Raw genomic sequence first — 230,686 nt, forward strand, 5'->3', positions numbered from 1 at the left:
CAATACCGTCAAATCCCAATACACCAAGGCCCTGCGGGCCATTCGGGAATTTATCTCCAACTATTATGCTGTGCTGGCTCTTGCTGTAGCTGCGACAGGGGAGATATAGCTGATTAGTTCCTGATTAGTTTTAGAAGAGCCTTCGCTTGGTGTACAATGTCGATTGTTGACAATCCTAATAACCTTCCAACTTCCTAACCTTCCAATCATTCCATCTATTTCATAGCTTTTTAAACTTTTTTTAACACTAGGGTAATACTTGTGACAGACTTGGGTGTATTCTTTCCAAACACTCAAAGTCAATGAAACGACCTACTGAAGAGCAGTTATCAAATTATTTTAATAATCACCTGAATCCAAGGGATGCCAAAAAGGTCCTGGAATGGCTAGCTACGCCTGAAGGGCAAGCCTATTTGAACCGGCGATTGGAAGCAGATTTTAAGGCATTGGACCACGGACAGAAGATATTGCTTAGGCCCAAGGTGTCCGCAGAGGATATTCTGAGAAGTGCCGAAGCCCAGCAAAGGCGACCGGCTATGGTCAAGCACCGTCCGGGATTTGGCATACTACGCCTAGCAGCTTCCGTCGCGCTGATCTTGGCGGTGTTGGGAGGATTGATCTACGTTCTTAAGGGATGGACTTCTTATGAAGAGTATCAGACTGCCTTTGCAGAGTCAGCTGATATTCGTCTGCCAGATGGGTCGATGGTACACATGAGCGGAAATAGTAAGCTGAAGTTTGCCAAAGTTTGGGAGATCGGCGAGCCCCGCGAAATTTGGTTTGAGGGAGAGGGTTATTTTGATGTTGTAAAGAATAAGGCTGCCAATAAATTCACAGTGAAGACTGCACAGAACTTCGATGTGCAGGTTTTGGGCACGACCTTTACCATTACTGCCCGTGAATCAGCATCAAGAGTGGTGCTGGAAACAGGGGCAATAGCACTTCATGTGGAAAGCAGGAGCGGGGCAGATCAGATCATGATGGAGCCGGGGGAACTGGTAGAGATGGATCAGGACCATGACTTACTGATCAAGAAAGAAGTAAGGCCGGAAATTTATACCAGCAGGAAAGATGACGAACTGGTCTTCGATAAAACACCACTTAAGGAAATTACCAGAATTCTTAAGGATGATTATGGTTTCACCGTCGTAGTCAATGATTCAGAGATACTCAATGAGAAATTCACAGGCGTAGTGCCTTCCAAGGATGTGGAAACCTTGCTGGAGGGACTGCGAAGTCTGTTGGATGTAAAAATCATCCGAGATGATAATATCATAAAATTGATTCACTAACCATTTAACCCATAAACTTATGAAAATAAAGTTTTTACCTATTATGGGGTGCATTTTGATAGGGAATTTAGGATGGGCCAATTCGCTCCAGCAAGAGGCGCTCTCCTATAATTACCAAATCGAAAATACTCGCTTGACGACCATGAAAACGGTCAGTCTGACCAGCCTCCTTAAGGTGGTCGAGAAAAAATATGACGTGTCTTTTCTCTATAAAGATGAGATCAGCCAAGAGGCCATTCTTGGTGACGAGACACTTCTCGAGGGCTTGTCTTTTGGAGAGGCGCTAAAAATGATCAATAGCAAAAATCCTGAATTGGAATTTAGTCGTATAAAAGCGGATTTTTATACTGTTAAGCTTAGCGAACCTAAAACGGGATTGCCACTGGCAGCGGGAAGAAGCCCTGAGAATTCAACGCTCAAAACATCCAAAAGTATCGCTAGAAATATTTCCGGAACTGTCAGTACAAGTGATGGAGAGACATTGCCGGGTGTCAGCATTATGATCAAAGGCACCACCAAAGGTACCGTAACCGATCTGGATGGTGGTTTTGCTCTCAGTGTGCCGGATGGACAGGTGACACTCGTGGTCTCTTTCGTTGGATATAAGAAGAAGGAAGTCATCGTTCCTGTTGGAGAGTCTACCGTGGACGTGGTGATGGATAATGATGTCCAGTCCCTGGATGAAGTGGTAGTCGTCGCCTATGGCGAGCAGACAAAAGCATCCTTTACCGGTGCAGCGGTGGATGTGAAAATGGACAAAGTGCAGGGTGCTCCCCGTGCATCTTTTCAGGAGAGTTTGCAAGGGAATATTGCGGGGGTACAGTCTGCGGCGGCTTCTGGTCAGCCCGGCTATGCACCAAACATTCGCATCAGGGGTGTAGGCTCCATCAATGCCAGCTCAGATCCTTTATACGTAGTGGACGGAATTCCTGTGGTGGCAGGAAATATTTCCCAGATAGCCACAAGTTCTAATACCATAGCAGGATTGAACCCCAATGATATTGCATCAATGACCGTGTTGAAGGACGCCTCTGCCACTTCGATCTATGGGTCCAGAGGAGCAAATGGCGTGATCCTTATTACTACCAAGCAAGGGAAATCGGGAAAGACGAAATTTGACGTCAGCATGCAACGCGGTACCAGCCAAGTGCTGCTGGATGATCGAAACAAACCACTGTCCACCCCGGAACTGGCAGAATTGCTGGTCGAATCCAGGGTAAATTATGGAGATACACAGCAAGAGGCCGAGGACTATATTTATAGCCGGATCGATCAAAATATCAACACCAATTGGTTTGATGTCATTTCCCGGGACGGAACCTACCAACAATATTACATCAGTGCTTCAGGAGGAAATGAGAAGACCAATTTTTATTCTTCCATAGGCTATTATGATCAGGAAGCGCCCATCATTGGCATTGACTATGAAAAGCTCAACGCAAAAGTGAATGTGCGCCATGCGGCCACCGAAAAGCTGACCCTGGATTTTGGATTGGCGGCCAATACACAGCTGATGCATACCAATAGTGAAGCAGGAAGTGCCAATAATCCGGTGAGAAGTATGTTCAGGGAAGTGCCCTGGGAGCCAGTTTATAATGAAGATGGTAGTTATAATACCGACATACTCTTGACCTACAACCCCGTAGGGCTGGTCAATGAAAATATCAGAGAAACCAGGCTGTACAATGCCCTGGGGAATGTGGGACTGAAGTATGATATCATGGATAACTTTTCCTTCGAAACCAAAGCCAACCTGGACTTTAACCTAGCTGACGAATTTCAGTATGATAATCCTTACTTTGGTGCGGGAAGGAATGACGGTGGCCGTGGTCGTGCCTATACCAATATCGTGGTCAATTGGAATGTTACCAACCTCCTGAAATATCGCTGGGTGATGGATGATAATAACAGTATTGCCTTTACACTGGGCCAGGAAGCGCAGAAAATATCCGCCAATTCGGTGTATGCTTACGCCAGTAATTACGGTGCTCCTGGCTTGACCACATTAGCGAATGCCTCTGTTTTTAAAGATGCTTCTTCGGAAAAAACAGCCTCTTCCATCACCTCATTTTTCCTAAGTGCGAATTATTCGTTTTCTGACAAGTATTACTTTAATGTAACAGGAAGAAGGGATGGATCTTCGCGGTTCGGTTCATCTGTCCGCTATGCCAACTTCGGTTCCGTGGGCTTAGGCTGGAATATTCATAAAGAGGAGTTCTTCGATGTGGGCTTCGTGGATGAGTTGAAGCTTCGGGGAAGTTATGGTATCAATGGTAACCAAGGGATAGGGGATTTTGAATCCCGGGGATTGTATAACACCGGGAATGATTATAATGGCCTGCCAGGATATGCCTACTCCCAACAGTCCAACCCGTACCTGACCTGGGAGAAAAACAAGCCTTTGAACATCGGTTTGGATTTCAGGATTTTGGAAAGGTTAAGTGGTACGGTTGAATATTACAATAGAATGACTTCAGACTTGCTGCTGAATGTGCCCATTTCCGGAACAAACGGTATCACCAGTTACATGGCAAATATCGGAGAAATGCAAAATAGAGGCCTGGAATTTAGCCTGAGTGCTGTGAATATCCAACGTCCCGATGGACTCCAATGGACCACTGATTTCAACTTGACCACAAACAAAAATGAAGTGGTAAAACTAAAGGATGGAGAGGACATTGTCGATGGGCAATACATCCGTCGTGAAGGGGCAGATTTCTATACGTTCTACATGCCCGGTTATGCTGGCGTAGATCCCAATAATGGCGATGCGCTCTGGTACACCGATGGCTCCGAAAGCGAAACTACCAATGATTATGGAAATGCCGATCCATACGAGCATGGAAATGCTTCACCGAAGTTCTTTGCCGGCTTGAACAATACCTTTAATTACAAAGGATTCGGACTGTCTTTTCTCTTTTACCTGAATTATGGCAACAAGGTCTATGATTACTGGGGCAGGTATGTAGCCAGTGATGGAAGTGCCCAGCTCAATGATCGTGGAAACATGAGCAGAAAGATCTATGAGCGCAGGTGGCAGGAACCGGGAGATATGACAGATGTACCTAAGGTAGTATGGGGAAATACCCAGTCGGGAAGCTCAAGCCAGCATTCCACTCGCTTTCTGTATGATGGCACCTATCTCCGTCTCAGGGATGTGACCCTTTCTTATAACCTCCCCAATTCTTTGCTGAGCAAATTAAAAATCAGCAATGCTAGGATCTACCTGAGAGGCAATAATGTATGGACTTGGGTAAAGGACAAGAATCTGGAGTCTGATCCAGAGGTAGGTATTGCCGGGATGACAGACCTTAGAATCCCTACATCCAGGCAGTATTTATTGGGTATTGACTTTTCATTCTAAACCACTCAAACCATGAAAAAATTACACTTATATATCATAGCCGGGACAATGATGACGGGAAGTTTGTCTTCCTGTAGCGAGTCCTTTCTTGAGATTGATCCAGAGCAAAGCGTGTCTACCAATAATGCAGTGACCGATGTGAATACCCTTCAGACAGCGATGAACGGAGTATATAGCAAGCTTCAGGATGATGGATATTATGGTCGCTCGGTGTACATTATTCCAGAACTGATGGCCGATAACCTCTACCTAAGCCTTAGGAACACTGGGAGGTATTTGGATTATCATAACTTTATCGTTCGTGAGCAGGATTCCTATGCAGAAGATCTCTGGAATACTTCCTATGAAGTAGTGATCAATGCCACCCGTGCCATCCAGGGCGGTGAGGCCTTGGAGGTTACCGGTGATCAGCAGAGCACCGCTAACCAATTGATCGGAGAGGCTTATGCTTTGCGGGCCTTGGGGCATTTTGACTTGACACGGTTCTTTGCCCAGCCGTATAATTTTACTGCTGATGCCAGCCATCTTGGTGTGCCGGTAATCGCCAGCATCGGGGATGATCCTATTTCTCCGGCCAGGAATAGTGTAAAAGAGGATTTTGACTTGATCATTGCGGATTTGGACAAATCCATCAGCCTAATGAGCAGAGGTAGCGCAAATGGAACATTTTCTGTCAATGCTGCCAAGACTTTGCTTTCTAGAGTGTATCTTTATACAGCGCAATATGACCTGGCCGCCCAAAATGCCACCGAGGTGATCGAAAGTGGTGATTACGAGTTGTTGTCAGCAGATAATTACAGCTCCATATGGGCACCGGACTATAACTCGGAAATCATCTTCGAAATTGTCAACACCTTAGCAGATAATGCAGGAACCAACGGATTGGGACATTTCTTTGCTGAGGAAGGGTATGCTGATGCGTTGGTCACAGAAGAGCTGTTTGGGCTGTATGAAGATTCGGATGCACGAAAAACAGCCATTGTCAGAAAACCTAAAAATGGGGCTGAAGATGATGCCTTGTTTGTGATGAAATTCCCCCAAGGGGCCTTACAGGATGACAATGTGAAGATCCTTCGGTTGGCAGAATTATACTTGATCAGGGCAGAGGCTTATGCCAAAACCAATCAGCCAGCACTCGCGCTTCAAGACCTGAATACCATCCGGCAGACCAGGGACCCCGAAGCTGCACCAGTAGCGGCCAGTGGCGAGGAACTGCTCATTAGTATTCTGGAAGAACGCAGAAAGGAACTGGCTTTTGAAGGTCATCGCTTGTTTGACCTTAACCGTAATAAGATGGACGTTAATATCGATCAAGGGGAAGAGGTGATCGCAGCTTCCTATCCGAATGATCGGTTTATCCTGCCCATTCCATTGTCAGAGCTGAATGCAAACCCGAATATAGTGCCCCAAAATGACGGTTATTAATTAACCTGATGAGGCTTCAGGCGAGGGAGTACTCATATTCCCTCGTTTGTTTTATATGGACCCGGGTTCAATGCCGTTTGGATAAGAGCAGACAGTGACCAAGCTGTCATGCCGACGAGTAGCCTGTCACGATTTGTCGTCTGGATAGCCTGCCCCACATCACTATCGGGGACATACGTTAACTAAACGGCATTACATGCGGGTGGAACACGGAAAAATAGATCAATTGATGAATAAAAAATACATGATCCTGGTCATAGTGGGATTACTCTCAGTCACACTGGCATGCCAAAGGAGTAAGGTGGTTTTTCAAGAGGGCAATCCCAAGGCTGAACAGTTGGACAGTCTATTCCACTATTTATATGCTGAAGGCCTGTATAATGGTGCCGTGGCGGTAGTGGATGAAGGGGAGTTGATCTTCAAGAAGGCGTATGGGCTGGCCAATTTGGAGGACAGCAGTGCTTTCGGAACCGGTACCGCCATGGAAGTGGCCTCCGTGTCCAAACAGTTTACCGCGTCCGCAATCATGCACCTTGCCCAAGAGCACAAACTATCCATAACGGATGATATCCGGGCTTACCTGCCAGCGGGGTTTCCCTATGAGGGCATTTCCATCAAGCATCTCTTGAGCCATACAGCTGGAGTGCCTGATTATACCACCTATTTCATTGATCATTGGCCCAAAAATCAGTTGGCAAACAACAAGGACATCGTTGCTTATTTCATAAAACATCAGCCTCCTGTGAAATTTGCTCCGGGAACAGACTATGATTATAGTAACACTGGCTACGTACTGCTGGCAGAAATCGTCGAAAACGCATCAGGCATGCCCTTGGATGATTACCTTGAAGAGCAGCTTTTTAAGCCTTTTGCATTTCAGAATGCTGGGTTTTACCAGCGGTCCGAAATCTATGATTTGAAAAACTACGCCCCTTCTTTCAGGTGGTCTACGGATTCTTGCCGATATATCCGGCCTGAGCATTTGCCGGGCAAAGCCTATTACTTTTTCCTTAGTGATCGATTGGGGCCAGGGAGGCTTTCAGTTAATGTAGAGGATCTTTTACGATGGGACCGGTTGCTCTATACGAATGATTTTCTTTCGCAGGGAAGTAAGGAATCCATGTTTACGCCAGTGGAATATGAAGGGGTGGACACCGATTATGGTTTTGGTTGGCATAATTATGAAGATGACAAAGTAGGAGCGGTGAGCTACCATACCGGGAGCTGGGCAGGTAATCTGAGCTATATTAAACGGTTTAGGGAGGTGAAAAGTACTATAATCCTCCTGAACAATACCAATAGCCCTTATATGAAAGAAATCAGAAACGCCGTAGATGCAATCGTCACTGCGCGTGAAATGACGCCTATTTATCCGTCATTAAAAGACCGGTTTTCCAAACTTTCCTGTCAGCAAGGATTTGAGGGAGGAAGTTGGCTCGAAGGGCTTAATTTGGATGAGTATAGCTTTACGGCGGAAGAAATAGAGGAAATTAAAGACACCATTAACCATTAACCACGCATAGCATGTTATACCGGAAAATAGGAATCTGCATATGGGCCATTCCTTTTTTGATCAGTTGTGGCCAAGGAAAAGTGGAGAAAAATGAATCGGTGGAGGTTCTCGATAACCTGCCGATCGAAAAAGCCATTTTGGAGCAGCGAGAGAGTTTTTATTATGTGGACTTTGGGCAATATCCAGAAATGGACAAAGGACTGCCCATTGGAGTTTTCGATTCGGGTACGGGAGGACTTACGGTATTGGATGCGATCGTACAGTATGATGGGCATCAGAATAATAATAAGGCCACCGGGGCTGATGGGGAGCCGGATTTTGATAAGGAAACGTTTATCTATTTGGCCGATCAGGCCAATATGCCCTATGGCAATTATTCAAGTGAGGGAAAAACCGATTTATTGGTGGAGCATATTATCAAGGACACCCAGTTTTTGCTTTCCGATAAGTACTATAAAGAGGCCAAGGCCAAAAACTATAGCCAAGACAAATCCCCGGTCAAAACCCTTGTGATCGCCTGCAATACTGCTACAGCCTATGGAAAGGAACTGATCGATCAGTTTATCGAAAAGGCGGGCATAAATGTGCATGTGATTGGTGTGATCGATGCAGGTGCCAGGGGAGTCCTGCAGGTTTTTGACCAATCAGGGAATGGATCTATTGGTGTGATGGCGACAGTGGGTACGGTAGCTTCGAAGGGCTATGAAAATACCATTGTAAGAATCAAAGAGGAGCAAGGATATACTGGGAAAATCCGTATTTACAATCAAGGTGGGCATGGTATAGCAGAAGCGGTGGATGAAGAGCCGGATTTCATTAACCGTGATGCCAGCAAGCCAAGAGATAGCTATCGGGGCCCTTCACTGGACAATCCGGAGTTTAAAATTGACAGGTCCTTACTGGATATCTATAATTTTGATTTTGACCATTCTAAGATGCTTTGTGATGCCAGAGACACGGATGATTGTACTGTGCTGCAGTTGAACGATACTGAAAACTATGTGCGATACCACCTGGTTTCTTTAATGGAAAAGATCAGAAAGGATCCAGAAGCCTTGCCACTGAAGGCCATTGTATTGGGCTGCACCCATTATCCTTACTTGACCTCAGACATCGAGATGGTTTTGGGAGAACTTTATGATTATGAAAAGAACGGGGAGTTTATCTACCGGGATTTTATGAGTGAGGATATCGCCATTATTGATCCAGCGGTAAAAGTAGCGGAGGAACTGTATGCTTATCTGCAAGAAAATGACCTTTTCAATCCTACAGGCGATATGTACAAAAGCCGGTTTTTCATCAGTGTTCCCAATACTGATAATCCTAAAGTGACCACAGACGAAAACGGTCGCTTCCCATATGAGTATAAGTATGGAAGGAGTGCCGGGGAAATCCAGGAATATGTGAAAGTGGTGCCTTTTGCCCCGTCCAACATTCCGAAGGAGACCATTGATCGGCTTTCAGGTGCGATCCCAGCGACTTTTCAGTTGATACCAGGGTTAAATTCGAAAGAGAAAGTACTGAGTCACCATGGAGAATAGGAAGGGAAGTAGACGCTGGGTCCTGCCGCTGTTTTTTTGGCTGATGGCTTCATGCAAACCAATGGTGGAGGTGGACGTGTTGATTACCGGTGGGATGGTATTTGACGGGAGCGATTCTCCGGCAGAACGCATGGAAGTGGGGATTACAGATGACCGAATCAGTTATGTTGGAGCTCCCGGGGAGCATGAAATTTCCAGTCATCAGACAATTGATATTGCAGGATTATACCTGGCACCGGGATTTATCGATCCGCATACCCATGTGGAGCGAGAGCTGTCAAATCCTGAGCAAAAAGCTAACCTACGCTATCTCAGACAGGGAGTGACTACGGTCTTTGCAGGCAATGATGGCAGTAGCTCAATGCCCATCAAGCGAAAACTGGACGAGTGGGAAAGAGATGGTATCGGTACTAATGCAGCCCTGCTCGTCGGCCATGGATCGGTAAGAAGGGTGGTCATGGGAATGGAGGCCAAAGAAGCCAACCCAAAAGAGCTTAAGGAAATGGAAGAAGTGGTCAATAAGTCCATGGAAGAGGGCGCATTTGGAATTTCTACAGGTCTTTTTTATGCTCCGGGAAGTTTTGCAAATATGGAGGAGGTAATTGCTCTGTCCAAAGTCGTGGCCAAGCATAATGGGATTTATGATACCCATATGCGAGATGAAGGATCTTACAATATCGGCCTGATGAATGCTGTCAGGGAAACCATTGACATTGGAGAAAAGTCAGGAGTAGGTGTGCACATTTCCCATATCAAATGTCTTGGTACGGATGTGTGGGATAAGAGCCATGAGGTAATCAGGCTGATAGAGAACGCAAGGCAGCAAGGCCTTCAGGTGACGGCAAACCAATATCCCTACTTGGCCTCGAGGACTTCACTAAAGGCCGCTTTGGTGCCCAGATGGGCAGAGGATGGAGGGTATGAAAAAATGGTGGAGCGGTTTGATAACCCAGCTTTGCAGGACACTTTGGTGGCTGGTATTACCGAGAATCTCCGCAAAAGGGGCGGCCCCGAATCGCTGATATTTTCCGATGCCGTGGAGGAAACCATGAATGGAAAGAGCTTAGGTGAAATGTCCAAGAAGCTGAAAATGACCTTGCCACAGGCCACTATGGAAATCCTCAGAAAAGATGGAGGCATCAAAGTGATTTCCTTTAATATGAAAGAGAGCGATTTGGAGCGATTCATGCAGCAGCCCTGGGTGATGACAGGTTCTGATGGTGGTGCGGGACACCCGAGGCAATTTGGTACCTTTTCCCGTAAAATGCACAAGTATGTGGAGGAAGATAAGGTCATCGACCTGTCCTTTATGGTCCATAGCTCCTCAGGGCTTACGGCTGAGACTTTTGGTGTGAAGGAAAGAGGATATGTAAAAGAAGGATACTTCGCTGATTTGATTGCCTTTGACCCGGAGAAGGTGAAGGATAAGGCCACATTTGAGCATCCTTACAAGGAAGCACAAGGAATGGACTTCGTTTGGGTTAATGGGGTGTTGGTGATCGATGATGGAAAATACACGGGGAAATTGGCAGGTAAGGCGTTGAGAAAGTGATAGAAGTATGAAGTACTTAGTTAAGTATCAAGGTAGGTCTTTAGTGCTAAGGGGAATTTGTAATCCCTTCTTAGCACTCGAAAGTAGCCACTATCGAGTAGGAGATCTGAAAAGTTAGGTTTTCCAAATAGGTAACTGAAATTGATTTTTGATGTGAAATAGAAAATATTTAGATTATTTTGTTGAAATATTTGTAAAATAGAACGAGTGTTGTTACCTTTACATCATAAGGAAAGGACAAAAGGTCTTTTAGATACTGTAGGGTGATGAAATTGGCAGACATGCCCCCCTGTCTCGGGGGTGGGGATCTGGGATAAAGCAAATATCGAGCTCGTGTTTTGCCTAACTGCCCCGTGGAGGTTCGAGTCCTTCTCCTACAGCAGGTTATTTTGGGTTTATTGTTAATTGACTAAAGCTATGAGATTGTTTTCATAGCTTTTTTTTTGCCACAGAGGCTCTAAGACCCAAGGCTGTTTGTTTTGGATCAAGCGGAAAAGTTGGGGGGATTAGGGTTGGTTTCGATAGCACGCAGATGATGCAGATTAATAAGATTTATGCTGATTTTTTTATACTGGAGCACGCATTACTATTGCTAAATTAAAGAGAAATATGCTTACCAAAACCACCTGGAAATCTCTCATCTTCCAGAAATATTGCTTGGTCCTCAAAATGTGCTAAAAAGGAGGCAAGCGAAAAAGTTGAGGGCATGAATCCCTTTATTTTAATAGGATTTCTTTTTTGTTTTTTTGCCACAAAGATTCTAAGACCCAAAGCTGTTTGTTTTCCATGAAATTTGGAATCCGCCTACAAAACACTTCGTGTCTTGGCGACTTCGTGGCGACATACCAAATGAATGAAAACCTTAACCTGCTCCTCAGAAATAGGGCTTGATCCTATATTTTCTCTTATATAAGGTGGAAAAGTACGAATAGTTGGCGGATATTTTTGTGGAGGAAATCAATAAATCGACTACTTTTGGCTATTGTCAATTACTGAAAATAATTATGAAGCATTACCCATTTGACCAGTGGTTCACACAGGTTCTTTTCCTTGTGGCTATTACTTTTCTTTTTTCTTGTAATTCCCAAAAAGAAGAAAAAACATCCACTAAGGAACCACCAAATGAAGAAAGTACTTATAGCAATCCACTGGAGGTCGCCTTCGGGGATCCCTATATTCTAAATGATGGCAATGGTAAATATTATATGTATGGAACAGGTGGTGGTGCTGAAGATGGTTTTGCGGCTTATTCTTCGGATGATCTGGTAGACTGGAAATTTGAAGGCCAAGTCTATCGCGGAAACACTGCTGATTCCTGGGCTTCCAAATTTTTTTGGGCACCGGAAGTTTATAAGATGGATGGAAAATACTACATGTTCTTCAGCGCCCAATGGAAAGTGAATCCCACTAATGAAGAGGAGAATTTTATGATCGGTGTGGCGGTAGCAGATAGTCCGACAGGTCCTTTTAAGGAAATGCATGACCGCCCGATCTTTGATCCTGGCTATCCTATCATAGATGCCAATGTGTATGAGGAAGATGGTAAATATTACCTTTATTATTCTAGGGCTTGTTACAAGCATCCTGTGGAAAGCGAAGTGGCCGATTGGGCGAGAGAAAAGGGCTGGTATGATGAAATAGAGGAGAGCTGGGTATATGGGGTGGAGCTGAAGCCTGATTTTTCAGGGGTAATTGGCGATCCGGTTTTATGTTTGAGGCCACCATTAAAAATGGATGATGCACAAGCTGAGTGGGAGAGTCGGTCTGTGACCAAGCATGAGATCAACCGACGGTGGACAGAAGGTTCGGTGATTTTCAAGCATGAAGACACGTATTACATCATGTATTCCAGTAATTACTATGCGGGCCAAAATTATGCAGTGGGCTATGCTACAGGTAAAAGTCCCTTGGGACCATTTACCAAGGCAAGTAATAATCCAGTGCTGGAACTCAATACCCACAAGGGGGGAGAGGTTACCGGAACTGGACATAACAACATCGTCTTTTTGGAAAATGGAGAGATGTTCTGTGTTTACCATGGACGTACCAAGGAATCCGGTCAGGATAGGGTAGTGTTCCTGGACAAGATGGAAATCAAGGAGGATGGAACCTTGGTCGTACATGGCCCCACGAACAGTCCCCAGCCAATGCCTCTTAAAAAATAGGATAAGTATTTAGACGTGAGCATTGAGATGTGAGACACTTCCTCCCCGCCGCGGCGGGGAGGTTCGGAGGGGGCTTTTGGAGCTGGGCTTAAAACTGGACAAATAGGGGAGAGCCACGACCACGACGAGCTGCTGCACCCTTTCCATTACACAATGTATCCCAAGCAGGCTTGCCTGGGATACATTGGCTCGTGCCGAAAGCGTTCTGATTGGGCAATGCCCTAGTAACCTTTTTTATCGAATTGCATAAACCGAACTGAGGTTACGAAGTCTGTTTGGCAAATTATATTGATGCCCTAGAGCGTTTCAGCGCTTTTGCTAAAATCCTTGGGCAGCTCTCCAAATTGCTTTTGGAAGCATTTGGAGAAGTATGAAGGTGAATTGAAGCCCACTTTTTCACTGATCTCTGTCACGGTATATTGTCCATTCTGGAGCATTTCGGCGGCTTTTTTCAGTCTTACCAGTCGGATGTAGCCGTTTGGGGTCATTTTCGAAACCCCTTTGATTTTGCGTAGTAGGCTGGATTGGCTCATGCAGAGGATGTCGGCCAGTTCATTGACACCAAAACGTTCATTGCTAAGGTTTTTGAGTATGGCTTCGTTGGCTTGGGACAGGAATTCTTCATCTGCACGGGTATGGGCGATGGTCTCCACATTGACCATGGGTTGGTTGGCAAAGGCTTGTCGTACCTGGTCCCGATAATGGAGGAGGTTTTTGATCTGTAAATTCAAATGATCAATGCTGAAGGGCTTTTCGAGGTACACATCTGCACCCATTTCCATGCCTTCGATTTTTGATTGTAAAGTGTTTTTTGCCGTCAGCATGATGACGGGGATGTGGCTGTAGTTGATATCGGACTTGACGGTGTCACAGAAGGTAAATCCATCCATGACGGGCATCATCACATCGGTAATGACCAGGTCGATCGGTTTTTCTTTTAACTGCTGGATACCTTCTTGTCCGTTTTCTGCGCGGTAAATATGGTATTCCTCTTTCAACTGGTCATAGATGAACTTCTGCAACTCCTTATTGTCTTCCACGATAAGAATAGCTCCTTTTGATGAGGAGGATTTGGGTTGTTTTTGTGCTTTTTTCTCTTCGTACAGATCATGGTCTCCAGTAGGAGTTTCTGTTATTTTTATGGTGTTTTTTTGTTTTACTGGCAGTTCCAGTACAAAGTTATTTCTGTTTTTTGGGTTGCCAGGGTCTACCAGAAGAGTGCCATCATGCATCTCGGCTAGGGACCTTGCAAGGGGAAGCCCAAGACCAGTGCCGGAGGAGTTGTGTTTATGGGGCTCACCATCAACCTGGAAAAACGGCTCAAAGATTTTTTCTCGGTTCTCCGGACTTATGAGGTTTCCATCATTGCTTACAATCACTTTGAAATGGGCATCAACAGGAGAAATGACCGTTTCCAGTTGTGCCGTGCTTTCCGCATTTTTGATGGCATTGGAGAGGAGGTTACTGATTATTTTGGTGAAAGCTTCCCGGTCAATGTCCGCAAAGAAAGGTTCTTCTCTCTTTATAAAGTGGAAGTTGATGTACTGCTGCTCTGCGCTGCCTTTAAAGCGTATATAAATATCTTCCAACAATTTCCCTATTTCACTTCTGGTGAAATTCAGGGTAAACCCTTTTTTCTCCGTTTTCCTGAAATCCAATAGTTCATTGCTCAGTTCGATCAGCCTGTTGGTGTTTTTGTTCATGATCCAAAGGCTTTCTTTGACAGCGGGGCTGATAGAGTTTTCCTTTTTGAGAATACTTTCCAAAGGGCCTTTGATCAGGGTCAGCGGAGTTCTGATTTCATGAGTGATATTGGTAAAGAATTCAATTTTGGATTGATAGACCTCTCGTTGTTTTTCATCTTCCAGGCGCTTGAATGCGGCGGCTTGTCGACGATGGATACGATCTTTGTAGAATTTTAGAATAAGGTATAACATTATACCAATGAGTACCACGTACAGCATATATGCCCAGTTGGTTTTCCAGAAAGGTGGAAGTATGGTGATCTGAAGTGTAGCTTCGCGATTGCTCCATTCCCCAAAAATATCAGCTGTTTTGACTTTAAGGGTATAGTCACCAGGTGGCAAATAGGAATAGTTGATGCGTTGGTTTTGGGGTAGGTATGTCCAGTTTTTGTCGAAGCCCTCCATTTTATAGGCATAGGGTAGCGCGTCCGATGCCGTATAGCTTAGCGCTGCAAAATCGAAGCTCAAAGAAGACTGGTTATGCTGAAGTGTGATTGCTGAAGTTTTGGTGATAGAGGAATTAAGAATAGGGTCTTCCCCCCCGATGGGCACAGGGGTATTGAAGATTTGAATACCAGTAATGACTACTGGTGGATCGTATTCATACGGTTCGAATTCCCTTGGGTCAAAGGAAATAAAGCCATTGAGACATCCAAAATATAAAGTGCCATCCTTTGCCTGATAACCACTTTTATAGTTGAATGGGTATGGCATCAGACCGTTATCCTTGGTAAATAAACGATATTCGGTGGTTTGGGGGTTAAATTCCAACAGCCCACGGCTACAAGTGATCCATAGATGACCCGAGATATCTTCCAATATTTTGTATATACTGTTGGAAGGAAAGCCATTATCGGTGTTAAAGACAGTAAAGTCGTCACTTTTTTCATTGTAAATACAAAATCCGCCTCCTTCCGTAGCGATCCATATCCTGTTTTGGCTATCCTCAAAAATATTGATTACAGAATAATGGGGCAAGGAATTGGGATTATTGGGATCCGGTCGGAATGTCTTTATATTTCCAGTCCCGGGGTTATAGCGGATCAGCCCATTGGAATAGGTGCCTATCCATAAATTACCTTCATGATCTTCGATCATGTCATAAATAAAGCGGTTCCCGATTTCATCGACGAAATTCACGGTATGGTCTTTTTCATTGAGCTTTAAAAGTCCCACGACGGTTCCTAACCATACTTGTTTGTTGCTGTCCACAAGAAGGCTGTGTATTTCATTATCATCAGGTGTATTCAGGTCACTTTTGATCCTGAAGTTCTCTACCTTGTTGGTATTGAGGTCTATGCGGTTTAGGCCGACAGCAAACGTTACAGTACCCACCCAAAGCTCATCAGCTTTTCTCGCCAGTCCATGGACGTTATGGTAAGAAAGACTATTGGTTGTATTGTCAGGGAGATAGTGGGTATAGGTATCTGTTTTGGGATTGTAGTGGTTCAGCCCCGCATCTTCTGTGCCTATCCAAATAGCACCGTTTTCATCTTCTTCAAATTCCCTGACACGTTGTCCGCTGATGGTGTTGGAGTTGGGGATGGGATAGTGCTTTTTAAACTTGGTGGGATGATTGGGAAGGAAATTCACTCCTCCAAAATAAGTACCTATCCACATTCCTCCTTCAATATCCCGATCGATACAGTACACGGCATTGTCCGAAATGGAATAGGGGTCGTTTAGGTTTTCCTTAAAATGTTTGAATTTATTTTTTTCGAGGTCATAGATGAAAAGCCCTGATTCAGTGGCGATCCACAGTTCATTATTGGAAATTTTACAGAGATCCCTTATGAAAAGGTTCTTTCCATTCGGAGCTTTGGTAAGAAGAGGAGTGACTTTGCCACTGTTTTTTTCCATGACCCAAATTCCAAGATCCTTGGTGCCCAGTAGTATATTGCTGCCGTGATCTTCCATTTGTAGCACAGCGGCTTTTATCACTTCAGGATGGCTTAGGTATTGCTGGAATTTACCCGATTCAGGAAGAAATTTGTGGACACCAAACCTTGAATTGGCTACCCACACGTCACCTTTTTCATCCACCAAAACATTGGTAGTGTTATTGTCGTGAAGGCTAATATTGGTTTTGCTGATTTCTTGGTACTGGTACAGAGAATCCCTTTCCAGATTATATCGAAAAAGTCCTCTGCTGTTGACGGCAAAATAGATATTGCCGTCAAGGTCTTCGGTTATTTCACCCACTGTCCCGTCAATCTGGTTGCCCTGATTGGAAATTTTGTCAAAATGCTGAAATCGCTCAGTAGATGAATCATAGGTGTACATTCCGTGAGCAGTCCCCACCCAAATGTTCCCCTGGCTGTCTTCAAACAGCCCATAAATGAAATTATCACCTAGCCCTGATCCACTACTTGCTTCAGCGCTAAATACCTTAAAATTATGTCCGTCGTAACGATTGAGCCCATTTTTGGTGCCAAACCACATAAATCCCTGTTGGTCTTGAAGGATGGAAAATACCGTACTTCCCGATAGGCCATCCTCCATGGTGATATGCTCAAAATAATAATCTTGGTTTTGGGCATAGCCTTGCAGGATGAGTCCTGCACAGAATACTAGAAATAGTGGAGTGATTTTGATAAATGATCGCATGATTGACCTTTCTGGGTTTATTCGGTGGATAAATGTACTAAAAAGCCATTGACCAGAAGTTAAGCGTATTGAAAAATTACATTTTGGAAACATAATTTGACGGAATTTTTCTGGTTGTTGACTGATTTTTTTCATTAATGGCCTTTGTCCTGCTTTAGAAAACTGAGGTTTGTAGAATCACGAATCCAGTATAACCATCATACCGATCTACCAAAGCCGACAGGCGAAGGAGGGATTTCTTTTACAGAGGCCTTAACGAATGAGCCCTTTCCGCGGCGAGATGACAAAGCTATTGCCGGAATACTGTTACCAGTGGAATATGCAGTATCTTGACCTCAGTTCGATTTATTCAATCCAATAAAAAATGGTTATGACGCCAAGGTGAAGAGGCACCACGAGGCGATCTTGTTTCTATAATATGAGATTGCTTCCTCCCTTTGGTCGTCGCGTATGACGTTTATTAAAGGTTCGTTGCCCCATAGGGATGCGTTTGGTTTTTTTAATCGAGTTCAGGTTCTTAACTAAAATCGATTTTTCCGGTAGTGGCAATATTTTTTGTGACCTGGGCATTTGCCAAAAGGCGCAGCGGGTTAACCTCATGCTAAAGCGATTTTTCAAGCGCTAAAAGCACTTTAAACCATCAAAAAAGCTAAAAGCAGGAAATGTTGTATTTAATGAAGGATTTGTGATAAGGCCTTGGCCATTGCTTCTGTAGATTAGCATAGTGATAAGAATTGCTAAAACCATTAAGTACATGGTTTTTGTTGAAACAGTCAATAACAGTGCTAAAGGTATTGACGATTTGTAACCTTTAAGACCCCAAAATAATGAAACATTCATCCTCCCAACGTGTCATGTCAATTGTAAAGCAGGGGACATTCAGAAAAGTGTCTCGGCTACTACCTATGCTCAAAAGGGTTGGTATTGGTAAATATAACCAGTGGCTTGTAGACCCTACGGTTTACCAACCTCCGCAGCTACTTTATGTATTGAGCCATTGAAAAGACACCAGAGAGCCGCTTATTCTATCCTGGGCAATGCGCCTAAAGAAGCTCCTCTGATTATTCATAATAGAATTTAATGCTGAGATGTTGCTTTCACCAAGACTAGTGGACGTAACTCATAAATGTGTGCTGGTGTGCAGCAGCGTGTGGAAAATCGTGCTGCATTACTATGGTAACAGGCAAGATATTCTTGTCTGTTTAGAAAATGGAGTATTAACCTTAACCCAAAATCTATTAATTACATGAGAGAAAAATTACTAAGAAATGGCAGTTTGATTGTTATCCTGCTATGCGGTTTGGTGTTTTCTGCAGCTGCGCAATCGCGGCAGGTAGTGGAAGGCACTGTAAAAGAAAAGGATTCCGGGCAGCCCATACCCGGTGTGAGTATTCTGGAAAAGGGCACGACCAACGGTACCGTCACGGGTATGGACGGAGAGTTTAGACTGGAAGTGACCGGAGACAATCCGGTGTTGCGTGTTAGCTTTATTGGTTATAAGACACTGGAAACAGAAGTGGGAAACAAGAGTGACTTTGACCTTCATCTAGAAAGCGAACTTGGCGACCTGGAAGAAGTCGTGGTGGTAGGTTATGGCCAGCAGAAGAAGGAATCGATTACCGGTTCGGTGGCCAATATTACCAGTCGCGATATTGAGCAAGTGCCTACCGCGACGGTAGGTGGTGCATTGGCAGGAAAGCTGCCGGGCCTTTCTTTTCGTCAGCCTGATGGACGTCCGGGAGCAGGAGCCCAGTTGCGTATTCGTAATTTGGGATCGCCCCTTTACGTAATTGATGGAATTCAGAAAGACGAAGGGCAGTTTAACAACTTGGCACCCGGCGATATCGAGAGTATTTCGATCCTAAAAGATGCATCTGCGGCAGTTTACGGTTCTCGGGCCGCTAATGGCGTGGTGGTCGTGACCACCAAAAGAGGTAGCCGTGGAGAAGAACCCCAGATCAGCATCAATGGCTATTACGGTATCCAAAACTGGTCCAGGTTCCCTGAGGGCGTTAATGCCTATGAATGGATGCTCGGCCGTGCTGATGCAGACATGAACCAGTTCGGGAGTACCAATATCACCCGCGATGAGCTGGACAAATGGCAAGCTGGAACAGAGTACGGCTATCGTTCCTTTGATTGGAGGGATTTTATCATCAAAGGAAATGCACCGCAAAGCAACATCAGTGCGAGTGTTTCCGGAGGATCAGAAAAGACCAATTATTACTTGGCAATTACACGATTTGATCAGAAGTCGGTGTTCAGTGATGAGTTTGAATTCAACAGGACCAACCTTCAGTCCAATATCACTACAGATGTGACCGATCGGATTACGGTAGGGCTTCAGTTGAATGGTCGTCTGGAAAACAGGGAAAACCCTGGCGTACCGGGTGGCGATGATTACTGGCAGCCACGTTTTGCGCTTTTTAGAAACCGTCCCACTGAACGGCCATATGCCAATGATAATCCAAATTACCCAGCCAATATCAACAATATTGAGACCAACTGGGCATTGCTCAATTATGATCGTACAGGGTTTTACACAAACTACTGGAAAAATCTCCAGACCAACTTCACGGCAGAATATGACATTCCGGTAGAAGGACTGAAAGCAAAGGGATTGTATTCTTATTATTATGCTGATAACTATGTGAATACCTTCGAATATACCTATGATGTATTTGATTATATCCCAGAGGACGATGAATATATCAGAACGGGCGGAAACGATAACCCCTACAGGGACAGGAATCAGCGTAAAATTGAAGAAACGGTAACGCAACTTCAATTAAATTATGATCGGGTATTTGCAGAAGATCATAAGTTGGCCATTCTGGCACTGTACGAGCGTATTCAGCGTAGGGATTATAGTAACTTCCTTCACTCTGTACCGACAAACAATTACCTCTCTTTGGTACAGTTTGCAGATATGGACACTTATAATGATAATGATTATGAGGAAGCCAGGATCGGCTATGTAGGTCGTATCAATTATGAATATAAAGGTAAATACCTTTTGGAAGTTTCCGGAAGATATGATGCGTCATGGAAATTTGCTCCAAATAAACGCTGGGGATTCTTCCCGTCGGTTTCTGCCGGGTGGAGATTGAGCGATGAGGCTTTTATGGATAATATATCGGCCAAGACCAATTTGGACGAATTGAAGTTAAGGGTTTCCTATGGCGAGCTAGGTGATGATAATATCAATGCTGGTATTGATCCAAATGATCCACGTTTTATTGGTCCTTTTGATTATATGACAGGATATAATTACGGTGTATCTACTGTGATCCTGGATGGTGAGAATGTACAAGGCTCAAGAAATACCGGTCAGCCGATCGATAACCTTTCCTGGTACACCAGTAAGATGTTTGATGTGGGCTTGGATTTCTCTTTCGGTTCCGGAAAAATCACCGGTACAGTTGACTATTTCCATAGGAAAAGAGAAGGTTTGAGGGACATCAAAGATGATGTATTCTTACCACTTGAATTAGGTTATGGATTGACGGATGAAAACCTCAGCAGCGACGCTACCCTTGGTGGTGACATTGGCATCAACTATAACGGAAAGGTGCAGGATTTGACCTTTAGGATCGGCGGTACCTTTGGCTACGCTCGTGGCAAATTCCTGAATTCTTATAACCCTGCATTCAGCAGTAGCTGGAATCATTACCGAAACTCGGGAGAGAACAGATGGTATGGTGTTTTCTGGGGGTATGAGACCGTTGGTCAGTTCCAGTCCCAAGAAGAGATCGACAATTATCCCGTAAACATTGATGGCCAAGGAAACGGTACCCTGTTGCCGGGTGACCTGATCTATAAGGATGTCAATGAAGATGGTAAAATCGATGGCTTTGATGAAAGGCCAATTGGCTACAGCCTGGACGGAACTCCTAGCATCAGCTATGGTCTGAACATGTACTTCAATTATAAAAACTTTGATTTGACGGTGGACTTCTCAGGAGGTTCCTTGGCATCTTATAACCAAAACTGGGAAATGAGATGGCCTTACCAAAACGGAGGTAACCTATTGGCCTATATGTATGATGACAGATGGCATCGTGAAGACCCATACAACCTTGACAGTGAATGGATCCCAGGTGACAACCCTCCATTACGCTATAATGCAGGTGGCCACAGTAACTATAACAGGAATTCTACTTGGTGGTTGACCAATGTGAAGTACCTCAGGATGAGAACGGCTTCCATTGGGTATACACTTCCTCCAAAGGTATTGAGCAAATTGAAAATTGAGCGCGCCAGGGTTTATTTCACGACCTATAATCTGTTCTCTATCGACAATGTCCACCAGTTTGGAATCGATCCGGAAGTAAGGGATGAAAACGGTTTGCAGTATCCGCAAAACGTGAACATGAACCTAGGGTTTAATTTGACCTTCTAAAATGAGACTGACCATGAAAAAAATCATATTAAGTATATGCGCATGCGTAGCCTTGTTTACTGCATGTAACGATGAAGAATTCCTGACCCGAGAGCCACAGGATATCCTGTTGGATGACCAGGTGTGGGAAAGTGAGGATTTGGTATTGTCTGTTTTGGCAGACCTTTATAATAGAATTCCAGACTATCAGCAGCTGGACAGCTGGTGGAACTTTACCAGTTTTGATGAGGCGTTTGCGTCCAATGCGGGTGACTACTGGAGGCATCAAAACCAGGATTACGGCTACGGTGACTGGGGGATGTGGGATTACGGTTTTATCCGTGACCTTAACCTCTTCATTGAGAGTGCAGAGGCGGCGGATCAGCTTGATCCGGACGTAAAGGCCAGGTTTATCGCAGAAGCTAAGTTCATTCGCGCCATGTCCTATTTTGAGCATGTAAAGAGAATGGGCGGTGTACCGCTTATATTGGAGTCATTGGAGTATGATTACAGTGGTGATCCTACTTATCTTCAATACCCCAGGGCCAAGGAGCATGAGATCTATGATTTTGTGATCGAAGAAATGGAAGCCATCAAAGGCGACCTGCCGAATGGAGGCACTAAGTCCAGAGCGACTATTGGAGCAGCGTTGGCATTGGAAACCAGAGCAGCCTTATATGCAGCATCCATTGCCAATTATGGGCAGATGACTCCTAACGTATCCCTTCCTGGTGAAGAGGTGGGCATTCCTGCCAGCATGGCGGATGGTTACTATACCACTGCTTTGAACGCAGCAGAAGAGCTGATGGGATTGGGAACATATGAACTGTACAATAATGACCCGGATCCTTCGGAGAATTTTACCAATGTTTTCTTGAACAAGACCGCTAATAATGAGGTGATTTTTGCCAAGGACTATTTGGTGCAGGCCAGGACACATGGCTTTACTATTGAGACTATCCCGAGATCACTAAGGGAAGAAAATACATTAGGTGGAAAGCTGAACCCTTCTTTAAATTTGGTACAGTCTTATGAGCTTTTGGACAATACTTTCGCGCCATTACCTACTACTGATGAAAACGGCGATCCGATCTACTACGATAATCCCGAGGACATATTTGCGGGCAGGGATCCTCGATTGGCCGGTACGGTTATCCTACCAGGTACCACCTTCCGAGGAAGTGAAGTGGATATCTGGGCTGGATGGAAAACTGCTGATGGAGGTCTGATCACTTCTGACCAGCTAGGTGGAAGGGGCGAACTGCCAAATGGTGAAAATGCACAGCTAGTAGGCTTTGATGGACCGATCCCTAACTTGGAATGGTCTGCCCAAAATGGTTTTTACATTCGTAAGTATGTAGACACTCAAGTGGGCTCCGGCCAGCGTGGTACCGGAAGTGGTGTATGGTGGATTCGTTTTCGTTATGCAGAAGTGTTGCTGAATGCGGCGGAAGCTGCATTTGAGCTTGGTGATAATGCCAAAGCTGCCGAATATATGAACCAAGTAAGAAGAAGGGCCGGAATGCCTATCGATCTTGCGCCTTCCGAAATCACCTTTGACCGGATTATTCATGAACGTAAAGTGGAGCTTTGTTTTGAAAACCACATTCTTTGGGACTACAAGCGATGGAGACTAGCGCACCGCGTTTGGAACGGTGAAGCGGTACCGCTTACCAATGACCCCGGGGATGCAGAAGCCATCAGTACCCGTGTATTTGGCCTGAATCCTTATAAAATTTATGCACCGGGGACCCCTAATCACGAAAAGTGGGTGTTTGAGGAGTTTTTACCGACACCGGTATTTAATCCGCACAGGTTCCGACTAGGAAATTATTATTCCCAAATCGGTGACAATGTACTGAACGGCAATCCAAAAATTGTCCGAAACCCTAACCATTAAGGATAAAAGAAGAACACATGAAAAAGAATATAAAATATCTTGCGGGACTTTGCCTGATGGCTTTGGGCATGAGTTCTTGTGAATATGACAACTACGATGAGCCTAAATTGCTTTTTGACGGTAATATCGTGTATAACGGAGAGCCTATCGGTGTAAGCTATAATGACGTTTACTTTCAGCTATGGGAAGAGGGATGGCAAACCTTTGGAAATATTGGTGTGGCCATTGACCAGGATGGTTCATTCAGTTCGCTTTTGTTTGCAGGTGATTACAAGTTGATCATTCCGGCAGATCAGGGGCCGTTTATGAATTTGACGAACCAAGAATCCGGTTCTGACACCATTCCATTGAACATCAATGGAAGCATGAACATGGACATTGAGGTGCTGCCTTATTATATGATCCGTAACGTGGACATTTCTGGCAACAGTAGTGAGGTGACCGCTAATTTTGGTCTGGAACAAATCATCACTGATGCCAATGCCCGCGGTGTAAACGAGGTGGTCCTTTACCTGAGCAAAACAGCCTTTGTGGATGGACGGACCAGTATCAGCTCTGCCAGACTTGGCGGAGGAGACATTACCGATATGTCCAGCATCCAATTGACCACCGGCGTTCCTGACATGACACCTACGCAAGGCTATGTCTTTGCCAGAGTGGGATTGAGAATAGAAGGGGTGGAGGATATGCTGTTCTCCTCAATCGAAAGAATAGACTTCTAGTGATTTAATCCGGATGATGTATTAGGAATCGTAGGCCTGTCCTCCCGGAATTCTTCGGGGAATGTCGGGAAGAGCTGAAAGAGCAATAAAATCAGTTGGTTTGGAGGTGTGAGCGTCCGCCCCGGCGGACGCTCACACCGAAAACTAAAGCATATTCGGATTCAATTAAAAGCCAGCATTACGTCATAGCGAGGGGGACGAAGCAATCTCATTGAAAAATGAAAAGGTAGCTTTCTGTTTTCACCCGTCGCGATGACGTACTGAGCTGGCTTTACTTTAACCAATTGACCCTAAATAAAACCAAATTATGAGACCACTATTATTTATCTTTTTTTATGTCGCCGCCCTGCTATCCATGGGGGCATGTTCGAGCAGTGCTCAGGAACCTGTTCCCGATCCTGTGGAAGATGATGACGAAGTCATTGAAGGCCAATATACCAATCCTGTTTGGGAGCCGGTGTTGGCCGATCCTACGGTAGTGAAATCAGGAGACACTTTTTATGCCTATGGTACCGAAGACAATTGGGGTGATGAAGGTGGTTATCACCTGGTCCCCGTGATCAAATCAAAAGACTTAATCCATTGGGAATTGGTGGGGGATGCCCTGCAATCCAAACCCACATGGAAGCCAGAAGGGGGCATCTGGGCACCAGATGTTACCAAAGTAGGCAGCCAATATTTTATGTACTATTCTTTTTCCACTTGGGGAGATGCCAATCCAGGCATTGGCCTGGCCATAGCGGACAGCCCTGAGGGACCTTTTGAGGATTATGGGAAAATTTTTGATTCCCAGAGCATTGGTGTAAACAATTCCATTGATCCGTTCTATTACGAGGAAGATGGTCAAAAATACCTTTTTTGGGGAAGTTTTAGAGGGCTTTATATGATCAAGCTCACTGAAGATGGAAAGGCTACAGTGGGCGAAAAAGTCCAAGTAGCCGGCGATCACCTTGAAGCCAGCTATATCTTTAAGAAAAGCGGTTTTTATTACCTTTTTGGTTCATACGGCTCCTGCTGTGAAGGCGCCAATAGTAGTTACCAAGTCTGGGTGGGAAGATCTGACAAGCTGGAAGGCCCCTACGTGGACAAATCAGGAAACAAGCTTTTGGACGGGCATTACGGAGAACTGGTGGTCAAGGGAAACCTTGGAGATACGGGATTTGCAGGGCCAGGCCACAATGCAGAAATTGTCACCGATGAGGAGGGAACGGACTGGCTGGTTTACCATGGTATGCTAAAGAGCCAGCCTAGAACCAATAATGGCACCAATAGAAGAACATTGCTGATCGATCCGATCCTCTGGAACGGGGGTTGGCCACTGCTCTTTAGACAAGTACCAAGTATCAAAGCCAATGATGGCCCAGTGTTTTAAATAATTATCAATGATCCCATTAAATCCTATGCAACCTTTAAGATGTTTGATTTTCGGTTTTTTATGTTTTGTACCCTTTTTCCTAAATGCACAGGTAGAACCTGTCCTTTCTGATTTTGACAAGAAAGGAGAAGCCACAGTAGAAAATACCTCCAGCGGTTTTATCGTCTCATGGCCTGCCGGAAGTAACCAACAGGGTAAACTCGCTATTAACACCAAAAGTGGTCACCCTCTTTTCGAATCATTCCAATTGGAACGACCGGGTAAACACGTAGAATTGGCCAATGATATTGACCCAATGTTTTTACTCACGGAAGGAGAGCGTGATCTGAGCAAAGAAAGTGGTTGGAATATCTTTTTTGACCGGACCGCTTATAAGCCCCATGAAACCTACAAGGTGCAGTTGAAAAAATCCCAAGTCGAGGTATTGAGCGATGGGCAGCGATCTGTTATTAAAGTGGGCGATCTGACTGCAGGAAATTTTTCGGGTTGGTTAGAGGTGACGCTTTACCACGGTAGCCCTTTGGTCAATATTGCCGCTGTCATGCACACAGAAGAGGATGCCAAGGCCATTATTTATGATGCTGGTTTGGTGGCCAACAATAAAACGTGGAAGGAGCTCTTTTGGTCCGATACGGAGGGATATTTGCAGTCTAAGGCTACCGGTCAGCTGGATGGGGAGAGTGAAAATCTAGCCGTAAAATACAGGACAATCAGTGGTGAAAGTGAGCAAGGAAGTATGGCTGTATTTCCTGCACCGCACCAGTTTTTTTATCCGTTGGACAATGCGTATAATCTCAAATATGTTTGGTCTGGTGAAAATTACAGGGGTGTGGTAGATGGATTCGGAATCGGCATCAGGCACGACCTAATGGGGGACAATAGGCACGTGCCTTGGTTTAATGCCCCGCCTCATACCGATCAACGGCTTAACTTCTTTGTTTACCTCAGCGATACCAAGGATGGTCAGGTCATGGAACAGGTAAAGGCCTTTACCCGAAATGATCAGTACAAACCATTACCGGGCTATAGAACTATGGCCAGTCACTTTCATACCGAGCATATGGATGATGTTCTTACCCATAAGCCGGTGCCTGATATTCCCGGTCATGTGAAAGCATTACGCGATATGGGCGTGAATATTATGCATTTGGGAGAATATCATTTGGCCGGAAATCCACGCGATTCGGGTCCAAGGAGGTTACCGGAACTGGATTTGATGTTTTCCGAATGTGAACGTCTGAGCACAGCCGATTTTCTGATGCTCCCAGGGGAGGAACCCAATTGCCATTTTGGTGGACACTGGATGAACATTTTTCCTAATCCCGTTTATTGGATCATGTCGAGGCAAGAAGGCGAGCCTTTTGTGGAGGATCATCCGGAATATGGGAAAGTTTACCGTGTAGGAAACAAGGAAGAGATGCTGCGATTGCTGGAAGAAGAAAAGGGACTGGCTTGGACTGCCCATGCCCGTACCAAAGGCTCCACCGGTTATCCAGACGCATACAAAAACGAAGATTTTTTCCACTCAGACCGCTTCAATGGCGCGGCTTGGAAATCCTTACCAGCTGACCTTTCCAATCCCAACCTAGGCAGAAGGGTCCTGAAATTAATGGACGATATGGCCAATTGGGGCGAAAGAAAATACGTCATTGGTGAAGCAGATCTTTTTAAATTGGAACCGGATTATGAGATATATGGCAATATGAATGTCAATTACCTTCAACTGGACAAATTGCCCAAATTTGAAGACGGTTGGCAGTCTGTGCTGGATGCGATGGAGTCGGGCAGGTTCTTTGTCACCACGGGAGAGGTGCTTTTGCCCTCCTTCAGTGTCAATGGCAAAGGAAGTGGGGAAGTCCTGACGTTGGATGGCAATGGCAAGGCGACGGTAAAGGTGAGTGCCGCGTGGACATTTCCGCTCCAATACGCAGAGATCATTTCAGGAGATGGGGAGCAAGTGTATCGAGAGACAATTGACCTCAAAGAAACCCGTGCGTTTGGTGAAGACGATTTCGCCTTTGAAGTGGACTTGAAAGGCCGCACTTGGGTAAGGCTGGAGATATGGGATGCTGCTGTCAATGGCGCTTTCACCCAACCGGTTTGGATAGAGTAAGGAGGAGAAGTAGTTCGTATCGAGATCCGAGAAAAAAGTAGTGAGATATGAGTATTGAGACGTTTGAAATGTAACGTACCCGAAAGTATCGGGGCAGGCTATTGCGAACGCAGAGCAACGGAGTGAAGCAATCTCTTTTTCTTGAGATGAGACTGTTTGGCTTTAGGCAGGCCTGCCTTTGGCTCCAGACAGGCCTGCCTTTGGCTCCAGACAGGCCTGTCTAAAGCCAAGGCAGGCCCGCAGTGACGGTTTTTGAGGAAAAAAGTAAGAGAGAAGGTGTCAGGTAAATTCGGGACGTGATACCTAACAGCTTCCTTTGGGGAGAAGGGAATCGTCCCATAAATAAAGAATCAAACTTAATTAAACCTATTATTAGATGAATTTTAGTATTAAAAAATGGGCGCAGCTACTGGTAGTGGGAGGAATGGCCTCGCTAGTGAGTTGTCAAAATGCTGCACAACAGCAATCCGAAGGAGCAGCAGTAGAGGAGATGAGTGCCATTCGTCCACCGGCCTATCCGTTGATCACAGTGGATCCTTATCTAAGTGTGTGGAGCATGGGAGACGAACTTTATGGTGACGCGACGCGCCATTGGACAGGAGTGGCCAATGACCTTCAGGGGATCATTCGGGTAGATGGTAAGCCCTATTATTTTTTGGGGGAGGAAATGACCGAAACGGAGACCGTCCTTCCGCTGGCAGGACTGGAGGAACCGTGGAACTATTCACTGGAAAAGCCGGCAAAAAGGTGGAAGGAACTAGGCTATGAGGAAGGCAACCAATGGAAAACTACCAAAGGTGCATTTACCAATGGTGACGACAGCCCAGCTCCTAACCAATGGAATACAGAAGACATTTGGGTCAGAAGGACGTTTGAGCTTGATAAGGCTGATTTTTATGACCTATTGCTCAACATCCATCATGATGACAATGTGAAAGTATACTTGAATGGGGTCCTGGCATACGAAAAAGAAGGCTGGGTCAGTACACCAGCGACGGTAGTTATCAATGAAGAAGCCAAAAAAGCACTGAAAGAAGGGGAGAATCTATTGGCCATTCATTGCCAAAATACTACAGGTGGAGCATTTTTGGATGCCGGATTGGTAGAAGTGCTTCAGCCAAAAGTAAGCATCGCCCAAGCTGAACAGACTTTTTCAAAAGTAAATGCCACAGAAACCTTGTACTCCTTTGATGCTGGTGGGGTGACGCTAGACGTGACTTTTACGGCACCAATGCTTCCAGATAACCTGGAAGTAATGACCCGACCTGCCAATTATGTGACATTCGAAGTACAAGCTAAAGATGGTAAGGAACATGAGGTACAGGTATATTTTAGTGCTGCAGGTAATTTGGCGGTAAACACCATGAACCAACAGGTGACATGGGAGCGACCCCAGATAGCAGGCTTGCAAGCCTTGAAGATCGGGACGAGCACCCAACCTGTTTTGGAAAAGAAGGGTGATAATGTAAGAATTGACTGGGGATACATGTACTTGACGGCTGCCGATCAGGAAAATATAACTTCCCAAATTGATGTGAACACCAACAGTGTGGCTGAATTTGCTGAAAATGGCAGGCTCAGTGGTACGGATGCTGACCAAAAGCCCGTTTCGCTGGATGATCAAATGATCACTTCAGCTTTTTCTTTCGATTTTGCAAAAGTTGGGGAATCCAGCCAGCACGATTTTTTAACCTTGGCTTATGATGATCTGTATTCGGTGCAGTTTTTCAATAAAAACCTTAAAGCTTGGTGGAAAAAATACGGCATGACCACAGCGCAAATGCTTCAAGCTGCACAAACCGATTATGCAAAACTAAAAGCAGCCAGCGAACAATTTGACAAGCAGGTGTACCAGGACGCTTATGATGCAGCCGGAAAAGAATATGCGGAAATTTGTGCACTGGTGTACCGCCAGGCCGTAGCTGCCCATAAAACAGTGGAAGGCCCTAATGGCGAACTGTTCTTCTTCTCGAAAGAAAATTTCAGTAATGGTTCTATCGGGACTGTGGACGTGACCTATCCATCGGCTCCCTTGTTTTTGATCTATAATCCAGATCTATTGAAAGGGATGATCGAGCCAATTTTCTATTATAGTGAAAGTGGAAAGTGGGCCAAGCCTTTTCCTGCCCATGATGTGGGGACTTATCCGCTTGCAAATGGCCAGACCTACGGCGAGGATATGCCAGTAGAGGAGGCTGGAAATATGCTCTTGCTGACTGCTGCCATCGCCAAAGTAGAAGGCAATGCCGATTATGCCAATAAGCACTGGGATATCATGACCACTTGGGTGGAATACTTGGCCAAGGAAGGATTTGATCCGGCCAATCAGCTGTGTACGGATGATTTTGCCGGTCATTTGGCACATAATGCCAATCTTTCTGTGAAAGCGATTTTGGCCATTGCAGGTTATGGGCAGTTGGCCGAAACACTGGGCAAGACTGCAGCAGCTGAAAAATACACTGCCTTGGCAAAAGACTTCGCCCAAAAGTGGATGGACAAAGCTGAAGATGGTGATCATTATAGTTTGACTTTTGATAAGAAAGGTACCTGGAGTCAGAAATATAACATGGTTTGGAATAAATTATTGGGACTGGATATTTTTCCTGAGGAAGTGGTCCAAAAAGAGATTGCCTATTATCTCACCAAGCAGGAAGCTTATGGGCTGCCTTTGGACAGTCGTAAAACCTACACCAAATCAGACTGGGTGATCTGGACGGCAGCCATGGCAGAAGATGAAGCAGATGAAAAAGCCCTGATCGAGCCAATGTTTACCTATATCGACCAGACGCCAAACAGAATTCCTGTCAGTGACTGGCATGAAACCACAAATGCGGAATCAGTCGGATTTAGGGCAAGATCGGTCGTCGGAGGATATTTTATGCCGGTGTTGAAGGATCGATTATTGGAAAATTAAAAGATTGACGGATGTGAGATGATTTCACGTTTCACATTTCATGTCTCAAGTCTGATATCTCAATACTCAAGTCTAACATTTCAATACTCATGACTCAATACTTTATACCCAAAATAATTACCAGTGCAGTGCTACTTGCTCTCCTCTTTTCATGTGAAAAGGGAGAGCAGGCCACTGTGATTTCAGTTGTGGAGCGGATTGATACCACGGCTACCAACGCCCATTACATCAGCAATAGAGCACCACTAAAGCCTAGTGCATTGGTCAAGCTTCCTGTAGGGTCGGTGAAGCCTGAAGGATTCCTCAAGGAATACCTGATACGCCAAAAAAATGGCTTGACAGGTCATTTGGGAGAAATCAGTGCTTGGCTGCAGAAAGAGGACAATGCTTGGCTCAGTAAGGACGGTGAGGGCGATTGGGGCTGGGAGGAAGTGCCTTATTGGCTCAAAGGTTATGCGAATATTGGTTATTTATTGGAAGACCAACAGATGATCGATGAAGCCAAAATCTGGCTGGAAGGGACCATGAACAGCCAACGTGCTGATGGTAATTTTGGTCCGAAGCATTTTGACGGAGACAACCAGGATTTCTGGGCCAATATGATCATGCTCTACTGTCTGCAGTCCTACTACGAATACTCCAATGATGAAAAAGTGCTGGACTTGATGACCAAGTACTTCAAGTTTCAACTCACCGTTCCGGATGAACATTTCCTTAATGGTTATTGGCAAAAACTTCGTGGGGGGGATAATCTCCGTAGCGTTTTTTGGCTGTATAACCGCACCGGTGAACCTTTCTTACTTGAATTAGCGGAAAAGATCCACCGTAATACTTCCGATTGGGTAGGGAGGGATCATGACCTGAAGGATATCCATAATTACTATGAAGTACGTGATGGGGGAGAAGTCCCTGACTGGTACCGTGACCAGATCGACTGGCATAATGTAAATCATGCGCAGGCCTTTAGAGAGCCAGCGCAGTATTATTTGCTCAGCCACGATGATAAGCACTTGGAAGCTACCTATGACAATTTTGACATTATCCGAGAGCACTTTGGACAGGTGCCTGGCGGAATGTTTGGCAGTGATGAAAATGCCAGACCGGGTTATGCAGACCCACGGCAGGGAGTCGAAACCTGCGGCATGGTGGAGCAGATGAACTCTGATGAGCATTTGCTGCGCATCACCGGTGATCCTTTCTGGGCTGATCACGCCGAGGAGGTAGCGTATAATACATATCCAGCAGCGGTGATGCCGGACTTTAAATCACTGCATTACATTACTTCGTCAAATATGACACTGCTCGATGCTGAAAACCACGCTCCGGGTATTGCCAATAGTGGTCCGTTCTTGATGATGAATCCATTCAGCTCGCGCTGCTGCCAGCATAATCATTCCCAAGGGTGGCCGTATTTTATAGAGAACCTTTGGATGGCTACACCTGACAATGGTTTGGTGGCTGCGATCTATGGCCCTAGTAAAGTAACGGCGAAGGTTGGAAAGGGACAGGAAGTGACCATTGAGGAAACAACCCATTATCCTTTCCGTGGACAATTGGAGTTTACTGTAGAGACCGCTCAGCCTACTGAATTTCCGCTGTATTTGCGCATTCCGGCATGGACTACTGGTGCTACAGTAAGTGTTAATGGGGAGACCTTAAAGGAAAATGTAAAAGGGGCTGGATATGTTAAATTAGCTCGTCTATGGAAGTCCGGTGATAAGGTAAATTTGACCTTGCCCATGGAAATCCATGTAAATACTTGGGTGAAAAATAGCAACAGCTTTAGCGTAAGCCGTGGGCCATTGACCTATTCACTTAAGATTGGCGAGGAATATATTCGAAAGGAAAGCGATGAGACGGCGATATGGGATTCCAAGTGGCAAGAAGGAGTGGATACCAAAAAGTGGCCATCCTGGGAAATCCGTCCTACAAGCGAATGGAATTATACATTGGCATTGGATAAAGAAAATCCTGCGGCTTCGCTGGAAGTGGAAGAGCGACCTTGGCCCGAGAATGATTTTCCATTTACCCCGGAGAATGTCCCGATTTTGATCAAGGCAAGAGGAAAAAAGATTCCTGAATGGCAACTGGATCAATATGGATTAGTGGGTGAATTGAAAGATTTACCGGCTACTTCAAACCAACCTTTGGAAGATGTGACCTTACTTCCCATGGGGGCGGCAAGGCTAAGGATCACCGCATTTCCTAATGTGAAGTAAGGATAACCTTATGACATATCTCAAGACTCATATCTCATTATTAAATATTCAAAACTAAACATAAAAAGCATGAAAAAGTCACTATTGCTAGGTGCTGGTCTGCTCTTGGCCCAATCAATCGCTTGGGCACAAGATAGCAGCTGGGCACCTGCTGAAGGTAAGATTATGACAGAATGGGCAGAAGAAATCGACCCGGAAAATGTCCATCAAGAATATCCAAGACCACAATTGGTCCGGGAAGATAACTGGCAAAACCTGAACGGGCTGTGGCAGTATGCAATTCAATCCAAAGGAGGTCAAACGCCATCATCCTTTGATGGGGAAATATTGGTTCCGTTCGCCGTTGAGTCAGCACTTTCGGGTGTTGGAGAGCGTGTAGGAGCAGAGAAGGAACTATGGTATAAGACCACTTTTGATGCGAAAAAGTCCAGCAAGGAACGTGTGTTGCTGCATTTTGGTGCCGTAGACTGGGAAGCAGAAGTATTTGTGAACGGGACGTCAGTAGGCGTTCACAAGGGAGGCTATGCACCATTTTCTTTTGACATCACCGATGCACTTAAAGGCAAAAAAGGCAACGAACTGATCGTAAGGGTCTGGGATCCTTCCAATGATGGCCCACAGCCTAGGGGCAAACAAATAAAGAATCCCCATGGCATTTGGTACACCCCTGTGACGGGTATTTGGCAGACCGTTTGGACTGAGAATGTACCTTCCAGTTACATAGCCAGCACCAAGAATACTCCGGATGTGGATGCAGGAACGCTGACGGTGGAAACAGAGGTGAGAAATGCCCAGTCAGGCCAAAAAGTACGTGTGAAAGCCCTAGCTGATGGACAAGTGGTCGCCGAAGAAGAAGTGGAAATAGGTCAGCCGGCTGTGCTGAGTATTGCAGATGCAAAACTATGGGAGCCGGGAAACCCCTTCTTGTACGACTTGGAAGTGAGCTTGGTAAAAGGTAACCGTGAAGTAGATGCTGCTGACAGTTATGCGGCCATGAGGAAGGTCAGCATGGAATTGGATGAAAATGGCGTACAGCGCATGCTGGTCAACGATGAATTTATTTTCCAGTATGGCCCATTGGATCAAGGCTGGTGGCCTGATGGTCTCTATACGGCTCCCAGTGAAGAAGCGCTGGTGTTTGATATCATCAAGACCCAAGAGATGGGCTTCAATATGATCCGTAAACACGTAAAAGTAGAACCGGCCAGATGGTATTATCACTGTGATAAGATGGGGATGTTGGTATGGCAGGACATGCCTAGCGGTGACATGGGTAACCAGTGGAACCCAAGACCGGGGATCGTCGGAGTAGGTACTGAGCGTGACAGAAGTCCAGAGTCTGAAGCGATATTCAGAACCGAATGGAAAGAGATCATGGATGATTTCCACAATTTTCCTTCTATCATTGTATGGGTGCCATTTAACGAAGCATGGGGCCAGTTTAAGACTGAGGAGATCGTGAAATGGACCATGAAGTACGATGAAAGCCGCCTGGTAAATGGTGCCAGTGGTGGCAATTTCTTTCCTGTTGGGCAGATCATGGACTTGCACAATTACCCAGAGCCAGCCATGCCGAATCCTAAGTTCTTCGGTAAGGACATGGTCATTACCTTGGGAGAGTTTGGTGGACTAGGATTACCTGTGGAGGGTCACACCTGGCAAGAAAAAGACAACTGGGGCTATCAAAGTTTCAAGTCTGTGGAGGACCTCGAAAACCGCTACGCTGAAATGATGGAAGCGCTGGTAAAACTGATCCCCCAAGGACTTTCGGCCGCCGTTTATACCCAAACCACCGATGTGGAGGTAGAAACAAATGGCCTGATGACATATGATAGAAAGGTGATCAAATTGACCCCTGAGTTTCTGAAAAAAGTCCACGAGCAGCTTTATAATGCGGAGTAAAGGAGTCTTTAGGTAAGGGGAATATTCTTTCTTCAAGTTTTAAAATTATATCCAAAAGGCCCAAGGTGATTTTCACCTTGGGCCTTTTCGTGAATACAGCTTAAGTCCGAAAAATTTTTGTAATGTGAGAACGAAGTATTTTTTGGTTCTATATGATTTACTATGGGCAAAACTGAGCGCTGGCGGGTTATGGAGATCGAAGAATGGCGTGGACGGATGAATTGGGTGCCATGCTCATCATGAAGTCGATAATCATATTTGTTTTCCTTGCCCATGGTCAGTACTTACAGCACTGTTAGGATGCTTTATCCAATTCCCGTTACCAAGCTAATGCTCCTAATGAGCATTCCTGCTGACACTTCTGTTGGCTAAAATAGTGAGGAGGGAGTCCTGGCCAATGTCCCTGGGCATTTAAGTTTGGTAAGATCAGGATGCCTCCAGGGGGCTTTGTGCCGTAGGAACAATACCATTTCCCTGCCCTATCCGCACAAGCGGGACAGTTCCGCGGATAATTTACCCACAGTATTCCATATAGAACCAGAAATATTATCAGGTTTCCAGCAGTTATTTGGGATGAATAATAATCCAGCTAAAAAGTAAGGGGATAAACTAATGGAAATACACGAATGGTAGAGGAAATTGCTTTTAAATCACTCCCCTGAAAGGTGGGCTTAATCCAGCCCAATAAAACGCATTGGGCTAATTAGGTGATAGCATTAGAGGAATGTTTTTTGGCTTATGCCCCAAGGCTTTGCCTCGGGTTAATGTCAGGAAGGCTTTCAGCCTTCGGTTCTCTCTATAGGGGAAATGATAAAATTAGGCTTGGTGTGGTCATAAGCCGAATTTAAGTTTTAGAATAGCTATTCAGGATTCACTTTGACAGCTAAGATGTTAAATTCCTGCTCTTACCTCTTTTCATCAATTTTTCTTTTCCTGTTCATACGGTAAAGATGTTTTACAAAGTCACGATCAGCCTCTTGCAATAGATAGACTTGTTTTGGCTGGAGTACTTTGCTGAATTTTTTAATAGAGGATTTTTCTAGGTCCAGTAACGATTGTTGAAGTTCAAGTTTGGTATTGATCAATTGGGTGGCCTTATCATCGGTAAGGGTTTCTTTATCTTCATTGGAAATATCCCTTAACTGATGCAGAAGGGCTCTTCTTTCATCTTCAAATGTGTTGTAAAGCGGCCAAAATTGTTCCGCCTGATCGGGGGAAATGTCCAATTTTTGAGTAATATAAGCGATTTTTGCAGCTTCCAGTTTTTCACGGTCATAGCGGGGTTCCTCACCTCTTCGCTGAGCCAAAAGGCTGGAAGAAATCAAGGCCATCCAAATTAATAAGCTGATCTTTTTCATGATTTTTGTATTTTCCAGTTTTCTCTGATTTCCGGGGTTAATAATACCATAGTTCCTCCTCTAGCTCGTTTTCGCTAAATTGGTAAGACTGCCATTGTTCCTCTACTAACTCATTTAAGATAGCATTTGGGTCATCTGCTAGTGATAATACATCTTCGGCACTCCACTCTCCCTGATCAATTAATAGTTCGATTTCATCTTCCACGGCCAATGTGGAGGAATTGTTTATTTGTGTAATATTTTCCGTTTCAAGTTTAATAATAAATAAACTGGTGGATAGGATCACCATTGCTGCAGCTGCCCAGCTAATCCAGATAACTCGCTGTTTGTTTTGTGCTCTTTTAGTCATTATCTGGGCAGGAAGGCCATCAAAGTAGCCTTCTGGCTCTCGGAAAATATCACCTTTTGGAATGTTCTTTTTCATAACCTGTACGTTAGACAATGGCTCCTTCAAAAGGTTTAGTCGCCATTGATTTCCTTTTCGATCTTTTTCACGGCATGATGATAGCTTGCCTTAAGCGCTCCTATAGATGTTTGTGTGATTTCGCCGATTTGGTCGTAACTCAAATCCTCGAAATACTTCATATTGAATACTAGCCGCTGTTTTTCCGGTAATTTTAGCAGAATCTTTTGGAGCAATCGCTGGATGTCATTCCCATCGATGTAGGGAGAGGTGTCCAGATAACTGGCCATTCTTTTTTCATGGTTTTCTAAGGTAAAGAAATCATGCTTCTTCTTTTTTTTGAGAAAATTAAGGCTTTCATTTACAGCAATTCGGTACAACCAGGTAAAGAGGCTTGCATCTCCCTTAAACTTATCAATATGCTTGAAGGCTTTAACAAATGTGTTTTGGGTGATATCATCGGCATCTTCATGAATGATCACCATTTTGCGAATGACACCATAGACTTGTTTTTGGTAATTGGTAACGAGCAGTCGGTAACCCTTCTCCCTGGTTACGGGATTTTTGATCAATGCCAGTAATGATGCGTCGTCCAATGGATTCATTTCCTACTTAGACCGATAAGGTACCTATAAGTTTAATGTCATCACAGGATAAAATCAAGTATCAATAGTATGTGTCTGGTTTTTAGTAGGTTAAAAACGTTCTTTGTTCTTTTAGATTGTTGCTGATAATAATAAATCAGATAAGATAGTAGAGGTGAAAAGCTGGATTTCACAAAAGCAAAAGAGCCAAAAGACATATATGCCATTGGCTCTTTTATAATGTTTTAGAAAAAGGTGATGATTAAATCTCCAATATATAGTCCAAAATCCCAGCATTTTTACCTTTAGGCCTGGTAACCACCAATGGGTATTTTTCATTTAGCTGGATAAGTCGCTCGGCCATGCTACCGATGAATAGGGCAGTGGCGGCTGTTCTTCCTTTTGCGCCTATTATGATACCGTCTACATCAAGTTCTTCTGCTTTTAAGATAATGTCTTCTACAGGATCGTCATTACTGTCCACCGTATATACAGGGGTTATTTTTAGCCCTTTAGTATCGATTTTACGAATGAATTTCTTGTAGTTTACTTCTGCATTTTTCTTCATGACATCCGCAAATTCATCATAGCTCTTACCCGTTAGGTGATAGCCGGAAGGGACGGAGAATACGTTTTGGCAGATGATGTCCACATTGCCGCCGTTTCGTTCTGCAATCATGATGGCCTCTTCCAGTGCATCTTTGGAGTAGTCAGAGAAGTCAATGGGTACCAGGAGTTTATTTACTTTTGGATTAACGATGGTTTCTGGAATAATGGTCAGTGAGCAAGATGCCCTGCGTGCCAGTCGCTGGGAAACTACCCCACTGCCGGGCAAGGTTGTTTTCCTGCCCACCAATATCATATCAGCGGATTTTTCGTGGGCAAGCTTCAGTATTTTTTTTGATAGTTGTCCTTCTTTAACCACGTAGGTGAGTTCGGTATCCAGGTTTTTGGCAAAGTGTTGCTCCACTACTGCTTTCATCTGCCCTTTTCTTTCATCCACCATGTTCTCCACCAAGTTGGGGAATTCCTGTAGAATGTCCTTTGGCATCTGTAGGTTACGGATGACATTGGTGAAATAGATCTTCTTGGTATGGTTAATTTTAGCGATGAACGATGCGAATTTAACCAGCGTGACATCCATTTCAGATAGGTCCAGACAAACGATAAGTTTCTTAATTTGGTACATTTCCTAAGCAGCTAAATTTGATGCGATACGATATAATTAATATAAGGTAAAAGCAGTTAAAAATTATTTTTAATTAAATGATCGGCTTTTTCAGCGTATTGCCAACTTATCTCCGAATATAAGGTTAATGTTCAAAATTTACCAAGGATTAGCTGTGCAAGTATTAATCTTATCCGTTTTCTTGGCAATTATGAAACAATGGCCATGTTAATCGTATTTTATATTACATTGTCATACATACCTTTTGAATATTGGCCTATAATAGCCGGTTAAAACATGGAATATAAACTACTTGGTTTTTGATTGGAAAAAAATGGTCGTTTGGTTTTTTTTAACTAGTTATTCCCCTGCAAATATATGGCTTTGACTTCAATTGTTGTTGGAAAATACTGTTTTTGTGTGCCAAATTAAAAACATTTAAAATTATTTAAATGTTTTCAGTGTCGAATTCAAAATAAATGATCATGAATTATTAAGTGTTTTTTCTCTTAGTTGGGGCATAAATGGTAAAGGGGGAATATTCTGCTGATAGCAAGACAAGAGTGGAATTTGGAAGCCAGTTTTCTGTTTAATTTTTATCATTCCCTAATGTAATTTGTATATTTGCAGAGGCTCGGGCCGCAGACATGTTCAAACTTCACAATTAACAAAAATGCCGAGTGAAGCCTTTTTTCAAAACCAGGCCTCATCCCGATAATTATCGGGACCTCGTTTCTTCGGAAGCAGGATAACAGTGGAAGGTTGCGAAATTCGGGCAGCTCAAATCTTGTCTATAAAGAGGTTTTGTAACACTCCAAGGCCCGGGCTTTCTTTTTTGGCTTTCTGTATACGTTGGATTTTTCTGGGGCCAAATAATAATTCTGGGTGATGAGAGATTACAGGTGGTTATGGTAAGCATATTTTTCTTTAACCTGAAATATGCATTAGCCTATTTATTACGACCTGAAACTGCTTTAAAATCAGACGCTTTGCTTTAGTTTTCAACATCACCGTAGCGGTGTTATGCTTCTGTCTCCAAACTAACTGATTTTTGGATCAATCAATATTTCTGGGGGCGGGAGAAGATTTATATTCATTTGGTATGTCGCCACGAAGTCGCCAAGACACGAAGTGTTTTGTAGGCGGATTCCAAATTTCATGGAAAACAAACAGCTTTGGGTCTTAGAATCTTTGTGGCAAAAAAAACAAAAAAGAAATCCTGTTAAAATAAAGGGATTCATGCCCTCAACTTTTTCGTTTGCCTCCTTTTTAGCACATTTTGAGGACCAAGCAATATTTCTGGAAGATGAGAGATTTCCAGGTGGTTTTGGTAAGCATATTTCTCTTTAATTTAGCAATAGGAATGTGTAGATTATAAAATCAGTATAAATCCGTCATTGCGAATGCAGAGCAACGGAGTGAAGCAATCTCGTTTTCTTAATACGGGATTGCCACGTTCCCGATAGCTCGGGACAGGCTATACTTCCTCGCAAGGATGGTATTTTAAATCGCGTTTATTATAAAAAATCAGCGCAAATCTTATTAATCTGCATCATCTGCGTGCTATCGAAACCAACCCTAATCCCCCCCACTTTTTTGCTGGACCCGTTTTCCCACAAAAAAAAGAGAGAAATGAAATCATTTTCCCTCTTTTCGATTGTTGTGGTTAATTGTGTCTATGAAATGTTGTCAGCTTCTTTTAGTAAAGAATTCTGAACCGGATCGTGCCTTCGATTTCCTTAAGGGCATCGATGACGTCATTTGAATAGCGCTTGTCAATATCGGTGATCACATAGCCAATCTTTTCGTTGGTTTTCAGGTATTGGCCGACGATATTGATTTTGTAGCTTGCGAGGACCTGATTGATCTTGGCCATTACGCCGGGAGCATTTTGGTGAATATGGATCAATCGGTGGGCATCCTTAAGGAAAGGAAGCTGGATATTGGGGAAGTTTACACTGTTAAACGTATTTCCGGTATTGATGTATTCGATGATCTTACCTGGTACAAACTGCGCAATGTTTTCCTGTGCCTCCAAAGTACTGCCACCTATATGAGGTGTCAAGATGGTGTTTGGACAGCCGATAAGCTCGGATTCAAACGGTTCGTCATTGTTTTTTGGTTCTGAAGGGAATACGTCCACTGCAGCTCCCGCAAGGTGACCGCTTTCCAGCGCATCTCTGAGGGCAGGAACTTCCACCACATGGCCTCTGCTGAGGTTGACCAAAATGGCACCTTTTTTCATCTTGAAGATTTTCTCTTTGTTCAAGATGTTTTTGTTTTCTGTTCTGCCATCCACATGTAGCGAGATGATATCGCAGGTTTCCAACAGCTCATCCAATGAATCTATTTTAGTGGCATTGCCGAGAGCCAGTCGTTCGACAATGTCATAATAGAATACATTCATGCCCATGTTTTCTGCCAATACGGAAAGTTGCGCACCAATATTACCGTATCCAATGATGCCCAACTTTTTACCTCTTACTTCAAAGCTTCCGGAGGCAGATTTGTTCCATACACCTTGGTGCATTTTTAAAGTCTTGTCGTGTAGGTTACGCATCAGGAAGATGATTTCCGATATGGCGAGTTCCACGACAGAGCGTGTATTGCTAAAAGGCGCATTGAAAACAGCGATGCCCTTTTCCTGACAGGTTTCCAAGTCGATTTGGTTGGTGCCGATACAGAAGGCACCGACAGCCATCAGTCTGTTGGCGTTTTCAAGGACTTTTTTAGTGATCTGTGTTTTTGACCGAATGCCTATGATGGACACATTTTTGATCTTTTCACACAATTCCTCTTCGGACATAGCAGAGCTTATCACTTCTACATTGTAGCCTTCCTGCTTCATGATTTCCACTCCGATAGGATGGACATTTTCCAATAGAAGCACATTGATCCTGCTTTTTGGATAGCTGAATTTTTTGTTCATTTTATTAACATACAAAATTTCATCCAGACTGGGAGCAATATGATCCGCTTTTGATGAAACCTTAGGTCTATTGATATTTTCGGTAAATGCGTAAAACTTGTTGGCCAAGCCAGAAGCTTTGATTTCGTAGTCTGTGTAGCCATCACCAATGACATAGACATCGCCCTCCAGCTTGAGGCTTTTGATAGTAGCAGGTTTGCCGTTATTATTGGAAAGAAGGTTTTCCTTGTTCAGGTCGACAATATTACCTTCTCCATCGTAAATAAAATCATTGGCAAATACATTTTCCTCCTTTAGGCCGTAAGCAGCTACTACAGGGGTGATGAAGTCCTTAAAGCCATTGGAAAGGATGTAAATGTTCTCTGCATTTTCTTCGAAAAACTCCCTGTTTCGCTGAAAAGACTTGGACACCTTTTGCCGGAGTGCATCGATAAGTTCTGCTATTTGCGATTTGTTTGCTTGCAGGATTTCGATTCTTCTTTCAAGGCTTTCGCGAAGATTTAATTTCCCTTCCATACCCAAGTCGGTAATGTCCTTGATGGCTTTCAATTTTTCATCTCTTTTGGGATCATTTCTCAAGCTGATCTCTCCCAAAATATCCAATGCCTCCACTTGTGTAAAGGTGCTGTCAAAATCGATGATAAACTTTTTATCAGTGGTCATTTTGTGGTGAACTTTTAATGATTTGGGCGTAAATTTAGCATTTTCTTAATTTATACGAATGTTTGTTGTCAAAAATACTTTCAAAATTTTTAAATGTTTTTTAGTCGAATACTGTGTAGATTTGTGAAATCACGGAAATAAACGAAATAGCTATGAAAATTAACGTTCAACTACTTTTGGCGTTTTTTTTATCTTTCTCTTTTTTGGCTTGCGAAGGTGAAAAACATGACCGGAAAAAAGATAACATTTCGGCAAACAAAGATGAAATAGCAGGGTCATATGGAGAGCAGATCGCCAATGGTGGAATGATTTCACTTGCAGGTATGTTGGAGACCTTGAAATCACAGGGGAAGTTTGAGGGGAAGATCAGTGGGGAGATCAATGAGGTGTGTGCCAAAAAGGGATGCTGGCTTACAATGGACCTACCAAATGGAGAGTCGATGCGGGTGACCTTTAAAGATTATGGATTCTTTGTTCCCAAAAACGCCCAAGGGTACCCTGTGGTGCTTGAGGGGGAGGCCGTAAGCGTGGTTACTGATGTGAAGACTTTGAGACATTATGCCCAGGATGGTGGCGCTACACCTGAAGAGATCGAGAAAATAAAAGAGCCAAAAGAGGAGTACACCTTTGTAGCTACAGGAGTATTGATTCAAGATAAATTATAAGATAAATGGCAATAGCATTGGATAATTTGCGAGTAGGCAGGGTTTATTATTTGACCAATTATGGTGAAAATCGTCACCTTGAGGTTATGGAAAGGATAGGCCGGGATAATTTTCAAGTCAAGGATTTGGATACATTGGAAATCTACGAATTGGATGAGTTGTTAAGATGGGGGATAGGCAAGGACTATGACCTTGATGAGGTTCGATGATTTCAACCCGATTTTAATGCCGTTTAGATAAGAGCAGACAATGATAAAGCTGTTGTTCCGACGAATAGCCTGTCCCGTACATCGGGAAGGCATCTCTCCCAATAATGATTGAAAAGATCCTTTCCCGATCTGTCGGGATCAGGACAGTCTGCCCCGCATGACTATCGGGCACATATGTTAGCTAAACTGCATTGATCCCGGGTTTAACGAGGGGCGAATCAAAAAGAGATACCCCTCAAGGGATTATAACCAATACTTTGAAAGTTACTGAATTTCAGTAATTTAATTTTATTAGAATGGTGAATGACCGGACTAAGACCATTACTTGAGCACTACATCAAAAGGCAGTCTTGCATGGATGCCTTTCATTTGCTGGATGTTCTCGATTTTCTCAAGCAGTCGATAGGATTCCCCAAACCGATAGTGCATGTACCTGGCTTCGATGTCCGTTCCCAATTCTGTCATGATCTGTTCGAAGATGGTTTTTTGTTTGGGATAATATAGTACGCGGTAGTCTTCACCGATATTGGCTTTGGATGCGGCGATTTGGATCGCATCATCCAGGCCACCAAGGACATCTACCAGTCCATTTTCTTTCGCTTGCAGCCCGCTCCAAACTCTTCCGGATGCCACCTCCTTCACGGCATCCTTGCTCATTTTTCTTCCATTTGCCACGCGCGTTAAGAATGTATCATAGCCACTTTCTATTTGCTTTTGGATGATGTTCTTTTCTACTTCACTCAGCTGGCGTGTAGGATTCATGAAATCCGAAAATTCACCGGTCTTTGCCACGTCAGTGGTGATGCCCAGTTTGTTGTTGAGCAGGCCTTCTGCATTAAACCACATACCGAAGATTCCAATTGATCCAGTGATGGTATTCGGTTGAGCGACGATCGTATCTGCTGGTGCAGCGATATAATAACCACCGGAAGCTGCCAAAGAGGACATGGATGCGATCACCGGTTTTACTTTTCGGGCTTCATCCATTTCTCTCCAAATCACTTCGGATGCCAGGACAGAACCTCCAGGAGAATTTACCCTAAGGACAATCGCCTTGATATCATCATCCATCCGGGCTTTTTTGATTTCCCTGGCAAACACCTCGGAACTGATAGTGCCTTTTACTTCACCACTGACAATTTCTCCTTCCGCTACGATTACAGCAATTCGGTTACTGGCGGTGAGATTTTTGGTCTTGGCGGTTTTGTTGATGCCGGTGATGTTGATGGTGGTGATTTCAGCATCAGCCTCCAATCCGAGTTTTTCCCTCAGCAGGTCCTTTACTTGGTCGTCGTACCAAACTCCATCTACAAGCCCCAAATCAGCTGCATCCTGTGGTTCACGAACCAACATTTGATCGTTGGCTTCTTTAAGTGTATCATATTCCAGGTCTCTGCTTTCGGCTACCTGACGGATCATATAATTGTTCAGGTCACCAAGGAATGATTCGGTTTGCAGCCTGTTGGCATCACTCATTTGGTCGAGTATAAAGGGCTCCACTGCACTTTTATATTCTCCGACCCTGAAAATCACAGGTTCTATTTCAAGTTTTTCCAGCAAGCCTTTAAAAAACAATACTTCGGATGAAAGGCCGTTGAATTCAAGGCCGCCCATAGGGTTTAGGTAAATTTCACTTGCTGCGGAAGATAGGAAATAGCCGCCTTCGCTGTATAGTTCCGAATACGAAACGATGAATTTTCCTGATTCTTTAAAATCTATTAACTCATTTCGAAGTTCTGTCAAGGCCGCTGGATTGGCCATTACTGTTCCAGCTTGAAGGTAAATGCCTTTGATATTATCATTACCTTTAGCCGTGCGGATTGCTTTTTTTACGTTTGCCAGTCCGATTTTATAGGCCGCAGGAATAGGGCCAAAAGAGGAAAGGTCAATATTGTCCTCAGAAGTCCTTTCTACCAGCACAATATTTTCCAAGTTGATATGGAGTACCGTATTATCACTAATGGTGACTTTTTCCTCCGCAGTGGAAAACGTGATCAAGCCAGCAAATAAAATGAAACTGATGACAGAAAAAATCATCAATCCCAAAATTACCGCCAGAACATTGCTTAAAAATTTCATACATTACTATTATTTGATTAGCTCGAAAATACGTCTTTTTTCTTATTTCTGTTAGTTTTGAAAGGTGAAATTAAATCAAGGTATGCGGCAAGTTGTTCTGTTAATAGGAGGGAATTTAGGAGATAGGGAAAGGCTGATCCAAGCCGCGGTGAAAAAGCTTGAAAGTAAGTTCAGGTTGGTCAGCACTTCATCTCTTTATGAGACAGTAGCTTGGGGAGGAAAATCCTCCGGTAGTTACCTAAATCAAGCCGTGGTATTTATGACAACGCTGAAAGCAGAAGCGGTGCTGGACATCACCCAAGGAGTGGAAAACGAATTGGGCAGGAAGCGGTTGGAAAAATGGGGAGACAGAACCATGGACATCGATATTATCTACTTTGGGAATGAGGTGATGGACACCGACAGGTTAAAGGTGCCTCATCCTTTGATGGTAGAAAGGAGATTTGTGTTGACACCCTTAGTTGAGATCATGCCAGATCTAATCCATCCTGTTTTAAACAAGACCAATAAGGAACTGCTTGAGGCGTGTACTGATCCCTGCGAAGTGGTCAAAGTGTAGGTTTGGACAAAAGAAGATAGCAGGATCGAGAGAATATGAAAAAGGTAAAATTTTGTTGGAAGTAAGGTCGATATTTTTCAAATTTGGGACATTATGAAGTCATAGTTAGCATTATCCGGAATTTTAGGCCCTCGTTGGTCATGATTGCAGTGCCACTTACGTCATGGCAGTGCACTGCTATTTTTCATTAATATCATTCCTTAATTATGACTTTAATTAAAATCATCCATCATTTTAAAAAAGCCCTTAGCGGCACTGAAGAAGATTATACCGTAGGAAGTATTAGGAAGGCGATCTTTTATTTGTCCATTCCCATGATCCTGGAAATGCTGATGGAGTCGCTTTTTGCCGTTGTTGACATATTCTTTGTGGGTAAATTGGGAGTTCAGGCGGTGGCTACGGTTGGCTTGACAGAATCTGTACTTACCATTGTGTATTCAGTGGCCATTGGGCTGAGCATGGCGGCTACGGCCGTAGTGGCCAGAAGGATTGGGGAGAAGAAAAAGAAGGCTGCTTCAGAGGCTGCTTTTCAGGCAATCACCATTTGTGCTGTATTGGCCTTGGCCATTGGTCTATTGGGCTTGTTATTTGCAAAAGACCTTCTTACGATCATGGGAGGAGAACCCGAGCTAGTGGCCAGTGGGTATCGGTATACCCAGGTGATCTTTGCAGGAAATATCAGCGTGATGTTGCTTTTCCTGATCAATGGCGTGTTTCGCGGTGCTGGAAATGCAGTGATAGCCATGAGGACTTTATGGCTTGCCAATGGCATCAATATCGTCTTGGATCCCATGCTGATCTTTGGCATTGGTTTCTTCCCGGAAATGGGGTTGGAAGGTGCGGCTTGGGCCACTACCATTGGTCGGTCTGTAGGTGTACTTTTCCAATTGTCTGTGTTATTGAGGGGTAAAGCGATCATTAGGTTTGACTGGGAAGTGTTGCGTTTCAAATGGCATATGGTCAAAAATATCCTGAAAATCGCCATTGGGGGAATGGGGCAATTTTTGATCGAATCTGCAAGTTGGATTGTGCTGATGAGAATTGTTTCCAATTCGGGAAGTGTTGCGCTGGCCGGATTTACCATAGCCATCCGATTAATTATTTTCGCATTACTTCCAGCCATGGGTTTTTCCAATGCTTCAGCTACCTTGGTAGGACAAAATTTGGGAGCCAAACGGCCGGAAAGGGCGGAGCAATCTGCTTGGAAAGCTGCTCATTATACAGCTGTTTTTCTGGGAAGCATTGGCCTGTTGTTTTTCCTTTTTGGGGAATACATAATCAGCTGGTTCAATGACAATCCAGCCGTGGTACAGGTGGGGAGCGACGGACTCGGTATCATCTGCTTGGGATACGTTTTCTTTGCTTACGGCATGGTCATGAGTCAATCTCTCAACGGGGCCGGCGATACCAAAACCCCAACACTGATCAACATCGTAGTGCTATGGTTGTTTCAATTACCCTTGGCATATGTGCTTTCCCAGTGGTTTGAGATGGGCGCTACAGGGGTGTTTATAGCCATTGCGGTTGGGCATTCTGTTCATGCGCTGGTGAGTGGCTTTATCTTTAACATGGGCAAATGGAAGCTGATGGAGATATAGAGCCTCTTATTACTAATTATAGTTTGCCATATTTGATAGAGGGCTGAAACCTGACAGGTGTATTAACAGGAAAAGGCTAGCGACTACAGATTAAGGTACAGAACCTTGGTGGTTTTAACCAAGGCTTGATAAACTGGCACTAGTTACTGTGAAAGAGAGGAACCAGTCTTGATTACTTCTTTTGCAGCGCGGTACCTTCAAAGGTAATCCCTTCCCAGCCGCTTTTGATGAAATTGCGGATGTTTTGGTGATCTTTCCCATTAGGATTACCCAAAACATCCTTTCTGTAAATATCCCCAAATAAGTTTAGCGTTCGCTCAACACTGAGATTCAGGAGCCTGCCAAGGCTAAAGATTTTGCATGAGCCGTTGTTTTGGCCGGCGTCATTGACGGTTTTTCCATTGGTGAAGCGGGTGGGGGTAAAATGGTAGTTTGCTTCGATATGGTCCATGGTTTCCTGAAAGGAAATAGCTTCAGCGTTTTGGCTTATTTTGTCTGTGAAATTCATCTTTGATCATAACGTTTGCCCAAAGTTAATTTCTAAATGATCAATTTCAAATTACTGTCGTCCGACTAAATTTCACATACGCTGAAAAAGTTGGTTTAAACGAAAAGAGAAGAGATTTTTTCAATTTCCTAAAACTACCCCGTCCTCTGAAGGGATGATCAGAAAGTCCCCTTTAGGGGATTTAGGGGTAGATTTTGATGAATTTCCTTCGAAAGCAAAACCTTTACTCGGACGCCAATGATTTCAAATTTGAATTAGAGCGAGATATTGAAGTTTTTGTCCAATGTCAAGATTACTACTGACAGTATGCACATTATGAGTGAGTTGTAGAAGTAAAGGTATTCCTGATGTGCCATATGTGCGGTAAAGGCTCCGACTGCAAATGGGAAAAGTAATAGTATTGCCCCGTTTCTCAACGGCTGCCAAAACAGTCCGGCTACCAACATCATGACACCCAATAATTCTCCAATTCCAATTAGGGTTGTCCAGGTTTTATTAAAGCCGAGCGATAGCATATTTTCCATCATCGATTTTTTTTGGAATACCTTAAATAACGAGGCGTAGCCAAATACATACAGGTAATAGGTATAACAAAGCCAGTAGATAATTTTCTTGATCAGTTCCATTTTTTGTTTTTTGTTTCTACTACAAAGGTTTACTTTTCTTTGCAGTAATGAAAGTACTTACTAAATTGTAGGGTACTAACAAAAAAGTAAGTCTGTGAAGAAAGAAAATTCTACCAACCACCTTAATGAAGTCTACTGGAAGGAGCATTGCGGGATTTCCCATACCCTTTCGTTGATAGGAGGAAGGTGGAAAATCAATATACTGGTTTACCTTCTGCACGAAAAGAAACTACGATATAGTGAACTTCGGAAGCGGTTAGAGGGCATTTCTGAACGTATGCTCATTGCAAAGCTTAAGGAACTTCAACATGATGGACTGGTCCACAGGATTGTTTATCAGCAAGTGCCACCAAAAGTGGAGTATGAACTTACCGACCGCGGTAGATCGCTTAAGGGGATATTGGAAGAAATGGAGGATTGGGGCGAGTCCCATCTGCCACAAGAAAAAAGGTCTGGATGAACCATTGGTTAACCCAGACCTTTTCCATTTTAAATGACGTTGTACTTTATCTTTTCAGAAATTCCAATAACAGCTTGTCCACTTCATCTCTATGGGTAAGTGTCAATCCATGTGGTCCGCCGGAAATGACATGGTATTCATTTGCAGTGATCCCTTTTGCGGCTTGGTCACTGGAAGTTTTGATGGGAACGATGTTGTCTTCATCCCCATGGATGATAAGGGTTGGTGCGGATACATTTTTCAATTCAGACCTGAAATCCGTTCCTGCCCAGGCTTCGGCACACTTGATGGTAGCGATCGGCGAAGCATGCGACGCGATGGAAAAATCATAATCCAAATTGGCCTGTGACATCCGGTCGGTGTTGTTTTCATAATTATAAAAATTTTTATGAAAATCCTTCAGAAAGCCAGCACGGTTGCTTTTCAAGGCTTTCATAATACCGTCCAGCATTTCTGCAGGTACACCATCGGGGTTGTCCGTTTTCTGGGCTACTAACGGAATAATGGAGCCAATGAGCACCGCTTTGCTGATCCGGTCACCTTCGTAATCCGTAAAGTAACGGACTACCTCACCACCGCCCATGCTAAAGCCGACGATGGTTACGTCCTTTAGGTCAAGCTGCAAAATGATTTCCCTGAGATCACTGGCAAGCGCAGAATAATCGTACCCGTCCAGTGGCTGGGAGGAGAGGCCAAATCCCCTTCTGTCATAAGCGATTACCCGATATCCGGCATCCAATAGCGATTGCATTTGGCCTTCCCAAGCTTGGTGGCTGAGTGGCCAGCCGTGAATCAATATTACGGGTTTACCTTGTCCATAGTCTTTGTAATATAAGTCTACAGGGTCATTTCCTGTTTCATTAATCAAAAATGGCATCGTTTTATGTTTTTTGGTTAGAAATGGTTTTCTATAATACTAACGATTTGGCAGGACTGTTTGTTGGATAAAATGGAGTGTAAACTCAACTGCTTACCTAGTTCCCTAACGGGATTTTTTGCTGTAGGCAGTTATACTTTCCGACATGGCAGTGGTGAGTTTTTCGAGCTCGTTTTGAGTGATTACAAAAGGAGGCATAGTGTAGATCAATTTGCCAAAAGGTCTCAGCCAAAGGCTCCTTTTGGTAAGTTCATCTTGGATGGCTTTCATGTCCACATTTTTTTTCATTTCCACCACACCAATTGCACCTAAAACTCTCACATCCTCTACGGTACCCAAGTCTTGAAGGAGGGATAAAGAAGCTTTTAGGTGTCCTTCTATGGCTCGGATTTCTTTTTGCCAGTCTTTGGCGAGCAACAGCTCCAAGCTTGCCAGCGCAGTAGCACAGGCCAAAGGATTTCCCATAAAGGTAGGACCGTGCATAAACACTCCTGGAGAACCAGAAGAGATCGTAGTGGCTACATCCGAAGTACAGAGCGTCGCCGCAAAGGACATGTAACCACCTGTCAATGCCTTGCCAATGCACATGATGTCGGGTGTGATTCCTGCATGCTCACAAGCAAACAGCTTTCCTGTCCGCCCAAAACCAGTGGCGATTTCATCTGCTATCAGAAGAACATTATATTTTTCACAAAGGAATTTGAGGGATTTGAGATAATCGGGATGGTAAAAGCGCATTCCACCCGCACCCTGGACGATCGGTTCAAGGATAAAAGCGGCGATCTCATGCGCTTGGGCTGCGAGTACTTCTTCCACTTTTTCCAGCTCTTTGGGGATCAGCTTCCCATGAAACTTGGATTGTGGAGCAGGCAAGAATATCTGCGGAGAGAGGCGATTGTTAAAAATGCTGTGCATGCCTGTCACCGGATCACAGACTGACATATCATGCCAAGTGTCGCCGTGGTAGCCATTTCGGACCGTGGCGAAACGGTTTTTTCCCCCCTGGTCTTTGGAGTGCCAGTATTGGAGTGCCATCTTCATGGCTACTTCTACGGCTACGGAGCCTGAATCACAGTAAAACACATGTTCTAAGTCCTTTGGTACTACTTGCAGTAATTTCTTGGTCAGTTCAGCAGCAGGCCTGTGTGTAATCCCTCCAAACATCACATGGGACATGTTTTCCAGTTGCCGCTGAATTGCCTCATTCAGTGAGGGGACATTATATCCATGGATAGTAGACCACCAGCTGGACATGCCATCGATCAGTTGGGAGCCATCTTCCAGTTCCAAGTAAATCCCATTAGCTTTTTTTACTACCAGATTGTCCACTGCTCTCGAAGCAGCTGTATAAGGATGCCAGATGTGCTTATGATCTATGGAAAGGATTTCTTCTTGATTCATATGCGGGGAAACTAAGAATTAGAATGTGTGTTTAGTCCACAACTTACATGTAAAATCACAAAATGATTTTGAGAAATTTACTGAAAATAGCGGGGACTGTTCATACGTATGTGAATGAGTAATAGCAGTAAAGGGGATTGCTAATCCCCCTTAATTTGATATCCAGATTTGTGATCTGGATGAGTTTTTATCTCAAGTCTACTGTCTCAAATCAGACACCTTTCACTTAAAGTCCGGAAACTTCGGCTTCTTTGTGGATTTTTTTGACTAAACCTTGCAGTACTTTTCCTGGCCCGCATTCCACGAAATCCATTGCTCCGTCGGCCACCATGTTTTGTACAGATTGGGTCCATTTCACGGGAGCGGTGAGTTGGGCGATCAGGTTTTTTTTGATCACGGTGATGTCCGTTTCGCCTTTGGTGCTCACATTCTGATAAATTGGGCAAACAGGCTGTTTGAATTCTGTGGAAGCGATGGCCTTTTCCAGTTTTTCCCGTGCTGGCTCCATCAATGGAGAATGGAAAGCTCCCCCGACAGGAAGCGGCAATGCTCGCTTTGCACCAGCTTCTTTGGCTTTTTCACAGGCGATTTCGATGCCTTTGTTGGAACCGGAGATGACCAGTTGTCCTGGACAGTTATAGTTGGCCGCAACGACCACTTCTTCTTCGATACTGGCACAGATTTCTTCTACTTTTTGATCTTCAAGACCGAGGATCGCAGCCATGGTGGAAGGGTTGATCTCACAGGCTTCCTGCATGGCCAAGGCCCGTTGGTAAACCAGTCTAAGGCCGTCTTCAAAAGATAAAGCTCCCGTGGCTACTAAGGCAGAAAGTTCTCCCAAAGAATGTCCAGCTGCCATGTCCGGTTTGAAATCCGGTGTGGTTTTGGCCAAGATGGCTGAGTGTAGAAATACCGCCGGTTGGGTTACTTTGGTTTCTTTGAGTTCTTCAGCGGTACCGTTAAACATGATTTCACTGATCTTAAAGCCTAAAATCTCATCGGCTTGATCGAACAGTTTTTTGGCTTCAGCATTGGATTCGTACAATTCTTTGCCCATTCCTGGAAATTGTGCTCCCTGACCGGGAAAAATATAAGCTTTCATATCATTAAACGTTATTTATGATGCAGTCTGAAAATCATTGGCTTATGCGCATTGATAATTGGCTCTGCAAAAATGCAATAAATTCGTGAGGCCAAATATACCAAAAAAATAAGGCATCGGCGGTAGGCTACTTTAATTTCGTTTTCGCCTCATGTTTTAGAGGTTTCAAATGACTTTTTATAGTGGGCCAAATAATGGAGTCATCTATACGATCATAAGAATGGACCAAACAATTCCTAAGACTTATAGCCTTATTTTGAAGATAAACTCAGGGTTGAAGGGTTGACTTTGATGGTGTTTTTAAAACGCTCCCCTGAACGAGGTACTTAGTTCATCCCAATGAAACACATTGGGCTAATTGGCGGGGATGATGGTATTCCCGGTCCGTAAGGGCAACTAAAAATAATTACCGTTATACGTATTCCTATGAAGATGATTTGACTAAATGGACGCGCTGAGCCAGGCTTTCAGCCTGTAGAGGAATGCGTTTGGGGCTATACCCCTAGGCCTTTCCTCGGATTAAGGTCAGGAAAGGCTTCCAGCCTTCGGCTCTCAATTTAGGAAAGGGATAAAATCACACTTGCTGTGGCTATCAGCCGAATTTCCGGTTTGAAATAGCAATTCAGGATTTACTTCGATAGCTAAGATGTATTAAACCGAACGTAGCTTTATCATTTACTTACTATTATTCAGGTGGCCCCCAGGAATTTCAGGGATACTGATTATTTGCTTTCAAAATCCTCTTCACTCAAAAACTTCATTTTGTCTTCTTCGGTAGGGAAGCGGCAGGTTTCCCTTTTGCCAAACCACTTATAGCGATTGCGCGCGATCCAGTCATAAAGGGGATCCCGTAAGAAGGGAGGGATAATGATAAAAATGTAGAAAAGGGGCCATAGCCCCTTTAGTCTTTTTGCAATTTCCAGTGCTGCCCTGCTTTTATAGTAAACTTTATCCCTGCGCAGAAGTACAATGGAATCCAGATAGGATTCGTTGAGATTTTTGTCCTTGAGCAACTTTTTACTTAGATCATCCTGCAGCGATGCCAATTTGAAATTGTTCCTGGGATCATGCTGAATGATGAAGTCCACCGCCCTGTTGCACAGGTTGCAGACTCCATCGAATAGGACAATATCGTATTGGTCGGTTATTTCACTCATTTTATGATTTGAATATGGCCTTTCAGTTCTTCCTGGCCAGCACTTTCGTCATTGGTGTCATAAAGGACGGTGGCCGAATAGAAGTAAGTGCCTGCGGGAAGTTCATTTCCATTTTGGTCTCTACCATCCCAACGAATATAAATATCGTTTTCGTTTGAAGAGGCACTGTTATATTCGAACACCAAGCCTCCCCATCTGTTGTAGATTTTAATTTCTACGGCTTCCACAAACCGTGGACAGCGCGGGAAGGGATTGTCAAAAGCCATGAAGGTGTCATTCGTGCCATCTCCGTTTGGCGTAAATGCATTTGGCAATTCGTAATTGGGACAGTTGTCTACACATACGATGTTGCTAGGTTCACTTTCATTACCAGACCTGTCCACGGCAGTGATATAGTAGCAGCCTTTATAATCTATCAGCTCGGTTATGGTAGCATCACGGCTAAGTGAGCTTTCTGTGCTGACCAACTCAAAAGTGCCTTCATCACCAGTAGGAGAGAAGTAAATATTGAAACTTCCCAGTTCATCATCACAATCTCCAGAGAAATCCGGCTCCCAACTTAAATCATGATAGAAAGCATTAAAGTTACAATCTTCATTGGTCAAGAGCTCTTCACATACCGGTCCGTCAAATGTCAGTACAGGAGGGCAGGGCAGCCGATTGTCGTCAGGACGTGCACAGATGATCTGCGAATTGTTTTCCAACGGATACGTAAGCATATCTACATTATAAGCACCTTTGGTCACCACATAGTAGCAGTATTCCGTTTCCTTGCTGAGTGGTACGCCATTATGGCTGCCATCATCCAGAAAGGTGAAGCCATCTGCTGTGACGTCCACTTCCGCGATCAGTTCAAAAGTATCTGCATCATTGGCATCTGGATCAGTCCTGTTTCTGTACACTTCATGGGTATATTGGCCGAGGTTATTGTTCCAGGGAACATTAAATTCCCAATTGAGTTCAATGGCTTCATTGATGATGGTGGGCTGCAGCCATACCGAAGATGCCACACTGGAAGTATCGATCGCTTGTCCACCATCAAATAGCACCACCTGATAATTGTACACCAAACTTTCTGTGTTCAGTCCGGTGTCGGTATAAAGTGTGTCGCTGGTGGTGATGACTGTTTCCATATTGCCACTGTCGCTAAAACCTTCTGAACGGATCAATTGGTATTCATATGGGCCAGGGAATTGCTGGGTATCGATATCGTAGGGAGGTGTCCATTTGACGAAAACCTCACCGTTTTCTGCATCGGTTTCTTCCACGCTGACATTGGTGATGATGGGTACATCCACGTCAATGGTCAGACAGAATTCTTCAGACACAATGCTTTCTCCACCTCTCGGCTGAGGATAGGTGGCCACTAGTCTGTAGCAATACGTATTGCCAGGTGCCAGTCCTTCACTGTCATTGTCATCAAAGAATTCCTGGGATTGCATATCTGTGGTGCCGATAAGCTCATACCCATCTCTAATGCCTGTTTCACAGGAATCAGGTGTGTAGGGGTTGCTGTTGACGCTGCGCCATATTTGCATGGTTTCGGCGCTGTTCGTGCAGGAGTATGGATCCCATGTGATATTTGCCGAGCGGCCGGCGCCCTGTTCTACGGATTGGATGACGGGAGGCGGGCCGACGACCCGTATGTTCCAGGTTCGGATGTCTACCAGTGCCGGCCCGGATTCTGGATCATCGGTAATCCTGATCCTTACCTGGTATTCTCTGGATCTTACATGATTACATACCGTCTGCCAATCAAAGTTTATAATGCCCGGAGAGGATTGGAATGTTTCTTCAGGACTGTAGGAGGCAGGGGAAGAGGAAATCTCGATGGGATCACCAAATACTTCAATCTTAATATCATCGCCATCTGGGTCACTGCCCTGGATGATTTCTTTAATGTTTTTACCAGCTACCACACAGAGGTCTTCTGGTATTTGGAGTTGAGGACGTTGATTATCAGAGTTTTCGATGATAATCTGCATGTCCCGGACCACGTAACCTATTTTCTGATACTCACCATCTATCTTTCGCCACTCTTCGATATGAAAGGCAATGTTATATTGTCCGGCAATTCCCGGGGCATCCCAAATGAGGTCACCCGTGAGGGGATCCATCGAAATGTATGGATTGGGCGAGCCATCTTCACGGTTAAAGGAGAATTCATTGGAGGCAGGGCTGCGATAGTTGTTTACTGGTCGCTGGAAATCCTGCAGAGGCACTATGTCATCAAAGCGATAGGCGATACTGTCCCCATCAGGGTCATAGGCTCCTGGATTGTGGATATAGCGGGTATTGATCTGGCCATTGTCCACGGGGGGAATGGTCAGCACAGGAGAGTTGTTGACCCCGATAAATGGATCAATGGTAATCATCGTTTCGATATAAAACGGTGTGTCTACCGAATTGTCCATGTTCAGCGTCAGGTCATTTCGGTTAAATTCCTGAAACCGTATGGTGTATTCGCCGGGCCCTTGGTAGGTATGGGTGATGACAAATATGTTTTTCTCAATTTGGTTCCCCAATGATTCCACGGTGCTGAACTCACTTTCAGTGTTGAGGTTTTCTACTACTCTTCCATCCCCAAAATGGATCTCTCCAGGGCCGAAAATCACGGATGACCGGGTGTCTGTGTAGCCGACTACCGTAATGCGGTAGGTGAGCGATTGGGTGGATATTCTTTCAGCAATGATCTCTCCTGCCCTGATGTGGGTGGCCATGGCCTGTTGGAACCCCATGAGGAATAGGATGCTGGAGAGTAGGAGAAAAGCTTTACATTTCATATATCTCATAAGTTTTTACACCGATTACACTGTCTTTTTACGTTTTTTACAGTGTATTACTTAAAAATATTCGCGTAATTTTACTTAAAATTTAAGTACGTAGTTAACTTAAATTTTTGTTCAATTTGTATTTATATACGGATTAAAGTTAATGAAGTGTCCCTATTTATCTAAATACAACCCAAAAATTAAGTCATCAGCGAGTAAAAAGTTTAAAAAAGTGCCGAAAATACTCGTTTTGAAGTTATTTAGAACCTTTTAAAATAAGCTTATTACGTATGATGTGGATTGTTTGCTAAACTTTCGGCATTTAACTTTGTTAACCAGATTAACAAAATAAAACCATCTACATTAAATAAATAAAGAAGTTTATGAGTTGGGTAACCAAAACCTTTACTAGCACTTTGGGACGAAAGTTGCTAATGGCCCTGACAGGCTTGTTCCTGATAGTATTCCTCATTGGGCACGTCTCGGGAAACATGTTATTATTCAAGGACGATGGCGGTCAGGCGTTTAATGAATACGCCAAATTTATGACAACAAACCCCGCGGTGAAAATACTTTCTTACCTGACTTACATTTCCATTCTTGCACACGTGGTTTATGCCATTATTCTTTCCGCTAAAAACAAGAAGGCAAGACCAGTAGGCTATTCTGAAAGCAAAGCAAATACGAACAGTTCTTGGAACTCCAGAAACATGGGCGTGTTAGGTACGATCATTTTGATCTTTATCGTAGTACACCTGCAAAATTTCTGGGCACAAATGCACTGGGGTGGCATCCCGATGGTGAATTATGAATCAGGTGAATTTAAAGACCTTTATGCTGTAGTTTACGGTGCTTTCGCCAATATTGGTCTTGTGGCCCTGTATGTGGTGGCGATGGCCTTCTTAGGTTTTCACCTGAACCATGGTTTTGCCAGTGCCTTTCAGACCCTAGGGCTTAATCACAAAAAATATACACCTGCGATCAAGTTTATAGGAGCTGCGTTTTCTATTATTGTTCCGGCCTTATTTGCTTCAATGCCGATTTACATCTATTTCTCAACTTTGAATTAATAACTAGCCAATATGATACTTGATTCTAAAATACCAGCAGGTTCATTAGCTGAAAAGTGGACGAAACATAAATTCAATATGAAATTGGTCAACCCGGCCAATAAGAGGAAGTACGATGTGATCGTGGTGGGAACAGGGTTGGCAGGTGCTTCTGCAGCTGCTTCATTGGCAGAGTTAGGATATAATGTGAAGGCTTTTTGTTTCCAGGACAGCCCACGTAGAGCCCACTCTATCGCTGCCCAAGGAGGGATCAACGCTGCCAAAAACTATCAGAATGACGGTGACTCTGTATACCGGTTGTTTTATGACACCATCAAAGGAGGGGACTACCGCTCCAGGGAAGCGAATGTACACCGTCTAGCAGAAGTATCCGTCAATATTATTGACCAATGTGTGGCGCAGGGTGTGCCTTTTGCCCGTGAATACGGTGGTTTGTTAGCCAATCGCTCCTTTGGCGGAGCACAGGTGTCCAGGACATTTTACGCACGGGGACAGACTGGACAGCAGTTGCTTTTGGGCGCTTACTCAGCGCTTAGTCGTCAAGTAGCCAATGGCAAGGTGAAGCTTTATCCACGAACAGAAATGATGGATGTGGTGACCATAGATGGCAAGGCCAGAGGTATCGTTACTCGAAACCTGATCACTGGGGCAATAGAATCACACAGTGGTCATGCTGTTTTGCTGTGTACCGGAGGATATGGAAACGTGTTCTTCCTCTCCACCAATGCTATGGGATCCAACGTGACCGCGGCATGGAGAGCACACAAGAAGGGGGCTTACTTTGCAAACCCTTGCTATACGCAGATTCACCCAACCTGTATCCCTGTATCGGGTGATCACCAGTCGAAGTTGACGCTGATGTCAGAGTCACTCCGAAACGATGGTAGGGTATGGGTACCTAAGACGAAAGAATTGGCAGAAAAACTTCGTAAGAAGGAAATCATGCCAAAAGACATAAAAGACGAAGACAGGGATTACTATTTGGAGAGAAGATATCCTTCTTTCGGTAATCTTGTTCCCCGTGACGTGGCATCCCGGAATGCCAAATACGTCTGTGACGAAGGTAGAGGAGTGAATGAAACCGGTGAAGCGGTTTTCTTGGACTTCCGTGACGCCATCATCCGTGATGGTGAAGACCTCATCAGTGCCAAGTATGGTAACCTGTTTGATATGTACCAACAGATTACAGGTGAAAATCCATACCAAACACCTATGAAAATATATCCTGCAGTTCACTATACTATGGGCGGACTTTGGGTAGATTACCATTTGATGACCTCAGTACCCGGGTTGTATGCCCTGGGAGAAGCCAATTTCTCCGATCACGGTGCCAACAGGCTCGGTGCATCAGCCTTGATGCAAGGATTGGCAGATGGTTATTTCGTGATTCCTTATACTGTAGGTGACTACCTCGCTGGTACGGCCTATGAGAAAGTGCCGACAGACCATGAGGAGTTTAAAAACGCCGAAAAAGCAGTTAAGGATAAAATTCAAAAACTGCTTGGTATAAAAGGAACCAAGACCGTTGATGATTTTCACAAACGCCTGGGCAAGATCATGTGGGAATACTGCGGAATGGCCAGAACAACAGAAGGTTTGGAAAAAGCTATCAGCATGATCCAAGACTTGAGAAAAGAATTCTGGAATGATGTAAAAGTTTTGGGAGCCAATGAAGAACTGAACCTTTCCCTGGAGAAAGCCCATAGAGTGGCAGATTTCCTGGAATTGGGTGAGCTAATGGTAAGGGATGCACTGCACAGGGATGAATCCTGCGGTGGTCACTTCAGAGAAGAATATCAGACAGAAGAAGGCGAAGCCCTTCGCGATGACGAAAACTTTGCTTACGTGGCTGCTTGGAAGCACATGGGAGAAGGAGTAGCGGAAGAGCTCAATAAAGAAGAGCTTAAGTTTGAAAACGTGAAGTTGACCCAGCGTAGCTACAAGTAACCATTTCAAAATCTAAAAATTCATCACTCTTATGAACTTAACACTTAAAGTTTGGCGACAACAAAACAGTTCTGACAAGGGCGGTTTTAAAAATTATACACTGACAGGGATTTCTGAAGACATGTCTTTTTTGGAAATGCTGGACGTATTGAACGAAGAGCTTTCAGAAAAGGGCGAGGATCCCGTGCACTTTGACCATGACTGTAGGGAAGGTATTTGCGGAATGTGCTCCCTGTACATAAACGGCAAGCCTCATGGCCCTCAACAGACCACCACTTGTCAGCTGCATATGAGGTCTTTTAAAGATGGTGATACCATCGTAATCGAGCCTTGGAGAGCGGCGGCTTTCCCTGTAGTAAAAGACTTGGTAGTGGACAGAGGTTCCTTTGACCGCATCATCCAGGCAGGCGGATATGTATCTGTCAACACGGGCGGTGTCCCGGATGCCAACGAAATCCCTATTCCGAAGAAGATTGCCGATGAAGCCTTTGACGCGGCCACTTGTATCGGATGTGGCGCATGTGTCGCTGCATGTAAAAATGCTTCTGCGATGCTCTTTACCTCTGCTAAAATATCCCAATTGGCCATGTTGCCACAGGGAAAAGTGGAACGCAAAGAAAGGGCCGAGAAAATGGTCGCTCAGATGGATGCCGAAGGGTTTGGCGCTTGTACCAATACAGGAGCCTGCTCAGCGGAATGTCCAAAAGGAATTAGTTTGACGAATATCGCTCGGATGAACAGGGAATATTTCTCTGCGTCAGCTAGCAGTGAAAACGTATAGATGATCAAGTTATCACGTGGGAAAGCCGGTATATCCGGCTTTTTTTATGCATTGATTTTTGATTATTCAAAGAGTCCCTGTTGTTATAATAGTACATTTTTTTAAATACGAACTTATAAATAGGAATAAATAAATAAAACATTATATTAGACCATCTGATTATTTATGATGAACCAAAAGCAATATCTAATCGCTGAATGGAAATAATAGACATCCTGATTTTTGTCATTTACATGATTGTCATGCTTGGGGTAGGCGTCTACTTCATGCGTAAAAATGAGGGAAATGATGATTATTATGTGGGTGGTCGGAATATGGGAGCTTGGCATATTGGGCTGTCGGTGGTGGCTACGGATGTAGGAGGAGGCTTTTCTATAGGATTGGGAGGATTGGGATTTGCGATGGGACTGTCCGGTAGTTGGATGCTTTTTACGGGGCTTTTGGGAGCTTGGTTAGCGGCAGTATTTCTCATTCCTAAGGTAAAGTCGAATCCTGCGTTTGCTAAGTTCTACACTTTTCCACAGATTTTCCAATATTTATTCAATAGAAAGGTAGGGATAGTGGCTGGCATCATTTGTTTTGTGGGCTATTTAGGCTTTACTTCTTCCCAGTTATTGGCAGGTGCCAAATTGGCTTCTGGCACTTTCGAAGGCCTTGACCTTCAGATGGCTTTGCTGGTGATGGGGGTAATAGCAGTGGTGTATACGGTAATGGGAGGGTTGAAGGCCGTGATTTATACAGATACCATCCAGTGGATCATTTTGTTATTGGGATTTATCTTTATCGGTTTACCGATCGCCTATTTTCATGTGGGAGGATGGTCTGAAATCAGCAAAACCTTACCTAGTGAATATTTCAGTTTGACCAACCTCACATGGCAGGATTTTGCCAATTGGGGCATTACGATTTTACCGATTTGGTTTGTGGGAATGACCCTCTACCAACGGATATTTGCCAGTCGGGATGTCAGGACAGCAAAAAAAGCCTGGTATATCGCTGGGGTATTTGAATGGCCAATCATGGCATTCATGGGTGTTTCTTTGGGCGTTTTGGCCAAAGTGGCCTTTGAACAGGGCTTAATTGCTGAAGCTACTGAAGCACTGGACCCAGAAATGGGGTTGCCCATACTTCTTAGCCATGTACTTCCTGCCGGGATCATGGGATTGATGATGTCGGCATATTTCTCAGCTGTACTTTCCACGGCTGATTCATGCTTGATGGCGGCCTCGGGAAACCTTACCACTGACCTGTTCGGAAAATGGCTTAGCCGGCAACCTGAAGAAAAATCGGTTCGCTTTAGCCAATTGTTTACCTTGCTGATTGGTATGGTAGCGCTATTGATTGCAATGCAGATGACCAACGTTTTGGAACTTATGCTGTATTCTTATGCTTTTATGGTTTCAGGACTATTGGTTCCGATCCTGGCGGGTTTGTTTTGGAACAGGCGAAATCCAAGAGCGGCAATGGCTTCCATGGTCCTGGGAGGAGGGGTGACTGCTGGGCTGGCTTTTAGTGGGTTATCACTTCCTTTAGACCTTGACGCTAATTTGTTTGGGCTTTTGGCATCTTTAGCAGTGTTTTTGCTAGTGGATAATTTACCAAAAATGAAGCAAGGAAAAATTAGTGAAAATTAACCATTTGGTGGAGAATCGGTTAAACGTTGGAAGGAGTTTTAACGGTCTGATTGCCCACTAAACTAATGAAAAAGTATTATGAAAATTGAATCACTTTCTACGATAGATAACGCCACTTATTTACAAAAAAAAGAAATTGCTGATTTTCTTTTTGAGCACTTGGACGAATATGGCGATCCTCATGGTTACATCATGAATTGCTTGGATTATGCGCTGGATCAAGCGGTGGATAAAGGAGGTTTTGTGGTTATGGGACGTGAAAAAGGCGAAATTGTAGGGGCCTTAGTGGTAAATAAGACCGGGATGGCTGGCTATATTCCAGAAAATATACTAGTTTATATTGCTGTTAATGCCAACCAGCGAGGAAAAGGACTGGGGAAAAAACTGATGGAAACTGCCATAAACATGACCACTGGGGACATTGCCCTGCACGTGGAACCAGACAACCCAGCAAAAGGATTATACGAAAAATTAGGCTTCACGAACAAATACTTGGAAATGAGGTTGACAAAATAAAATGGCTTTTTTAAATCTTCATAAAGATAATCTTCATAAAAATTACCAATTCCTTAAGGGGAAATTCAATGAACATGGAGTAGCTTGGGGAGCTGTGTCCAAGATGCTTTGTGGCAATGAAATATACATCAGGGAGTTGATAGATCTTGGGGTAGATGAAATTCATGATTCCAGGATCAGCAATCTCGCCAAGGTTAAGGCCATCAATCCTAAAATCAAGACTGTATATATCAAGCCACCTTCCAAAAGGAATTTGGCTGATGTAGTAACATATGCCGATGTCAGTCTGAACAGCGAACTCACAACCATCAGGTGGATTAGTGAGGAGGCTTCAAGACAGGATAAACTGCACCAGATTATCATTATGGTGGAGACGGGTGATCTTCGTGAGGGAGTTATGGGGGAGGATTTGGTGGACTTTTATGCCAAAATATTCCGGTTGCCAAATGTGGAGGTTATTGGTTTGGGGACCAATTTGAATTGTCTGAACGGCGTGATGCCTTCAACGGATAAACTGGTGCAGCTTTCTCTTTATAAGCAAATTATCGAACTGAAATTTAATAAAGAGATTCCGTGGGTATCCGCTGGAACTTCTGTGACCATACCTTTGATGCTTAACCACCAGCTTCCCAAGGGGGTCAACCACTTTCGCGTAGGAGAGACCTTGTATTTTGGTGCGAATCTTTTTGACGAGAGTACGATCCCAGGGATGAATGATAGTGTGTTTGAGCTGTGTACGGAGATCATAGAAATGCAGGAAAAACCACTGCTTCCTACAGGGACATTGGCGGCCAATCCACAGGGTGACACCACTAAAATAGACGAATCCCTTTATGGTCAATCTTCTTTTAGAGGCATTTTAGATATAGGATTACTGGATGTCGATCCTAAATATTTGATTTATGACAAAGATGAGTTTGAAGTGCTCGGAGCAAGCTCTGATATGTTGATCCTGGATTTAGGGAAAAATCATAAAAACTACAAGGTGGGGGATTTGATCCGTTTCAAGTTAAAATATATGGGGGCCTTGGCTATTCTGAATTCCTATTATATTGAAAAGAGAGTTATCTGATTGACCGGAAATGATTTTTTTATACGCTGAAGGTGGTAAGATATAAGACTACCTTTTTTTATGCTTTTTTGGCACAGAATTGGTATATGAAAGGCTGAATCAATAATATAAATGACATGAAAAAAGTAATTTTTGCATTTATCGCAGTTTCATTATTTGTATGGGATGCCAATGCGCAGAGGAAGACACCTGCCAGTGCACAGAACAGTAATTTTGGTATCCGCGGAGGAATCAACTTCTTTAACTGGGGAGGAGATGATGGTTCCAATAACGATTATACCAACAGGGCTGGATTTCATGCCGGAATTTACGGAAACATGTTTGTGACCGATAATTTTGCTATTGAGCCAGGGGTATATTATTCTCAGAAAGGTACAGAAGCGGATAATTTTGCCGAGTCCAGGGCCATTTTGCAATACATCGATGTGCCGATTCTTTTGAGATTCTATGCCAGTGATGGATTTAATATCTTTGCTGGCCCCCAAGGGTCCATTTTGACCAAGGCAACATATGAAGGTGATGCATTTGGTAACACCTTCGAATTTGAAACTGATGATATCAATGACCTTGATGCTGGCCTGGTATTTGGTGTAGGATATAACTTGCCTGTTGGAATTAATGTCCAGGGAAGTTATGACCTAGGGCTTACACCGGTTTTTAAAGAGTCAGATGCAAAAATCTATAACAGAGGATTTAAAGTTTCACTAGGTTATAGTTTCTAATCAATGCTCAATGCTTTAAAAAAAAGGGTTTCTGATAAAAGGAAACCCTTTTTAAGTTTAGTATAACTCCATAAAGTAATTGTAAACTGCAGACAAGTAATAATTTCTCCTAAAAAACACCTGTTCTACTTGGTTTTTTACGTTATACATTATATCAAGTAAAAGATCAACCTGTATTATTTTTGAATTACATACATCAAATAAACCAACTCAAGTATGAAAACACGAATTATAATACTAGTCATCGTAATGATGGGTGGCTTTCACCAGCTTTATGGACAGACAGGAATCAGGGCAGGCTGGAATTATTCTGATATCAAAGGCATTGGGTCTGATGGGAGCTCAGGATTCCATGCGGGGCTTTATCACAAAATCAATTTGGGATTACTGGCAGTAGAGCCAGGGATTCAGTACTCTCTTAAAGGCTGTAAAGTGGACGATATGGGAACCACTGGTAAGGAACGACTGCACTATTTGGATGTTCCCGTTTTAGTCCGATTAGGCTTTCTGCCACTATTCAACGTGTTTGCAGGTCCACAAGCATCCGTTCTTTTGGCAAGGAGCTATGAGGGTACTACAGATATGACCTCTTTAGACGGATTGACCAAGTTTGACATAGGTGGTGTCGTCGGGGTAGGCCTAAACCTTCCTCTGGGCTTTAATATCCAGGGAAGCTATGATTTTGGTTTTGTGGACATGAATTATAACGACGTCGATACCAAAAACAGTGTCTTTAAAGTTTCACTTGGCAAAAGTTTCTGACCGATTATACCAATTTTTGATATTATGACCCATCTGTTATAGCGGATGGGTTTTTCTTTTTGTAAATTGATCATTGCTGAAGTAAGAAGATAGCGGAACAAAACTGGAAGCACGAGGTCGTTTATGTCATCTCGCCTTGGCGAGGGAATCTTATACGAAATTGGTGGAAGGCCCCCTTTCGCCTGTGGCGAATGACAAATGGGCCGGATAGATCAAACCGTTCCATAGACTAGAGAAGTAAGAGAAAATCGTCAACTGAATCCAGAATTTGTCCCGAATATCGGGAGCCTGTTCCGTCTAAACGGGGACGTGACAAATGGAACGCTCCTGGTGGACAGGTTCGTTTGATCAGAAATCTACAATTAAGCATTCCATCGATACTACAATAAGATAACCTTACAACCTTAAACCTAATCAAACCATGAAACGACGACAATTTATCCAAAATTCAGCTTTGGCTTCGGCTGCCTTGAGTTTCCCGAATATTTCTTTTGGCCAAAAAAAGGATAAGCTTGGTGTGGCCTTGGTGGGGCTTGGTGGGTATAGCACGGGGCAGTTGGCACCAGCACTTCAGATGACATCCCATTGCTATCTAGCAGGTATAGTGACAGGCACTCCTGCCAAGGCTGTAAAATGGCAGGAACAATACGGTATTCCGGATAAAAATATTTACAATTATGAGAATTTCGAATCCATAGCTGACAATCCTGATATTGATGTGGTCTATGTAGTTCTCCCCAATAGCATGCATACCGAATATGCCATCAAAGCCGCAGAGGCTGGAAAGCATGTTTGGTGTGAAAAACCCATGGCCAAAACTGTCAAGGAATGTCAGCAGATCATCGATGCCTGTAATAAGAATAAAGCAAAGCTTTCTATAGGCTACCGGATGCAGCATGAACCCAATACCCAGCAGTTTCGTGAATTTGTCAAAACCCAAAAATATGGCGAGCTGAAAATGCTGGAAGCGGTAGCAGGTTTTTATCTGAATAGCAGTGGAATCTGGCGCCTGGACAAGGAAATGGGCGGTGGGGCCATGTATGATATGGGCGTGTATCCGATCAATGGCGTTCGCTTCATCAGTGGACAGGAACCGATTTCTGTAATGGCCTATGAGAGTGCCATGAGACCGGAGAAGTTTGATGAAGTGGACGAAACCATGAACTATATGCTCGAATTCCCAGATGGTTTGATGGCCAATTGTGCCACAAGTTTTGGGATGAACATGGGGCGGTTGACCGTGACTTGCCGCAGTGGGAATTTTCGTTTGGAGCCGTTTCAGTCATATGGTGGCATTAAAGGTTCTGCGAGCGATGGTACCCAATTCACCAATCAGGTAAAAAGCCAGCAGGCCGTGCAAATGGATGATGATGCACTGGCCATTTTACAGGACAAACCCGTGATGGTTCCCGGCGAAGAGGGGCTGAAGGATATCATGGTGGTGGAAGCGGCTTTTAGGTCTGCCAGGGAAGGCGTACGGGTGGCCATTGGGTGATGGTGTGTATATAGGTCTACAATTAGCAGGGATTGTTACCAATGGATTATTAGGGAATGGAGAATACTCCATTGGTATCCGAGATCATGCCTTGCTATAATGCTGGTAAATATTTGGGGTGGTGATAAGTAGTGTTTTTCTAATCACCAATCACTAACAACTGTTTTTCTGAATAGCACTGATAGCTTCCAGCTCATACCGGGGTGTTCCACCTTTTTGTGTAGCCACCAACGCCCCCAGGGCGCAGGCGAAGTCGAGGATTTTTCCGGGTGGATCACCTGCCAGGAATCTATGGATAAATCCACTGAGAAAGGCATCTCCTGAACCTACCGTGTCTTCTACTGCGACCTTATACCCAGCGTGATGGTGCATTTGCTCGCCGTCATAAATCAGGGCTCCAGAGGCGCCCTTGGTCATGCAAACCATGTGGAGGTTAAACAAACCGGCCAGCTTGGAAATGGCCGCTTCCGTGTCAGTTGGCAATTCACAGACTTGGATGAGCATTTCCAGTTCGTCATCGTTGATTTTAAGGATGTCAGCTTTTTGGAGCAATTGCCGAATCAAATCAGCGGAGTAGTGGGGCGCACGGATATTAATATCCAGTACCTTAAGCGTGGAAGTTTCCAGTAATTTGAAAAGGGTGTTTCGACTTTGCTCACTTCTGGCAGCTAGGCTGCCAAAAACAAATACGTCGGTTTCGTTCACTTTTTGCTGGATCGCTTCACTCCATTCCATAAAGTCCCAGGCTACTGGTTTGACGATATCATATTTGATGTTTTCCCTGTCGGAGTTGTCCACCACCACACGACTGGTTTCATGTGCATAGTCTTTTTGAACAAAAGCACCGTCAAGTCCTTTTTTTTCTATAAAGGACAATAAATCTGTGCCAAGTTGGTCATTGCCGGTTTTGGAGATAAAAGTCGTTTCAATGCCCAGGTATTGAATATGAAGGGCCACGTTCATGGGGGCGCCGCCAGGTAGGTTTTTGTCCGGGAAGCAATCCCAAAGCATTTCCCCGAATATAACTGCTCTTTTGTCCATTGTTTTACGGTTGAGTTTTTTGATTGACTGCGAGATCCTGCTGGATTTCTTCCAATGACCTTCCTTTGGTCTCTGGCATTTTTGTCAGTACCCAGAGCAGCTGTAACCCCATCATGACCGCAAAGAATCCAAAGATACTTACCGGTCCGAAGGTATTGGCAAAGAAAGGAAAAACGTTGGCAATGACCGCGGCCAGGATCCAGTGGGTAAAGCAACCGATGGATTGTCCATAAGCACGGGTTTCGTTGGGGAATACTTCTGAAATGAACACCCAGATCACACTTCCCTGCCCTACGGCATGGGAGGCAATGAAAATAAAGACAAATATCGGCAAAAATGCTGTGCTGATGATTCCTCCCGAGAAGGAATAGGCGATGAGCAATAGAGAAATGATATATCCTATGGAGCCAATAAGCATCAGTTTTTTTCTTCCGATCCTATCAATAAGGTATAGGCCTATCAGGGTAGCGACCATATTTACTGCTCCAATGCCAATGGTAGAAAGCAAGGCACTCTCTTCATCGATACCTGCCATTTCGAAGACCCGTGGAGCAAAATAAATGATCGCATTGATGCCTGATAATTGGTTAAACATAGCGATCAATACGGCCAGCATGGTGGTTTTGAGATGACTGTTTTTGAAGAGTACAGCAAATCCAACTTTTGATTTTTCACGGTTACGTTCTTCGATGGCCAAGCGGATGGCTTCATCCACGCCTTCAGGGTCTGTTCTTGTTAGGATGGCGGTAGCTTCATCCACGTTGTTTTGGTGGGCAATAAGCCAGCGGGGACTTTTAGGAACTTTGATGGAAAGCAGGGTATATAGCAAAGCAGGAATGGCCTCCATGCCCATCATCCATCGCCAGCTTTCGTTCAGATCGGCCATTTCGATCAGGTAATTGGAAAAATAAGCCATCAGGATCCCAAAAACAATATTGAACTGGTAAAGTGCCACCAGTACACCGCGGTTTTTGGCAGGAGCTATCTCACTGATGTACATGGGGGCCACTACCGAGGAAGCTCCCACGCCCAAACCTCCAATGAACCGAAAGAACATAAAACTGAAGACTTCTGGGGCAAGGGCAGAACCCAGTGCGGAAACAAAGTACAGTACGCCGATCCAAAGCAAAGAAGTTTTTCTCCCGAATTTATCTGCGGGGATCCCGCCAAACAGGGCACCAATGACCGTTCCGTAGAGGGCAATGGCCACCGCCATGCCGTGCGTCCAGTCACTGAGTTGCCATTTTTCCTGAATAAATCGTTCTGCACCGGAGATGACCGCGGTATCAAATCCAAATAAAAAACCTCCCAAAGCAGCGACAATGGAAAGAAAGATTACGTACTTTTTACTGTTCATTATAGGTTTGTTTTAGGCTTGCTTCAAGGCTTGTCCTTAGACTTGCTTTACGTTTTGTTTTCAGACTTAATGAAGACTTCATTTAATCGCTAAAGCTAGCCAGAAGTATTAGGAATTGAAACAATTTATAATGGCTTTGTTTCAGCGGTCCCAAATTGATTTTAAATAGTGTACTTTTCCGTTTTCTTGAAAGCCTTCCATTTCCAGCTGTAGATAAGGAGCATTGGGAAAAATGATTTCGGTCATCACCAGCTCCCCGTCATTGATGAAAAACTCCAAAGAGGAGCGATCTGCAAAAACACGCAAGTTTTTTATGGCTATGCCGGGAATGGGAGCTGTATGCAGGTTTCCAAAACCTGCTTCAAAATCAGTTTTTCCAGATTTACTGCGATCAATGACCAATTGGTCAGCTTCCATTTTAAAGACAACTTTTTCGCCAAGCTCATTGCTGAGTGTAAGGCTTGCCTCTTTACCATTTGCTTTCGTTAATTCCAAATCAAACAATGGCTCTTTCAATTGGTGTGTTAAACCTTGGATGGTTTCGGTGGAATGGCGGAGGCTCTGGACCTCTTGGACAGGGCGTGAAGCTACCTTGTTATCTCCACCACCTGAAACCAATTCCAACTCCCGTGGCAGCGTCATGGCCGATCTCCATGCAGTGGTGGGCACTATATTGGCATATTGCCAATTGCTCATCCAGCCAATAAACAGCCTTCTGCCATCCTCCCGGGGGATATTTGACCAAGTGACTCCGGCATAATCGTCAGCGCCGTAATCGAGCCATTTGACTTCCTTTCCTTCTGCCGTATACTCCTGGCCATCGAAATTTCCTGTGAAATATTGGGTGGCTGAGCCTCCATTAGGTCCCCCCGGATTGATGCTGACCAAGAGTACCCACTTTTCCTCTCCATCTGAGGTTTCCAGAGGGAAGAGGTCAGGGCATTCCCAGACACCTCCGTACGCTGCCCATGCAGGGTTAAAATCGCTTTCATGCGTCCAGTCGATCAGGTTTGGAGAGGAATAAAAGCTGATTTTATCCTTCACCGCCAAGGTCATGATCCATTTGCCTTTGCCGTTCTCTTGGTCATACCAGCTTACCTTTGGGTCACGAAAGTCAGGAATTCCAGGGCTCTTCAGTATGGGATTGCCACTGTACTTGGTCCATGATTGTCCTTTGTCATTACTGAACGCGATGCCTTGGCTTTGTCCATCTTTATCATGATGATAAGTGTAAATGGCTACCATTGGGTCCTTATCATTTTCTCCAAGCCCTGTGGTGTTTCCATGGTCTATGACCGCACTTCCTGAGAAAATATACCCCAGACTGTCGGGATAGAGGGCTATAGGCAAATGCTCCCAGTGAATGAGGTCCTTCGAAACCGCATGTCCCCAGTGCATCGGTCCCCAGACATTACTGTCAGGATAATGCTGGTAGAATAGGTGATATTCACCATCCAGGTAGACCATGCCGTTGGGATCATTCATCCACTGCTGAGGAGGACTGAAGTGATATTGCGGGCGAAACTGCTCATCAAAGGACTTTTGATCCTTCTTTTCATGCTCGCTAGTGTTTGGCGAGCACGAAAAAATGCTCGCCAAAATAATGATAGGGATTATAGGTTTGATCAATAAGTTCATTGCTCTGTATTTTATAAAAGATATTTTGGTTCTATTCCCAAATGGATGCTGCATTAAACACTTCCAGACTTTTGACGGTGATATTATTTCCCCAAAAATGGAGGCCTTCTTCATTGTTTTCATCAGGAGTTCTTGGCATGACCAAAGTGAAGGCTCCTTCATCGACAAAAACTTCAATGCTAGTCTTGTCGATGTAGATATCGGCGGCGATTTCCATGCTGGTAGGATCATCAGGAGAATAGAACCCACCATTCAGTTTGTTGAAATTAAGGTCATAATCAATGATGTGTTGACCAAAGAGATTAAGCCCAGCACTGGTGGCATGGGAAAGCTTGATGCGGGTCTTGATTCGTAAGGTCTCTTTTTCAGCGTATTCTTTTAATGCAGCATTGGCTTCTTCAGCGCTTAGATTGCTCCACCGGTTAATAGAAGTGAAGAGTTGTTCGGTCTCTTTTACAGGTTGGTTAAAGAGTCTCGGGCCGTCATTGGTGTTTCTGAGACTAAATGCCGTGGGGAGCATCATCATACCTTTAAAGGGCATACCAGGATGGCTGATCTGCCCCCATCCCATTTGGATCCTTCTTCCATCTTCGACATTTGTAAAGGTCTGGGCGGCGTAAATGGGGCCGGAGATATAGCGGTACTTTCCAGCGGTAGGTGTAAAGGCTTTTCCGTCAAATTCACCTAGCATATAGGTTCCAGAGGCACCATACATCACCCATTTGGTACGCTCGGGATCACCGTCTACTGGTAGTTCAAAGAGCTCTGGACATTCCCAAAAACCAGTGGTATGGCTCTGGTATTCCCAATTTTTAAGGTCCGGTGAATTATAGATCGAATGCCCGTCTCGTTCATTGAGGACCATTACCCAATGATCACCAGGTTCATACCAAAATACTTTGGGATCCCTGGTGTCCACACTGTTCCATTTTTCCTTCGAATCAATCACAGGATTACCCTCATATTTGGTAAAAGTACGTCCCTTGTCCAGGCTATAAGCAATGCCTTGGGTTTGTCTGTCGGGGCTTGCAGCAGTGTAAGCGGCTACTAAAGCCGGTGCATCCTCCATGTTCCAGCCTGCCGTATTTTGATAGTCGATGACTGCAGATCCCGAAAACATGGTTCCTGACTCATCAGGGTAGAGGGCATCGGGAAGTTCTTTCCAATGCACCAGGTCATGGCTGACAGCATGGCCCCAATGCATATTTCCCCATTCTCTTTCGTAAGGATTATGCTGGTAAAATAAGTGATATTCTCCATCATAATAAAGTAGTCCGTTGGGGTCATTGATCCATCCACGGCGGGTAGTAAAGTGAAACTGCGGCCTGCTTAGTTCTTGGTAAAGGCTGTCACGCCCAGCGATTTCATTGTCTTGGTAGATTTTGGAAAGTCCTGCTTGTTCTCCTTCGTAGCTGATGGTAAGGGTTTTTCCTTTTAGGTTGGAAACATCCTTAAAGACCCAGTAGTCCGGTTCACCGGCAGTAAGTCTGATGACGATATTCAGATCCGGTTGGCCTTCGCTTTGGAAAGTCATTTTATGCCGCGCTTCTTGATGGGAAACCGGGAAGTTGAGGTACTTTTTGGTGATCTTCAGTTCTATTTCGCTGGCCAAGACGTTAAAATGGCATATCAGCAGTATTGGCACTGCTAACAGGATATTTTGAGTGTATTTTTTCATCTAACGATGGGGTTATTGTTTTTTTTTTGATTATCTGCTTTTTGTCAGTTTCGAAGGGAACCGCCCTGACAGGGCGGAGGGTGCGATGCATAGTTTTTAGATTAATCCAAACATTGCAAAACTTTTTCGTATTCCGAAATCCTATATTATTTAATTGATATATCGGTTTAGCATATACAGTTGTGAAAATTTTGAAAATACTGCGAGGAACTGTTTTTGTTCCCCACAGCAACAGGTTTGTGCTTTAATAACCTGGGTTTTGTTTATATATTCCACCTGTAAAATCTATCTCACGTTGTGGAATAGGATAATACTCATCCCTGCCAGGTGTAAACTCAGCATTGGAAAGAAAATCCCTTTTGGTCTTCTCTTCATCCAAGTAGGAACTGAGTACCTCGGAAGCCTCTCCCCATCTCACCAGATCAAAGAAGCGGTGACCTTCCATGGCGAATTCCAGTCTTCGTTCAAATTTCAGTGCTTTCCAGGCGTATGCTTTACTAGGAAATGAAGTGTATTGCCCGATATGGTAAATATCAGTTGCACCGGCATCAAGAGGCCTTTGGGTGCTATTGGCGGCGCGGGACCTTACTTCATTGATGATAGGAATGGCTTCATTCCATCTGTCGAGCTGGATCAGTGCCTCTGCTTTCCATAGCAAGACATCGGCGTAACGAATGAAGTCGATATTTTTGGAAGTACCGATAAATGGACCTTCTTTTTTGTAGCAAGAGCAATCCGGAGCCTGTTGTTCTTTCATGTTTCCAAAATACCCATAGACGCCTGGATCCCTGGCCCAGCTAAAATTATACACCATATCACCTGAATTGTTGACAGTATTTCGGTATTTGAATGGTCTGCCGGGAATGCCTACCGTGTGATCAAGTCGTGGATCCACCGTCAAACTCTCTGAAGGAGGTGTGGTACCATCCGGAAGGACGGTATTGAAGATGTCTGTTTCGTTAAAGTTGTCCAACATCGGAAGCCCGTTATCATCGGTCTGAAATGCATTTACCATGTTTTGGCTGGCCAGGTGAAAGCCGCAGCAGCCGTACAGCACATTTCCATGGGGAGAATTTAGGCCTGTTACATAGCTTACACGACCTACTGTAGTCCCATCATTGATGGAGAATTGCACCGCCCAGATAGATTCCGGCCCATTATCAAATCCGTCCAGAAAATTATTACCAAAATCATCTTCTAAAGTTCCGGTCACTTCATCGGCATACCGGATGACTTCTTCCAAGCGTTCACGATTGATGTTGATGACCTCATGCTGATCGTTCTGTTCATATGCCTGGTACAGTCTTACTTTGGCCAGATAGGCTGCTGCCGCATTTTTGTCAGCACGTCCCACTTGATCCTGGGAGGGCGGGAGGTTTTCATAGGCAAAAAGAAAGTCATCTGCGATCTTATTCCAGAGCTCTTCATCAGTGACATCATTGCTTACCAGGGCAATTTCCTCTTGTGTGAGGTCCTCTGTGATATAGGGGATTTTGCTAAAGAGCGTTTTCAAGATGAAATGCGAATGGGCCCTAAGGAATCGTAATTCCGCCTGTCTCGTGGTTTTCAATGGATAGTCCGTCTCTGGAATTTCATTAATGACCTGTAGGGCGAAATTTGCTCTGGAAATGGCCTTGTAAAAGTCTGTCCATGTCCTAGGAGCCATGGCATCACCCTGGTCGGGAATGGTCAGGTTATACTGTTCATAGCGATCTATTTCGGCAACGTCTCCACGTCCTCCGCCACCTTTGTATGCATCATCAGATCGTACACTTCCATATACCCACATGGAAGTTAAAGGCCCTATCATTTCGTCATTTCCGATACCCGCATAGGCGGCTATGACCAATCCTTCGGCATTTTCAGGTGAGGAAACATTTTCACTTGAAAGCACTCCTTCTGGTTCGTATTCGAGAAATTCATCGGAGCAAGCACTTACACTTAATCCCAAAAGTGCTGAAGCAATATATATTTTATAGTTTTTCATGAGTTCCTATTGTTAGAAGTTTACATTAAGTCCCAAGGTGAATGTGGTAGGGACTGGAATACGATTGACATCGGTACGTTCAGGATCGGATCCGATGTAGTCCTTTGGGGTAAACCAGCATAAATTTTCACCCTGGAAATACAATCTCAAGCGCGACATACCTGCCCATTGGCTGATCATTTCCTGGGGGAAAGAATAGCCAAGCTGAAGGTTTCGGATTTTGAAATAGGCATTCTTCCTAAATAGATAATCGGAAGTTCTGGTGTCATTGAATGCTAGGGAAAGTGAGGGGATAGTGGAACCTGAATTCTCAGGAGTCCATGCATCCAGTACACCCAAACCTGCATTTTCCCGGCCTTGGACGAAGTTGTTCCAGAAGATATACGGATCTTGGCCAATCCTTCCAGCCACTCCCGAACCGAATATGGAAAAGTCAACGTTTTTGTATTTCACCTCTATACCAATTCCGTATTCGATATCCGGTAACGTCGTTCCGATAAAATCCCGATCATCGGAATCGATCACACCATCGCTATTGATATCCTTGAATTTAAGCCCTCCGGGGCGTGCACCATCCTGATCTGGGCTGTTATCGACATCCTCTTGGCTTTGGAAAAGACCGTCAGTTTGGTAGCCGAAAATAGAGAACTGTGAATGGCCCAAGATGGAGTTGTTTATGGTGCCGGGAAAGGCGGTCCGTACCTCTTCTGGCAGGTAGGTGATTTCATCTTTAAAAGCACCAAAATTGGTGTTTACAGATAAGGTGAAATCATTATTGAAGTCTTTTGCCCAGTTCAGGGCCAGCTCCCAACCATTGGTGGCGGTGGAAGCACCGTTGAGGACCCTTTGCTGTCCTTCTCCGATCACCGAGGCAATGGGAGGAGTGGTGAGGATGTCTGTTGTCTTACGGTTAAAATAATCAAATGAACCGTTGATGGCGTAATTAAACAAGCTGAAGTCCACACCGATGTTCCATTCCTGTGTGGTTTCCCACTTGAGGTCGGGGTTTTCAGCTTGGATAGAAACAAAGCCCGAAGGAAGCGTCCCCGAATCATTGCCATTGATATCATAAGCCGTACCGACGTTGTAGTATGTTTCAAAAAAACCACCACCATATTGCGCTTGGTTCGGACCATAGCGGGATTCATAAAGCCCAAAGCGAGCCAAGTCACCAATCTCTTGGTTACCTACTTCACCGTATCCAAGACGGAGTTTTAGGTCAGAGATAACCCGGCTGTTTTCCAGAAAGGCCTCATTACTGATTCTCCATCCAACAGTGGCTGCCGGAAATATCCCGTATCGGTTGTTTTTACCAAAGCGAGAGGAACCGTCCCTTCTTAAGGTGAAAGAGGCCAGGTATTTGTCCGAAAAGCCATAGTTGATTTTGCCAAATTGTGAACGTAATCGACTTCCGGATGCAGAACCATTATTGGTACGGGCTCCGGAAGCGGCATCCAGGACAAAATACGATTCGGATTCTACAGCGAATCCGTCTGCTTGGGATAGAATACTGTTAAAGTCATCTTTGATCGATTCCACGCCCAGCAGTACATCCAATCGGTGATCACCCATAGTCAGCTTGTAGTTAAGTGTATTGGAAAACACCAAACTGGTGAATTTATTGGTATCCCAAATCAGACGATTATTGTTACGGTTAACGAATCCGTTGTTAACCTTTGGTTCGATATCCTTGCGCTGATAGTCACTGAGGTCGAGCCCTAGGCTGGTCTTAAACGTAAGATTTTCCAAGATGGACCATTCCGCAAAAACATTCCCGTAAAAGTTGTTTTTACGCGTATTATCCCATCGATTGAGGTACTGCATCAGTACAGGGTTGTTCCTATCGGAATATCCCGATCCAAGTGGCCCGGCAAAGTTGCCATTGGTGTCGTATACCGGTATGGTGGGCGCCATGGTAATGGCGAGTCCTGGAGTGGGGGCACCGCCGACGTCCATGGCAGCCAGTAGTTCATTGGAAGAAGAAAACTGGGTGTTTATCCCAAATCGTACCTTGTCGTCAAATAACCACGTATTGGCGTTTAGACGTGCAGTATACCGCTCAAAATCTGTATGCTTGAGCATTCCGGTGTTTTTGTAATATCCCAGATTGACCATCAGCGATGATTTGTCCGAATTGGTAGTGACGGTGAGTTCGTTATTGTAGGCGTATCCGGTTTCATACGTTTCATCCTGCCAATCGGTATCCCCAGCCGGTATGGATTCATCGCCACCCACAAAGGGCTGCACGGTTACACTGTTCAGCACGGGATTTTCAAAATCCCCATTCCAATCAAAATCATAGATTTCTCCATAGCCACTGACAGGATCTGCACCGTCATTGACAGATGCTCTCCAAATGGCCTCTCCTCGTTGCTGTGCGTTCAGCATGTCATAACGCTGTTGTTTTTCAGAAAGGATAGAGAAGGTGGAGTTAAAGCTTACGCCCAGTTTGTCTCCTCCAAGCGTTTTGTTTTTGGTAGTGACCAGGATGACACCATTTGCGGCCCGGGAACCGTAAATTGAAGAGGCTGAAGCATCCTTGAGCACTTGAATGGACTCAATAGCGTCGGGGCTAAGGCTGGCAAATACCTCAGGGCGTTTGGTAGGGACCCCGTCAATCACATAGAGTGGGTCATTATTGCCCAATGTCGATACCCCACGAATCAATACCCTGCTGCTGGCACCGGAAGGATCTCCCGATTTTTCTACATAAAGACCGGGCACCCGTCCTTGAAGGGCTTGCATAGGATTACCATTACTCATGCTCTGTCCCTCAATGGGGGTGAGGTCTACAGCGACAATGGCGCCCGTCATATCTGATTTTTTCTGGGAACTGTACCCGACCACGACTACTTCATCCAGGTTGGACACATCTTGACCAAGGACTACATCTATAGTGCTGCGATTTCCAACAGTTTCTTTGGCCGTTTGATAGCCTATAAAGGAAAATAACAATATATCTTCTGTAGTTGCAGAAATGCTGTATTTTCCGTCCAGATCCGTGACGGTACCTGTTCCTGTGCCCTGCACCTGAACGGTAACACCCGGAAGGGGATCACCACTTGTGTCATCTGTTATGGTGCCTGAGATTTCACTGTTTTGAGCCCAGCTGGGCAAGACCAGTAAAATCATGAATAGGAAGTTTAATATGCTTGTTTTCATAAGGTAAATGGGTTTGTCATGTTAAATCGTTTAGGTTAATTGGGCTTAAGTTTTGTTACTCTTTTTGCATTTCTTCATATCGTTTTGGGGTTAATTTTGAATGTAGATTTTCTAAGTCCAGTCCTTTGGTTTCGGGCATATAGCGCCAAACAAAAACCAATTGAAGTATCATCAGTGCCATGAACACCATGAAAATCTGAAATGGTAATAAGTTATCGATCAACACTGCTCCAAAGAGTGTGATCATGGCGGCAGCGCCCCAGTGGATTCCGGCGCCGAAAGATTGGCCCATTGCTCGGACTTTGTTAGGGAAGATCTCTGAGATAAATACCCATATTACCACCCCTTGTCCAATACCATGCGCTGCAATAAAGATGAGGACACTTGTCAGGATGAATAGGGGAGAAGCGCTATCATAAAAACCATAACTGATCAGTCCTAAACTGATGATATATCCGATGGATCCGATGAGCATCAATTGCTTTCTGCCAGTTCTGTCAATCAGGTACATCCCAATCAGGGTGAACACTAAATTGGTACATCCTATAAAGACAGCTCCCAGTAAGGAGGCGGATGTTAAAAAACCTGCTTTTTCCATGATCTCAGGAGCATAATAGAGGATAAAGTTGATGCCACTGAGTTGGTTAAATACCGCAATGGTACCGGCCAGTAAAAGCGGTAGTTTGTTCTTGGAAGAGAGGAGCTTCATTTTTTTTGACCGCAAAGAATCATGCTTGATGGACAGCAGTAGCGGTTCGATATTGCCAGAAGTGATCTTTTTAAGGACTCTCCTTGCAGCGGGTTCATCCTTTCGCTTTAGGATCAACCAACGGGGACTTTCCGGTATATCCAGAATAAAGGCTAAGTAGATAATTGCCGGTACTATTTCTGCCGCCAGCATCCAGCGCCAATCATTGTGGCCTCCTACACCCTGAAGTAAATAATTGGAAAGGTAGGCAAGTAAAATCCCTGTGACAATATTGATTTGATAAAGCCCTACCTGGCGGCCCCTTTTGTAAGGTTGGGAGATTTCCGAAACATAAGTGGGAGCTGCAATGGAACTGGCACCAATGGCCATTCCTCCTACAAAACGGTAGAAGGAAAATACATAAGGATCTGTCGCCAGCGCTGTGCCTAAAGCGGAGACCAAAAATAAAACTCCAATCCAAAACAGTGTGTTTTTCCTGCCGATGATATGGCAAGGGATTCCTCCCAGCAACGCCCCAATCAAGGTGCCCCATAAGGCCACGGACATGATGAAAAACCCATGGAACCAATCGGAAGTTTGCCAAAGTTCCTTAATCGGTAAATTGGCTCCTGATATTACGACGGTATCAAAACCGAATAGAAATCCGGATAGGGATACGATAAATGCGTAATATGTGGTCAAATGCTTCACGGTTTTTGGGTTTTATTGTTGATAATAGCTCTAGACAGTTCTTTAAGTGGCGTAATGAATACCAGAAGATTGTCATGAACTATTGATCTCAATCTAGGGGGGATAGGATGGAATAAGTTATAATCCTGTATCAAAATTTTATAATTTCAGATTACAGGCTAAAAAGGAAGGGAAAAGTAGGCTAGAACTGGTTGTGATCCTGTTTTTAAAAGAAGTCAAAGCCAAGGAGCCCTTTCAATATTGTCTCACATTTTTAAAATTGTTTCGTTTTTTTTGAATGGAATGGATGGGCAAGTATCTTACATCTACACTAACCCAACCTTCTCAAATCAATCGGTTGGTTTGAGAAGGTCCTTCATAGTTCGAGATGATAAGCGTTTTGTAAGGGGATTTCTGTTACTAACCCAAACCAGACAAATTAAGACTAAGCTGAATTATTCGTGAGAAAACTAATAATGATCAAGCAATGCTTATGAACCTCAGTTTAGTTTTTTAGGCTAACTCACATGGTAAGATCAAGAAGAGAATGGTATTGGTCTAACCTTTCTTACATTGGTCCCTGAACTCGGAGGGAGTAAGACCGAAATAACTTTTAAAAGCAGTAGAAAAATAAGCAGAAGTAGAGAAGCCCACTTGAAAGGCGATATCTGCAATGGGGGTGTCGCCATCAGCCAATAAGTGTTTGGCTTTTTTCATGCGCACCCTATTGATATAATCATTTACACTATACCCAAGCATGGATTTTACTTTTCGATAGAGCTGTCCGCGTGAAAGCCCTATTTCCTCACATATATTGTTTACACCAAACTGAGGGTTGCTGATATGCTGTTCGATGATTGTATTGAACGTGTTGATGAACTTTTTATCGGTAGAGACTCCCGGGGTTTTGGATTTCTCTATGGGAAGTTCATGGAGGTAATGTTCTCTTAATTTTTGTCGATTAGCCAACAACATTTTTATTCGCTCAAGCAGCAAAGTAAAGCTGAAAGGTTTTGAAATATAGTCGTCCACGCCAAGCCTGATGCCTTCAATCCGTTCATCCAAGCCACTTTTGGCGGTAATGACAATAATAGGGATATGGGAGGTCCTGACGTCATCCTTGAGTTTTTTGATGATGTCAAAACCATTTCCTTGCTTTAGCATTAGATCGCAAGTGATCAGGTCAGGAAGCTTGTCCAGTGCCTTGGCGATACCAACTTCAAAATTCTCTGCCTCCAGGATATTGTAATAAGTGGAGAGTTCCTGACAAAGGTATTGTCTTATCTGCGGATCATCTTCAATGATCAGAAGTGTTTGATCCCTTTCTTCCATTGTACCGATGGGCCTGTTAGGAGCGACCTCTTCCAAAAAGCCTATATTCTCTTCGGAGAAATATTGGGTAGCAGTGCCTTTTAGCATTTCAGACTCGTCAAAATGAGTCTTCCCCATTCTTAAGGTTACCTCAAACGAAGTACCTATTCCAAGAGTGCTTTCCACGTTGATCTCTCCATGGTGTAGTTCGATAAGCTCTTTTGATAATGCCAGGCCGATACCGCTTCCTGTGGCAGAATAGGTTTCTCCTTGATAAAAGCGATCAAAAACATGACTGGCATCTTCTTGGGACATACCCGTGCCTGTATCCTCTACACGGATACACACTTTATTGGAAAGAGGTTTTTCAACGACTTTTACGATAATACTACCATGATCGGGCGTAAATTTGAGTGCATTAGAAAGAAGGTTGAACATTACTTTGTCCAGCATCATGGGGTCATACCAAACCTTTAAGATGCGGTTATCTGCCAATAGCCTTAGTGTAATTCCATGTTTTTGGGCAGTTTTATCGAAGGAATTTATAATGTCTTCCAAAAATGGAATGAGTTCCTGCTCCACTGCTTTTACCTTCATTTTGGCATGGTCTATTTTTCGCAAGTCCATGAGCTGGTTTACCAGTCGCAATAGCCGCATGGTGTTTTTACGGATGAGCATAAGATCAGGCTTAAACGGTGCGGTGTCCTTATTGGCCAAGAGGTCTTCCACTGGGGCCTGTATCAGGGTAAGTGGTGTACGGAATTCATGGGAGATATTGGTAAAAAAGTCAAATTTTTGCTGGGTAGCTTCTTCTGCTTTTTTGGAGAGGGTGAGTACTTTGTCCTTTTGTTTAAGGATTTCGTCGTTTTTATTTTTCAGCTCTTCGTTGATTTCTTGTTTTTCGCGTAAGGATTTAAATACATAAGCGAGTGAAATGATGGCTACAAATAGCGTTAGACCAAAGCCAAAAAGAAAAGTGCGCTGGTTTCTGTATATCTCCATCTGGACATGGATGCGTTCCCTTTGCCTTGTGATATTATCCTGTTGGTCCATGATTTTATCCGTTTGCTGTTTCATGATACGGATATTGGTAGAATCCACCACGGCAGTTTGAAGGATATTTTCCTTTACTACTTGCTCATCAGCGAGGATTTTGTGTGCGATTTCAATAGCAATATCCCCACCGGTAGGGTAGAGGAAAGTGGCGTCCAATACGCCGTCAGTTACCGCTTGTATTCCTCCGTAGGGGCCGGGAAGGGCATCCACACCGATAAATTTCTTTGGTCCTATGCCAATGCTCTTACAAATTTCCTGGGCCCCAATGGCCATTACATCGTTGTGCCCAAAGATCAGGTCAAACTCAGGGAATTCACCGGACTCGAGGTGTTCTTTCAGCCTGTTTTTGGCCGTGTCTTTTTCCCATTCACCTTGGATGCTGGTAACGATTTCGATGTCCGAACCTTGAACGCCCTTCAGTAATCCGCTATGTCTTTCTGTGGCAGGAGAGCTTCCCTGGAGTCCCCAAATTTCCAATACTCGTCCTTTACCTTTTAGCAGGTTCCTGATGTATTGTCCAGCGGTGTGACCTACTTCATAATTATCGCCTCCCACGTAGGCCGTATAGAGATTGGAATTTGTTTTTCTGTCTATCACAATCACTGGAATACCATCATGGAAGGCCTCTTCCACAATTGGGGTGATAGGCTCAGATTCGTTTGGGGAAACGATAAGGAGGTCAATTCCCTCGTCTAAAAACTCCCTGATTTGTCTGATTTGAGTGGCATTGACCCCTCTGGCATCTTTTATTTCCAGCGAAAGCTCAGGATAGAAGCTGAGTTCCCGGTACATTTCCTGGTGCATGGTCCTTCTCCATGCATCGCCGCTTACACACTGGGAAAACCCAATTTTATAGGTGGTATTGTCTTTTTCTGAATTACAGGAAAAGAATGCAGCAACAAGAAGCATAAACACCCTAAGCTGGATTTTCATATGGAAGAATTGAGGTTATTTCAAGCAGTAGACAAATATGCAAAAAATGATGAACAGGTTTTAGTATTTAATGAAAAAGACCGCTTAGTTAGCGGTCTTGTCATGATTATAATTGATAAGAAATAGATTTACTTGTCCTCTTCTTCCTCTTCGGATTCTTCCGTATGATCTTCCTCTTCACTGACTTCTTCCTTGATTTCGATTTCTTCTTCAGAAGGATTGTCTTCCATAACAGGTTCATCTGCTACGGGCTCTTCCTCTTCTTCAGGAGTGCGGTTTTGCTGATTTTCAGCTCTTACTTCATCCCTTCTTTGCTGATCAGCCTTTACTTCGCTGACAGGTTTGAGGTGAGAAGGTGGAGGAGGCAGTAATTCTTCATCTTCGCTTTCGTACGGGAATATTTCCACGATCGGGCTTTCATTGATGTCCGGAACCCTGAAAGTAACCAGCATATTGCTAAGGCTTTCGTGAATGCGCTCATAAGCCTCTTTTACATCGTGAGCGGTGACCAGCATGTATTGGGTGACCTTTTTTTCTTTGCCACTGTCTGCATCAGCCACCACATAAGTGATCTTACACTTATGCCAAACGTCAATGTCGTCATAAAAGAAAACATCCACAATATTACTCTTGCTGATATTAGTAACCTGAAAGTCCCCACGGATGACGCTTCCCAGCATATCATAAATCCGGGCTTCTGCTTCTGTAAAAGATACCGCATCGATGAGGTATTGTTCTGATACATTTTTAAGCAGTCCCTGCTCATTTTCCTTCGCGTATTTTACTTTACACAAAAACCAAGTTCTCATTTTTTTCCTTCTTTTTGCTATTCGGATGGCTAAGGTAACACCTAATCAAGAAAGCCCAAATAGAAAATTTTAATATTTTGATTGTCATTCTGACGTAAGGGAGAATCTCCTAAATGCACATTAATAAAAATAGTACCGTATGGGATTTTTCTTATCGTAGATATGACAACTTAAAGGAACAGTTAATCAATTTACTGTCTGGTAAAGCACATATCAAAGCCTTCCATTCTCTTAACAATCTATTAAAAAAGTGTATATTAACTTCTAAAATATACCGTTTATGTGGAATAGCATTTTGCACAGTTTTCCGATACTATTGCTTAAGCTTCACCTGAAAAAGAACCTTGCATTGGTGGGCATTTGGGTGTTATTGGTGCTGATTTTTTCTGATAATTTCGGCAAAGTGCTGGGAATTCCCTATTTGTTTTTGGATCCTGAGTACCTGAATAATGTCTCTTGGTTGGGGTTTTTTATGATGGGAATAGCTTTTGCCGTTTTTACCATGGCTTTTCACATGACCACTTATATCATGGATGCCGCCAGGTTTCAATTTCTAGCGACCCTATCCAGACCATTTATTAGATTTTGTGTGAATAACAGTCTTATTCCGCTGGTGGTTTACCTGATCTATATCTTTAATGTGATCTCCTTTCAGCTGGATAATATCAGTGAGGATGGCTGGGGGATATTAAGGTACCTTCTGGGTTTTATCGGTGGAAATTTGCTGATGTTCATAGTGATGTTTGGGTATTTTGCCCTGACCAATAAGGACTTCTTCGTCATGTTTACCGATAGCTTGGACAGGCAGTTGAGAAAAGTAAAAGTGTCTCGGGCCAATGTCATCAAACGATATAAGGACAGGAAGATGGCCAAAGATTCGGTGGATACTTACTTGGATATTAACCTGAGGTTTAAAACGGTAAGGGAAGATCTGGCAAGATTTGAGGGACATAAGCTGCTGAAGGTATTTGATCAGAATCACCTAAACCTGGTGATTATAGGTGTGGTTTTAGTCGTTATAATATTGTTTTTAGGTTTTTTTAGGGATAATAGATTTTTACAGTTTCCCGCTGCCATGAGTGTTATGCTTATTCTTGCTGTTTTGACTTTAATGGTCGGAGCACTTACTTTTTGGCTGAGGAGTTGGTCCACATTTGTGGTGATCTTGTTTTTTGTGCTATTGAATGCCAGTTCGAAGACTACGTTGTTAAACCGTCCACATAAAGCCCTGGGGATGGATTATAAGGTCGAGGAAGCTCCTTACAACTTAATGCGGATGCAATCCCTTCTTCATCCTGACACCTTACTGAAGGATAAGAGAAAGACCTTGGAAATACTGGAAAATTGGCGGGCAAAGTTCCCGAAAGAGGAGAAACCCAAGATGTTGCTCATTGCCAGTAGCGGAGGTGGACAGCGGGCCGCCTTGTGGACATTGCATGTGCTTCAGCAGATGCATTTACGTAGTGACGGAAAGTTTATGGCTCATACCCAGCTGATCACCGGAGCATCGGGTGGAGCCGTAGGAGCAGCTTTTTTTAGAGAATTGTACCTTCGTGCTCAGGATGATCCATCTATCCATCTGGCTGATCGTAAATATCTCGCGCAGATTTCTTCAGATAATCTTAACCCGATCATTTTTACCCTGATGGTCAATGACCTGCTTATCAGGAACCAATATGTAAAATACAATGGCAGGTATTATTTAGAGGATAGAGGCTTTGCGTTTGAAAATCAATTGAATATAAACACTGGTAAAGTACTCGATAAGCCTCTTCATGCCTATGCTGCCCCAGAATATCAGGCAAAGATTCCGATGATGCCCGTGGCACCGCTGATCGTCAATGATGGGCGAAAACTGTATATTTCCCCCCATCATGTGAGCTATATGTGCGTATCCGAAGATCCTGATTTTGCATTAGATGAGAAAAGCCAAGCCATCGACTTTTTGAGGTTTTTCCATCAGCAGGATGCCAAAGACCTCCGGTTTATCAGTGCCCTGCGGATGGGAGCTACTTTTCCTTTTATAACCCCTAATATCCAGCTCCCCTCTAATCCCCGAATGGAAATCATGGATTCAGGTTTGTCCGATAATTTTGGGGTGAAGGATGCCTTGAGATTTATCAGTGTTTTTGAAGACTGGATGGAAGCCAATACCTCAGGGGTGGTGCTCGTGACGATAAGGGATTCGGAGAAAAACCTGGAAATTGAGAAAAAGACACCTCCAACGATCATGCAAAAGCTGATAACCCCTTTAAAAAACATTTATGTAAACTGGGATAACGTGCAGACAATCAATAATGAAACAATGTTTAATTACATGAAAGCTAAAGTTGGCTTTGAGCTGGATCGAATAGAGTTTGAGTATTCCACAAAAGATTTTCTAGAGCGACAAGGGGCGACCAACTTGACTGGAGAAGTGGATAGCAAAGAGCTGGAAGTACAGCGCGCTTCCCTTAATTGGCGTCTAACAGCAAGGGAAAAGCGCGATATCTTGGATTGCATCGGAAGCCTCCAAAACCAGCAATCCCTGGATCGACTTTCAGGCATATTCTCAGAAGCCTCCTCCCCAAGATAATGGGTTTGCTCACGTTCAATTTCACATCTTTCTCAGTTGATCAGTCTTTTTCTCCAATGGCCTTTTCGAATTCACTGAGTCCGTCCGGTTTTCCTACCACATACACAATGTCTCCAAATTTCAATTTGGTATCGCCATCAATGTGGGAGGTCGTTTGTCCTTCTCGCTTTAGTGCGACCAAGTTGACACCAAGTGTTTCTCTTAAGTTTACTTTTTTTAGCGGTTTATTGATGTATTGGCCACTATCCCTGTCCACTTTCAGCGAGACGAAGTTAATTTCAGGAAGATCGATATTTAGTCTGTCCCGGCCTCTATTTTGGGTAGCCCGGAACATTTCATAATTGTGTGATCTTACTTCTTCGGTAAAATCTTCAATATCATCCTTAGCGATAAGGTATTTATTGAGCACCCTCGTAAAAATCTCAATGGAAGTTTCAAATTCTTCAGGAATAACTTCATTAGCTCCCATGGAGAGGTTTGCCGCTATTTCGTTGACATAGCGGGTGCGAACGATGATGGACGCATTTTGGGTGAGGAGTCTGATGGCCGTGATGATACTTTTGGTGGCGTCTGAATTGGAAATGGCGATCACTACCACGCGAGACAGATGGATGTTCACATGCTTGAGTACCATCTCATTAGAGGCATCACCATAAATGATAGGCTCTCCCTTTTCCCCTTCAGTCCGGACGGTTTCAGGGTTCATTTCTATGATGGCATAGGGGATTTTGGCCCTTTTGGCAGCTTTTGAAAGGTTGCGGCCATTTAATCCATAACCGACGATGACCAAATGGTCCGAGATTTCCTCACCTTCCATATTGGCCATGGAAATATTACCAATGGGAGTGGCGAGGTGAGTTTTTAATCTTTGCGGAAGTGGGGCATCCAGCATTTTGAAGGCCAGTTTTTCTCTGTTCTTGAGGACAAAGGGGGTAATGGCCATTGTCAAAATCGATACGGCCAGAAAATACTGATATTGGTTTTGGTCGATCAAGCCAATTTCCACCCCTTCCTTTGCAAGCAATAGGGAAAACTCCCCAATTTGGAAAATGGAAAAGCCTATAATAAAAGCTTCCTTAAAATCTATCCCAATGGAGCGGACAGCAATGATGGTCATCACGAATTTAAAAACCAATACTAGCAATAGTATACCCAGAATGATCTCGATATGCGAGAAGAGGAAGGTGACATCAAATAACATGCCCACCGATACGAAGAAAAAGCTGAGGAAAATCTCCCTAAAGGGCAGGATTTTTCCAGTGGCATGGTGACTGTACTCTGATTCGCTGATGATCAACCCAGCCAAAAAGGCTCCCAAACCAAGTGATAGTCCCAGCAATGAGGTAAGAAAGGCGACACTGAAGCAGATCACAATAATACTTAAAAGAAACAGTTCTTCGTTTCGGGTTTTAGCCACCCAAAAGAGCAATTGTGGGATCAGGTACTTGGCTGAAAGGATGGTGAAAAGGATTACCAGCCCACCTTTTATAGCCATAAAAAACAGGGAAAGCAGCACATTATCGGACTCCCCGGCCAGCATAGGCGTAAACAGCATCATCGGTACAATGATAATGTCCTGGAAGATTAAAATGGCTAAGATGGTTTTTCCCGAGAGGTTATTTACCTGACCTGTTTCTTGAAGGAGCTTCAGGACAATGGCCGTGCTGCTCAATGCCAGCAAAAAACCAAAGAAGACGGAAACGTTCCAGTCAAACCCAAAGAAATAGGAGGTAATGGTGGCGGCCAATATGGTAAGGGTAACCTGAAGGGAACCACCCACAAAAACCGCTTTTTTGATGGACATCAGGCTCTTTAGCGAAAATTCCATTCCGATAACGAAAAGCAATAAGATTATACCTATTTCACTGAGTACATCTACTGTAGCGGAAGCATTTACCAGTGATAATCCATAGGGACCTGCAATGGTGCCTGTGAGTAAAAAACCGATGATAGTAGGCACTTTTAGCCGTGTAAATAGCATGATTACCAAGGTCGCCAATCCAAAGATGATGACAATCTCCGGTAACATGGGAATTTCTGCCGAAGCTAACAATGTCGAAATCATATATAAGTAATGAGGTAATTAAAAGCTTTTTTAAAAATACAATAACATTGCTGATTTCCACTTATAAAATCAAAAATTGCATTTAATAAGAAAAGCCAAGTTGTTTATAGATGAAATGCATTAACCAAGCAGGACCGATCAATAAAAATTGAATGTCCTTTAAAAATGAAGGCTTTTTTCCTTCTATTTTATGACCGTAGAACTGTAAAGCCCATGAAAAGAGAAAAATGATCAGACACACTGCCCACAGCGGGATGGGGGCAACAATGGTGATAAAATTGGCAAGGAACAAGCAAAGGGCTGAAAACAAGAACATGCCCAAGGCCAGCGGTGGCGAAAGGGAATAATAGTAAAATAACACGACCGCCAACACGATCGTCGCCCAATTGGCAAAAGCACCAATATAATCTTGTAGAAAGCTGATGGAGCCAGCGGGGATGCTGTAAATAAGCCCCACTACGCTAAAGAATATAGCAGGTACACAAAACCAATGGATCATTTTATTGGTTTGATTTTGATGGCTTACCCCATATTCTTCTAATAATTGATCAATTTTTCTTATGTTAGTTTGCGCCATGATCTATAAGGATATAAAACAATCTTATTCTGGATTAATAATTTAATAATTCTTCATGTAAAAGGCACTAAATAAGAAAAATATGTTAAGCTATTGGGAGAAGAAGAACCTTATTCAATATGATTTGATAATCGTGGGATCGGGATTTGCAGGCTTGTCTACGGCCATTCACTACAAGGAAAAATACCCAGGAAGATCAGTTTTGGTATTGGAAAGGGGCGTGTTTCCCAGTGGTGCAAGCACCAGAAATGCAGGATTTGCCTGTTTTGGGAGTCTGAGTGAGATAGCAGAGGATTTAGAGCATTTTCAGGAGGATGAGGTTTTTGAGTTGGTCACTAAGAGGAGAATGGGTATAAAAAATATCAGGAGTGTTTTTGGTGATGAAGGGCTTGACTATACTTCATGCGGTGGTTTCGACCTTATCAGGGAGCAAGAGGCACATTATATGGAAAAAATCGACACCATCAATGCCTTGCTCAGTCCCGTCTTTGGGACCGATGTCTTTGAAGAAGTGGCCGATCGTAGTGCCTATGGGTTTTCGGATAGTGTCCTCCATTTGGTGAAAAATAAGTTTGAGGGCCAGCTGGATCCTGCTAAATATATCCAATGCCTGTGGAAGCGATGCCGGGAATTAAACATTCAGATCCTGACGGGTGCCGAGGTGAAAAAGCTGGATGAGGAAAATTGCAGGGCCTATGTGCATTCCTTTTACGATGAGGAAATTGCTTTTCAGAGTAGGCTCATGGCACTATGTTCCAATGCATTTACTGACCACCTGCTGGAAGGAGAGGACGTGGATATCCGGCCAGGAAGGGGAATGATCATGGTCAGTGAACCGATAAAGGATATGGCCCTAAAGGGCACTTTTCACATGGAAAGAGGCTATGTTTATTTCAGAAATGTAGATGGACGGCTTTTGGTGGGGGGAGGCAGGAATATCTCCGAAAAGGATGAAATTACCACCGAAAGGGGAATCAATGAAGATATAAAATCCTACCTTCAGGAAGTGACCAAAAAGGTGATTTTTCCCAAAAGAGAAATTTGTTGGAATATGGAATGGTCTGGAACCATGGCTTTTGGAGATTCCAAAAAGCCCATTATACGACGGATTACCCCGCGCGTGGCAGCAGGTGTCCGGCTTGGAGGTATGGGAGTGGCATTAGGCTGGGAAACTGGAAAAGAGTTAGCTAGTTTACTTGGAGACTGAATAAATGATAATTTTTGCTAATTTTAGGATTCCTAAGAAAAAGGTTGGGTTAAACAGGGACCAAATTTCCTGAAAAACCATCCTTTTCCTAAAGTATGGGGATGAATCATTAGGCTTCCGCTAGGTTTGTCTCGCTTTGGTCGTGTAGGAAGCTTGGGAAAGGAAGCCAGGTTGAAATCAAGCGCAATAACCAGTATGGGAGATTTTCGGAAGCGTTTTATCCCATTATGATTTGGCTACTTAAAGTCATAAATTTTATAGTAAATTCACATCAATGACAAAACCTCATCAAAAAGCAAGCCTGGGAGAGGCGATGATTCCCATACTATTTCTTATTATTTTATTGGTTATTAATATCCGGATATTCGGAACGGATAGCTTGTCCGGTTCAAATCAGATGGTATTGATTCTTTCTTCCTGTGTAGCTTCATTGATTGCCATCTTTAGGCTAAAGATTAGTTGGGATACCCTTCAGAAAGGAATAGTAAACAGCATTGGAGCTGCGATGCCTTCCATTCTGATTTTGTTATTGATTGGAGCATTGGCCGGGACATGGTTGTTGAGCGGAATTGTTCCGGCAATGATTTATTACGGGTTAAAGGTTCTCAGTCCAGGGATATTCTTGTTGGCGGCCTGTGTGGTAAGTGCAATCGTTTCTATCGCCACAGGGAGTAGCTGGACCACTGTGGCTACCGTTGGAGTAGCGTTGTTGGGGATTGGAAGAGCCTTGGGGTTTGAGGAAGGGGTGATTGCAGGGGCGATTATCTCAGGAGCTTATTTTGGCGATAAAATGTCCCCACTTTCAGATACTACTAATCTGGCTCCTGCCATGGCAGGAACAGACCTGTTTACTCATATTCGGCACATGACAAAAACGACAGTCCCTTCTATTTTGATAGCATTGATCATTTTTGGGATTCTTGGTTTTACGATAGATGTAAGCGGTTCAGTGGAGCAGGTAAAGGGAATTTCAGAGGTGATCTCAGCCAAGTTTAACATCACTGGCTGGTTGTTTGTTGTACCGGTATTGGTGTTGGGCATGATCATTAAGAAAGTACCAGCAGTACCAGCCTTGCTTGCAGGAGCTTTGCTAGGAGGAGTGTTTGCAGTGATTTTCCAGCCACAGATCATTGAGGGCATTGCAGGTGAACCAAGTGCCAGCTATACGTATCAGTCGTTTAAGGCAGTGATGATGTCGCTTTATGGTGATATTAGCGTAACCACTTCCAATGAAATGGTAAACGAATTGTTATCCACAGGTGGCATGGCGGGAATGTTATTTACCATTTGGCTGATCATTACGGCCATGATCTTCGGTGGTGTAATGGAAGAAAGTGGGATGCTACTGGTAATCGCTGAGGCTGTCATCAGGAAAGTGCATTCCTTGGGTTCATTGATCGCATCTACCGCTGCGACTTGTGTTTTCTTTAACCTCACCACCTCAGACCAATACTTGGCAATCCTGGTTCCTGGGAGAATGTATGCAGATATTTATAAAAAGAGAGGCTTAAAAGGCGAGAACCTCAGCAGGACGCTGGAGGATAGTGCTACGGTGACTTCTGTGCTGGTGCCGTGGAATACATGTGGAGCCACGCAAGCTTCCGTGCTTGGAGTGGCCACCATGACTTATGCCCCTTATTGTTTTTTTAACATCATCAGTCCATTTATGACTGTTTTGTATGGATACCTTAAGCTTGGTATCAATTATTATTCTGAAGAAGAAATGAGAGAAATCCAAAAAGAACTGGCCGTATGATTCCTTATAAAATAAGTAAAGACGAGGTGAACGAGCTCCCATTGGGGCACTTTGAGGGAGATATCGTATTGATTGAAGATGAGAAATTGGTTCCTGAAGCAGTATCAGAGCTGAAGAAATATTCAAAAATTGGCTTTGACACCGAGACACGGCCTTCTTTTAAGAAAGGAGTGCACTACGATGTTTCGCTTTTGCAGCTTTCTACCCCGGAAAAGGCCTTTTTGTTTCGGCTGAACCATGTGGGGTTTCCATCGTCCGTCAGGAGTCTTTTAGAAGATCCCAATCGAGTGAAAATCGGTGCCGCCGTGCGCGATGATATCAAGGCACTTAAAAAGTTGGAACCTTCTTTTCGCCAGGCAAGCTTCTTTGACTTGAATGAAGAGCTGAAGAAGGTGGGTTTTCATAATGTGGGTGTGCGCAATCTCAGTGCGATGGTGCTTAACATACGGATTTCGAAGTCCGAACAGGTGTCCAATTGGGAAGCAGAAGAGCTGACTCCAAAGCAGCAGCTTTATGCGGCCACGGATGCGTGGGCTTGCCTGGAAGTTTTTAATGAACTTTACAGAAAAGGATACCTGGATCAGCTTTTTTCTAGTCAATCTTCTTGAAAGAGGAAATATCCTCAAGCCGGGCAGTAACCTCTTCCCAAAGCTTCTCCCGTATTCTTAGCGTCATGCTGCATGTGTTATCAAAATCCTGCTTGATGATTTCAAGATCATAATCCTTTATCAGCCGCATGACATCGTTCATGTCGAGGTAATCAAAACGAAAACGGATCTTTTTGGTGACCACTGCGGTGATGATTTCGTTCGAAGCGATGGCTTCTGCTGCTGCGGTTTTATAGGCGGTAATGAGTCCTCCGACACCAAGTTTGGTTCCTCCGAAATAACGAATGACGACGATCAGGACATCACTGATCTCGTGTGAGCGTATCTGTCCGAGGATCGGGTCTCCAGCGGAGTGGTTGGGCTCCCCATCGTCGTTTGCGCGGAAAAGGGATTGGTCACGTCCGAGCATATAGGCATAACAGTGGTGCCGGGCATCATAGTACTTTTTCTTTAAGGCTTCCAATCTTTCCTTGATTTCATCCTCATCCTGAACAGGATAAGCAAAAGCCAAAAACTTACTTCCTTTTTCTTTATATAGGCCCTCCGAACTGTCTTTTAAGGTCAAAAAGGTATCTTCCATTTCCATTGTTGTTAAATGCTACGCCTAAGATGCTGCCAAAAGTAAAAGCTGCATGGTGGAAAGGCAAAGATGAGGAGATATTTTAGTCTGTAATGTTAAGTTTAGGCTATTATTTGTTTAATTCTTGGAGCTAACCCACGTAGTGCAATAGGTTTTTGATTAAATTAGCTCTTGCAGTGAGTTAAAGTACACCAACCCATAATCTGTCACCCATGACCAAACCCTATCTTTTTCATCTTGGAGAGAAGAAAAATTCAACCGGGAAATTAAATTTTTGGGAGGGAAGCCAGCTGCCATTTGAAGTGAAAAGGGCTTTTTGGATAACGGAGGTTCCTGCGGGAGGAGTCAGGGGAGTTCATGCTCACAAGCTGGACAATCAGATCACAGTTTGTCTTCAGGGAAGTGTGAAAATTGCCCTGGAAGACTTGAGCAATAACCGATATGAATTTATCCTTCAGGATTCCAAAGAAGCACTTTATTTACCGCGGTTGGTTTGGTCCACGTTTACTTTTACGGCAAACAGTGTGCTTTTGGTGCTGTCGGAAAGTGATTTTGACGAAGCTGATTATATAAGAAATAAAGAGGAATTTGATAAGCTTAAAGATGGACATCACGAATAATTATGATTTCGTATTACAGGAAAACCCCCAGCCAGATCACCCTTATTTTTTGCATGACTATTTGGTAGGAGAAGGCGAACGGTATTTTTGCGCCAAGTTGCTGAAAAAGCAGAAAGTAAGGGCATTGATCTTTGTCGTTCTGAAAGCTGATGGTAGAGCAATTTCCCTAAACAATGCCCCATTTGGTGGTCTCTGGGCGGAGAAGAAGATTTCCTCTGATAGTCTCCAATACCTGGTTTCCGAACTCCTCCAAGCACTAAAGGGGCTTGGGGCTGATCATTTTCGTGTCGTCCAGCCACCCAGTACCTATGATGAAAATAATCCGTTGGTCCATTATGTTTTAAAGAGCCAGGGGTTTCAGCTTGAAGGGATTTTATTGCACCATTTTTTGGAGGACAGGAAGTTTATAAAAGGATTTATCCATGCGAAGATTTCCAAACACAAAAAAAAGGTCAAAAAGCTTCAGTGCACGGTAGAGGCAAGCAGTATCAAGACGTTTAATTTTTTAAAGGACATTAAGCGGTGGCGTTCACAAAGGGGGCATGAATACAATGTCCAGGAAGAAAACCTCATCCAGCAAGTCAGCGCTTATCCAGACCGCTATTTCCTGGTGTCACTCTATCAGAATGAACAAGCCGCGGCCCATGCCCTATGCGTCAAATTGACTCCAAATAGCCTGTATTATTACCTGCCAGCGATCAATCCTTCCTTGCAGCAGGCATATACCGGGGAGGGATTGCTTTTTGAAGTGATTCGTCTGGGGGAATCCTTGGGCGTGGATTTTATTGATTTGGGCTCTTCAGACCTCGATGGCCAGCCCAACCATAATCTTATTCGCTACAAAATGAAAAATGCAAATAACGCTGGTAATAAGTTCATTTGGAACCTAAAGCTATAGAATGGATTATCCTCTGGTCAGTGTAATTGTCATTTGCCATAATCATAGCGATTATATTTTTGAAGCGCTCAATAGCGTTTTGGGGCAGGAATATCCATCGGTGCAAATCATTATAGTGGATAATGGAAGCCAGGATGAAAGTGTAGAAAAAATCAAAACCTGGCTATGGATGAACGATAAGGAACGATCGGTAAGGACGTTTCTCTATGAAAATCCCATTAATTACTGTGAGGCATTTAATGAGGCATTGGCATCAGCACTAGGTGATTATGTCATCGATCTATCGGGAGATGATGTGTTGAGGCCATTGCATATAAAAAAGTCGGTCAAGGAGCTTAAGGGGCATCCAGAGGCGGGGCTTTGCTCCAGCAATGCCAATCTGGTAAGCGAGGATGGATTGCAAATTGATACTTTTTTTCCTATAGACCAGCAAGGGAAAACCATGGGGTGGGTACCCCGTGGAGATGTATATGAGCAGGTGATCATGCGGTATTGTATCTGTACTCCGACGATCGTTTTTGATACACTTAAGTTGAAAAGGATCGGAGGATATAACGAAGAGTTGGTTTATGAGGATTTTGACATTATTACACGGCTTGCCCGAAAATATCCCTTTGCGTTTAGCGATCATCTAGGCACTGACAAACGGATACATGGGAGTTCCTTCTCACGCCAACAGTACCAGACCAAGTCATCTGCCATGCTTGAATCTACCGTGAAGGTCTGTCAAAATATAGCGATAATGAACAAGACTTCCTTGGAGCGAAAGGCGCTGATCTTTAGGTGTATGCACGAAGCGAAACATGCCTTGGGATCTGCCAATTTTGAATCCGCCGATAAATTGATCCATCTAGCAGAACGCCTTGGCGCCACCGGATTGGCTATTAAGTTTTTTAGGCTTTGGCATGAAATGAAGGTGGATGTTTCCTTTTTTTATGAGAAATTGAGAAAATGAAGATTATCCAACCACCACTTCGATGATATTACCGGTGTCAAAGTATTTTTTTCCCGATTCCATGACCTGTTCAGGCGTGAAATTCTTGAAAAACTGGAGTTGTTCCTCATAGAAATCGTAATCTAGTCCAGCATAATGGATGGCCTTAAACCTGTTGATCAGATCAAAGACGTTACTGAAACTGGACAGGAAATGCCCTGCCATAAAGTTTCGGACGATTTCCAGCTCTTCTGGGCAGACAGGAATGGTTTTCAATTTTTCTATTTCTGAATAGACTTCATTGATTACCTCATCGGCATAGCCTTTCTGGACATCAGCCATGACTACCCAGTAGTCAGATTTTTCGAGGCTTCCGATCGAGCTGTAAATGCCGTAGGTATAGCCTTTGTCTTCCCGAATGTTTTTGATTAGTCTACTGCCAAAGTAACCTCCCAGAATGGTGTTGAAAACGGTCAGTGCATGATAGTCTGGGTGGGTTTTGGGAATAAGGTGCTGACCAAGACGGAGACTGGATTGTACAGCTTTGTCCTTTACTTCGGTAAGCCGCTTTTCTGGCCAGATGATAAACTCATCAGGTTTCCTTTGGCTTCTATGGATAGTGAGGTCTTCGAAAGCCTCCATGATGCGGGTAATTTCCAAGTCGTTTAGGTTGCCGATGACGAATAGTTCAGGGCTGATCAGAAATTTTTCTTGGTAATAATCGGCCAATTTTTCCTTGGTTACCGCATTTACATGACGCTCTTCAGAGATAAAGCCAAAAGGGTGCGTGGTCCCAAAGAGAACTTTTCGATAAAGCTGGTTGGCCCGGGCACCATTTTGCTCTTGCTGCATGGTGATGGTCAGGGCTTTTTGGGACTTTCGCTTTTCCAGCTCTTTTTCCGGAAAAACAGCTTCAGTCAGGAGTGATCTGAATACTGGCAGGACACTGAGAAAGTGTTTTTTGGTGGTCAATAACGACACCCCCTGCTGCTCAAAGGTAGAAATTGTGTCCACTTCCGATGCATAGTGATCGAAGAAATTATCCAATTCAGGTGAGCTCATGGATTTGGTTCCTTCCAAGAGCATATTCAAGGTAAAGAAAGGCACTAGCCCATCTTCTTCTGGTAGCAATTGTTTATTGGATTCCGTGATGATTTCCACCTTGATCGCATCGATCTCTGGCGTAGGAATAAAATACAAAGGGACTCCGTTTTTTAGAGTCCGCTTTATAGGTTTGGTCAATTCTATCGATTCCGGAATTTTAAAATCCGGTGCTTTCGAGCGATCCAGTACTGTCATTACTTAGGGATATTATAGGCCAAGGAAAATCTTAAGGTCTCGGCCAATGGGTGATTTTGTTTTTGGGGAACCAGGTAGGAGAAATCAAAGCCTAATCGTTTGATGTCAAATCCTACTCCCATGGTGAAATATTGCCTTCCACCTTTATGTTTGTTTTCGTAGAAATAGCCTGTCCTCAGGGCAAACTTTTCCGCGTATTCGTACTCCACACCAAAGGAAATCATCAGTTCCTGCATTTCCTCACTAAAGCCATCAGGCGCATCGGCAAAGGAGCCGAACATGGCGCTCAGCAGGGGACGGTTTGGGTCTTTTCCTTGTTCGATTTCTGGGTTTCCATTAGAATCTATAATTAAGGAACCATCTTCATTGGTAGCATAGATCGGCGGGGTGGGAACCATCAGTTTGTTGAAGTCCAGGGCAAAGGTTAGGGCGTTGTTCTCATCCAAGGCCGTTTCGAGCGCGGTGCCTATTCGCAAGTTGGTAGGGATGTAATCGGCATCGTCGGAGCTATTGTAGGTAAGCTTTGGGCCAATATTGCTGATATTGGCACCCCATGACCAATAGGCTTCTTTATTGCTCAGCAAAATCTCCTTTCGCTGGTAAACACCCACATCCACGCCTACACTTATGCCCGGTTTGCTGTCTCCATTACCGTTGGAAGAAATGTTTCCCGCAATATTGGAATGAATAAACCGAGCGGAGATACCTAGGGAAAGTGTCTCGGAGAGTTTTCTGGAATAATTGGTACCGATGGCAATGTCCCTTGGGTTAAACTGACCGATATCTTGGCCAAACTGATCGGTAAGCTGAATGTCGCCCATGTTAAAATACCGTAAATCCACCCCCAATGTGGACATGTCATCGATCCGCATGTAGCCTGTCAGATAGCTCAGCGACATATCCGGAACCAGTTTTCCCAACCAAGGAGAATAAGAAAGTGCAAATCCCATGTCGTCTTCCACAAAAGCCAATTTGGCGGCATTCCAATGGATCGAATTGGCATCAGGTGTGGTGGCTACTCCCGCATCTCCCATGGCTGAATGCCTACTGTCAGGGGCAAAATTCAAAAAAGGTACCGCCGTAATGATTACCCTTCGGCCTTGGTCTTGACCAGAAACACGCACAGAATTTTGAGCTTCCGCCGAAAGAGCAGTGAAGGTGAATGCAGTTAAAAAAGTAAGCGCCTTTAAATAATCACTTGATTTCTTCATTGAATATTTATTTTTCCAATTGCCTGGTCCGAGGTTCCGTCCCTTTCGCTTGTTAGCTGTAATTCGTAAATATAAGTTCCTTTTGCGGGAATTTTCGTCATGTCTCTTAAAAAAATCCATTCGATATCGGTGATTTCTGTACTTGCTTTTGGATAACGTTTTTCCATCGAAAATATTTCCTGTCCTAATAAATTATAGATGGTCAACTCAAAAATTATACTTTCGTCGGGTCTATTATGTTTTATCTTGAAATAACTGATGTCATTTGTAGGATTCGGGTAATTTATAAATTTCAAAATCCTCAAATTTTCACTCCCTTGGACTTTAATCTTCAAAACTTGGGTACTGCTATTGCCGAAATTATCATAAGCGGTTAATTCCAGGGTGTTCATTCCCTCTTCTAATCCATCAAGGGGCATTTCGATGATGCCTGTGCTGTAATTGCTGTTAATCGCGTGATAATGGTCATTTAGGATGATGGGCGAATGGCCATTGACCTGAAGACTGATGTCTTGATCTTTACCTGAAGCGGTCTGAATGCCGCTTTTGTCCTTTAGAGATGCGATGAAGGTGATCTGGGTGGATGCCGTGGTGGCGGGACTATTTGTCGTATCATTGGCAAATAGTCGAATGATAGGACCATTTTGATCGGATTGATCAGTAGGGGGGGCATGGCCTATGGGGATGGACCTAGCCTGCATGGCTTCGAAGGTAGTCGAGCTAGAAGAAGCAAAGACCCTTATCGTTCCCCTAGAGAGGGTTGTTTGAGGACTGATGAAGAGGTCAGCGGTAAAATGGCCATTTGTGACCGTTCCTGTTCCACGATATAGGATGTTGTTTAGGTCTTGATAAGTACCGGGGGCACCTTCATCACCATTGGTTTTTACGACAGTAGGTTCACCCAAGATTTCCAATAAAAATGTCCCCTGAAAGTTATCGACCGGTAGCGTGGTGACCGGATCAAGGACGGAGCCTTTGATGGTGGATTTTTGACCGATAAAAAGCGAGTCATTAGGTGTTTTGCCAGGAGATAATAGTTGGAGGTCGACTGTCAGTTCAGGACGGGCCAAGCAAAGACTGGGGTCGCCAAGAAGGGAAAAGTTCCGGTTATAGGGGCCGTTTAGGCTGTTATTCTTTGTGGCCTTAAAAATATCCCCAAGCTGGAGTCCTTTTCCAGCACCGTTTTCCTGAATCGCTGTAATGAAGGCTTTGTTCAATTCAAAATTGATGCTGCTAAAAACCGGTCTTCCTGTGGTCAGCAGGGCAATAGCACCTTTGTTTTTGGCCATCAACAGTTCTTCAGCTCCGGATCTTAAATAGGGACTGTCATGACGGCCAAACTCACAAGTCGCCGTGACAATCAGCGGAAAGTGCTTGGTTTCGGGCCAGTCCTGAAGATCATTTACTTGAAAGATCCTTTCTGCCGCAAGGGTGTTTTCATTGCCATGGCCTATATAATTGATGAGCAATAATCCATCTTCCACGCTTTTTGCCAATGCTGCCTTCGCTTCTGGAGCGGTTTGGAAGCTGCCTTCATCGATTTGTTCGAATGCATCCAGGTAGAGTTTTTGTACGTCATAGGCTGGGCTGTTTTGGGAAATAGTGGAGGTGTGGGTTTCGCTATGGTTAAGGTGGATGTTTTGGTCCCCATCATCAGCCACGAAAAGCAATTGTCTTTTCCATTTGCCAAGTTGCGGTGACTGCGTTTCGTATTGGATGATCTTTTCTACTACATTTCGGGCTTCCTGGAAATTGATGACAGGGATCCGTCCAACTCCAATGGACAGCGGGAGGTCTCCTTGCTCTGTTTCTTGCCATTCTCCTTGGCCAAATTCCAAAAAACCAAAATAGTCATCCGAGCTGAAGGATGTCAATGGATGGAGGCTGTTCCGGCTGCTGTAAGTGGGGACGAGATTGGGTCGGCCGGCACTGATGTTTTTATAGTCAAAGGTGCCTTTCCCAAAAAACAGTACGTTTTGCAGGGTCTTGTGGAGGTGGTATTGGTCAGCAAGAAAATTACGGATGGCCGTGACATCCCTGGTGCCATAATTATAGCTGTCGTATATATCCTGTGCGGTAACCACAGCAGTACTTATTCCTATGCTACGCTTAAAATCCGCCAGTTTATTGGCTTGAAACAAGAGTGATGGTGCTGTGATCACCACCAATTCGGCAGCATTAATTTGCCGGAGGTTCAGGCTTACTTTGCTGAGCTGATTGATAACTGGTGTTTCACCGGTCTTGGCAATAGCCACTCGGTGGAATGGCGCCAGCGTTGCCTTTCCGTTTTCGTCCAAAAGGGTGAAAGGCTCCTCGAAGTGGGTAATGTCCCAGCAAAGCAAGCCATCCTCATGACCGATTGAAACAGGTTGCTGTTTATCGAGATTGATGTAAATACCTTCTTGAATTTGTCCAGCATTATGCGGAAGTCCTAATAGAAAATGATCCAAAAAACCTACGGCATTCGGATCGCTGCTTTCCAGGTCAATATTAAACTGCGTAGGGTTTCCTACATCCACGTATTCTGTAAATCCTGTTACGGACTTTTCCCGTCCTTTGAGTCCATAAGTGGATGGGGGAATAGCAGGAATAGAGATCGTGAAAAATTCATTCTGTTGACTTCTGAGCTTCAGTGCTGCTGTACTAGTAGATTGCGCCATGAGATTGGCCTGATAATAAATTGGCCCCTCATGGTAGCTGTCCACATGGATGTTAAAAGAAGCTATTCCACCAGCGCGGACCCTGTTTCCGTACCATTTTCTACCTGAAGAAAGCAGGTTTAGCTCCTCCTTTTTATAGGGATAAAGGGAATAAAGTAATGAATGCCCGGACGAGGATTTGGGCACCGGGGGTGTTTTTTGTATGGTGGTTACGCGTTTTGGAGACGGTACATTGGTTTTGATAAGATAATAGGCGGTATCAGTATAGGTGTGGTGGATGTACTGCAGGCTATCATCTTCCAGGGATAATTGATGAGGTCCTTCCAGATAGACATATAAGCGGTCGTTTTTGAGAAGGGAAGGAAGTTCTTGAAGTTGGTTTGCACCTTCTTCCAGCTTTTGCGGGAGCATGCCACTGGAGCCGTAAAAGGCGATTTTTTCCAAATTAGTACCATTCAGCTGCGGTACTTCTGCGGCTGAAAGCTGATAGATGCCGGATTGGGTGATCGGAAACTTATAGTAGGATGATTGGGCAAATAATTGATCACCTGCTTCAAGTAGGGCCAAACAGGTAAAAAGAGTGTATTTCAGTATGTCAGAAATCAGTTTCATGAAGGGTTAACCCTGCTTTCGATCAAGGAAAGCAAGATATAGCTGATGATGATGAAGGGTATTCCTGCTAATCCCAGCCATAAGACACTTACTGCCCCGATCGCAATGACCAAATATCGAAAGACATTCTCTTTTGCGTGAAAATTTTTGAATTTCAGGGCAATTAGAGGAAGTTCTGCAGTTAATAACAGCGCCATGATGAGCGTCAGTCCAAGTAGAAAAATACTGTTTTGTATCATGTCCCCCGCCCAAGCAAAGCGTTCTGCAAGAAAAGGAAGGGTACAGATTAAGAGTGCATTGGCAGGAGTAGGAACACCGATAAACCGATCGGATTGCCGCGTGTCAATATTGAACTTTGCCAGTCGCATCGCAGACTGAATGCCTATCAAAAATGCGATAAAGGGAACATATCCTGTGGGAAAAGGGGTTTTCAATAGTTGAAAAAGCACAAAAGATGGCAGTACGCCAAAGGTCACCATGTCCGCAAGGGAATCCAGTTGTTTTCCTATTTCACTGTGGACTTTCAGTAACCTGGCCACCATGCCATCCAAGAAATCAAAGACCGCAGCGATCATGATAAAATAGGTAGCCGCAAAGAGGTTTCCTTCCAGCACGAAAAATATTCCCGCCATTCCACTGGCGAGGTTCATGCAGGTAATTGCATTTGGAATGTGTTTTTTGATATTCAAAATTAGGCGTGTTTTCCTACAAAAGGGTTGTGGATCTTTTCATGGCCGATCAGCGTGGCCGGTCCGTGTCCCGGATAGACTTTTACATCATCGGGAAGCACAAAAAGCTTGGTTTTGATAGCGTCGAGCAAGGTCTGATGATCACCCCCAGGAAGATCGGTACGCCCAATGCTCCCCTGAAACAAGGTGTCACCACCAATACAGGTTTTACTTTCTGGATGGTAAAATACTACGTGGCCCGGGGCATGGCCCGGTACCCAGATTACTTCCAGCGTTGTATCGCCAAAGGTGATTTTGTCTTCTTCCTCCAAATACTTTTCCGCCTCACAGGGAGTGTATGCTGGAAATCCGTAATTGGAGGCATAAGAGCTGACAGCCATGAGGACTGGCTCATCTTTGGGATGGATTTCCAGGGGAAGGCCATACGACTGGTTTATGAAATAATTACCTAAAACATGATCAATGTGACAGTGTGTGTTCAGTAATCGTACAGGAGTGAGGCCTTTCGAAAGAATAAAATTCTTTAATGTTTCCTGTTCGTCCTTAGCATAGCATCCGGGATCGATGATCACCGCTTTTTTGGTGTCGTCGTACAGGATATAGCAGTTTTCCTGAAAGGGGTTAAACGTGAAAGTTTGTACATTAAGCATCGTCGAAACATTTTTGAATTCATGCCAAAATAACAAAGAAAGAAATTAATTTTGGGTATGGAAGTAGATTTTTTACTCATTGGACAAGGCATAGCAGGTACCGTTTTATCCTATCGGTTGATCAAAGCAGGGAAGTCTGTTTTGGTGATTGATCAGGCCGATGCGAATAACAGCAGTAGAGTAGCCGCAGGACTGTTTAATCCCATCACAGGGCGTAAAATGGTCAAAACCTGGAATGCAGATCGTCTTTTCCCAGCCATAAAACCACTATATGGTGACTTGGAAAAGCTGTTGGGGAAGCGGCTCATGTATGCCAAAAACATTTATCGCCCGTTTTTCAGCATTGAGGAGCAAAATGAGTGGATGGGAAAGAGCTGCGATGCGGAGGTACAGGATTATTTAGAGGAAGTCAGGACAAAGCCGTTATATGAGGAAGTTAACGACCCTTTTGGAGGCATTATGCTCAAAAATGCCGGCTATGTGGATATCAATACGTTGCTGGATGCTTATAGTGGTTGGTTAGCCGAAAATGGCCAGCTAGAGAGGAGACATTTTGACGAAGGTTTGCTCACCTATCAAGCAGGTAAATGGCACTATGAAGGAGTGAAGGCTTCGGCGGTAGTTTATTGCAGTGGTCTGGGTGCTGCCAAAAGTTCGTACTTTGATTGGTTGCCTTTTGCACCAGTAAAAGGAGAAATTCTCGAGATGGAGAGTGATTTTGCCCCTGCTGAAATCATCAATAGAGGTGTTTTCAGGATTACCATGCCCGACAAGAGGATCAGGGTGGGGTCCACCTACAGCTGGCATGATTTGGACCAAGGGCCCACTGATCGGGGGAAAGCGGAGATTTTGGAAAGATTGGAGAAGATCGTCCCGAGCAAGGCTGGTAAGCTGTCGAGCCATCGTGTGGGCATTAGGCCTGCCACTAAGGACCGAAAACCATTTCTGGGAAAACATCCTGCTGCCGAAAGCGTTTATATCTTCAATGGATTTGGTGCGAAAGGGGTTTCTTTAGTACCTTATTACAGCAAGATCATGCTCGGGTTATTATTGGAAGGTAGCGAACCTGAAAAAGATGTTAACATAAGTCGATTTTTTAAGTATATTTAAAACTAAGACAATAAAAACAGATCAATGAAGGTAAAATTAGTTTTTATTTATTTTACACTACTCTGGCTAGGCTCCTATTCCGTCTCGAATGCTCAATTTGACCAAGAGCGCTTTGGAAAGAACAGAATACAGCACCACGAATTTGATTGGTATTTTTTTTCATCCAATAATTTTGAGGTGTACTATTACGGTGGGGGCAGGGACAATGCCCGGATGGCCATCGACTATTTGGAGAATGAATTTGAGCGGATCACCCAGATGATAGGTTATGTCGCGTATACGAAGCCAAAAATTTTTATTTACAATAGCCGTGAGGAATGGCTCGAAAGCAATCTAGATCTTAAAAAGGAAAGTTATTCGGTCAATGGAGAGACCTTCTTTTCCAAGCTGTTGGCAGAGGTGCCTTATACAGGTGATTGGGCTTCTTTTAAAGATGAGTTATTGTACAGGACTAGCAAGGTGATCGTTGAGGAGATGCTGTATGGCAGCACCATTGCGGATGCTTTTCAATCAAATCTGATCAATAGTTTTCCGGAATGGTTTATTGATGGGACCGCGCTTTATTTGGCGAAAGGCTGGAGTTTGGAAATGGATGATTATGTGAGGCATTACCTGAAGGGGAATGATAATCCAAAACTTTATAAGCTCAGTGAAAGGGAAGCATCCTTGGTGGGACAGTCTATATGGAATTTTATTGTGCAGAAATATGGAAAGCGATACGTTTCGAGTATCCTGAACCTTAGCAGAATCAATAGAAATGAGGAAAACAGCATTGCCAATACGTTAGGGGTAGGCTATGAGAGTTTTGCTGAGCAATGGCGGACATATTACACCACGGTAAATGAGCCTGTATTTTCAACGTTTAAAGAGCCTACCCAAGAAAATATCATCGCATCCACTAAGAAAAATGAAGATGGATCGATCAATGATATAAAATTCAGTCCTGATGCGGAGCATTTGGCTTATGTTATCAATAACAACGGTAAATTTAAAGTGATCGTCAGAAACCTTTCCTCTAATAATGAAGTCACCGTTTTTAAAGGAGGAACTTCCACCGATGATCAAGAACCTAATTTCACCTCCCCGGTGATTGCTTGGCGCGATACGTTGAATTTGACCATCGCGACCTTTAAGCGGGGATTGACCACATTGCGCATGAGGAGTATCGATGGCAGTAGCCAGGATAAGATTTTTCTCCGTAACATCACTCAGATCAACAGCCTCGATTTTTCTCCAAATGGAAAAAATATGGTGCTTTCGGCTCAGTCCGGAGGGAAAACGAATATTTATACGCTTGACCTAAGGGGCCGGGGAAGAAGGCTGACCAATGATGTTTTTGATGATATTACCCCTGTCTTTGTCAATGATTCTACGATCGTTTATGCTTCCAACCATGCCGATTTGCCGGATAGCGTGCTTACTCGCGCCCCTGATGTCCGGGAATTGCCCGATTACTTTAATTTGTTTAAGCTGGAATTAGGCGATAGTCTGGTGACGACCAAGCTTACTAATATGAATTCAAAGAATTTCATGCCACGACCGATGAACCAGAATTTTGTGCTTCATCTTAGCGACCAAAGTGGCATTTATAATCTTATGCGTTATGGCCTTGGCAGCGAGGTGTCCAGTCAGGTTTCCGCCTTCAATACCAGTGTGGAGACATTTGATTTTTCACCGTTGATAAACAAGTGGGCGTATGCCTATAAGGAAGGTACCGGCAGTAAGTTGGTGCTGGAATCTTATCCCAACATAGATCAATTTACACCTGGCACACCGCGAATTCAGCTTAATCAAGCCAAGAAATTAAACGAACGCTTGGCTGAAAGGAGGCTGGAAAAGCAGCAAGATGAGGAAGTAGAGGAAGAAGAAACTGTTCCTGCACGATTGGCACCAGAAATAGAGGATCCCATGACTATTGATTCCATACCCCGGTCATCCAATAAAACTGGTGCCATCAATGTGGATCGATTGCGATTTGAGCACCATTCAGGGATCAATACGGAAAATTACAGCTTCGATACAGTGCCCACGCCGCAGGAGCAAAGGGAAGGAAGGTTGGCATCCGGAAAAAGCGATATTTTGGAAGCTTTCAGGAAGCAAAGCCTTAAAAATACGGTAAGAGGGCCGAGGGACTATATGCCACAAGTTCAGGCCAATAGCTTGCGTACCACCTTTGTGGTGGATCCGCTGAGAGGCTTCGGTTTGAATATCGAAGGTAAGATGACCGAGCTCCTGCACAACCATGTCTTCCAGGGGGGCATCATGACACCATTGGATTTTAGGTCTGGGAGTGATGTGTATTTTGAGTATGAATACCTGAAAAGCCGTATCGACTATCGAGTGCGCTTTGACAGGAGAGCGTTGGTGATTTCGGAAGGAGATGCCACCTACCAGCGTTATGTGCTTACCAAGGGTGAACTTGGATTCTCCTATCCCTTTACGGAGCATGCGAGGCTTACACTTGCTCCCTTCTATGCCAAAACCCAGTACTTTAATTTAAATCCTGATTCATTGGTCTTGGGAAGTGAAGGGCCCAATAACCGCTTTGATGTACATTATGTTGGTGGAAAAGCCGAGCTGGTGGTGGACAAGACCAGATTGCTAGGGCTTCACATGGAGCAAGGGTTTAAGGGAAAAGTAGGATTTAAGCATTATCAGGGCATTGATGAAGGGGATAGATCATTCAGTAACTTTTACCTTGATCTAAGAAACTATCAAAAAATCCATAAGAATATCACGTTTGCAACGAAGCTTTTTGCAGGATCCTTTATGGGGAGCAATCCGCAGAGTTATTTGGTGGGCGGTATGAAAAACTGGTTGTTCAATGAGTTTTACGAGCCACCATCAAATCGCCCGGAGCCATCGCCAGTGAGAAATCGGGATGGTGTCGAAAATTCGAATATCCTCTTTGCGGAGTTTGTAGACCTCAGAGGTTATGATTATGATGAAATCCGAGGCAGGAATGTGGTGACCTTTTCTGCAGAACTGAGAATTCCGCTGTTCTCGTACTTGTCCCGTGGAAATATAGCTTCTAATTTTATTAAGAACTTCCAGTTGGTGGGCTTTTATGATGCAGGATCATCCTGGAATGATGCCGCTCCTTGGGAACGTGTAAATGACCAAAATACGGAGGTCATCAATACAGAGGGATCACCCTTTAATATTACACTCAATAACTTTAACAACCCTTGGTTACAAAGTTATGGTGGAGGCCTCAGGACGGTATTGCTGAACTATTACGTGAAATTTGATACGGCTTGGCCGATAAGAAATTATGAAGTGGATGATCCGAGATTCTATGTGACCCTGGGATATAATTTCTAAAATGAGTTGAATTGTTTAAGTTTGCTGCATGATTAAATCCATGACCGGCTATGGTGTAGCCAATTTTGAAAATGACCGCTATATTATCAGCGCGGAAATCAAAACGTTAAATTCCAAGTTTCTGGACTTTAACCTTCGCAGTCCCCGACAATTTTCTGATCGAGAGATAGAGATAAGGGGACTGGTATCAGGTATTTTGGAAAGGGGAAAGGTAAATCTCAACATTGAGTTTACGGCTAAATCCAGTACAGATTTACCTGTGAGTATTAACCAAGAACTCTTCGAGACCTACTTTGATACTTATAAGGCGATGGCCTCAAAAGTGGGAGTGAATGACAGCTCGGATTTGTTCAGGATGGCAATTCAAGCACCCAATGTGGTCACCGCCATGACGGATAAATCAGATGACCAAGATGAGTGGGAAGCAGTAAAAAAGGTAGTGATGGAGGCAGCACAAAAGTGTGATGACTTCAGAAAAGATGAAGGCGATACACTCTATCAAAAGTTTAAAGAAAACCTGGAAGTCATCTCGAAAGGGCTGGACGAAATCCAAAAGGAAGAGCCTAAGCGAAAAGAGCGTATTAAAAACAGGATCACGAATAACTTTAAAGACTGGATAGAAGAAAATTCCTTTGATGAAAATCGATTCGAACAGGAATTGATCTACTATTTTGAGAAGTTGGACATTACGGAGGAGATCGTCAGGCTTTCCACACACCTAGGATACTTTGACAAGACCATGGCCTCCTCCAATAGCCAAGGCAAAAAGCTGGGCTTTATCAGCCAGGAGATCGGTAGGGAGATCAATACCATCGGATCCAAGGCCAATGATGCGGCTATCCAGCGGCATGTGATCATTATGAAGGATGAGTTGGAAAAGATAAAAGAGCAGGCGCTGAATATCATTTAAAAATATCAAATAGGCGGTGTTGTACGAAGTTCGGGGTGTCAAGACCGAAGTACATGACCAATTTAGAAAATCAGTAACAATGAAGCAATATCATCAATTACTACAGCATATACTGGACACTGGAGTCCAAAAAGGCGATCGTACAGGGACCGGTACATTAAGTGTGTTTGGCTACCAGATGCGTTTTGACCTGCAAGATGGATTTCCGCTGGTGACGACCAAAAAGTGCCATTTGAAATCGATTATTTATGAACTGCTGTGGTTTTTGAAAGGGGATACGAATATCCAATACCTGCAAGATCATAAGATCAAGATTTGGGATGAATGGGCAGATGAAAATGGTGACCTTGGGCCGGTGTACGGCTATCAGTGGCGTCATTGGCCGGATGGTAAAGGCGGTGAGATCGACCAGATCAAAAACTTGATCCAACAGCTTAAAAACAACCCCAATTCCCGAAGACTTTTGGTAAGTGCTTGGAATGTGGCCGATGTGGATAATATGGCCTTGCCTCCGTGCCATACGATGTTCCAGTTTTATGTGGCGGAAGGAAAACTCTCTTGCCAGTTATATCAGCGAAGTGCCGATGTGTTTTTGGGAGTTCCTTTTAACATCGCTTCCTACGCACTTTTTACCATGATGATGGCCCAAGCGTGTAATTTAGAGCCTGGCGAATTTATCCATACATTTGGTGATGCACACTTATATTCCAATCACCTTGATCAGGCCAAATTACAGCTTTCCAGGGATTGCAGGTCCTTGCCCACCATGAAGATCAATCCAGCCGTGAAGGATATCTTTTCGTTTGAGTACGAAGATTTCGAACTGCTAAACTATGATCCACATCCTCACATCAAAGCGGCAGTGTCGGTTTAGCCCGGATTCAATGCCGTTTTAGCTAAGAGCAGACAGTGACAAGGCTGTCATTCCGACGAATGTCTGAAAGAGCAATATTGTGAGATTGAAAAATTAGCTATTACTTTAATTGAATAGGCTTTCCACTATTTCAATTGAGTGGGTATCAAATTCCTTGTTTTCGATCTTTTGAAGATAGGCGATCCCAGAAACATTAGTGGTAAAAACCTGATCGGCAGAAAGCAGGTCATCTTTCGTGAATTTTCCTTCCATTACCGAAATGCCTTGTTGCATTAGGTGCTTGAGCAAGGCTCCCCTAGCGACGCCTGCGATGCAGCTGCAGCTTAGCGACGGTGTGTAGAAGGTGCTTTCTTTCATCCAAAACAAGTTTGCGATGCCTGATTCGGAAATATAATCTGATGAATCCTTTAAAATGACCTCGTCCATGCCTTGCTCATGACGTTCGATATTGGCCATGACATAGGTGAGTGCGTTGAGGGTTTTACAATGGGACCAAGGGCTTTTGGGAACAGTAATTTCAGTACTGATATATGCTGTTCTCTTTATCGTTTGGGAAGGAGTGGCTTTTTGGATGAGGATAAGTTCACGGGCTTCATGGTTTTGGGGAGTGTATTTTCCCAATCCGCCGCGGTAAACATTCCATCGCACCCTTAATGGTGCTCCTCCAAATTGTTCGCCTAGGAACCTTTCCAATGCCACGATGGAAGTTAACTTTTCGTCGCTAATTTTTAATTGCTGAAGACCTTCTTTTAGTCGGGCCCGATGTGCTTGGCGAAAGCGGATTTTCCCATTTATGAAGAGCATGGTTTCAAACAGGCCGTCACCAAAATAGGCAGCTCTGTTCGCCAATTCAGACGGCGCGTGAATAAACGCTCCTTGCGGGGAAGGATGGATTAAAATTGTATCGTTATCGAACGGTTGTGTGTTCATTACCGGTCAAATGAGCTTGTTGTTAAACTATTTATCAAGTGAATTTAAGTTAAAATGTATGGATAATGATTATGATTTGAGGAATTAAAACCATATTCAGTGATTATTGAATCATAAGTATTAGATTAGCATAGTACTTGAAAGTGTAAACCCCAAATATGACAAGAAAAAGTAGTGTCTTTGATATGATAGGTCCCGTGATGATAGGCCCATCTTCATCTCATACGGCAGGTGTAGTGCGCATTGCAAGGGCCGCAATCAAGGTGTTGGGCGGAATTCCTGATGAGGCCGTGATAACCTTCTACAATTCTTTTGCCCGGACGTATGAAGGTCATGGCAGTGATAAGGCCATCATAGGAGGTCTTATGGATATGAAAACTGACGATGCTCGGATAAAACAGGCCTTTGAGCTTGCTGAAGAGCGTGGATTGACTTATATTTTTAAGTCAATCGGTAATGCTTCGGTATTTCATCCCAATACGATCAAGCTAAACCTGGCCAGGGGAGATAGGAAAGTAGAAGTGATCGGAGAAAGTTTGGGCGGCGGACTGATCAATATAAAATCCATCGATGGATTTCACGCTGAATTTTCCGCACAAGAACATACGCTGATCATTAAGGCGAATGATGTCTCGGGAGCAATTGCGTTTATTACCAGTATTTTGGCACAGGAACAAGCCAATATCGCGACGATGTCCGTATCAAGAAAGGGTAAGCGTGATATGGCCTGTCATGTTATAGAGATGGATTCTGGCCTCAATGCCATTACCATTAAGTATTTAGAGAGTATCAGTTGGATTCATGAATTAATTTACATTCCGGATATTGACCTATAGTTATACATTATGATGAAAAGATTTTTTACTGCAGTTGTTTTCACTTGCGGTTTTTTGGGTGCGTTGCACGCACAGGATATTTCTTCCATGTCCTTGGAAGAATGTATCCAGATTGGACTTGAAAACAATTTGGAGCTGCAGCGGAGCCTGCTTAACCAGACGAACAATGAAACCAATCTAAGGGAAACGAAGCTCAGGCGCTATCCTTCCTTATCTGCTTCCTCCTCCTATCGCTATAACTGGGGTAGATCCATTAACCCGGTGACGTCCGTGGCATCATTGGTGGATTTTGGGAGTGCAGGGCTAAATGCTTCCACCAACATGACCTTATATGCTGGAGGACAGATCAATAATTCGATCCAACAAGCCAAAAAAGACCTGGAAGCTGGTGAAAAGAATGTGGAGGCCGCAAGAAACAATATTACATTAAACATCGTCAACTTGTTCGTAAACGTGGTGTTTGCAAAAGAGCAAGTAGGTGTGGCCGAATCACAATTGGAGGTAACCAGTCAGCAGTTGGAAAGAACCCAAAAGCTTGTGGAAGCAGGAGCACTGCCGCTCTCCGATCAACTGGATCTTGAAGCACAAAATGCTACCAGTGCCATGGAACTGACCAATGCGAGAAATAATTTGAGATTGGCCAGGCTGGATCTTTCCCAGGCGATGCAGCTTCCTTTTGAAGAGGAGTTTGATGTGGCCGTGCCTGAACTGGAAGCGGAAAATTACATGATCAGCAATGATGATGTGGATGAGATTTTTTCCATAGCAGTAACGCTGATGCCGGAAATAGAGGCGGCTGAACTGGGAATGGAAAGTGCTGAATATGGCGTGAAGGTCGCCAAGGGTGGTTTGCTTCCAACCTTAGGGCTTGGAGGCAGCATCGGTACGAACTATACCGATAATTTTGAAGATCCCCAAACAGGTGAGCCCCGCCCATTTAAGGATCAGCTTAGCCTTAACTTAAACGAAGGCCTGGGAGTTAGCCTGAACGTTCCGATTTTTAACAATGGCAGTAACAAGGCATCCTTGCAGCGGGCAAGAGTGCAGAAATACCTGAGTGAAATTTCCGTTCAGGAAGCCAGGAACCAGCTCAGGCAGGATATCGAAACCGCTTACACCAATGCGGTAGCCTCGAAACAGTCATATGAGTCATCCACTGTACGGGTTTCTTCGCTGGAAGAAGCCTTCCGAATGGCCCAAAAGCGCTTTGAAGTAGGGGTGATCAATGCAGTGGACTTTCAGGTAGCACAAAACAACCTTTTTAATGCCCAGGCAGATTTGCTTCAAGCAAAATATGAATATATTTTCAGGGTAAAAGTATTGGACTTTTATTTGGGTAATCCCCTTACACTATAACACGAAGAATCATGGCTAAGAAGAAATCAAACAAACTAATCTATATTTTGGGCGGGGTTGCAGGGGTGTTAATACTTTTGATCCTTATCGGCAGGTCCCTAGGATGGGTAGGTGGTGCCGCTGAGACCGAGGTGGAAATTACCAAGGCCGCTAAGAAAACGATCGTAGAAAAAGTCAGTGCCTCTGGGGTGATCGAACCGGAAACTGAAGTAAAACTGAGCCCGGATGTAGCGGGTGAAATCATTGAATTGAATATCAATGAGGGAGATTCCGTGAAGCAGAATGACCTGTTGGTAAAGATCAGACCTGATAATTTTATTTCAGCCTTGGACAGGACACGCGCTAACATGAACCAACAAAAGGCAAACCTGGCTCAATCCCAAGCAGCGCTGAAGCGTTCGGAGGCGCAGTTTGAACGGGCCAAGTTACAGTATGAGCGAAATAAGTCCCTGTATGAATCCAATGTGATTTCTGATTCGGAATATGAACAGGCTACCGCTGATTATGTCTCGGCAGAAAATGACCTTAAGGCGGCACAGCAGTCAGTGGAAGCAGCCGAATATGTGGTGAAAAGCTCTCAGGCAAGTGTGGAGGAAGCCAACGAAAACCTGAGATTGACCAACGTGTTTGCACCCAATGATGGCGTAGTATCCAAACTCTTGGTAGAAAAAGGTGAAAGGGTAGTGGGTACACAGCAAATGGCCGGTACAGAAATGCTGCGCATAGCTGATCTCAGCGTAATGGAAGTTGTGGTCGATGTCAATGAAAATGATATTGTAAGAATATCCTTGGGTGATACGACGATCATTGAAGTTGACGCTTACTCGCATACAGGAGAGAAATTTACCGGAGTAGTTACTTCCATTGCCAATTCTGCCAATGAAAAAGCCACACAAGATGCCGTGACCGAATTTGAGGTGGAAATCAGGATCCTCAATGAGTCCTATGAAAAATTGATCACCAAGGAAAACAGGTATCCTTTCAGGCCTGGAATGACAGCCAGTGTGGAAATAATTACCGAAAAGAAAGCAGATGTTCTATCTGTTCCTTTGGCGGCAGTGACCACCAGGGATAATATCCGGGTGGATTCGACCAATGCGGAGAGCGACCTTCAGGAAATCATATTTATGTCCGATGGTAACAAAGCTACACTTACGCGTGTCAAAACCGGTATTTCAGATTTTGAAAATATCGAAATCAAAGAAGGAATCAAGGAGGGAGAAGAGTTGGTGGCAGGCCCGTACTTTGTCGTGAGTAAGCAGCTAAAAGATGGGGACTTGATCAAGAAAACCAATTGATCATTGTTATCTTATTATAAATAGAAAAGGCCTTGGAAAATTAACTTCCAAGGCCTTTTCTATTTATAACCTGAGCTTTAAAATACTGTTTTCTATTAAATTTTACTGGCGCCCGACTAAATTTCAAATATGATCAAAAACTGTTTTTAAATACAAATTTGAGGGTTTTTATTCCAATCCCTAAAATGATCCCCATCCCCTAAAGGGGAGCTTTAGAAAGTCCCCTTTAGGGGATTTAGGGATGAAAACAGTTGATTTTTTTCAATTGGACGATTGTTTTCTCGGACATCAGTAATAATATTTCATTAATCGAAAGGAGGTTTCTGAATTATGGTGAGTTCGGAGAGTCAACAACGGAAATAGGGGCCGAATGTCACTCGTGTTGACAAAAGTATCTCGCTTATAGTCCTGAAAGAGATTTCTCATGCCCTGAATAACACCATCGGAAATTGGTTAGCTAAATGATGTTTTCCGCCAGTAGGACGCTAGGTTCCACCGCTAAACCAAATTGACCATTTCGGTAGCTACTAAGGATTCCACTGGAACTAATGTATCAATCAGGCCGAGTTCTTTTAAAATATCCATTGTTTTTTCGAGGGTGGCTTTTTCCATTTCGGGTTTAGTAGCCCAGGAGGTTTGTTTTAGCCATTCCTGTATATCCGTTTCCTGAAGGTTGTAGGTTTTGCTTAGCAAAGCTGGCAATTGCGGTACGGCTTTAAGTGTCTTGGATTGGGCATATAGTTTTGAGAGCAGATCAGGAATGATGGCTGAGTGATCTTTTAGTAGTTTTTCATGAGCTACAATGACAAAGCAAGGCCAAGGAGTGGGGATTTCAGCTATTCTTCTGAAATGGCCAGCATCTACCAATGGCTTGGTTGTGAATTTTTCCCAAAGGAAACCTTTTGGTTGATGGTCTGCAAAGGCTTCTAAGGCCCCATCCATATTGCCTACTACGTCAAATTGGAGTGTCTCGGGATTCCAGTCATTCTTCTTGGCCAGTAGATACGTCATCAGATGCGAACCAGAACCATACCGGCTGATGAGGAAAGGGGCAGTTTGGAGGTCACTGATGGTTTGTGCTGAGGATTGAGCGGGTACATGGATTCCCCAATTGAGAGGGGAGAGGACGTGATATCCGATGATTTTTCCAGGATTTCCTTCTATTTTGTCTTTGATAAAGCTTTCTGTCAAAATGATGGCGATATCAGTCTTTTCTTCTTTGAGGGCTAAGTTCATGGCTCCTGATCCTTTGGACTCATCTTTCCATTCCAAGGTATAACCAGCATCGACCAACGGCTGCTCTTCAATAAGCTTAAGCCAAGGGAAATTAAAGTGTTCAGGGACACCTGTTATTTTGATTGTTTTCATTGCCCAAAGATAAAAAGCAAAATTAGAAATAGAACGGCGTGGAAATGATATTAACTGTCCGAACGGAGGAATTTGTCAATTTAATATTTCCAGAAATGAATATTCCGATGTGAACAAAAGCGAAGAGGGAATACAGGAGCACTTTTTTGATCATTTGCCAATATCTTCGTTCCATAAAGTAGGTTGGTCTCTGATAAATTGTGTCATAAGGGAAATGCACTGTTTGTCGTCCATAACGATAACTTCTACACCTCGAGAAGAGAGTAGCGCTTCCTCGCCTTTAAAGGTGACATTTTCACCAATGACGACTTTAGGTATTCCGTAAAGTAAAATAGCTCCAGTGCACATCGAGCATGGAGAAAGGGTGGTGTAAAGTGTGCTTTCTTGGTATACCTTAGCGGGCAATCTACCTGCATTCTCCAATGCATCCATTTCACCATGAAGTATAGCACTGCCTTTTTGCACTCTTCTGTTGTGCCCACGGCCGATGACCCTGTCCTCATGTACCAGTATGGAGCCAATGGGGATCCCTCCTTCTTGTAGTCCTTTTTTGGCTTCTTCGATTGCGGCTTGTAGGTGTTTGTCCATAAAGTCTATATTAAGCTTCTCGAATATACTGGTTTTAACTCGGATTATGTATGGGGAATTCCTGACGAATGTCGGGAAGAGCTGAAAAGGCACTAAAAACAGCTAGTTTGATGATTTCCAATGATGAAGCGTTAATGGTCCTTTTGGCGGAAGGGTGTATGTTAGTGAGAATAATTGGCTTCGTTCTTAGTTATTCGGTTATTTAATTTTCAGAATATTTTGAAAGTTAGAAAACATAGATTACATTTGAATTATGAATTACGAAGAAGCCAAGCAAAAATACATTCAGGCATGGGGCACTTTAGGTTCCAGTTGGGGAATTAACAGGACAATGGGACAAATTCATGCTTTGATGATGGTCTCAACAGAGCCATTGTCCACAGACCAGATCATGGAAGAGCTGAAGATATCAAGAGGAAATGCCAATATGAATATCAGGGCTTTGATGGATTGGGGATTGGTAGAAAAAGTATTGGTACCAGGTGATAGGAAAGAATACTTTAGTTCGGAGAAGGACGTGATGAGTTTGGCCGTACAGGTGGCGAAAGAGCGGAAAAGAAGAGAACTTGAGCCTATTTTAAAGGTGCTAAATGAAGTAAAGGGTGTAAAAGAGGATACCATGGAAGCCAGAGAATTTAAGGCGGTCACCACAGATTTGTTGGGTTTTGCCAGGCAATCCGAAACAGTGCTTGACATGTTTATTAACTCCAAAAAGAATTGGTTCTTTCGGTTGGTCACCAAAATAAAGGGCTAAAAAAATTTATCATTAATTTTCAATAATTACTGAAAATTCAATAATTAAAATCATGAATTATAACTTGCTTAGCTACCTGGTTTACTTGCCTTTTTCAGCCCTGTTGACTTGGTGGGTGGGAAAAGAGTTGTATTCAAACGGGCGTGATTTGCTAGAGGAAGTTTTAAGCAAGTATGCACTGGTCAATTGGCTTGATCCGGTCAATAAGAGTCTTTTGACAGGGTATTATCTGATCAATATCGGCTATGTCTTCAATGTAACCTATCAATGGGAGCCACTTTCAGTTCCCTACCATATGGTCAGCTCTTTGACCAGTCAATTTGGTAGCATTCTGTTCATCTTGGGTGCTTTACACATCGTGAATGTATTACTGCTGCTTTGGTTAAACTATAGAAAAACTTCATAAACATATATCATCATGGAAAATTTAAACATTGTTATTTATTTGGTGTATTTACCTGTGACTGTCCTTATGACGATTGTCACTGCTAAGGTACTGTTCAAAAACAGTAAAATTTTTATGTTGGAGATTTTTTTGGGGAGGGAAAAAATAGCCTTTTCGACAAACCGACTGTTTGAAATTGGTTTTTACCTACTGAATATTGGCGTAGCGCTGATGACTTTAAGGACTGGATCCATAGAAAACTCCCAGAGCATGGTAGAAACGTTAAGCCGGAAAGTAGGAGTGTTTTCCATTTATCTCGGTTTGATGTTGTTTTTGAATTTGTGGTTCTTTTTCCGGGGGAAGAAAAAGGCCAAACAAAATCCATTACCAACAACTTAAACTGATCGAAACATGAAAAAAATTGTCATCGCAGGAGGAACAGGCTTTTTAGGGAAAGCACTGATAGGTTATTTCTTGAAAGAAGGAGCTGAAATTACTGTCCTGACCCGGCAGCACAACCAAGATGGTAAGAGGATAAGGTACGTAAACTGGGATGGATGTACGCAATGGGAGTGGGCACAAGCGCTGAATGGAGCAGATGTGCTGATCAATCTATGTGGAAAGTCTGTAGACTGCCGGTATACGGATAAGAACAAAAAGGAGATTCTTCGTTCAAGGATAGACAGTACAAGGACTTTGGGGCAGGCAGTGGAGCGCTTGGAAAATCCGCCTTCAATCTGGATTAACGCTTCCTCTGCCACCATTTATCCCCATACAGAAGGGACTGCCAACACAGAAGAGAGTCAAGTAGGAAGTGATTTTTCAGAAACTGTGTGCAAGCTATGGGAGGAGGCATTTTTTAGTTATCGTTTTAGAGAAACTAGACAAATAGCCATTCGTTCTTCAATGGTTTTTGGTAGCAGTGGAAGTGTTTACCAAACAATGAGGCGATTGGCTCTCCTGGGCTTAGGTGGCCGGCAGGGAAGTGGTGATCAATATGTGAGTTGGTTACACATCGATGACTTTCTTGCTGCAATAGATTTTATGGTCGATAATCCGGCAATTGAAGGGGTGGTTAATCTCTGCTCCCCAAATCCGTGCAGAAATAGCGAATTTACCAGTGTGTTGAGACAATCCCTTGGGGCAAAGTGGTATTTTCCATTAAGAAAATGGATGGTTGAAATAGGCGCTTTTGTGATGCGGACAGAATCTGAACTTGTACTTAAAAGTCGAAGGGTGATACCAAAATTGCTTTTGGATTACGGATTTAAGTTTAAGTATTCCGATCCTGCAAAGGCTTTTAATGCACTCTCAAATGTGCAGAAAGGAAAATAATTACTTGTAGTTTCCGGCTTTTATTGGGGTTTATTGGTGAAAAATTGTAATGTAATAAACAATTATTGCTAGTTTTATGCAATCAATGCTAACCTCTTCTTTATTCCTTCAATGTAAAAATGGAATTTTCGCTTAGTTCCTATTCACTCTCTTTGCTGGTATTTGCAGTTGTCGTTCTGCTATTGGCCGTATTTCTCTTTACTCGATTGAGTAAGGATGTAAGGTGGTTTGGTGCGATGATGATAGCAGTGTCGATTTGGGCCGCCAGCGATGGGGTGATGGTGGGAATGGACCGTCTGGAAGCGATGCTGTTGGTCGTGGATTTCGAGTATATCGGCATCGCTTTGGTTCCCGTTTTTTGGTTGCTTTTTGTGCTGAAGTTTGTAGGGAAGGAAGCCTGGCTGAGTCCGAGGTGGGTTGCCTGTCAGTTTATTTTTCCGCTGATCTCCATGATCATGGTCTGGACCAATGACCTTCATCATCTCCATTATCAAAATGCCGAAATCGTGGAAATAAATGGACTGTTTGCCTTGCTTACTGCCAAAGGCCCTTGGTACATTATCCATACCAGCTATTTTTATCTTGCTATCGGTTATGGTGTTTACCTGTTGATCAGGAGGTGTTTTAGCACCAAGGGGATGTACCAAAAGCAGACATTGATCATACTTACTGGAACGATGGTACCATGGATAGCTAACATATTAGTGGTGTTTCAGGTAGGCCCATTTAATGGGATAGACCCTACACCACATGCATTTATGGGAACGTGCCTGATTGTTTTTATCGGATTCTTTAAAGTTGGCCTGTTTGACATCAAACCAATAGCCAGAAATATTATCGTAGATTCCATGAAAAACGGCATGTTGGTAATCGATGGTGCCCAGCGGGTGGTGGATGTAAATCCTTACTTTACCAGACTGATAAAGAGAAATGCGGAGGATATCACCGGTAAACATATTAGCGATTTGGGCTTTGACGAGGAAGATTGGAAAAGTCTCGTTGAAAATGATGATGGAGTAGTCATTGAGAAGATGATTACGTTGGATGGTGTGAATAGGTATTTCGAAGTAATCAGTAAGTTCTTAAAGGAAGGGGAGAGGGAATACCCGGGAAGGTTGATTTTATTTAGAGACATTACCCAATTTATTCAAGATCAAAAGCGACTAGAGCTTCAAGCGAAGGAATTAACAGAACTCAATGCCACTAAGGATAGATTATTATCCATAATTTCGCACGACTTGCGTAATCCGGTCCATTCCCTTACCCAGTTTCTGGAGATGGTGGAATCCGGCTGGGTCAAGGAAGATGAGTTCAGGTCGATGCTGCCTGCTTTTGCCAAAAACCTAAAGGATGTTTCTGGTTTTATGGAGAATTTATTGCAATGGGCCCAGACCCAATTGAAAGGGGAGTCCATCCAGGCCGTTAACATAAATGTCTCCAATGAGGTGGATGAAGTCATTTCTCTTTTTAAAAACTACCTCGATACCAAAGGGATACACTTGAAGTTTATCGCTGAGAATGCTACCTATGCCTTTGGGGATTTAAATATGATCAGGTTGGTGATTCGAAACCTGATCAGCAATGCCATCAAGTTTTGTGAGAAGGGGGATGAAATACATATTCAGATTGATGCTAAAGGGGAGTTGGTAGAGGTGATCGTAGAGGATACTGGGGTGGGAATTGCAGCAGAAAATGTGGAAAGGATTTTTTCAAGCAAGCCTTTTACTACCATAGGGACGCAAAATGAAAAAGGCACCGGACTCGGACTGATGTTATGTAAAGATTTTGTGGAGAAAAATGGTGGTGAAATTTGGGTAGAAAGTGAGTTGGGAAATGGTGCCAGTTTTCACTTTACCATTCCCCAAATGGTCACTAAGGAAGCGTCCAATGCCTGATGGTCTGATGGTTAACCTATTCATTATCAATACGTCAAACGAGCGCCTTATCATCCTTGTCCTCTACAAAATAAGTGAGCATTGCGGCGACGATCAACAGTAATCCAGCAGAGAATATGGCATAGATCGCCTGACCTTCATACCAATGTTTTACGATCAGCCCTCCCACAAAGCCGTTTAGGATCTGTGGTGCGGTAATGAAGAAATTAAATATCCCCATATATACACCCATTTTTTTGACAGGAATAGCACCTGCCAAAATCGAATAGGGCATCGCAAGGATACTTGCCCAAGCGATCCCCACACCGATCATAGAGAAATTCAGCATCCATTTCATGCCCGGGTCATTGATCCATAAAAATGACATCAGACCCAATCCACCCGCAATCAAACAAGCAGCATGGGTCATTTTCCTGCCTATTTTAGCTGCTAAAAAAGGCAGTGCTATGGCAAAGATCGCGGATACCAAATTATAAAAACCAAAGATAACACCTACATAATTCCCCGCTTCGTTAAACTCCAAGGAAGAACGGTCTGTACTGGGAAGTCCCCAGACGTGTTGGGCCAGTGCAGGAGTGGTAAACACCCACATCGAAAATAGTGCAAACCAAGAAAAAAACTGTACTAAGCCCAGCTGTTTCATGGTTTTTGGCATTTTAATAAAATCTGAGAATATACTTGATAAGCCTTTGCTGGAAGCATGCTCTTGGTGTTCGTCAGCATCCCATTTATCCTGCTCTTCTGGAGGGTACTCAGTGGTGCGGATTACTGTCCATAGAATAGATGCCACCAATACAGTGGCCCCGATAAAAAATGCCCAGAGGACATTTTGGGGTACGATGCCCTCATTTGCCGTAGTGGCCATGCCAAACCATTCCGTAAGGATGTATGGCAGCCAAGAACCGATTACTGCCCCCAGACCTATAAGCAGGGTCTGGACGGCAAAGCCCAGTGTCCGCTGGTCGGTCGGTAGTTTATCGGCTACCAATGCCCTGAAGGGTTCCATGGCAATGTTAAACGATGCATCCATGATCATCAGGAATCCAGCACCGACCCAAAGTGCGGGCAAAAAGGCAACAAAGAGAGAAGCGTTGGGCAACAGCATCAGGCCAATGGCGGCGAGAATAGCACCGGCCAGAAAGTACGGTCTTCTTCTTCCCAGCCTGGTCCAGGTATGGTCACTGTAATGGCCAATGATAGGCTGGATGACCATTCCGGTGATAGGCGCCACCAGCCAAAACAGGGATAAGTGCTCCACGTCGGCACCGAAGGTCTGGAGAATCCTGCTGGCATTGGCATTTTGGAGTGCAAAGCCCATTTGGATGCCCAGAAAGCCAAAGCTCATGTTCCATATTTGCCAAAAACTTAATTTCTTCTTTCGTGTATCGGATTGCATTTAGCGGTTATGTAAGGGGTTAAGGTTGTAAAGTTTGAAGGTAAGTACCTGTCTTCAATTTGAATTAATTGTCCATCAAATCTTATGTCTCAAAAGTAATGGTTATTTCTTCATGGTAATGAGGAAGCGTGACTGAGGGCAGTCCCGCTATTTCATGATAGGGGAGACGGTTGTCTGGCAATGGATCAAAATCGGAAATTTCACGAAGAAAGGCTAAATTTTCGCTACTTAGCGGCAATGATTTTTCCCCAGATTTTATTTTGTTGATTTCAAATCCATGGAAAATAACGTTGAGCTGGTCATAATTGCTTTTGAAATTTCCCGTGGCCTTTGCTAATCGAAGGATTTGTCGATCACTGTCCAAGACAATTGCCCTTTTGAAATAATCCCCGTTTTTGTAATCCAAGCTTAGGCCATCATCTTCATAGTGTAAGTAGCTAGAGGTCCCTTCTCCTTTGTACACGTGAAGGCGTAAGATGCCATCATGCTTTTCGGCAGTATGGGATATGGGGGACTGCAATGGCAGAATACTTCCTCCCTTTACAAATACGGGCAAGTAATTGATAGGAGTATCCACGTAAATTTCTTGGCCTCCATGGTAGGGTTGATCATTGTAGAAATAATACCAATTCCCATTTGGAAGGTAAGATTTGGTGATTTCTTTGTGGCTTTCCACAGGAGCTACCAACAGAGAATCACAGAACAAGTACTGGTTTTGAAAGCGTCCATCATAGATGTTTTCATCAAATGAGTAGTCAATGGCCAGGCTTTTGGCCAAGGGCAAACCATCTTGGCTGCTCTTGTGAAAGGCCGCATACAGTAGTGGGAGCATTTGGTAGCGCAGTTTGAGGTAGTTTTTGGAAATTTCTTCTACCTCTTCTCCAAAGGCCCAAGGTTCTGCATCGTTGCTGTTGATCATGGAATGGGCCCTGTACAGCGGTGAGAATGCCGCAATGCTCATCCACCGCGAAAAGAGCGATTTGCTGGCTTCGCCACAAAAGCCACCCACATCGTATCCAGCGAAGCTTACCCCGCTAATACCAAGACTGTTGACCAGTCGGATGCCTGCCATCATGTGTTCCTCACTGGATACATTGTCCCCTGTCCAGGCTGCGGCAAACCGTTGGATGCCTGAAAAACCAGCCCGGGTAAGGGTAAAAGGCCGCTCTTTCCCATTTTTAAAGGCACCTTCCTGGGCAGCTCTGGCCATCTGCATACCATATACATTGCGGGCTTTTCGGTGACTGACTTGCTGTCCTTCATAGTCAAAATTGATCAAGTTAGGCGTATGTTGGCCCCAAGATGCCGGTTCGTTCATATCTGTCCAAAATCCATCCACGCCGGCATCAGTATAATAGGCCATTTTTTCTGCCCACCACTGGCGGGTTTTGGCCGAGGTGAAATCAGGAAAGGCACACCAGCCCGGCCATACTTGTCCTTCATAGGTTTCTCCATCAGGGTATTTCAGGAACAGGTCATTGTCCTTTCCCTCTTGATAAGGGAGATAGTCCTTTTCGACCTTAATGCCCGGATCCATGATGACCACCACGCGGAAACCCTTTGCCTTCAAGGCCTCGATCATCGCCTTGGGATCTGGGAATTTCTCCCCATCGAAGGTGAATACCTTGTACTTTTCCATGTGGTGGATATCAAGGTAAATGACATCTGCTGGCATATCTCTGTCCCTAAAGTTATTGGCCAGGGCAAATACTTCGGATTCAGGATAATAGGAATAGCGGCATTGCTGAAAACCCAATGCCCAAAGCGGGGGCATGCTCATTTTTCCGGTAAGGGATGTATAGCCACTGATGATGTCAGCTACCGTGTGTCCTTGGAAAAAATAGTAATCCATGTCACCATCTTCCGCAGAGAAATAAGAAAAGCGGCGGTTGGAAGCACCAAAGTTAAAGGTGGTTTTATGGGTGTTGTCAAAGTAAATCCCATAGGCCCGTTGCCTGTGAATGCCTATGTAGAAAGGAATGGACATGTACAGCGGGTCATCATTCACACCATAGGCAAAATAATCCGTATTCCAGTTGGTGAAGGCTTGTCCAGCACGGTCGATGCCTCCCGTTTTTTCGCCTAGCCCAATGAATTTTTCGTTGGGCTGGAGCTTTTTATAATTGGTGACTTCAGTGCCCAGCCATGATACCCCAAATGCAGGATCATCCTGATTGAGGAGGTTCCCGTGTTGATCATAAAAGCTCAGTGCCCATTCGTTTTTGGAAAGAACGATTTTTAGTTCGGCAGTTTCCAGCGTTAATATCTCTGGCTCTTCGGAAACTTTCAATGAGGTTTCCTTGGGGGATTGGACTACACTGTAAGGGTTGGAGAAAAACTGCTCAGAACGACTAAGCTGTATACGGACAATGGTGTCTGTAAATATGCTGATTTTAAAGTATGAAGTCTCCGTTCTGCCGGTTATTCCATGGGCTGTGGGTTTCCAGGAAATTACTTTTCCGGCAGACTGGTTTTGGGCACGATTTACTGAAGTGGCTACAGTAGTCATTTGGGTTACTTTAGTAAGTTATTAAATGCATTTGTTCACAGCTTCCGAGGTAGGATTTGGGAGGCGTATATCACCTGATTCATGGGATTCGCTGGTGACGGCAGCTTGCAGAATGACAGGTACTGTGCAGCTAATTTAGAAAGGATTTTGGAAGGAAAAAATTAAGTTTTTGTTGTGCAATGGGTTATTTGGAATGTTTTGGGCATAAAAACAATCTTTATTCATGTATTCAATCGTGTGCATAGAAAAATGAAATTAGTTAGAAAAAAATTGGATGGCACGCAGATGTCGCAGATTGCTTAAGATTTCCACAGATAACTATCAGCGATCATCAGCCGGATCAGCGTCATCGGCGTTCTGTTTATTGCACACAGATGTCGCAGATTGCTTAAGATTCCCGCAGGTATATATCAGAGATCATCCGTCAGATCAGTGGCATCAGCGTGCTATCCTTTCCTCAAAGAGGATTTCCGAATGACCAAACCTGTTTCGAGCATCTCCGTACGCGCTGTAAATGCTTCCTCATTTTCGGAATCGATCATTTCCAAAAGTAGCTGGGTTGCCTTTTCGCCCATATCGAAGCCAGGCTGGGAAACGGAAGAAAGGGGAGGCTCTATCATTGAAGAAAACTGCCAGTCGCTAAAGCCTACAGCACCAAACTCCTCAGGAAGTTTTAATCCCATGGATTTGGCTGCTTGCATGGCTCCGGCTGCTGCGATGTCATTCGATGCAAATACTGCGTCCGGTCGGTCTGAGGCATGGGAGAACAATGCCCGGCAAATGGTCTCACTTTCCTCTGGAGTGCCTTTGGGACAAGGGATGATCCATTCTTCGCGAATAGGAATACCTGCTTCCTGTAGCGCTTTAAGATATCCTTCTTTTCGGTCAATGCTGATTTTCAGGTTCTCCGGGCCAGCCAAGTGAATGATTTTGGTATAGCCTTGTTCGATGAGGTGTTTGACGGCCTTATATGCACCTGTCTGGTCATCTACGGTGACATTGACCGTGTCTTGAAGATTTGGAAGACGGTCAAAAAACACAATGGGGTAATGATAATCCATTAGTTTTTTGAAATGGTCAAAATTAGATGTTTCCTTGGAGAAGCTCACCAAAAGCCCATCGATTTGGTTGCTGATGATGGTATCCACTGCGGCGAGCTCTCTGGTTGCATTTTCGTTGGTCTGTAGGAGAATGACATTATAACCGTTGGCGTAAGCCACCTCTTCTATTCCACTGATGACCGTGCTAAAAAAAAAGTGCACCACCTCGGGGATTATAACACCAATGGTGGAAGACTTGCTTTTTCGGAGGCTCAAAGCCACGGCGTTGGGGCGGTAATTGAGTTTTTTTGCAAGTGCCTTTACCTTTTCCTTTGTTTCCTTACTGATTCCCGGGTAATCTTTCAGGGCACGTGAGACGGTAGAAGAGGAAATATTCAGGGCTTTTGCAATATCCTTGATCGTGGCTTGTCCTAGTTTCATGATTTATTTAGACTTTTCTAAGATTCTAATATACTATTTTACCGGTAGAATAAAATGGTGTGCCAAATCAATAAACAGTGTACAGTGTACGAATACGAATGAAATTGAATTTTTGGAAGATAAATTTTTATCCCCTATGAAAACGTTTGCGGCGACGTTTGCATAAAAATCACTTTGTTTTTTTTGATTCAAAAACTTGCCTGTGTGGCTTCTATTCCCTAATATTTCATTACGATCTCTGAAATACCACAAAAATCCAGCTTATCGGATTTTTTGATGAGTTTCAAGATTAAAAAGATAAATAGTATTATTTGAATATTCTATTTACTCTTAAAAATTAACAATTAATCCAAAACAAACCATTATGCGAAAGATCTCTACCGTCTTAAAAGTAGCGGTAATGTGTCTAGCACTATTAAGTGGACACTTAATTTATGCGCAGGCTCAGACTGTTAAAGGAACTGTGACAGATACTGATTCCGGTGAGCCTTTACCATTTGTGAATGTTCTGCTGAAAGGAACCACAAGAGGAACCACGACAGATATTGATGGTTATTATTCCATTGATATCAATTCTCCAGAAGATGTATTGGTTTTTTCCTTTATAGGTTTTGATGCCAAGGAAATGACCGTAGGCAATCAGTCAACGATCAATGTGCAGTTGCAAGGTAATACCAAGCAGCTGGACGAGGTAGTGGTGGTCGGTTATGGTACCCAGAGAAAAGCCGATTTGACGGGATCGGTTGGCTCTGTGGAACGTGACGACTTTAATGTTGGCCAAGTAACCAATCCTGAACAATTGATCACCGGTAAGGTGGCAGGTGTTCAGATCACACCAAATGGTGGTGCTCCTGGATCTGGAGGTAGGATCCGGATCCGGGGTGGTGCCTCCCTTAATGCTTCAAATGATCCATTGATCGTCATTGATGGTGTACCACTGGACAATTCTAAGACCTCAGGTACGGCCAATCCCCTGAATTTTCTAAACCCTAATGATATCGAGACCTTTGATATCCTGAAGGATGCATCGGCCACAGCGATTTATGGCTCAAGGGCTTCCAATGGCGTGGTCCTGATCACGACGCGGAAGGGTAAGGAAGGCCAGCCATTGCGGGTGAATGTGAATTCGATGGTGTCTGTTTCCCAAGTGACCAATACTGTGGATATGCTGGATGCAGATCAATTTAGAAGTGTGGTGGCAGCGCAGGCTTCGCCATCCCAGGCAGCCTTGGTAGGAGAGGATGCAACGGATTGGCAGGAGGAGATTTATAAGGATGCGGTGAGTTTTGATAATAACGTTTCCATTTCAGGCGCCTATAAATCTTTGCCTTACCGTGTCTCTGTCGGTTATCTGGATCAGGACGGGATCCTCAAAACCGGAAACTTGAAAAGGACCTCTGCCAGCATCAGTTTAAATCCAAACTTCTTTGATGATAAGCTCCATGTCAATTTTAATGTCAAAGGAGTGATTACCAAAAGCCGCTTCGCTAACCGGGATGCGATCGGAGCTGCGGCAGCTTATGACCCTACCCATCCCGTGCACGATCCCAATGGAGTAGGAGGATATTGGGAATGGCTCAATGAAGACGGGAATCCCCAGACCCTGGCTCCCAATAATCCTGTGGGGCTCCTAATGTCCAAGAACGATCGTGGTACGGTAAAACGAAGCATCGGTAATTTACAATTGGATTATGAGCTGCCTTTCCTCGAAGGACTTAAGGCCAACCTGAACTTGGGCTATGATGTGAGTTCCAGTGAGGGACGTACGATCATTGATGCCAATTCTGCTTCTGGATATTTTGAAGGCGGTAGCATAGCTCCTTACGAGCAAAGCAAGCGTAATTTGCTAGCTGACTTTTACTTGAACTATATCAAGGATTTTGGCGATAGCCGGCTGAATTTTCTGGTCGGATATTCTGCACAGGATTTCTTGATCAAAAACCCAACCTTTGCCAGGGTAAATGCAGAAGGCGATACGCTGGCCGCTGCTGGTGTGGTGAGTCGTCCACAGTACCGTCTGATCTCCTATTTTGCCCGTGCCAATTATACCATTAAAGACAAATATTTGTTTACCGCCACGGTAAGGGCTGATGGTTCTTCACGGTTCAGCCCGGATAACAGATGGGGTGTTTTTCCATCCCTGGCGGCTGCTTGGCGGATCAGTGAAGAGGATATGCTGAAAGACAATACCACCCTTACTGATTTGAAATTGCGGCTGGGATATGGTGTGACGGGCCAGCAGGATATAGGTTCTTATTTCCCCTACCTCCCTCGTTATGTCCAGAGTGATGATGCCACCCGGTACAGTTTTGGGGATACCTATTACACCACCTTACGACCAGAGGGCTATGATGAAAATATCAAGTGGGAAGAAACGACCACCTACAATATCGGCTTGGACTATGAGTTCTTGGATGGTAAATTCTACGGTACATTGGACTACTACTTCAAAAAGACAGACGATTTGTTGGCTGTGATTCCCGTTCCTGCCGGTACCAACCTGACCAACCAACTGTTTACCAATGTAGGGAGTATCGAAAATCAGGGACTGGAAGTAGGCTTGACCTACAATGTGGTCAAAACCACCGATTTTAATTGGGATATAGGAGGAAACTATACCCATAACAAAAGCACAATCACCAGCCTCAGCAATGTAGAGGAGGATGCCGTCGGGATCTTGGTGGGAGGTATCAATGGCGGTACCGGTAATACCATCCAGGTGCATACGGTAGGTTATCAGCCAAACTCTTTCTACGCCTATGAGCAGGTTTATGGTGAGAATGGAGCGCCATTGGAAGGAGTCTATGTAGACCAAAATGGGGATGGCATGATCAACGAACAGGACCTTGTGAGGAATGGATTCCCTGATGCACGCCATTACTTTGGCTTTAACAGTTCCATGAGGTATAGGAACTGGAATTTTGGTTTTGTGCTGCGGGGCAATGCTGGTAATAAAGTCTATAATAATGTGGCGTCCTCCAATGCTGCCTACCAAGGCCTTCGTTTCCCCGGTTACATTAACAATCTTCCAGCTGATGTGCTCAATACAAACTTTCAGAACTACCAGCTGCGGTCTGATTACTATATTCAGGATGCTTCTTTCCTAAGGATGGAAAACATCTCACTGGGGTATAATTTCGGCAACCTGTTTGACTCGAATGTTAACTTGCGCGCAAGCGCTACGGTTCAGAATGTTTTCGTGATCACCGACTATAGTGGGGTGAGTCCTGAAATCGCTCCAGGCGTGGATGATGCTACGGGAGGCGGGATTGACAATAACTTCTATCCCTTGCCACGCATATTCTCTTTCGGTGTAAACTTCGGATTTTAACCTTAAACCCTGAACAGCAATGAAATTAAATTGGATATATAAAATGACCATGATGCTGGGACTCTTGAGTGCGGTGTCATGTACAGACTTGGATTTAGAGCCTTATAATGAGGTGACCTCCATTCAGGTCTATGAGGACTTTGATAACTACAAGGCGGTCTTGGCAAAATTGTATGCAGGCCTCGCTGTCAGTGGGCAACAGGGCCCCTCCGGTAAACCTGATATCAGCGGCTTGGACGAAGGTGCATCGACCTACATTAGGGCGTATTGGAAGCTTCAGGAATTGCCGACAGATGAAGCAATCATCGCTTGGAACGACCAAGGGTTACCTCAGCTGAATACTAGTGAATGGACCTCAGAAAATAACTTTATCGCTGCCATGTACTACCGGATTTTCTACCAGATATCCTTGGCCAATGAGTTTATTAGAGAGACAAGTGATGAAAAAATGGCGTCCAGGGGTATCTCAGAAGCTGATCTGGAAACAGGTAGGATTTACCGGGCAGAGGCCAGGTTTTTACGTGCCCTGAGCTATTTCCATGCGTTGGACATGTATGGCAACGTACCTTTTGTGACGGAGACAGATGCAGTGGGGGCTTTTTTTCCAGAGCAAACCAACAGGGCTGATCTGTTCGCATATATCGAAAGTGAACTGATGGAGATTTTGCCAACTTTGATAGCTGCCAGACAGAATGAGTATGCCCGTGCAGACAAAGCCGCTGCCTGGATGTTGCTTTCCAAACTGTACCTGAATGCAGAGGTGTATATTGGTGAAGACCATTTTGATGAAGCCTTGACTTATTTAAACGAAATCATCAATAGTGGTTATTCCCTTGAGGGAAATTATAATCATTTGTTTTTGGCAGATAATCACCTGTGCCGGGATGAGCTGATCTTTTCGGTAGCTTTTGATGGGGTGAATACTACCACGTATGGCGGAACCACCTTCTTGGTAAATGCCGCTGTCGGCGGGACGATGGACAGGGAGGAATTTGGTATCCCTGGTGGATGGCAAGGGCTGAGAACCCGGCCTGAGATCGTTGCACTCTACCCGGTTACAGATGGGTCAACTGATGCGAGGGCTTTGTTTCATACGGATGAGCAAAACTTGGACATAGAGGATATTGCTATTTTCCAGGATGGTTATGCCGTAAAGAAATATAAAAATGTCACCAGGGACGGACAGCGTGGTTCCAGTCCAGGCACTGATATCGTGGATACCGACTTCCCAATGTTCCGTCTGGGCGATGTTTACCTGATGTATGCAGAGGCCGTACTTCGTGGAGGTAGTGGAGGCAGCCAAGCACAAGCCTTGGCTTATGTCAATATGCTTAGAGAAAGGGCCTATGGTGATGCTTCTGGGAATATCACGGCAGGTGAGCTGACATTGGATTTTATTTTGGATGAGCGTGCAAGGGAGCTGAAGTGGGAAGCGCACCGAAGGACTGACCTGATCAGGTTTGACCGGTTTACTGGCAATGATTATACTTGGCAGTGGAAAGGTGGAATTTTTGAAGGGAAGTCAGTGGAGAGCTACAGGAGGCTTTATCCTTTGCCAGTGGCTGACCTGACAGCCAATCCCAAACTCAAGCAAAATGACGGTTATTAATCCAAAATGCCTTTAAAGATGAAAAGATTAGCTAGATATATTTTAGGAGCACTGCCGCTTATTTTGGCTGCGTCCTGTTCGGAAGATTTGGATCCTGTGATCAATAGTGATCCCACGGCGCCGGTTTTGACGAGTCCGGCAGCCGGTTCTTCGCTCGTGTTGACTGCCGAAGAAGCCGCAACAGAGTTGGTGTTTGCTTATGAAAAGACGGATTATGGTTTTTCTGCAGCAGCCACTTACATTGCGCAGATGGACCTGCAAGGAAATGAATTTGCAGCTCCTTTGGAGATTGCCACATCCACATTGTCTGAGTTGTCGGTCACGTATGCGGCGTTTAATCAGAAACTATTGGCAAAAGGACTGGTCCCCGGTGAAGAGTCTGCCATAGAACTTCGCATAAAATCAACTATTAACAGTTCCGTAGCAGATGAGTTTTCGGAGGTGATCGATATGCAAGTGACTCCTTACGAGGTAGCGTTGGAATACCCAAGGCTTTACCTTCCGGGAGATTACCAAGGCTGGGATCCGGCCAATGAAAATACGATCATTTATTCGGTGAAGTCCGATAATGTGTATGAGGGTTTTATCCATGTTTTAGGAGGTTCTGGAGAATTCAAAGTCAATGAAGGTCCTAATTGGGATGTGAACTATGGTGATGATGGAGGAGACGGTACATTGGAGGAAAATGGTGAAAACATCATAGCTGATGGAGTAGGTACATTTAAGCTGACAGTGGATCTGGCAGCGAAAACCTATACACTAGGGGCTCCTCTGTATTGGGGGATTATTGGCGACGCGACACCTGGTGGCTGGGATGCCTCTACCCCAATGGAGTTTGATGCAGATGAAAATATTCTTACGGTCACGGTTGACTTGGGCACGGGAGTGATGAAATTCCGTGCAAACGATGCCTGGGATTACAATTATGGAGATGAAGATCTGGATGGTGTCCTGGAGCCAGGGGGTGCTGACATTCCCGTGGAGGAAGCGGGGAATTATATCATAACCCTTGATTTTAAGGTCCCGGGAGAAGTGTCATATGCTTTGGTGAAGAACTAAGTGGTTTGATTTTGAGAAAGAAAACAATGCATAGAGTATCAATATGTTAGATATGAGACATCAGTATTGAGATGTGAGACTTGAGACAATTGTTCCTCTCCGCCGTGGCGGAGAGGTTAGGTAGGGTAGATCGGAGCAAAGTAAAAGGCAGATAGCAAAAATATAAGGTTGAGTCGGGAGACTCAGTCTTTGTGCTCCCGTGTCAGAGACGGCGGGATAACGTTAAGAAGTGGTAGTACCGGGTCTCTGCCCCTGTACTAAGAAATATTGAGTCCCTGCCTGGGCACAGTCCCTCCATAACCAATAATGGGCAGAAGCTTGGGAAGGTTTGAAAGGAATTGGTCTGAAATTCCATCTAGGGAAAGACCAGATATTACTATGTTTGACAATGAAATCTAATAATTAATCCGGTCAACTATAACAAGGGAAGTAGATGTAAGTAGTGAGTCGTGAGTACATTCCCTCCCCGCCGCGGAGGATAGGTGGGGTTATTTAGGGCTGTAAGTCTGGACAGGTCAGTACGTTCTGATACCATCGCATGCTGACTTAATAAACGCTATGGAATGTTGAATTCGGGGAAATGACAGTATCTTTCCCCGAATAGATATGGTTTGAAAGGAGAAATTGCCAAAATGATAACATTTAGTCTTTCAATTAAAGGATATTAGAGCAGGTCTTTATATCTTTGAGCTTACTGACAAAAATCAGTAACGCGAAAGCATTTTATCAAATAGTAATCAAACCATTAAACCATTCAATTATGAAATTCAAACCAGGAATAAAGTTCGGTGAAGAATTGAAAGACCTATTGGAGTATGCCAAGGAGAGCGAATTTGCTTTACCGGCTGTCAACGTGATCAACACCAGTACTGCCAATGCAGTGTTGGAGACAGCCAAGAAGGTGAATTCTCCTGTCATCGTGCAGTTTTCCAATGGTGGTGCTCAGTTCTTTGCTGGAAAAGGGCTGGCGAATGATAAACAACAAGCCTCCGTTGCTGGTGCGGTATCTGGTGCCATGCACGTACACAAAATGGCTGAAGCTTATGGTGTGCCTGTGATCCTTCATACAGACCATGCTGCCAAAAAACTGATCCCTTGGGTGGACGGTATGCTGGAAGCTGGCAAGGAGCATTATGCAGCCTTCAAGAAGCCACTTTTCAGTTCTCACATGCTGGATCTTTCCGAAGAATCCATCGAAGAGAACATCGAAACATCCGTAAAATACCTTGCTGAATTCAAGAAGCTGGAAATGGCCCTTGAAATCGAACTAGGGGTGACCGGTGGTGAAGAAGACGGTGTGGACAATACCGATATTGACAGCTCCAAGCTTTATACGCAACCAGAAGAAGTGGCTTACGCTTATGAGAAACTGAAAGAGCAGAGTGAGCTGTTTACCATCGCGGCAGCATTTGGTAACGTACACGGTGTGTACAAGCCGGGAAATGTAAGCTTGCAGCCAAAAATCTTGAAAAACTCCCAAGATTATATCTGCGAAAAATTCGGCCTTTCCGGTAAGCCCGTGAGCTTTGTGTTCCATGGTGGTTCTGGTTCTTCTGTGGAAGAGATCAGAGAGGCTACAGGATATGGCTCTATCAAAATGAACATCGATACCGATATGCAGTGGGCATTCTGGGAAGGTGTTTTGAAATATTACAAGGAGAAAGAAGGTTACCTTCAAACTCAGCTTGGAAACCCTGAGGGTGCTGATAAGCCAAATAAGAAAAACTACGACCCAAGAGTATGGCTAAGAAAAGGCGAAGAAAACTTCGTGAAACGTCTGGAAGTAGCCTTTGATATGCTCAATGCGGTAAACAGAAACTAAGTTTGTTCGACGGTTGACAGTCGACTGTCAACCGTCGTGGCTTATTGGTCAATAAATACCTGATAAATTGCACTCCTTCCTTAATCGATGGGGTAGTGATGGGTACTTAGGCCGTCTCAGGAGTTTGTTTTAACGATATTTTGCCAAGGCATTTTCTGATGAAACTGCCAACGCTAAGTAGTTAAAAAACTTCTGAGGCGGTTTTTTTGTGCCCAAAATTTTGATCAATAGGGTGTTTGCTCAGCTGGTTGTATGTGTCGATGTGGAAGCTGTTTGCAGGGTATTACAAATCTCCTGGTATCGAATGACCGGGATTGCCCCATAGGGATGTCAAAGGTACATATCCCGTCAGGTAGTACCCCTCAACAATAAATAACTTAATAACCAATTTAAAAGATGCAAAACCTATTGAAATTGTTCACCTATTGTGGGTTATTTGGAATGGCCTTTGGCTGTAACCAAGCCACCGATGAAGAAATGGAAGTGAAAAACTATTGGCCTGAAGCTGGCGTGACGTACGAGATTTTTATCCAATCCTTTTACGATACGGATGGGGACGGGATTGGTGATATCAATGGCGTTACCGAGAAGCTCGATTATGTCGATGAGCTCGGTGCCAATGCCATTTGGTTTATGCCCTTGATGCCATCTCCTTCCTATCACAAATACGATGTGACGGATTACAAAGCGATACATCCCGATTATGGTACGATGGAGGATTTCAAGAAAATGCTCGATGAGGCACATAAGCGGGATATAAAAGTGGTGATCGATATGATCATTAATCACACCAGTGACGAACATCCATGGTTTTTGGAAGCTAAGAAAGGACGGGATAATCCTTACAGGGACTACTATGTCTGGGCAAAATACGACACTATACAGGATTACCTGGACAAGAAAGAAGTGACGCTGGATAGTGACAATATCCGCCAGTGGCATGATCCGGGGCAGGGAGAGGATTACTATTATGGGTTTTTTACCGGTGATATGCCTGATCTCAATTTTGATCATCCCAAGGTGCGGGAAGAGATTTATGAAATCGGCCGTTATTGGCTGGAAGAAGTGGGGGTGGATGGATTTAGATTGGATGCGGCCAAGCATATTTATCCGGATGAGCGTGCAACCGATAATCACGACTTTTGGAATGAATTTAGGGCCGAGATGGAAGGAATCAAGCCGGATGTTTATTTGGTAGGAGAGGTGTACGATATGAAGGAGGTGGTGGCACCGTACCTGACCGGGCTGAGAGCATTGTTTAATTTTGATTTTCATTATACGTTGTTAGAATCTTATAAGAAACTGGACGGGATGCTTTTGGCAAAAAAACAGGCTGATATTTTGAATTTTTATAATGGTATTACCGATGATTTTATCGATGCGACGATTTCTTCTAATCACGACCAGCCGAGGTTGCTCAACGAGCTCGGTAAAAATAAGGACAAGTTGAAACAGGCTATAGCCATATTGATGACCATGCCTGGGGCGCCATATATTTATTATGGTGAGGAAATCGGTATGTTGGGCCAAAAGCCTGACCCGAATATCCGTGAACCATTCCTTTGGGATGTGGTAGAAAAGGACGCAGGGCGGGCAAAATGGATAACGCCTAAATTTTCGACAGATAGCACTGTGACACCCTTGGCCGTCCAACGTAAAGATGCTGATAGTTATTTTAACCATTATAAGCAGGTGATCCAGTTAAGGAATGCACATCCGGCACTGGCGATTGGAAGCCTGGAATTGCCAAAGGAGAAGTATCCCAAAGCGATAATGGCATACGAGAGGAAAACCGCAAGCCAGCAATTATTCGTTTTTCATAACCTGGGTAATAAGGTGGTGGAGGTGTCGCTTCCAGATAGTTTCAGCACTGAGGTGTACGCGTTGAAAGGAGCAAAAATACAAGGAGAGAAAATAACGCTTCCGGCATACTCAAGTGTTGTGTTAGGGAAATAAATGTTACTAAAAGCGGGCTTCGGCCTGCTTTTTACCATTTTTTGACTTCAATTTTTCAAATTGAGGAATTTTATGACAATGAATTTTCAATTTTTTCAATCCTTTATGCCGCAGCTGTGGAGCCGATCTTTACATGGATACCTATGATTGCTTTTTAAATTTTAACGAGTAAATTTGTTACTCGCAATTCGCTACTTTTATTGATCCATTTGAAAAACTTTCATGCTAGATATACTGATTACATCTAAAACCCGGGTAAAATTGCTGATCAAATTTTTTACCCACGAAGCCAATAAAGGATATTTGCGTGGATTGGCGGAAGAGTTTAATGAATCTACCAATTCTGTGAGGGTAGAGCTGAACAGGCTGTCGGAGGCAGGAATTTTGGTTTCTGAACATGAGGGAAACACCAAGTCGTATTCTGCCAATAAAAAGCATCCGCTTTTTCAAGAAATGAAAAACCTCGTTGCCAAATACCTGGGGTTGGACAGGTTGGTGGAGGTGGTGATCGATAAGCTGGGAAATGTGGAGAAGGCAATTGTTGTGGGTGATTACGCTAAGGGTATTGATAGTGGTGTCATCGAACTGGTATTGGTGGGAAGGGAGATCAATAAGGAGTATCTTGAGTTTCTCATCGAAAAGGCGGAGGCGAAAATTAACAGAAAAGTAAAGGTGGTGATTTATGAAAAAGAGCCGGAGGGAATAAATGGTATGTTGCTGCTGGAATTGTAGTAGACTGTCCAGAAGAACTGAAAGAGCAATAAAATCAGTTAGTTTGGAGGTGTGAGCGTAGCACTGTTGCAGTGTGCCCTGTCTGGCCGCCAGATAAAGCCGAAAACTAAAGAAAAGTGGCGGATTCACAGAATATTTTTTATTTAGGTGATCAACGTGTAAGATTTTGTTTGTCAGAAGGTTATTCCTAGAGGTTTTCCCCATAACCATTTTTGTTTTCTAGTAGTGTGGCGGAATTACCTTTGGTGATGTGATTGAACTCAGCTAATTGCCGTCAAGAAAGACATACTTTCATCAAAAAAAAAGCTATTTTTGAAATTGCATTGGAACTGGAAAAAAAGAGGTGAAAAATCAATTTTGATTTGGTACCGAAAAAAGTTTAAATATGAAAATAGGAATCGCGGCAGATCACGGAGGATTTGATCAAAAACAGGAACTGTTTGAATACCTTAAGAGCAATGGTCATGATGTGACTGATTTTGGAGCTTTTGAATTTGATGAATCGGATGATTATCCTGATAAAGTAAAGCCACTGGCCATTGCTGTCTCCAAAGGAGAGATCCAGAAGGGCATTGCGATATGTGGTAGCGGAGTAGGGGTGACCGTAGCTGCTAACAAGGTGCCTGGTGTGAGAGCGGCCTTGATCACAGAGCCATACAGTGCCCATCAAGGAGTGGAGCATGATAATATGAATCTTATGTGTCTGGGAGGAAGAGTGATGGGAGGAGTGGTACTCAAGGAGCTGGTGGAAATTTTTATCACGGCCGAATATGTCGAAGAAGAGCGTTTTCAGCGACGATTGAGAAAAGTCCGGGACTTGGAAAATGAATTCCGAAAATAACGCATAACAAACAACGAAGTAGAATTACAACAAGAATAGAATGAAACAATTCGACTTTGGAATTGTCGGACTGGGTGTAATGGGAAAAAACCTCCTGCTCAATATGGCCGATCATGGCTTTTCAGTGGCCGGCTTAGACCTGGATCAAGAAAAGGCCAATTCCCTTGAAAAAGAAGCCGAGGCAGCCCAAGATATAAAAGGATTTATAGCAGCTGAAAAATTCATCTCTTCCCTAAAAAGTCCAAGGGCGATCATGCTTTTGGTACCGGCAGGCAAGCCGGTAGATGCAGCCATAGGTTCACTTTTGCCGTTGTTGGATAAGGATGACATTGTAGTGGACGGTGGAAATAGCTATTTCCTGGATACGGAACGTCGATTTACTGAATTGGCCAAAAAGAATATCCATTTCTTTGGGATGGGGATCTCAGGAGGTGAAAAAGGTGCCCGATTTGGTCCCAGTATGATGCCAGGAGGAGATGCCCAGGCTTATGAGCGACTTCGGTCGATTTTTGAAGCCATTGCGGCCAAAGTAGATGGTGAACCTTGTGTGACTTACCTAGGGAAAGGCGCTGCGGGAAACTATGTGAAAATGGTTCATAATGGTATTGAATATGGCATCATGCAGTTGATTGCCGAAGCCTACGATATCATGAAGCAGGGACTGGGATATCCCGATGATAAGATCCAGGAGATTTTCGAATCATGGAACAGTACCGAGCTGCAGTCCTTTTTAGTGGAAATTACAGGATTGATCCTGAAGAAGAAAGATGAGGAAACGGGCCAGCAGCTCCTGACGCTTATCTCAGATCAGGCAAGATCCAAAGGTACCGGGAAATGGACCAGTCAAGATGCCATGGATCTACAGGCTCCAGTGCCTATAATTGATATGGCCGTTTTGATGCGCGATATTTCAAAATATAAGGAAGAGCGGGTAGAAGCAGCCAAAACACTTACATGGGCAGGAGAGGTGGAAACGGATACCAATACCGAAATGCTTAAAAATGCTCTTTATTTTGCGATGATCAATGCCTATGCCCAGGGAATGGTACAACTTCGACTGGCCTCTGAAGCCTATGGATATGGGCTTAATCTGGAGGAAGTGGCCAAAATATGGCGAGGTGGATGTATTATCCGTGCGGCTTGCCTGGAAGATTTCCGGAAGGCCTTTATAAAAGCACCTGAATTGCCGAATTTGTTATTGGACAAAGAAATCGGCGCGAGCCTGGTGGCCCGTCAAAAAGACATCAGGGCAGTAGTGAAAGTAGCGGTGGAAAAAGGAATTCCGGTACCAGCATTTATGGCCGCCATTAGCTATTTTGATGCTTACCGCAGTGAGCGATTATCCACCAATGTGATCCAGGCCCAACGCGATTTCTTTGGTGCACATCAATTTGAACGAATAGATAGAGAAGGAGTGTTTCATGCCCAATGGGAATAAATGACCTGAAAAAGCTTTTGATACAATTATGAGTGAAAAAATAAAAACAACCAAAAAAGCAGCACCCACCGTCATCGTAATCTTTGGAGGTACAGGAGACTTGGCCAAGCGAAAGCTGGTACCGGCTTTTTATAACCTGTATCTGGATGGTTGGATGCCCAATAAATTTGCCATCATCGGTTTAGGACGAACTGAACTGGACGATACATCCTATAGAAAAAGGCTGTTTGATGGTCTTGCAGAATTTTCAAGGAATGGTAAGCCTACAAAGGAAAAATGGGAAGCGTTCAATCCTACAATCAATTATTTTCAATCGAACATCAATGATGAAAAAGCTTATCAAGACCTTACAGCCAAACTAGATAAAATCGATGAGGAATGGGGCGAAAGAGCGAACAGGCTGTTTTACCTTTCCGTGGCACCGCGTTTTATAGAGACTGTAACACTAAACCTTAAAAACTCGGGATTGGCGAGCAATGAGGTCAAAGACCGGATCATTATCGAAAAACCTTTTGGCACCAATAAGGAAACGGCCATTGAGCTGAACAATATGCTGAGAAGGACATTCCAAGAGGAGCAGATCTATCGGATAGACCACTACCTGGGTAAAGAAACTGTCCAAAACATATTGGCTTTCCGTTTTGCCAATGCCCTTTTTGAGCCATTGTGGAATCGTAATTATATCGATTACGTCCAGATTACAGTGGCAGAACAAGTGGGCGTAGAAGACCGAGGCGGCTATTACGAAGGATCAGGAGCCCTCAGGGACATGATCCAAAACCACCTCTTGCAGATTTTGACCATGGTGGCCATGGAGGCTCCCGTGTCGTTTGATGCGGAGGAAATCCGAAATAGAAAGGCTGATGTCCTCCGTGCTGTAAGGAGGATAAAAGCAGAGGACGTGCATAAATACGCCGTCAGGGGGCAATATGGGCCAGGCTGGGTAGAGGGCAAGAAGGTGCCTGGATATCGAGAAGAAAGCGGTGTGGATAAAAGCTCCGGCACTGAAACCTACGCTGCAATTAAGTTTTACTTGGACAATTGGAGATGGCAAGGGGTTCCGTTTTACCTCAGGACCGGTAAAAGGATGCCTGTGAAAACCTCTTCAGTGACCATTCATTTCAGACCGGTGCCTCACAGTACATTCTCCAGGGAACAAGCAGATAGTGTGATGCCAAACAGGCTCACAATCAACCTACAACCGCAGATGGATATCAGGTTACGCTTTACTGTAAAGCGACACGGTCTCGAAATGAACCTTAACCAAGCTGATATGATCTATGATTATGACGCTTGCAGCACACAGACTCCCGAAGCCTATGAAACCTTGCTTTTGGATGCCATGAGAGGTGATCCTACCTTGTTTATGCGGTCGGATCAAGTAGAGGAGGCATGGGATGTGATTGATTCCATCTTGGAAGTTTGGGAAAACAGGCCTTCACTGGATTTTCCCAATTATGCTTCCGGAGCTTGGGGACCAGAAAATGCAGAAGCGCTGATTGCCAAAGACGGCCATGTATGGGCGCTAAACCTACAAAAAGATTAATTCATGATGATCCAAATAGAAAAAGATCCAGCCAAACTAGGTGAGGTAGCCGCTGAACTTTTCGTGAAATCAGCAAAGGCTGCCATCGAAGCAACAGGAAAATTCAATGTGGCCCTAACAGGTGGGAGTTCACCCAAGGGCCTCTATGGGCTTTTGGCTGAGGAAAAATACAAGTCCCAAGTAGATTGGGAAAAAGTATTTGTCTTTTGGGGCGATGAGCGCTGGGTGTCTCTTGACGACGAACAAAGTAACGCGGGGATGGCTTATGAAATGCTATTGAACCATGTGCCGGTGCCGGAAGGACATATTTTCCCGATGTGGGCAGCAGGGATAACCCCTGAGGCAAGGGCACAGGAGTATACCGGTTACCTCAAGAAGGAACTTGGTGAAGAAGGTGTTTTTGACCTGATTTTATTGGGAATGGGAGATGATGGACATTGTGCATCCTTATTTCCAGGAACTGCCGTACTGAAAGAGGAAAACAAATGGGTGGAAGGTTATTTTCTAAAATCCAAGGATATCCATCGCATTACCTTGACAGCACCGTTGATCAACAAGGCCAAGAAAATTGTCTTTTTTGTATTTGGAGACAACAAGGCAGCGGCACTATATGAGGTGCTGGAAGGAGAGCGAAATCCCACACAATATCCTTCACAAATGATCCAGCCCATAGACGGAGAAGTGCAGTGGCTGGTGGATGAAGCCGCGGCCAGCAAGCTCAAGAATGTTTAATGAATGATCATGCAAATATTATTTTAGTATAAAGGATAAAAAAGGAGGTGCTTACCTCCTTTTTTATTGCTATTTTAAGAGAGAATCTATAGATGATGATAATAGACTAACGATCCATACTTGAATTTCAAACATGATAGTCAAAAATAGTAATGATGGTAAAAAAGGCTTTTTTGTAGCCATGGAAGATGACGAAGAGGCCGGGCAAATGACCTTTACCTTTGCCGGAACGGGCCGATTAATTATCGACCACACAGAAGTGAATCCTGATTTTAAGGGACAGGGAGTGGGAAAATTGATGCTGATGAACTTGGTGGATTTTGCCAGGGAGAATCAGTATAAAGTCATTCCGCTGTGTCCTTTTGCAAAGTCTGTTTTTAGCAAAGAGGAAAAGATCAGGGATGTGCTTTTTAGCTAGGAATTAGCACCTTGGGTTTATAACAATCCCTGAGAGATTCTTTAAGATTGGTATGCAGGTAAATACTAAGAGAGGAATCAAAATTCTTAATCTTATCGGTAGTGGTTTTTTCTATCCGCTTGAGGAGGATAAGCTCCATTGGATGATTTTTTTTTGTGATTATACGGAATTGTGCAAGTAATCAAATTCATTAGAAGTAAGTCCACGAATTGCTACGATTTTTTTTATGTTAATCATTGATTGATATAAGGCAGTTTGCTGAATATTCTCAAACTGGCAGAAAAGGGTATAATCATACTTTTTTTTAAGCAGTATTCAATTATATAATTATCTTTAGGGATATCTCTTTTCGTATAGGCTGTTCGGAAGTTTATAGGAAGAAAAAATAAACCCGTTTAAATTAACCACCTTAAAATGAAAAAAAAGAAAAGTAGTACACCGCAAAAAGCAGGTGAAAGAAGGGATTTTTTAAAGAAGAGTGCTTTGGCCTTTGGTGCGGTAAGTATTGTGCCGAGCCACGTGCTTTTTTCCAAACCTGAAATCAGGGACAAAGAAGGGAAATTGATCCAGAAAGCTTCACTCGTTCCCAGTGATCGTGTGAATTTGGCTTGCGTAGGAATTGGTAATAGGGGAGGCCAAGTGATCAATGCCATTGATCAAACAGGTCACGCCAATATCGTCTCCCTTTGTGATGTGGATATGGGAGCTGAACATACTTTGGAGAGCATGGGTAAATTCCCTAAAGCAACACGTTTTCAAGACTTCAGGGAAATGCTGGACAAGGAAAGCGAGCATTTTGATGCCGTCATGGTGGCAACTCCCGATTTTTCGCATTTCCCCGTAACCATGGCTGCGATGGCAGCCGGAAAAGGCGTTTATGTGGAAAAGCCATTGGCCAGGACCTTCAATGAGATAGAGCTGTTGATGAAAGCAGCTGATAAGTATGGTGTGGTGACGCAAATGGGAAACCAAGGGCACTCAGAAGCCAATTACTTTCAGTTTAAAGCGTGGGTGGAAGCTGGCATCATCAAAGACGTTACGGACATTACATGCCATATGAATGGCCGCAGGAGATGGCATGGTTGGGATGTCAGTATGAACAAATTTCCATCGGCTGAATCTATTCCGGATACACTGGATTGGGATACTTGGTTGACCACCGCGCAGCACCATGATTACCATCATGATTTTATCAATGGCCAGTGGCGATGCTGGTATGACTTTGGAATGGGCGCACTGGGAGACTGGGGAGCCCATATTATGGATACATTCCATCAATTTCTTGACCTCGGACTACCCTATGAAGTGGATCCGGTAAAAATTGAAGGACATAATGCACTGTTTTATCCACAGGCGACGACCCTGGACTTTAAATTCCCCAAAAGGGGCAAAATGCCAAAAGTAAATGTCAGCTGGTACGATGGTTTGGACAATATTCCGGAAGTGCCTGAAGGATATGGTTCTTCCGAACTGGATGGGGATATCCCTGCGGCGAGTAATGGTAAGATCCAACCTGCCAAGCTCAATCCTGGAAAAATTATTTACGGTAAGGACCTGACTTTTAAAGGAGGTTCTCACGGCAGTACGTTGTCCATCATTCCGGAAGAAAAGGCCAAAGCAATGGCTGGTAAATTACCAGAGGTGCCGGAAAGCACTTCAAACCATTTTGCCAACTTCTTATTGGCCTGCAAAGGGGAGGAAGCGACCAGATCTCCATTTTCTATTGCTGGCCCACTCAGTCAGGTGTTTACCCTTGGCACCCTCGCCCAAAGGCTAAATGCCAAACTGGAGTTTGACCGTGATACGAAAGTCATTACAAACAATAAGTTCGCCAATGCCCTGCTGGTGGGGCCACCGCCTAGGAAAGGGTGGGAGGAGTATTATAAAGTATAGTCTATGGAGGGCTGTTTAAGAATATCAAACAGCCCTCTATGAACTTCTTTTCTTCTTGCCTTTCGTTTCGAGGATTTTCCGAATCCAAAACTAAAAATATTGAGGATTAGTACCTTAACCATCCCATAGGAGTAATCCTCGATGTTGCTACCTGTAAATTACTTCCCGTTCAGGAAATAATTGATCCCTATCGAGAAACTTTGCCCATTGCCACCAAAATTTGGTGAGATATCGGCTTTTTGATTACTGTTCATATCTTTGGAAACCAATAGACCGCCCGGTGTAAAGTAGGCTTCAATGCCAAATCGAGGTGAGATACGGTACTGTGCGCCAAGTTGGATGTCAGCTGTGAAGTTATTTTGATTATAAGAATAAAGTTGGTTTGGATATACAGCATCTCCTTTTTCTTTGTAAAACGTATTACTTAATCCTACAAACGGATTGAATTTTTCGGAGACCTTAAAATATTTCCGTAATAAAATTCCTCCGCCATAAATCGTGTTTTTGACACTTGACTGATAGGTGATCTTATCATCAGTCATGGAGGTGAATTTCTTGGATGTGGCACCGATTCGGCCTTCTATACCGACATAAAAACCATCCCCAAAGAACTTCCCGATACCAGGAGTGAAATAGTAGTTAAGGGTTTCTAAATCATCGCTCATGTTTTCTGGTAAGCCGGAGAATGGAGATCCCTGTTTACTATACTGGAAGTTTATCCCTGAACGGATTACCAGCCCGTCTTCGTTAAATTGTGCCTTTGAAACAGTAGGAAGAAAGCATGCTAATAGCACCACGATAAGGGTGGCCAAATAAAGATTACTTTTCATAATAAAAGAATTAAGTGTTTGAGTATTAAATTTATTCGAAAATATATCTTAAAAATGGATCGTTTAGTGATATAAAGTTAAAATATGTTAGGGTTAAGCTTTGTTAACGATTGAAGCAGTTGATTTAAGACACGTTAAGATTCCCTTAGTCGCTTTCCGGCTTTGCTTTTTACGATCTTGTACAGGTGGCTTTCATCCAGAAAAGGAATTTAGGCTGTTATTTACTTTACGTTTAATATTCCCACTGACGAAAGGAGAATCTTAATAACCTTAGTTTAAAAACCGTCACTGCGAAGCGTGAGAAGGGAGATTTCAGGAAAGGAGCTGCCAAGCCCTTTCCGACCCACACCCCATTCTAAAAGGTCGTCGCAATAACGGAATAACAATGAATGCATAGTCGAGCTCAGGTTAATACGCATTTGTGTGGAAATTTAGTATTGTGAGATTCCTGTTTTGTCTGTCCGCGACTAACTTAGTATGACCACTTATCCCAAAGGGATCCAAATGGGATGAGACAGCCTCTTTTTTAGATCTTCATGGAGAGAATGCCTTCAGCATGATTGTCCAGTTGCTGGACCAAATTCCCCTGATCATCCCAAAAGGCACTTTTTCCTGCAAATTGGACTCCGTCAGCTTCTCCTACACAATTTACCATGGCCACCGGTAGTTTGTTTTTATTAGCAATTTCAGATAGCTTTTGATAGGCATTGATTACACCATTTTGATCTTTTGCTACACTGGAAATGAAAAAAGATGGATGGGTAGCCATTACGTTTTTGATGTGTTCACCAACTGAGATTTCATAGCAAATGGCCAGTCCGATAGCAGTGTCATCAATCAGTAATGACCTACTTATACCCGGAACAAAAAATGGCAATTCATCGGCATGCAGGAATTGCTTGGAATAGACTTGGACTTCTTTTTTTGGATGAAAGATCAGCAAGCTGATGGATGTCCCTGTGGCTCCTTGTAAAGGTGCTCCAATAGCGATGATAATTGCTTTATTATCGCTCAATTGTTGGAATACTTTTAATCGTGGATCGTCCTTGGTAATGGACAGTTCTTTAGCCAAGGTAGGCTCATAGCCCGTGAGTGACAGTTCAGGAAAAATGACCAATTCGGAATGCTCAGACGCGGCCTTTTCGATCCATTTGACATGACTGATGATGTTTTTATCAATCTCTCCTGTGGCAGGGCTAAGCTGGACCAGGCTTATGTTCATTTTCGTGTTGATTTTATTTGCTAAAGGCTTGAAAAGGTAACATGAATATTTTAGTAATCATCGAAAAAGTAAGGTCAATTGCAAATCCCAGTAAACGAAAAGGTAGAATCAAAAGCCAAATAATGGGATATAAAAGGAGTAGTAGCAGGGCTATTGGCCAGCACAGTACAAAAAGAATGGTCCATAGTACGAGATTAAGGAATAGCTTCATTGTTTATAGTTTGGTATTGATAATAATACTCGGTTGCCAAAACGTAATCCAATCAATCGCAAGGCAGCAGTTTGTCTTTCATTAGCCCAAAAGTGTGCCATGTGTTTTGAGGCCATGCTGAGGGTTTTTTATGCAAGAGGTGTTTTGTAATCGAACACTTTTAGGAGCATAACCGGACGTTAAGGGTGGAGGTGGTAGGTTAAAAGTGAACTGGATATATCAATTTCTAATCTTGTGGGAGGAGATGTTGTTTTGGGGATGCATTAATGAATATTAATTTTATTTATATTAAAATGTTTTTTGAATACTTAAAAATGTTGTATATTTAATTGTAAGGATTCGATATTGATAAAGAAACTATGAAAGCTACATTTTTAAAAACTCTTATCGTGACGTTTGCAGCGGCAACACTGATTTCGTGTACAGACGATCTTGAAAGCCTAGTGGTGCCTCCATCCATAGTAGGTGTTTGGGGCTTGGAATCGGTAGAATACGATGTTCGGACCGAAGGAGTAAATAATGGTGAAGTGTTTACCATTAGCCATACGGGCATGGCAGAAATTTTCGGGTTGAAAATGAATATGACTGATGATCCTACGAATACTTTTTTGGCCGAGGGATATTATACGGTAGAAATTCCCGCTGATTTTGAAGGAACTACTTTTAAGGAGGTATTTCCCTTTTCAGATGTTCATAAGCGGGGGACTTGGTTTAAGGAGTCTGATGGGGTGATGCATTTTTACTTTGAAGGACTGTCTGTAATTGAAGCCGAAATCCAAAAGTTTTCGGAAAAGAAACTGGTCATCTCTTATGATGTAACTATTGAGGATAAAATAGATGGTGTGACATGTACCAATAAAATACATGGCCTGTATACTTTTAGTAAAGAATAACGACATATTTTTTTAATCGATTCTTTTTAATGGAAAAGTTGGATTGTGGAGAATAAATCTTCGTAAAATTAGGGCTGTCCCTATCAGGGACAGCCATTTTTCAATAACGATCAGGGGCAGGGGTAGCCGTATGCCTCAAATGATCTGAATCCGATCTAAAACCCATTACAACTTCCCTGTGATTCTGAAAAGTAGTCAAATCTGCTTTGAGGTTATACTGGACAATATTTATCCATTTGTCTTGGTAGATTTTCGTTTTGTCATAATGGTAATGATTGGCAAAAGCAGTTACTTCCTTGACAAAAGAACCTTCTTCAGGAAACGCATGATTATAATAGGAATAGACCAATATGGTGAATTTTTGTGGCAAACCATCGATGGCTGGCTTTTTAGTCAACTCCTGAACCGAATATAAGGGTAAGTGACTATTATATTCTCCCACAAGCACCTCCCCGCTTTTTACGACAAAGTCATGTGATATAAGTGGAGCATCTGCATTACAGGTGCTTAAGGTTTTATTAAAGACTGATTTGAAATGGCCGTAGTTTTTTAATTCTTTATGATAGGCCACAGAGGCCAGCACCGGAAAAAACAATAGTACAGCTAAACACGGTGTTTTCCACTTGGAGGGAACCAGTAATAATACAGCCGCAAATGAAAAGTAAAAAGCAGCCAGTTTCCAATCGAGCAGTCCCAAGGCTACAATTCCACCAAATCCAATCCATAGCGCACCAAACCGGTTCCAGAAGAAATTACTGGTCCACCGTTTGGCTTCAAGGGCGATGTTTACGGATAGAACGGGCGCTAGAATGATCAGATGACGAGGATTAAGGTGAAGTGGATTGTAAAAAGATAAGCTCGTGGTCATAAACCAAAATCCAATCAACAGGCATAAACTGGATAGCGCAAATACCAAGTGGAGATCTTTATCATGCTTAAAAGCCCTTACCAAGCCAGGTACAGCAAGGACTATCCATATCCAAAATGTTCGTTCGATAAAGGTAAGGATTGGGCTAAACGTAAGCCTTTCCAAGGTCTTGGCCCATCCTTTGTCATAAAAAGAATAAGGGGAGACATAATGGCCCGTTTCGATGCTTTTTAACCTAAAGAATGGATCCCCAAATTGGACATAGAAATACCCTAAATAGCCAAGGATAAAGACTATAGCGAAGAGGACAAAATAGCGATAAAACGATGTCGGGCGATTGTGCCTGGCATCTGCAATGAACAAAAGCAACGGAAGTGGCGCAAGCAGGATGATCGTTTCCTTAGTACATAATCCAAAAAAGAAGGCGGTGGACATGATCAAACCGGCAATGAAGGGCTGCTTATGCCGATAAACGGCAGAAGCCGGAATGAGTGCTGTCCAAAATACCAATAAGGAATCCGGATAGACCTTGGGCAAGAAATGCAAAAGGAACACGGAAGTGCAGAAGAAAACTACAAAGACGTTTTTTGCCAAGTATTCCGGTAGAATTTTCCAAATCAGAACCACGGTCAGCATATAGGCAAACAGCGAGGGCAAGGAAGCAAGGTGGTCATTGAAGCCAAAAAGATAGGTGATAAGTCCAGGCAAAAGGTATGTTCCCCATCGGTAATTGAATAAGTCATTTTCCTGAAAGGGGATGTCATGCCAGAACTGGTGGCCCAAGGTAAGGTATGAGACGTCGTCGCTAAAAGTGATGCCGTCATAACCCCAATTCCAAAACGCCATAAAGAAAAGCAATGCCGCGATGAGAGCAAAAGGTGAAGTGGGACTAATGAGTTTTTGCATATATCCAATAATAACTATTTCTCCTTGAAAATAGTAATTTTAAAAAAGTGACAATTAGTGTCGCTAAAATGGCCTTTTGTTTACAATGAGTTAAATTGCCAACCGAAATTTAATAGGTGATGGGTAAAACAAAAAGTGTTGAGCAGCAAAAGATTCTAAGAGTCTTTAAATTAATCAATTTACTACGTTCGAATATCGGTAAGTCGGCCAATAGTCTAGCGGAAGTATTGGGAACGGATCGTCGTACTATTTACCGTTATTTTCAGCTGTTGCGGGAATTGGGGTTTCAGGTGGAGCGTGAATATGGTAAATTCAAGATAACTGACAGAGTGGAATATGACAAAGCTACATTTTACAGTACTTTTTCGGATGATGAGGCTGCTTATTTGGCAGGGTTGATGAATAAAAGCGGAAAGAAGAACTTACTGAGAGAATCGATCCTGGAGAAGGTACAGGTGAGGTCAGATTTTCAGCAAAGTGTTTCGCAGCTTTTCAATGCCAAATTGGGGCGGTTTGTCGACGAACTTAGCCATGCTATAAAAAATAGATTTCAAGTCATTTTAAAGGACTATTATTCGCTCAGTAGTGATTCTGTCAGTGATCGTCTGGTGGAGCCGGTGGTTTTCTCGAATAATTACGAGTCGGTTTATGCCCTGGAAGTGTCCACCAGAGAAATGAAAATGTTTAAACTCGAACGGATCACTGAGCTGAAAGTAACCCACAAACATCACCTCTTCGAACAACTGCATGAGCCCTTAGAGCAGGGGCTTTTCGGATTTACGGGAAAAGATCAATTTGAGGTGAAGCTTAGGTTGTCCAAGAAAGCGTATCAACTGCTCATTGAGGAACACCCTGATGCTAAACCTTACACCTATTCGATCGCAAACAACACGTATTATTTCGAAAGGGATGTTCCCGAATTGCCTGGAATTGGTCGATTTGTTTTGGGGCTTCCGGGAGAGATTCTGGTAGAAAGAGGGGACGAGCTGAAAGCCTATCTGGAACAACAAATAAAAAAGGCTGAAAACATGTTTTCAGCCTTTGAACAGGATAAAGCATAACTTGTGGTAGTTTTACTTTAGCTGGAGTAATTTAATCATATTATTGCCGTTGTGTCTGAAGACACCTGTTACGGTTCCGTCAGTTTCCAAAGAAGTATTCAAATCCTCGCACAGGGTGGAGCATTCGATGGGGATTTCCCCTAACATTTTGTAGCCAACTTCCACATTTCCGAATGCCAATGTTGAAGGTTGGTAGCTTGGAGATTTCAGGGGCAGTTCAAAGGTCGCATTGGGACTTACCAGTTCCTTGGACTCTTCTGAGATATAAGTGTATGAGGTATTGAAATTATCCGTTGTTTCGTTTTGCATTTGTTCTTTGTGAATATTGATCACATAATTGTACCCCATTTGGTAATTAAACCCCTCTATCGCGTCAATAGGGATCTCGTCCCATTCATTAGTCCCTTTCTGATGCGAGAACTGCACTTTGAGGAATAACGAAGCATTTCCTACATCATTGTTCTGCACTACAGGATAATGCTTTACAGATATGGATTCTTCTTTTTGTGGCAGTTCATTAAAACACCCGGAGATGAGGGTACAAACACCAAATACAAGAAGAATAGACCAGCATGTAAAATTAATTTTCATTGTCATTAAATAGTTGATGGTAGCTTTCTGATTAGTTTATATTAGCGGTCATACAATTTGAATGCCATTTATATAATAATTTATCGTGCCAATAAATCTCAAGCCCGGGAACAGTTCTGGGCACGGCTCACACAGAATAGTCCTCTTTGGCTATTACATAAGCTGATACATAATCGGCAGCCATCATGCAATGAAACCAAAAAAACACCTTCTTTTGGATTATTGTTTAATGCTAACAGGATAATTTTTTATATTCAGCCATTACTTAAAATAGAATTTATGAAAAGATCAGTACTATTTATGCTAGTGGGGCTGTGCTTTTCCTTTGGGGTAAAAGCACAAGAATTGCTCAATTCAGATTCCTCCGCTGTTTCAAACCATCAGGTGACCATAAAAGGAAAGAAAGTTCCCTATACCGCAACAGTAGGGACCCAGCCAGTTTGGGACAAAGAAGGTGAAGAAGTGGCGTATCTCTTTTATACGTATTATGAGCGGAGCGATGTGGAGAATAAATCCGATCGACCCTTGGTGGTTTCTTTTAATGGTGGCCCTGGATCCGCTTCTATCTGGATGCACATTGCCTATACGGGCCCGGTTTTGCTAAATATTGATGAGGAAGGAAACCCAGTACAGCCGTATGGCTATCGGGGAAATTCGCATTCCATTTTGGATGTGGCAGACATCGTATATGTTGATCCTGTCAATACCGGGTATTCCCGGATTACAGATAAGGACGCTGATCGGTCACAGTTTTTTGGGGTAAATGCGGATGTGAATTATCTTGCCGAATGGGTGAGAGCGTTCGTTACCCGTCAAAATCGCTGGGCGTCTCCGAAGTTTTTGATTGGGGAAAGTTATGGAACCACACGGGTGTCTGGTCTGGTAAACCGCCTCCAGAATAGCCAATGGATGTACTTTAACGGGGTAGTACTGGTGTCGCCAACTGATTTGGGCATTGACAGGGAAGGACCAGTGGCTGCTGCCAACTACTTGCCCTATTATGCCGCGACCGCTTGGTACCATGGTGTTCTTGATCCCTCTTTGCAAAATAAGGATCTTGATGAGATTTTGCCGGAAGTAGAGGATTTTACCGTTAATGAACTGATTCCTGCCATGGTGAAGGGAGGCTTTCTTACGGAGGAAAGGAAAAAGGAGCTGGCAAGCAAAATGTCCGAATACTCTGGGCTAAATGAGGAAGTGATCTTAGCGCATAACTTGGCGGTGCCCACAGGATTTTTCTGGAAAGAATTGCTTAGAGACCAAGGATTAATAGTGGGAAGACTGGACAGTAGGTATCGTGGCGTGGATCGACAGGATGCCGGAAGCCGCTATGATTATGATCCGGCACTGTCCAGCTGGAACCATGCTTTTGCTCCGGCCTTTAACCACTATATGATCAATGAACTTGATTTTAAAACTGATATAAATTATTTCCTTTTTGGTCCTGTCCATCCTTGGGACAGAAGTGGCGATCAGACAGGTGAAAACCTAAGGTCAGCACTTGCCCAAAACCCGTATTTGCATGTGATGATCCAGTCAGGGTATTTTGATGGCGGTACGGATTACTTTAACGCCAAATATTCCATGTGGCAAATGGATCCAAGCGGAAAGTTAAAGGACAGGCTCTCGTGGAAGGGATATCGTAGCGGTCATATGATGTACCTGAGGTCGGAGGATCTGGAAAAAGCCAATGAGGATATCAGGGAATTCATCAAAAAAGCTGTTCCTGAAGCAGGAACCCCCGCAAAGTATTAACACAACATGGTATTTTGCGGTGATGTGGAATTAAGCTTATGAAGGAGTAAGAAATAACCAAAAGCTGCGAAAGGCTACCAAAAGGCGATGACTTATGGTAGCCTTTTTTGATTAAAGGCCCGTTCAAATTCCTCCAAACTAAAAACGGATTCGCTGAAGCCCATAAATACGCCCAACTGTTGGTAAATTGCTTCTTTGGACTTGCCTAATTTCCTCAGGCCGTGGATAGAAGTGCTTCCGGCGCTTTTGGAGAGTTTGTGCTCACCATTATCCATCAAAAGAGGGTGATGATAAAAAGTGCCTTTTGAAAATTGGTTTTCAGGCAATAGGTCCGCAATGAAAAGCTGTGTCCAGCTGGAATCCTGAAGATCATCACCACGCACGATCAGGTCCACGCCATAGTGAATATCATCAACGACAGAGGCCAGCTGATAGGAGGGAGCACCATCTTTTTTTCTGATGATAAAATCCTTCATTATGGCAGGAAGAGGCGATACGAGTTCGTTGCTTTCCATCTGCATTGTCAGTGGTCTTTGGTCGGTTTTTAGCCGCCAGTTTACCTGTTTATGACCTAAACCGATATGTTTAGCACGACAGGTGCCGGGGTAGCTGCCATCTGGGGATGACTGTGCTATTTTCTTTCTGCTGCATTGGCAAGCATACACGAGGTTTTTGCCCACCAGTTGATCAAGTACTTTGTGGTACAGTGGCATGCGGTGGATTTGCGAAAAGGAGTCTTGATATTCTTTTACGTTCCTGGGGCCATAGTGCCATGGGAAATCCAGGAACCTGAGGGTATCAAACAAGTCTTCCACATAGGACATTTTCACCCTGTTTTGATCCAGATCATCTATTCTTAGCATGATTTTGGTGCCGTGTCTCTTGGCCAAAGCATACGTTATGGCGAACGAGAGTGCATTGCCAAGATGTAGGAATCCACTTGGTGTAGGGGCAATTCTGGTCAGTCGATATGTTTTCATGGAAAATGGAGCCATGATGGTCAGGGAACAATGGAGATACGCAATTATACCAGCAAAACTTGAAAGTAAAAACTTGGCTTAGCGGAAACTGATAAAAAAACAGAAAAGACCTTGCTAAAAGCTGGAGTTTCTTTATGATCTGTCAGGAACAAAACCTATTCGTGAAATGAAATGCTGGATTTGCGATTGAAAAGTTATAATTTACAGTTCAGAAAGTGCTGTTACCGCATTAAACATAATTTTTAAGTTATATATTTTACTAATGGAAAACGATTTAAAGCTTGCCGTATTGATTGATGCTGACAATATCCCTTCAGGCTATGTGCAGGAAATGATGGAGGAAATAGCCAAATACGGAAACCCCACTGTGAAGCGAATATATGGTGATTGGACACAGCCGAACCTGGCCAAATGGAAGGTGGTGCTTTTGGAAAATGCCATTACACCCATGCAGCAGTACAGCTATACCACTGGTAAAAATGCCACCGATTCTGCGATGATCATTGATGCGATGGATATTCTCTATTCAGAAAGGGTCAATGGTTTTTGTATCGTTTCGAGTGACAGTGACTTTACCAAATTGGCCACCAGACTGAGGGAAGCCAGCATGAAGGTCATCGGAATAGGAGAGAAAAAGACCCCTACGCCATTTATAGCGGCTTGTGACAAGTTCATCTATCTGGAAATCCTCAAGCAGGAAGAGAAGAAGGAATCTCGGCCATCATCTGGTGCTGCCAAGCAAAAGGATCCGGGTGTAGACCAAGTGACTACAAAAGTCATCAGGCTTATCGCCAATACCATTTCTGATTGTGAAGACGATGATGGATGGGCATATCTGGGTGATGTGGGCAATTTGCTCCAAAAGAAGCAACCGAATTTTGATTCCAGGAATTATGGTTTCCAAAAACTCACGCCCATGATCAACTCCATCAATAAGTTTGAAGTAGAACAACGGGAAGGCCAGCGTGGCAGGCACAAGTTGATTTATGTAAGGAACAAGAAATGATGGTGTCAAGGTAGATCAGTGAAAAATCGGAAATCAATACATAATTTAAAGGGGATAATCTGTTCCGAAAAGGAAACTTCCCGTAATTTTGTAAATGGAGGCAGGGACATATGCCGCTATCATGAGGGATTCATAGGCTCTGGCATCTTTTTTGGTTTAACGTTTTAAAACAATTATACATAATAATATGCTCAAAAGGATATCAATTTTATTACTTGCAGGCTTAATCTTTTATAGCTGCGCGACGGTTCCGCTCAGTGGTAGGAAGCAGCTAAGCCTAGTGGACAATGCGGAGGTTTTACCAATGTCATTTCAGCAATACAATGATGTAAAGTCCGAAAGCAAAATCGTAACCAATACTGCTGATGGTAAAAGTGTGGTGAAAGTAGGAAAGCGAATTGCTGTTGCAGTGGAAAAGTACCTTAATGATAATGGCTATGGCGAGATCTTAAATGGGTTTGAATGGGAGTTTAATCTAATTCAAGATGACCAGGTCAATGCCTGGTGTATGCCTGGTGGAAAGGTAGCTTTCTATACCGGAATCATGCCAGTCTGCCAAGATGATGCCGGCATCGCTGTGGTAATGGGCCATGAAGTGGCGCACGCCATCGCCAGCCACGCGCGTGAAAGGATGTCGCAGGGGCTCGTAGCCAATGGACTTCTTGGAGGGGTACAGGCAGCCATGGGGCAAAACCCTTCCTTGACAGAGTCAATCTTTATGCAGGCTGTCGGTATGGGCAGTCAAGTCGGGATGCTGAAATTCTCTAGAGACCAAGAGCTGGAAGCGGATCAATTGGGATTGATCTTTATGGCCATGGCAGGATATGATCCTAGAGTGGCTCCCGAATTTTGGCAGCGTATGGAAGCGAAATCCAGTGGCGAAGCCCCGCCTGAATTCCTATCTACCCACCCAGGCCCCGATCGTAGAATCGACGAGCTGAACAGTCAAATGCCTGAAGCATTGAAATACTATAAGAATTGATCTTCTCAAATTGAGGAGCACGGAACCGGAAAAGCCAAAGCTTGTAATTGCTTTGGCTTTTTTGTGCATTAGTGAAAATATCCCTGAAATCAGGGACAGGGTTTTTTGGTTATTTTTGTTAATTGGACTTAGAAAGATTGTGAATAAAAATTGATATCAAATGAAGATAAACCGTTTGGTTTTGGTCATTTTTATGCTGGGCTGCTCACTGACCTCTTTTGGCCAAAAATTAAAGGAAGATAAGAAATTATCGAAAGCGTTATATTCCCTCATGGAGGATTTTAAGGGGACAGCAGGAGTTTATGTAGAGCATCTTCCTTCTGGTAAGTTTGCAGCCATCAATGCAGATACTATTTTCCCCACGGCCAGTATCGTTAAGGTGCCCATTTTGATAGGTGTTTTTGACAAGATCGATCGAGGTGAATTGGAATACCATCAACCTTTGGTTTATCGGGACTCGATACGCTATGGTGGCTCTGGCCTTATGCAGTTTTTTGAGGATAGTACCAAGACGGATTTGAGCACACTATTGGCCCTTATGATCACGTACAGTGATAATACCACCTCTCTCTGGAACCAAGCACTCGCAGGAGGAGGGGAGACCATTAATCCGATCATGGAAAAGTACGGGATGGAGTTTACACGTGTAAATTCCCGTACGCCTGGAAGGAAGGGGGATTGGGAAAAATACGGCTGGGGACAGACTACACCCCGTGAGATGGCGACCTTGCTGAAAAAGATCAGAAAAGGAGAGATGATCAGCAAAGTCGCCTCAGAGCGAATGTATCGGCTGATGACTAATGTTTATTATGATGATTACGCCCTTTCGCAGATCCCTCCTTACGTACAGACCGCAGCCAAACAGGGAATGGTAAATGCCTCGCGCTCTGAGTTGGTAATGGTCAATGCTCCCCATGGCGATTATGTGTTTTATATTGCAACTAAAAATAACCAAGATACCCGCTGGAAACCTGATAATGAGTCTTGGGTGTTGGCCAGAAAAGTTTCTGCTTTTTTGTGGGAATATTTTGAACCTAAGGATAAGTGGGTACCCGCCAAAGGTAGTGAGCAGTATCATGGAGGTTTGGCATATTAGAGATGGAAAAAGTAGATGTAGCTTTAATCAGTATTCAGTTTGGGGCTGAGAAGATGGATGTGACAGCTATCCACCATTACTTGTCTGAGGAATCGTATTGGGCACGAGGAATCAGCTTGGAAAAGGTAAAAATGTCCATAGAAAATGCTTTTTGTGCAGGGGCATTTTATCAAGAAAAACAGGTTGGTTTCGTACGGGCGGTCACGGATTATGCCACTTTTGCCTGGATATCCGATGTATATATCCTTGAGGAATTTGCAGGTGCAGGAATTGGAAAGAAAATGCTGAGCGAGTTTTTTGCCCAAGAGTGGTTTGGTGAGCTTCGAAGGATCATGCTGGCCACCAAAGATGCCCATTCCCTGTATGAGCAGTTTAACTTCACAGAACTGGACAAGCCGGAAATGATTATGCAGGTGCTGAACGATAAGTTTGTGCTTTTGTGAAAGGGAAGCTGTCTCAACTATGGACAATCCATGATCGCAGCCGGGAGAAGTGATCTCGATGTGCGCTTACTGCACTTTTATGGCGATTACTTTTTCCGATATAGAGGAAATGACAGATTGTTAGGAGACAGCTTCTAAATCCAATTAGTTTCTAAGATTCCTGTACTTTATAATTTCCAGGAACCAATCCAAATGACCTTACCAGCCTGTTCCAGGAATTGATCTGGATAACTGCCAGGGTCAGGTAGGCGATCTCTGTGGGCGTAAAGTGTTCTTTCAGTTGGTCATGTATCCCATCGCTGTGCTGTTCAGCCTTCATGTGGGTCAGAGTTTCTGAAAATTCCAACACCGCTTGTTCTTTTGCACTATAGTAGGGTGTCTCACGCCAGGCAGAAAGGGAAACTAGCCTTAATGGTGTTTCACCGGCATGAATACCTTCTTTAAAATGCATGTCAATACAATAGGCGCAGCTGTTGATCTGCGATACCCTCATTTTGATCAATGTCATAAAGGACTTCTCCAGAGGACATTGATCGAGATAGTCCTGAACACCTTTTAAGGATTGATAAAGGCCATTGGGCAAATCCTGAGATAAAATACGTTCTTTCATGATGTTGTGATATTGGTTTTGCCCTAATGACATTTCCCTACCGATTATGTGACGGTATGTGAGGTTTTTTTTTGAATAATGTTAGTTTGTCCGGATTTCGGATAAAATACATCTGAGCAATTTTACCCCTGTTAAATACAAATACCTGACAGTTAATTACTAGCCCTTCTGCCGTTAGGTAAAGCAATGCAGGTGTGTGATTAATGACCGTCTGATGAATGGTAATCTCCTGATAGAATTTTCTATAAATTCCTTGTAGCATGGCCATGACCCGCTCTTTCCCATAAAGGATATTGGTTCCTGCGGGAACTTTTCCTCCGCCATCTGAAGTAAGTGAGATGTCATCTAACAGGAGCTTTTCCAGCTTGTCAGCATCACCACTCTGAATGGCGGATAAATATTCCATTAGGGCGGTATCACCTTTAGGGGATGGTCTGGAGATTGTGGCACCCTTTAATTTCTTTTTTGCACGGGAAAGTGACTGTCTTGATACTTCTTGGCTAATATCCAATGTGTTGCTGATCTCTTCATGGCTATATCCAAATGCCTCTTTTAATAGGAAAATGGCCCTCTGTCTCACTTCTAATTTCTCGAGTAGAATCATCAAAGAATAAGACAAGAGGTGTTCGTTTTCAGCGTCTTGGATGGAGTTATCCGTGCTTACAGGTTCAGGAAGCCAATTGTGGGGATAGGCAATGATCGTCTTATTTAGCTTGTTTTTTCGATTGATCGCGTGGTTAATGACCATCTTGATGAGGTACGCTTTCTCATTTTGGACAGTGCTGCTGTCCATTGTTAAGTACTTCTCAAACACATCTTGCACAACATCTTCAGCTTCCAGCGCAGCACCCAAAATATTATAGGCGTAGGTAAAAAGTAATGGACGATAATTTTCCATGAAGTTGACTGTTTGTTATACCTGTAATTAACAGGACTTTTGTGGATTTGATTCAATATCCCTAAAAATTAATTACTGGCGTCCGACTAAATTTCTAATATGATCAAAAACTGTCTTTAAATAGAAATTTGAGGGTTTTTATTTCAATCCCTAACATGATCCCCATCCCCTAAAGGGGAGCTTTAGAAAGTCCCCTTTAGGGGATTTAGGAGGCGTAAACAGTTGAGTTTTTTCAATTTGACGATTGTTTTTTCGGACTCCAGTAAAAAACAAACAGCTTTGGAACTATGTTCCAAGGTCCTGCCTCGGGTTAACGTCAGGCAAGGCATTCAGCCTTCGGCTCTCGATAGGGGAAGGACTGAAAATCACACTTGATGTGGCTATAAGTTAAATTTGGGGTTTAACCTGCAATATAGATTAGAAAATCTACTGCGGATTTAAAATAGCAATGAAGAATGCACTTCGACAGCTAAGATGTTTTAAATCGAACAGAGGTTAATAGCCTTATTTAGTCATTATATGGGTTTTTTTAGTACATTATATTAAATGTTTTCAGTTGTCACGCAACCTAAGATAGCAATGTATTGTATAGGCTGGCGCAACCCTTTTCGGAAAAGTGGATCAAGATCTGTCTAAATCGCTCATAACTGGACTTTGTGAAAATGACACGAAGTCTCAGGAACTGCTTTACCGGCAGTTTTATAGCTATGGTATGAGTGTATGCTTACGGTACACTTCCAGTAGGGAAGAGGCTGTTGAGGTGTTGCATGACAGTTTTATGAAAGTATTCACCAAAATCCATCAATATGACCCAAACCAAGTATTTAAACGTTGGTTCAGGCGGATCCTGATCAATACAGCGATCAACCATTTCAAGCGCCAACACAAGCATTATAAAACGGAGAAGCTCGATAGTGCCTTTCATGTCAAAGGCAACGAAGAAGACGCAGTGGCACAGCTAAATTACCAGGAGATGATCCAAGTGATCCAGCAGCTGTCACCAGTATATAGAACAGTGTTTAACTTGTTTGTAATCGAAGGTTATGGACATGAGGAAATCGCCGAAAAGTTGGGGATTTCCGAAGGAGCTTCTAAATCCAATCTTTCAAGGGCAAGGGCAAAATTAAGGGAACTACTAACAAGGAATCATGAAAAAGGACTGGCGAAATATGAGCGATAAGGAGCTGGATGATTTCTTCAAGCAGCAATCTGAACAGCCCGACATCCCATTTGTTCCTGACGATTGGGAAAAAATGAAGCAGCAACTTTCCCCTTCTTCAGTTAATGGTGCTCTTCGGCCCTGGTATAAACGTAGAGGAATGTGGTGGGGGCCGTTATTATTGCTTTTGATGATCGGTGGATGGATGGTTTGGAGTCATGCAAATTTGGGAAATGAGCCATCAGGTTCTATCAAAAATAGTTTTGAAGAACAGGTGATCGAAGGTAAGGAAAGAGGAAATGATGGAGTAGATGTCGACAAGGTAAATCCAGTAGATCGATCCGGGGAATCTGGTAAATCCGTAAGTAATAGTAAAAAAGAAGGAAGCCTTGGAGGTACTTATGGCGCATTTAAAGAGGATGAAACGCTTATAGCGAAAGTAAATTTAGCAAAAAATACAGTACGGGAAGAAAGCGAACGATTGTCGACCGAGGCTGTCCCTTCACCATTAAGAGATGGGGTAGATATTTGGACCCCTGTGTTCGGGAAACTGGGGGGACTTGAAAATGGAGAACTTTCCTATCCATTAAAAACTGATGATTCCTTGGTGCCCTATGAGGAGAAGAAAAAGCGACAGCCTGAATTTTGGCATGATCGCCGCTGGAGTGTTGCGGGCTTGTTATCTCCCGACATCAGTGCACTAAAATGGAAAGATATCCATGGAGTAGGTACCAGCGTGGGCATAAATATCGAATACTTTATCCATCCGAAATGGAGTGTCAATTTAGGTTTCCTGTATGCATTTAAAACCTACCAAGGAGAAGAGGATTACAGTGCATTTGGCAATTATGGTACGGGCAAGGTCGGCTTGAAAGGAGATTGTTATGTGTTTGATGTGTCCAATGATGTGCGGTATTATGCTGTCAACCGTGAATTGGACAGGTGGTACCTTAGCGTAGGTTTATCTTCATATTTCATGCTAAGGGAAAAGTACGAAATGAATTATGAGTCCAGTAATGGTTATCCTGTTCATAAGGAGCTGGATATTAAAAATGAAAATAGTCATCTTTTCAGTGTCGTCAACCTCAGTGTAGGATATGAAAGGAACTTATCTGAAAGGTTATCACTACAGGTTGCTCCTTATTATAAAGTACCTTGGCGAGGTGTGGGAGAAGGTGAAGTCAATCTTAAAAGTGCAGGCGTTTTGATCGGTTTAAAGTATGGCTGGTGATGATTCCTGATAAGAAAACTACAAAGATTATAGAAATAAGGATTGAACTTTCCGCTTGAAATAGAGTTCAGGAGGTTCAATGAAAAATTATTGTGTCAATCATAAACCCAATTAACCAATGAAAAAGCAAGCAATATACCTGTTTAGCTCTATGCTATTGATATGTATGGTAGCAATGAGCTGTAATGACAATGATGAGGACCCAAAACCAATAGAGCAGAAAAAAGTCTACACCTTAAACCAAGTGGGCGATTCTGGGGTGATGGGAACAGTGACATTTACCAAGCAAAATGATGATTTTACGATGGTTTCAATCGAACTGGAAGGGACGATGGATGGAGATATGCATCCTTCCCATATCCATGCCAATTCGGCCAGTGAAGGAGGAGGAATCCTTATTGATTTGACCAGTGTGGATGGAGAGACAGGCAAAAGTGAAACTTCGGTAACCCAACTAAACGACGGAACTCCCATAACCTACCAGGAGCTGATTGCCTTTGATGGATATGTCAATGTCCATAAGAGTCCTTCAGAGCTGTCCACCTTGCTAGCTCAAGGAAACATAGGGAGTAATGTGGGATCAAGTAGTGGAAATGGGGGAGGCAGTTATTAAAGGGAATTCTGAGAAAGTGGAGTTTTGATTCCACTTTCTCCTTTATAAAGTTTTTACACTAAACCTAAGAGACAATGAACAAGCTAAGATTAATAATTTTCGGGATTTTATTGACTGTAGGAATGTCCTGCAGCAGCGAAAATGAAGATGATATCCAGCCAGATCCTTCGGGAGATCGGTGTGAAGATGTATCGGCCACGCTCTCCGGCGATGTGCAGTCGATCATCACCAGTAATTGTGCAGTACCTGGTTGCCATGTATCCGGGACCGGAAGGGTGGATTTTACTAATAAGCAAAACATCATCCAAAGGGCATCCACCATCAACTCTTACGTGCAGGATGGTATCATGCCACCATCAGGGTCTGGAAAAAGTCTCACAGCAGGAGAGAAGGATGATATCTTTTGCTGGGTATCGGCGGGTGCCCAGGATAATTAAATTTAGTATTTTGATTTAATAAAAGGAGTAATATGAAAGTATTTTTGATGTTAATGACGTTATGGACTTTTGCTTTGCCTGCTTTGTCGCAGTCTTATCGTACCCAAAAGTGTGCTGTAAGTTTCTTTTCAAGTGCTCCACTGGAAGATATTAAGGCAGACAATAAGGAAGCCATTGGTGTGTTCAATGCAGGTTCTGGGGATTTTGCCTTTGTGGTTCAGATCAAAGGGTTCCAATTTGCCAAATCTCTAATGCAGGAGCATTTCAATGAAAACTTTATGGAATCGGATAAATACCCTAGAGGGACATTTGAAGGGAAAATCAAAGGGTACGATCTGAATAAAGACGGGGTGCAGAAGGTGACTGCCAGTGGAAAAATGAACATCCATGGTGTGGAACAGCCGATGGATGTTGATGGTAAACTGACCGTTCTTGGGGAAAGAGTGATCATGGATGCCGTATTTCCGGTCAAATTGGAAGATCATAAGATAGATATCCCAAAAATCCTCTTTCAAAAAATCGCCGAGGAGGTGGAAGTAACGGTACATTTTGAATTTAAAGAAGAATAAAACATGGGATTTTTATTTCGTTTCGGAACCGCTCTGGTTTACTTGGTCCTGATGGCCGGATGTGTCTATGGACAAGATAACCTTTTAGATCAACTGAAAGAGGAAGTATCTCCAATAGAGGATCTTACGTATGGGACATTTAAGGGAACCCGTCTCATCAACGGCCATACTGTGGAAACTCGTGGAGCGGGCAATTTGGACTTTATTATTAGCCATCGATTCGGTACGGTCAATTCTGGCGGATATAATTTCTTTGGTCTGGATGATGCCAATGTCCGGTTGGGGCTGGAGTATGCTTTTACGGATAATCTGACCGTGGGGGTTGGCCGGAATTCCTTTCAGAAAGTTTATGATGGATTTGTGAAATATAAGTTGCTAAAGCAACAAAGCGGAAAGAAGAAAATCCCCGTAACGGTGACATGGTATTCCAATGTGTCTGTCAATACGTTCAAAAGGCCAGAGCTGCCCATGACCTTCCAAAGAAGGTTGGCGTACGCCAACCAAGTGTTAATAGGACGTAAATTCTCCGAAGGATTGTCTCTTCAGCTGATGCCAAGCTATGTCCATCAAAACCTGGTACCAACTGCTATGGACAAGAATGACCTCTTTGCGGTAGGAGTAGGAGGAAGGCTAAAGCTGACGCCACGGACATCGCTGAACATGGAGTATTATTACCGTGTCAATCCCTCTGATGATGATGGTTATTACAATGCCCTTGCCATTGGGTTTGATATCGAGACGGGTGGCCACGTCTTCCAGCTTCAGCTGACCAATGCCCAGTCCATGACCGAGACGGGATTTATCCCTGCCACGACAGGTAATTTCTGGGACGGCGATATCCATTTTGGGTTTAATATATCGAGGTCATTTCAGCTGAAGGACAAAGGTAAGAAGTGGTAAAAGGGTATCAAGTAAGAAGATGATAGTATTGAGTATTAAGTCCTGAGTATTGAGACATGAGACCTGATCATAACGTCTCCGAAAGTATCAGGGCAGGCTATTGCGAACGCAGAGCAACGGAGTGAGGCAATCTCCATCTCTTTAGACGAGACTGCCTCGTTCCCGATAGCCTCCGGGACAAGCTGTTCCTCTCTGTTTGGCACCATACAGGCCTGCTTGGCACCGGACAAGCCTGCTTGGCACCAGACAAGCCTGCTTGGCTTCAGACAAGCCTGTTTTACACCAGACAAGCCTGCTTGGCTTCAGACAGGCCTGCTTGGCTTCAGACAAGCCTGCTAAGAGCAGACAATTCGTCATGCTTGGTCACAGCTCTCGCTATAGCAAAAGTCCGGAGGAGTTTAAAAGGAATTGGTCAAAACTTTCATCTATGGAAAGACCAGTTATTACTATGTTTGACACTGAAAACCAATGATTAAGCCGGCCAACTATAATAAGGGAAGTACAATTTGTATAAAGCAAGCCAGCATTCCTCTCCGCGGTGGCGGAGAGGTTGGGGAATCTGTTGAATTGGTCAATGAGATAGAAAATATCAATGCAAGACTGCTTCAAGATAAGAGTCTACATTTTCCGCTGTAATTACTTCGAGGGGAAACAGCTCTTTTGAGGGGGCCTTTTTCTTAAAGAGAAGGTGATTGGCAAGGTGGTAGATGCCACGGAACAATTGTCGACTGGGATTTTGGTGGATTAAAAAGGCTATTTTGTCATTTTTTAGTAAGGCTATATTTTCTTTGAGCAGGTCATATCCTACAATGCTGATGTGCCCAAGGCCATTTTTTTCAAGTACACCAGCGGTTAATTTAGCTCCAGATGATGTGGGGATAAACAGGCCTTTGATGTCATTTTTCTTGATGGCAATAATGAGCTTTTCCTCAAAAGTGTCCATATCATTTCCTTCTATGATTACTGCACTTACTGTTTGTGAAGGGCGTATTGACCGAAAAAAATCTCTGAAGCCCCTTTCTTTTTCACGGAAATGGACCGAGTGCTGTACACTTTCCCTGATGTGCAGGATAGTCACTTTTCCTTCCCTGTGTTTGGAAGCGAGGTGGAGCAATGAAGCCCCGAGTTTTCCACTTTGATATGAATCCTGACCGATAAAAGAAAGTGGTGATACTTCTGATATCATGGTGTTAAAGTGTATATAGGGAATACCAAGCTGGTCAAGTTGTTTAAAGAAATCAACCGCCTCATTTTGGAAGATAGGAGCGCTCACTACGGCGTCTGGAGAGGCTTTTAGTAACTTTTCAGCTGCTGCTGTATATGATTTGGCGTTTTCCAATTCAAAAAAATAAGGCTGAAGTTCCATGTGGTAAGGCCTCCATTCTTTTTGCGCGATATCCAGTCCCGTCAAGGATAGCTTCCAGTACGGGTCTTGGCCTGGATGTGGGATCAAAAGCGCTATGGTAAACACTTTACTGGAACCAAGGGTCTTGGCAAGTAAATTTGGAGTGTAATCGATTTCTTCAAGGACTTTTTCTACCTTTTTCCTGGCCTTTTCCGAAACCTTTCCTCTTTTGTGGATCACACGGTCCACTGTGCCAACAGACACACCGGAAAGCTTGGCAATGTCCTTAATCCGGATCATATTTTTATTCATAGGGTCATTCATGTTAGGGTATTGTTAGTCGCTTTACAAAATTATTAATTATTCAAATGATGAATATAGAAATCAAATTCCAATCAGTTGTCATTTTAGGAATTGGTAACGTTTGCATAATCTAAGATTTAATTAGTCACCTATAAAATGCTTCTATTAAGGATTTTTTAACTAACGGCGATAAATAGGTGTTTTTCACTAATTGAGAAGTCTGTATTGTTAGTTAGTGTTTCCGCAAACAAATAAAGTGTGTGCGCAAACAATTTCAAAATATTTTTTGAAAAGAACATTATAATTTCTACTTTGGTCAGGTGAAAAAATCAACAAAGTCAAGTGAATTGCTTTAAATAATTGTTTAAAAATGAAACAGCCACAAGCTTTTATTGATTTTCAGGTCACAAAGGCAAAAAGGATAGTAAACGGGTAATCAGCCAAGCAGGCGCTGGTTTGAAACCCTGAAGCTTAGCTATGGGGAGTAGGAAACTAAAAAAACACAAAGTAAATTAATTTAATTTTATGAAGCACAAACTTTTACTTACAACAATGCTTTGCCTATTGCTGGGATTTTCGGCTTGGGCACAAGGAACTGTAACAGGAACGATCACCGATGAGGATGGTGAACCGATTCCTGGAGCCAGTATCAGGGTGGTAGATACCAATCTTGGTACAGTTACCGATTTGGACGGAGCCTATAAGATAGATGTTCCAGCTGGTAAAACGATATTGACCTTTTCTTTTGTGGGTTTTGAAACTCAGGAGGAAGAGATTGGTGGGCGGACAAAAATAGATGTGACACTTTCTCCAAGTGTTAGTGACCTCCAAGAGGTGGTGGTCACAGGAGCCATGGGCATTGAAAAGGATCCTAGAAAACTGGGTTATGCAGTATCCACGGTAGACTCCAAGGATATTCTCCAGTCGTCTCCAACAAACGTTGCTTCAGCGCTTTATGCGAAGGCTCCAGGGGTGACCATTTCCACCAATCCCGGTGGAGCGACCAGTGCCGTGGCCGTTCAGATTCGTGGTCTTAGCTCCATAAGTTATCAGCAGCAACCGCTGTTGGTAGTAGATGGGGTGATTTCGCGAAATGGAGATACCAATAACGATGGCTACTGGAGCAGTCCAAGGATCAAGGGCAACGGTATTTTGGACATTAACCCTGAAAATATTGAAAGCATAAACATTCTAAAAGGTGCTGCTGCTTCCGCACTGTACGGCTCGGATGCTGCTGCCGGTGTGATCGTAATTACCACTAAGGATGGAGGTAAGTCCAATGGTTTTGGAGTGGATTTTAATGTTTCTTATGGTGTAGAAAAAGTTGGCGTATTGCCTGATGTACAAAATATTTTTGGTCCTGGATATGATCGTGCGACCAATATGTCCATGGGGGCTGATGAAAATGGATGGGTAGAAAGAGAAGTTAATGGCCAGACGGTACATTCTCCTCTATTCAATGCTTGGGGACAGTTTGGTCCTAAGATGGATGGAAGGGATGTTTACTTCTGGGATGGGGAAACCAGACCTTATATAGCCTATGAGGATAACATGAAGAACTTTTACAGAACAGGTCACAGCGGTATTTATAATGTGGCTATTTCCAATGGTTCTGAAAAGTCCAATTATAGACTTTCCTATACCAGAAATGACTATAGGGGAGTGATGGAAGGTGGTGAGCAAAATAAAAACACCTTTAACCTGAACTCTAAATACCAAGTGGCGCCAAAAGTAAATGTGGACCTAGTAGCGACATACATCAGTGAGAAGGTCACTAACCGTCCTTGGATGGTGGACAGGATGAGCAATAACTACAGTGGTTTTTTGAATCCTGCCACTGATATCAGATGGTTTGAAGAAAAATATAAGACCAGCAAAGGATATAAATATATTCCTGCCAATGGAAACTTGTATGATCCTGACGAAGCATTTGCTTTGGTGACTGCGGGTACACCGTATATGGATTATTATTGGACACAGAGAGCTCGCCAATTTACAGAAAACACCAATCGCTTGATGGGTGCGATGACCGTTACCTATGACATTTTGGATAACTTGACTGTAAGAGGACGTGTAGGAACAGACTATACAGGATATGCTACCGAAAATAAGGAGCCTAACACTGTGCCATTATCCATAGATAACTCCGGTGTTTATGGTACTAGTCAAGATCAATATCGTATTTTCTATGGTGATGTACTGGTAAGTTATAATGCTTCTTTGGGAAATGGATATGACCTCAACCTGAGAGCAGGTTATCAGGCGAGAGAAGAAAACTACCGATACACTTCCCAAAACACCCAGGGTGGGTTGACAGAGGAAAACTGGTTTAGCTTAAATGCGTCTAGACAAAATTCTCGAGGGTATTCCACAAGATCTTATTTGGTGAAGGATGGTCTCTTTGCGATGGCTTCATTGGATGTGAAAGACTTCCTCTTTATCGAATCGTCCCTGAGACAGGAGCGTACTTCTACGCTGTATTTTGATAATAATAAATTCATATACCCTTCCATAAGTGCTGCATTTGAGTTGAGCCAGGTGGCTACACTTCCTGAGTTTATCACTTACAGTAAAATCAGAAGTTCTTACGGTGTGGTGGGGAACCCTGCTCCAGCATATCAGGCCAACGTGGTTTACAATGCAGCCAGTATTGATGGAAGACCAGCACTTTATCCATTGGCGCAGTATGGTAACAATGGCCTTCAGAACGAATTGAAGCATGAGGCAGAGATTGGCTGGGAAAACAGGTTTGCGAACAACCGATTGGGATTGAACTTGACTTACTACCAAAATACTATCAAGGATATGATCCTTCCGCTTCAAATTCCTACTTCTACAGGGGCCAATACCATTTTGTCCAACGTAGGTAATATGCAGAACTATGGTCTTGAAGTAGGCATTTCTGCGACACCTGTACAGACCTCGGACTGGGTTTGGGATATCCAGATCAATACCGGTTTCAACAGGAATAAAGTGACTACGTTGATGCCAGGCTTGGAGACATTGATCCATAGCCGTCCAGACAACGGTTCTCTTCAGATCGTTTCCCAAATCGGAGAACCAGCTGGTGATATCATGGGCTATACCCTTACCCGAGACAATAAGGGTGAATTGCTAGTGGGTGATGACGGGTATTATATTCCGGATTATGACAATTTAGTGAAGCTGGGCAATGTTCAGCCAAAAGCAGCAGGTGGCTTTATTAACAATATCGGCTATAAAAACTTTAATCTTAATGCTGTAATTGACTACAAGTGGGGAGGCCAGGTATATTCTCCTTCTATCCAGTATATGAGAAGTGCGGGTATGCTTGAAGAAACCCTATTTGGTAGAAGTGAGGAATACGGAGGATTACCATACTATGTAAATGGAGAAGGCGCTTTTGTCAGTGCTGAAGGAATGGCTGAAGGTCCAAATGGAGAAAGTATTTACCATGATGGTATGATCATGGACGGTGTGACTTCAGACGGTTCCCAAAACACCACAATAGTGGATGCTCCAAATTATTACTTGAATACCTATTATTGGGGATCCTATCCAGGATCAGGTCTAGCAGGTACGTATGAATCCGCCGTTTTTGACAATAACTATATTAAGCTTCGTGAATTAGTCGTTTCCTACACGTTGCCTAAGGCGGTGGGTAAGAAGTTTAAAGTGCAGAACATGACCATTTCTGCTTACGGTAGAAACTTGTTTTATCTCTACAAGTCTCTGCCTCACCTAGATCCTGAAGCAGCGGTAGGGACTAATTACCTCACTAGGGGTGGTATCGGTAATGGAGGTGCAGCGTCACGTTCTTACGGAATGTCCATTAGAGCTTCTTTCTAATCCATAATTCACGAAAAAGCGATGAAAAATATGAAAATTAATTTTAGATATATTGGCCTTGCCCTCTTGGTTTCTTTCGGGGTAATGAGCTGTTCAGAGGCTGATTTTGAGGATAATTACTATGATCCTGAAAAGTCTGTCTCTGCTAGTGTTGAAAAACTGTATACCGGTTTATTGTACAACAATAACTTAGAGAATAGAAATACCACTTTCCCAAGGTACTGGAATCTTTTTACTTTCCAGATCCCGATGCTAGGCACTTATTCACAGACCAATGGCTACTCCAATGGCCAAAAGATCTACGAACAGGCCACTGCGTATAATCAAGATAGATGGGACTATTATTACACTGCTTTCATTTCAAACTACAGAGAAATGGAAAACCACTATAATAGTATTGAGGATGCAGAGAAGAAGGAACAGTTCCGTCTGTTTATGGAGACAGGTAAGGTTCACCTTTATGATCAGACATCTCAAATGGTGGATATTTGGGGGGATATCCCGTTCAGCGAAGCAGGTGGACTGATCACTACTGGTGGTGATATCGTAAGACCAAAATACGACAAGGCAGAGGATATCTATACTATGATGATAGATGATTTGAAAAACATTGCCGATTTCCTTAACTCCTATGAGCCGATTGCTTTTTATAAAGGTGCGTTTGACAATGCCGATATCCTGAATCAAGGAGACATCGAAAAGTGGAAAATATATACCAATTCCTTGAGGTTAAGATTGGCAATGAGATTTTCTTACTATGATGAGGCAAAAGCACAAACGGTAGTCGGTGAAATACTGAATAACCCTGGAACGTATCCTGTGGTCTCCAATGTGGATGAGACAGTACAGTTTGTCGCTAGGGGGGAACAACTAAACTCTGTCCTTACCCACCATGGTGGAGGGATCAAGGATGCTACAATTGGGCTTACCGCACCGGGTTATATGGTCAATGACCTGATGGTCCCTAGTGTGGATCCCCGATTGAGAGTGATGTTTGCCGAAAACAAAAATGGTGATTATGTAGGTGTACCAAATGATTGGGCTGGTAGTAGGGTGACCGATTCCACTCAGGCGAATTATTTCTCACGAATAGATACTGCGACTTACAGTAGAAATGACAAATTCCCAGGGATTATCATTACTGCCGCAGAGGTTAGTTTGTTTAAAGCTGAGGCTGCTGAAAGATGGGCGATAGGTGGCGATCCTGCTGCCAATTATGAAACAGGGATTCGCCAATCCATTGAATTCCTATTCCATATTAACAGCCTGAATGACAATGCTGACGGAACTAACTTCGTACCTGAAGAAGCACCAACAGAGGAGGAAATCACAGCTTTCTTAAACAGTGATATGATTGCCTATACAGGTCCGTCAGACCAAAAATTAGCCAAGATTGGTACTCAACAATGGCTGAACCATGGGTTAATGTATGCCTATCATGCTTGGGCTGAATATCGAAGAACAGGATATCCAGTACTGGAATTTGTAGAAGATCCTAGCTCTACGCAGTCAACTTTGCCTCCATCGAGATTGTTTTATCCAGAGACTGAGCGAACGCTCAATACGGAAAATTATAATGAAGTGGCAGCAGAAGATAAAGTAGATGTGCCAATCTTCTGGGATGTAAACTAATATGGAAAATATTAATTTGCTTGAATAGCAATGGAGGTCCTGGAGCTTTTGATTTCAGGACCTCTTTTGTTTGTCTTGGTTTTACGGTTGATTATTTGCTAATAATGCGCCTTGTTTATTATGTTGAATTATCTAATTTGTTAGTTTTTATAGTTTTTAATATTGATAATGTAAAAATTAATTATTTTTATTAATAAAATTTGAATTTATTGTTCCTGTTATTAACTTTGTATCATAAAGAAAGACAAAAGGGTCTTTCAATACTGTAGGGTGATGAAATTGGCAGACATGCCCCCCTGTCTCGGGGGTGGGGATCTGGGATAAAGCAAATATCGAGCTCGTGTTTTGCCTAACTGCCCCGTGGAGGTTCGAGTCCTTCCCCTACAGCAGGTTATTTTGGGTTTATTGTTAATTGACTAAAGCTATGAGATTGTTTTCATAGCTTTTTTTGTTTTATGCGCTGAAAGTAGATTAGTCACGAATGCGGATCAAGTAATATCGGATCAAGCGGAAAAGTTGGGGGATTAGGGTTGGTTTCGATAGCACGCAGATGATGCAGATTAATAAGGTTTACGCTGATTTTTTATAATAAACGCGATTTAAAATACCGTCCTTGCGAATGCAGAGCAACGGAGTGAAGCAATCTCGTTTTCTTAATACGGGATTGCCACGTTCCCGATAGGTCGGGACAGGCTATACTTCCTCGCAATGACGGATTTATACTGATTTTATAATCTACACATTACTATTGCTAAATCAAAGAGAAATATGCTTACCAAAACCACCTGGAAATCTCTCATCTTCCAGAAATATTGCGTGGTCCTCAAAATGTGCTAAAAAGGAGGCAAGCGAAAAAGGTGAGGGCATGAATCCCTTTATTTTAATAGGATTTCTTTTTTTTTTTTGCCACAAAGATTCTAAGACCCAAAGCTGTTTGTTTTCCATGAAATTTGGAATCCGCCTACAAAACACTTCGTGTCTTGGCGACTTCGTGGCGACATACCAAATGAATATAAATCTTCTCCCGCCCCCAGAAATATTGATTGATCCGAAAAAGTTGGGGGATTAGGGTTGGTTTCGATAGCACGCAGATGATGCAGATTAATAAGATTTACGCTGATTTTTTATACTGAAGCACGCATTCCTATTGCTCAATAAGAGAGAAATATGCTTACCAAAATCGCCTAAAAATCTCTCATCCCCGAGAAATATTGCTTGCTCCGTAATATTTCTGGAGCCAGATAAATTTCATTATGCTTTTTCGAGAATCTCATTTCCTTGCAATTTTTCGGAATAATGCCGTATTCCTGTGAATTGGGTTTAAGGTGAATTTGTGGGCTTTGGTGAGGTGATTGCTGTTAAAATCGTAATCATTTTATTCGACTATTTGCCATGGGCGTTGTCCATAGCTATGAATATACCGTTCTATGCGGCTCCAGACAAGCCTGTTTTCCCCCAGACAGGCCTGCTTGGCTCCAGACAAGCCTGCTTGGCTCCAGACAAGCCTGTTTTGCACCAGACAAGCCTGCTTGGCTCCAGACAAGCCTGTTTTGCACCAGACAGGCCTGCTTGGCTCCAGATAGTCCTGTTTTCCCCCAGACAAGCCTGTTTTCCCCCAGACAAGCCTGCTTGGCTCCAGATAACCCTATTTTCTCCCAGACAAGCCTGCTTGGCTCCAAATAACCCTGTTTTCCCCTAGACAAGCCTGTTTTCTCCCAGACAGGCCTGCTTGGCACCAGACAAGCCTTTCAGGGCTTGGTTTGTGTTCACTTTTCATTTCCAAACCTGCCTGTTTTTCAGTAGCGCAGCTGTCGGGAAAACACAGGAATCCAAAAAATCAGCGAAAATCTGCCCTGTCAGCATCATCAGTGTTCTATCTAAAACAACTACACCCAGCCATCTACCCACTTTTCCACTTGATCGCACAAATTAATAGCCGAATAACGCAATCAACACAACAGCTTTATTTTCCCTAATATTTTTCTGTATTGGTTCTTACTTTGAGTTATAATCTGTTTGTATTTTAGTGGCAAAACGAAGAAAATTAGTTTTGATTCGCTATTTTTAATTTTGTAGCGAAAAATGAATTACTATGCGAAACCAAATTTTTGTAGGTTGTTTTTTGGCACCTTTAATTATGGTGGGATGCCAGTCTGCGGAAAAACAAACAAACTCTAAAGGGGATAAGCCCAATATCATTTACATTTATGCGGATGATATGGGTTATGGGGAAGTTGGTGTGAACGGGCAAGAAAAGATTAAAACTCCCAATTTGGACAAGATGGCAGCCGAAGGAATGGTTTTTACACAGCACTATACTTCATCGCCCGTCTGTGCTCCGGCACGTTGTGGGCTGATGACTGGCCTGCATACAGGACATGCTTATATTCGAGGAAATAAGCCTGTATTGCCCGCTAGTTTTACAGATGCAGTCGAAAATGGCCAGCAACCTCTCCCAGATGGCACAGTTACTATCGGTAAAATGCTTCAGAAAGCTGGATATGTGACCGGGGCAATAGGTAAATGGGGACTGGGAATGACAGGTAATTCAGGTGCGCCCAACCGGCAAGGCTTCGACTATTTTTACGGGTATCTTGATCAGCGACAGGCCCATAATTTTTACCCTACCCACCTTTGGGAAAACGACCAATGGGACAGCTTGGCCAATCCCTATATTTTTGTTCACACTCCCTCTTCCCGTGGAAGCGAAGGCAACGCACAGGCAATGGAGCGTTTTGCAAAAAGTGACTTGGATTATGGTGATGAAGGATTTTTTGAAGCATACAAAGGAGAAGAATATGCCGTGGACAAAATGACCGAGAAGGCTACGCAGTTTATTCAGGGCAATAAAGATCGGCCTTTCTTTCTTTACTTACCCTATACCATTCCACATGTTTCCCTTCAGGTGCCAGATGCCGCTTTGGAGCCGTATATGGGCAATTTTGAAGAGGAGCCTTATTTAGGCCAGCAAGGCTATGCTCCCCATGAGTTTCCTAAATCTGCCTATGCAGCGATGATCAGCTACCTTGATCAGGAAGTAGGAAAGATCCTTCAATTGTTAAAAGCCGAAGGGCTTGATGAAAATACTTTGGTGATATTTACCAGTGACAATGGGCCTACCTTTAATGGAGGAGTGGATGCAGCGTATTTTAATAGCACAGCCGGATTACGTGGACTTAAAATGGATGTTTATGAAGGAGGAATTCGTATGCCGATGGTTGCCCGATGGCCAGGTAAAGTACCTGCCAACAGTAAAACCGATCATGTCTCAGCCCAGTACGATGTGATGGCTACTTTTGCTGATCTTGCTGGAATAGAAGCACCAATAGGCACGGATGGAATCAGTTTTCTGCCTGCACTGATGGGGAAGATAATAAAGCAGGAACACCATGAGTTTCTCTACTTTGAATACCCGGAAAAAGGTGGACAATTGGCCATTCGAATGGGCAAATGGAAAGGTGTTAAAACTGGACTAAGGCAGCAGCCTCATGCAGATTGGGAACTGTATGACCTGCAGAAAGATATTAATGAAGTCAATAATGTAGCGAAACAGCATGCCGATATTATTAAACAACTGGAAGTGATTGCCAAAAGGGAGCATGGTGAACCAGTTTTTGAGGAATGGGACTTTATGGATAAAGTACTTTCAGAATAGTAGCTTAATTTGATAGCGTATAATCCAAACGATTACCATTCCAATGAGTAAATAACAAGCTAATCGAAGACCATGAAAAGTCATCCCAAAAGCGTCCTTTTTATTTGTTTGCAAGCGATTGTCCTCTTGTTAGCTTCCTGCACTGAAAAGCATGTAGCCAGAAGACCTAATGTCATCCTGATCAATGTGGATGATTTGGGCTGGAAGGATTTAGGGTTTATGGGCAGCCACTATTATGAGACCCCCCACTTGGATCAATTTAGCAAGGAAGGCCTGGTCTTTACCAATGCCTATGCCGGCGCTTCCAATTGTGCGCCCTCACGGGCTTGCATGATCAGTGGACAGTATGGTCCAAGACATGGAGTTTATACGGTAAGCCCATCCGATAGAGGAGATCCAAGAACCCGTCGTGTCACTGCGGTGAAGAATGAGGATACGCTGGCTGATTCGCTATATACCCTTGGGGAGATGTTTCAAGATAATGGGTATGCCACTGCTACTATTGGAAAGTGGCACTTGAGTGATGATCCTACCAAGATGGGATTTGATCTTAACGTGGCCGGGAACCATCGAGGAAACCCCGGTAAAGACGGCTATTTCAGTCCTTATAAGGTGTCCAATTTAGTCAACGGCCCGGAAGGAGAGTACCTGACAGACAGGCTGACCAATGAAGCTATTGGTTTTGTGAAGCATCATAAAGAAGATCCTTTTTTCTTGTATTTGCCATTTTATACGGTGCATAGTCCACTTATGGGGAAGCATGATTTGATAGATAAATACAAGGCCAAGTCAGGTTCGGATGGACAAGAGCATCCTGTATATGCCGCCATGGTAGAGGCGATGGATCAAAATGTAGGGCGGCTATTGAAGGTGTTGGGGGAATTGGGATTGGAAGAAAATACGATGGTGGTTTTTACCTCTGATAATGGCGGTATCCGTAAGATTTCCCGTCAAGATCCCCTTCGTGCAGGAAAGGGAAGTTACTATGAAGGAGGGATCAGGGTACCGATGGTTATCCGTTTTCCGGGAAAAATTCCTGCTGGTAAGAAAGTGGTTGATCCGGTGTTGCAAATGGATTTATTCCCCACGTTTCAATCGCTTATTCAGGCAGAGAAAAGAAGCTCTCGGGTGGATGGTGTAGATCTAGCACCGTTGTTGTTTGAAGGGAAAGAACTTCCTCAGCGTGAGTTATACTGGCATTTTCCAATCTATTTGGAGGCTTATTCGCCAAAAGATGACCAGGCACAGGACCCATTGTTCAGAACCCGGCCGGGGTCAGTGATCAGATATGGTAAATGGAAGTTGCATGAGTATTTTGAAGATGGTAGTTTAGCACTGTACAACTTAGAAGAAGATCTTGGTGAGAAGCACAATGTAATCGAAAAATACCCAGAAGTAGTTATTGATTTATGTGAGAGGCTTAAGGCATGGCGGGGCTCTACACATGCCCCGGTTCCCATTAAGCAAAATCCTGCTTTTGACCAAGCCTTCGAGACAATGAAAATTAAACAAGTGATGCAAAAATGAAGAAATTCTTAACGGTTGTTTTCAGCTTTATCATCATGCATGCTTCTGTAAAAGCCCAGGAGCTAGCTTGGTATGATCCCTTATCGGAGGATTTTGGGGTGGTGGAAGGTCAGGGCTGGCAAAATATAGCCTTCAATCGGCTCCCTGACACCGCGAAAGAAGTGGTCAGAGAGCCTGTTTGGGGACTTTCTCGCAACGCTGCCGGGTTACTGCTAAGGTTTACCACTGGAGCGAATGAGATCAAGGTAGAATTTACACCAGGTCCAAGATTATCCATGCCTCATATGCCTTCTACAGGCGTCTCTGGTCTGGATCTTTACGCCAGGGACGGTGCAGGAGCGTGGATGTGGGTCAGGGGCAAGTATCATTTTGGCAAGGATAAAGTCAGCTATTCATTCATCACACCAGATAATCCCGCGGGAGGCAAGGAATACCTGCTTTATCTTCCGCTATATAACAGTTTGAGTGATCTTAAAATTGGGGTAGAGGAGAGCAAGGATTTTGGTTTTATGCCGAAAAGAGAAGCTCCGCCAATCGTAGTTTATGGTACCTCTATTGCCCAAGGAGCTTGTGCCAGTCGACCCGGAATGGCTTGGACCAATATCGTTGGAAGAGCCCTTGAGGTACCCATGGTCAATTTGGCTTTTTCTGGAAATGGACGGTTGGAACCAGAAGTATTGGATTATGTAAAGGCCATCGATGCAAGTGTGTTTGTGTTGGATTGTCTGCCAAACCTTGGCCCTTGGGGAGGATATACGGAAAAGGTGGTAAAAGACAAAATCCTCCAGTCTGTCAAGATGCTAAAGACAGCCCATCCAGCTACTCCTGTCCTCTTGGTAGAGCATGCAGGATATTCGGATGGATGGATTGATGCAGATAGGAAAAGCGCCTATACAAATCTGAACAAATGGACAGAAAGTTGTTTTCAGGAACTGAAGGAGGCTGGGGTGCAAGGATTGTTTCTGCTTTCCCATGGGGAGATTGGCATGGGAAACGATGATTTTGTGGACGGTACCCATCCTACGGATTTGGGTATGCAGCGGTATGCGGATGCGTATATCAAGAAACTCAGTGAAATATTAAAAGAGCAATAAATAGATCGCTTTACCAGTGAAACTGTTTCTCCCCAATGGGGTCACATGGCCCCGCCCAAAGCCAGGTATAAGTTTACCCGTTGTATGATTTTTTCAGTTTGTACCCGAAGGAGACTGATTCTCGAGGAGAAAAGATCCATTTGCTGAATGGTAACATCTCGCAAATCAGATTTGCCTACTTTATAGGCGATTTGCTCCAGCTCAAAGGCCTTTCGATTATGTTTGACTTCTTGGGAAAGGATTTTTTCTCGTCCATCGATATTTTGGACCGTTTCCAGAGCAGTTTCTACATCATTGATTGCAGCAAGGACTGCTTGGGCGTAAATGGTGGTGGCCTGTTCTTGCTCTAAGGTTTTGATTTCTATATTCTCCTTGAGCATTCCACCTTGGTAAATAGGAGCCACCAAGGATCCTCCAATGCTTCTGATGGGATTGGAAAATTCAGGTACCAGGGAAATGACTTGACTGTTGATGGCGCCAAAATTACCTGTCAGGCTCAGCTGAGGAAGTCTTGCTGCTTTGGCAGACCGGACCCGGTGAAAGCTGGCATTGAAGCGATGCTGTGCTGCCATTACATCCGGTCTGCGCTCCAACAACTGCAAGGGAATACCAGCAGGAATGGTGCTGCTGATGGTTAGCAGAGAATCGGAGACGCCTACTTCTGCATGGGGATATCTACCTAAAATCAACTCCAATGCCCTTAACTGATTATGATGTGCCAATTCCAGCATCTGACGCCCATCTTTTGCGGTACTAAGGTTTGCTTGGGCTACAGCCAAGTCCTTTTCGTTTCCAATACCTACTTCAAATCGCTTTTCGGCAAGCTCAACCAGGGTCTTTGAAAGCGTAACCATCTCCTCGGCGAGTTTCATTTCAAGGAATAACTCAGTGGCCAGATAATAATTTTTCACCACTGTAGCAGCTAATGAGAGCCTTGCATAACTGACTTCCATTCCCAAGGCTTTATACTCTTCTATTTGCGCCTGTTTGGTGTTTCTGAGCTTTCCCCAAATGTCTAGTTCCCATGAAGCCGAAAAGACCGCTCCATTCAGTCCACCAGCGAAACTTCCTCCCAACTTACTGTTTTCCCTGGCCAAAATATTAATGGCAGGTCTTAGGGCTCCTTGGGCCATTTTCACATACCCTTTGGCTTGGGCAAGCCTTGATTCACTGATTTTTAGATCGGAATTGTAGACCAAAGCCTCCTTGACCAACGTGTCCAAGATAGGATCTGAAAATTCCACTAGCCAGTTTTCTGTAAATTCCGTGGAGTCTGACTGTCCATTTCGGGCTTCTTGCCAAGAGGAAGGAAGGATAAAATGGGCAAACGCTTGCTCTTGGAGTTCCTCCGAGGTAGGTGGAGATTTTACCTTGCAGCCAATTGGCAGGCTGGTGACGATGAGCGTGAGGATGCAAATACCAAGATGAAAATGTCGCCTCATAGCATTAATGTAGTTTAATAATCAGCCAATCCAGTTTGGTTCCCACCCGTATTATAACCTTTCTTATTAAATGGATTAATTTTCCGTGTTCCGTATAAATGGCGCCTTGCCCTACTGCTCCTGGTGCCAAGAAAACATCCTCGTTTTCGTCTATTTTTAATCGTACGGCAAATCTTCCTTCGTGATGTCCCTCCTCACGGGTGTCGGGGATTCTGCCGCTAGTGGTGAGCTGTCCCTGCGCATTGGCCCAGACGATGTGGTCTACTGTGCATTTAATGATCGTGTTTGGGTGGGTCTTGATGGCAATTTCGGCTTCGTTTCCGTCTTCCACCAGCCGCAGCTCATTTTGTGCATAGAGGGCTACGACCCATTGCTCATCTTCCACAAATGTCATCACAGGTTTTATGGGGAATTGGACAGCCATAGCACCTGTCCTCAATTGCAGATTGACTACTCTTCCATCAGCTGGGGCACGATAAACGGTCTGATCCAGTTCCCACCTTGCCAGTGCCAGGTCAGATTTGGCCTGCTCAAGGACAGCACGGGCTTCGGAAATTTCCGCTAGTTCACCTTCACTGGATTGAGCGGAGAGTTTTTGGATTATTTGGGATTTTTCAGATTCGGCCACGGCAAGTTGGGCTTCCAGATTTTTGAGGTTGGTTTCTGCCTCTTCAAAATCGAAACGGGATCCTGCTCCGCTTTGGGCCAATTCGCGGGTTTGGTCCAGGCGCTTTAAGGCCAGATCTATTTGGGTATTGATGACCCTGATGTGGTTATTGGCCGTGGTAAGTTGAGATTCCAACTCCCGATCGAAAGCCTCTGCACTGACCAATTTAGCCTCTAATCCCGGAAGTTTTGCTTCCAAGGTGTTTACTTTTAGTTGAAAGGGTGTAGGATCTATCAGGAAAAGCGTATCGTCTTTTTTTACATGTTCGTTGGGCTCTACAGGTACGTCCACGACCAGTCCAGTGACACGTGGGACTACTTCGACATTATAGTTCATCACCCTGACATCATGCGATGAAGGCGCTACGATATTAAGGAAAAGGATGAGTAACGTGATGGCCACGACAGGTATAGTAATGACAGTAACCTGGGTAATGGTGTTCCAAGGCAGGAGCTTAAATTTAAAAAATATCAACCAGATGATACCGGCATATATCAGTAGTAATAATATCTCCATGATGCAAAGGTGGAATTAAGGGTACTAATGGATCGTTTAGGTATTCTATTTTCAGGAATCGCCCTGATCTTTATTTTTGCTTTGGTTAAATTCTTTCAGTGTCTCTTCATGGTAATCCCCTTTGTCGGTGCCATAGGCCATTTTGTAGAAAACGGGTTTGGAATAGGCCCATAGCCAGGCCAATGGCCAAAGCAGCCCTCCAAAAACTAGCGATAAGATGCAGAGGGTCTTGATAGCCTGGGCTTGTGGATGCTGTCGCTTTTCGGCAATTTTTTCTGGAAGGACATGGACCATAAGGAAGACTCCGATTCCCACTATAGGGGCTACGATAAGTGCAATCCAGCTCACTATGTCAGCTAATTTGTCTTCGAAAGTAGAGGCATAGAGCAATGATGGCGAGGATGCAATGCTAATTGTCAACATCAATAGCTTGTTAAATAGTGAACTGCTTTTCATACTTAATTGCTGTTTAAGAACTCTTGTGGTTGGTATAGCCCAATAACTTAATAGTTGGTGAAGGATTCTCCTTGGGGATTAGATGATCAGAAAAGTTGATTTCCTCAAAGGTAAACTGATGATAGTTAAAGTTAGTGGATTTAAAAGATGAGAAGGGATGTTGATACCGCTGTCTTGTGAAAAATTATAAATCCATGCAATATAATTCCTGACCAATATAGGGCTGTCACATCTCGGTATGAATGGCTTCGTCTGCTAAAGGAGAAACAGCATAGTTCCACTTTGGCAAATTAAGAAAGTGCCTTAAAAAGAACCCTTCCCAATGTATCGGGACAGGTTTTCTCGTCGCTTCAAGGAATCTCATTAAATAACCGTAACATGACAAAGTAGGAATAGTAATTGTTGATCAGGTTTTGGCCATCATTCCAAAAGGTGCGGGACGAATTAACAATAGTTCTCCAGATTTGCCGGGTTTCCCAGATCCGTCCATGTGCCGAATTATTCCGAAAACCAATAATGAACGAGACAGCTGTACCGATTAGCGCAATTGGGGTAAATGGGACTTGTATCAAACGGTCACTCAGTGTATAAATCAATACTTCAATCAGCCCAGTTCCAACAAGTTGCTAGGTTTCGACATGCGTCCAAATGGCCATGTCTTTGATGCTAAATACTGTTTTTGTAATGATATTGTTGCGAAAATAATGACTTCTGAATAAGATCACCTATAGGGTGTTTCATCACGAGAAATAGGATGCTCTTCTACGATTTGCCATTGAAAGTTTAGCGTCAAACGACTATGTCCCCGGAAAGGTGTTTTAGTGCGAAGGAATTTTCTCTTTTTAGTTAGGAGTGCTTCGTTTACAGTGGTATTACGAATCAAGGAATGGTGGCTTTCTCTTGGCAACTCTTTGTGCTCCTTTACAGATACATAATGACGTCTAAAAGTCTTGAATTTGGTTTTTAGTGCTTTTTGCAATTCTATAAAGTAAATGTCCTCATAACCATAATGTCCACAGAACTCCTCGTCCACGCCAAGTGACTTGTAGAACGTTGATTTGCTACAGAAAAAAGTGTTTGGGTGCGGATGGTGAGGCTTTCCATTTTTTAATCTTTTGAAATTGTAAATGCCCTTAGGTATCGGCTGATCTAGTAAAAGCCGCAATGTTTCTACTGGAAATGTATGGTCAAGGTCGGTAAGAACGAGTTTGGCCGATTTGGCGATAAGTACTCCTAGGTTCCGGGCTCCACCTTGGTTCCAAGGGATATTGTCAGAAATACGCGCTAGGGTGAAACTGAGCTTTTGGGAGGTGATTTCTACTTTTACCGGGGAGCAATCATCTACGAAAACAAAATGGACCTTCCCTAGTATTTCCTGGTCATACTCTTCACATTTCGAAATAAAGTCGTCCATAATCTTAACATCGGAGTTTTCGATGTAAACAGGTACGACGTAAGTTAATTCAATAGCTGAAAATGATGAGCGTACCATGGGGTCAACGTGATTTTTGATGCCCTGAAAGTAGTATAATGTTCGTTGACTTGCAAGGGAGGTAAAAGAATGTCTTATATGTCATTTCCTTTGGAAAGTTAATATAGCTAATGTGACCGCTTCAAAGATTCTTAACTGAGCATTACGGTTCCTTTGGGGTATAAGGAAGCTTTGATGCCTTTCTTTTCCCTGGTTTTTCCTGTGTCGCCATCTTTGATCCTTACAGTAAACGTCCCTTTGCTAAATACCTTTGGCGTAAAGGTGTTCCCATTTAGCGAAATGCAATAGACCCTTTCTCCTGTTGCTTCTTCGATCACTTCCATAATAGGGTTGGTCATACCATTGACCTTTATCTCAGGTAGCCAAGCGGCCGCTTTTCTGCCATAATTGTCTTCTTGCTGGATAGTGATTGGCCAGCCTGCATACTGTCCGTTAGGATACTTTGATGGATCCACATATTTTGGCCAGCATTCGGTGGTGATGGTGCGGGCCTTCTTGTCAAAGGTGATAATGCCGTAGCCTGTGGCCCGGTCATATACGATGGCAGGCTCTACTCCTGTTTTTCGTGGATTGGCCACTGCTTTTACGGTCATCTTATTGCCAAAACCATCTTCATAGTTTCCATTATAGAGCGGAGTGTCCAAAGAGTGTTCCTGAGGATTGGAGATGGGAGGCCACCACCTTCTTGGCCAGATATTGTTGAGTGCCGGTCCGGCAAATGCGAAACCGCCGTCACCGTATTCGTCCACACCATATTGGGTAAAGCTGGCGAGGTGCTGATCTCCTGCAATGTGGAAGGCGAAGCATTTTCTGATCTTTTCGATGGCCTTGTCCCTTCCTACTTGTGGCCAGCCATTGCTGTCCATATCACCATTGATTTTATCACCGGATACGTATTTGCCCAGTTGAGGGATTTCCATTTTTGGAACAACAGAGTCGTCCATGGCTTCGGCCGGAAGAGTAGAGACGGTATTGAAGATAGTTTGGCTCACCAACGCTTTCATCTGTACCTCTCCGGTCCAATCCCCAGCCCAGTGGTCCAGGAAAGCCAACTGGCGGTTACCGAGTAATGTTGCTTTTTTGACCCGGTGCTTTTTGATGTCAAAGTCAGGGTTTCTGATCCAGCCGTTCCAGATGTCTGCCTCCTCGGGAAGCACATGTTTTGGGGCTGATTTCCATTTTCTGTCTTCCAATATCGCAAAGCTGATACCTCCAAAAACCCAATCGGTATAATATACCTCAATGCCGTGCTGGACAGGAGTGGGGTCATAGGGATCCGGAAGGTGTGATGTTTGGCATTTTTGTACCATATTGACCCAGCGGGGTTCCATTTTATAGCCACCGGAATCTTGGGCAGGAGCACCCCAGCCTTTAGTGATATCGGCAGCTTTTCCGGCTTCACCCCAGATATTGCCATGATAGACATCATGGTCATCAGGGATGATTGCGCAGGGAATATGACGGTACGTTTCACGGTAAGACCAGCCAAACATCATCCATTTACGAAGGTAATCTAGCGCTGCCTTATCCACAGGGGACTTTTGGATGCCAAAGCCCCCGGTACTTTCATAAAATTGGTCACCAACAAAAAACGCCAGATCGGGATGGTGGTGACGTACATATTCGGGAACTTCCACATCGGGAAAGCCATAGTCGCAATTACAGCTGAAAACAGCCGCCTTTACTTTTTGCTGCTCCTCAGGCAGTGGGCTGATGCTTCCATCATAGTGGTATTCCTGTTGGCCTTCGCTAAGTGGAAGGGTCAGTTTTATCCGGTAAGGAACGGCTGTTTTATAGATCCACTGCTCATGGCGAAAATGAACCGTCCTGGAAAGCGGGTCAATAGTGGAATTCCCCACATCTTTCCATTGTCCATCAATTTTCAATTGCAAGACCACCTGATAACCATTTATCTTTTCCACTGGAGCAAGCTGCCCTGTGAGTTTCAGGATTCCTTTGTGTAGCGTATACTGCGCAAAACAAATGGGGCCGTATTCGTGTTCGCTACATGAGGCGAGCTTTGATCCAGCAATTTTCCAATTGGAAAAGGCAGCAGAAATGGCTTCTGCTTTACTTGTTTCTTGGAAGGAGGATACCAATGCTACGTTTCCGGCTAAATTGGTGGGGGAGATAATGTTTTTGGGAATGTTGACTTCCTGGAGTTTCCCATCAGGAGAAGTCAGGAGAACTTTGCTCTTGGTACCGTCAGCAATTTGGATGGCCAACGTGACATCGTCAGTTAACAGGTCTTTGTCAATGGTGACAAATTGATCTGCTATTTTTAGCTTCCCAGAAGTGGTAATGGCGATGTCTGTACCTTTGCCATGTACTGCAGCCGATCTGTAATCATCAAATTTACCTTTTATGCCCAATCGGATACCAATATAATTGTCATCTGAAGATGGAAGATCTTGAGCTATTTTTATATCCACGGACGTTTTTAAGGTGCCTTGGGCCGGTTTTACCTGGGTGGTTAGACAGTGAAGGGTCCGGTTGGGTGCACTTAGCTGACAAACAGCATTACCTGCTTCTATCTTCCAGTCCTGAAGGCGGTTGCCCCAATATTCAGGACCCACCCAATCCATGTCCGGCCATTTTTGCCAATCACTTTCGAAATGAAGGTTGGTAGTTTTATCCAATAAGTGTACAGTTTCTGAAAGGGGAGAGAGGATGCCCGCTCCAGGCGTCAAAGCACCCAATGCCATTATTTTTAGTGATTTCCGTCTTTTCATTTATTCCGTTTGCTGATAGAGGTGGTGATCAAATTAGTCCAAAGCACCTATGAATTAAGCCATAAATGAGCTGAAAAGAAAGGGAAATGAAGAGTTATTTTATTGATAGGAAATAAAATGAAAACTTATGGCTTGATAAAATTTTGCATTTAGCTTTATAAATTCCAATATGAACATTAGACAAAAGATTAAGTTGCTTGTTAAGTTCAGTGAAAGGAGGTGGTATAAAAAAAGGAAGGTTAGCCTTAAAAAGACTGACCTTCCTTATAATAAACCCCTTGTTGATTAAATTCGTTTAAAGTCCCTCTTCAATACTATTACGTGGTGGGATATTGTTTTCATATCCAGCATAACCTTTGTTTTGATTGATCTTTCCTCTTGTATTGGAGTTTATAGCATCAGCAGGCACCGGCCAAAGCACATGATAAGGGCTTAGCGTATAGGTGTCCCCGTGAATGGTGTATACGCCCTTATTGTAATAATCCGTTTTTTCCATCATGCGGTCAAAATAGAAGTTTTCATCAGAGAAGTTCTCCTCATTATAGGATTTCCCATTATAGGCTACTTTTCCAGTTAGGGCAAATATGTAGGAGACCCTGGTGAGTTCAGTTTTTCTTGGTTCCTCATAAAACAACTCCCTAGCTCTTTCGTCCAAAATGGATCCTATATTTATTTCCGCTGCTGTATAGGGATCACAGTGCGCCCTTGTCCTGACGGCATTTATATCGGCAGCTGCGTTTTGTAAATCTCCTTTCCAGTAGTAGGCTTCTGCACGTAAAAGATAGGATTCGGCAAGTCGGAAAATATACCAATCACTATTTCCCCCTCTTGGTTGATTGTTTTCGGGATCAGGAATAAAAACCTTGTAATGTGGCCAATCAAACCAACATCTAATGGTATCATTTAGGAGTACAACACCGTCATCATTTCTCATTTGTAAAGGTTCGCCATAGTAAGGATCACTGTCTTTGATATCTGGGTTGTTATACACCAAGTCTTCCATAGTCATCCAATTTCCTGGAGCATGTCTAAGGTCTTTTTCGTCATCCCAGATCATGCTTTGATGGTACCATGTTCCCCTTAATCTGCCTATTCCTCTCCCATAAGTGTTAACCAAATCAATATCGATCCCCGGCTGGTCAGATGTACCTTTATTGCCGGTTGGAGTATTTATATTGCGTGAGTAAAAAGGAACAGCTTGCCTCATGGAGCTTATGCCACCAGAATTTCCTTCAACGTTGATTCTGTCCATGACCATTAGGATGGCTTCTTTATTGGCAGAAATGGATTTGTTTTCAGGTCGATGTAAGTCCCAGATTACATCCCGTTCAGGGTAGCTGTCCACCGCACCAAACCGCTCGGTCATGAGTTCATAAGTGCCTCCATCTATGAGTCTGTTGGCTACGGCGATGGCATCATCGAATTCCCCTAGTGCAAGATTAACCTTGATCAATAAGTGCTGGACGGCACCCTTGGGGACCCGGCCGCGATCCATGTATTCAGGGACCCATTGCTCGGCAAACTCCAGGTCCTCTTTCAGTTTTCTGAGAATGACCTTTCTGTCGGTGGAATAGAAGTCTAATTTAGGACTATTGATTTCTTCCAAAATCAATGGGACATCACCAAACTGGTGGGTAAGACGATAGTAACGCATTGCCCGGTGAAAATATGCCGTGCCGAGGATATGGTTCCTTTCTTCCTCGGATTCGTAGTCTTGTGGTTCATCAATTCGGGACACTACTACATTGGCGTATTTGATGCCTTTAAATCCCTCATACCAATACCATCCAATCCTGTTGGTGTTAACGCTGTTGAGGTTGGCGTCAGGAGTGATGAGTTTGTTCATGTCTTGGGCAGGGCCGGACTTGTCTGTGGTTCCTTCCACCGCCACTTCTGAAAAGATGTGTTCTGTCAAAATTGGAGCCCCATCTCCAGTGAGTTCATGACGAAGATTCCGTTCACAGGCGACCATGGCTCCCCAAAGACCACTTGCTTGATTGAAGGTGTTTTCAGGGGCGTAAAAGGATAGAGGTTTTGGCTCTAACCATTCTTCACTGCAGCTGGAGAATATCAACACTCCAGAAGCCATGATTGCTAAAGCTAAGCTGATCGGTTTATATATTTTATTATGCATAATAGTTCGATTTTGAAAATTAGGTTTCATTTACAGCGTCAGGTCTATTCCCAGTGTCATATATCTTGGAGTGACTCCATTGTTTTCAGGATCAAACCAATCCCATTCAGGAGCATAGTAACCAATGTTTCTGACATTGAAGTAAATACGAAGATTTTCTACTTTTGCTTTTTCCACGAGTGATTTAGGCATGGTATAGGCAAAGGAGATGTTTTCAAATCTTATAAAGGATTTTTTCCTGTAAACGTCAAAGGGTACTCCTGCATCATCGGATGCCAGTCTGGCCCATTCCTTATTTGGGTTTTCCTCTGTCCAGTAGGGAGTGACATAAGAATTTCTTCTGTCAAGGAAGCTGGCTCTATTTTTCAAATTGTTAAAAGCACCATCATGTCCCCAGTAAGAGTAAAGCATAAAGGAAAGATCAAAATTTTTATATTTAAATTCATTTCTCAAACTCCATCTGAACCTTGGTTCGGAGTAGCCTAAAAATTGCTTGTCGTCGATCTCCGTAAATTGGCCATCTTGGTTTACATCTACTAATCTATAATCGCCCGGCTGGAGATTGTATTCTTCTGCCCGATCTTCCTCCCCCAACTGCCATATACCGTCTGTTTTGTAATTCCAGTAACGGTCAATGGCTTGTCCGATAAACCAGCCATTTTCATAATCATCAAGCTCATTGCCGTTTTCATCCAAGTCTCCGTATAGACTTACGATTTCGTTGCGGTTTAATTGGAAGTTGACATGAGTTCTCCATGTGAAGTTTTCTCGCTGCATGTTCGTGCTGGAGAGGGAAAGTTCAAACCCCTTGTTATCCACCTGACCCAGGTTTGAATATACCCAGTTAAACCCAACAATATCTGGAAGACTACGCTCTACGAGCAGGTCTTTAGTATACATTTTGTACATTTCTAGTGTACCGTCGACAATTCCATTGAACATGGAAAAGTCTAGTCCTACGTTTATGGAATTGGTTCTTTCCCATTTCAGGTTCGGATTGCTCATTCTGTTTACATATAGCTGGTTTACAAGGTAAATCTCTCCACTTTCATTCTGGTAGAAGTATTTTCCCGTATTTAAGTCAGACAGGGCTACATATCGGCCAATATCCCTGTTGCCATTGCTGCCATAGGACAATCTGAGTTTGCCATAATCCAGCCAATTTAGGTCGTCAAAATTCTCATCCGTAAAAGTCCAGGCAACAGCTGCAGAATAGAAGGTAGCTCTTGGGTTACTCTGACCAAAGGCTGAGTAACCATCCCTTCTTATGGAAAGTGTAGTGGAATATCTGTTGTCATAGGTATATAATAACCGGCCCATTAAGGCATCTCCTGTAGAATATTCATCATTGCTGGAGATGGTGGGTAGAATGCCTGAGTCGATTTTATGGTAGCCTAGTCTGTCATGTGGTTGGAAGCCTTCGTTGTTCATGGTATTGTCCCAACTTTGGTATTTTTCGGCGTTGACCAGGAAGGTGGCATTAAAGTCATGTACTTCATTAAAGGTCTTTTTCCAGGTTAGGATATTGTCTATTTGCCAGTAATGTGTTTTCATTTGCCTCCTAGAGGCTAGGCCGCCTTCACGTCCCCAGTCCTCATGTTCAGCCGATTGGTGATTGTATCTTTCGTAATATGTATATCTGGGAGAGAAGTTTGTTCTGAAATTAAAGCCAAATGGTAGGGTGACTGACGCATATAATGTGGAGTTTAAAGTGAAGTCCTTATCTAATCTGTTAGTGAATTCCCTGTTATATAACGGGTGTCTGCCACCGCTTTGCTCTTCGTTTGGCCGGAACTTTAATGAACCATCTTCATTGTATTCGCTTCCCCAAGGTGATAGCTCAGTATAATATCCACTTCCAGCAGCGACAGAGCTTTCGTCTTGAATAGCAATTTGAGTATTCATACCTATTGTAAGGAAATTGTTTATTTTTCCCTCTAGGTTTAACCTACTTCTTATCGTTTCAAACTCGTCTCCAATGACCACGCCTTCATTATTAAGGTATCCCAGGGACCAATAGTAAGTGATGTCATCTCCTTGCCCAGACATGCTGACCGTATAATCTTGTCTTAGACCTTTTTGGTATATTTTGTCGTACCAATCTACAGATTTACCTGCCTTGTAATTTTCAATTTCGATGGGCTGTAGTCCAATTCTTTGTAACCAAACCGTTTCTGGATCACCGGTGGATCCATCATAAGCCATCCATTCCTCGACAGATATGTCAGAAGGAAGGGTGTTTGGGTTTGAAAATTCGTAGGGGTCAAAGCCCCCCGCATTGGTACTTTCGAATACATCCGTTCTCCAGTCTAGGAAGGCTTGAGGGCCATATGCTTTTTCCTCGGCAGCAATAGATGCGATTCCCACATTGGAATTGATTTTGATTCGTGGCTTTCCTTTTTTTCCTCTTTTTGTGGTAATCATGATGACACCATTTGCGGCCTTGGCCCCATATACCGCAGCAGAGCTGGCATCTTTCAGTACTTCCATGGATTGGATGTCATTCGGATTGATATCTGCCAATTCACCGTAATAGATAGCTCCATCCAATACCAATAGAGGGCTCGTTCCGGCATTAAGGGATGTCCTTCCCCTTACTTGTAAGCTTCCTCCGCCTTTGGCGGTAGTGCTGAGTCCCACATTTAATCCAGCTATATTTCCGCGGAGGATGTCTTGGACAGAATTAGGGTTTTCATTTTCGAGCTTGTCTGCAACGACAGAGGACACTGCACCAGTAATATCTCGTTTTTTGGCTGTACCATAGCCAATAACAACTACTTCCTCCAGGTCTGATACAGTAGAGGTAAGGGTGACGTTTAAGGTGCTTTGATTTTTAATTGGGATTTCTTGCGTCTCGTATCCAATAAAAGAGAATACCAAGGTTCCTTCCTGGGGTATATCCAGTGCGTACTGTCCATCAAGGTCTGCCGATGTGCCTATCGTTGTGCCTTTTACCAAAACAGTAGCGCCAGGAATAGGCTCGCCGTCTTCGCTATTTATTTGGCCGGATACCTGCACATTTTGTGCTTTAGCTGACCAGATAAGAAGTGTAAGTAGTAGAAAAACTACCGATTTTTTGTGAAAATTGTCTTTCATTCTTTTGGGGTTATTGATTGAAAATAAAAGGTTTATGTAAATATCAGGCTGATATATTTACGATTAGGGGTGTTTTAAAATTGGTTTTTTATTCTGCTTTGATCAACATAAGTAGAATAAAAAGTTACGGAATCGATTTCGGTGAAATAAAATGTATTAAAAAATTAGTTTTGTAGTATTGTTAATATTTTACCTGATTGAATAATTCTTTTAAAATGAAAGTAAAATACTTTCGCATTTATGTAAAAATGTACACGATTGATTAATGAGCTGGTAAATGATAATTAGTAATAAATACTTATTTTTTAAAGCGGGAGTAAATCGTCAGATGTCTGAAGCTTCAGGAGTTGTAAAGGCTCAATAGGGGCAAAGGAGAAAATAAAAATATTGCCATAAGATCACCTAGGTGCTTGTAGGGAGTCGTACCTATAGTGGTAGACATACAAGAAACTATTGGATCAAGCGAAAAAGTTGGGGGGATTGGATTGGTTCCGATAGCACGCAGATGGCGCAGATTAATAAGATTTATGCTGATTTTTTATAATGGAGCATGCATTCCTATTGCTACATTAATGAGAAATATGCTTACCATAACCACTTGGAAATCTCTCATCCCCCCATAAATATTGCTTGGTCCAAACTTTTTGGGTATGGCGCCCGAAATAAAGAGCGACAAGGCTACCAAGGAGTAAGATTTTATAGAGGAGTACAACCAATGTGAATCACGACAATAAAAAAAATGTGATTTTCTGTATGCTTTTTAGGGATCAAGCCATACTTCTGTGGACGGGGTAAGGTATCCGTTCATGTGGTATGTCGCCACGAATTTACCAAGACACGAAGTGTTTTGCAGACGGATTCCAAATTTCATGGAAAACAAACAGCTTTGGGTTTTGGAGACTTGTGGAAAAAGAACAAAAAAGAAACCATATAAAAATAAAGGGATTCACGCTCTCAACTTTTCCGCTTGCCCTATTTTGATTCTTATTGAATTTACAGGCTGAAAACAAAAAAGCCTGATGAATAATCACCAGGCTTAATCTGTACGCGCGGAAGGATTCGAACCCTCAACCCTCGGAGCCGAAATCCGATATTCTATCCAGTTGAACTACGCGCGCTTGAAACCGATTTGAGATCGGTTGCTCTCAAATCGGTCACAAATATAAACTATTTTTATGCGTTTTTAAGCACTTCCTGAACTTTTTCTGCAGCTTCTTTTAGCGTAATTGCAGAGGATACTTTCAGTCCAGATTCGTCGATGATCTTGGCACCTTCTTCGGCATTGGTGCCTTGAAGCCTTACGATGATCGGTACGCGGATGTCACCAATTGATTTATAGGCTTCTACCACACCGCTGGCGATTCTGTCGCATCTTACGATACCGCCGAATACGTTGATCAGGATAGCTTTTACATTAGGATCTTTCAGGATGATTCTAAAACCAGCTTCTACGGTAGTAGCATTGGCTCCACCACCTACATCAAGGAAGTTGGCAGGTTCACCACCGGAAAGCTTGATCATGTCCATGGTGGCCATGGCAAGTCCGGCACCGTTTACCATACAGCCTACGTTACCGTCTAGCTTGACATAATTTAGATCGGATTTGCCAGCTTCCACTTCCAAAGGATCTTCTTCAGCTAGATCACGTAACTCAGCTAGGTCACGGTGCCTGTAGAGAGCATTGTCATCTAAGTTTACCTTGGCATCTACTGCCAGGATCTGGTCATCAGAAGTCTTCAACACAGGATTGATCTCAAACTGAGAGGAATCGGTCGAATCATATGCTTTATAAAGGGAAGAGATGAATTTGACCATTTCCTTCAAGGCATTTCCTGAAAGCCCAAGGGCAAAGGCTACTTTTCTAGCTTGGAAAGCCTGAAGTCCTACTTTAGGATCGATCCATTCTTTGATGATCTTTTCAGGGGTCTTTTCTGCTACCTCTTCGATATCCATACCGCCTTCTGTGGAGGCCATGATGACATTGCACCCTTTGGCCCTGTCCAGTAGGATGGAAAGGTAATATTCTTTTGGCTCAGAGTCACCTGGATAGTAAACATCCTGAGCTACCAATACTTTGTTTACGGCTTTTCCTTCAGGGCCAGTTTGGTGTGTAACCAAGGTGCCTCCTAGGATGTTTTTGGCTTTTTCAGTCACTTCGTCCAACTTCTTGGCCAATACCACACCATTGGAACCGGTTTGCTGAATTTTACCTTTACCACGTCCACCGGCATGGATCTGTGCTTTGATCACATACCAAGAGGTACCTGTTTCTGCGTTGAGTTGCTTGGCTGCTTCGAGTGCTGCTTCAGGAGTTTCGGCTACAATGCCCTCCTGAATTTTCACTCCGTATCCTTTAAGAACTTCTTTTGCTTGATATTCGTGTATATTCATCCTAGCGAAAATTTTTGCCCGAAGTTAATGACCAAAGGCCGATAATTCAAGGATTAAACAGGTCTTTTTCCCAAAAATATAGAAGTTATGATAGCCATGGTTTTGAAGGTTTATGGATAATGGAGTTCTCCAAAATTTCAATTGAAGCTTTAACCCTTTGATGCTGGGGATATTGGTAGAAAGGAGGCTGTTATGATTTTATGGCTAGAGGTGACGGACATTGTGAGGACAGACGAATTAAAATCGATTCTTAAGCCCGGCACAATGTGTCGATGTCTTTAACATTTAAAACACGTCCAATATAGGACGATTCTATTAAGAAGTTTTATCTTTGAAATCGTTTAATTTTATTACTATGCTAAGAGCTAAAGGCATTCATAAATATTACGGAGACCTCCATGTGTTAAAAGGAGTGGATGTGGACATCGCCGCAGGCGAAATTGTTTCTATTGTAGGTGCTTCTGGTGCTGGAAAAAGTACATTATTGCATATTCTGGGCACGTTGGATGATGCTGATAACGGCCATGTGTCGGTGGATGATAGATCACTGACCACGCTAAAAGGTGATAAACTGGCTGCATACCGAAATCAGGAAGTAGGGTTTATTTTTCAATTTCATAATCTTCTTCCGGAATTTACAGCAGCCGAAAATATCATCATTCCCGGATTGATAGCAAAAAAAAGTGAGACGGAGTTAAAAGAGAAAGCTAAGGAATTGGCGAGGCTTTTGGGAATAGAGGACAGGTTAGCGCATAAACCTTCCGAGCTTAGTGGGGGAGAGCAACAGCGGGTGGCGGTCGCCCGGGCACTGATAAATGATCCGAAAATAATTTTTGCAGATGAACCCAGCGGAAACTTGGATACACAAAGTGCAGAATCACTGCACGAGCTTTTCTTTACCCTTAGGGATCGGTTTGGGCAGTCTTTTGTCATCGTTACACATAATAAGCAACTGGCACAAATGGCAGATCGCATGCTTACCATGCAGGATGGAATGATCGTTTCGGAGTAGGGATATTAGAGAAGTATTTAGTATCAGGATGGGGATGGAAAAGTGTAAAGCAAAAAAACAAACGGCTGTTTCTGATTTGAAAGCAGGAATTTTAGATAAAGGGAATTTGAAATGCTAACATTGTGCCAGGACTCCGCCCAGATGCTGGAGACATTAAGTTGATGACCTAATAAATGAAACCTATTGTTTATTCCGATAAACTAATTGAAAATCTGTAGTTTGTTTAGAACATTCAATTCTCCAACCCTTTCACCTCCTCCATCATGGTCTTGACATGCCCGGGGCCGTCAAAGAGCCCTTCGTGGACGGCTATGATTTCATGGGCTGAATTAAGCAAATAGGTGATTCTCTTTGGTATTTTGATCAAAGGCATGAGGGCTTTATACTGCTTGCAGACACTTCCATCTTCGTCCGAAAGCAATTCGAATGGCAGACGGTGCATTTGTTTAAATTCCTGATGACTGGCAATGCTGTCCCTGCTAATGCCAACAATAGGGATGTCGAGGGATTTAAACGTTTGGAAATTATCACGAAAACTGCAGACCTCTTGGGTGCATCCCTTGGTTTGATCCTTTGGATAGAAGAAAATCAAGGCTGCTTTTCCCTTAAAATTTTCCGATAGCCGAAAAATTAGCCCAGCTGTAGAGGGGAGGGAAAAGTCTGGTGCTTTGGTGTTTTTTTGAAGAACCATATTAGAAATTGATTTTGAGATTGTTAAAGTTACTTAATGTATAAAATACTAAACAGGGGATTAAACAAAAATCAAAGAAAGATGTTTGGAAGCTAACAGGTTTTTGACTGAATGAAGTTCAGAAATATAAAGTTTTGGTTTATTATTACGGGAAGATTTGAAGAATTTGTGCTTATTGGAGATTATATTTAGTGCGTAGCCCTAAGAGGGAAGGATAAAGTTTGAAAATCAAGGATGATTATTTTAGCACCGGCATTGGATAAGTTACGGTGAAATTATTGAATTAAAAGACAACGAATGACAACTACTATTATCATAACGCTTTGTTCACTTTTGCTGATAGCGTACCTTTTTGATTACAGTTTCAAGAAAACCAAAATCCCTTCAGTGATTCTTTTGTTGTTGTTGGGATGGTTGGTACGGCAGGCTACGATGCTTTTCGAGCTTCAGTTGCCAGACCTTTCGGCTATTTTACCGATTCTCGGTACTACGGGGTTGATTTTAATTGTATTGGAAGGTGCACTGGAGTTGGAATTGAACAAGTCGAAGATCAAACTGATCCAGAAATCATTTCTGGGCGCATTGGCACCACTGCTGGCCCTGTCGTTTTTATTGACCTATATTTTTGAACACTATGGAGGGTATACCTTTAGGGACAGTCTGATCAATGCTATTCCACTCTGTGTCATCAGTAGTGCTATCGCTATTCCCAGTGTCCGTAATCTTTCCAAATCAAACAGAGAGTTTGTAATCTATGAAAGTAGCCTTTCCGATATTTTGGGCGTGGTATTCTTTAATTTTATGCTCCGCAATGAAACAGTAGGATTGGATTCCTTTGGGGTTTTTGGTCTCCAGCTGATAGTGATTTGTGTCATCTCCTTTGTGGCCACGATTGGACTTTCATTCTTGCTCAGCAAGCTGGAGCATCACATAAAATTCGTTCCGATCATTCTGCTTACCATTTTGATCTACGCGATATCGTATGTTTACCATCTTCCAGCACTGATCTTTATCCTGATATTCGGACTTTCTATCGGGAACCTGAACGAATTGCATAACCTGAAGTTTTTTGATATTATCAGAACAGATATCCTGAATAAGGAGGTGAACAAATTTAAGGAGCTGACAGTAGAAGCTACCTTTTTGATCAGGTCACTATTTTTCTTGCTTTTCGGATACCTTCTGGAGACTTCAGAAATACTCAATACGTCCACTTTAATATGGGCCGTGGGCATTGTTATCCTCACATTTAGTATTCGGGCGATACAATTAAAACTGAGTAAAATTCCTCTGAAACCCTTGCTATTTGTGGCTCCAAGGGGATTGATTACCATTTTGCTATTCTTGTACATCAGTCCGGAAAATATGATTGGGTTGGTCAATAAATCCCTGATCATCCAGGTCATTGTGCTTACCGTATTGGTCATGATGGTGGGCATGATCACCAATACCAATAATGCTGATGAAGAAGAGGGAAAACAGGGTGAGGACAATGTCTTAACAGAAAATTCAGAACAGTCTTCAGCTGAAGGAACAAAACCAATAGAAAATGAGGACGATGAGAACGTGTCAGGTGAAGGAGCATCCAAATAATCTTTGGGAATAGGGAACCATTTGGGCAGGTAATTGATTTGAATTTAAATTCATTGATTACGCTGGAAATACACCCTTTCAGTATAAGGGGGGTAAGGTGAGATGCTTCCGGCGATTTCCGTAAAAGAAAAGAAGATTTGAATCAAAAAAGTGTCCAACATATGTTATTGGCGGGGATATTTTTTGCCATTATGCAAGTAATGGTGAAGTATGTCCCCCACCTGCCTGCTGTAGAAGTGGTGTTTTTTAGGTCCTTGTTTAGCTTGGTGGCGAGTTATATCATTCTGAAGAAACAAAAGATCCCTCTTCTCGGAAACAATAAAAAGCTCCTTATTCTGCGTGGCGCTTCAGGTGCACTTGGGCTGATCACCTTCTTTTATACCTTGCAGAATATCCCGCTGGCCAGTGCGGTGACGCTTCAATATCTATCTCCGATTTTCACCACCATTTTAGGGATATTTATTGTTCGTGAAAAAGTCAATCCCATCAGGTTTCTGTATTTCGCCATTGCGTTTGGTGGGGTATTGGTCATAGAAGGGTTTGACCCACGGATATCTCTCCAGTATACGTTGATAGGGGTGTCGTCAGGTTTTTTTGCGGGATTGGCGTATAATATTATCCGCAAGCTTAAAGGATCCGAGCATCCGCTGGTGATCGTATTCTATTTTCCACTGGTGACCTTGCCGATTGTCGGAATATGGAGTTACTTTAATTGGGTAATGCCTTCTGGCTGGGATTGGCTACTTTTGTTGGGGATTGGTATTTTTACTCAAATGGCCCAATATTTTATGACCATGGCGTATCAGCATGCCAATCTAGCTAAGATTACCAGCTTAAATTATATCGGAATTCTATACGCATTGGTTTTTGGTTTTATCTTTTTCGGGGAAACCTTTAACTTGCTAACCTATTTGGGAATGGGGTTGGTGCTGATCGGAGTGATTTTAAATATTAGATCAAATAAATGAAAATTACCAGGGATTTATATCAGGGCTCATTAGCACTGTTGACGGATTTTTATCAATTGACCATGGCTTATGCTTACTGGAAATCCGGCAAAGCTGAGCAGGAAGCGGTCTTTAACTTGTTTTTCAGGAAAAATCCATTCCAAAGTGGCTTTACGATTGCTGCAGGGCTGGATTATGTAATTGATTATTGCCGTAATTTTAAGTTTGATGAGAACGACCTATCCTACTTGGGAGCGATGGAGCAGGCGGACGGTACTCCCACGTTTGATCCGGCTTTTATCCAATACCTTCGCGAGTTAACATTTAGCTGTGACATCGATGCTGTCGAAGAAGGATCCGTGATATTTCCCAATACACCGATGATCCGCGTAAAAGGCCCGCTACTGCAATGTCAACTCTTGGAAACACCAATGCTGAATATCATTAATTTTCAGACCTTGGTCGCGACGAAGGCCGCACGAATTACGTTGGAAGCCAAAGGAGACCCTGTATTGGAATTTGGACTGAGAAGGGCACAGGGAATCGACGGGGCTTTGGCAGCCAGTAGGGCCAGCTATATAGGGGGCTGCTCGTCTACCAGTAATGTGATGGCTGGGAAGCTTTTTGGCATACCGGTTTCGGGTACCCATGCACACAGTTGGATAATGGCTTTTGAAAGTGAAATGGCCGCTTTTGAGGCATATGCAGCTGCTTTTCCAGATAATTGCATCTTTTTGGTAGATACCTATGACACGATAAAAGGGGTGAAGAATGCCATAAAAGTGGGCAATGCGCTAAAAGCAAACGGCAAAAAATTACTCGGAGTGCGTATCGATTCTGGTGATTTGGCATATTACAGTAATATGGCCAGGGAGCTTTTGGATGAAGCCGGCTTCACAGACACCAAAGTTGTGGCCAGTAATGACCTGGACGAACATATTTTATCTTCCCTTAAGATGCAGGAAGCATCCATTGACATTTGGGGAATCGGTACCAAATTGGTGACCGCATACGATCAACCTGCTTTAGGGGCTGTTTATAAAATGGCAGCACTTAAGGATGAAAATGGGAATTGGGTGCCCAAAGTGAAGGTGTCCCAACAATCCATCAAGATTAATATTCCTGGCTATCATAACGTAAAGCGTTTTTATAAAAACGATAAGGCCATTTCAGATATGATATACCTTGAGGATGGGAAGGAATTATCGAAAGAATTAACCATCATCGACCCTTATGACCCCACGAAAAGGAAAAAGATCAACCCAGACTCCATAGAGAGTAAGGATTTATTAGTTCCAATTTTCAAAAATGGTCAGAAGGTCTATTCAAGGCCTAAGTTGGAGGAAATCCGTAATAGAACCTTGACTAACCTGGGCAGGTTTGACAAAGCCCATAAACGCTTGATCAACCCGCATATTTATCCTGTGGGACTTGAAGAAAGCCTTTATCATCTACGGACTGATCTGGTTTTGAAAGCCAAAAACTATAGTTAATTTAGCTTTTAGTAGACAGTAGTCAAGGACAACCCTTAAGCTGGAATTAACTTGTAAGTAGGCAGTTACCAATAACCCAATAACTAACTATAAATGGGGAATCATCAATTAATGGAAGAGGTTGCGATCTGTGGACCGTTGACCTTGGGCATTATATCGGTAGTATTGTCCAGTAACCAATAACCAAGTAACTCATTGACCAAACCATGAAAGCATTATTGATTGTGGATGTGCAGAAAGACTTTTTACCTGGAGGGGCCTTAGCGGTAAAGGATGGCGATAAGATCATTCCCGTAATCAACAAACTTCAGGAAAAGTTTGATTTTATTTTGGCTACACAAGATTGGCATCCTGCCAATCATAAAAGTTTCGCAGCCAACCACCCTGGGAAAAAAACGGGTGAGGTAATAAAACTGGGCGGTACGGATCAGATGCTCTGGCCAGTACATTGTGTACAGGAGAGTGAAGGCGCCCAATTTGCAAAAGACCTAAAGCGGGACAAATGGAATAAGGTGTTCAAAAAGGGGCTTAATCCACTCGTGGATTCATATAGCGGTTTCTTTGACAATAAAAAAAAGGAAGATACAGGGCTTACGGCTTATTTGCATGAGCATAATATTTCAGATGTTTACGTGACAGGGTTGGCAGCTGATTATTGCGTGAAATTCACCGTCTTGGATGCGTTGAAAGAGGGGTTTGATGCTTATTTGATTTCCGATGCCACCAGGGCAGTTAACTTATCTCCGGATGACTATGATGAATCATTAAAAGAAATGAGTAAATCAGGAGCAGAAGTGATCAGTAGCGCGGCGGTCTCTTTTTGAGATGTGGGCGTAAATGCTTATTTTGAGATTAAATCCAATCCACTTTTACTATGCAACTTCCCATTGTCACTGTTGATGCGTTTACCGATACGCCATTTTCGGGTAATCCTGCTGCTATTTGTTTACTTCCAGGACCGTTGGCTGAGGAAGGTATGCAACTTATCGCTGCGGAAATGAACCTTAGTGAAACCGCCTTTTTAGAGCAGAAGGGGCCAGCTTCTTTTGATCTGAGGTGGTTTACTCCAAAACGAGAAGTGGACTTGTGTGGACACGCGACCCTGGCAAGTGCTTATATGCTGTACGTGGAGGAAGTGGTAGAAAAAGACCAGGAAATTACCTTTTCTACCAAAAGTGGAACACTAAAGGTACATATGGAAGGAGCGGAAATTGTGATGGATTTTCCATTGATCACTACCCAACCAGGTCAGCATCCCTATTTTATGGATGATTTTTTTGGACAAAAAGTGATCGGAGCAGCTTCTTTAAAGGAGAATTGGATATTGGAACTTGAAAATTATCATACGTTGGAATATGTAGAACCAGCGTTTCAGGTGCTGGCTTTACATAGTGAACAGGGGATTATCATTACAGCAAAGGGAAATGAAGACTATGATATATATTCCCGCTATTTTGCACCCAATCTGGGGATCAATGAAGACCCTGTTACTGGCTTTGCGCATTGTGCCTTAATGGATTACTGGCATAAGAAAGAAGGAAAGGACCAATTAAATGCCTACCAAGCAAGCAACAGGGAAGGGGAGATGAGGCTGGAAAAACATGGAGAGCGAGTGACGATTTATGGTAAGGCAGTTAAGATTTTTGAAGGCTTTCTTGAAGTTTGAAAAGTTGCTTTTTAGTACTTTATTTTGGAAGGGGCGTTAGTTTTTTATAATCAGTGGATTTATTATCCAATTGCGATTATATCTACAATATTGCTAACATTTGGCGAAATTTGGCAATGCCATTAGAGAAAAACATCTGTTGAGATTTTCATTATTAGTATCTTGCATTTATATTTTAACTTTGAATAGTTAAAAAATGGTTTGAATTTTTAAAATAAAGTTAACAACGATGAAAAAGTTATTACTTGTATTTTCCGTGTTTTTGATTTCCTATGGCCTGCAGGCTCAGGAAATTGGTGTTCGCTTTGGAGAGGGGGCTAATAATGTGGCTATTGATGGGATCTTCTCTGTGGGAGAGTTTAGCCGTGTCCATGGTGATATTAGCTTTGGTAATGGGGTTGGTCTTGATCTACTCTATGATTTTCTGTATAGGCCGTTCCCGGATGCTGAGGGGCTGGATTGGTATGTGGGTGTTGGACCATCCTTTTATTTTAATGACCCCTTCTTTTTTGGTGTGTCTGGTGAAATAGGGTTAGAATATCACTTTGATTTTCCACTGGCGGTAGGACTGGATTGGCGGCCGACCTTGTGGATAGTCGATGAGACCGATTTTAATGCCAATTACTTTGGCCTCAATGTCAGGTACGTTATAGGTAGGTGAAGGTAACAATAATATTTATATGAAGGCTGTACCATGGTTAAGTACTTATAAAAGAGTGCATTGGGTCGTGGTACGGTTTTTTTATTTGGCCCTTAGGATCAAAAAGGATCAGGCGAAAAAGTTTGGGGGATAGGGGCGTAGTCGTTTTGGATAGAACACTGATGACGCTGATAGGGAAGATTTTTACTGATTTTTTTGATTCCTGTGTAACTCCGACAGCTGCGCTGCGGAACCATAAGCACTGAGTTTTCAACTCAACACCACCAACTGAAGTTATTTTTTCGGACATGATATGACATTAAGCACAGAGGAGCATAGAACATGATTGGTGTGAATATATTTAACCTTCACTATTTTAATGGTGGATTAATAATAAGCCACCAAGCCACCAAGGCACTAAGTTTTTTTGGGAAACAAAGGTGCAGACTGCACGACACTTCCCAACCCATTGACTTGGTGACTTCGAGCCTTCGTGGCAAAAAAAAGCAGGCCACCTGTTGCTCCTAGAACCATAAGCACTGAGTTTTCAACTCAACACCACCAACTGAAGTTATTTTTTCGGACATGATATGACATTAAGCACAGAGGAGCATAGAACATGATTGGTATGAATATATTTAACCTTCACTATTTTAATGGTGGATTAATAATAAGTCACCAAGCCACCAAGTCACTAAGTTTTTTTTTGGGGAAACAAAGGTGCAGACTGCACGACGCTTCCCAACCCATTGACTTTGTGACATCGAGCCTTCGTGGCAAAAAAAGCAGGCCACCTGTTGCTCCTAGAACCATAAGCACTGAGTTTTCAACTCAACACCACCAACTGAAGTTATTTTTTCGGACATGATATGACATTAAGCACAGAGGAGCATAGAACATGATTGGTATGAATATATTTAACCTTCACTATTTTAATGGTGGATTAATAATAAGTCACCAAGCCACCAAGTCACTAAGTTTTTTTTTGGGGAAACAAAGGTGCAGACTGCACGACGCTTCCCAACCCATTGACTTTGTGACATCGAGCCTTCGTGGCAAAAAAAGCAGGCCACCTGTTGCTCCTAGAACCATAAGTACTGAGTTTTCAACTCAACACCACCAACTGAAGTTATTTTTTCGGACATGATATGACATTAAGCACAGAGGAGCATAGAACATGATTGGTGTGAATATATTTAACCTTCACTATTTTAATGGTGGATTAATAATAAGCCACCAAGCCACCAAGTCACTAAGTTTTTTTTGGGAAACAAAGGTGCAGACTGCACGACACTTCCCAACCAATTTACTTTGTGACTTCGAGCCTTCGTGGCAAAAAAAAGCAGGCCACCTGTAACTCCGACAGCTGCGCTGCGGAACCATAAGCACTGAGTTTTCAACTCAACACCACCAACTGAAGTTATTTTTTCGGACATGATATGACATTAAGCACAGAGGAGCATAGAACACGATTGGTGTGAGTATATTTAACCTTCACTATTTTAATGGTGGATTAATAATAAGCCATCAAGCCACCAAGTCACTAAGTTTTTTTTTGGGGGAAACAAAGGTGCAGACTGCACGACACTTCCCAACCCATTGACTTTGTGACTTCGAGCCTTCGTGGCAAAAAAAGCAGGCCACCTGTAACTCCCACAGCTGCGCTGCGGAACCATAAGCACTGAGTTTTCAACTCAACACTCGTTAAAGTACGGGCAGCATAGAGCGTTAGTTCTTTTCTACTAATTGGTATATCAACGCCAATTTGCCTGCCCCGCCGTTAAGTGGGCTAGCTTAGTAACAAATACGATACGGGTAAGCCACAGAGGCTCTAGGGCACAAAGAGGTTTCGTTGAGTGCTGGGTTCAACGGAAAAGCTGAGACAAACACATGCCAAATGATCAAGGCCTAAGGTACAGAAAGCACGGATAACCCAATTTGGAATTCACCTCTATTGTGTCCTATGCGGTTAACCCGAAAACATTCCGCATAAATATTGTCTGATCCCTCTCAAGTCATGGAGTATAAAGCAAAAAGCCCGGATTTACTGGCAAATCCGGGCTTTTAATACAAGGGGTTATCCCTATTTCTTAATCAATATTAGGCTGAGGAGTGGTCCTTAAATAAGGCTTGATTTCCTTGTGTCCTTTAGGGAATTTGGCAGGAATCTCCTCATTGGTGATAGCTGGTGCAATCACCACATCTTCACCATGCTGCCAATTGGCAGGCGTGGCCACAGAATAATTTGCGGTCAACTGAAGGGAGTCAATTACTCTGAGCAGCTCATTGAAATTTCTCCCAGTACTAGCCGGGTAAGTAATGATCAGCTTGATTTTTTTGTCTGGTCCTATGATAAAAACAGACCGTACCGTGAGCTTTTCATTGGCATTGGGATGGATCATGTCATAGAGCTCTGAAACTTTTCGGTCTTCATCAGCTATGATGGGGTAATTGACCTCTGTCTGCTGGGTTTCGTTGATGTCTTTGACCCAGCCGTGGTGGCTGTCGATGCCATCTACACTCAAGGCGATCATTTTGACATTCCTTTTTTCGAATTCACCTTTCAGTTTGGCAGCCGTTCCTAATTCGGTGGTGCAAACAGGGGTGTAATCTGCCGGGTGGGAAAATAAAATACCCCATGCATCGCCTAAATATTCGTATAGATTGATTTTTCCTGCTGTACTTTCAGCGGTAAAATCCGGCGCGGTGTCTCCTAATCTTAATGACATAGTGATAAAATTTTTTTATGGTTATAAATAAACTCTATAGGTTTTGTAGGAAAACGTGTTTTCCCTGAATAAAGTTTACCAAACTCCGATAAAATACCAAAAGAGTGTTGATTTTTCAATTCTCTTCGATTGACTTTAAAATGACACCACAAGCTTTTTTGATCTCTTCTTCAGTGATAGTCAGTGGTGGAGCGATGCGCATACTGTCCTCACAGAATAGGAACCAGTCCGTGATGATGCCGAGCTCGATCGCCTTGTCTATGATGGGTTTAAGTACTTCGAAGGATTCAAACTCCACGGCCATCATCAGGCCTTTGTTTCGAATGCCTTTGATCTTAGGATGCTTTAAGTATTCTTTGAAGAGGTTGGCTTTGCTTTCCACTTGCTTGATGAGTTGTTCGTTCTTTAAAACATCAATGGTGGCAAGAGCTGCAACGCAGCTTACCGGATGGCCGCCAAAAGTCGTGATATGTCCAAGCAATGGATTGTTTTTGAATACCTCCATGATGGACTGTGAAGCGATAAATGCCCCTATAGGCATGCCACCGCCCATGCCTTTTGCACATACCACAATGTCAGGAACAATACCATAATGCTCAAATGCCCAGAATTTGCCGGTCCTGCCAAACCCTGCTTGGATTTCATCGAGGATAAGCAAGGCACCCGTTTCATCGCAGCGCTGGCGTAAGGCTTGGAAGTAATCTTTTGATCCTATCCTGATGCCAGCTTCTCCCTGTACTGTTTCCACGATAATAGCGGCGGTTTCCTCTGTGATTAGGTCCAATTGGTCAAGCTGGTTAAAATCCACGTGTCGAATCCCAGGCAGTAGTGGGCGATAAGCTCTTTTGAAAATTTCATTTCCACCCACAGAAAGTGCGCCGTGTGAAGAACCGTGATAGGCATTTACACAACTGATGACCTCCCTTCTTCCGGTGTATCTCTTGGCGAGTTTCAGGGCTCCTTCTACGGCTTCACTGCCGCTATTGACCAAATAGACATTGTTCAGTTTTTTTGGAAGGGTATCTGTGAGGGTTTTGGCCAGCTGGGTTTGGGGAGATTGTACATATTCACCATAGACCATAAGGTGCATGTACTTGTCCAGTTGCTCTTGTATGGCAGCGATTACCTTGGGGTGACGGTGTCCGACATTACTTACCCCGATCCCCGATATCAAGTCAAGGTATTTTTCACCCTTTGGACCATACATATATATGCCATCCGCCTTTTCGATTTCAATGAGCAGTGGGAAGTCCGTAGTTTGTGCAAGATTGGATAAAAAGAGCTGACGGTTATTCATCTGATCGTTTTGTTGATTACTGCCCCAAAATTAAGGGCTTTTATCTGAAAATGGCCAAAATCCACCAAGTAATCCATGAGTTTTGGAGGATAATAAGGATTCATTCAATTATAAAAAGTGCTATTTATAGTACCTAAAAAGGTATATGGACGGATAATAAGATGAAATGTGTGGTAATATCTACATAATGTGTTTTATTTGGGGAAGTTTTACACACTAACTTGCTATCCCGACATGAGTCATTTTGATGTAGCTATCATTGGTAGTGGTCCAGCAGGCGCTTCTGCGGCATACCAACTGGCAGAACAGGACATTTCTACCGTTTTAATAGAAAAAGAAGTACTTCCTCGTTATAAAACCTGTGGGGGTGGCTTTGTTTATCGTGGGAGACGCAGATTACCTTTCGATATCTCTGAAGTGGTGGAGCGAGAGTTTAGGCAGATCAGTCTTTATTTTGAGCATGAATCTTTGATGCTCACCACCAAAAGGGATGTGCCTGTGATCAGCATGGTCATGCGGGATGACTTTGACAGCTTTATCATCAAAAAGGCCCAAGAAAAGGGAGTTGTCGTCAAGGACGGCCATAAACTTACGGGGATCACATTTGGAAATATTCCCGTGCTTCACACTAATAAAGGAGATATAAAGACAAAACTGATCATTGCTGCTGATGGAGCGTTGAGCCCTACAGCTAAAATGGCCGGGTGGAAGGAAACCAGAACATTGATTCCTGCACTGGAATATGAAGTGAAAGTAACTCCGGCGGATTTTGAGCGACTTTCCAAGGAGGTTCGTTTTGATGTGGATGCCGTTCCGTATGGGTACGCCTGGAGCTTCCCTAAGAAGGATCACCTTTCACTGGGGGTGGCTTCCGCAAGGAAGGTGAGAATTGACCTGAAGGCACACTATAGGAAATACCTTGATAAGCTCGGGATCAAAGAAGTGATCAGCGAAAAAGCCCATGGCTTCCAAATTCCAGTAGCGCCACGTACCGATGGTTTTTATCGAAATAATGTCTTTTTGATCGGTGATGCAGCAGGGTTTGCTGATCCTATTACGGCAGAAGGGATTTCCAATGCACTGCTGAGTGGAGAGATGGTGGTGGATGCGATCATTAAAGCAAACTTGGATCCGGCTAAAGCTGGAGAACTTTATGAAGGTAAGTTAGCTGACGAGCTGCTTCCCGAAATTCAAACTGGGGTAAGGGTTTCCAAGTGGTTTTATAGTCAACGGAAAATCCGTAATTTCTTAATGAAGCGATATGGAGACTATTTTATTTCGGCCATGACAGATGTGTTTATCGGAGAAAGAAGCTATCCAAAAGATCTAATGAAAAGTCTGAAAAGGAAAGTCAGGGAAATGGTTTAGCGCTATATTGACCAAAGGTATTTTTCGTAATAGAAGAATGGGGGGGATTTTTTTATAGTTTGAAAGGGTTGGTCAAACCAAAATACAACCAGTGACCCATTAAATTCGCTAGGCAATCATTTAGCCTTTTCATTTTAGACCAAAAACCTTAACTTCCGTTTTTATACAAATAATAAAACCCAATCATACAATGAAATTGAACCTATTGTTTCCTGTATTGGCAGGAAGTATGCTGGCTTTGCCGGTACTGGCGCAACAAGAACCAATGCAATTACCCCCAGAAGCCACCGAAGTATGGGAGCCAGAACCACCGGTCGTAACCCCTGGAGATGAAAACCATTTGCCACCCTCGGATGCCATTGTGCTTTTTGATGGCAGTGATTTGGATGCTTGGAAAAGTGTCAAAACGGGCGGAGAAGCCGAATGGACCGTGGATAATGGGATATTTACCGTAAAGCCAGGTACTGGTGAAATTGCTACCAAGGAAAAATTTGGTGATGTCCAGGTGCATATTGAGTGGAAAGCCCCGGATGTGGTCAAAGGTGAAGGGCAAGGAAGAGGTAATAGTGGGTTGTTTTTTTGTGAGCGCTATGAAGTCCAAATTTTGGATTCTTACAACAACCGTACCTATTCTAATGGTCAGGCAGCATCACTTTATAAAGAAGGCATCCCCTTGGCCAATGCCATGCGCTCCCCACAAGAGTGGAATACGTACGATGTTTTTTTTACCGCTCCGAGGTTTAATAAGGACGGGATAGTGATCTCGCCTGCCTACGTGACCGTAATCCACAATGGTATTTTAGTACAGAATCACTATGAAGTAAAAGGTTCTACAGCATATATTGGCGTTCACAAATATGAAGCCCATGAATCCGAATTACCGATCAAGCTACAGGATCACGGCAATTTGGTGAACTTTAGAAATATCTGGGTGCGGAAGCTTTGATTTCTCGATCCGTTTGGGTTTAATTAGACGATGGGAAATCATAATCACTAAGTAGATTTGTTAGCTCGATGCTGAGCAAAGCTGGCCGGGATTCATAATCCCGGTCTATACAGAATTTATAGTCCCATTGATCCATAGGTGTTCCACCCCATTTAGACCCTGTCTCCCCGATTGTTAAATAACTCAATAACCAAATAACCTAACCATGTCTTCAAGAAGAAAATTTTTACAAAATTCCCTGTTGGCTTCAGCAGGTCTTGCTTTGCCTGCCATGATGTCTGCCAAAGATTTTGGGCAGTTTACCCGGACTATTTCAGCCAGTGACCAGATTAATGTTGGCCTGGTCGGTGCCAACGGTATGGGATGGTCCAATATGAACTCTTTCCTAAAAATGCCTCAGGTCAATTGTGTCGCCATAGCTGACATCGACCAAAGCGTGTTGGATAGGAGGGCTGCTGATGTGGAAAAGCAAAGGGGCAAAAAACCTGTATTGTACAAGGACTACAGGAAACTGCTTGAGAATAAGGATGTGGATGTGGTGATCATTGGTACGCCCGATCATTGGCACTGTTTGACACTAGTGGACAGCTTGTCCGCTGGTAAACATGCCTATGTAGAGAAGCCGCTGGCCAATTCTATCGAAGAATGCAACTTAATGGTGAATGCTGCTCAGCGGTACGGGAAACTCGTGCAGGTGGGGCAGTGGCAACGGAGCGGTAACCAATATGATGATGCTATTTCATTTGTGAAATCCGGCCAGTTAGGAAATATCCGCTTGGTGAAATGCTGGGCTTATCAAGGGTGGATGAATCCCGTGCCCGTAAAACCGGACAGCACACCACCTCCAGGCGTGGATTACAAAATGTGGCTCGGCCCAGCACCTGAACGGCCATTTAATGAAAACCGTTTTCACTTCAATTTCCGCTGGTTTTGGGATTATGCCGGTGGGTTGATGACTGACTGGGGCGTGCATGAAATCGACATTGCGCTGTATGCCATGGGGGTGAGCGCTCCTAAATCGGTAATGGCTTCTGGGGGGAAATTGGCTTATCCTGATGATGCATCCGAAACGCCCGATACCTTGCAGACCGTTTATGAATATGATGGCTTCAATATGCTTTGGGAACATGCGACAGGCATCGACGGGGGAAACTATGGTTATACGGAAGGGATAGCGTTTATTGGCAATAATGCCACTTTAGTGGTCAATCGAGGGGGGTGGGAAATCATCGCAGAGAAGAAAGACGGTAAATCACTGATAGAAGGAATGGCCAGGGTGAAACCAGAAGGCAATGCCCTGGATAAACATACCGTAAATTTCGTGGATGCCATCAAGGCAAACGATGCATCACAGCTGCGCTGTGGTATCGAGACCGGCAGTGTGGCAGCGATCAATGCCCACATGGGAAATATCGCCTATAAAACGGGCAAGAAAATCTATTGGGATGCCGATAAGGGCTTGTTTACGGACAAAGATGCCAATAAACTGGTCACGGCCAATTACCATAATGGATGGGAGCTTCCCAACGTTTAGATTTGAGCATTGAAGCAATGATTCATGCTATGGAGTAGTTTTAAGGCATGAATCATTGCTTGACTCATATGGCCTCATTTTCCCCAAATTCTCTATCATCCGGGAGGTTAATTTGCTTAAACAATCTTTTATAATTTGCTACACACGACTTTATTGCCCAGTACTGCTTTTGAATAGTTGATAATAGCCATCAATTTTCTCCGTACTTAGTTTCTTATGTACCAAAATCATGTTTCTAAAGTGAAGGGGGACACCTTTTGGTAAAGCGATAGGTTCATTCCCAGGAAAAGCCATATTCTGCATGCTATTGGCGTTTCGTAGGATCCAGCCTTGGTAAGAGGGGAGTTGGTCGGGTTCTCCCATGATGGTGACATTGGATTGGCTTTTACCGTCAAAAGTCCCCTTGAGATTCATCCAAGGGCCAGCCTGGACGGGGAGATTTTGTGGCGTTACTTCCTGCCCTGCTGAGTGGAAAGTAACATCTCCAGGAAGCTTGATTCTGGGCGAAAATCCTCCATAGCCTTTGGCATCTTCCGATCCACCGATTTCCAACCCTTCTACCAATGCAGTCATGGAGATGTCAAAAGTGAGTGAGAAAACATCCGCTTCCAGTCGCTCGAAGGTAATCTTGACCTTCTCTTTCAAGACAGGTGTGTTTTGCAAGCTGTCCGACAGCCAAAGAACAGTTGACCAGAGCGATGCTTGATGGCCTTGGATGGATTCTTCTGTGTTGGTAATATCCCACGAAATGCCCTCACAAAACCAAGGATCAGCGATTCGTTTTCCTTTTATGTAGAGCTGGTGCCATGTCCAGAAAATACCGCGGTGGTGTAAATGATCATCAGGAAAGTCCTCCGTAAGCAATTCTCCTTCCAGTCCATAAAGTGGGTGCACATAGTTTGCCCTGGGGTAGTTGCCATCTTGGGATTTGGTGGTGGTTTGGTAGTGAAAACGAGTAAGGTTATCCTCCGTTAACGTGATGCCTTCAGTATTCTCTTTAAATTGAAGCTTTTGGGCAGAAAGGGAAAAAGAAGCAAATACAGATATGATGAGAAAGATATACTGGATGGCCTGTTTCATTTTATAATTTAAGTGATTATGTCATAACAAAGCACGCAATGTATAAAAAAGACCAGTTTAGCAACAAGTAAATGAAGCAAAACTGGTCATAAAAGGTGAGCTGATTTGTTACCTTGCTATGCGTACATTACCAAAATAAACAGCAGCATCCACATCATACTTGTATGGAGCACTAATATAAAAGTACTTATTGGTACCTTTGGCAAACATTTTGGTTTCCAGTATTTTTTTATTGTCGATGTATAAAACCATAAATTGACCCTCTACTGAAATGGCTACAGGTATAGTGCTATTGCTATAGCTTGCCAAGGGGAAATTGGTATTGTTTCTTATATCTGAGTCGCTGCTGGAATTGATAATGTCTTGATTATGAAAATGCAACTTTGTGCAAGTAATGGCATTATCATTATAGGCATCTTGTATATAATCCTTGGCGGAATTGTCACGGCTAAAGCCAAACTGCATTGCACCAATATCATCAGCACTTTCGCTGCGTGTAATAAGCTCAAATTCCATGGTGAAATTTTCCGGTAACTGTAACAGGGAGTCTATTCGATAAATTGCATGAGCGCTTAATTTAAGCCACTTGCCTCGTTCACCAGGGACTTCCACGATGTTTCCGCCCAAGTTGCTTTTCCAGTGGGACGGCATTCGGCCATTTCTTTCCAGGGCAAAATTTTCATAAAAGATCAACGAATCCAAGGCCACAAAATCATAGATTTCCTCAATTGGTGAGGTGCCCTTGCCGATACCTTCTTGGCTTTTTTTGGATGAACTGGAGTCCTCGTCCAATACATTATCCACTGTTTTTTCTACTTTGTTTTCTACTTTTTTCTGAAGCTTTTTAAGGAATTGGGCATTTGAAACAAATGGTGCAAAACAAAGAAAAAGCAAAACACCCTTAATACTAAAAGATCTCATTTAGATAAGTCTGGTTTAATTGGTTCGTTAAACAATAATTTTTGGTAAAGTTAAAAAAGGACTAGTAGAAAAAATAGTTTATATGGTAATAATCGATTGTTTTAATAAATAAATAACACCAATGCATTGTGGCATTGGTGCTAAATGTTATAAAGTTATCTTGTTTATTTTCTGCTGATGGCCTTTTTAGCAGCCTTTACGATATTATTGGCATCCAGTCCATATTTGTCCAGGAGTTCCATTGGCTTGCCTGATTCACCGAAAGAATCGTCGACACCGATAAACTCTTGTGGGGCAGGATTGTTCCTTACCAATGTTTGGGCCACGCTGTCTCCAAGACCACCGTTGTACTGGTGCTCTTCAGCGGTCACGCAGCAGCCTGTTTTGGCTACCGATTCCAAGATAGCCTTGGTGTCCAATGGCTTGATGGTGTGGATGTTGATAACCTCCGCATTGATACCTTCTTCTCTCAGTTTGGCTTCTGCTACTACCGCTTCCCATACCAAGTGGCCAGTGGCAAAAATAGTAACATCTTTACCTTCGATCATTTTCCATGCTTTACCAATTTCAAATTTCTGGTCAGCAGGAGTGAAAATAGGCCATTTTGGGCGACCAAACCTTAGGTAAACAGGGCCATGGTAATCAGCGATGGCCATGGTGGCTGCTTTTGTTTGGTTATAGTCGCAAGGGTTGATGACAGTCATGTTTGGCAACATCTTCATCATGCCCAGGTCTTCCAGTATCTGGTGTGTAGCTCCATCTTCACCAAGGGTCAGTCCTGCGTGAGAAGCACAGATTTTCACATTTTTTTCTGAATAAGCAATGGATTGGCGGATTTGGTCATAAACCCGGCCAGTGGAGAAATTGGCAAAAGTGCCAGTGAAAGGAATTTTTCCATTAATGCTCATACCGGCTGCAAGGCCCATCATATTGGCCTCCGCAATCCCTACCTGAAAGAATCTCTCTGGGAATTCCTTCTGGAAGGCGCCCATTTTCAGTGATCCAATAAGGTCAGCACATAGCCCTACGACGTTAGGGTTTTTACGACCAGCTTCTAATAGCCCGTCACCAAAACCGGAGCGGGTGTCGCTTTTTTCTGTATAGGTGAATTTTGTATCTAAAGTCTTTTCCATGATCGGTCAAATGTTGAATTGTATAATTGTTGAAGGATACTAAATACCAGATATTATATAACTCAATACTGATACTTAATAATCGCCAAGGGTTTCTTCCAATTGGCCGAGAGCATTCTCCAGCTGCTCATCATTAGGCGCTACACCGTGCCATTTGTGTGTGCCCACCATGAAGTCTACGCCATAGCCCATTTCGGTATGGAGAAGGTTCAGTACAGGCTTGCCTTTACCGAGTAGGGTACGGGCATATTCCAAACTGGAAACCACCGATTCCATATCATTACCTTTCAGGGTGTCGATTACTTCCCATCCAAAGGCTTCCCATTTGGCTTTCAGGTCTTTCAAGTTCATTACTGCGTCAGTAGGACCATCTATTTGCTGACCATTAAAGTCAATGGTAGCGATCAGGTTGTCCACTTTGTGGTGTGGAGCGTACATAGCTGCTTCCCAAATCTGGCCTTCCTGCTGTTCACCATCTCCCATCAAGGCATAGACGATGCCATCATCACCATCGATCTTTTTGGCTTGTGCCGCTCCGATAGCTACCGATAGCCCTTGGCCCAAAGAACCGGACGCAATGCGGATGCCTGGTAATCCTTCTTCGGTAGCCGGGTGGCCCTGAAGACGGCTGTTGATTTTACGGAACGTCTTAAGCTCATCAAGGTTAAAATATCCGCTTCTGGCCAGTACACTGTACCATACCGGAGAAATATGTCCGTTTGAAAGAAAGAAGAGGTCTTCTCCTTTTCCTTCTATAGAGAAATCTTTATTGTGGTTTAATTGGTTAAAGTATAGTGCCACAAAGAATTCAGTACATCCCAGAGAGGCTCCCGGGTGTCCTGATTGTACATCATGCACCATACGCACAATGTCCCGTCTCACTTGTGAGGCGGTATTTTTCAGTTGTTCGGTTGATAGTTTTTCCATTTTAAAGGAATTATTTAAGTATTTGATTTGAATGTTCCTTGGTCTTGACCTTCTCGATGATATCGGCAATATTCCCTTCCTCATCGATGACAAAAGTGGTCCGAACAGTGCCCATATAGGTTCTGCCGTAATTTTTCTTTTCTCTCCAGGTGTTATAAAGCTCATGTACCGCCTTGTCCTCATCAGCAATCAATGGAAAAGGCAGCTCATGCTTCTCAATAAATTTTTTATGCGATTTTTCGGAATCTGTACTGATGCCGAGCACTACATATCCTGCATCCAATAGGGCTTTATAATTGTCCCTGAGATCGCAAGCTTGGGCAGTACATCCAGGGGTGTTATCTTTAGGATAAAAATAGAGCACCACTTTTTTGCCTTTGAAATCTGACAGTTTTATCGTGTTGCCATCTTGGTCTGTTGCCTCAAAATCAGGGGCTTTGTTTCCTGTTTCCAGTGACATAAATTAGCGTTTTATAGGTTTAAGTGTTTTTTTGACATTTAAAGTTCTGAAATATTTTCCAAAAACCTAAAGTTTCCGGCTAAAAACTGCAGTGTTACCTGCATTGTCTATGACTTTTAGCTCAAACTGGCCTTTGAAAGGTGCGTTGTCCTGCTTCTGAGTCCAAATTACACCATTTTTGTGTTCAAACCTCAAGATCACCCATTTTCCGTCAATTCTAGCTTCGAAGCGCTTGATGCCGGAGAGATTGTCCCTGATCGTAAAGCGCAATTGGGAAGAGTTGACCCGAATGGGGCGAATACTTGGGGGAGTGTCATCCTTGACCAATACAAAAGTACCAAAATATTTCGTTTTGAAGGTGATCTGGCCGTCATTCCATTGACCTCCAAGAAAGCGTTTGTAGCCATTGTTATACAACTGGTATACATCCACATGGTCTTTAGCACCATCGTATTCACTGACGTCCATGCTTACTTCTATTTCATTCCTTAAGTAGTCGCCTCGGTCGTCATTGATTTTAACAGAAGGACGATTATAATAGGTACTTCTTTCTGTATGGAGAAATAGGGTTTCCAAAAGGGCGTCTTTTGGAAAATGGATGGCTGTATGGCCATCATTGAAGTAATATTCTTTGTCAAATGGGATTTTGGCCTGTAGCTCAGGCTTGATCATTTCCGAGCAGACATCTACCGAATCAGGAAGCCCAAAATCCAAGTCCCAAATGTAGGTTCTAAATCGCGGATCTTCATAAGCCATCATGACATCCATCATCATGCCATTGACGTAAAACTTGGCCAATTTGTGCCCATCTGTCTTATCCGCTCTAATGATCATCCAGTTTCGAATGAACTCAACCTTTTTTCGGCTGGCGCTGTAACTGCTGACATCATGTGTTTCCTTTTCCCCTTTGAAACTCAGCTGCAGCAAGCTTTCGTTGCCAAAAACATCCTCTAAACGAACAGTGACATCTTTTACACTGTCGGCAGCCACTTCGATGGCACCGCTGAATAGACTATCTGGGCTATAGTAATCGAATTGGTTATAGGGAGTGGTATACAGCTTAGTGTACCTGTTTTCATGGGTGTGGCTCAGCAGGAATCTGCCCAGGTTAAAATCGATTTTATCCACATTGATATCAAATGTCTTCTGGCCTTCCTCATAGATTTCAAAATGGGGAAAGCCATTGGGATTGTAAGCGCCATCCAGCTTATCGTATCCACTGACTTCGATGCCTACTTTTCCGGTTATGGAGATATTGCCGTCCACTACGAATTTATGGTCACGGTAATTTAACTTGAGTACTGTCCGTTCAAATTTCCCGTTGATCCTGCTTTCCAGCGTAAGTGGGGTGATGGCCACCGCTCTAACGGTGGGAGAGGTGCTGTCCTTCACTTCGCTAAAGTCAAATTTCAGCGGATCAAGTGCCCGATCCAGCGAATCCCTGATCTCAAAATGCAGGTGCGGGCCTCCAGAACTGCCCGTATTTCCAGAATAGGCGATGATTTCACCTTTTTTGACAGGTACGGCCATGGAGTCGGGATAGATCTGCAAGTCATTTTCCTCTGCTTCTGCCATTTCCTGCCACATGTATTTGGCGATACGGGAATTAAAGTCCTTTAGGTGGCCATAGAGGGTATACTGACCGTTTGGGTGCTTGAGGTAAAGGACATTTCCATAGCCATATGAGGAGACTTTCATGCGATAGACATAGCCGTCAGCTGCAGCATATACGGGCAGGCCTTGTCTTCCATCCGTTTTGATATCTATCCCACTGTGAAAGTGGTTAGGACGGATTTCGCTCATATTACCCGAGAGGTAATTGCGCTCTCCAGGCTTGATGGGGAATTGGTAATACCCTTTTTCTACTTGGGCAAATACAGTATTGCCTGCCGAGGTACAGAAAAATAGCAGTAGGAGTAAACTACTTAATCTCAAAATCCATTAGTTTTTGGTCTTCGATATAGGCTTCAAGTCGGTCACCCGCGGTTACTTTTCCCACTCCAGCTGGAGTGCCGGTAAAGATGAGGTCACCCTTCTTTAACGTAAAAAACCTGGAAACATATTCGAGAATGACACCAAAATCAAATAGCATCATGGAAGTGTTGCCTTTTTGCTTTTGTTCACCATTGATATCCAAGTGGAAGTTGATATCCTTGATATCTTTGAAATCACTCACCGGAAGAAAACCGCCAATCGGTGCAGATCCATTGAATGCTTTGGCAATTTCCCAAGGCAGCCCCTTTTCCTTGCACTTTTGTTGAATATCCCTGGCGGTGAAGTCAATGCCGATTCCTATCTCGCCAAAATAGCGATGGGCAAACTCCTTCTTGATAAACTTACCTTCCTTGTTGATTTTCAATACCAATTCCACTTCATGATGGACGTCATTGGAAAATTCAGGCAGATAAAAAGGGAGGTTGTTTTTTATGAGCGCCGTGTCTGGCTTGAGGAAAACTACTGGATTATCAGGTCTTTCGTTTTCTAATTCCTCAATGTGTTTGGCGTAATTTCGCCCTATAGCTATAATCTTCATGAAGAGACAGTATTGGATTTTTTAAGTTTTCACAAAGAAACAGTATAAGGGCGGATTATTAAAATGTTTGGGATGGATAATGGCAGATTAAGCGAGGAATAAAGCCGTATATAGGGAAATTCGTTTATATAAAAGGCCTACCAAGCTTATGGCCACGGAATATAAGACTCATCTCCTTTGACCATTGGCCAGTCCCTGGCTTTCCACTTTTCCTTGGCTGCTTGGATGGTGGATTTGTCACTGGCTACAAAATTCCACTCAATAAAGCGTTCTTCAGGAAATGCAGGGCCACCAAATAGGATGATGTGGCTATCCTTTTTGATCTTAAGGGCGCACTGGTTATCGATTTTGGAGACCAGGAGATTGTCTTTTTCCACTACTTTGTCACAAGCATTGACTTCACCAGTGACGATACAAATGCCGATCTCTCCCTCCAAGTGCCCAACGATCTCCAGGTCATAGTCAGCAGAGGTTTTGATATCGATCATAAAAAGATCAGAATGCACGGGAACCGGAGAGGTTTTGCCATAGCCTTTGCCTGCCACCAAGGTGAAAGCAGCACCTTGGTCTTTCCACTGTGGTAGGTCTTTAGCATCTATATGATGAAACTGCGGTTCGATGAATTCCTTTTCCTTCGGGAGTGCTACCCATATTTGGTAGCCGTGAATGGGGTAGGTGCCGCCATCCCTCATTTTTGGAGGTGTCCGTTCGGTGTGTGTGACACCACGACCAGCTGTCATCCAGTTGACCGATCCGGGAGCGATGCGCTGTTTGGTGCCTAAGCTATCTTCATGAACCATTTCTCCTTCCAGCAGAAAAGTAAGCGTGGAAAGTCCGATATGAGGATGTTGGCCGATGTCCATGTAATGACCAGGCTTTACCTCGGAAGGCCCCATATGGTCAATGAATACAAAGGGTCCCACCATTCTTTTGGATCTAAATGGTAATAGACGGCCTACTAAAAAGTCGCCAATGTCCCGACTTCTTTCGGGTATAATAAGGTCTGTATTGGACATGTTACGTTAAGTTGGAATATGGACTATAATTTAGCCAGATTCCACTTAAGTACCAATGGTTGGGGAAAGAGAAAGTTCCTAAAGGCTGAAAAAAAGAAGCGCTTGCCTTTTCGTTCGAATTGCTCGCTTTGTTGTCTTTCTTGACGTGCCTTGGCTTTGTCCAAGTTGTTTAGGGAATATAATTTTAGCGTAAAAATGCCTTGGAATACTTCTACCTCATTGATATCCAGTTCCGTACGTTCTATTTCTTGATTACCATAAATGACCGTAATCTCCATATCCCTGACGTTTTCAGCTCTTCCAACAGATTGGATCAGCGGAGTCAGGAGGTCATTAGTATGGACGTTATTGTTGGAAGCCACGTTATCGGTAAGATGAACCTGTACGGCCTTATCTTTTTTGACAGTAACTTTAGCTATAGCAAAGCCATCATGGATGAACAATCCAGGAAGGTATTCTACTTTGACGGGCATTTTGGGTGTCAGCTTTAGAAGCTGTATAAAGTCTTTTGCCAGCATATAATTATATGGTTCTGTTTACTAATAGGTTACGGTAATTTTAACCCTATGGACACAAAGATGACTAAAAAAGTGTACGATGTAAAATTTAAAAGTTAGAATAATTATACGATTTATACCTAAATTAATAAATAAGTACTCTTTCGAATACTATAAAAAGAACTTTATATAGTGTAAAGTGTTTTATGAGGTTGGTTTTAGAATTGATCAAATTTTATATTTAAATCTTAATTATTTCAAATTAGTAGGTTAGTGTGCTTTATAGAAATGCAGGCCTAAAAAAACTACTGGTTTTCTCTTTTGTAGATTGAAAGTGATAAATTATTGTGATTATACGGAATTGTGCAAGTAATCAAATTCATTAGAAGAAAGTCCACCAATTAAACGGATTGCCACGAATTTTTTTATGTTAATCATTGATTGATATAAGGCAGTTTGCTGAATATGCTCAAACTGGTAGAAAATCGTATAATCATATAAATTATATTGACTATCGGTAATTTTACACGTAGTGGTAGCATTCCAAAATGCGATTTCGAAAGTTAAGGAAGTCCCTTGGTGAGACCGGTTTAAGAAAAATGAGCAGGCCGTTAAGAAAATGAATTAGCTCGCGTCGTGGAACAGCGAGATCCATTCATTTTCAGGCCGGAGCAGTTTTCATAAATTAAATTGGGTAACGTATTGTCCTCACTGGAAAACTTGTCCTTCCCAATTTAAAGGGCTCACCACCGGACTGGATTTTTGGTCCTTTTCATCAATGGAAATGCGTAGCATTCATGAAGACCTATTGAAAGCAATTTTGGCTCTATATGGAATATTGTGGGTAAATTATTCACGGGATTGTCCAACTTGTGCGGAAAGTGCAGGGAAATAGTTTTGTTCCTACGGCACAAAGTCCCCTGGAGGCATCCTGATCTTACCAAGCTTAAATGCCCAGCGGCATTGGCCAGGACTCTCTCCTCACGGTTTTAGCCGACAGAAATGTCAGCAAGGATGCTCCTTGGGCATTAGCTTGGTAACAGAAATTGGAGACAGCATCCTAACAGTGCCGTAGGTACTGACCATAGGCAAGGAAAACATATATCATTATCGACTGCATCAGGAGCATAGACACCCAATTCATCCGTCCGCGCAATTCTTCGATCTTCAGAGCCCGCTAGCGCTCAGTTTACCCATAGTAAATCATAAATAACCTTAATTTTACACCTGAATAAAAGGACGGAAACACAATTTATTCAATTATGCTTGGCTACGTGTATGATTGCGGAGACTCATATAAATTATTGTTCAAATGTAGATTAGGTGGTTATTTTTAATACCCTGTTTAGCAGGGAAAATGCATTTACCAAGTGAGCAAAATTAATGGAATTATGACTAACAGGCCTAATTGCCGATCCTCAAGGGTTGGACAGCTGACCATTGGTTGTACATATTAACCCTTTCTGCGGTTATAGGAATATATCAACTTACTGAAAAGGATCAGGGAAATTGTTTTTGGATTATTCCCAGAAAGTGGTGCTTAATCCAGCCCAATGAAACGCATTGGGCCAATAGGTGATGATGAGACTACCTGCGGCCTGTAAGGCCAGCTAAAAATCTTCCTGTGCATATTGTTTGACTAGATGGAAGAACTGAGCTAGACTTTCAGCCTGCGTTAGCAGAATTTTTTTGGGCTTATGCCCCCAAGGCCTTGCCTTGGGTTAATGTCAGGAAGGCTTTCAGCCTGAGCGGCTACAAGCGATTTTCAGGTAATAGGGCTCATTAACAGGGGGGTTAGGGTGGGTTTAACCATTCATCGTCCCAGGATCGATCGTTGGACGAGGAAAACACGGCTAGATTTAGCAACCCCAAAGAGACTGAATTTATTAAAAGCCTTTGCCCTGCCCTGTTTAAAGTAATACGATAAATTAATTTCTTTGACACCTATTTTCAGGAATTTTCGTAAAACATAATAAGTGTGTTAATTAATTGTTAATCAGTAAAAAATGTTTAATTTATGACAAAAGAAATTCCTTGAAGGATGATTTTTCTTTTCATATATGGAACATTAGGAGGGTAAGTTATGAAATGGATTTATAGTATAAAAAGTAGAGTGACCATCGCAGTGTTATTGATGGTTTTATTCGTTTCGGTGTTCGTCAAGAATATGCTTGATGAAGAAAATGTATCCGACCTCACCACTTCCTGCTCGACTATTTACCAGGACAGGCTGTTGCCGGAAAGTTATATTTATCACTTATCGGATTTTCTTAACAAGAAGCAACGACTCATTGATAAGTGTAATCGTCAATCGGATTTTAATGCGTTAAAAACATTAAATGAGGGTTTTAATGCTGAAATAGACAGTATAATAGTGGATTTTGAAGCTACTTATCTCACCGCTGAAGAAGCCAAGTCCCTTTCAGCGCTCAATGATAATATTCAGGCTTTATATGCTGCAGAAAATACTATGCAGGAGAAAGGGAATGCAGGCGAAGATTTTCAAATAGCCAAGGAAAGATCCAGCGAGTTGATTGGAAAAGCATCGGCAGAACTTCTAACGCTGTCGAATATTCAGTTGATGGTAGGCAAACAGGTAAATGATGATTCTAAGCGAATCATGGCCGGAAGTTCTATTCTCACACGCTTTGAAACGGCCATTCTAGTGGTGCTGGGATTGGTGATCAATGCCCTGATTTTTGGTGTGATCTCAAGTAGGAGTAAAGTAAAGCAGCGACCACATTTAAATTAAATAGTTTTACATAGAACTTAAAAGGGGCAGTTTTCGTTGAAAATTGCCCCTATTTTTATGAGCAATATGTCAACGAAGAAGAGCGAAAGAAAAGTTACGATAGGCCACGTCTTTAAAACCATTATTTGGCCAAGGCGAAAACAATTGTTTATAGGCCTGTTTTTGATAATCATCAGTAGACTGGCAGGGTTGGTTTTGCCCGGGGCCAGTAAATACTTGATGGATGAGGTCATCCCAAACAATAATATGGAGTTGCTGAAGTGGTTGGTCATTGCCGTAGGGGTGGCGGTCACCATTCAGGCTGTTACTAGCTTTGCACTTACCCAAATTCTCAGCGTAGAAGCCCAACACCTTATCGCCAAGTTAAGGTCAAAGGTACAACGTCACATCATCCGCCTGCCGCTTCGGTTCTTTGACAATGCCAAAACGGGGGAGTTGGTTTCCAGGATCATGACAGATGTCGAAGGGGTACGTAATCTTGTAGGTACCGGTCTTGCCCAAATGATCGGCGGAGTGCTGACCTCTGTGATTTGCTTGGGACTGTTGATTTATATCAGTCCGATGATGACCCTCTATGTGCTGGTTCCGGTGGTGATCTTTGGATTGATCTCACTGAAGGCTTTTGAGAAAATAAGGCCTATTTTTAGGGAAAGGGGTAAAATCAATGCTGATGTAACGGGAAGACTCACGGAAACTTTGGGAGGTATCCGCGTCATCAAAGGCTTTAACGCAGAAGCCCAAGAAGTAAAGACTTTTGAAGAGGGAGTGCTTCGGCTTTACCTGAACATCAAGTCTAGTTTGACGACTACCAGCATGGTCACGAGTGCGGCTACCTTACTGCTGGGACTTGCTTCGGCCGGGATTATGGGGGTAGGAGGCTATATGATTATGAATGAAGAGCTTACCTTTGGTGATTTTTTAGCCTTTACACTCTATTTAGGCTTTATGATTGCGCCGATCGTACAGATGAGCAATATCGGAAGTCAGCTTACGGAAGCTTTTGCAGGTTTGGACAGGACGGAGGAAATCATGAACATTCCCCTGGAGGAGGATGAAAAGGAAAGAAATATTCAGCTTCCGGCTATCAATGGAGACGTGGAGTTTACCTCGGTTAGTTTTGCATATGAAGACGGAAAAGATGTAGTCAAGGATGTAAGTTTCAAAGCTCCCGAAGGCACCATGACCGCCTTGGTAGGTACTTCAGGTTCTGGAAAAACGACCTTGGCAGGGCTGGTGGCGTCTTTTCTAAGCCCCAATAGTGGTTTGGTGACCGTTGATGGCCAAGACATTCAGCAGGTCAGTTTGTCCAGTTTTAGGAGCCAACTTGGTGTGGTGTTGCAGGATGATTTTCTATTTGAAGGGACTATCCGTGAAAACATCCGTTTCCCACGCCCAGATGCTACTACAGAGCAGCTTATGCAAGCGGTCTTTGCAGCCCATGTCCATGAATTTACAGACAGGTTTGAGGATGGTTTGGATACCATGATAGGGGAGCGCGGAGTGAAGCTTTCAGGAGGGCAGAAGCAACGAATAGCGATCGCCAGGGCTATTTTGGCTGATCCGCGCATTTTGATCCTGGATGAAGCGACTTCTAACCTCGATACCGAGAGCGAGACTTTGATCCAAGAGAGTCTCCGGAAGCTAATGAAAGGGAGGACCTCATTTGTAATTGCTCACCGGCTGAGTACGATTCGCCAGGCTGATCAGATTCTGGTAGTCGAGAAAGGCGAGATCGTAGAGCGTGGCCAACATGATGAGCTGATGGAGAAAAAGGGCAGGTATTATGAGCTTTACACGTATCAGGCAAGGATATAAATTAGAAAAAAGTATCAAGTAGCTAGATGCAAGTATCCAGTGGACCAATGCAATCACTGATCATTTAGTTGTGCTGAGGCCTCGCCCCAGCACTGCAGGGTATTAAGTATCCCGCTCAATAAGTTGGGCATGAAGTGGATGCCAACGGATTTACTGGTTAGCCAGTACTTCAGATGGTGGCTTTATATTGTACTTTTCCTTTTTCCATTGGGGGATATTACTATAAACCTGCTGTAATTCGCTGAGTTTTCCTCCCAATTGACCTGCGTACTTTTTTGGGTGCTTTTGATGTTCATTATAGATTTCTATGGCTTTTTTATAGACAGAAATTCCATCATATCCTGTTTTATTAAGGAAGTAGACCCAGTAAAATTCATTATTGGTCATTAGCCGAACCTCAATTTCAAGATCGTGTTTTCCTCCGGTGGTTTTCGTGTAGTTTCTTCTGTAATTCCACCAAGCGATGTCTTCCTTTGTGTACTTTTTTAATTGGCTTTTTGATATGCGCTTCCTGTCCACCCAAACGGTGTATTCTGGGTTATTTCTCCATTCCTTCAATTGGAAGTTTGTGGGATGTTTTTTATCGGGGACTGGAGGTGCAGGAATACTGTTCAATTTAGGGGCTTTATCTCTCTGTTCAGTGGACATTAAGTCCCATAACTGTCTCATGCGGTCAATGTCTATTTCTCGGTGGTCGACACTACCGTTTTTATCCATAATAGCTTGAAAACGCTGATAGTGCTTTTTATACTCTTCCAAATGATCATTTTGTGCACCAACTGGCTGTTGGGTGATGATGGGAGGTTGAGAAACTGGTTTGGATTTCTCTGTCTGCGGCTTCATGCTGAAAAGAACAGTTAGTCCCAAGGCCAAAGGAATGGCCATAAGAGTTTTCAATATGATGCTTGTTGTGTTTTTCGTTTTGCACATCATTTTCAGTCTGTTTTTGGTAAGTGAATATTTTGAATAGCTCGCAAAACGGTTTTGCTGTTGGTGGCCAGCGTAGGAAAGTAAAAGGGCCTGATATCCTTTGATATCGCCAAAGTGCCGGTTTACGGATTCATCGGCTAAATATTCGTGATTGAGCTGGATGGATTTTTTGTAAAAATATAGAATGGGATTGAACCAAAATATGGTTTTAATTAGCTCTATGAATAATATATCAAGGCTATGCCATTGTTTGGCATGAGCAATCTCATGATGGAATAACCGTGCATCCAATCGATTTTTTCTAAATTCTGCGGCGTTCACAAAAACATAATTCAAAAATGTAAATGGCGTATCTTTATCGGTATCCATCACTACTTTGATCCCATCTTGATTATAGATTTGACGGATTTTGATCCGTTTACAAAAACTCCAAATACCCCGGATAAAACGTGATAGGAACATCACAAGGCAAAAACCATAAATGAAGATGAACATTTGATCAATGGAGATGGCGGGCGCAATAGCTGATTGGTCAGCTAGTATAGGTTCCTGATCGGGAACTTCCACTTCTATAGGATCAAGTGAGCTGGTTTCAGCAAAGACAGGAAGATGCTTCAGCTCGGGGGAGGATTGAAAAGGAGAATGAAAAAGTGGGGCCAGCAAGGAAAAGACCAAACTGCCGATCAGGTAAAACCTATTGAACCTGTATATTTTTTCCCTGGAGAGGAAAAGGTGGTAAGCTGAATAGAAGACCAATAGACTAAAGGCCGACTTTATGAGGTAAACAATCATGACTTTTTGTTTTTAAGTTGCTGGTCGATGAGCTTTTTGAGCTGCTGCAGCTCTTCCTCCGTCATATCTGTTTCTGATGTAAAGAAGGATGCAAACTGAGAAGGGGAGTTGTCAAAGAAGTTCTTGATCATTCCCTTTACCTGGTGGCCGAAATAGGTGCTTTTTTTGATTAGCGGATAATATTCCCGCGAATTGCCGAATGTTCTATATGCGACGAATTTTTTATCTGCCATTCTTTTGAGCAAGGTGGCTACAGTAGTGGGGGCCGGCTTGGGATCAGGATAAGCATGGAGCAAATCCTTCATAAATGCCGTCTCCATTTTCCAGAGGTAATTCATCAATTGTTCTTCACTTGCGGATAGCTTCATTTCTATGTTTTTAGAGAGTATTCTATAAATGTAGAAATAAAGAACGAAAAAGTCAACTACTCGATTAGTTGTTTGTGTTTTCTAAGGGTATTGGCCCCTTGGAGGGATAAAATGGCCTACAATTCAAAAACCTTCTTCATGACTTGCCATTTTTCACCTTCCGATATCCCAGGCAGACCTTGCTGATAAGTCCACATCAGGTCTTCCCATTCCTTTACCTTTGGATTGATAGCGTCCATGGCGGCCTTTTTCTCAAATGAAAAATCCTTATCTGTTTCCATGATCATAAAGAGCCTGTTTTCCCAGCGATAGATTTCCATCACGTGGATGCCGGCATCCTTGATGCTTTTTTGGATTTCTGGCCATACTGCTTGATGGTATTTTTCGTATTCAGCGATTAGCGTTGGATCATTTTTCAGGTCCAATGCCATGGTGTATCTCTTTGACATTTATAAGTGGGTTATTTAATGTTATAAAATAATGCAGCTGTGTTTCCCATGATATCGGCTTGTTCGTCTTGGCTTAACTGTTTGATGTAATCTTGAACAATGGAAACATTCAAAGGATAATCTGCAGCCACTTTAGCTACCGGCCAGTCACTACCAAACATCAATCTTTTGGTGCCAAAAGCTCCAAAAACCACATCCAAGTATGGTTTCAAGCCCTCTTTTGTCCAATTGCTCCAATCAGCTTCTGTGACCATACCGGAGACTTTACAGAAAACATTCTCCCTTTCCGCCAGCACATTCATCTTTGTTGCCCATTTGTCTATTTTACCATCTTTGATATATGGTTTGGCCAGATGGTCGATCACAAAGGGCTGATGGGGGAATTGGCTCACCAGATCGATAGCCTCGTCTAGGTGATGGGGGAAAATAAGGATGTCGTAGGTGAAGCCGAATTTTTCGAGATTGCTGATTCCGTTTCTGAAGGATGATGCTGCCATTAGCTCAGGAGGTTGTCCTTGGAGGATCATCCTGAATCCCGTCATATTTTGTTCTTGGGCGTATTTTTCGAGGTCTGTCAAGATATTTTCTGAGCACAGATCCACCCAGCCCACTACTTTTTTGATCCATGGGTTTTGGGCTGCCAGGTCGAGCAAAAATGTATTTTCCTCCAATGATTCGTCAGCCTGTACCACCACGGTCCCATCAAATCCTTCCTTATCCAAAAGTGGCTTCAGGTCTATTGGCAAAAAGTCCCGTTGGATGACCTTCATGCTGTCATCTATCCAAGCATGTTTATGAGGGTGATATTGCCAAAAATGCTGATGTGAGTCGATTCTCATTTGGTATTATTGGTTTTTGGGTTTGATTGATAAAACCTGCCAATCCAATGATTGGCAGGTGAGGTAATTTCCAAAATTATCCTTCTTTACCCCTAAATCCCCCCAAAAGAGACTGTGATGGAATATCTTTCAGACAAGGGGTGATTTTAGTGGATATGTGAAAATTCTTTCTGTTTTCTCAAAATAGGTTGATTCCAAATTGAATTGCAAAAGCAATGAATTATCCTTTGTAATTCACGGCTTTTTGGCTGGAAGTACCCAGCCCATCTATGCCCAATTCTACCACATCACCTTCTTTCAGGTAAGTAGGAGGATTGAGGCCAAGGCCTACTCCTGCTGGGGTTCCGGTAGAAATGATATCTCCGGGAAGTAATGTCATATAGTTGCTCAGGTGACTCACCAAGGTGGGGATGTCAAAAACCAAGTCGGACGTATTGCTGTCCTGAAGCATTTTACCATTGCGTTTTAGCCAAAGTCTCAGGTTGTGCGGATCTTTGATTTCGTCTTTGGTAACCAAGTATGGGCCAAGCGGAGAGAAGTGGTCATTGCTCTTTCCTTTTACCCATTGTCCACCGTGATTCAGCTGAAAGTCACGTTCCGAGACATCGTTAAGCAGACAGTATCCAGCGACATAATCCATGGCTTTTTCCTTGTCTACATAACTGGCTTTTTTCCCGATCATCACGGCTAGTTCTACTTCCCAGTCAGTCTTTTCTGAGTTGCGTGGGATAATGATATCGTCATTTGGACCACATAGGGAGGACGTGGCCTTCATAAAGATCACCGGCTGCTTAGGTACATCCATGCCACTTTCTTTGGCGTGAAGGGAGTAATTCAGTCCGATGCAGATAATTTTGGATGGACGCTTGATGGGTGGGCCGAGACGGACATCACTGCCTACTTTTGGACAACTTGCTTCGTTGCTTTCAAGCCAAATTGCCAGCCTTTTAAGACCATCTTTGTCCAAAAAGTCTTCTGTCCAATCTTCTCCAAAAGCACTACAGTCTATTCGTGTTCCATTGGCTTTTTCAATACCTGGCTTCTCTTCCCCAGGATTTCCAAATCGTAATAATTTCATGTGTAGTTATTAGGTTACTTAGTTGCTTGTTTATTTGCAGGGGATTGCTAGTCCCCATTATTTGGGCTAGGGATTATCCTTCGAAAGCCTCAGGACAAGGATCCCCAACAGCAAAGACCAGTCGGTAGCTGATCGAATCTGCCTTTACGCTAGTTAGAGCCGAAGTTACATCTTCAGGTTGACAAAACCTCCATCGATGGGATAGTTTCCACCAGTAAGGAAGGATGCTTCGTCAGAGCTGAGGTAAAGTGCCATTGCGGCAATTTCCGCTGGTTTGCCCATTCTGCCGATGGGTTGGGTGGCGGCTAGTTTGTCAAACATTTCCTTTTCTTTTCCAGGGTAGTTTTTTGCCAAAAAACCATCTACGAATGGTGTATGGACCCGTCCGGGAGCGATGCTGTTTACCCGGATATTGTATTCTACGTAATCCCGTGCCATAGAAAGGGTCATGGCGAAGACTGCTCCTTTGGTCATAGAGTAGGCAAAGCGGTCAGGAAGTCCCATTGTAGAGGCCACAGAGGCCATGTTGATGATGGCTCCACCTTTCTGTTTCATCTTAGGAAGTGCACCAAGACTACAGTTGTAGATGCCTTTGACATTGACTTGATAGAGTCTATCAAAATCTTCTTCTGCGGTATTTTCCAGATTGCCCACATGCGAAATTCCGGCATTGTTGACCAATACGTCAATGTCTCCGGGAATGGAGGAAATGGTCTGCTGCATTTCGGCCGTTTGGGACACGTCTCCTTGAAGGAAAGAGACGTTAAGACCTTTTTCTGTCAGTTCATAGGCGGCCTTTTCTCCTGCTTTTTGGTCATAGTCAATAAAGTAAACGTTTCCGCCTTCCTCGGCAAAACGTGTGGTGATGGCCAGGCCAATTCCACTGGCGCCGCCAGTAATTAAAATGGTTTTATTTTTCATAATAGTCATGTTTCCATTATTAAGTGGGAAAACTAATCAGTTTCTCCTTGATACCTGTCCTGTGGAATGCTGAAAAATATTTCAGCATTGTCATTTAGTTAAGCTTTGGTTGGTTCTTCGTTCCAGACAGGGCCAGTCGCAAAGTCATATTCTTCCAGGGATTCAGCTTTGATTTCGATGCTGTAGCCAGGGAGCTTTGGAGCTTGATAGCGACCCTTTTTGATGATCACTGGATCTATGAAGTGCTCATGCAGGTGATCGACATATTCGATGACGCGACCTTCCATGCTGCCACTGATGGAAATGTAGTCCACCATGGACAAGTGTTGCACATATTCACAGAGGCCGACCCCGCCGGCATGTGGACATACTGGAATGTTGAATTTCTTGGCTATGAGCATGATGGCCAGGTTTTCGTTGACGCCACCAACCCGGCAACTATCGATTTGGCAGATTTGGAGTGCTCCTGCTTGCATCAACTGTTTGAAAATCACCCTGTTTTGGCAATGTTCGCCTGTGGCTACTAAAATAGGGTGAACTGCATCGGCAATTGCCTTATGGCCTAAAATATCATCCGGGCTTGTAGGCTCTTCTATCCAAAGCGGATTAAATTTAGCCAATTCTTTCATGTTTTCAATGGCTTCGGATACTTCCCACCGCTGGTTGGCATCCATCATCAGGAACATATCATCCCCGATTTCTTCCCGGATGATGCCAGCACGGCGGATATCGTCCTGAAGGTTGGCGCCGACTTTCATTTTGATGTGTTTCCAGCCTTCTTGTTTGGCCTCACGGCAGAGCCTTCTGATTTTTTCGTCAGAATAACCCAACCATCCAGCTGATGTGGTGTAGCCAGGATAGCCGTTTTCTTCCAAGTAGCTGATACGTTCTTTTTTACCTTTTCCCGTTTCTTTAAGGATGGCGAGAGCTTCGTCCTTGGTGAGCACATCAGTGATGTATGTGAAATCAATGCATGCAAGCAGTTCCTCGGGTGTCATCTCTCCCAGCAGTTTCCAGAGCGGTTTTTTTTCTGCCTTGGCATATAAGTCCCAGACGGCATTCACCAATGCTCCAGTGGCCAAATGCACAACGCCCTTTTCCGGCCCTAGCCATCTGATTTGGCTGTCACTGTTTACTTCTCGCCAGAATGCTCCCATATCAGCGGTGATCGCTGCCAGGTCCTTACCTATTACATGATGGGCAATGGCTTCCAGTGCTGCACAGCAAATTTCATTGCCACGGCCAATCGTAAAAGTGAGTCCGTGGCCCTCCAAATCAGCTTGGTTGGTTTTTAGAATGATATAGGCAGCAGAATAATCCGGGTCTGGATTCATGGCGTCTGAGCCGTGTTTTTCCCTGCTTGTAGGGAAGCGAATGTCTTTGACTTGGTAGTCTGTGATCTTAATGGTCATGTATAAAAACGTAGATAAGTTTAATCCGGATAATTCATTGGAATACCGCTGTATTGTCCGGGATCGATTTTCTTCTAATTAGCTATGCAAGTTGGACTTTTGCACTGTTTATTGCTACATGAATATTGGTTATATGTAGTACTATTTTTGCGTTTATTTAGTTTTTATTGTTTCTGATAGATAATATTTGTATTATTGAATACCCCTTAATCATTCAGAAATAGCCTACTTCCCTAGTGTATGAAAGCCAAATTATTAGAAAGAAAAAGCCCATTTGACCGTTCCTTTATGGTAGCCAAACATTCCTATGCCTATTTTCTGGATGTGTGGCATTACCATAGTGAACTGGAATTGGTATACATAACCAAAAGTAGCGGTACCAGGTTTATTGGCGACAATATTGAGCAATTTAAAGAAGGCGATCTGATCTTGATAGGGGAAAACCTTCCCCACCTTTGGCAAAATGACCCGGAGTATTTTACTGCTAAGAATGAGGGGAGTGCCGAGGCGTATAGCATCCATTTCAATAAGCATTTTGCTGGTGCCGATTTTATGATGTTACCTGAAATGAAAGGAGTGAAAAACCTACTTGATCGGGCAAATCAAGGTATTAAATTTATTGGAAATATCAAGAGTCGGGCTTTGGGGATTTTCGAGGAACTACTAGTACTGGAAGGCATACACAAGTTAGTGAAGTTGATGGATTTTTTAGCGCAGCTTTCAGAAGAAAAGGACTATGAAGTCCTCAGTACGGATGGATTTAGCTTTCCGCTTCACATCACGGGTGATGATCGCGTGGACAAGGTATTTTCCTTTACGTTCAATAATTTTAAGCGGAATATTTCTCTTGAGGAAGTGGCGGAATTGGTACATCTCAATCCAACGGCCTTTTGCAGGTATTTTAAAAAATCCACCAAAAAGACTTATTCAAAGTTCCTAAATGAAATCAGGGTGGGGTATGCATGTAAATTACTGATAGAGGAGCGCTTAAATATCTCGGAGGTTGGTTATGAGTGTGGTTTTAATAACTTGTCCAACTTTAACCGACAATTCAAAAATGTGATGGATATTTCTCCTTCAGAATACCTTAAAAAGCACAAAAGACACCGATAGTACTATGCGGAACGCATCACAGATTTCCCGTTTGGATTTTAGCCATGAGGTTACTTTTAAGACCGCCAAAAGCGGTGGTCCAGGTGGGCAAAATGTCAATAAGGTAAATACCAAGGTTCAGTTGGTTTTTGACGTCAGAAGTTCCCAAATCCTTACAGAAGATGAGAAAGACAAGGTGCTGGGGCATTTGGCTACCAAACTCAATGCCGATGGGCATATCCAGGTGGTGGTGCAGGAAAGTCGGTCACAGCGACAAAATAAAGCTTTGGCACTACAAAAGTTCAGTCTTTTGATCAGCAAGGTATTTGTAAGAAAGAAAAAGCGAAAACCCACCAAGCCGACCAAAGCCGCTGTCAAAAAGCGACTTGAGAACAAAAAGCGGAAAGGGGAGAAGAAGCAGTGGAGAAGGAAGCTGTAGAAAGGCAGTAGTCAGAAGCAAACAGCATGAAATTCAGGTTTAAATCTATTTTTTTTCTTCTTCAAAAGGTTCCATGGCACATTCTTCTTCAGGGAGTTCTATTTCAATGGTATGGTGGGAAAAAGGGTAAGCCTTGAGGAGCTTTTTAAGGGCCTTTTTTAAGGTAAGCACATCCCCAAATCCTTGTACTTCTTTGAGCTTTATATGGGCAGTAAAGACGTGTTTTTCACCATCCAGTGACCAGATGTGTACATGGTGAAGTGATTGTACGTGGGGTAGTTGAAGTAATTTTTCATTGATTTCTTTTTCATTGATTTCGCTTGGACTGGCCTGTAAAAAAATCATCAACGTTTCCTTAAGTCTTTTGACGACATTCCAAAGGATGTACAAGGTAATCAGTAGTGAAAGCACCGGGTCGATATACGGTGTGTCCACAAAAAGCATAATGATGGATGCTACCAGCACTGCCGCCCAGCCAAGTACATCTTCAATCAAGTGCCAAGAAATCACTTTTTCGTTGAGGGTTTTGCCATGGCTCAGACGATAAGCAGCAAACCCATTGACCAGTACACCGATAATGGCAAAGATCATCATACCCTGTGCATCGGAGGGTTCTGGGTAAATGATCCTGGTGACAGCTTCTTTGATGATAAAGAGTGATCCCGCGAACAGGATTAGCCCGTTGCTCAGTGCACCCAGCAATGAGAACCTTTTGTAGCCAAAGGTAAAGGTATTGGTAGCTTTTTTATTTGATTTGTTTGCGAGGTACCAAGAAAGTCCCAAGGAAAGGCTATCGCCTAAATCGTGAAGGGCGTCTGATATGATCGCAATACTGTTGACATATAGCCCTCCGAAAAACTCCAAAATGGTAAAGCCAAGGTTAAGAAAAAAAGCCAGCTTTATGTTCTGGTGCCCATGGTGATGGTGGTGATGCGACATAGGGTGTTTCATTCATTGATGCTGTACAAAACTAGCAGGAAAATGAATTAACACAGTTGCAGGACGTAAATTTGTAAAATAATAGAGCCGAAAACTACTGGCGTCCGACTAAATTTCAAATATGATCAAAAACTGTCTTTAAATAGAAATTTGAGGGTTTTTATTCCAATCCCTGAAATGCCCCTAAATCTCCTAAAGGGGAGCTTTAGAAAGTCTCCTTTAGGAGATTTAGGGGTGAAAACAGTTGATTTTTTCAATTTGACGATTGTTTTCTCGGACTCCAGTAGCCGAAAACCAATAATTTTCCTCATGCTTGGCAAATACGTTTGCTCTGCCATTACATTCCCAAGTTGTTGTAAAATTTGATCTTTTCGTTGAGCATTTTAAAATCCAGGACACCATTTACCTCCTTGAGATGCTCCACAATGGCCAAGGCTTTGTTTAATCGGCTGTTGCTGTTTTTTACTTTGGTGACGATATAGACCAGGCTTCTTTGCTTGCCTATGGTCAGGGAGCGAAAATACCTGTTCCCCTCTTCATCTTGGTCAAGGAGCACCTGAAGCTCTTCGGGCATATCATGACCAAATTCGGAGCGGTCTTTTTCAAGCCGGATGGTTACCTTTTCTCCCCCTTGGAACCCCAATTTCTCCCTCAAGGAGGTATTGAATAAGATAAACCAGTAGGCTTTGCTTTTCATTAGTGCTGCATGAAAGCTAATGGTACCAATTTTACAGATTACCCTACGGTCTTCTCCTTCTATAAAAGTGATTGCAATATCATCTGGTACGGGCAAATGATACTGCCAAAGATTGGAATCGAATTTTTCCAAATGGGTACTGAATACTTTCATAGCATTTATGTATGGTCAAAACGGCTGATTTTACCAATTAGATCAACTACTCGGTTCGCATATCCAGATTCATTGTCATACCATCCGATGATTTTGACCAGAGAGCCATTGGCTTCGGTGAGGCTGGCATCGAAAATACAGGAATGGGGATTCCCGATGATGTCTACAGACACCAATGGGTCTTCCGTGTATTCAATATAACCCTTCATGCTCGTATTAGCAGCCTCAAGCATGATTTTATTGATTTCTTCTTTGGTGGTTTCTCTCTTTAGCACCACATTCATTTCGGTAAGAGATCCGTCTGGAACCGGCACCCGGTAGGCCATGGCATGCAATTTTCCTTTGATGTGTGGAAGGACCAGTTCCACGGCTTTTGCGGCATTTGTAGTGGTCGGAATAATGGAACAGGCAGCAGCGCGAGCCCTTCTCAGATCACGGTGAGGAGCATCTTGTAGGTTTTGGTCAGCCGTGTAAGAATGGACCGTAGAGACAAAGCCTTTTTCGATGCCGAAATGGTCTTCCAAGACTTTTACCATAGGAGCCAGGCAATTGGTCGTGCACGAGGCATTGGAGACGATGACTTCGTTCCCTGCGAGCATGGCATCGTTCACGCCAAGTACTATCGTGGGCACATTCCCCAAAGCAGGAGCGGAGATGACCACTCGTCTGGCGCCGGCTTTTAAGTGACCTTCTGCTTTCTCTTTTTCAACAAATCTCCCCGTACATTCGATGACGATGTCTACATCCAATGCTTTCCAAGGAAGCTTTTTGGGAGATTTCTCTCCATAGATGCGAATGGTTTTACCGTTTACAAGGAGTGAATTGGGCTGGGGAATAATCTCGGCCAGAAATTTTCCATGAACGGAGTCGTACTTGAGCAAGTGCGCAAGGTTTGTGATGTCCATCAGGTCATTGATGGCCACTACATTTATGTCTGGATGTTGCTGAAGTAGCTTAAATACATAGCGTCCGATCCGCCCGAAGCCATTAATGGCCACATTGACTTTGGTCATGCTCTTAATCCTATTTGGGTTCTATACAGTTTGGAAAGGTGAAATTACAAAAGAACGGACAAATTGACTACAAACCATGGTCAATTTGAAAGTGGTATTTTTTACTTACCCTATTTGTCATGTTACGATTATTTAATGATATTCCGACGAAGGAGGAATAGCCTGTCCTGATATACCTGGAAGGAATCTCTTTAAAGTACTTTCTTAATGTGACAAAGGAGCACTAATTAGGGTTAATTTATCCATTTATAGTTGGAATTAAGACCGTGATTGGTAATGTTTGTTTGCAACTTGCTGACCGTAAGAATTTTAGAGAGGTGTTGATAACGAGGTGCATAAAATGTTTAAAATGTTTGGTGTAAAGCCATTACATTTGTTACTATGGCAGAAAGAAATACCGCAGGAAGGGAGCGTAATCCAATCAGAAGAAAAAATAACTTAGAGCAAAGTTTGACAGGAGGCGTGGGCAAGATTCCGCCACAGGCCACCGATTTGGAAGAGGCAGTGCTTGGCGCATTGATGTTGGAAAAAGAAGCCATTACCGCCGTAGTGGATATTCTGAAACCAGATAGTTTTTATAAAGATGCCCATAGGGAAATCTATGATGCGATTTTGCAGCTTTTTAACGAGAGTGAACCAATAGACCTGTTAACGGTAACCAACAAGCTCAGGAAGAATGGGAAGCTGGAAGTAGCGGGAGGAGCCTACTATATCACTGAACTTACTTCTAAGATATCTTCTGCTGCCAATATAGAGTATCACGCTCGGATCATTACAGAAATGGCCATGAAGCGCCAAATGATCCGAATTTGCTCCGAGATTCAGAAAGATGCCTATGAGGAAACGACCGATGTGTTTGAGCTATTGGACACCATGGAGCAATCGCTATTTGAAATATCCGAAAACAATATCCGAAAAAATTATGCCGACATGAAATCCATTATGCGGGAGGCCATTACGGAGCTGGAAGGAAAGAAAGATTTGGCTGATGGGCTTACCGGTGTACCAAGTGGATTTACGGCATTGGATAGGGTGACCTCGGGCTGGCAAAAATCCGATTTGGTGATTATTGCTGCCCGTCCTGCGATGGGTAAAACGGCCTTTGTGCTTTCTGTACTTCGAAATGCCTCGGTGGATCACAGTAGGCCAGTGGCTATATTTTCCCTGGAGATGTCAGCCGTCCAGTTGGTAAACCGTCTCATTTCATCCGAGGCGGAATTGGACTCAGAGAAGATCAAGAAAGGAAACTTGGCAGATTATGAGTGGGAGCAGCTGATCCATAAGACCAGTAAACTTTCCTCTGCGCCGCTATTTGTGGATGATACGCCTGCCTTGTCCATTTTGGAACTTCGCGCAAAATGTCGCCGATTAAAGGCACAGAGTGATATCCAGATGATCGTAATTGATTACCTTCAGCTGATGTCTGGTGATTCCAAAGCCAGTGCAAGTGGTAACCGTGAGCAGGAGATTTCCAGTATTTCCAGGGCACTTAAGAAAATTGCCAAGGAGCTTGAAGTACCGGTGATCGCACTTTCCCAGTTGTCAAGGGCGGTAGAAACACGGGGTGGAGATAAACGTCCACAGCTGTCCGATTTGAGGGAATCCGGAGCCATCGAGCAGGATGCGGATATCGTTATGTTCCTTTATCGACCAGAATACTATGGTATCAACGAGGATGAGGAAGGCAATAGTACCATGGGCACTGGAGAGGTGATTATTGCTAAGCATAGGAGTGGTTCATTGGAGACGGTCAAGCTGCGATTTATCGGTAAATATACCAAGTTTACGGACCTGGACTTGAATGTCCCTTATCAGCCGCAAGGTCAGGAAGCCATGTATGGCAATAAATTCCCAAGTGCCGCTGGTGGTAAAGGATTTGACGATTCGAATATGATCAGGATCCAGAGCAAAGCCAATGGGCCTGACGAAGAGGAAGGTTTCCCGGGAGGACTGGGCAGCAATGATCCTGCACCGTTCTAGTCCTTCGACACTTCGACCGGCGGGAGGTAGAGAGATGGATCATCTGCTAATCACGAGTAACCAATAACCATTAACGATTAACCAATATACCAACTATGCT

174 protein-coding genes and 1 tRNA gene (2 of these 175 only partly in view) are annotated in these 230,686 nt (G+C 43.5%); 96 read left to right on the forward strand and 79 right to left on the reverse strand.

The features are described 5' to 3' along the window. The 8 genes from FKX85_RS13065 to FKX85_RS13100 form a co-directional block, all read left to right on the forward strand. On the forward strand, positions 1 to 109 hold the 3' portion of the coding sequence (locus tag FKX85_RS13065; RefSeq protein WP_141615147.1) for an RNA polymerase sigma factor. Its footprint begins 488 nt before the window's first position; only the last 109 of its 597 coding nucleotides appear in the window; its start codon lies off the left edge, out of view; it ends in the stop codon at positions 107 to 109. 193 nt (positions 110 to 302) lie between these two features. Further along, positions 303 to 1,292: a FecR family protein gene (locus FKX85_RS13070; RefSeq protein WP_141615148.1), complete on the forward strand. Its 990-nt coding sequence runs from the start codon at positions 303 to 305 to the stop codon at positions 1,290 to 1,292. A 19-nt stretch (positions 1,293 to 1,311) separates the two neighbouring features. Next, positions 1,312 to 4,656, forward strand: a complete 3,345-nt coding sequence (locus tag FKX85_RS13075) for a SusC/RagA family TonB-linked outer membrane protein (RefSeq protein WP_141615149.1) — start codon at positions 1,312 to 1,314, stop codon at positions 4,654 to 4,656. A gap of 12 nt (positions 4,657 to 4,668) precedes the next feature. Then, a complete protein-coding gene (locus FKX85_RS13080) occupies positions 4,669 to 6,081 on the forward strand; it encodes a RagB/SusD family nutrient uptake outer membrane protein (RefSeq protein ID WP_141615150.1) in 1,413 nt (470 codons plus the stop codon). 229 nt (positions 6,082 to 6,310) lie between these two features. Further along, on the forward strand, positions 6,311 to 7,594 hold the full coding sequence (locus FKX85_RS13085; RefSeq protein ID WP_141615151.1) for a serine hydrolase domain-containing protein: 1,284 nt from the start codon (positions 6,311 to 6,313) through the stop codon (positions 7,592 to 7,594). Positions 7,595 to 7,605: 11 nt separating this feature from the next. Next, a complete protein-coding gene (locus FKX85_RS13090; protein ID WP_141615152.1) occupies positions 7,606 to 9,135 on the forward strand; it encodes a glutamate racemase in 1,530 nt (509 codons plus the stop codon). Continuing rightward, entirely contained in the window at positions 9,125 to 10,687 is a 1,563-nt protein-coding gene (locus FKX85_RS13095; RefSeq protein ID WP_141615153.1) for an N-acyl-D-amino-acid deacylase family protein, read from the forward strand. Before FKX85_RS13090 ends, FKX85_RS13095 begins: the two co-directional genes overlap by 11 nt. Before the next feature lie 1,004 nt (positions 10,688 to 11,691). Then, the gene (locus tag FKX85_RS13100; protein ID WP_141615154.1) at positions 11,692 to 12,852 is read left to right on the forward strand and encodes a glycoside hydrolase family 43 protein; all 1,161 of its coding nucleotides are present in this window, start codon (positions 11,692 to 11,694) and stop codon (positions 12,850 to 12,852) included. A gap of 296 nt (positions 12,853 to 13,148) precedes the next feature. Here FKX85_RS13100 and FKX85_RS13105 read toward each other — a convergent pair whose 3' ends face one another. Then, complete coding sequence (locus FKX85_RS13105) at positions 13,149 to 17,204, reverse strand: two-component regulator propeller domain-containing protein (protein ID WP_141615155.1); 4,056 nt, start codon at positions 17,202 to 17,204, stop codon at positions 13,149 to 13,151. Between the two features lie 1,246 nt (positions 17,205 to 18,450). Here FKX85_RS13105 and FKX85_RS13110 point away from each other — a divergent pair. From FKX85_RS13110 to FKX85_RS13145, 8 genes are all read left to right on the forward strand, one after another. Further along, positions 18,451 to 21,606, forward strand: coding sequence for a SusC/RagA family TonB-linked outer membrane protein (locus FKX85_RS13110; RefSeq protein WP_141615156.1), 3,156 nt, complete (start codon positions 18,451 to 18,453; stop codon positions 21,604 to 21,606). Positions 21,607 to 21,619: 13 nt separating this feature from the next. Further along, positions 21,620 to 23,485, forward strand: a complete 1,866-nt coding sequence (locus FKX85_RS13115) for a RagB/SusD family nutrient uptake outer membrane protein (protein WP_141615157.1) — start codon at positions 21,620 to 21,622, stop codon at positions 23,483 to 23,485. Between the two features lie 17 nt (positions 23,486 to 23,502). Further along, positions 23,503 to 24,207 (forward strand): DUF3823 domain-containing protein, encoded by a 705-nt coding sequence (locus FKX85_RS13120; RefSeq protein WP_141615158.1) that lies wholly within the window; start codon positions 23,503 to 23,505, stop codon positions 24,205 to 24,207. 307 nt (positions 24,208 to 24,514) lie between these two features. After that, complete coding sequence (locus FKX85_RS13125) at positions 24,515 to 25,579, forward strand: family 43 glycosylhydrolase (RefSeq protein ID WP_229239622.1); 1,065 nt, start codon at positions 24,515 to 24,517, stop codon at positions 25,577 to 25,579. Between the two features lie 28 nt (positions 25,580 to 25,607). Then, positions 25,608 to 27,695, forward strand: a complete 2,088-nt coding sequence (locus FKX85_RS13130; RefSeq protein WP_141615160.1) for a CehA/McbA family metallohydrolase domain-containing protein — start codon at positions 25,608 to 25,610, stop codon at positions 27,693 to 27,695. A 376-nt stretch (positions 27,696 to 28,071) separates the two neighbouring features. Beyond that, positions 28,072 to 30,609, forward strand: a complete 2,538-nt coding sequence (locus FKX85_RS13135) for a glutaminase family protein (RefSeq protein ID WP_229239623.1) — start codon at positions 28,072 to 28,074, stop codon at positions 30,607 to 30,609. A gap of 89 nt (positions 30,610 to 30,698) precedes the next feature. Continuing rightward, positions 30,699 to 32,828 (forward strand): beta-L-arabinofuranosidase domain-containing protein, encoded by a 2,130-nt coding sequence (locus tag FKX85_RS13140; protein WP_141615161.1) that lies wholly within the window; start codon positions 30,699 to 30,701, stop codon positions 32,826 to 32,828. Between the two features lie 69 nt (positions 32,829 to 32,897). Further along, positions 32,898 to 34,730, forward strand: a complete 1,833-nt coding sequence (locus FKX85_RS13145; RefSeq protein ID WP_141615162.1) for a glycoside hydrolase family 2 protein — start codon at positions 32,898 to 32,900, stop codon at positions 34,728 to 34,730. A gap of 905 nt (positions 34,731 to 35,635) precedes the next feature. Here the strand turns inward: FKX85_RS13145 and FKX85_RS13150 are convergent. The 4 genes from FKX85_RS13150 to FKX85_RS13165 all read right to left on the reverse strand — a co-directional run bounded on the left by FKX85_RS13150 (position 35,636) and on the right by FKX85_RS13165 (position 38,264). Then, on the reverse strand, positions 35,636 to 36,088 hold the full coding sequence (locus FKX85_RS13150) for a Spy/CpxP family protein refolding chaperone (RefSeq protein ID WP_141615163.1): 453 nt from the start codon (positions 36,086 to 36,088) through the stop codon (positions 35,636 to 35,638). 37 nt (positions 36,089 to 36,125) lie between these two features. Next, a complete protein-coding gene (locus FKX85_RS13155; RefSeq protein WP_141615164.1) occupies positions 36,126 to 36,512 on the reverse strand; it encodes a hypothetical protein in 387 nt (128 codons plus the stop codon). A 35-nt stretch (positions 36,513 to 36,547) separates the two neighbouring features. Next, a complete protein-coding gene (locus FKX85_RS13160) occupies positions 36,548 to 37,096 on the reverse strand; it encodes an RNA polymerase sigma factor (protein WP_141615165.1) in 549 nt (182 codons plus the stop codon). 241 nt (positions 37,097 to 37,337) lie between these two features. Next, positions 37,338 to 38,264, reverse strand: a complete 927-nt coding sequence (locus FKX85_RS13165) for a universal stress protein (RefSeq protein ID WP_141615166.1) — start codon at positions 38,262 to 38,264, stop codon at positions 37,338 to 37,340. A 1,137-nt stretch (positions 38,265 to 39,401) separates the two neighbouring features. Between FKX85_RS13165 and FKX85_RS13170 the strand changes: the two genes are divergently transcribed. Continuing rightward, positions 39,402 to 39,593, forward strand: coding sequence for a hypothetical protein (locus FKX85_RS13170; RefSeq protein ID WP_141615167.1), 192 nt, complete (start codon positions 39,402 to 39,404; stop codon positions 39,591 to 39,593). 349 nt (positions 39,594 to 39,942) lie between these two features. On the opposite strand, the gene serA is transcribed toward FKX85_RS13170, so the two are convergent. Next, positions 39,943 to 41,835: a phosphoglycerate dehydrogenase gene (serA, locus tag FKX85_RS13175; protein WP_141615168.1), complete on the reverse strand. Its 1,893-nt coding sequence runs from the start codon at positions 41,833 to 41,835 to the stop codon at positions 39,943 to 39,945. Between the two features lie 152 nt (positions 41,836 to 41,987). On the opposite strand from serA, the gene FKX85_RS13180 reads away from it, so the two are divergent. Continuing rightward, positions 41,988 to 42,500, forward strand: coding sequence for a DUF4920 domain-containing protein (locus FKX85_RS13180; RefSeq protein WP_141615169.1), 513 nt, complete (start codon positions 41,988 to 41,990; stop codon positions 42,498 to 42,500). A gap of 5 nt (positions 42,501 to 42,505) precedes the next feature. Continuing rightward, positions 42,506 to 42,709, forward strand: coding sequence for a hypothetical protein (locus tag FKX85_RS13185; protein WP_141615170.1), 204 nt, complete (start codon positions 42,506 to 42,508; stop codon positions 42,707 to 42,709). A 321-nt stretch (positions 42,710 to 43,030) separates the two neighbouring features. Here FKX85_RS13185 and sppA read toward each other — a convergent pair whose 3' ends face one another. Further along, positions 43,031 to 44,788 (reverse strand): signal peptide peptidase SppA, encoded by a 1,758-nt coding sequence (gene sppA, locus FKX85_RS13190; protein ID WP_141615171.1) that lies wholly within the window; start codon positions 44,786 to 44,788, stop codon positions 43,031 to 43,033. An 82-nt stretch (positions 44,789 to 44,870) separates the two neighbouring features. On the opposite strand from sppA, the gene folK reads away from it, so the two are divergent. Both folK and FKX85_RS13200 read left to right on the forward strand, forming a co-directional pair. Beyond that, on the forward strand, positions 44,871 to 45,347 hold the full coding sequence (gene folK, locus FKX85_RS13195) for a 2-amino-4-hydroxy-6-hydroxymethyldihydropteridine diphosphokinase (protein WP_141615172.1): 477 nt from the start codon (positions 44,871 to 44,873) through the stop codon (positions 45,345 to 45,347). A gap of 206 nt (positions 45,348 to 45,553) precedes the next feature. Next, a complete protein-coding gene (locus tag FKX85_RS13200; protein ID WP_141615173.1) occupies positions 45,554 to 46,945 on the forward strand; it encodes an MATE family efflux transporter in 1,392 nt (463 codons plus the stop codon). A 172-nt stretch (positions 46,946 to 47,117) separates the two neighbouring features. Here the strand turns inward: FKX85_RS13200 and FKX85_RS13205 are convergent, their stop codons facing one another. Then, positions 47,118 to 47,453 (reverse strand): HopJ type III effector protein, encoded by a 336-nt coding sequence (locus FKX85_RS13205; protein ID WP_141615174.1) that lies wholly within the window; start codon positions 47,451 to 47,453, stop codon positions 47,118 to 47,120. A 254-nt stretch (positions 47,454 to 47,707) separates the two neighbouring features. Further along, on the reverse strand, positions 47,708 to 48,079 hold the full coding sequence (locus FKX85_RS13210) for a DoxX family protein (protein ID WP_141615175.1): 372 nt from the start codon (positions 48,077 to 48,079) through the stop codon (positions 47,708 to 47,710). 94 nt (positions 48,080 to 48,173) lie between these two features. Between FKX85_RS13210 and FKX85_RS13215 the strand changes: the two genes are divergently transcribed. Then, on the forward strand, positions 48,174 to 48,539 hold the full coding sequence (locus tag FKX85_RS13215) for a winged helix-turn-helix transcriptional regulator (RefSeq protein ID WP_141615176.1): 366 nt from the start codon (positions 48,174 to 48,176) through the stop codon (positions 48,537 to 48,539). Positions 48,540 to 48,585: 46 nt separating this feature from the next. Here the strand turns inward: FKX85_RS13215 and FKX85_RS13220 are convergent, their stop codons facing one another. The 6 genes from FKX85_RS13220 to FKX85_RS13245 form a co-directional block, all read right to left on the reverse strand. Continuing rightward, on the reverse strand, positions 48,586 to 49,416 hold the full coding sequence (locus FKX85_RS13220; protein ID WP_141615177.1) for an alpha/beta fold hydrolase: 831 nt from the start codon (positions 49,414 to 49,416) through the stop codon (positions 48,586 to 48,588). Positions 49,417 to 49,521: 105 nt separating this feature from the next. After that, positions 49,522 to 50,817, reverse strand: a complete 1,296-nt coding sequence (bioA, locus tag FKX85_RS13225; RefSeq protein WP_141615178.1) for an adenosylmethionine--8-amino-7-oxononanoate transaminase — start codon at positions 50,815 to 50,817, stop codon at positions 49,522 to 49,524. 226 nt (positions 50,818 to 51,043) lie between these two features. Further along, positions 51,044 to 51,919, reverse strand: coding sequence for an ACP S-malonyltransferase (gene fabD, locus FKX85_RS13230; protein WP_141615179.1), 876 nt, complete (start codon positions 51,917 to 51,919; stop codon positions 51,044 to 51,046). Positions 51,920 to 52,046: 127 nt separating this feature from the next. Next, positions 52,047 to 52,166 (reverse strand): HepT-like ribonuclease domain-containing protein, encoded by a 120-nt coding sequence (locus tag FKX85_RS21910; RefSeq protein ID WP_141616793.1) that lies wholly within the window; start codon positions 52,164 to 52,166, stop codon positions 52,047 to 52,049. Between the two features lie 475 nt (positions 52,167 to 52,641). After that, on the reverse strand, positions 52,642 to 53,076 hold the full coding sequence (locus FKX85_RS13240; protein WP_141615180.1) for a thiol-disulfide oxidoreductase DCC family protein: 435 nt from the start codon (positions 53,074 to 53,076) through the stop codon (positions 52,642 to 52,644). Then, positions 53,073 to 55,859 (reverse strand): T9SS type B sorting domain-containing protein, encoded by a 2,787-nt coding sequence (locus FKX85_RS13245; RefSeq protein ID WP_141615181.1) that lies wholly within the window; start codon positions 55,857 to 55,859, stop codon positions 53,073 to 53,075. The genes FKX85_RS13240 and FKX85_RS13245 overlap by 4 nt, the downstream gene beginning before the upstream one ends. 371 nt (positions 55,860 to 56,230) lie before the next feature. Here FKX85_RS13245 and FKX85_RS13250 point away from each other — a divergent pair, with 371 nt between their 5' ends. The 9 genes from FKX85_RS13250 to FKX85_RS13290 all read left to right on the forward strand — a co-directional run bounded on the left by FKX85_RS13250 (position 56,231) and on the right by FKX85_RS13290 (position 65,846). Beyond that, positions 56,231 to 56,917 carry a succinate dehydrogenase cytochrome b subunit gene (locus tag FKX85_RS13250; RefSeq protein WP_141615182.1) on the forward strand — a complete coding sequence of 229 codons (687 nt, stop codon included), beginning with the start codon at positions 56,231 to 56,233 and terminating at the stop codon, positions 56,915 to 56,917. Between the two features lie 12 nt (positions 56,918 to 56,929). Beyond that, a complete protein-coding gene (locus tag FKX85_RS13255) occupies positions 56,930 to 58,864 on the forward strand; it encodes a fumarate reductase/succinate dehydrogenase flavoprotein subunit (RefSeq protein ID WP_141615183.1) in 1,935 nt (644 codons plus the stop codon). A 31-nt stretch (positions 58,865 to 58,895) separates the two neighbouring features. Continuing rightward, positions 58,896 to 59,645: a succinate dehydrogenase/fumarate reductase iron-sulfur subunit gene (locus FKX85_RS13260; protein WP_141615184.1), complete on the forward strand. Its 750-nt coding sequence runs from the start codon at positions 58,896 to 58,898 to the stop codon at positions 59,643 to 59,645. A gap of 197 nt (positions 59,646 to 59,842) precedes the next feature. Beyond that, positions 59,843 to 61,279, forward strand: coding sequence for a sodium:solute symporter family protein (locus FKX85_RS13265; protein ID WP_141615185.1), 1,437 nt, complete (start codon positions 59,843 to 59,845; stop codon positions 61,277 to 61,279). A gap of 78 nt (positions 61,280 to 61,357) precedes the next feature. After that, complete coding sequence (locus FKX85_RS13270; RefSeq protein WP_141615186.1) at positions 61,358 to 61,795, forward strand: GNAT family N-acetyltransferase; 438 nt, start codon at positions 61,358 to 61,360, stop codon at positions 61,793 to 61,795. Position 61,796: 1 nt separating this feature from the next. After that, positions 61,797 to 62,867, forward strand: a complete 1,071-nt coding sequence (locus FKX85_RS13275) for an alanine racemase (RefSeq protein ID WP_141615187.1) — start codon at positions 61,797 to 61,799, stop codon at positions 62,865 to 62,867. A gap of 116 nt (positions 62,868 to 62,983) precedes the next feature. Further along, positions 62,984 to 63,589: a porin family protein gene (locus FKX85_RS13280; protein ID WP_141615188.1), complete on the forward strand. Its 606-nt coding sequence runs from the start codon at positions 62,984 to 62,986 to the stop codon at positions 63,587 to 63,589. A gap of 216 nt (positions 63,590 to 63,805) precedes the next feature. Next, entirely contained in the window at positions 63,806 to 64,351 is a 546-nt protein-coding gene (locus FKX85_RS13285; RefSeq protein ID WP_141615189.1) for a porin family protein, read from the forward strand. 421 nt (positions 64,352 to 64,772) lie between these two features. Then, a complete protein-coding gene (locus tag FKX85_RS13290) occupies positions 64,773 to 65,846 on the forward strand; it encodes a Gfo/Idh/MocA family protein (RefSeq protein WP_141615190.1) in 1,074 nt (357 codons plus the stop codon). Between the two features lie 153 nt (positions 65,847 to 65,999). On the opposite strand, the gene FKX85_RS13295 is transcribed toward FKX85_RS13290, so the two are convergent. The 9 genes from FKX85_RS13295 to FKX85_RS13335 form a co-directional block, all read right to left on the reverse strand. After that, positions 66,000 to 66,887, reverse strand: a complete 888-nt coding sequence (locus tag FKX85_RS13295; protein WP_141615191.1) for a carbohydrate kinase family protein — start codon at positions 66,885 to 66,887, stop codon at positions 66,000 to 66,002. A gap of 4 nt (positions 66,888 to 66,891) precedes the next feature. Further along, the gene (locus FKX85_RS13300) at positions 66,892 to 68,244 is read right to left on the reverse strand and encodes a sugar porter family MFS transporter (protein ID WP_141615192.1); all 1,353 of its coding nucleotides are present in this window, start codon (positions 68,242 to 68,244) and stop codon (positions 66,892 to 66,894) included. 141 nt (positions 68,245 to 68,385) lie between these two features. Continuing rightward, a complete protein-coding gene (locus FKX85_RS13305) occupies positions 68,386 to 69,882 on the reverse strand; it encodes a glycoside hydrolase family 32 protein (protein WP_141615193.1) in 1,497 nt (498 codons plus the stop codon). A gap of 31 nt (positions 69,883 to 69,913) precedes the next feature. Beyond that, on the reverse strand, positions 69,914 to 71,560 hold the full coding sequence (locus tag FKX85_RS13310) for a glycoside hydrolase family 32 protein (protein WP_141615194.1): 1,647 nt from the start codon (positions 71,558 to 71,560) through the stop codon (positions 69,914 to 69,916). Between the two features lie 244 nt (positions 71,561 to 71,804). Beyond that, positions 71,805 to 73,547 carry a RagB/SusD family nutrient uptake outer membrane protein gene (locus FKX85_RS13315; protein ID WP_141615195.1) on the reverse strand — a complete coding sequence of 581 codons (1,743 nt, stop codon included), beginning with the start codon at positions 73,545 to 73,547 and terminating at the stop codon, positions 71,805 to 71,807. Positions 73,548 to 73,559: 12 nt separating this feature from the next. Next, positions 73,560 to 76,709 (reverse strand): SusC/RagA family TonB-linked outer membrane protein, encoded by a 3,150-nt coding sequence (locus FKX85_RS13320; protein ID WP_168196266.1) that lies wholly within the window; start codon positions 76,707 to 76,709, stop codon positions 73,560 to 73,562. 55 nt (positions 76,710 to 76,764) lie between these two features. After that, on the reverse strand, positions 76,765 to 78,108 hold the full coding sequence (locus FKX85_RS13325) for a sugar porter family MFS transporter (protein ID WP_141615196.1): 1,344 nt from the start codon (positions 78,106 to 78,108) through the stop codon (positions 76,765 to 76,767). A 537-nt stretch (positions 78,109 to 78,645) separates the two neighbouring features. Continuing rightward, a complete protein-coding gene (locus FKX85_RS13330; RefSeq protein WP_141615197.1) occupies positions 78,646 to 81,387 on the reverse strand; it encodes a hybrid sensor histidine kinase/response regulator transcription factor in 2,742 nt (913 codons plus the stop codon). Between the two features lie 128 nt (positions 81,388 to 81,515). Further along, a complete protein-coding gene (locus tag FKX85_RS13335) occupies positions 81,516 to 82,196 on the reverse strand; it encodes a DUF4494 domain-containing protein (RefSeq protein ID WP_141615198.1) in 681 nt (226 codons plus the stop codon). Between the two features lie 280 nt (positions 82,197 to 82,476). Here FKX85_RS13335 and FKX85_RS13340 point away from each other — a divergent pair, with 280 nt between their 5' ends. Next, positions 82,477 to 84,771, forward strand: coding sequence for a patatin-like phospholipase family protein (locus FKX85_RS13340; protein WP_141615199.1), 2,295 nt, complete (start codon positions 82,477 to 82,479; stop codon positions 84,769 to 84,771). Positions 84,772 to 84,811: 40 nt separating this feature from the next. Here FKX85_RS13340 and FKX85_RS13345 read toward each other — a convergent pair whose 3' ends face one another. After that, positions 84,812 to 86,836, reverse strand: coding sequence for a cation:proton antiporter (locus tag FKX85_RS13345; protein ID WP_168196267.1), 2,025 nt, complete (start codon positions 86,834 to 86,836; stop codon positions 84,812 to 84,814). Between the two features lie 82 nt (positions 86,837 to 86,918). Further along, positions 86,919 to 87,398, reverse strand: coding sequence for an Mpo1 family 2-hydroxy fatty acid dioxygenase (locus FKX85_RS13350; protein ID WP_141616796.1), 480 nt, complete (start codon positions 87,396 to 87,398; stop codon positions 86,919 to 86,921). Positions 87,399 to 87,495: 97 nt separating this feature from the next. On the opposite strand from FKX85_RS13350, the gene FKX85_RS13355 reads away from it, so the two are divergent. The 3 genes from FKX85_RS13355 (at position 87,496) to FKX85_RS13365 (ending at position 90,984) form a co-directional block, all read left to right on the forward strand. Beyond that, a complete protein-coding gene (locus tag FKX85_RS13355; RefSeq protein WP_141615200.1) occupies positions 87,496 to 88,620 on the forward strand; it encodes an NAD(P)/FAD-dependent oxidoreductase in 1,125 nt (374 codons plus the stop codon). A gap of 274 nt (positions 88,621 to 88,894) precedes the next feature. After that, a complete protein-coding gene (gene nhaC / locus FKX85_RS13360; protein ID WP_141615201.1) occupies positions 88,895 to 90,376 on the forward strand; it encodes a Na+/H+ antiporter NhaC in 1,482 nt (493 codons plus the stop codon). Next, positions 90,373 to 90,984, forward strand: coding sequence for a 3'-5' exonuclease (locus tag FKX85_RS13365; RefSeq protein ID WP_141615202.1), 612 nt, complete (start codon positions 90,373 to 90,375; stop codon positions 90,982 to 90,984). Before nhaC ends, FKX85_RS13365 begins: the two co-directional genes overlap by 4 nt. Here FKX85_RS13365 and FKX85_RS13370 read toward each other — a convergent pair. Beyond that, entirely contained in the window at positions 90,968 to 91,564 is a 597-nt protein-coding gene (locus FKX85_RS13370; RefSeq protein WP_141615203.1) for an IMPACT family protein, read from the reverse strand. The genes FKX85_RS13365 and FKX85_RS13370 overlap by 17 nt on opposite strands. Positions 91,565 to 91,776: 212 nt before the next feature. Between FKX85_RS13370 and FKX85_RS13375 the strand changes: the two genes are divergently transcribed. From FKX85_RS13375 to FKX85_RS13385, 3 genes are read left to right on the forward strand one after another with little or no spacing between them, the layout of a single operon-like run. Continuing rightward, the gene (locus tag FKX85_RS13375) at positions 91,777 to 92,184 is read left to right on the forward strand and encodes a sugar 3,4-ketoisomerase (protein ID WP_141615204.1); all 408 of its coding nucleotides are present in this window, start codon (positions 91,777 to 91,779) and stop codon (positions 92,182 to 92,184) included. Beyond that, positions 92,168 to 93,082 (forward strand): GNAT family N-acetyltransferase, encoded by a 915-nt coding sequence (locus FKX85_RS13380; RefSeq protein ID WP_141615205.1) that lies wholly within the window; start codon positions 92,168 to 92,170, stop codon positions 93,080 to 93,082. The genes FKX85_RS13375 and FKX85_RS13380 overlap by 17 nt, the downstream gene beginning before the upstream one ends. 1 nt (position 93,083) lies before the next feature. Then, positions 93,084 to 94,037 carry a glycosyltransferase gene (locus tag FKX85_RS13385; protein WP_141615206.1) on the forward strand — a complete coding sequence of 318 codons (954 nt, stop codon included), beginning with the start codon at positions 93,084 to 93,086 and terminating at the stop codon, positions 94,035 to 94,037. A gap of 3 nt (positions 94,038 to 94,040) precedes the next feature. Here FKX85_RS13385 and FKX85_RS13390 read toward each other — a convergent pair whose 3' ends face one another. Genes FKX85_RS13390 through FKX85_RS13410 form a run of 5 tightly spaced genes read right to left on the reverse strand, consistent with a single transcriptional unit; the run spans position 94,041 to position 101,137 of the window. Then, positions 94,041 to 95,315: a M16 family metallopeptidase gene (locus FKX85_RS13390; protein WP_141615207.1), complete on the reverse strand. Its 1,275-nt coding sequence runs from the start codon at positions 95,313 to 95,315 to the stop codon at positions 94,041 to 94,043. After that, positions 95,315 to 96,526 carry a type IX secretion system outer membrane channel protein PorV gene (porV, locus tag FKX85_RS13395; protein WP_141615208.1) on the reverse strand — a complete coding sequence of 404 codons (1,212 nt, stop codon included), beginning with the start codon at positions 96,524 to 96,526 and terminating at the stop codon, positions 95,315 to 95,317. The genes FKX85_RS13390 and porV overlap by 1 nt, the downstream gene beginning before the upstream one ends. Beyond that, positions 96,523 to 99,798, reverse strand: a complete 3,276-nt coding sequence (porU, locus tag FKX85_RS13400) for a type IX secretion system sortase PorU (protein ID WP_141615209.1) — start codon at positions 99,796 to 99,798, stop codon at positions 96,523 to 96,525. Before porU ends, porV begins: the two co-directional genes overlap by 4 nt. Then, complete coding sequence (gene pssA / locus FKX85_RS13405; protein WP_141615210.1) at positions 99,795 to 100,487, reverse strand: CDP-diacylglycerol--serine O-phosphatidyltransferase; 693 nt, start codon at positions 100,485 to 100,487, stop codon at positions 99,795 to 99,797. Before pssA ends, porU begins: the two co-directional genes overlap by 4 nt. Before the next feature lie 2 nt (positions 100,488 to 100,489). Continuing rightward, positions 100,490 to 101,137 carry an MBL fold metallo-hydrolase gene (locus FKX85_RS13410; RefSeq protein ID WP_141615211.1) on the reverse strand — a complete coding sequence of 216 codons (648 nt, stop codon included), beginning with the start codon at positions 101,135 to 101,137 and terminating at the stop codon, positions 100,490 to 100,492. A 57-nt stretch (positions 101,138 to 101,194) separates the two neighbouring features. Here FKX85_RS13410 and FKX85_RS13415 point away from each other — a divergent pair, with 57 nt between their 5' ends. The 4 genes from FKX85_RS13415 (at position 101,195) to FKX85_RS13430 (ending at position 107,355) form a co-directional block, all read left to right on the forward strand. Beyond that, positions 101,195 to 102,247, forward strand: a complete 1,053-nt coding sequence (locus FKX85_RS13415) for an NAD(P)/FAD-dependent oxidoreductase (protein WP_141615212.1) — start codon at positions 101,195 to 101,197, stop codon at positions 102,245 to 102,247. 24 nt (positions 102,248 to 102,271) lie between these two features. Further along, positions 102,272 to 105,571, forward strand: coding sequence for a biopolymer transporter Tol (locus FKX85_RS13420; protein ID WP_141615213.1), 3,300 nt, complete (start codon positions 102,272 to 102,274; stop codon positions 105,569 to 105,571). A 28-nt stretch (positions 105,572 to 105,599) separates the two neighbouring features. After that, on the forward strand, positions 105,600 to 106,481 hold the full coding sequence (locus FKX85_RS13425) for a YicC/YloC family endoribonuclease (protein ID WP_141615214.1): 882 nt from the start codon (positions 105,600 to 105,602) through the stop codon (positions 106,479 to 106,481). Between the two features lie 79 nt (positions 106,482 to 106,560). Further along, positions 106,561 to 107,355, forward strand: a complete 795-nt coding sequence (locus FKX85_RS13430; protein ID WP_141615215.1) for a thymidylate synthase — start codon at positions 106,561 to 106,563, stop codon at positions 107,353 to 107,355. A 105-nt stretch (positions 107,356 to 107,460) separates the two neighbouring features. Here FKX85_RS13430 and FKX85_RS13435 read toward each other — a convergent pair whose 3' ends face one another. Next, positions 107,461 to 108,285, reverse strand: coding sequence for an aminotransferase class IV (locus FKX85_RS13435; RefSeq protein ID WP_141615216.1), 825 nt, complete (start codon positions 108,283 to 108,285; stop codon positions 107,461 to 107,463). A gap of 158 nt (positions 108,286 to 108,443) precedes the next feature. Between FKX85_RS13435 and sdaAB the strand changes: the two genes are divergently transcribed. Genes sdaAB through FKX85_RS13450 form a run of 3 tightly spaced genes read left to right on the forward strand, consistent with a single transcriptional unit; the run spans position 108,444 to position 111,775 of the window. Beyond that, positions 108,444 to 109,121 carry an L-serine ammonia-lyase, iron-sulfur-dependent subunit beta gene (sdaAB, locus tag FKX85_RS13440; RefSeq protein ID WP_141615217.1) on the forward strand — a complete coding sequence of 226 codons (678 nt, stop codon included), beginning with the start codon at positions 108,444 to 108,446 and terminating at the stop codon, positions 109,119 to 109,121. Positions 109,122 to 109,130: 9 nt separating this feature from the next. Further along, complete coding sequence (locus FKX85_RS13445; RefSeq protein ID WP_141615218.1) at positions 109,131 to 110,477, forward strand: TolC family protein; 1,347 nt, start codon at positions 109,131 to 109,133, stop codon at positions 110,475 to 110,477. A gap of 11 nt (positions 110,478 to 110,488) precedes the next feature. Continuing rightward, positions 110,489 to 111,775 carry an efflux RND transporter periplasmic adaptor subunit gene (locus FKX85_RS13450; RefSeq protein ID WP_141615219.1) on the forward strand — a complete coding sequence of 429 codons (1,287 nt, stop codon included), beginning with the start codon at positions 110,489 to 110,491 and terminating at the stop codon, positions 111,773 to 111,775. A 498-nt stretch (positions 111,776 to 112,273) separates the two neighbouring features. On the opposite strand, the gene FKX85_RS13455 is transcribed toward FKX85_RS13450, so the two are convergent. Then, on the reverse strand, positions 112,274 to 113,143 hold the full coding sequence (locus tag FKX85_RS13455; RefSeq protein ID WP_141615220.1) for a substrate-binding domain-containing protein: 870 nt from the start codon (positions 113,141 to 113,143) through the stop codon (positions 112,274 to 112,276). 150 nt (positions 113,144 to 113,293) lie between these two features. Next, on the reverse strand, positions 113,294 to 113,731 hold the full coding sequence (locus tag FKX85_RS13460; protein WP_141615221.1) for a nucleoside deaminase: 438 nt from the start codon (positions 113,729 to 113,731) through the stop codon (positions 113,294 to 113,296). A 253-nt stretch (positions 113,732 to 113,984) separates the two neighbouring features. On the opposite strand from FKX85_RS13460, the gene FKX85_RS13465 reads away from it, so the two are divergent. The 5 genes from FKX85_RS13465 to FKX85_RS13485 all read left to right on the forward strand — a co-directional run bounded on the left by FKX85_RS13465 (position 113,985) and on the right by FKX85_RS13485 (position 118,100). Further along, positions 113,985 to 114,485, forward strand: coding sequence for a GbsR/MarR family transcriptional regulator (locus FKX85_RS13465; protein WP_141615222.1), 501 nt, complete (start codon positions 113,985 to 113,987; stop codon positions 114,483 to 114,485). Positions 114,486 to 114,537: 52 nt separating this feature from the next. Next, positions 114,538 to 114,891 (forward strand): hypothetical protein, encoded by a 354-nt coding sequence (locus FKX85_RS13470; protein WP_141615223.1) that lies wholly within the window; start codon positions 114,538 to 114,540, stop codon positions 114,889 to 114,891. 12 nt (positions 114,892 to 114,903) lie between these two features. Beyond that, positions 114,904 to 115,269 (forward strand): hypothetical protein, encoded by a 366-nt coding sequence (locus FKX85_RS13475; RefSeq protein ID WP_141615224.1) that lies wholly within the window; start codon positions 114,904 to 114,906, stop codon positions 115,267 to 115,269. Between the two features lie 12 nt (positions 115,270 to 115,281). Continuing rightward, a complete protein-coding gene (locus tag FKX85_RS13480) occupies positions 115,282 to 116,205 on the forward strand; it encodes a TIGR01777 family oxidoreductase (protein ID WP_141615225.1) in 924 nt (307 codons plus the stop codon). A gap of 119 nt (positions 116,206 to 116,324) precedes the next feature. After that, the gene (locus FKX85_RS13485) at positions 116,325 to 118,100 is read left to right on the forward strand and encodes a sensor histidine kinase (RefSeq protein ID WP_141615226.1); all 1,776 of its coding nucleotides are present in this window, start codon (positions 116,325 to 116,327) and stop codon (positions 118,098 to 118,100) included. A 34-nt stretch (positions 118,101 to 118,134) separates the two neighbouring features. Here the strand turns inward: FKX85_RS13485 and FKX85_RS13490 are convergent, their stop codons facing one another. The 3 genes from FKX85_RS13490 to FKX85_RS13500 all read right to left on the reverse strand — a co-directional run bounded on the left by FKX85_RS13490 (position 118,135) and on the right by FKX85_RS13500 (position 123,486). After that, positions 118,135 to 119,496 (reverse strand): MFS transporter, encoded by a 1,362-nt coding sequence (locus FKX85_RS13490; protein WP_141615227.1) that lies wholly within the window; start codon positions 119,494 to 119,496, stop codon positions 118,135 to 118,137. A gap of 82 nt (positions 119,497 to 119,578) precedes the next feature. Continuing rightward, on the reverse strand, positions 119,579 to 122,005 hold the full coding sequence (locus FKX85_RS13495) for a glycoside hydrolase family 31 protein (protein WP_141615228.1): 2,427 nt from the start codon (positions 122,003 to 122,005) through the stop codon (positions 119,579 to 119,581). 446 nt (positions 122,006 to 122,451) lie between these two features. Continuing rightward, positions 122,452 to 123,486 carry a LacI family DNA-binding transcriptional regulator gene (locus FKX85_RS13500; protein WP_141615229.1) on the reverse strand — a complete coding sequence of 345 codons (1,035 nt, stop codon included), beginning with the start codon at positions 123,484 to 123,486 and terminating at the stop codon, positions 122,452 to 122,454. Between the two features lie 364 nt (positions 123,487 to 123,850). Here FKX85_RS13500 and FKX85_RS13505 point away from each other — a divergent pair, with 364 nt between their 5' ends. The 12 genes from FKX85_RS13505 (at position 123,851) to FKX85_RS13560 (ending at position 140,863) form a co-directional block, all read left to right on the forward strand. Next, the gene (locus FKX85_RS13505; protein ID WP_141615230.1) at positions 123,851 to 126,817 is read left to right on the forward strand and encodes a SusC/RagA family TonB-linked outer membrane protein; all 2,967 of its coding nucleotides are present in this window, start codon (positions 123,851 to 123,853) and stop codon (positions 126,815 to 126,817) included. 19 nt (positions 126,818 to 126,836) lie between these two features. After that, positions 126,837 to 128,426, forward strand: a complete 1,590-nt coding sequence (locus FKX85_RS13510; RefSeq protein WP_141615231.1) for a RagB/SusD family nutrient uptake outer membrane protein — start codon at positions 126,837 to 126,839, stop codon at positions 128,424 to 128,426. An 18-nt stretch (positions 128,427 to 128,444) separates the two neighbouring features. Further along, positions 128,445 to 129,485 (forward strand): SusE domain-containing protein, encoded by a 1,041-nt coding sequence (locus FKX85_RS13515; RefSeq protein ID WP_141615232.1) that lies wholly within the window; start codon positions 128,445 to 128,447, stop codon positions 129,483 to 129,485. Between the two features lie 760 nt (positions 129,486 to 130,245). After that, entirely contained in the window at positions 130,246 to 131,307 is a 1,062-nt protein-coding gene (gene fbaA, locus FKX85_RS13520) for a class II fructose-bisphosphate aldolase (protein WP_141615233.1), read from the forward strand. A gap of 396 nt (positions 131,308 to 131,703) precedes the next feature. Further along, entirely contained in the window at positions 131,704 to 133,263 is a 1,560-nt protein-coding gene (locus FKX85_RS13525) for an alpha-amylase family glycosyl hydrolase (protein ID WP_141615234.1), read from the forward strand. A 222-nt stretch (positions 133,264 to 133,485) separates the two neighbouring features. Then, entirely contained in the window at positions 133,486 to 133,995 is a 510-nt protein-coding gene (locus FKX85_RS13530; RefSeq protein WP_141615235.1) for a helix-turn-helix domain-containing protein, read from the forward strand. Between the two features lie 385 nt (positions 133,996 to 134,380). Further along, complete coding sequence (locus FKX85_RS13535) at positions 134,381 to 134,836, forward strand: RpiB/LacA/LacB family sugar-phosphate isomerase (RefSeq protein ID WP_141615236.1); 456 nt, start codon at positions 134,381 to 134,383, stop codon at positions 134,834 to 134,836. Between the two features lie 40 nt (positions 134,837 to 134,876). After that, positions 134,877 to 136,274, forward strand: a complete 1,398-nt coding sequence (gene gndA, locus FKX85_RS13540) for an NADP-dependent phosphogluconate dehydrogenase (RefSeq protein ID WP_141615237.1) — start codon at positions 134,877 to 134,879, stop codon at positions 136,272 to 136,274. Positions 136,275 to 136,302: 28 nt separating this feature from the next. Next, on the forward strand, positions 136,303 to 137,820 hold the full coding sequence (gene zwf / locus FKX85_RS13545; RefSeq protein ID WP_210416857.1) for a glucose-6-phosphate dehydrogenase: 1,518 nt from the start codon (positions 136,303 to 136,305) through the stop codon (positions 137,818 to 137,820). Positions 137,821 to 137,823: 3 nt separating this feature from the next. Continuing rightward, positions 137,824 to 138,552 (forward strand): 6-phosphogluconolactonase, encoded by a 729-nt coding sequence (pgl, locus tag FKX85_RS13550; RefSeq protein ID WP_229239624.1) that lies wholly within the window; start codon positions 137,824 to 137,826, stop codon positions 138,550 to 138,552. A 133-nt stretch (positions 138,553 to 138,685) separates the two neighbouring features. Next, positions 138,686 to 138,970, forward strand: coding sequence for a GNAT family N-acetyltransferase (locus FKX85_RS13555; protein WP_141615238.1), 285 nt, complete (start codon positions 138,686 to 138,688; stop codon positions 138,968 to 138,970). 414 nt (positions 138,971 to 139,384) lie between these two features. Then, positions 139,385 to 140,863: a Gfo/Idh/MocA family oxidoreductase gene (locus FKX85_RS13560; RefSeq protein WP_141615239.1), complete on the forward strand. Its 1,479-nt coding sequence runs from the start codon at positions 139,385 to 139,387 to the stop codon at positions 140,861 to 140,863. 158 nt (positions 140,864 to 141,021) lie between these two features. Here the strand turns inward: FKX85_RS13560 and FKX85_RS13565 are convergent, their stop codons facing one another. Then, positions 141,022 to 141,693, reverse strand: a complete 672-nt coding sequence (locus FKX85_RS13565) for an outer membrane beta-barrel protein (protein WP_141615240.1) — start codon at positions 141,691 to 141,693, stop codon at positions 141,022 to 141,024. A 526-nt stretch (positions 141,694 to 142,219) separates the two neighbouring features. Continuing rightward, positions 142,220 to 142,915, reverse strand: coding sequence for a carbon-nitrogen hydrolase family protein (locus FKX85_RS13570; protein WP_141615241.1), 696 nt, complete (start codon positions 142,913 to 142,915; stop codon positions 142,220 to 142,222). A gap of 570 nt (positions 142,916 to 143,485) precedes the next feature. Here FKX85_RS13570 and FKX85_RS13580 point away from each other — a divergent pair. Continuing rightward, positions 143,486 to 144,019, forward strand: coding sequence for a hypothetical protein (locus FKX85_RS13580; RefSeq protein WP_141615243.1), 534 nt, complete (start codon positions 143,486 to 143,488; stop codon positions 144,017 to 144,019). 100 nt (positions 144,020 to 144,119) lie between these two features. Here FKX85_RS13580 and FKX85_RS13585 read toward each other — a convergent pair whose 3' ends face one another. Next, positions 144,120 to 145,793 carry an ArnT family glycosyltransferase gene (locus FKX85_RS13585; RefSeq protein ID WP_141615244.1) on the reverse strand — a complete coding sequence of 558 codons (1,674 nt, stop codon included), beginning with the start codon at positions 145,791 to 145,793 and terminating at the stop codon, positions 144,120 to 144,122. Between the two features lie 119 nt (positions 145,794 to 145,912). Here FKX85_RS13585 and FKX85_RS13590 point away from each other — a divergent pair, with 119 nt between their 5' ends. Next, positions 145,913 to 146,854 (forward strand): helix-turn-helix transcriptional regulator, encoded by a 942-nt coding sequence (locus FKX85_RS13590; RefSeq protein WP_141615245.1) that lies wholly within the window; start codon positions 145,913 to 145,915, stop codon positions 146,852 to 146,854. 12 nt (positions 146,855 to 146,866) lie between these two features. Here FKX85_RS13590 and FKX85_RS13595 read toward each other — a convergent pair whose 3' ends face one another. Continuing rightward, entirely contained in the window at positions 146,867 to 147,445 is a 579-nt protein-coding gene (locus FKX85_RS13595; protein WP_168196268.1) for a DUF4377 domain-containing protein, read from the reverse strand. A gap of 279 nt (positions 147,446 to 147,724) precedes the next feature. Here FKX85_RS13595 and FKX85_RS13600 point away from each other — a divergent pair, with 279 nt between their 5' ends. Continuing rightward, positions 147,725 to 149,200 (forward strand): S10 family peptidase, encoded by a 1,476-nt coding sequence (locus FKX85_RS13600; protein ID WP_141615247.1) that lies wholly within the window; start codon positions 147,725 to 147,727, stop codon positions 149,198 to 149,200. Positions 149,201 to 149,292: 92 nt separating this feature from the next. On the opposite strand, the gene FKX85_RS13605 is transcribed toward FKX85_RS13600, so the two are convergent. Further along, positions 149,293 to 150,180, reverse strand: a complete 888-nt coding sequence (locus tag FKX85_RS13605; protein ID WP_229239625.1) for a glutamate--tRNA ligase family protein — start codon at positions 150,178 to 150,180, stop codon at positions 149,293 to 149,295. Between the two features lie 262 nt (positions 150,181 to 150,442). Here FKX85_RS13605 and FKX85_RS13610 point away from each other — a divergent pair, with 262 nt between their 5' ends. The 4 genes from FKX85_RS13610 (at position 150,443) to FKX85_RS13625 (ending at position 153,707) form a co-directional block, all read left to right on the forward strand. Further along, positions 150,443 to 151,186: an NYN domain-containing protein gene (locus tag FKX85_RS13610; RefSeq protein ID WP_141615249.1), complete on the forward strand. Its 744-nt coding sequence runs from the start codon at positions 150,443 to 150,445 to the stop codon at positions 151,184 to 151,186. Between the two features lie 187 nt (positions 151,187 to 151,373). Then, positions 151,374 to 152,168 carry a M48 family metallopeptidase gene (locus tag FKX85_RS13615; RefSeq protein ID WP_141615250.1) on the forward strand — a complete coding sequence of 265 codons (795 nt, stop codon included), beginning with the start codon at positions 151,374 to 151,376 and terminating at the stop codon, positions 152,166 to 152,168. Positions 152,169 to 152,328: 160 nt separating this feature from the next. Continuing rightward, a complete protein-coding gene (locus tag FKX85_RS13620; RefSeq protein ID WP_141615251.1) occupies positions 152,329 to 153,264 on the forward strand; it encodes a serine hydrolase in 936 nt (311 codons plus the stop codon). A gap of 2 nt (positions 153,265 to 153,266) precedes the next feature. Beyond that, entirely contained in the window at positions 153,267 to 153,707 is a 441-nt protein-coding gene (locus FKX85_RS13625; protein ID WP_141615252.1) for a GNAT family N-acetyltransferase, read from the forward strand. A 151-nt stretch (positions 153,708 to 153,858) separates the two neighbouring features. Here the strand turns inward: FKX85_RS13625 and FKX85_RS13630 are convergent, their stop codons facing one another. Together FKX85_RS13630 and FKX85_RS13635 are read right to left on the reverse strand one after the other, a co-directional pair. Continuing rightward, entirely contained in the window at positions 153,859 to 154,317 is a 459-nt protein-coding gene (locus tag FKX85_RS13630; protein WP_141615253.1) for a carboxymuconolactone decarboxylase family protein, read from the reverse strand. A gap of 37 nt (positions 154,318 to 154,354) precedes the next feature. Continuing rightward, the gene (locus FKX85_RS13635; protein ID WP_141615254.1) at positions 154,355 to 155,215 is read right to left on the reverse strand and encodes a sigma-70 family RNA polymerase sigma factor; all 861 of its coding nucleotides are present in this window, start codon (positions 155,213 to 155,215) and stop codon (positions 154,355 to 154,357) included. A gap of 712 nt (positions 155,216 to 155,927) precedes the next feature. On the opposite strand from FKX85_RS13635, the gene FKX85_RS13640 reads away from it, so the two are divergent. The 6 genes from FKX85_RS13640 to FKX85_RS13665 all read left to right on the forward strand — a co-directional run bounded on the left by FKX85_RS13640 (position 155,928) and on the right by FKX85_RS13665 (position 160,124). Then, the gene (locus FKX85_RS13640) at positions 155,928 to 156,395 is read left to right on the forward strand and encodes an RNA polymerase sigma factor (RefSeq protein ID WP_229239626.1); all 468 of its coding nucleotides are present in this window, start codon (positions 155,928 to 155,930) and stop codon (positions 156,393 to 156,395) included. Then, positions 156,364 to 157,605 carry a porin family protein gene (locus FKX85_RS13645; protein WP_141615256.1) on the forward strand — a complete coding sequence of 414 codons (1,242 nt, stop codon included), beginning with the start codon at positions 156,364 to 156,366 and terminating at the stop codon, positions 157,603 to 157,605. The genes FKX85_RS13640 and FKX85_RS13645 overlap by 32 nt, the downstream gene beginning before the upstream one ends. A gap of 118 nt (positions 157,606 to 157,723) precedes the next feature. After that, positions 157,724 to 158,218: a CHRD domain-containing protein gene (locus FKX85_RS13650; protein ID WP_141615257.1), complete on the forward strand. Its 495-nt coding sequence runs from the start codon at positions 157,724 to 157,726 to the stop codon at positions 158,216 to 158,218. Between the two features lie 74 nt (positions 158,219 to 158,292). Next, complete coding sequence (locus FKX85_RS13655; RefSeq protein ID WP_141615258.1) at positions 158,293 to 158,655, forward strand: 2-polyprenyl-6-methoxyphenol hydroxylase; 363 nt, start codon at positions 158,293 to 158,295, stop codon at positions 158,653 to 158,655. Positions 158,656 to 158,687: 32 nt separating this feature from the next. Continuing rightward, positions 158,688 to 159,224: a YceI family protein gene (locus FKX85_RS13660; RefSeq protein WP_141615259.1), complete on the forward strand. Its 537-nt coding sequence runs from the start codon at positions 158,688 to 158,690 to the stop codon at positions 159,222 to 159,224. Positions 159,225 to 159,227: 3 nt separating this feature from the next. Beyond that, the gene (locus tag FKX85_RS13665) at positions 159,228 to 160,124 is read left to right on the forward strand and encodes a DUF5777 family beta-barrel protein (protein WP_141615260.1); all 897 of its coding nucleotides are present in this window, start codon (positions 159,228 to 159,230) and stop codon (positions 160,122 to 160,124) included. A 589-nt stretch (positions 160,125 to 160,713) separates the two neighbouring features. On the opposite strand, the gene FKX85_RS13670 is transcribed toward FKX85_RS13665, so the two are convergent. Beyond that, positions 160,714 to 161,781, reverse strand: coding sequence for a LacI family DNA-binding transcriptional regulator (locus tag FKX85_RS13670; RefSeq protein WP_229239627.1), 1,068 nt, complete (start codon positions 161,779 to 161,781; stop codon positions 160,714 to 160,716). Between the two features lie 516 nt (positions 161,782 to 162,297). Between FKX85_RS13670 and FKX85_RS13675 the strand changes: the two genes are divergently transcribed. Then, positions 162,298 to 165,600, forward strand: a complete 3,303-nt coding sequence (locus tag FKX85_RS13675; RefSeq protein ID WP_141615262.1) for a SusC/RagA family TonB-linked outer membrane protein — start codon at positions 162,298 to 162,300, stop codon at positions 165,598 to 165,600. A gap of 30 nt (positions 165,601 to 165,630) precedes the next feature. Further along, positions 165,631 to 167,232 (forward strand): SusD/RagB family nutrient-binding outer membrane lipoprotein, encoded by a 1,602-nt coding sequence (locus tag FKX85_RS13680; protein ID WP_141615263.1) that lies wholly within the window; start codon positions 165,631 to 165,633, stop codon positions 167,230 to 167,232. A 1,409-nt stretch (positions 167,233 to 168,641) separates the two neighbouring features. On the opposite strand, the gene FKX85_RS13690 is transcribed toward FKX85_RS13680, so the two are convergent. Beyond that, positions 168,642 to 168,911 carry a hypothetical protein gene (locus tag FKX85_RS13690; RefSeq protein ID WP_141615265.1) on the reverse strand — a complete coding sequence of 90 codons (270 nt, stop codon included), beginning with the start codon at positions 168,909 to 168,911 and terminating at the stop codon, positions 168,642 to 168,644. 413 nt (positions 168,912 to 169,324) lie between these two features. Between FKX85_RS13690 and FKX85_RS13695 the strand changes: the two genes are divergently transcribed. The 3 genes from FKX85_RS13695 to FKX85_RS13705 all read left to right on the forward strand — a co-directional run bounded on the left by FKX85_RS13695 (position 169,325) and on the right by FKX85_RS13705 (position 173,508). Then, entirely contained in the window at positions 169,325 to 170,887 is a 1,563-nt protein-coding gene (locus FKX85_RS13695; protein ID WP_141615266.1) for an arylsulfatase, read from the forward strand. A gap of 72 nt (positions 170,888 to 170,959) precedes the next feature. Further along, positions 170,960 to 172,414 carry a sulfatase gene (locus FKX85_RS13700; RefSeq protein ID WP_141615267.1) on the forward strand — a complete coding sequence of 485 codons (1,455 nt, stop codon included), beginning with the start codon at positions 170,960 to 170,962 and terminating at the stop codon, positions 172,412 to 172,414. Further along, entirely contained in the window at positions 172,411 to 173,508 is a 1,098-nt protein-coding gene (locus FKX85_RS13705) for an SGNH/GDSL hydrolase family protein (protein WP_141615268.1), read from the forward strand. Before FKX85_RS13700 ends, FKX85_RS13705 begins: the two co-directional genes overlap by 4 nt. Positions 173,509 to 173,549: 41 nt before the next feature. Here FKX85_RS13705 and FKX85_RS13710 read toward each other — a convergent pair whose 3' ends face one another. The 10 genes from FKX85_RS13710 to sucC all read right to left on the reverse strand — a co-directional run bounded on the left by FKX85_RS13710 (position 173,550) and on the right by sucC (position 188,434). Next, positions 173,550 to 174,950 (reverse strand): TolC family protein, encoded by a 1,401-nt coding sequence (locus tag FKX85_RS13710; RefSeq protein ID WP_141615269.1) that lies wholly within the window; start codon positions 174,948 to 174,950, stop codon positions 173,550 to 173,552. Between the two features lie 4 nt (positions 174,951 to 174,954). Next, positions 174,955 to 176,133 carry an HlyD family secretion protein gene (locus FKX85_RS13715; RefSeq protein ID WP_141615270.1) on the reverse strand — a complete coding sequence of 393 codons (1,179 nt, stop codon included), beginning with the start codon at positions 176,131 to 176,133 and terminating at the stop codon, positions 174,955 to 174,957. 51 nt (positions 176,134 to 176,184) lie between these two features. Continuing rightward, the gene (locus FKX85_RS13720; RefSeq protein WP_141615271.1) at positions 176,185 to 176,589 is read right to left on the reverse strand and encodes a DUF3302 domain-containing protein; all 405 of its coding nucleotides are present in this window, start codon (positions 176,587 to 176,589) and stop codon (positions 176,185 to 176,187) included. A 350-nt stretch (positions 176,590 to 176,939) separates the two neighbouring features. After that, positions 176,940 to 177,185 (reverse strand): bestrophin family ion channel, encoded by a 246-nt coding sequence (locus tag FKX85_RS21915; protein WP_394344987.1) that lies wholly within the window; start codon positions 177,183 to 177,185, stop codon positions 176,940 to 176,942. Positions 177,186 to 177,310: 125 nt separating this feature from the next. Next, positions 177,311 to 178,081 (reverse strand): glycosyltransferase family A protein, encoded by a 771-nt coding sequence (locus FKX85_RS13730; protein WP_141615272.1) that lies wholly within the window; start codon positions 178,079 to 178,081, stop codon positions 177,311 to 177,313. A gap of 131 nt (positions 178,082 to 178,212) precedes the next feature. Next, the gene (locus FKX85_RS13735; RefSeq protein WP_141615273.1) at positions 178,213 to 180,813 is read right to left on the reverse strand and encodes a metallophosphoesterase family protein; all 2,601 of its coding nucleotides are present in this window, start codon (positions 180,811 to 180,813) and stop codon (positions 178,213 to 178,215) included. Between the two features lie 295 nt (positions 180,814 to 181,108). After that, positions 181,109 to 182,947, reverse strand: coding sequence for a RagB/SusD family nutrient uptake outer membrane protein (locus tag FKX85_RS13740; protein ID WP_168196269.1), 1,839 nt, complete (start codon positions 182,945 to 182,947; stop codon positions 181,109 to 181,111). 30 nt (positions 182,948 to 182,977) lie between these two features. Then, positions 182,978 to 186,043 carry a SusC/RagA family TonB-linked outer membrane protein gene (locus FKX85_RS13745; RefSeq protein WP_141615274.1) on the reverse strand — a complete coding sequence of 1,022 codons (3,066 nt, stop codon included), beginning with the start codon at positions 186,041 to 186,043 and terminating at the stop codon, positions 182,978 to 182,980. Positions 186,044 to 187,087: 1,044 nt separating this feature from the next. Continuing rightward, positions 187,088 to 187,161: transfer RNA gene (locus tag FKX85_RS13750), tRNA-Arg, on the reverse strand. A gap of 55 nt (positions 187,162 to 187,216) precedes the next feature. Next, a complete protein-coding gene (sucC, locus tag FKX85_RS13755; RefSeq protein ID WP_141615275.1) occupies positions 187,217 to 188,434 on the reverse strand; it encodes an ADP-forming succinate--CoA ligase subunit beta in 1,218 nt (405 codons plus the stop codon). A 355-nt stretch (positions 188,435 to 188,789) separates the two neighbouring features. On the opposite strand from sucC, the gene FKX85_RS13760 reads away from it, so the two are divergent. After that, on the forward strand, positions 188,790 to 189,446 hold the full coding sequence (locus tag FKX85_RS13760; RefSeq protein WP_141615276.1) for an ABC transporter ATP-binding protein: 657 nt from the start codon (positions 188,790 to 188,792) through the stop codon (positions 189,444 to 189,446). A gap of 232 nt (positions 189,447 to 189,678) precedes the next feature. Here FKX85_RS13760 and FKX85_RS13765 read toward each other — a convergent pair whose 3' ends face one another. Further along, on the reverse strand, positions 189,679 to 190,137 hold the full coding sequence (locus FKX85_RS13765; protein WP_141615277.1) for a peroxiredoxin: 459 nt from the start codon (positions 190,135 to 190,137) through the stop codon (positions 189,679 to 189,681). Between the two features lie 297 nt (positions 190,138 to 190,434). Here FKX85_RS13765 and FKX85_RS13770 point away from each other — a divergent pair, with 297 nt between their 5' ends. The 6 genes from FKX85_RS13770 to FKX85_RS13795 all read left to right on the forward strand — a co-directional run bounded on the left by FKX85_RS13770 (position 190,435) and on the right by FKX85_RS13795 (position 196,497). Then, positions 190,435 to 191,730: a cation:proton antiporter gene (locus FKX85_RS13770; RefSeq protein ID WP_229239628.1), complete on the forward strand. Its 1,296-nt coding sequence runs from the start codon at positions 190,435 to 190,437 to the stop codon at positions 191,728 to 191,730. Positions 191,731 to 191,867: 137 nt separating this feature from the next. Continuing rightward, positions 191,868 to 192,698: a DMT family transporter gene (locus FKX85_RS13775; protein WP_141615278.1), complete on the forward strand. Its 831-nt coding sequence runs from the start codon at positions 191,868 to 191,870 to the stop codon at positions 192,696 to 192,698. Continuing rightward, positions 192,695 to 194,170 (forward strand): nicotinate phosphoribosyltransferase, encoded by a 1,476-nt coding sequence (locus FKX85_RS13780; RefSeq protein WP_141615279.1) that lies wholly within the window; start codon positions 192,695 to 192,697, stop codon positions 194,168 to 194,170. The genes FKX85_RS13775 and FKX85_RS13780 overlap by 4 nt, the downstream gene beginning before the upstream one ends. Positions 194,171 to 194,376: 206 nt before the next feature. Next, positions 194,377 to 194,994, forward strand: coding sequence for a bifunctional nicotinamidase/pyrazinamidase (gene pncA / locus FKX85_RS13785; RefSeq protein ID WP_141615280.1), 618 nt, complete (start codon positions 194,377 to 194,379; stop codon positions 194,992 to 194,994). Positions 194,995 to 195,044: 50 nt separating this feature from the next. Continuing rightward, entirely contained in the window at positions 195,045 to 195,836 is a 792-nt protein-coding gene (locus FKX85_RS13790) for a PhzF family phenazine biosynthesis protein (protein ID WP_141615281.1), read from the forward strand. 229 nt (positions 195,837 to 196,065) lie between these two features. Continuing rightward, the gene (locus FKX85_RS13795; RefSeq protein ID WP_141615282.1) at positions 196,066 to 196,497 is read left to right on the forward strand and encodes an outer membrane insertion C- signal; all 432 of its coding nucleotides are present in this window, start codon (positions 196,066 to 196,068) and stop codon (positions 196,495 to 196,497) included. 2,069 nt (positions 196,498 to 198,566) lie between these two features. Here FKX85_RS13795 and FKX85_RS13800 read toward each other — a convergent pair. Further along, a complete protein-coding gene (locus FKX85_RS13800; protein ID WP_141615283.1) occupies positions 198,567 to 199,205 on the reverse strand; it encodes a peroxiredoxin in 639 nt (212 codons plus the stop codon). A 115-nt stretch (positions 199,206 to 199,320) separates the two neighbouring features. Next, positions 199,321 to 200,502, reverse strand: coding sequence for an aspartate aminotransferase family protein (locus tag FKX85_RS13805; RefSeq protein ID WP_141615284.1), 1,182 nt, complete (start codon positions 200,500 to 200,502; stop codon positions 199,321 to 199,323). Positions 200,503 to 200,736: 234 nt separating this feature from the next. On the opposite strand from FKX85_RS13805, the gene FKX85_RS13810 reads away from it, so the two are divergent. The 3 genes from FKX85_RS13810 to FKX85_RS13820 all read left to right on the forward strand — a co-directional run bounded on the left by FKX85_RS13810 (position 200,737) and on the right by FKX85_RS13820 (position 204,350). Continuing rightward, a complete protein-coding gene (locus FKX85_RS13810; RefSeq protein ID WP_141615285.1) occupies positions 200,737 to 201,870 on the forward strand; it encodes an NAD(P)/FAD-dependent oxidoreductase in 1,134 nt (377 codons plus the stop codon). Positions 201,871 to 202,060: 190 nt separating this feature from the next. Continuing rightward, positions 202,061 to 202,816: a 3-keto-disaccharide hydrolase gene (locus FKX85_RS13815; RefSeq protein ID WP_141615286.1), complete on the forward strand. Its 756-nt coding sequence runs from the start codon at positions 202,061 to 202,063 to the stop codon at positions 202,814 to 202,816. Positions 202,817 to 203,021: 205 nt separating this feature from the next. After that, positions 203,022 to 204,350: a Gfo/Idh/MocA family protein gene (locus FKX85_RS13820; RefSeq protein ID WP_141615287.1), complete on the forward strand. Its 1,329-nt coding sequence runs from the start codon at positions 203,022 to 203,024 to the stop codon at positions 204,348 to 204,350. A gap of 150 nt (positions 204,351 to 204,500) precedes the next feature. On the opposite strand, the gene FKX85_RS13825 is transcribed toward FKX85_RS13820, so the two are convergent. The 9 genes from FKX85_RS13825 to FKX85_RS13865 form a co-directional block, all read right to left on the reverse strand. Further along, entirely contained in the window at positions 204,501 to 205,430 is a 930-nt protein-coding gene (locus tag FKX85_RS13825; RefSeq protein WP_141615288.1) for a DUF6807 family protein, read from the reverse strand. Between the two features lie 108 nt (positions 205,431 to 205,538). Then, complete coding sequence (locus tag FKX85_RS13830) at positions 205,539 to 206,351, reverse strand: hypothetical protein (RefSeq protein ID WP_141615289.1); 813 nt, start codon at positions 206,349 to 206,351, stop codon at positions 205,539 to 205,541. 164 nt (positions 206,352 to 206,515) lie between these two features. Continuing rightward, positions 206,516 to 207,484 (reverse strand): transketolase family protein, encoded by a 969-nt coding sequence (locus FKX85_RS13835; RefSeq protein ID WP_141615290.1) that lies wholly within the window; start codon positions 207,482 to 207,484, stop codon positions 206,516 to 206,518. A 75-nt stretch (positions 207,485 to 207,559) separates the two neighbouring features. Further along, positions 207,560 to 208,411, reverse strand: a complete 852-nt coding sequence (locus tag FKX85_RS13840) for a transketolase (RefSeq protein WP_141615291.1) — start codon at positions 208,409 to 208,411, stop codon at positions 207,560 to 207,562. A gap of 10 nt (positions 208,412 to 208,421) precedes the next feature. Beyond that, positions 208,422 to 208,871, reverse strand: a complete 450-nt coding sequence (gene bcp / locus FKX85_RS13845) for a thioredoxin-dependent thiol peroxidase (RefSeq protein WP_141615292.1) — start codon at positions 208,869 to 208,871, stop codon at positions 208,422 to 208,424. A gap of 66 nt (positions 208,872 to 208,937) precedes the next feature. Then, entirely contained in the window at positions 208,938 to 210,806 is a 1,869-nt protein-coding gene (locus FKX85_RS13850; RefSeq protein ID WP_141615293.1) for a M23 family metallopeptidase, read from the reverse strand. After that, a complete protein-coding gene (locus tag FKX85_RS13855; RefSeq protein ID WP_141615294.1) occupies positions 210,793 to 211,404 on the reverse strand; it encodes a fumarylacetoacetate hydrolase family protein in 612 nt (203 codons plus the stop codon). Before FKX85_RS13855 ends, FKX85_RS13850 begins: the two co-directional genes overlap by 14 nt. A 146-nt stretch (positions 211,405 to 211,550) precedes the next feature. After that, positions 211,551 to 212,420: a pirin family protein gene (locus tag FKX85_RS13860; protein ID WP_141615295.1), complete on the reverse strand. Its 870-nt coding sequence runs from the start codon at positions 212,418 to 212,420 to the stop codon at positions 211,551 to 211,553. 23 nt (positions 212,421 to 212,443) lie between these two features. Next, positions 212,444 to 212,938, reverse strand: coding sequence for a hypothetical protein (locus FKX85_RS13865; RefSeq protein ID WP_141615296.1), 495 nt, complete (start codon positions 212,936 to 212,938; stop codon positions 212,444 to 212,446). 2,062 nt (positions 212,939 to 215,000) lie between these two features. On the opposite strand from FKX85_RS13865, the gene FKX85_RS13870 reads away from it, so the two are divergent. Both FKX85_RS13870 and FKX85_RS13875 read left to right on the forward strand, forming a co-directional pair. After that, entirely contained in the window at positions 215,001 to 215,669 is a 669-nt protein-coding gene (locus FKX85_RS13870) for an MCP four helix bundle domain-containing protein (RefSeq protein WP_141615297.1), read from the forward strand. 66 nt (positions 215,670 to 215,735) lie between these two features. Beyond that, positions 215,736 to 217,484: an ABC transporter ATP-binding protein gene (locus FKX85_RS13875; RefSeq protein WP_141616801.1), complete on the forward strand. Its 1,749-nt coding sequence runs from the start codon at positions 215,736 to 215,738 to the stop codon at positions 217,482 to 217,484. Between the two features lie 150 nt (positions 217,485 to 217,634). Here the strand turns inward: FKX85_RS13875 and FKX85_RS13880 are convergent, their stop codons facing one another. The 7 genes from FKX85_RS13880 to FKX85_RS13910 form a co-directional block, all read right to left on the reverse strand. Then, a complete protein-coding gene (locus tag FKX85_RS13880; RefSeq protein WP_141615298.1) occupies positions 217,635 to 219,206 on the reverse strand; it encodes a M56 family metallopeptidase in 1,572 nt (523 codons plus the stop codon). Beyond that, positions 219,203 to 219,574, reverse strand: a complete 372-nt coding sequence (locus FKX85_RS13885) for a BlaI/MecI/CopY family transcriptional regulator (protein ID WP_141615299.1) — start codon at positions 219,572 to 219,574, stop codon at positions 219,203 to 219,205. Before FKX85_RS13885 ends, FKX85_RS13880 begins: the two co-directional genes overlap by 4 nt. Before the next feature lie 116 nt (positions 219,575 to 219,690). Then, a complete protein-coding gene (locus tag FKX85_RS13890; RefSeq protein ID WP_141615300.1) occupies positions 219,691 to 220,023 on the reverse strand; it encodes an L-rhamnose mutarotase in 333 nt (110 codons plus the stop codon). A gap of 11 nt (positions 220,024 to 220,034) precedes the next feature. Next, on the reverse strand, positions 220,035 to 220,862 hold the full coding sequence (locus FKX85_RS13895; protein ID WP_141615301.1) for an amidohydrolase family protein: 828 nt from the start codon (positions 220,860 to 220,862) through the stop codon (positions 220,035 to 220,037). Positions 220,863 to 221,082: 220 nt separating this feature from the next. Continuing rightward, positions 221,083 to 221,940, reverse strand: a complete 858-nt coding sequence (locus FKX85_RS13900; protein WP_141615302.1) for a fumarylacetoacetate hydrolase family protein — start codon at positions 221,938 to 221,940, stop codon at positions 221,083 to 221,085. Between the two features lie 165 nt (positions 221,941 to 222,105). After that, a complete protein-coding gene (locus FKX85_RS13905; protein ID WP_141615303.1) occupies positions 222,106 to 222,861 on the reverse strand; it encodes an SDR family NAD(P)-dependent oxidoreductase in 756 nt (251 codons plus the stop codon). A gap of 98 nt (positions 222,862 to 222,959) precedes the next feature. Continuing rightward, entirely contained in the window at positions 222,960 to 224,273 is a 1,314-nt protein-coding gene (locus FKX85_RS13910; protein WP_141615304.1) for an L-fuconate dehydratase, read from the reverse strand. Positions 224,274 to 224,513: 240 nt separating this feature from the next. On the opposite strand from FKX85_RS13910, the gene FKX85_RS13915 reads away from it, so the two are divergent. Further along, positions 224,514 to 225,386 carry an AraC family transcriptional regulator gene (locus FKX85_RS13915; protein WP_141615305.1) on the forward strand — a complete coding sequence of 291 codons (873 nt, stop codon included), beginning with the start codon at positions 224,514 to 224,516 and terminating at the stop codon, positions 225,384 to 225,386. 4 nt (positions 225,387 to 225,390) lie between these two features. Beyond that, positions 225,391 to 225,804 (forward strand): alternative ribosome rescue aminoacyl-tRNA hydrolase ArfB, encoded by a 414-nt coding sequence (gene arfB / locus FKX85_RS13920; protein WP_141615306.1) that lies wholly within the window; start codon positions 225,391 to 225,393, stop codon positions 225,802 to 225,804. Between the two features lie 45 nt (positions 225,805 to 225,849). On the opposite strand, the gene FKX85_RS13925 is transcribed toward arfB, so the two are convergent. From FKX85_RS13925 to gap, 3 genes are all read right to left on the reverse strand, one after another. Next, the gene (locus FKX85_RS13925; RefSeq protein WP_229239629.1) at positions 225,850 to 226,755 is read right to left on the reverse strand and encodes a cation diffusion facilitator family transporter; all 906 of its coding nucleotides are present in this window, start codon (positions 226,753 to 226,755) and stop codon (positions 225,850 to 225,852) included. Positions 226,756 to 227,080: 325 nt separating this feature from the next. After that, positions 227,081 to 227,593, reverse strand: a complete 513-nt coding sequence (locus FKX85_RS13930) for a YdeI/OmpD-associated family protein (protein WP_141615307.1) — start codon at positions 227,591 to 227,593, stop codon at positions 227,081 to 227,083. Between the two features lie 5 nt (positions 227,594 to 227,598). Then, positions 227,599 to 228,606, reverse strand: a complete 1,008-nt coding sequence (gap, locus tag FKX85_RS13935) for a type I glyceraldehyde-3-phosphate dehydrogenase (protein WP_141615308.1) — start codon at positions 228,604 to 228,606, stop codon at positions 227,599 to 227,601. A gap of 381 nt (positions 228,607 to 228,987) precedes the next feature. On the opposite strand from gap, the gene dnaB reads away from it, so the two are divergent. Both dnaB and FKX85_RS13945 read left to right on the forward strand, forming a co-directional pair. Beyond that, the gene (dnaB, locus tag FKX85_RS13940; RefSeq protein ID WP_141615309.1) at positions 228,988 to 230,586 is read left to right on the forward strand and encodes a replicative DNA helicase; all 1,599 of its coding nucleotides are present in this window, start codon (positions 228,988 to 228,990) and stop codon (positions 230,584 to 230,586) included. Positions 230,587 to 230,681: 95 nt separating this feature from the next. After that, a protein-coding gene (locus FKX85_RS13945; protein WP_141615310.1) for a zinc-binding dehydrogenase crosses the window boundary here: on the forward strand, positions 230,682 to 230,686 show its start. The gene runs 994 nt beyond the window's last position; only the first 5 of its 999 coding nucleotides appear in the window; it begins with the start codon at positions 230,682 to 230,684; the stop codon falls past the right edge of the window.

The sequence above is a fragment of the Echinicola soli genome, assembly GCF_006575665.1.
Classification (GTDB): Bacteria; Bacteroidota; Bacteroidia; order Cytophagales; family Cyclobacteriaceae; genus Echinicola; species Echinicola soli.

What these genes read in the sequence shown, in the direction of transcription:
- FKX85_RS13070 (WP_141615148.1), top strand. Translation starts at nt 303, where the DNA reads ATGAAACGACCTACTGAAGAGCAGTTATCAAATTATTTTAATAATCAC.
- FKX85_RS13075 (WP_141615149.1), top strand. Translation starts at nt 1,312, where the DNA reads ATGAAAATAAAGTTTTTACCTATTATGGGGTGCATTTTGATAGGGAAT.
- FKX85_RS13080 (WP_141615150.1), top strand. Translation starts at nt 4,669, where the DNA reads ATGAAAAAATTACACTTATATATCATAGCCGGGACAATGATGACGGGA.
- FKX85_RS13085 (WP_141615151.1), top strand. Translation starts at nt 6,311, where the DNA reads ATGAATAAAAAATACATGATCCTGGTCATAGTGGGATTACTCTCAGTC.
- FKX85_RS13090 (WP_141615152.1), top strand. Translation starts at nt 7,606, where the DNA reads ATGTTATACCGGAAAATAGGAATCTGCATATGGGCCATTCCTTTTTTG.
- FKX85_RS13095 (WP_141615153.1), top strand. Translation starts at nt 9,125, where the DNA reads ATGGAGAATAGGAAGGGAAGTAGACGCTGGGTCCTGCCGCTGTTTTTT.
- FKX85_RS13100 (WP_141615154.1), top strand. Translation starts at nt 11,692, where the DNA reads ATGAAGCATTACCCATTTGACCAGTGGTTCACACAGGTTCTTTTCCTT.
- FKX85_RS13105 (WP_141615155.1), bottom strand. Translation starts at nt 17,204, where the DNA reads ATGCGATCATTTATCAAAATCACTCCACTATTTCTAGTATTCTGTGCA.
- FKX85_RS13110 (WP_141615156.1), top strand. Translation starts at nt 18,451, where the DNA reads ATGAGAGAAAAATTACTAAGAAATGGCAGTTTGATTGTTATCCTGCTA.
- FKX85_RS13115 (WP_141615157.1), top strand. Translation starts at nt 21,620, where the DNA reads ATGAAAAAAATCATATTAAGTATATGCGCATGCGTAGCCTTGTTTACT.
- FKX85_RS13120 (WP_141615158.1), top strand. Translation starts at nt 23,503, where the DNA reads ATGAAAAAGAATATAAAATATCTTGCGGGACTTTGCCTGATGGCTTTG.
- FKX85_RS13125 (WP_229239622.1), top strand. Translation starts at nt 24,515, where the DNA reads ATGAGACCACTATTATTTATCTTTTTTTATGTCGCCGCCCTGCTATCC.
- FKX85_RS13130 (WP_141615160.1), top strand. Translation starts at nt 25,608, where the DNA reads ATGCAACCTTTAAGATGTTTGATTTTCGGTTTTTTATGTTTTGTACCC.
- FKX85_RS13135 (WP_229239623.1), top strand. Translation starts at nt 28,072, where the DNA reads ATGAATTTTAGTATTAAAAAATGGGCGCAGCTACTGGTAGTGGGAGGA.
- FKX85_RS13140 (WP_141615161.1), top strand. Translation starts at nt 30,699, where the DNA reads ATGACTCAATACTTTATACCCAAAATAATTACCAGTGCAGTGCTACTT.
- FKX85_RS13145 (WP_141615162.1), top strand. Translation starts at nt 32,898, where the DNA reads ATGAAAAAGTCACTATTGCTAGGTGCTGGTCTGCTCTTGGCCCAATCA.
- FKX85_RS13150 (WP_141615163.1), bottom strand. Translation starts at nt 36,088, where the DNA reads ATGAAAAAGATCAGCTTATTAATTTGGATGGCCTTGATTTCTTCCAGC.
- FKX85_RS13155 (WP_141615164.1), bottom strand. Translation starts at nt 36,512, where the DNA reads ATGAAAAAGAACATTCCAAAAGGTGATATTTTCCGAGAGCCAGAAGGC.
- FKX85_RS13160 (WP_141615165.1), bottom strand. Translation starts at nt 37,096, where the DNA reads ATGAATCCATTGGACGACGCATCATTACTGGCATTGATCAAAAATCCC.
- FKX85_RS13165 (WP_141615166.1), bottom strand. Translation starts at nt 38,264, where the DNA reads ATGTACCAAATTAAGAAACTTATCGTTTGTCTGGACCTATCTGAAATG.
- FKX85_RS13170 (WP_141615167.1), top strand. Translation starts at nt 39,402, where the DNA reads ATGGAAAACAAACAGCTTTGGGTCTTAGAATCTTTGTGGCAAAAAAAA.
- serA (WP_141615168.1), bottom strand. Translation starts at nt 41,835, where the DNA reads ATGACCACTGATAAAAAGTTTATCATCGATTTTGACAGCACCTTTACA.
- FKX85_RS13180 (WP_141615169.1), top strand. Translation starts at nt 41,988, where the DNA reads ATGAAAATTAACGTTCAACTACTTTTGGCGTTTTTTTTATCTTTCTCT.
- FKX85_RS13185 (WP_141615170.1), top strand. Translation starts at nt 42,506, where the DNA reads ATGGCAATAGCATTGGATAATTTGCGAGTAGGCAGGGTTTATTATTTG.
- sppA (WP_141615171.1), bottom strand. Translation starts at nt 44,788, where the DNA reads ATGAAATTTTTAAGCAATGTTCTGGCGGTAATTTTGGGATTGATGATT.
- folK (WP_141615172.1), top strand. Translation starts at nt 44,871, where the DNA reads ATGCGGCAAGTTGTTCTGTTAATAGGAGGGAATTTAGGAGATAGGGAA.
- FKX85_RS13200 (WP_141615173.1), top strand. Translation starts at nt 45,554, where the DNA reads ATGACTTTAATTAAAATCATCCATCATTTTAAAAAAGCCCTTAGCGGC.
- FKX85_RS13205 (WP_141615174.1), bottom strand. Translation starts at nt 47,453, where the DNA reads ATGAATTTCACAGACAAAATAAGCCAAAACGCTGAAGCTATTTCCTTT.
- FKX85_RS13210 (WP_141615175.1), bottom strand. Translation starts at nt 48,079, where the DNA reads ATGGAACTGATCAAGAAAATTATCTACTGGCTTTGTTATACCTATTAC.
- FKX85_RS13220 (WP_141615177.1), bottom strand. Translation starts at nt 49,416, where the DNA reads ATGCCATTTTTGATTAATGAAACAGGAAATGACCCTGTAGACTTATAT.
- bioA (WP_141615178.1), bottom strand. Translation starts at nt 50,817, where the DNA reads ATGAATCAAGAAGAAATCCTTTCCATAGATCATAAGCACATCTGGCAT.
- fabD (WP_141615179.1), bottom strand. Translation starts at nt 51,919, where the DNA reads ATGAAAGCTTATATTTTTCCCGGTCAGGGAGCACAATTTCCAGGAATG.
- FKX85_RS13240 (WP_141615180.1), bottom strand. Translation starts at nt 53,076, where the DNA reads ATGAGTGAAATAACCGACCAATACGATATTGTCCTATTCGATGGAGTC.
- FKX85_RS13245 (WP_141615181.1), bottom strand. Translation starts at nt 55,859, where the DNA reads ATGAAATGTAAAGCTTTTCTCCTACTCTCCAGCATCCTATTCCTCATG.
- FKX85_RS13250 (WP_141615182.1), top strand. Translation starts at nt 56,231, where the DNA reads ATGAGTTGGGTAACCAAAACCTTTACTAGCACTTTGGGACGAAAGTTG.
- FKX85_RS13255 (WP_141615183.1), top strand. Translation starts at nt 56,930, where the DNA reads ATGATACTTGATTCTAAAATACCAGCAGGTTCATTAGCTGAAAAGTGG.
- FKX85_RS13260 (WP_141615184.1), top strand. Translation starts at nt 58,896, where the DNA reads ATGAACTTAACACTTAAAGTTTGGCGACAACAAAACAGTTCTGACAAG.
- FKX85_RS13265 (WP_141615185.1), top strand. Translation starts at nt 59,843, where the DNA reads ATGGAAATAATAGACATCCTGATTTTTGTCATTTACATGATTGTCATG.
- FKX85_RS13270 (WP_141615186.1), top strand. Translation starts at nt 61,358, where the DNA reads ATGAAAATTGAATCACTTTCTACGATAGATAACGCCACTTATTTACAA.
- FKX85_RS13275 (WP_141615187.1), top strand. Translation starts at nt 61,797, where the DNA reads ATGGCTTTTTTAAATCTTCATAAAGATAATCTTCATAAAAATTACCAA.
- FKX85_RS13280 (WP_141615188.1), top strand. Translation starts at nt 62,984, where the DNA reads ATGAAAAAAGTAATTTTTGCATTTATCGCAGTTTCATTATTTGTATGG.
- FKX85_RS13285 (WP_141615189.1), top strand. Translation starts at nt 63,806, where the DNA reads ATGAAAACACGAATTATAATACTAGTCATCGTAATGATGGGTGGCTTT.
- FKX85_RS13290 (WP_141615190.1), top strand. Translation starts at nt 64,773, where the DNA reads ATGAAACGACGACAATTTATCCAAAATTCAGCTTTGGCTTCGGCTGCC.
- FKX85_RS13295 (WP_141615191.1), bottom strand. Translation starts at nt 66,887, where the DNA reads ATGGACAAAAGAGCAGTTATATTCGGGGAAATGCTTTGGGATTGCTTC.
- FKX85_RS13300 (WP_141615192.1), bottom strand. Translation starts at nt 68,244, where the DNA reads ATGAACAGTAAAAAGTACGTAATCTTTCTTTCCATTGTCGCTGCTTTG.
- FKX85_RS13305 (WP_141615193.1), bottom strand. Translation starts at nt 69,882, where the DNA reads ATGAACTTATTGATCAAACCTATAATCCCTATCATTATTTTGGCGAGC.
- FKX85_RS13310 (WP_141615194.1), bottom strand. Translation starts at nt 71,560, where the DNA reads ATGAAAAAATACACTCAAAATATCCTGTTAGCAGTGCCAATACTGCTG.
- FKX85_RS13315 (WP_141615195.1), bottom strand. Translation starts at nt 73,547, where the DNA reads ATGAAAAACTATAAAATATATATTGCTTCAGCACTTTTGGGATTAAGT.
- FKX85_RS13320 (WP_168196266.1), bottom strand. Translation starts at nt 76,709, where the DNA reads ATGAAAACAAGCATATTAAACTTCCTATTCATGATTTTACTGGTCTTG.
- FKX85_RS13330 (WP_141615197.1), bottom strand. Translation starts at nt 81,387, where the DNA reads ATGAAAATCCAGCTTAGGGTGTTTATGCTTCTTGTTGCTGCATTCTTT.
- FKX85_RS13335 (WP_141615198.1), bottom strand. Translation starts at nt 82,196, where the DNA reads ATGAGAACTTGGTTTTTGTGTAAAGTAAAATACGCGAAGGAAAATGAG.
- FKX85_RS13340 (WP_141615199.1), top strand. Translation starts at nt 82,477, where the DNA reads ATGTGGAATAGCATTTTGCACAGTTTTCCGATACTATTGCTTAAGCTT.
- FKX85_RS13345 (WP_168196267.1), bottom strand. Translation starts at nt 86,836, where the DNA reads ATGATTTCGACATTGTTAGCTTCGGCAGAAATTCCCATGTTACCGGAG.
- FKX85_RS13355 (WP_141615200.1), top strand. Translation starts at nt 87,496, where the DNA reads ATGTTAAGCTATTGGGAGAAGAAGAACCTTATTCAATATGATTTGATA.
- nhaC (WP_141615201.1), top strand. Translation starts at nt 88,895, where the DNA reads ATGACAAAACCTCATCAAAAAGCAAGCCTGGGAGAGGCGATGATTCCC.
- FKX85_RS13365 (WP_141615202.1), top strand. Translation starts at nt 90,373, where the DNA reads ATGATTCCTTATAAAATAAGTAAAGACGAGGTGAACGAGCTCCCATTG.
- FKX85_RS13370 (WP_141615203.1), bottom strand. Translation starts at nt 91,564, where the DNA reads ATGGAAGATACCTTTTTGACCTTAAAAGACAGTTCGGAGGGCCTATAT.
- FKX85_RS13375 (WP_141615204.1), top strand. Translation starts at nt 91,777, where the DNA reads ATGACCAAACCCTATCTTTTTCATCTTGGAGAGAAGAAAAATTCAACC.
- FKX85_RS13380 (WP_141615205.1), top strand. Translation starts at nt 92,168, where the DNA reads ATGGACATCACGAATAATTATGATTTCGTATTACAGGAAAACCCCCAG.
- FKX85_RS13385 (WP_141615206.1), top strand. Translation starts at nt 93,084, where the DNA reads ATGGATTATCCTCTGGTCAGTGTAATTGTCATTTGCCATAATCATAGC.
- FKX85_RS13390 (WP_141615207.1), bottom strand. Translation starts at nt 95,315, where the DNA reads ATGACAGTACTGGATCGCTCGAAAGCACCGGATTTTAAAATTCCGGAA.
- porV (WP_141615208.1), bottom strand. Translation starts at nt 96,526, where the DNA reads ATGAAGAAATCAAGTGATTATTTAAAGGCGCTTACTTTTTTAACTGCA.
- porU (WP_141615209.1), bottom strand. Translation starts at nt 99,798, where the DNA reads ATGAAACTGATTTCTGACATACTGAAATACACTCTTTTTACCTGTTTG.
- FKX85_RS13410 (WP_141615211.1), bottom strand. Translation starts at nt 101,137, where the DNA reads ATGCTTAATGTACAAACTTTCACGTTTAACCCCTTTCAGGAAAACTGC.
- FKX85_RS13415 (WP_141615212.1), top strand. Translation starts at nt 101,195, where the DNA reads ATGGAAGTAGATTTTTTACTCATTGGACAAGGCATAGCAGGTACCGTT.
- FKX85_RS13420 (WP_141615213.1), top strand. Translation starts at nt 102,272, where the DNA reads ATGAAGGTAAAATTAGTTTTTATTTATTTTACACTACTCTGGCTAGGC.
- FKX85_RS13425 (WP_141615214.1), top strand. Translation starts at nt 105,600, where the DNA reads ATGATTAAATCCATGACCGGCTATGGTGTAGCCAATTTTGAAAATGAC.
- FKX85_RS13430 (WP_141615215.1), top strand. Translation starts at nt 106,561, where the DNA reads ATGAAGCAATATCATCAATTACTACAGCATATACTGGACACTGGAGTC.
- FKX85_RS13435 (WP_141615216.1), bottom strand. Translation starts at nt 108,285, where the DNA reads ATGAACACACAACCGTTCGATAACGATACAATTTTAATCCATCCTTCC.
- sdaAB (WP_141615217.1), top strand. Translation starts at nt 108,444, where the DNA reads ATGACAAGAAAAAGTAGTGTCTTTGATATGATAGGTCCCGTGATGATA.
- FKX85_RS13445 (WP_141615218.1), top strand. Translation starts at nt 109,131, where the DNA reads ATGATGAAAAGATTTTTTACTGCAGTTGTTTTCACTTGCGGTTTTTTG.
- FKX85_RS13450 (WP_141615219.1), top strand. Translation starts at nt 110,489, where the DNA reads ATGGCTAAGAAGAAATCAAACAAACTAATCTATATTTTGGGCGGGGTT.
- FKX85_RS13455 (WP_141615220.1), bottom strand. Translation starts at nt 113,143, where the DNA reads ATGAAAACAATCAAAATAACAGGTGTCCCTGAACACTTTAATTTCCCT.
- FKX85_RS13460 (WP_141615221.1), bottom strand. Translation starts at nt 113,731, where the DNA reads ATGGACAAACACCTACAAGCCGCAATCGAAGAAGCCAAAAAAGGACTA.
- FKX85_RS13465 (WP_141615222.1), top strand. Translation starts at nt 113,985, where the DNA reads ATGAATTACGAAGAAGCCAAGCAAAAATACATTCAGGCATGGGGCACT.
- FKX85_RS13470 (WP_141615223.1), top strand. Translation starts at nt 114,538, where the DNA reads ATGAATTATAACTTGCTTAGCTACCTGGTTTACTTGCCTTTTTCAGCC.
- FKX85_RS13475 (WP_141615224.1), top strand. Translation starts at nt 114,904, where the DNA reads ATGGAAAATTTAAACATTGTTATTTATTTGGTGTATTTACCTGTGACT.
- FKX85_RS13480 (WP_141615225.1), top strand. Translation starts at nt 115,282, where the DNA reads ATGAAAAAAATTGTCATCGCAGGAGGAACAGGCTTTTTAGGGAAAGCA.
- FKX85_RS13485 (WP_141615226.1), top strand. Translation starts at nt 116,325, where the DNA reads ATGGAATTTTCGCTTAGTTCCTATTCACTCTCTTTGCTGGTATTTGCA.
- FKX85_RS13490 (WP_141615227.1), bottom strand. Translation starts at nt 119,496, where the DNA reads ATGCAATCCGATACACGAAAGAAGAAATTAAGTTTTTGGCAAATATGG.
- FKX85_RS13495 (WP_141615228.1), bottom strand. Translation starts at nt 122,005, where the DNA reads ATGACTACTGTAGCCACTTCAGTAAATCGTGCCCAAAACCAGTCTGCC.
- FKX85_RS13500 (WP_141615229.1), bottom strand. Translation starts at nt 123,486, where the DNA reads ATGAAACTAGGACAAGCCACGATCAAGGATATTGCAAAAGCCCTGAAT.
- FKX85_RS13505 (WP_141615230.1), top strand. Translation starts at nt 123,851, where the DNA reads ATGCGAAAGATCTCTACCGTCTTAAAAGTAGCGGTAATGTGTCTAGCA.
- FKX85_RS13510 (WP_141615231.1), top strand. Translation starts at nt 126,837, where the DNA reads ATGAAATTAAATTGGATATATAAAATGACCATGATGCTGGGACTCTTG.
- FKX85_RS13515 (WP_141615232.1), top strand. Translation starts at nt 128,445, where the DNA reads ATGAAAAGATTAGCTAGATATATTTTAGGAGCACTGCCGCTTATTTTG.
- fbaA (WP_141615233.1), top strand. Translation starts at nt 130,246, where the DNA reads ATGAAATTCAAACCAGGAATAAAGTTCGGTGAAGAATTGAAAGACCTA.
- FKX85_RS13525 (WP_141615234.1), top strand. Translation starts at nt 131,704, where the DNA reads ATGCAAAACCTATTGAAATTGTTCACCTATTGTGGGTTATTTGGAATG.
- FKX85_RS13530 (WP_141615235.1), top strand. Translation starts at nt 133,486, where the DNA reads ATGCTAGATATACTGATTACATCTAAAACCCGGGTAAAATTGCTGATC.
- FKX85_RS13535 (WP_141615236.1), top strand. Translation starts at nt 134,381, where the DNA reads ATGAAAATAGGAATCGCGGCAGATCACGGAGGATTTGATCAAAAACAG.
- gndA (WP_141615237.1), top strand. Translation starts at nt 134,877, where the DNA reads ATGAAACAATTCGACTTTGGAATTGTCGGACTGGGTGTAATGGGAAAA.
- zwf (WP_210416857.1), top strand. Translation starts at nt 136,303, where the DNA reads ATGAGTGAAAAAATAAAAACAACCAAAAAAGCAGCACCCACCGTCATC.
- pgl (WP_229239624.1), top strand. Translation starts at nt 137,824, where the DNA reads ATGATGATCCAAATAGAAAAAGATCCAGCCAAACTAGGTGAGGTAGCC.
- FKX85_RS13555 (WP_141615238.1), top strand. Translation starts at nt 138,686, where the DNA reads ATGATAGTCAAAAATAGTAATGATGGTAAAAAAGGCTTTTTTGTAGCC.
- FKX85_RS13560 (WP_141615239.1), top strand. Translation starts at nt 139,385, where the DNA reads ATGAAAAAAAAGAAAAGTAGTACACCGCAAAAAGCAGGTGAAAGAAGG.
- FKX85_RS13565 (WP_141615240.1), bottom strand. Translation starts at nt 141,693, where the DNA reads ATGAAAAGTAATCTTTATTTGGCCACCCTTATCGTGGTGCTATTAGCA.
- FKX85_RS13570 (WP_141615241.1), bottom strand. Translation starts at nt 142,915, where the DNA reads ATGAACATAAGCCTGGTCCAGCTTAGCCCTGCCACAGGAGAGATTGAT.
- FKX85_RS13580 (WP_141615243.1), top strand. Translation starts at nt 143,486, where the DNA reads ATGAAAGCTACATTTTTAAAAACTCTTATCGTGACGTTTGCAGCGGCA.
- FKX85_RS13585 (WP_141615244.1), bottom strand. Translation starts at nt 145,793, where the DNA reads ATGCAAAAACTCATTAGTCCCACTTCACCTTTTGCTCTCATCGCGGCA.
- FKX85_RS13590 (WP_141615245.1), top strand. Translation starts at nt 145,913, where the DNA reads ATGGGTAAAACAAAAAGTGTTGAGCAGCAAAAGATTCTAAGAGTCTTT.
- FKX85_RS13595 (WP_168196268.1), bottom strand. Translation starts at nt 147,445, where the DNA reads ATGAAAATTAATTTTACATGCTGGTCTATTCTTCTTGTATTTGGTGTT.
- FKX85_RS13600 (WP_141615247.1), top strand. Translation starts at nt 147,725, where the DNA reads ATGAAAAGATCAGTACTATTTATGCTAGTGGGGCTGTGCTTTTCCTTT.
- FKX85_RS13605 (WP_229239625.1), bottom strand. Translation starts at nt 150,180, where the DNA reads ATGAAAACATATCGACTGACCAGAATTGCCCCTACACCAAGTGGATTC.
- FKX85_RS13610 (WP_141615249.1), top strand. Translation starts at nt 150,443, where the DNA reads ATGGAAAACGATTTAAAGCTTGCCGTATTGATTGATGCTGACAATATC.
- FKX85_RS13615 (WP_141615250.1), top strand. Translation starts at nt 151,374, where the DNA reads ATGCTCAAAAGGATATCAATTTTATTACTTGCAGGCTTAATCTTTTAT.
- FKX85_RS13620 (WP_141615251.1), top strand. Translation starts at nt 152,329, where the DNA reads ATGAAGATAAACCGTTTGGTTTTGGTCATTTTTATGCTGGGCTGCTCA.
- FKX85_RS13625 (WP_141615252.1), top strand. Translation starts at nt 153,267, where the DNA reads ATGGAAAAAGTAGATGTAGCTTTAATCAGTATTCAGTTTGGGGCTGAG.
- FKX85_RS13630 (WP_141615253.1), bottom strand. Translation starts at nt 154,317, where the DNA reads ATGAAAGAACGTATTTTATCTCAGGATTTGCCCAATGGCCTTTATCAA.
- FKX85_RS13635 (WP_141615254.1), bottom strand. Translation starts at nt 155,215, where the DNA reads ATGGAAAATTATCGTCCATTACTTTTTACCTACGCCTATAATATTTTG.
- FKX85_RS13640 (WP_229239626.1), top strand. Translation starts at nt 155,928, where the DNA reads ATGAGTGTATGCTTACGGTACACTTCCAGTAGGGAAGAGGCTGTTGAG.
- FKX85_RS13645 (WP_141615256.1), top strand. Translation starts at nt 156,364, where the DNA reads ATGAAAAAGGACTGGCGAAATATGAGCGATAAGGAGCTGGATGATTTC.
- FKX85_RS13650 (WP_141615257.1), top strand. Translation starts at nt 157,724, where the DNA reads ATGAAAAAGCAAGCAATATACCTGTTTAGCTCTATGCTATTGATATGT.
- FKX85_RS13655 (WP_141615258.1), top strand. Translation starts at nt 158,293, where the DNA reads ATGAACAAGCTAAGATTAATAATTTTCGGGATTTTATTGACTGTAGGA.
- FKX85_RS13660 (WP_141615259.1), top strand. Translation starts at nt 158,688, where the DNA reads ATGAAAGTATTTTTGATGTTAATGACGTTATGGACTTTTGCTTTGCCT.
- FKX85_RS13665 (WP_141615260.1), top strand. Translation starts at nt 159,228, where the DNA reads ATGGGATTTTTATTTCGTTTCGGAACCGCTCTGGTTTACTTGGTCCTG.
- FKX85_RS13670 (WP_229239627.1), bottom strand. Translation starts at nt 161,781, where the DNA reads ATGAATAAAAATATGATCCGGATTAAGGACATTGCCAAGCTTTCCGGT.
- FKX85_RS13675 (WP_141615262.1), top strand. Translation starts at nt 162,298, where the DNA reads ATGAAGCACAAACTTTTACTTACAACAATGCTTTGCCTATTGCTGGGA.
- FKX85_RS13680 (WP_141615263.1), top strand. Translation starts at nt 165,631, where the DNA reads ATGAAAATTAATTTTAGATATATTGGCCTTGCCCTCTTGGTTTCTTTC.
- FKX85_RS13695 (WP_141615266.1), top strand. Translation starts at nt 169,325, where the DNA reads ATGCGAAACCAAATTTTTGTAGGTTGTTTTTTGGCACCTTTAATTATG.
- FKX85_RS13700 (WP_141615267.1), top strand. Translation starts at nt 170,960, where the DNA reads ATGAAAAGTCATCCCAAAAGCGTCCTTTTTATTTGTTTGCAAGCGATT.
- FKX85_RS13705 (WP_141615268.1), top strand. Translation starts at nt 172,411, where the DNA reads ATGAAGAAATTCTTAACGGTTGTTTTCAGCTTTATCATCATGCATGCT.
- FKX85_RS13710 (WP_141615269.1), bottom strand. Translation starts at nt 174,950, where the DNA reads ATGAGGCGACATTTTCATCTTGGTATTTGCATCCTCACGCTCATCGTC.
- FKX85_RS13715 (WP_141615270.1), bottom strand. Translation starts at nt 176,133, where the DNA reads ATGGAGATATTATTACTACTGATATATGCCGGTATCATCTGGTTGATA.
- FKX85_RS13720 (WP_141615271.1), bottom strand. Translation starts at nt 176,589, where the DNA reads ATGAAAAGCAGTTCACTATTTAACAAGCTATTGATGTTGACAATTAGC.
- FKX85_RS13730 (WP_141615272.1), bottom strand. Translation starts at nt 178,081, where the DNA reads ATGGTACGCTCATCATTTTCAGCTATTGAATTAACTTACGTCGTACCT.
- FKX85_RS13735 (WP_141615273.1), bottom strand. Translation starts at nt 180,813, where the DNA reads ATGAAAAGACGGAAATCACTAAAAATAATGGCATTGGGTGCTTTGACG.
- FKX85_RS13740 (WP_168196269.1), bottom strand. Translation starts at nt 182,947, where the DNA reads ATGCATAATAAAATATATAAACCGATCAGCTTAGCTTTAGCAATCATG.
- FKX85_RS13745 (WP_141615274.1), bottom strand. Translation starts at nt 186,043, where the DNA reads ATGAAAGACAATTTTCACAAAAAATCGGTAGTTTTTCTACTACTTACA.
- sucC (WP_141615275.1), bottom strand. Translation starts at nt 188,434, where the DNA reads ATGAATATACACGAATATCAAGCAAAAGAAGTTCTTAAAGGATACGGA.
- FKX85_RS13760 (WP_141615276.1), top strand. Translation starts at nt 188,790, where the DNA reads ATGCTAAGAGCTAAAGGCATTCATAAATATTACGGAGACCTCCATGTG.
- FKX85_RS13765 (WP_141615277.1), bottom strand. Translation starts at nt 190,137, where the DNA reads ATGGTTCTTCAAAAAAACACCAAAGCACCAGACTTTTCCCTCCCCTCT.
- FKX85_RS13770 (WP_229239628.1), top strand. Translation starts at nt 190,435, where the DNA reads ATGACAACTACTATTATCATAACGCTTTGTTCACTTTTGCTGATAGCG.
- FKX85_RS13780 (WP_141615279.1), top strand. Translation starts at nt 192,695, where the DNA reads ATGAAAATTACCAGGGATTTATATCAGGGCTCATTAGCACTGTTGACG.
- pncA (WP_141615280.1), top strand. Translation starts at nt 194,377, where the DNA reads ATGAAAGCATTATTGATTGTGGATGTGCAGAAAGACTTTTTACCTGGA.
- FKX85_RS13790 (WP_141615281.1), top strand. Translation starts at nt 195,045, where the DNA reads ATGCAACTTCCCATTGTCACTGTTGATGCGTTTACCGATACGCCATTT.
- FKX85_RS13795 (WP_141615282.1), top strand. Translation starts at nt 196,066, where the DNA reads ATGAAAAAGTTATTACTTGTATTTTCCGTGTTTTTGATTTCCTATGGC.
- FKX85_RS13800 (WP_141615283.1), bottom strand. Translation starts at nt 199,205, where the DNA reads ATGTCATTAAGATTAGGAGACACCGCGCCGGATTTTACCGCTGAAAGT.
- FKX85_RS13805 (WP_141615284.1), bottom strand. Translation starts at nt 200,502, where the DNA reads ATGAATAACCGTCAGCTCTTTTTATCCAATCTTGCACAAACTACGGAC.
- FKX85_RS13810 (WP_141615285.1), top strand. Translation starts at nt 200,737, where the DNA reads ATGAGTCATTTTGATGTAGCTATCATTGGTAGTGGTCCAGCAGGCGCT.
- FKX85_RS13815 (WP_141615286.1), top strand. Translation starts at nt 202,061, where the DNA reads ATGAAATTGAACCTATTGTTTCCTGTATTGGCAGGAAGTATGCTGGCT.
- FKX85_RS13820 (WP_141615287.1), top strand. Translation starts at nt 203,022, where the DNA reads ATGTCTTCAAGAAGAAAATTTTTACAAAATTCCCTGTTGGCTTCAGCA.
- FKX85_RS13825 (WP_141615288.1), bottom strand. Translation starts at nt 205,430, where the DNA reads ATGAAACAGGCCATCCAGTATATCTTTCTCATCATATCTGTATTTGCT.
- FKX85_RS13830 (WP_141615289.1), bottom strand. Translation starts at nt 206,351, where the DNA reads ATGAGATCTTTTAGTATTAAGGGTGTTTTGCTTTTTCTTTGTTTTGCA.
- FKX85_RS13835 (WP_141615290.1), bottom strand. Translation starts at nt 207,484, where the DNA reads ATGGAAAAGACTTTAGATACAAAATTCACCTATACAGAAAAAAGCGAC.
- FKX85_RS13840 (WP_141615291.1), bottom strand. Translation starts at nt 208,411, where the DNA reads ATGGAAAAACTATCAACCGAACAACTGAAAAATACCGCCTCACAAGTG.
- bcp (WP_141615292.1), bottom strand. Translation starts at nt 208,871, where the DNA reads ATGTCACTGGAAACAGGAAACAAAGCCCCTGATTTTGAGGCAACAGAC.
- FKX85_RS13855 (WP_141615294.1), bottom strand. Translation starts at nt 211,404, where the DNA reads ATGAAGATTATAGCTATAGGGCGAAATTACGCCAAACACATTGAGGAA.
- FKX85_RS13860 (WP_141615295.1), bottom strand. Translation starts at nt 212,420, where the DNA reads ATGTCCAATACAGACCTTATTATACCCGAAAGAAGTCGGGACATTGGC.
- FKX85_RS13865 (WP_141615296.1), bottom strand. Translation starts at nt 212,938, where the DNA reads ATGCTGGCAAAAGACTTTATACAGCTTCTAAAGCTGACACCCAAAATG.
- FKX85_RS13870 (WP_141615297.1), top strand. Translation starts at nt 215,001, where the DNA reads ATGAAATGGATTTATAGTATAAAAAGTAGAGTGACCATCGCAGTGTTA.
- FKX85_RS13875 (WP_141616801.1), top strand. Translation starts at nt 215,736, where the DNA reads ATGTCAACGAAGAAGAGCGAAAGAAAAGTTACGATAGGCCACGTCTTT.
- FKX85_RS13880 (WP_141615298.1), bottom strand. Translation starts at nt 219,206, where the DNA reads ATGATTGTTTACCTCATAAAGTCGGCCTTTAGTCTATTGGTCTTCTAT.
- FKX85_RS13885 (WP_141615299.1), bottom strand. Translation starts at nt 219,574, where the DNA reads ATGAAGCTATCCGCAAGTGAAGAACAATTGATGAATTACCTCTGGAAA.
- FKX85_RS13890 (WP_141615300.1), bottom strand. Translation starts at nt 220,023, where the DNA reads ATGTCAAAGAGATACACCATGGCATTGGACCTGAAAAATGATCCAACG.
- FKX85_RS13895 (WP_141615301.1), bottom strand. Translation starts at nt 220,862, where the DNA reads ATGAGAATCGACTCACATCAGCATTTTTGGCAATATCACCCTCATAAA.
- FKX85_RS13900 (WP_141615302.1), bottom strand. Translation starts at nt 221,940, where the DNA reads ATGAAATTATTACGATTTGGAAATCCTGGGGAAGAGAAGCCAGGTATT.
- FKX85_RS13905 (WP_141615303.1), bottom strand. Translation starts at nt 222,861, where the DNA reads ATGAAAAATAAAACCATTTTAATTACTGGCGGCGCCAGTGGAATTGGC.
- FKX85_RS13910 (WP_141615304.1), bottom strand. Translation starts at nt 224,273, where the DNA reads ATGACCATTAAGATCACAGACTACCAAGTCAAAGACATTCGCTTCCCT.
- FKX85_RS13915 (WP_141615305.1), top strand. Translation starts at nt 224,514, where the DNA reads ATGAAAGCCAAATTATTAGAAAGAAAAAGCCCATTTGACCGTTCCTTT.
- arfB (WP_141615306.1), top strand. Translation starts at nt 225,391, where the DNA reads ATGCGGAACGCATCACAGATTTCCCGTTTGGATTTTAGCCATGAGGTT.
- FKX85_RS13925 (WP_229239629.1), bottom strand. Translation starts at nt 226,755, where the DNA reads ATGAAACACCCTATGTCGCATCACCACCATCACCATGGGCACCAGAAC.
- FKX85_RS13930 (WP_141615307.1), bottom strand. Translation starts at nt 227,593, where the DNA reads ATGAAAGTATTCAGTACCCATTTGGAAAAATTCGATTCCAATCTTTGG.
- gap (WP_141615308.1), bottom strand. Translation starts at nt 228,606, where the DNA reads ATGACCAAAGTCAATGTGGCCATTAATGGCTTCGGGCGGATCGGACGC.
- dnaB (WP_141615309.1), top strand. Translation starts at nt 228,988, where the DNA reads ATGGCAGAAAGAAATACCGCAGGAAGGGAGCGTAATCCAATCAGAAGA.